General features: G+C 69.6%; 215 protein-coding genes, 1 tRNA gene and 2 pseudogenes (2 of these 218 running past the window's edge). 115 read left to right on the top strand and 103 right to left on the bottom strand.

The annotated features are described in order from the left end of the window. The 3 genes and pseudogenes from JOD67_RS36295 to JOD67_RS36285 form a co-directional block, all read right to left on the bottom strand. On the bottom strand, nucleotides 1-2,480 hold the 5' portion of the coding sequence (locus tag JOD67_RS36295) for an FtsX-like permease family protein (protein ID WP_372442379.1). Its footprint begins 250 nt before the window's first position; 2,480 of the gene's 2,730 nt are visible here — the first part of the coding sequence; the start codon lies at nucleotides 2,478-2,480; the stop codon falls past the left edge of the window. After that, nucleotides 2,384-3,116: pseudogene (locus JOD67_RS36290) on the bottom strand (ABC transporter ATP-binding protein). Before JOD67_RS36290 ends, JOD67_RS36295 begins: the two are co-directional and overlap by 97 nt. Beyond that, entirely contained in the window at nucleotides 3,113-3,679 is a 567-nt protein-coding gene (locus JOD67_RS36285) for a PadR family transcriptional regulator (RefSeq protein WP_205122184.1), read from the bottom strand. Before JOD67_RS36285 ends, JOD67_RS36290 begins: the two are co-directional and overlap by 4 nt. 96 nt (nucleotides 3,680-3,775) lie before the next feature. Here JOD67_RS36285 and galE point away from each other — a divergent pair, with 96 nt between their 5' ends. From galE to JOD67_RS36270, 3 genes are all read left to right on the top strand, one after another. Continuing rightward, the gene (gene galE / locus JOD67_RS36280; protein ID WP_205122183.1) at nucleotides 3,776-4,756 is read left to right on the top strand and encodes a UDP-glucose 4-epimerase GalE; all 981 of its coding nucleotides are present in this window, start codon (nucleotides 3,776-3,778) and stop codon (nucleotides 4,754-4,756) included. Continuing rightward, nucleotides 4,749-6,716, top strand: coding sequence for an acetoacetate--CoA ligase (locus JOD67_RS36275; protein ID WP_205122182.1), 1,968 nt, complete (start codon nucleotides 4,749-4,751; stop codon nucleotides 6,714-6,716). The genes galE and JOD67_RS36275 overlap by 8 nt, the downstream gene beginning before the upstream one ends. 217 nt (nucleotides 6,717-6,933) lie before the next feature. Then, nucleotides 6,934-8,259: a SpoIID/LytB domain-containing protein gene (locus JOD67_RS36270; protein WP_205122181.1), complete on the top strand. Its 1,326-nt coding sequence runs from the start codon at nucleotides 6,934-6,936 to the stop codon at nucleotides 8,257-8,259. Here JOD67_RS36270 and JOD67_RS36265 read toward each other — a convergent pair. Continuing rightward, nucleotides 8,256-9,080, bottom strand: a complete 825-nt coding sequence (locus tag JOD67_RS36265) for an amidohydrolase family protein (protein WP_205122180.1) — start codon at nucleotides 9,078-9,080, stop codon at nucleotides 8,256-8,258. The two genes, JOD67_RS36270 and JOD67_RS36265, sit on opposite strands and share 4 nt — an antisense overlap. Further along, nucleotides 9,077-9,790, bottom strand: coding sequence for a TIGR03089 family protein (locus JOD67_RS36260; RefSeq protein WP_205122179.1), 714 nt, complete (start codon nucleotides 9,788-9,790; stop codon nucleotides 9,077-9,079). Before JOD67_RS36260 ends, JOD67_RS36265 begins: the two co-directional genes overlap by 4 nt. Nucleotides 9,791-9,805: 15 nt before the next feature. Between JOD67_RS36260 and JOD67_RS36255 the strand changes: the two genes are divergently transcribed. Continuing rightward, complete coding sequence (locus JOD67_RS36255; RefSeq protein WP_205122178.1) at nucleotides 9,806-10,885, top strand: mannose-1-phosphate guanylyltransferase; 1,080 nt, start codon at nucleotides 9,806-9,808, stop codon at nucleotides 10,883-10,885. Nucleotides 10,886-11,155: 270 nt separating this feature from the next. Here the strand turns inward: JOD67_RS36255 and JOD67_RS36250 are convergent, their stop codons facing one another. Further along, nucleotides 11,156-11,350 carry a response regulator transcription factor gene (locus JOD67_RS36250; RefSeq protein WP_443735005.1) on the bottom strand — a complete coding sequence of 65 codons (195 nt, stop codon included), beginning with the start codon at nucleotides 11,348-11,350 and terminating at the stop codon, nucleotides 11,156-11,158. 120 nt (nucleotides 11,351-11,470) lie between these two features. On the opposite strand from JOD67_RS36250, the gene JOD67_RS36245 reads away from it, so the two are divergent. After that, nucleotides 11,471-12,013, top strand: a complete 543-nt coding sequence (locus JOD67_RS36245) for an HAAS signaling domain-containing protein (protein ID WP_205122177.1) — start codon at nucleotides 11,471-11,473, stop codon at nucleotides 12,011-12,013. Here JOD67_RS36245 and JOD67_RS36240 read toward each other — a convergent pair. Further along, nucleotides 11,964-12,677, bottom strand: a complete 714-nt coding sequence (locus JOD67_RS36240; protein ID WP_205122176.1) for a DUF3105 domain-containing protein — start codon at nucleotides 12,675-12,677, stop codon at nucleotides 11,964-11,966. The two genes, JOD67_RS36245 and JOD67_RS36240, sit on opposite strands and share 50 nt — an antisense overlap. 81 nt (nucleotides 12,678-12,758) lie before the next feature. Between JOD67_RS36240 and JOD67_RS36235 the strand changes: the two genes are divergently transcribed. Then, nucleotides 12,759-13,685 (top strand): DNA-3-methyladenine glycosylase family protein, encoded by a 927-nt coding sequence (locus tag JOD67_RS36235; RefSeq protein ID WP_205122175.1) that lies wholly within the window; start codon nucleotides 12,759-12,761, stop codon nucleotides 13,683-13,685. On the opposite strand, the gene JOD67_RS36230 is transcribed toward JOD67_RS36235, so the two are convergent. After that, nucleotides 13,670-14,758, bottom strand: coding sequence for a coenzyme F420-0:L-glutamate ligase (locus tag JOD67_RS36230; RefSeq protein WP_205122174.1), 1,089 nt, complete (start codon nucleotides 14,756-14,758; stop codon nucleotides 13,670-13,672). The genes JOD67_RS36235 and JOD67_RS36230 overlap by 16 nt on opposite strands. Further along, entirely contained in the window at nucleotides 14,755-15,732 is a 978-nt protein-coding gene (gene cofD, locus JOD67_RS36225; protein WP_205122173.1) for a 2-phospho-L-lactate transferase, read from the bottom strand. Before cofD ends, JOD67_RS36230 begins: the two co-directional genes overlap by 4 nt. 165 nt (nucleotides 15,733-15,897) lie before the next feature. Here cofD and JOD67_RS36220 point away from each other — a divergent pair, with 165 nt between their 5' ends. The 7 genes from JOD67_RS36220 to JOD67_RS36190 all read left to right on the top strand — a co-directional run bounded on the left by JOD67_RS36220 (nucleotide 15,898) and on the right by JOD67_RS36190 (nucleotide 25,575). Further along, nucleotides 15,898-17,226, top strand: coding sequence for a hypothetical protein (locus tag JOD67_RS36220; RefSeq protein ID WP_205122172.1), 1,329 nt, complete (start codon nucleotides 15,898-15,900; stop codon nucleotides 17,224-17,226). A gap of 92 nt (nucleotides 17,227-17,318) precedes the next feature. After that, nucleotides 17,319-17,915: a PadR family transcriptional regulator gene (locus JOD67_RS36215; protein ID WP_205122171.1), complete on the top strand. Its 597-nt coding sequence runs from the start codon at nucleotides 17,319-17,321 to the stop codon at nucleotides 17,913-17,915. Further along, a complete protein-coding gene (locus JOD67_RS36210; protein WP_205122170.1) occupies nucleotides 17,912-18,865 on the top strand; it encodes an ATP-binding cassette domain-containing protein in 954 nt (317 codons plus the stop codon). The genes JOD67_RS36215 and JOD67_RS36210 overlap by 4 nt, the downstream gene beginning before the upstream one ends. Next, nucleotides 18,862-19,617 (top strand): ABC transporter permease, encoded by a 756-nt coding sequence (locus JOD67_RS36205; protein WP_205122169.1) that lies wholly within the window; start codon nucleotides 18,862-18,864, stop codon nucleotides 19,615-19,617. The genes JOD67_RS36210 and JOD67_RS36205 overlap by 4 nt, the downstream gene beginning before the upstream one ends. Nucleotides 19,618-20,219: 602 nt before the next feature. Then, entirely contained in the window at nucleotides 20,220-20,480 is a 261-nt protein-coding gene (locus JOD67_RS36200; RefSeq protein WP_205122168.1) for a WhiB family transcriptional regulator, read from the top strand. A 404-nt stretch (nucleotides 20,481-20,884) separates the two neighbouring features. Then, the gene (locus JOD67_RS36195) at nucleotides 20,885-24,070 is read left to right on the top strand and encodes a glycosyltransferase family 2 protein (protein ID WP_205122167.1); all 3,186 of its coding nucleotides are present in this window, start codon (nucleotides 20,885-20,887) and stop codon (nucleotides 24,068-24,070) included. Continuing rightward, nucleotides 24,067-25,575: a DUF5719 family protein gene (locus JOD67_RS36190; RefSeq protein ID WP_205122166.1), complete on the top strand. Its 1,509-nt coding sequence runs from the start codon at nucleotides 24,067-24,069 to the stop codon at nucleotides 25,573-25,575. The genes JOD67_RS36195 and JOD67_RS36190 overlap by 4 nt, the downstream gene beginning before the upstream one ends. Here the strand turns inward: JOD67_RS36190 and JOD67_RS36185 are convergent. Continuing rightward, nucleotides 25,505-26,191 (bottom strand): pyridoxamine 5'-phosphate oxidase family protein, encoded by a 687-nt coding sequence (locus JOD67_RS36185; RefSeq protein ID WP_205122165.1) that lies wholly within the window; start codon nucleotides 26,189-26,191, stop codon nucleotides 25,505-25,507. The genes JOD67_RS36190 and JOD67_RS36185 overlap by 71 nt on opposite strands. A gap of 38 nt (nucleotides 26,192-26,229) precedes the next feature. Here JOD67_RS36185 and JOD67_RS36180 point away from each other — a divergent pair, with 38 nt between their 5' ends. From JOD67_RS36180 to JOD67_RS36165, 4 genes are read left to right on the top strand one after another with little or no spacing between them, the layout of a single operon-like run. Continuing rightward, nucleotides 26,230-27,573, top strand: a complete 1,344-nt coding sequence (locus JOD67_RS36180) for an aminotransferase class I/II-fold pyridoxal phosphate-dependent enzyme (protein ID WP_205122164.1) — start codon at nucleotides 26,230-26,232, stop codon at nucleotides 27,571-27,573. A gap of 41 nt (nucleotides 27,574-27,614) precedes the next feature. Continuing rightward, a complete protein-coding gene (locus JOD67_RS36175; RefSeq protein ID WP_372442356.1) occupies nucleotides 27,615-29,636 on the top strand; it encodes a glycoside hydrolase family 97 N-terminal domain-containing protein in 2,022 nt (673 codons plus the stop codon). Further along, nucleotides 29,633-30,235 carry an NPCBM/NEW2 domain-containing protein gene (locus tag JOD67_RS36170; RefSeq protein ID WP_205122162.1) on the top strand — a complete coding sequence of 201 codons (603 nt, stop codon included), beginning with the start codon at nucleotides 29,633-29,635 and terminating at the stop codon, nucleotides 30,233-30,235. Before JOD67_RS36175 ends, JOD67_RS36170 begins: the two co-directional genes overlap by 4 nt. Nucleotides 30,236-30,285: 50 nt before the next feature. After that, nucleotides 30,286-31,605, top strand: a complete 1,320-nt coding sequence (locus JOD67_RS36165; RefSeq protein ID WP_205122161.1) for a 13E12 repeat family protein — start codon at nucleotides 30,286-30,288, stop codon at nucleotides 31,603-31,605. A 6-nt stretch (nucleotides 31,606-31,611) separates the two neighbouring features. Here the strand turns inward: JOD67_RS36165 and JOD67_RS36160 are convergent, their stop codons facing one another. Continuing rightward, nucleotides 31,612-32,040, bottom strand: coding sequence for a CBS domain-containing protein (locus JOD67_RS36160; RefSeq protein WP_205122160.1), 429 nt, complete (start codon nucleotides 32,038-32,040; stop codon nucleotides 31,612-31,614). 172 nt (nucleotides 32,041-32,212) lie between these two features. Between JOD67_RS36160 and JOD67_RS36155 the strand changes: the two genes are divergently transcribed. After that, nucleotides 32,213-32,725 (top strand): helix-turn-helix domain-containing protein, encoded by a 513-nt coding sequence (locus JOD67_RS36155; protein ID WP_205122159.1) that lies wholly within the window; start codon nucleotides 32,213-32,215, stop codon nucleotides 32,723-32,725. Further along, nucleotides 32,726-33,970, top strand: coding sequence for an MFS transporter (locus JOD67_RS36150; RefSeq protein ID WP_205122158.1), 1,245 nt, complete (start codon nucleotides 32,726-32,728; stop codon nucleotides 33,968-33,970). 33 nt (nucleotides 33,971-34,003) lie between these two features. Here the strand turns inward: JOD67_RS36150 and JOD67_RS36145 are convergent, their stop codons facing one another. Further along, nucleotides 34,004-34,483 carry a DUF2231 domain-containing protein gene (locus tag JOD67_RS36145; RefSeq protein ID WP_205122157.1) on the bottom strand — a complete coding sequence of 160 codons (480 nt, stop codon included), beginning with the start codon at nucleotides 34,481-34,483 and terminating at the stop codon, nucleotides 34,004-34,006. 116 nt (nucleotides 34,484-34,599) lie between these two features. Between JOD67_RS36145 and JOD67_RS36140 the strand changes: the two genes are divergently transcribed. Next, entirely contained in the window at nucleotides 34,600-35,391 is a 792-nt protein-coding gene (locus JOD67_RS36140; protein ID WP_205122156.1) for an inositol monophosphatase family protein, read from the top strand. A 5-nt stretch (nucleotides 35,392-35,396) separates the two neighbouring features. Here the strand turns inward: JOD67_RS36140 and rsgA are convergent, their stop codons facing one another. Further along, complete coding sequence (rsgA, locus tag JOD67_RS36135) at nucleotides 35,397-36,398, bottom strand: ribosome small subunit-dependent GTPase A (protein WP_205122155.1); 1,002 nt, start codon at nucleotides 36,396-36,398, stop codon at nucleotides 35,397-35,399. Beyond that, on the bottom strand, nucleotides 36,395-37,687 hold the full coding sequence (gene aroA, locus JOD67_RS36130; protein ID WP_205122154.1) for a 3-phosphoshikimate 1-carboxyvinyltransferase: 1,293 nt from the start codon (nucleotides 37,685-37,687) through the stop codon (nucleotides 36,395-36,397). The genes rsgA and aroA overlap by 4 nt, the downstream gene beginning before the upstream one ends. Before the next feature lie 80 nt (nucleotides 37,688-37,767). On the opposite strand from aroA, the gene JOD67_RS36125 reads away from it, so the two are divergent. Beyond that, nucleotides 37,768-38,397 (top strand): pyridoxamine 5'-phosphate oxidase family protein, encoded by a 630-nt coding sequence (locus tag JOD67_RS36125; protein WP_205122153.1) that lies wholly within the window; start codon nucleotides 37,768-37,770, stop codon nucleotides 38,395-38,397. Here the strand turns inward: JOD67_RS36125 and JOD67_RS36120 are convergent. The 3 genes from JOD67_RS36120 to JOD67_RS36110 are packed head-to-tail and all read right to left on the bottom strand — an operon-like array spanning nucleotide 38,379 to nucleotide 44,523. Then, on the bottom strand, nucleotides 38,379-40,022 hold the full coding sequence (locus JOD67_RS36120; RefSeq protein ID WP_205122152.1) for a glutamate--tRNA ligase: 1,644 nt from the start codon (nucleotides 40,020-40,022) through the stop codon (nucleotides 38,379-38,381). The genes JOD67_RS36125 and JOD67_RS36120 overlap by 19 nt on opposite strands. Before the next feature lie 16 nt (nucleotides 40,023-40,038). Beyond that, complete coding sequence (locus JOD67_RS41570) at nucleotides 40,039-43,218, bottom strand: S41 family peptidase (protein WP_205122151.1); 3,180 nt, start codon at nucleotides 43,216-43,218, stop codon at nucleotides 40,039-40,041. Nucleotides 43,219-43,227: 9 nt separating this feature from the next. Then, entirely contained in the window at nucleotides 43,228-44,523 is a 1,296-nt protein-coding gene (locus JOD67_RS36110; RefSeq protein WP_205122150.1) for an MFS transporter, read from the bottom strand. Between the two features lie 806 nt (nucleotides 44,524-45,329). On the opposite strand from JOD67_RS36110, the gene JOD67_RS36105 reads away from it, so the two are divergent. Then, nucleotides 45,330-46,583, top strand: coding sequence for an HNH endonuclease signature motif containing protein (locus JOD67_RS36105; RefSeq protein WP_205122149.1), 1,254 nt, complete (start codon nucleotides 45,330-45,332; stop codon nucleotides 46,581-46,583). A 26-nt stretch (nucleotides 46,584-46,609) separates the two neighbouring features. Here the strand turns inward: JOD67_RS36105 and JOD67_RS36100 are convergent, their stop codons facing one another. The 4 genes from JOD67_RS36100 to aspS all read right to left on the bottom strand — a co-directional run bounded on the left by JOD67_RS36100 (nucleotide 46,610) and on the right by aspS (nucleotide 49,906). Next, nucleotides 46,610-47,173 (bottom strand): ArsR/SmtB family transcription factor, encoded by a 564-nt coding sequence (locus JOD67_RS36100; RefSeq protein WP_205122148.1) that lies wholly within the window; start codon nucleotides 47,171-47,173, stop codon nucleotides 46,610-46,612. Nucleotides 47,174-47,183: 10 nt separating this feature from the next. After that, complete coding sequence (locus JOD67_RS36095; protein WP_205122147.1) at nucleotides 47,184-47,705, bottom strand: Rv1352/Rv1906c domain-containing protein; 522 nt, start codon at nucleotides 47,703-47,705, stop codon at nucleotides 47,184-47,186. Nucleotides 47,706-47,956: 251 nt separating this feature from the next. Next, on the bottom strand, nucleotides 47,957-48,550 hold the full coding sequence (locus JOD67_RS36090; protein WP_205122146.1) for a DoxX family protein: 594 nt from the start codon (nucleotides 48,548-48,550) through the stop codon (nucleotides 47,957-47,959). Between the two features lie 63 nt (nucleotides 48,551-48,613). Beyond that, nucleotides 48,614-49,906, bottom strand: coding sequence for an aspartate--tRNA(Asn) ligase (gene aspS / locus JOD67_RS36085; RefSeq protein ID WP_205122145.1), 1,293 nt, complete (start codon nucleotides 49,904-49,906; stop codon nucleotides 48,614-48,616). A 249-nt stretch (nucleotides 49,907-50,155) separates the two neighbouring features. Between aspS and JOD67_RS36080 the strand changes: the two genes are divergently transcribed. Continuing rightward, nucleotides 50,156-50,911 carry an SOS response-associated peptidase gene (locus tag JOD67_RS36080; RefSeq protein ID WP_205122144.1) on the top strand — a complete coding sequence of 252 codons (756 nt, stop codon included), beginning with the start codon at nucleotides 50,156-50,158 and terminating at the stop codon, nucleotides 50,909-50,911. Here the strand turns inward: JOD67_RS36080 and JOD67_RS36075 are convergent. Then, nucleotides 50,908-51,702: a class I SAM-dependent methyltransferase gene (locus JOD67_RS36075; protein ID WP_239554216.1), complete on the bottom strand. Its 795-nt coding sequence runs from the start codon at nucleotides 51,700-51,702 to the stop codon at nucleotides 50,908-50,910. The genes JOD67_RS36080 and JOD67_RS36075 overlap by 4 nt on opposite strands. A gap of 201 nt (nucleotides 51,703-51,903) precedes the next feature. Between JOD67_RS36075 and JOD67_RS36070 the strand changes: the two genes are divergently transcribed. The 3 genes from JOD67_RS36070 to rsrA all read left to right on the top strand — a co-directional run bounded on the left by JOD67_RS36070 (nucleotide 51,904) and on the right by rsrA (nucleotide 53,623). After that, the gene (locus JOD67_RS36070; RefSeq protein WP_205122142.1) at nucleotides 51,904-52,548 is read left to right on the top strand and encodes an alpha/beta hydrolase family protein; all 645 of its coding nucleotides are present in this window, start codon (nucleotides 51,904-51,906) and stop codon (nucleotides 52,546-52,548) included. Between the two features lie 186 nt (nucleotides 52,549-52,734). After that, entirely contained in the window at nucleotides 52,735-53,352 is a 618-nt protein-coding gene (locus JOD67_RS36065; protein WP_205122141.1) for a sigma-70 family RNA polymerase sigma factor, read from the top strand. Then, nucleotides 53,345-53,623, top strand: coding sequence for a mycothiol system anti-sigma-R factor (gene rsrA, locus JOD67_RS36060; protein WP_205122140.1), 279 nt, complete (start codon nucleotides 53,345-53,347; stop codon nucleotides 53,621-53,623). The genes JOD67_RS36065 and rsrA overlap by 8 nt, the downstream gene beginning before the upstream one ends. A gap of 170 nt (nucleotides 53,624-53,793) precedes the next feature. Here rsrA and JOD67_RS42590 read toward each other — a convergent pair whose 3' ends face one another. Continuing rightward, entirely contained in the window at nucleotides 53,794-53,868 is a 75-nt protein-coding gene (locus JOD67_RS42590) for a 50S ribosomal protein bL37 (protein ID WP_372442378.1), read from the bottom strand. 959 nt (nucleotides 53,869-54,827) lie between these two features. Here JOD67_RS42590 and JOD67_RS36055 point away from each other — a divergent pair. The 4 genes from JOD67_RS36055 to JOD67_RS36040 all read left to right on the top strand — a co-directional run bounded on the left by JOD67_RS36055 (nucleotide 54,828) and on the right by JOD67_RS36040 (nucleotide 58,168). Continuing rightward, entirely contained in the window at nucleotides 54,828-55,982 is a 1,155-nt protein-coding gene (locus JOD67_RS36055; RefSeq protein ID WP_205122139.1) for an HD-GYP domain-containing protein, read from the top strand. Continuing rightward, nucleotides 55,979-57,274, top strand: a complete 1,296-nt coding sequence (locus tag JOD67_RS42265) for an HD-GYP domain-containing protein (protein ID WP_205122138.1) — start codon at nucleotides 55,979-55,981, stop codon at nucleotides 57,272-57,274. Before JOD67_RS36055 ends, JOD67_RS42265 begins: the two co-directional genes overlap by 4 nt. Nucleotides 57,275-57,283: 9 nt before the next feature. After that, nucleotides 57,284-57,697, top strand: coding sequence for a thioesterase family protein (locus tag JOD67_RS36045; RefSeq protein WP_239554215.1), 414 nt, complete (start codon nucleotides 57,284-57,286; stop codon nucleotides 57,695-57,697). A 69-nt stretch (nucleotides 57,698-57,766) separates the two neighbouring features. Continuing rightward, on the top strand, nucleotides 57,767-58,168 hold the full coding sequence (locus JOD67_RS36040) for a RidA family protein (protein WP_205122137.1): 402 nt from the start codon (nucleotides 57,767-57,769) through the stop codon (nucleotides 58,166-58,168). Here JOD67_RS36040 and JOD67_RS36035 read toward each other — a convergent pair. Then, complete coding sequence (locus JOD67_RS36035) at nucleotides 58,149-59,117, bottom strand: GlxA family transcriptional regulator (RefSeq protein WP_205122136.1); 969 nt, start codon at nucleotides 59,115-59,117, stop codon at nucleotides 58,149-58,151. The genes JOD67_RS36040 and JOD67_RS36035 overlap by 20 nt on opposite strands. An 83-nt stretch (nucleotides 59,118-59,200) precedes the next feature. On the opposite strand from JOD67_RS36035, the gene JOD67_RS40840 reads away from it, so the two are divergent. The 4 genes and pseudogenes from JOD67_RS40840 (at nucleotide 59,201) to JOD67_RS36020 (ending at nucleotide 61,440) form a co-directional block, all read left to right on the top strand. After that, nucleotides 59,201-59,353, top strand: a complete 153-nt coding sequence (locus JOD67_RS40840; RefSeq protein ID WP_239556689.1) for a hypothetical protein — start codon at nucleotides 59,201-59,203, stop codon at nucleotides 59,351-59,353. A 2-nt stretch (nucleotides 59,354-59,355) separates the two neighbouring features. After that, nucleotides 59,356-59,775 (top strand): annotated as a pseudogene (locus tag JOD67_RS40835) (GNAT family N-acetyltransferase); the annotation flags it as partial. Beyond that, nucleotides 59,688-60,353 carry a GNAT family N-acetyltransferase gene (locus tag JOD67_RS42260; RefSeq protein WP_372442377.1) on the top strand — a complete coding sequence of 222 codons (666 nt, stop codon included), beginning with the start codon at nucleotides 59,688-59,690 and terminating at the stop codon, nucleotides 60,351-60,353. The pseudogene JOD67_RS40835 and the gene JOD67_RS42260, both read left to right, overlap by 88 nt. Nucleotides 60,354-60,447: 94 nt before the next feature. Next, nucleotides 60,448-61,440 (top strand): phosphotransferase enzyme family protein, encoded by a 993-nt coding sequence (locus JOD67_RS36020; RefSeq protein ID WP_205122135.1) that lies wholly within the window; start codon nucleotides 60,448-60,450, stop codon nucleotides 61,438-61,440. Here the strand turns inward: JOD67_RS36020 and JOD67_RS36015 are convergent. Next, on the bottom strand, nucleotides 61,437-63,104 hold the full coding sequence (locus tag JOD67_RS36015; protein ID WP_205122134.1) for an acetolactate synthase: 1,668 nt from the start codon (nucleotides 63,102-63,104) through the stop codon (nucleotides 61,437-61,439). The genes JOD67_RS36020 and JOD67_RS36015 overlap by 4 nt on opposite strands. A gap of 19 nt (nucleotides 63,105-63,123) precedes the next feature. After that, nucleotides 63,124-64,041: a DUF2785 domain-containing protein gene (locus JOD67_RS36010; RefSeq protein ID WP_205122133.1), complete on the bottom strand. Its 918-nt coding sequence runs from the start codon at nucleotides 64,039-64,041 to the stop codon at nucleotides 63,124-63,126. A gap of 126 nt (nucleotides 64,042-64,167) precedes the next feature. Between JOD67_RS36010 and JOD67_RS36005 the strand changes: the two genes are divergently transcribed. Then, a complete protein-coding gene (locus JOD67_RS36005; protein ID WP_205122132.1) occupies nucleotides 64,168-65,637 on the top strand; it encodes a sensor histidine kinase in 1,470 nt (489 codons plus the stop codon). A gap of 73 nt (nucleotides 65,638-65,710) precedes the next feature. Here JOD67_RS36005 and JOD67_RS36000 read toward each other — a convergent pair whose 3' ends face one another. Further along, complete coding sequence (locus JOD67_RS36000) at nucleotides 65,711-65,962, bottom strand: WhiB family transcriptional regulator (protein WP_205122131.1); 252 nt, start codon at nucleotides 65,960-65,962, stop codon at nucleotides 65,711-65,713. A gap of 458 nt (nucleotides 65,963-66,420) precedes the next feature. Between JOD67_RS36000 and JOD67_RS35995 the strand changes: the two genes are divergently transcribed. Then, nucleotides 66,421-66,810, top strand: a complete 390-nt coding sequence (locus tag JOD67_RS35995; protein ID WP_205122130.1) for a hypothetical protein — start codon at nucleotides 66,421-66,423, stop codon at nucleotides 66,808-66,810. A gap of 972 nt (nucleotides 66,811-67,782) precedes the next feature. Here the strand turns inward: JOD67_RS35995 and JOD67_RS35990 are convergent. The 4 genes from JOD67_RS35990 to sodN all read right to left on the bottom strand — a co-directional run bounded on the left by JOD67_RS35990 (nucleotide 67,783) and on the right by sodN (nucleotide 72,687). Further along, nucleotides 67,783-68,604, bottom strand: coding sequence for an RNA polymerase sigma factor SigF (locus JOD67_RS35990; RefSeq protein ID WP_307782674.1), 822 nt, complete (start codon nucleotides 68,602-68,604; stop codon nucleotides 67,783-67,785). Further along, entirely contained in the window at nucleotides 68,601-69,035 is a 435-nt protein-coding gene (locus JOD67_RS35985; RefSeq protein WP_307782673.1) for an ATP-binding protein, read from the bottom strand. The genes JOD67_RS35990 and JOD67_RS35985 overlap by 4 nt, the downstream gene beginning before the upstream one ends. A 126-nt stretch (nucleotides 69,036-69,161) precedes the next feature. Beyond that, nucleotides 69,162-72,098 (bottom strand): ATP-binding protein, encoded by a 2,937-nt coding sequence (locus JOD67_RS42255; RefSeq protein WP_205122129.1) that lies wholly within the window; start codon nucleotides 72,096-72,098, stop codon nucleotides 69,162-69,164. A gap of 187 nt (nucleotides 72,099-72,285) precedes the next feature. Continuing rightward, on the bottom strand, nucleotides 72,286-72,687 hold the full coding sequence (sodN, locus tag JOD67_RS35975) for a superoxide dismutase, Ni (RefSeq protein WP_205122128.1): 402 nt from the start codon (nucleotides 72,685-72,687) through the stop codon (nucleotides 72,286-72,288). A gap of 98 nt (nucleotides 72,688-72,785) precedes the next feature. Here sodN and JOD67_RS35970 point away from each other — a divergent pair, with 98 nt between their 5' ends. Continuing rightward, on the top strand, nucleotides 72,786-73,091 hold the full coding sequence (locus JOD67_RS35970; protein WP_205123306.1) for a S24 family peptidase: 306 nt from the start codon (nucleotides 72,786-72,788) through the stop codon (nucleotides 73,089-73,091). On the opposite strand, the gene JOD67_RS35965 is transcribed toward JOD67_RS35970, so the two are convergent. The 3 genes from JOD67_RS35965 to JOD67_RS35955 are packed head-to-tail and all read right to left on the bottom strand — an operon-like array spanning nucleotide 73,074 to nucleotide 75,717. After that, entirely contained in the window at nucleotides 73,074-73,850 is a 777-nt protein-coding gene (locus JOD67_RS35965; RefSeq protein WP_205123305.1) for an amino acid ABC transporter ATP-binding protein, read from the bottom strand. The two genes, JOD67_RS35970 and JOD67_RS35965, sit on opposite strands and share 18 nt — an antisense overlap. Before the next feature lie 8 nt (nucleotides 73,851-73,858). Then, nucleotides 73,859-74,803, bottom strand: coding sequence for an amino acid ABC transporter permease (locus JOD67_RS35960; RefSeq protein WP_205122127.1), 945 nt, complete (start codon nucleotides 74,801-74,803; stop codon nucleotides 73,859-73,861). Then, a complete protein-coding gene (locus tag JOD67_RS35955; protein WP_205122126.1) occupies nucleotides 74,800-75,717 on the bottom strand; it encodes an ABC transporter substrate-binding protein in 918 nt (305 codons plus the stop codon). The genes JOD67_RS35960 and JOD67_RS35955 overlap by 4 nt, the downstream gene beginning before the upstream one ends. Before the next feature lie 261 nt (nucleotides 75,718-75,978). Between JOD67_RS35955 and JOD67_RS35950 the strand changes: the two genes are divergently transcribed. Further along, on the top strand, nucleotides 75,979-77,181 hold the full coding sequence (locus JOD67_RS35950; protein ID WP_205122125.1) for an NAD(P)-dependent malic enzyme: 1,203 nt from the start codon (nucleotides 75,979-75,981) through the stop codon (nucleotides 77,179-77,181). A gap of 246 nt (nucleotides 77,182-77,427) precedes the next feature. On the opposite strand, the gene JOD67_RS35945 is transcribed toward JOD67_RS35950, so the two are convergent. Beyond that, a complete protein-coding gene (locus JOD67_RS35945) occupies nucleotides 77,428-77,892 on the bottom strand; it encodes a MarR family winged helix-turn-helix transcriptional regulator (protein ID WP_205122124.1) in 465 nt (154 codons plus the stop codon). A gap of 65 nt (nucleotides 77,893-77,957) precedes the next feature. On the opposite strand from JOD67_RS35945, the gene JOD67_RS35940 reads away from it, so the two are divergent. Together JOD67_RS35940 and JOD67_RS35935 are read left to right on the top strand one after the other, a co-directional pair. Continuing rightward, complete coding sequence (locus JOD67_RS35940) at nucleotides 77,958-78,332, top strand: cupin domain-containing protein (protein WP_205122123.1); 375 nt, start codon at nucleotides 77,958-77,960, stop codon at nucleotides 78,330-78,332. Nucleotides 78,333-78,415: 83 nt separating this feature from the next. Then, a complete protein-coding gene (locus tag JOD67_RS35935; protein WP_205122122.1) occupies nucleotides 78,416-79,384 on the top strand; it encodes a zinc-binding dehydrogenase in 969 nt (322 codons plus the stop codon). Between the two features lie 2 nt (nucleotides 79,385-79,386). On the opposite strand, the gene JOD67_RS35930 is transcribed toward JOD67_RS35935, so the two are convergent. Genes JOD67_RS35930 through JOD67_RS35920 form a run of 3 tightly spaced genes read right to left on the bottom strand, consistent with a single transcriptional unit; the run spans nucleotide 79,387 to nucleotide 84,367 of the window. Beyond that, the gene (locus tag JOD67_RS35930; protein WP_205122121.1) at nucleotides 79,387-80,928 is read right to left on the bottom strand and encodes a hypothetical protein; all 1,542 of its coding nucleotides are present in this window, start codon (nucleotides 80,926-80,928) and stop codon (nucleotides 79,387-79,389) included. Further along, on the bottom strand, nucleotides 80,928-82,118 hold the full coding sequence (locus JOD67_RS35925; protein WP_205122120.1) for a mandelate racemase/muconate lactonizing enzyme family protein: 1,191 nt from the start codon (nucleotides 82,116-82,118) through the stop codon (nucleotides 80,928-80,930). The genes JOD67_RS35930 and JOD67_RS35925 overlap by 1 nt, the downstream gene beginning before the upstream one ends. Further along, nucleotides 82,115-84,367, bottom strand: coding sequence for a sialidase family protein (locus JOD67_RS35920; RefSeq protein ID WP_205122119.1), 2,253 nt, complete (start codon nucleotides 84,365-84,367; stop codon nucleotides 82,115-82,117). Before JOD67_RS35920 ends, JOD67_RS35925 begins: the two co-directional genes overlap by 4 nt. A gap of 70 nt (nucleotides 84,368-84,437) precedes the next feature. On the opposite strand from JOD67_RS35920, the gene JOD67_RS35915 reads away from it, so the two are divergent. Continuing rightward, on the top strand, nucleotides 84,438-85,625 hold the full coding sequence (locus tag JOD67_RS35915; RefSeq protein WP_205122118.1) for a sialidase family protein: 1,188 nt from the start codon (nucleotides 84,438-84,440) through the stop codon (nucleotides 85,623-85,625). A 12-nt stretch (nucleotides 85,626-85,637) separates the two neighbouring features. Here JOD67_RS35915 and JOD67_RS35910 read toward each other — a convergent pair whose 3' ends face one another. Genes JOD67_RS35910 through JOD67_RS35870 form a run of 9 tightly spaced genes read right to left on the bottom strand, consistent with a single transcriptional unit; the run spans nucleotide 85,638 to nucleotide 96,454 of the window. Then, nucleotides 85,638-86,099, bottom strand: coding sequence for a hypothetical protein (locus tag JOD67_RS35910; protein ID WP_205122117.1), 462 nt, complete (start codon nucleotides 86,097-86,099; stop codon nucleotides 85,638-85,640). A gap of 54 nt (nucleotides 86,100-86,153) precedes the next feature. Further along, nucleotides 86,154-86,888 (bottom strand): AAA family ATPase, encoded by a 735-nt coding sequence (locus tag JOD67_RS35905; protein WP_205122116.1) that lies wholly within the window; start codon nucleotides 86,886-86,888, stop codon nucleotides 86,154-86,156. A gap of 10 nt (nucleotides 86,889-86,898) precedes the next feature. Further along, entirely contained in the window at nucleotides 86,899-88,614 is a 1,716-nt protein-coding gene (locus JOD67_RS35900) for an ABC transporter ATP-binding protein (RefSeq protein WP_205122115.1), read from the bottom strand. Then, the gene (locus JOD67_RS35895; protein ID WP_205122114.1) at nucleotides 88,611-90,266 is read right to left on the bottom strand and encodes an ABC transporter transmembrane domain-containing protein; all 1,656 of its coding nucleotides are present in this window, start codon (nucleotides 90,264-90,266) and stop codon (nucleotides 88,611-88,613) included. The genes JOD67_RS35900 and JOD67_RS35895 overlap by 4 nt, the downstream gene beginning before the upstream one ends. Next, on the bottom strand, nucleotides 90,263-91,450 hold the full coding sequence (locus JOD67_RS35890) for an alpha/beta hydrolase (protein WP_205122113.1): 1,188 nt from the start codon (nucleotides 91,448-91,450) through the stop codon (nucleotides 90,263-90,265). The genes JOD67_RS35895 and JOD67_RS35890 overlap by 4 nt, the downstream gene beginning before the upstream one ends. Before the next feature lie 14 nt (nucleotides 91,451-91,464). After that, a complete protein-coding gene (locus tag JOD67_RS35885) occupies nucleotides 91,465-92,523 on the bottom strand; it encodes a FecCD family ABC transporter permease (protein WP_205123304.1) in 1,059 nt (352 codons plus the stop codon). 2 nt (nucleotides 92,524-92,525) lie between these two features. Further along, nucleotides 92,526-93,569, bottom strand: coding sequence for a FecCD family ABC transporter permease (locus tag JOD67_RS35880; protein WP_307782672.1), 1,044 nt, complete (start codon nucleotides 93,567-93,569; stop codon nucleotides 92,526-92,528). Beyond that, entirely contained in the window at nucleotides 93,566-94,576 is a 1,011-nt protein-coding gene (locus JOD67_RS35875) for an ABC transporter substrate-binding protein (protein ID WP_205122112.1), read from the bottom strand. The genes JOD67_RS35880 and JOD67_RS35875 overlap by 4 nt, the downstream gene beginning before the upstream one ends. 12 nt (nucleotides 94,577-94,588) lie before the next feature. After that, nucleotides 94,589-96,454, bottom strand: coding sequence for a siderophore-interacting protein (locus JOD67_RS35870; protein WP_205122111.1), 1,866 nt, complete (start codon nucleotides 96,452-96,454; stop codon nucleotides 94,589-94,591). A 128-nt stretch (nucleotides 96,455-96,582) separates the two neighbouring features. Between JOD67_RS35870 and JOD67_RS35865 the strand changes: the two genes are divergently transcribed. Then, nucleotides 96,583-98,073 (top strand): AraC family transcriptional regulator, encoded by a 1,491-nt coding sequence (locus tag JOD67_RS35865; protein ID WP_205122110.1) that lies wholly within the window; start codon nucleotides 96,583-96,585, stop codon nucleotides 98,071-98,073. Between the two features lie 375 nt (nucleotides 98,074-98,448). Here the strand turns inward: JOD67_RS35865 and JOD67_RS35860 are convergent, their stop codons facing one another. The 5 genes from JOD67_RS35860 to JOD67_RS35840 all read right to left on the bottom strand — a co-directional run bounded on the left by JOD67_RS35860 (nucleotide 98,449) and on the right by JOD67_RS35840 (nucleotide 104,613). Continuing rightward, nucleotides 98,449-98,625 (bottom strand): DUF6104 family protein, encoded by a 177-nt coding sequence (locus tag JOD67_RS35860; protein WP_239556347.1) that lies wholly within the window; start codon nucleotides 98,623-98,625, stop codon nucleotides 98,449-98,451. A 10-nt stretch (nucleotides 98,626-98,635) separates the two neighbouring features. Continuing rightward, a complete protein-coding gene (locus JOD67_RS35855) occupies nucleotides 98,636-102,445 on the bottom strand; it encodes a multifunctional oxoglutarate decarboxylase/oxoglutarate dehydrogenase thiamine pyrophosphate-binding subunit/dihydrolipoyllysine-residue succinyltransferase subunit (protein WP_205122109.1) in 3,810 nt (1,269 codons plus the stop codon). 179 nt (nucleotides 102,446-102,624) lie between these two features. Beyond that, the gene (locus tag JOD67_RS35850; RefSeq protein WP_205122108.1) at nucleotides 102,625-103,050 is read right to left on the bottom strand and encodes a DUF1707 SHOCT-like domain-containing protein; all 426 of its coding nucleotides are present in this window, start codon (nucleotides 103,048-103,050) and stop codon (nucleotides 102,625-102,627) included. A gap of 73 nt (nucleotides 103,051-103,123) precedes the next feature. Further along, nucleotides 103,124-103,519 (bottom strand): DUF3052 family protein, encoded by a 396-nt coding sequence (locus JOD67_RS35845; RefSeq protein ID WP_205122107.1) that lies wholly within the window; start codon nucleotides 103,517-103,519, stop codon nucleotides 103,124-103,126. A gap of 92 nt (nucleotides 103,520-103,611) precedes the next feature. Continuing rightward, on the bottom strand, nucleotides 103,612-104,613 hold the full coding sequence (locus JOD67_RS35840; protein WP_205122106.1) for a hypothetical protein: 1,002 nt from the start codon (nucleotides 104,611-104,613) through the stop codon (nucleotides 103,612-103,614). Between the two features lie 304 nt (nucleotides 104,614-104,917). Here JOD67_RS35840 and JOD67_RS35835 point away from each other — a divergent pair, with 304 nt between their 5' ends. Both JOD67_RS35835 and JOD67_RS35830 read left to right on the top strand, forming a co-directional pair. Next, nucleotides 104,918-105,574 carry a hypothetical protein gene (locus JOD67_RS35835; protein ID WP_205122105.1) on the top strand — a complete coding sequence of 219 codons (657 nt, stop codon included), beginning with the start codon at nucleotides 104,918-104,920 and terminating at the stop codon, nucleotides 105,572-105,574. Further along, on the top strand, nucleotides 105,567-107,453 hold the full coding sequence (locus tag JOD67_RS35830; RefSeq protein WP_205122104.1) for a hypothetical protein: 1,887 nt from the start codon (nucleotides 105,567-105,569) through the stop codon (nucleotides 107,451-107,453). Before JOD67_RS35835 ends, JOD67_RS35830 begins: the two co-directional genes overlap by 8 nt. Here the strand turns inward: JOD67_RS35830 and JOD67_RS35825 are convergent. Then, nucleotides 107,450-108,304, bottom strand: coding sequence for a class I SAM-dependent methyltransferase (locus JOD67_RS35825; protein ID WP_205122103.1), 855 nt, complete (start codon nucleotides 108,302-108,304; stop codon nucleotides 107,450-107,452). The two genes, JOD67_RS35830 and JOD67_RS35825, sit on opposite strands and share 4 nt — an antisense overlap. Nucleotides 108,305-108,467: 163 nt before the next feature. On the opposite strand from JOD67_RS35825, the gene JOD67_RS41565 reads away from it, so the two are divergent. The 7 genes from JOD67_RS41565 (at nucleotide 108,468) to JOD67_RS35795 (ending at nucleotide 115,975) form a co-directional block, all read left to right on the top strand. Further along, nucleotides 108,468-108,581, top strand: coding sequence for a streptamidine-related RiPP repeat protein (locus JOD67_RS41565; protein WP_275577219.1), 114 nt, complete (start codon nucleotides 108,468-108,470; stop codon nucleotides 108,579-108,581). 42 nt (nucleotides 108,582-108,623) lie between these two features. Beyond that, the gene (locus JOD67_RS42250) at nucleotides 108,624-109,418 is read left to right on the top strand and encodes a hypothetical protein (protein WP_205122102.1); all 795 of its coding nucleotides are present in this window, start codon (nucleotides 108,624-108,626) and stop codon (nucleotides 109,416-109,418) included. Further along, entirely contained in the window at nucleotides 109,415-110,719 is a 1,305-nt protein-coding gene (locus tag JOD67_RS35815; protein WP_205122101.1) for a CocE/NonD family hydrolase, read from the top strand. Before JOD67_RS42250 ends, JOD67_RS35815 begins: the two co-directional genes overlap by 4 nt. After that, a complete protein-coding gene (locus JOD67_RS35810) occupies nucleotides 110,716-111,978 on the top strand; it encodes a YcaO-like family protein (protein ID WP_205122100.1) in 1,263 nt (420 codons plus the stop codon). The genes JOD67_RS35815 and JOD67_RS35810 overlap by 4 nt, the downstream gene beginning before the upstream one ends. After that, nucleotides 111,975-113,216 carry a YcaO-like family protein gene (locus tag JOD67_RS35805; RefSeq protein ID WP_205122099.1) on the top strand — a complete coding sequence of 414 codons (1,242 nt, stop codon included), beginning with the start codon at nucleotides 111,975-111,977 and terminating at the stop codon, nucleotides 113,214-113,216. The genes JOD67_RS35810 and JOD67_RS35805 overlap by 4 nt, the downstream gene beginning before the upstream one ends. 363 nt (nucleotides 113,217-113,579) lie before the next feature. Continuing rightward, nucleotides 113,580-115,175, top strand: a complete 1,596-nt coding sequence (locus JOD67_RS35800; RefSeq protein WP_205122098.1) for a SagB/ThcOx family dehydrogenase — start codon at nucleotides 113,580-113,582, stop codon at nucleotides 115,173-115,175. Next, a complete protein-coding gene (locus tag JOD67_RS35795; protein ID WP_307782671.1) occupies nucleotides 115,172-115,975 on the top strand; it encodes an alpha/beta fold hydrolase in 804 nt (267 codons plus the stop codon). The genes JOD67_RS35800 and JOD67_RS35795 overlap by 4 nt, the downstream gene beginning before the upstream one ends. Here JOD67_RS35795 and JOD67_RS35790 read toward each other — a convergent pair. Genes JOD67_RS35790 through JOD67_RS35765 form a run of 6 tightly spaced genes read right to left on the bottom strand, consistent with a single transcriptional unit; the run spans nucleotide 115,949 to nucleotide 122,962 of the window. After that, complete coding sequence (locus JOD67_RS35790; RefSeq protein WP_205122097.1) at nucleotides 115,949-116,557, bottom strand: SagB/ThcOx family dehydrogenase; 609 nt, start codon at nucleotides 116,555-116,557, stop codon at nucleotides 115,949-115,951. The genes JOD67_RS35795 and JOD67_RS35790 overlap by 27 nt on opposite strands. Next, nucleotides 116,554-118,293 carry an ABC transporter ATP-binding protein gene (locus JOD67_RS35785; protein WP_205122096.1) on the bottom strand — a complete coding sequence of 580 codons (1,740 nt, stop codon included), beginning with the start codon at nucleotides 118,291-118,293 and terminating at the stop codon, nucleotides 116,554-116,556. The genes JOD67_RS35790 and JOD67_RS35785 overlap by 4 nt, the downstream gene beginning before the upstream one ends. After that, entirely contained in the window at nucleotides 118,290-120,059 is a 1,770-nt protein-coding gene (locus JOD67_RS35780) for an ABC transporter ATP-binding protein (protein WP_205122095.1), read from the bottom strand. The genes JOD67_RS35785 and JOD67_RS35780 overlap by 4 nt, the downstream gene beginning before the upstream one ends. A gap of 31 nt (nucleotides 120,060-120,090) precedes the next feature. Continuing rightward, nucleotides 120,091-121,074: an ABC transporter substrate-binding protein gene (locus tag JOD67_RS35775; RefSeq protein ID WP_205122094.1), complete on the bottom strand. Its 984-nt coding sequence runs from the start codon at nucleotides 121,072-121,074 to the stop codon at nucleotides 120,091-120,093. Further along, nucleotides 121,071-121,868: an ABC transporter ATP-binding protein gene (locus JOD67_RS35770; protein WP_205122093.1), complete on the bottom strand. Its 798-nt coding sequence runs from the start codon at nucleotides 121,866-121,868 to the stop codon at nucleotides 121,071-121,073. Before JOD67_RS35770 ends, JOD67_RS35775 begins: the two co-directional genes overlap by 4 nt. Next, complete coding sequence (locus JOD67_RS35765) at nucleotides 121,868-122,962, bottom strand: FecCD family ABC transporter permease (RefSeq protein WP_205122092.1); 1,095 nt, start codon at nucleotides 122,960-122,962, stop codon at nucleotides 121,868-121,870. Before JOD67_RS35765 ends, JOD67_RS35770 begins: the two co-directional genes overlap by 1 nt. Nucleotides 122,963-123,110: 148 nt before the next feature. On the opposite strand from JOD67_RS35765, the gene JOD67_RS35760 reads away from it, so the two are divergent. Next, nucleotides 123,111-124,358, top strand: coding sequence for an MFS transporter (locus JOD67_RS35760; RefSeq protein WP_205122091.1), 1,248 nt, complete (start codon nucleotides 123,111-123,113; stop codon nucleotides 124,356-124,358). A 60-nt stretch (nucleotides 124,359-124,418) separates the two neighbouring features. Then, nucleotides 124,419-126,011: an MFS transporter gene (locus JOD67_RS35755; RefSeq protein WP_205122090.1), complete on the top strand. Its 1,593-nt coding sequence runs from the start codon at nucleotides 124,419-124,421 to the stop codon at nucleotides 126,009-126,011. On the opposite strand, the gene JOD67_RS35750 is transcribed toward JOD67_RS35755, so the two are convergent. From JOD67_RS35750 to JOD67_RS35740, 3 genes are read right to left on the bottom strand one after another with little or no spacing between them, the layout of a single operon-like run. After that, nucleotides 125,983-126,933 (bottom strand): aldo/keto reductase, encoded by a 951-nt coding sequence (locus JOD67_RS35750; protein WP_205122089.1) that lies wholly within the window; start codon nucleotides 126,931-126,933, stop codon nucleotides 125,983-125,985. The two genes, JOD67_RS35755 and JOD67_RS35750, sit on opposite strands and share 29 nt — an antisense overlap. Before the next feature lie 50 nt (nucleotides 126,934-126,983). After that, nucleotides 126,984-128,381, bottom strand: a complete 1,398-nt coding sequence (ngcE, locus tag JOD67_RS35745) for an N-acetylglucosamine/diacetylchitobiose ABC transporter substrate-binding protein (protein ID WP_205122088.1) — start codon at nucleotides 128,379-128,381, stop codon at nucleotides 126,984-126,986. 46 nt (nucleotides 128,382-128,427) lie between these two features. Continuing rightward, nucleotides 128,428-129,324: an arylamine N-acetyltransferase family protein gene (locus tag JOD67_RS35740; RefSeq protein WP_205122087.1), complete on the bottom strand. Its 897-nt coding sequence runs from the start codon at nucleotides 129,322-129,324 to the stop codon at nucleotides 128,428-128,430. 73 nt (nucleotides 129,325-129,397) lie between these two features. Here JOD67_RS35740 and JOD67_RS35735 point away from each other — a divergent pair, with 73 nt between their 5' ends. Then, nucleotides 129,398-129,868 carry a GNAT family N-acetyltransferase gene (locus tag JOD67_RS35735; RefSeq protein WP_205122086.1) on the top strand — a complete coding sequence of 157 codons (471 nt, stop codon included), beginning with the start codon at nucleotides 129,398-129,400 and terminating at the stop codon, nucleotides 129,866-129,868. Nucleotides 129,869-129,883: 15 nt separating this feature from the next. Next, nucleotides 129,884-130,327: a YdeI/OmpD-associated family protein gene (locus JOD67_RS35730; RefSeq protein WP_205122085.1), complete on the top strand. Its 444-nt coding sequence runs from the start codon at nucleotides 129,884-129,886 to the stop codon at nucleotides 130,325-130,327. A gap of 403 nt (nucleotides 130,328-130,730) precedes the next feature. Here the strand turns inward: JOD67_RS35730 and proS are convergent, their stop codons facing one another. Then, the gene (gene proS, locus JOD67_RS35725; protein WP_205122084.1) at nucleotides 130,731-132,137 is read right to left on the bottom strand and encodes a proline--tRNA ligase; all 1,407 of its coding nucleotides are present in this window, start codon (nucleotides 132,135-132,137) and stop codon (nucleotides 130,731-130,733) included. A gap of 28 nt (nucleotides 132,138-132,165) precedes the next feature. Continuing rightward, complete coding sequence (locus tag JOD67_RS35720; RefSeq protein ID WP_372442355.1) at nucleotides 132,166-132,609, bottom strand: GNAT family N-acetyltransferase; 444 nt, start codon at nucleotides 132,607-132,609, stop codon at nucleotides 132,166-132,168. 129 nt (nucleotides 132,610-132,738) lie between these two features. On the opposite strand from JOD67_RS35720, the gene JOD67_RS35715 reads away from it, so the two are divergent. Beyond that, entirely contained in the window at nucleotides 132,739-132,906 is a 168-nt protein-coding gene (locus tag JOD67_RS35715; RefSeq protein WP_205122082.1) for a hypothetical protein, read from the top strand. Here JOD67_RS35715 and JOD67_RS35710 read toward each other — a convergent pair. Both JOD67_RS35710 and JOD67_RS35705 read right to left on the bottom strand, forming a co-directional pair. Beyond that, nucleotides 132,903-134,132: an RNA polymerase sigma factor gene (locus JOD67_RS35710; protein WP_205122081.1), complete on the bottom strand. Its 1,230-nt coding sequence runs from the start codon at nucleotides 134,130-134,132 to the stop codon at nucleotides 132,903-132,905. The two genes, JOD67_RS35715 and JOD67_RS35710, sit on opposite strands and share 4 nt — an antisense overlap. Next, nucleotides 134,129-134,467: a YciI family protein gene (locus JOD67_RS35705; RefSeq protein ID WP_205122080.1), complete on the bottom strand. Its 339-nt coding sequence runs from the start codon at nucleotides 134,465-134,467 to the stop codon at nucleotides 134,129-134,131. The genes JOD67_RS35710 and JOD67_RS35705 overlap by 4 nt, the downstream gene beginning before the upstream one ends. Nucleotides 134,468-134,935: 468 nt before the next feature. Here JOD67_RS35705 and JOD67_RS35700 point away from each other — a divergent pair, with 468 nt between their 5' ends. Further along, entirely contained in the window at nucleotides 134,936-135,631 is a 696-nt protein-coding gene (locus JOD67_RS35700) for a hypothetical protein (protein ID WP_205122079.1), read from the top strand. Here the strand turns inward: JOD67_RS35700 and JOD67_RS35695 are convergent. From JOD67_RS35695 to JOD67_RS35685, 3 genes are all read right to left on the bottom strand, one after another. Then, nucleotides 135,624-136,841 (bottom strand): alpha/beta hydrolase family protein, encoded by a 1,218-nt coding sequence (locus tag JOD67_RS35695; RefSeq protein ID WP_205122078.1) that lies wholly within the window; start codon nucleotides 136,839-136,841, stop codon nucleotides 135,624-135,626. The two genes, JOD67_RS35700 and JOD67_RS35695, sit on opposite strands and share 8 nt — an antisense overlap. A gap of 87 nt (nucleotides 136,842-136,928) precedes the next feature. Continuing rightward, on the bottom strand, nucleotides 136,929-137,219 hold the full coding sequence (locus tag JOD67_RS35690; RefSeq protein ID WP_205122077.1) for a DUF1905 domain-containing protein: 291 nt from the start codon (nucleotides 137,217-137,219) through the stop codon (nucleotides 136,929-136,931). A 46-nt stretch (nucleotides 137,220-137,265) separates the two neighbouring features. Beyond that, the gene (locus tag JOD67_RS35685; protein WP_205122076.1) at nucleotides 137,266-137,814 is read right to left on the bottom strand and encodes a TetR/AcrR family transcriptional regulator; all 549 of its coding nucleotides are present in this window, start codon (nucleotides 137,812-137,814) and stop codon (nucleotides 137,266-137,268) included. Between the two features lie 85 nt (nucleotides 137,815-137,899). Here JOD67_RS35685 and JOD67_RS35680 point away from each other — a divergent pair, with 85 nt between their 5' ends. Beyond that, entirely contained in the window at nucleotides 137,900-138,550 is a 651-nt protein-coding gene (locus JOD67_RS35680) for a DsbA family oxidoreductase (protein ID WP_205122075.1), read from the top strand. Here JOD67_RS35680 and JOD67_RS35675 read toward each other — a convergent pair. From JOD67_RS35675 to JOD67_RS35665, 3 genes are read right to left on the bottom strand one after another with little or no spacing between them, the layout of a single operon-like run. Further along, nucleotides 138,530-138,688: a hypothetical protein gene (locus JOD67_RS35675; RefSeq protein ID WP_205122074.1), complete on the bottom strand. Its 159-nt coding sequence runs from the start codon at nucleotides 138,686-138,688 to the stop codon at nucleotides 138,530-138,532. The genes JOD67_RS35680 and JOD67_RS35675 overlap by 21 nt on opposite strands. A gap of 24 nt (nucleotides 138,689-138,712) precedes the next feature. Beyond that, nucleotides 138,713-139,405 (bottom strand): class I SAM-dependent methyltransferase, encoded by a 693-nt coding sequence (locus JOD67_RS35670; protein WP_239554213.1) that lies wholly within the window; start codon nucleotides 139,403-139,405, stop codon nucleotides 138,713-138,715. Continuing rightward, entirely contained in the window at nucleotides 139,405-139,893 is a 489-nt protein-coding gene (locus tag JOD67_RS35665; RefSeq protein WP_205122072.1) for a GNAT family N-acetyltransferase, read from the bottom strand. The genes JOD67_RS35670 and JOD67_RS35665 overlap by 1 nt, the downstream gene beginning before the upstream one ends. 30 nt (nucleotides 139,894-139,923) lie before the next feature. Here JOD67_RS35665 and JOD67_RS35660 point away from each other — a divergent pair, with 30 nt between their 5' ends. Both JOD67_RS35660 and JOD67_RS35655 read left to right on the top strand, forming a co-directional pair. Next, on the top strand, nucleotides 139,924-140,793 hold the full coding sequence (locus JOD67_RS35660) for an aminoglycoside phosphotransferase family protein (RefSeq protein WP_205122071.1): 870 nt from the start codon (nucleotides 139,924-139,926) through the stop codon (nucleotides 140,791-140,793). 54 nt (nucleotides 140,794-140,847) lie between these two features. After that, nucleotides 140,848-141,393, top strand: a complete 546-nt coding sequence (locus tag JOD67_RS35655; RefSeq protein WP_205122070.1) for a GNAT family N-acetyltransferase — start codon at nucleotides 140,848-140,850, stop codon at nucleotides 141,391-141,393. Here the strand turns inward: JOD67_RS35655 and JOD67_RS35650 are convergent. The 3 genes from JOD67_RS35650 to JOD67_RS35640 all read right to left on the bottom strand — a co-directional run bounded on the left by JOD67_RS35650 (nucleotide 141,390) and on the right by JOD67_RS35640 (nucleotide 147,109). Then, the gene (locus JOD67_RS35650) at nucleotides 141,390-142,628 is read right to left on the bottom strand and encodes an RNA polymerase sigma factor (RefSeq protein WP_205123301.1); all 1,239 of its coding nucleotides are present in this window, start codon (nucleotides 142,626-142,628) and stop codon (nucleotides 141,390-141,392) included. The genes JOD67_RS35655 and JOD67_RS35650 overlap by 4 nt on opposite strands. 376 nt (nucleotides 142,629-143,004) lie before the next feature. Continuing rightward, nucleotides 143,005-143,739, bottom strand: a complete 735-nt coding sequence (locus tag JOD67_RS35645) for an MBL fold metallo-hydrolase (RefSeq protein ID WP_205122069.1) — start codon at nucleotides 143,737-143,739, stop codon at nucleotides 143,005-143,007. A 10-nt stretch (nucleotides 143,740-143,749) separates the two neighbouring features. Then, nucleotides 143,750-147,109: a S8 family peptidase gene (locus JOD67_RS35640; RefSeq protein WP_205122068.1), complete on the bottom strand. Its 3,360-nt coding sequence runs from the start codon at nucleotides 147,107-147,109 to the stop codon at nucleotides 143,750-143,752. Between the two features lie 141 nt (nucleotides 147,110-147,250). On the opposite strand from JOD67_RS35640, the gene JOD67_RS35635 reads away from it, so the two are divergent. Then, nucleotides 147,251-147,631 carry a VOC family protein gene (locus JOD67_RS35635; RefSeq protein WP_205122067.1) on the top strand — a complete coding sequence of 127 codons (381 nt, stop codon included), beginning with the start codon at nucleotides 147,251-147,253 and terminating at the stop codon, nucleotides 147,629-147,631. Here the strand turns inward: JOD67_RS35635 and JOD67_RS35630 are convergent. After that, nucleotides 147,628-148,164: a dihydrofolate reductase family protein gene (locus JOD67_RS35630; RefSeq protein WP_205122066.1), complete on the bottom strand. Its 537-nt coding sequence runs from the start codon at nucleotides 148,162-148,164 to the stop codon at nucleotides 147,628-147,630. The two genes, JOD67_RS35635 and JOD67_RS35630, sit on opposite strands and share 4 nt — an antisense overlap. A gap of 158 nt (nucleotides 148,165-148,322) precedes the next feature. Between JOD67_RS35630 and JOD67_RS35625 the strand changes: the two genes are divergently transcribed. Next, nucleotides 148,323-148,934 (top strand): hypothetical protein, encoded by a 612-nt coding sequence (locus JOD67_RS35625; protein ID WP_205122065.1) that lies wholly within the window; start codon nucleotides 148,323-148,325, stop codon nucleotides 148,932-148,934. A 3-nt stretch (nucleotides 148,935-148,937) separates the two neighbouring features. Here the strand turns inward: JOD67_RS35625 and JOD67_RS35620 are convergent, their stop codons facing one another. Genes JOD67_RS35620 through JOD67_RS35600 form a run of 5 tightly spaced genes read right to left on the bottom strand, consistent with a single transcriptional unit; the run spans nucleotide 148,938 to nucleotide 151,667 of the window. Beyond that, nucleotides 148,938-149,336 carry a VOC family protein gene (locus tag JOD67_RS35620; RefSeq protein ID WP_239554210.1) on the bottom strand — a complete coding sequence of 133 codons (399 nt, stop codon included), beginning with the start codon at nucleotides 149,334-149,336 and terminating at the stop codon, nucleotides 148,938-148,940. After that, the gene (locus JOD67_RS35615) at nucleotides 149,333-149,530 is read right to left on the bottom strand and encodes an anti-sigma factor family protein (protein WP_205122064.1); all 198 of its coding nucleotides are present in this window, start codon (nucleotides 149,528-149,530) and stop codon (nucleotides 149,333-149,335) included. Before JOD67_RS35615 ends, JOD67_RS35620 begins: the two co-directional genes overlap by 4 nt. Beyond that, nucleotides 149,527-150,756, bottom strand: a complete 1,230-nt coding sequence (locus JOD67_RS35610; RefSeq protein WP_205122063.1) for an MFS transporter — start codon at nucleotides 150,754-150,756, stop codon at nucleotides 149,527-149,529. The genes JOD67_RS35615 and JOD67_RS35610 overlap by 4 nt, the downstream gene beginning before the upstream one ends. Nucleotides 150,757-150,795: 39 nt before the next feature. Next, complete coding sequence (locus JOD67_RS35605; RefSeq protein WP_205122062.1) at nucleotides 150,796-151,032, bottom strand: anti-sigma factor family protein; 237 nt, start codon at nucleotides 151,030-151,032, stop codon at nucleotides 150,796-150,798. Further along, a complete protein-coding gene (locus JOD67_RS35600) occupies nucleotides 151,029-151,667 on the bottom strand; it encodes an RNA polymerase sigma factor (protein ID WP_205122061.1) in 639 nt (212 codons plus the stop codon). Before JOD67_RS35600 ends, JOD67_RS35605 begins: the two co-directional genes overlap by 4 nt. A 186-nt stretch (nucleotides 151,668-151,853) precedes the next feature. On the opposite strand from JOD67_RS35600, the gene JOD67_RS35595 reads away from it, so the two are divergent. From JOD67_RS35595 to JOD67_RS35580, 4 genes are all read left to right on the top strand, one after another. Next, on the top strand, nucleotides 151,854-152,417 hold the full coding sequence (locus JOD67_RS35595) for a dihydrofolate reductase family protein (protein ID WP_205122060.1): 564 nt from the start codon (nucleotides 151,854-151,856) through the stop codon (nucleotides 152,415-152,417). Between the two features lie 160 nt (nucleotides 152,418-152,577). After that, nucleotides 152,578-153,264: a hypothetical protein gene (locus tag JOD67_RS35590; RefSeq protein ID WP_205122059.1), complete on the top strand. Its 687-nt coding sequence runs from the start codon at nucleotides 152,578-152,580 to the stop codon at nucleotides 153,262-153,264. Between the two features lie 235 nt (nucleotides 153,265-153,499). After that, on the top strand, nucleotides 153,500-153,814 hold the full coding sequence (locus JOD67_RS35585) for a DUF6247 family protein (RefSeq protein ID WP_205122058.1): 315 nt from the start codon (nucleotides 153,500-153,502) through the stop codon (nucleotides 153,812-153,814). 69 nt (nucleotides 153,815-153,883) lie between these two features. Then, on the top strand, nucleotides 153,884-154,090 hold the full coding sequence (locus JOD67_RS35580; RefSeq protein ID WP_205122057.1) for a hypothetical protein: 207 nt from the start codon (nucleotides 153,884-153,886) through the stop codon (nucleotides 154,088-154,090). A gap of 121 nt (nucleotides 154,091-154,211) precedes the next feature. On the opposite strand, the gene JOD67_RS35575 is transcribed toward JOD67_RS35580, so the two are convergent. Next, nucleotides 154,212-154,283 (bottom strand) — tRNA-Arg (locus tag JOD67_RS35575). A 126-nt stretch (nucleotides 154,284-154,409) separates the two neighbouring features. Between JOD67_RS35575 and JOD67_RS35570 the strand changes: the two genes are divergently transcribed. From JOD67_RS35570 to JOD67_RS42240, 4 genes are all read left to right on the top strand, one after another. Next, entirely contained in the window at nucleotides 154,410-154,778 is a 369-nt protein-coding gene (locus JOD67_RS35570) for a response regulator transcription factor (protein WP_205122056.1), read from the top strand. A gap of 138 nt (nucleotides 154,779-154,916) precedes the next feature. After that, the gene (locus JOD67_RS42245; RefSeq protein ID WP_205122055.1) at nucleotides 154,917-155,453 is read left to right on the top strand and encodes a DALR anticodon-binding domain-containing protein; all 537 of its coding nucleotides are present in this window, start codon (nucleotides 154,917-154,919) and stop codon (nucleotides 155,451-155,453) included. A gap of 45 nt (nucleotides 155,454-155,498) precedes the next feature. Beyond that, nucleotides 155,499-156,386 carry a hypothetical protein gene (locus JOD67_RS35560; RefSeq protein ID WP_205122054.1) on the top strand — a complete coding sequence of 296 codons (888 nt, stop codon included), beginning with the start codon at nucleotides 155,499-155,501 and terminating at the stop codon, nucleotides 156,384-156,386. Nucleotides 156,387-156,409: 23 nt separating this feature from the next. Then, nucleotides 156,410-158,434 (top strand): glycosyltransferase family 4 protein, encoded by a 2,025-nt coding sequence (locus tag JOD67_RS42240; RefSeq protein ID WP_205122053.1) that lies wholly within the window; start codon nucleotides 156,410-156,412, stop codon nucleotides 158,432-158,434. Here the strand turns inward: JOD67_RS42240 and JOD67_RS35550 are convergent. After that, a complete protein-coding gene (locus tag JOD67_RS35550) occupies nucleotides 158,416-160,536 on the bottom strand; it encodes a glycosyltransferase (RefSeq protein ID WP_205122052.1) in 2,121 nt (706 codons plus the stop codon). The two genes, JOD67_RS42240 and JOD67_RS35550, sit on opposite strands and share 19 nt — an antisense overlap. 98 nt (nucleotides 160,537-160,634) lie before the next feature. Between JOD67_RS35550 and JOD67_RS35545 the strand changes: the two genes are divergently transcribed. From JOD67_RS35545 to prmC, 12 genes are all read left to right on the top strand, one after another. Then, the gene (locus JOD67_RS35545; protein ID WP_205122051.1) at nucleotides 160,635-161,408 is read left to right on the top strand and encodes a hypothetical protein; all 774 of its coding nucleotides are present in this window, start codon (nucleotides 160,635-160,637) and stop codon (nucleotides 161,406-161,408) included. Further along, nucleotides 161,405-161,872: a DUF4304 domain-containing protein gene (locus tag JOD67_RS35540; RefSeq protein WP_205122050.1), complete on the top strand. Its 468-nt coding sequence runs from the start codon at nucleotides 161,405-161,407 to the stop codon at nucleotides 161,870-161,872. The genes JOD67_RS35545 and JOD67_RS35540 overlap by 4 nt, the downstream gene beginning before the upstream one ends. A 521-nt stretch (nucleotides 161,873-162,393) precedes the next feature. Beyond that, entirely contained in the window at nucleotides 162,394-162,552 is a 159-nt protein-coding gene (locus tag JOD67_RS35535; protein ID WP_205122049.1) for a hypothetical protein, read from the top strand. A gap of 1,032 nt (nucleotides 162,553-163,584) precedes the next feature. Continuing rightward, nucleotides 163,585-163,785 (top strand): hypothetical protein, encoded by a 201-nt coding sequence (locus JOD67_RS35530; protein ID WP_205122048.1) that lies wholly within the window; start codon nucleotides 163,585-163,587, stop codon nucleotides 163,783-163,785. Nucleotides 163,786-163,828: 43 nt separating this feature from the next. Next, a complete protein-coding gene (gene lysA / locus JOD67_RS35525; RefSeq protein ID WP_307782670.1) occupies nucleotides 163,829-165,229 on the top strand; it encodes a diaminopimelate decarboxylase in 1,401 nt (466 codons plus the stop codon). A gap of 86 nt (nucleotides 165,230-165,315) precedes the next feature. Continuing rightward, complete coding sequence (locus JOD67_RS35520; protein ID WP_307782669.1) at nucleotides 165,316-166,602, top strand: homoserine dehydrogenase; 1,287 nt, start codon at nucleotides 165,316-165,318, stop codon at nucleotides 166,600-166,602. A gap of 4 nt (nucleotides 166,603-166,606) precedes the next feature. Beyond that, nucleotides 166,607-167,677: a threonine synthase gene (thrC, locus tag JOD67_RS35515; protein WP_205122046.1), complete on the top strand. Its 1,071-nt coding sequence runs from the start codon at nucleotides 166,607-166,609 to the stop codon at nucleotides 167,675-167,677. A gap of 4 nt (nucleotides 167,678-167,681) precedes the next feature. Further along, nucleotides 167,682-168,611, top strand: a complete 930-nt coding sequence (gene thrB, locus JOD67_RS35510; RefSeq protein ID WP_205122045.1) for a homoserine kinase — start codon at nucleotides 167,682-167,684, stop codon at nucleotides 168,609-168,611. A 450-nt stretch (nucleotides 168,612-169,061) separates the two neighbouring features. Beyond that, nucleotides 169,062-171,017: a transcription termination factor Rho gene (gene rho, locus JOD67_RS35505; protein WP_239554209.1), complete on the top strand. Its 1,956-nt coding sequence runs from the start codon at nucleotides 169,062-169,064 to the stop codon at nucleotides 171,015-171,017. A 302-nt stretch (nucleotides 171,018-171,319) separates the two neighbouring features. Next, nucleotides 171,320-171,547: a 50S ribosomal protein L31 gene (rpmE, locus tag JOD67_RS35500; protein ID WP_205122043.1), complete on the top strand. Its 228-nt coding sequence runs from the start codon at nucleotides 171,320-171,322 to the stop codon at nucleotides 171,545-171,547. A gap of 99 nt (nucleotides 171,548-171,646) precedes the next feature. Beyond that, the gene (gene prfA / locus JOD67_RS35495; RefSeq protein ID WP_205122042.1) at nucleotides 171,647-172,723 is read left to right on the top strand and encodes a peptide chain release factor 1; all 1,077 of its coding nucleotides are present in this window, start codon (nucleotides 171,647-171,649) and stop codon (nucleotides 172,721-172,723) included. Continuing rightward, nucleotides 172,720-173,553, top strand: coding sequence for a peptide chain release factor N(5)-glutamine methyltransferase (gene prmC, locus JOD67_RS35490; RefSeq protein ID WP_205122041.1), 834 nt, complete (start codon nucleotides 172,720-172,722; stop codon nucleotides 173,551-173,553). Before prfA ends, prmC begins: the two co-directional genes overlap by 4 nt. Nucleotides 173,554-173,702: 149 nt before the next feature. On the opposite strand, the gene JOD67_RS35485 is transcribed toward prmC, so the two are convergent. After that, complete coding sequence (locus tag JOD67_RS35485) at nucleotides 173,703-174,317, bottom strand: DUF1707 SHOCT-like domain-containing protein (RefSeq protein WP_205122040.1); 615 nt, start codon at nucleotides 174,315-174,317, stop codon at nucleotides 173,703-173,705. Between the two features lie 51 nt (nucleotides 174,318-174,368). On the opposite strand from JOD67_RS35485, the gene JOD67_RS35480 reads away from it, so the two are divergent. The 14 genes from JOD67_RS35480 (at nucleotide 174,369) to JOD67_RS35415 (ending at nucleotide 185,667) form a co-directional block, all read left to right on the top strand. Beyond that, a complete protein-coding gene (locus JOD67_RS35480) occupies nucleotides 174,369-175,220 on the top strand; it encodes an L-threonylcarbamoyladenylate synthase (protein WP_205122039.1) in 852 nt (283 codons plus the stop codon). After that, nucleotides 175,217-175,792, top strand: coding sequence for an arsenate reductase/protein-tyrosine-phosphatase family protein (locus tag JOD67_RS35475; protein WP_205122038.1), 576 nt, complete (start codon nucleotides 175,217-175,219; stop codon nucleotides 175,790-175,792). The genes JOD67_RS35480 and JOD67_RS35475 overlap by 4 nt, the downstream gene beginning before the upstream one ends. A 57-nt stretch (nucleotides 175,793-175,849) precedes the next feature. Next, entirely contained in the window at nucleotides 175,850-177,001 is a 1,152-nt protein-coding gene (locus JOD67_RS35470; RefSeq protein ID WP_205122037.1) for a glycosyltransferase family 4 protein, read from the top strand. A 340-nt stretch (nucleotides 177,002-177,341) separates the two neighbouring features. Next, entirely contained in the window at nucleotides 177,342-177,818 is a 477-nt protein-coding gene (locus JOD67_RS35465; protein WP_205122036.1) for a Cg1360 family ATP-synthase-associated protein, read from the top strand. 89 nt (nucleotides 177,819-177,907) lie between these two features. After that, nucleotides 177,908-178,138 (top strand): hypothetical protein, encoded by a 231-nt coding sequence (locus JOD67_RS35460; RefSeq protein WP_239554208.1) that lies wholly within the window; start codon nucleotides 177,908-177,910, stop codon nucleotides 178,136-178,138. A gap of 43 nt (nucleotides 178,139-178,181) precedes the next feature. Further along, nucleotides 178,182-178,970, top strand: coding sequence for a F0F1 ATP synthase subunit A (gene atpB / locus JOD67_RS35455; protein ID WP_307782668.1), 789 nt, complete (start codon nucleotides 178,182-178,184; stop codon nucleotides 178,968-178,970). A gap of 40 nt (nucleotides 178,971-179,010) precedes the next feature. Further along, nucleotides 179,011-179,220 carry an ATP synthase F0 subunit C gene (gene atpE / locus JOD67_RS35450; protein WP_275577613.1) on the top strand — a complete coding sequence of 70 codons (210 nt, stop codon included), beginning with the start codon at nucleotides 179,011-179,013 and terminating at the stop codon, nucleotides 179,218-179,220. Nucleotides 179,221-179,237: 17 nt separating this feature from the next. Continuing rightward, nucleotides 179,238-179,792, top strand: coding sequence for a F0F1 ATP synthase subunit B (locus JOD67_RS35445; RefSeq protein ID WP_239554207.1), 555 nt, complete (start codon nucleotides 179,238-179,240; stop codon nucleotides 179,790-179,792). After that, nucleotides 179,789-180,601: a F0F1 ATP synthase subunit delta gene (locus JOD67_RS35440; RefSeq protein ID WP_205122033.1), complete on the top strand. Its 813-nt coding sequence runs from the start codon at nucleotides 179,789-179,791 to the stop codon at nucleotides 180,599-180,601. Before JOD67_RS35445 ends, JOD67_RS35440 begins: the two co-directional genes overlap by 4 nt. Before the next feature lie 62 nt (nucleotides 180,602-180,663). Beyond that, a complete protein-coding gene (gene atpA / locus JOD67_RS35435) occupies nucleotides 180,664-182,304 on the top strand; it encodes a F0F1 ATP synthase subunit alpha (protein ID WP_205122032.1) in 1,641 nt (546 codons plus the stop codon). Nucleotides 182,305-182,310: 6 nt separating this feature from the next. Beyond that, the gene (locus JOD67_RS35430) at nucleotides 182,311-183,222 is read left to right on the top strand and encodes a F0F1 ATP synthase subunit gamma (protein WP_205122031.1); all 912 of its coding nucleotides are present in this window, start codon (nucleotides 182,311-182,313) and stop codon (nucleotides 183,220-183,222) included. A 4-nt stretch (nucleotides 183,223-183,226) separates the two neighbouring features. Next, nucleotides 183,227-184,684, top strand: a complete 1,458-nt coding sequence (gene atpD / locus JOD67_RS35425; RefSeq protein ID WP_205122030.1) for a F0F1 ATP synthase subunit beta — start codon at nucleotides 183,227-183,229, stop codon at nucleotides 184,682-184,684. Between the two features lie 119 nt (nucleotides 184,685-184,803). Then, nucleotides 184,804-185,196, top strand: a complete 393-nt coding sequence (locus JOD67_RS35420; protein WP_205122029.1) for a F0F1 ATP synthase subunit epsilon — start codon at nucleotides 184,804-184,806, stop codon at nucleotides 185,194-185,196. 33 nt (nucleotides 185,197-185,229) lie between these two features. Next, entirely contained in the window at nucleotides 185,230-185,667 is a 438-nt protein-coding gene (locus JOD67_RS35415; protein WP_205122028.1) for a DUF2550 domain-containing protein, read from the top strand. 651 nt (nucleotides 185,668-186,318) lie between these two features. On the opposite strand, the gene JOD67_RS35410 is transcribed toward JOD67_RS35415, so the two are convergent. Both JOD67_RS35410 and murA (JOD67_RS35405) read right to left on the bottom strand, forming a co-directional pair. Continuing rightward, a complete protein-coding gene (locus tag JOD67_RS35410; RefSeq protein ID WP_205122027.1) occupies nucleotides 186,319-186,729 on the bottom strand; it encodes an SgcJ/EcaC family oxidoreductase in 411 nt (136 codons plus the stop codon). A gap of 42 nt (nucleotides 186,730-186,771) precedes the next feature. After that, entirely contained in the window at nucleotides 186,772-188,046 is a 1,275-nt protein-coding gene (murA, locus tag JOD67_RS35405; protein ID WP_307782667.1) for a UDP-N-acetylglucosamine 1-carboxyvinyltransferase, read from the bottom strand. A gap of 585 nt (nucleotides 188,047-188,631) precedes the next feature. Here murA (JOD67_RS35405) and JOD67_RS35400 point away from each other — a divergent pair. Beyond that, nucleotides 188,632-189,204: a cob(I)yrinic acid a,c-diamide adenosyltransferase gene (locus JOD67_RS35400; RefSeq protein ID WP_205122026.1), complete on the top strand. Its 573-nt coding sequence runs from the start codon at nucleotides 188,632-188,634 to the stop codon at nucleotides 189,202-189,204. 619 nt (nucleotides 189,205-189,823) lie between these two features. Further along, a complete protein-coding gene (locus JOD67_RS35395; protein ID WP_205122025.1) occupies nucleotides 189,824-190,552 on the top strand; it encodes a hypothetical protein in 729 nt (242 codons plus the stop codon). Between the two features lie 296 nt (nucleotides 190,553-190,848). Here the strand turns inward: JOD67_RS35395 and murA (JOD67_RS35390) are convergent, their stop codons facing one another. Further along, a complete protein-coding gene (murA, locus tag JOD67_RS35390; protein WP_205122024.1) occupies nucleotides 190,849-192,168 on the bottom strand; it encodes a UDP-N-acetylglucosamine 1-carboxyvinyltransferase in 1,320 nt (439 codons plus the stop codon). A 174-nt stretch (nucleotides 192,169-192,342) separates the two neighbouring features. Between murA (JOD67_RS35390) and JOD67_RS35385 the strand changes: the two genes are divergently transcribed. The 5 genes from JOD67_RS35385 (at nucleotide 192,343) to JOD67_RS35365 (ending at nucleotide 196,498) form a co-directional block, all read left to right on the top strand. After that, nucleotides 192,343-193,209: a 3-hydroxyacyl-CoA dehydrogenase family protein gene (locus JOD67_RS35385; RefSeq protein ID WP_205122023.1), complete on the top strand. Its 867-nt coding sequence runs from the start codon at nucleotides 192,343-192,345 to the stop codon at nucleotides 193,207-193,209. 8 nt (nucleotides 193,210-193,217) lie between these two features. Beyond that, nucleotides 193,218-194,798, top strand: a complete 1,581-nt coding sequence (locus JOD67_RS35380) for a Na+/H+ antiporter (RefSeq protein ID WP_205122022.1) — start codon at nucleotides 193,218-193,220, stop codon at nucleotides 194,796-194,798. After that, nucleotides 194,795-195,055, top strand: a complete 261-nt coding sequence (locus JOD67_RS35375; protein WP_307782666.1) for a UBP-type zinc finger domain-containing protein — start codon at nucleotides 194,795-194,797, stop codon at nucleotides 195,053-195,055. Before JOD67_RS35380 ends, JOD67_RS35375 begins: the two co-directional genes overlap by 4 nt. A gap of 82 nt (nucleotides 195,056-195,137) precedes the next feature. Beyond that, the gene (locus JOD67_RS35370) at nucleotides 195,138-195,881 is read left to right on the top strand and encodes a helix-turn-helix domain-containing protein (protein WP_205122021.1); all 744 of its coding nucleotides are present in this window, start codon (nucleotides 195,138-195,140) and stop codon (nucleotides 195,879-195,881) included. Then, entirely contained in the window at nucleotides 195,878-196,498 is a 621-nt protein-coding gene (locus tag JOD67_RS35365; RefSeq protein WP_205122020.1) for a hypothetical protein, read from the top strand. Before JOD67_RS35370 ends, JOD67_RS35365 begins: the two co-directional genes overlap by 4 nt. Here the strand turns inward: JOD67_RS35365 and JOD67_RS35360 are convergent. Further along, nucleotides 196,425-196,964, bottom strand: coding sequence for a hypothetical protein (locus tag JOD67_RS35360; protein ID WP_205122019.1), 540 nt, complete (start codon nucleotides 196,962-196,964; stop codon nucleotides 196,425-196,427). The two genes, JOD67_RS35365 and JOD67_RS35360, sit on opposite strands and share 74 nt — an antisense overlap. 81 nt (nucleotides 196,965-197,045) lie before the next feature. Here JOD67_RS35360 and JOD67_RS35355 point away from each other — a divergent pair, with 81 nt between their 5' ends. Continuing rightward, nucleotides 197,046-197,774 carry a GNAT family N-acetyltransferase gene (locus JOD67_RS35355; protein WP_205122018.1) on the top strand — a complete coding sequence of 243 codons (729 nt, stop codon included), beginning with the start codon at nucleotides 197,046-197,048 and terminating at the stop codon, nucleotides 197,772-197,774. A gap of 27 nt (nucleotides 197,775-197,801) precedes the next feature. Here the strand turns inward: JOD67_RS35355 and JOD67_RS35350 are convergent, their stop codons facing one another. From JOD67_RS35350 to JOD67_RS35315, 8 genes are all read right to left on the bottom strand, one after another. Further along, nucleotides 197,802-197,966 (bottom strand): hypothetical protein, encoded by a 165-nt coding sequence (locus tag JOD67_RS35350; protein ID WP_205122017.1) that lies wholly within the window; start codon nucleotides 197,964-197,966, stop codon nucleotides 197,802-197,804. 161 nt (nucleotides 197,967-198,127) lie between these two features. Continuing rightward, nucleotides 198,128-198,487, bottom strand: a complete 360-nt coding sequence (locus JOD67_RS35345; protein WP_205122016.1) for a hypothetical protein — start codon at nucleotides 198,485-198,487, stop codon at nucleotides 198,128-198,130. A gap of 15 nt (nucleotides 198,488-198,502) precedes the next feature. Further along, nucleotides 198,503-199,144, bottom strand: a complete 642-nt coding sequence (locus JOD67_RS35340; protein ID WP_205122015.1) for a DUF1707 SHOCT-like domain-containing protein — start codon at nucleotides 199,142-199,144, stop codon at nucleotides 198,503-198,505. A 13-nt stretch (nucleotides 199,145-199,157) separates the two neighbouring features. Continuing rightward, a complete protein-coding gene (locus JOD67_RS35335) occupies nucleotides 199,158-199,799 on the bottom strand; it encodes a response regulator (protein ID WP_205122014.1) in 642 nt (213 codons plus the stop codon). Next, nucleotides 199,796-200,947, bottom strand: a complete 1,152-nt coding sequence (locus JOD67_RS42235) for a sensor histidine kinase (RefSeq protein WP_205122013.1) — start codon at nucleotides 200,945-200,947, stop codon at nucleotides 199,796-199,798. The genes JOD67_RS35335 and JOD67_RS42235 overlap by 4 nt, the downstream gene beginning before the upstream one ends. 15 nt (nucleotides 200,948-200,962) lie before the next feature. Beyond that, a complete protein-coding gene (locus tag JOD67_RS35325) occupies nucleotides 200,963-201,802 on the bottom strand; it encodes an ABC transporter permease (protein ID WP_205122012.1) in 840 nt (279 codons plus the stop codon). Further along, nucleotides 201,799-202,680, bottom strand: a complete 882-nt coding sequence (locus tag JOD67_RS35320) for an ABC transporter ATP-binding protein (protein WP_205122011.1) — start codon at nucleotides 202,678-202,680, stop codon at nucleotides 201,799-201,801. The genes JOD67_RS35325 and JOD67_RS35320 overlap by 4 nt, the downstream gene beginning before the upstream one ends. A gap of 841 nt (nucleotides 202,681-203,521) precedes the next feature. Beyond that, nucleotides 203,522-205,462 carry a WD40 repeat domain-containing protein gene (locus tag JOD67_RS35315; RefSeq protein WP_205122010.1) on the bottom strand — a complete coding sequence of 647 codons (1,941 nt, stop codon included), beginning with the start codon at nucleotides 205,460-205,462 and terminating at the stop codon, nucleotides 203,522-203,524. A gap of 95 nt (nucleotides 205,463-205,557) precedes the next feature. Here JOD67_RS35315 and JOD67_RS40805 point away from each other — a divergent pair, with 95 nt between their 5' ends. The 3 genes from JOD67_RS40805 to JOD67_RS35300 are packed head-to-tail and all read left to right on the top strand — an operon-like array spanning nucleotide 205,558 to nucleotide 208,251. Further along, nucleotides 205,558-206,166 (top strand): CGNR zinc finger domain-containing protein, encoded by a 609-nt coding sequence (locus JOD67_RS40805; protein WP_307782665.1) that lies wholly within the window; start codon nucleotides 205,558-205,560, stop codon nucleotides 206,164-206,166. After that, nucleotides 206,163-207,290, top strand: a complete 1,128-nt coding sequence (locus JOD67_RS35305) for a winged helix DNA-binding domain-containing protein (RefSeq protein WP_205122009.1) — start codon at nucleotides 206,163-206,165, stop codon at nucleotides 207,288-207,290. The genes JOD67_RS40805 and JOD67_RS35305 overlap by 4 nt, the downstream gene beginning before the upstream one ends. Nucleotides 207,291-207,309: 19 nt before the next feature. Continuing rightward, entirely contained in the window at nucleotides 207,310-208,251 is a 942-nt protein-coding gene (locus JOD67_RS35300; protein WP_205122008.1) for an FAD-dependent oxidoreductase, read from the top strand. Here JOD67_RS35300 and JOD67_RS35295 read toward each other — a convergent pair. Beyond that, entirely contained in the window at nucleotides 208,230-208,409 is a 180-nt protein-coding gene (locus JOD67_RS35295; RefSeq protein WP_205122007.1) for a hypothetical protein, read from the bottom strand. The genes JOD67_RS35300 and JOD67_RS35295 overlap by 22 nt on opposite strands. Before the next feature lie 315 nt (nucleotides 208,410-208,724). Next, complete coding sequence (locus tag JOD67_RS35290; RefSeq protein WP_239554204.1) at nucleotides 208,725-209,663, bottom strand: helix-turn-helix domain-containing protein; 939 nt, start codon at nucleotides 209,661-209,663, stop codon at nucleotides 208,725-208,727. Between the two features lie 17 nt (nucleotides 209,664-209,680). Here JOD67_RS35290 and JOD67_RS35285 point away from each other — a divergent pair, with 17 nt between their 5' ends. Continuing rightward, nucleotides 209,681-210,502, top strand: coding sequence for a phytanoyl-CoA dioxygenase family protein (locus JOD67_RS35285; RefSeq protein WP_205122006.1), 822 nt, complete (start codon nucleotides 209,681-209,683; stop codon nucleotides 210,500-210,502). Nucleotides 210,503-210,666: 164 nt separating this feature from the next. Beyond that, the gene (locus JOD67_RS35280) at nucleotides 210,667-216,177 is read left to right on the top strand and encodes an ATP-binding protein (RefSeq protein ID WP_205122005.1); all 5,511 of its coding nucleotides are present in this window, start codon (nucleotides 210,667-210,669) and stop codon (nucleotides 216,175-216,177) included. 178 nt (nucleotides 216,178-216,355) lie between these two features. On the opposite strand, the gene nucS is transcribed toward JOD67_RS35280, so the two are convergent. From nucS to JOD67_RS35260, 4 genes are read right to left on the bottom strand one after another with little or no spacing between them, the layout of a single operon-like run. Next, nucleotides 216,356-217,030: an endonuclease NucS gene (gene nucS, locus JOD67_RS35275; protein WP_205122004.1), complete on the bottom strand. Its 675-nt coding sequence runs from the start codon at nucleotides 217,028-217,030 to the stop codon at nucleotides 216,356-216,358. Nucleotides 217,031-217,039: 9 nt separating this feature from the next. Beyond that, nucleotides 217,040-217,846 carry an NUDIX domain-containing protein gene (locus tag JOD67_RS35270; protein WP_205122003.1) on the bottom strand — a complete coding sequence of 269 codons (807 nt, stop codon included), beginning with the start codon at nucleotides 217,844-217,846 and terminating at the stop codon, nucleotides 217,040-217,042. 49 nt (nucleotides 217,847-217,895) lie between these two features. After that, nucleotides 217,896-218,735, bottom strand: a complete 840-nt coding sequence (locus JOD67_RS35265) for a hypothetical protein (RefSeq protein WP_205122002.1) — start codon at nucleotides 218,733-218,735, stop codon at nucleotides 217,896-217,898. Nucleotides 218,736-218,749: 14 nt separating this feature from the next. Next, nucleotides 218,750-219,256 carry a SigE family RNA polymerase sigma factor gene (locus JOD67_RS35260; protein WP_205122001.1) on the bottom strand — a complete coding sequence of 169 codons (507 nt, stop codon included), beginning with the start codon at nucleotides 219,254-219,256 and terminating at the stop codon, nucleotides 218,750-218,752. 129 nt (nucleotides 219,257-219,385) lie between these two features. On the opposite strand from JOD67_RS35260, the gene JOD67_RS35255 reads away from it, so the two are divergent. Next, complete coding sequence (locus tag JOD67_RS35255; RefSeq protein ID WP_205122000.1) at nucleotides 219,386-220,894, top strand: peptidase M16 family protein; 1,509 nt, start codon at nucleotides 219,386-219,388, stop codon at nucleotides 220,892-220,894. 32 nt (nucleotides 220,895-220,926) lie between these two features. Then, entirely contained in the window at nucleotides 220,927-221,628 is a 702-nt protein-coding gene (locus JOD67_RS35250) for a hypothetical protein (RefSeq protein ID WP_205121999.1), read from the top strand. Here JOD67_RS35250 and JOD67_RS35245 read toward each other — a convergent pair. Further along, nucleotides 221,625-221,834: an FmdB family zinc ribbon protein gene (locus tag JOD67_RS35245; protein ID WP_205121998.1), complete on the bottom strand. Its 210-nt coding sequence runs from the start codon at nucleotides 221,832-221,834 to the stop codon at nucleotides 221,625-221,627. The genes JOD67_RS35250 and JOD67_RS35245 overlap by 4 nt on opposite strands. A 101-nt stretch (nucleotides 221,835-221,935) precedes the next feature. On the opposite strand from JOD67_RS35245, the gene JOD67_RS35240 reads away from it, so the two are divergent. The 4 genes from JOD67_RS35240 to JOD67_RS35225 form a co-directional block, all read left to right on the top strand. Continuing rightward, entirely contained in the window at nucleotides 221,936-222,163 is a 228-nt protein-coding gene (locus JOD67_RS35240; RefSeq protein ID WP_239554202.1) for an Rv1322 family protein, read from the top strand. A 13-nt stretch (nucleotides 222,164-222,176) separates the two neighbouring features. Then, the gene (locus JOD67_RS35235; RefSeq protein ID WP_307782664.1) at nucleotides 222,177-222,977 is read left to right on the top strand and encodes an alpha/beta hydrolase; all 801 of its coding nucleotides are present in this window, start codon (nucleotides 222,177-222,179) and stop codon (nucleotides 222,975-222,977) included. A gap of 86 nt (nucleotides 222,978-223,063) precedes the next feature. Further along, complete coding sequence (locus JOD67_RS35230; protein WP_205121996.1) at nucleotides 223,064-224,182, top strand: Gfo/Idh/MocA family protein; 1,119 nt, start codon at nucleotides 223,064-223,066, stop codon at nucleotides 224,180-224,182. A gap of 29 nt (nucleotides 224,183-224,211) precedes the next feature. After that, nucleotides 224,212-224,671: the 5' portion of a ThuA domain-containing protein gene (locus tag JOD67_RS35225; RefSeq protein ID WP_205121995.1), read on the top strand. Its footprint extends 320 nt past the window's final position; only the first 460 of its 780 coding nucleotides appear in the window; its start codon is at nucleotides 224,212-224,214; its stop codon lies beyond the right edge, outside the window.

Here is a 224,671-nt window from a genome sequence, read left to right as displayed (position 1 = left end):
GTCCCCGGCCCCGCGCCGATTGCCGCGAGCGTGGCGAAGTCGGCTTTGGCGTCGTCGAGCGCGAGCGCCGTCGAGGTCGACGTACCGACCAGCACGATCAGCCCGCCGATCAGCGCCAAGAGGAGGAACAGGTACGTGCCGGCCGGATGGTCGTAGCCACGCTCGACGTAGAGGTCGGTGAAGCCCACCAGGCCGCCGACGATCTCGTCGACCCGCGCCTGCTGCACCTTGGTGATCGCGGGCTCCCCGGGCGGCACGACGACCCTGGACGAGGTGAACGCGAGGCCCAGGCGCTCGGCGGTCTGCTCACTGATCACTCCGGGATAGGTGACCTTCTGGTCGAACGGTGCGGTGATCGGGGGAAACACCAAGGCGGGCACCTCGAGGCGCTTGGTGTCGGTGCGGGACTTACCGTCGGTGTCCTTGGTCAGGTAGGTCTGGAGGTAGGCCGTCCCGCGCTGGGTGAGGGCGGCCTCGACCGGGACGAGCACGCCGCCCGCAGCCAGGGTCTTGGCCTCCGCCGCCGTGGGCTTCCTGCGGAGCAGGGCCTCGACACCTTCTGGTGTCACCACCGCCAGGCTGTACGACTCCAGCCGGCCGACCCGGTCGATGGCCTTGCAGCTGGGGAAGCCTGGGCCCTTGCAGCCGGCTCCCGGAACGACCAGGGTCGCCATCCGCCCCTTCGCCGCGTAGGGGTCGACCTCGTAGAGCACCGCGACCTCGCGTCCCGGCAGCTCGTGCTCGACCGCCCGCTCAGCCTCCTTCGCCGCGGCGTTGGGCACTCCGTAGAGGAACCCGGTCAGCGTGCCCATCGGCTCTCGGGGCTGGTAGTCCCGGCCTTCCATCGCGAGCGTGCTGAACGCCGCGACCGACATGGCTGTGACGGTGAGGACCGTGCCCATGATCGCGGCGACGGCGGGGACCGTACGGCTCCGATGCCGTGAGGTGTCCCGCGCGGCCAGTCGCAGCGGCAACGGCAGTCGTCCGGCGAAGCGGCCCGCGAGCCCGACGACGGCCGGCATGATCAGGATCGCGCCGAGCGACAGGGCGACGGTGCCGGCGACCACCGCCCAGTTCTCGGCGTCCTTCCGGAATCCCTGCAGGACCAGGATCGCGACGCCGATCGCGGCGATCACGACGCCAGCGATCGGCCAACGGCGCTTGGTACGGAGCTCTCCGCGCCGGCCGCCGAGGACCGCGACGGCATCCTGGCGGGAGGTCTGGATCGCGGGGACGAGCGCCGCCGCGAGGGCAGCCAGGACACCCGCACCGATGAGCATCCCGAAGTCGCCCGGGTCGAGGGCGACATCCGGGATCGCTTTGCCATAGAAGTTCTCGATGACGGGGCGGGCGGCGAGGAACCCGACCACGCCGACCGCGCAGCCGAGCACGGCGGTGGCGAACCCGAGGACCAAGGCCTGGGCGAGTACGACCCGGCGAACGTCCTTGGGGGTGCCGCCGGTCACGACGAACAGGGCCAGCTGCCTGCTCTGCCGGCGGGCGCCGACGGCGAACGCCGGTCCCGCCAGCAACACGATCTCCAGGACCACGATGCCGCCGATCGCGCCGTTGGTCCCCAACATGCTCGAGTCGTCGGAGGTCTGCCTCTCGACCATCTTCGGGGCGATCTCCGACGTCGGCGGCGGGTCGCGGAGCACGGCTCGCGAGAGCAGGTACAGCCCCTGCTCGTTGAGGGCGCGGACCTGCTTCCAGGAGAGGGGAGGCCCACCGACGAGGTACTCCGGGGGATTCCCGTCCTCACCCAGCAGCGCGCCGGGGAGGGCCACGAGCTGCATGCCTTTGAGGTCTTCGGGGACGCGGACGATGCCGGCAACGGTGAACGCCTTGCCGTCTCGTACCCGCACCGTGCCGCCGAGGCCCATGCCCCGCTCGGCGAGGGCGGCGGTGACGAGGACCTCGTTCGCTCGTTCGGGCGCTCGACCGTCGGTGATCTTGGCGAGTCCCTTGGTCAGCTTGTTGCGCAGGTCGAGCTCGCGGACCTGGACGCCAAGCCCGCCGGCCTCGGTGGTGAGCAGGACCCGGCCGGTCTGGACGGAGGCGAGGTCGTTGTTGGTCGCCTTCGCGATCTCGCCGGCGGTCCAGGGGACGTCGTCCTGCTCGTCGCCGTCGTACAGCCACCGTTCGGTGGGGTGTTGCACGAGCGGCTGGTGGCCGTGCCCCTGGACGAGGGCCTCCGCCGCGCCCAACGACCGCAACGTGGCGCTTTCGTCGCCGGCCTCCACCGAGCGCAACGTCAGGGACAGCCCGGCGACCAGCAGGACGGGGATGCCGATCATCAACACCACAAGGAGATTGCGGCCCTTCGCGCGCAGCACGTCGCGGCGCGCGATGCGCAACGACACCCGCCAGGAACCTCGGATGCTCATTGGGCGCCTTCGAGAAGTGACTCGGGCTCGGAGACGTACCCGGAGTCGTCGACCATCCTGCCGTCGCGGAGGAACACGACGCGGTCGGCCCAGGCGGCGTGCCGGGCCTCGTGGGTGACGAGCAGTCCGGCCGCCCCTGCGTCGACCCGACCACGCAACACCCGCAGCACCGACTCGCCGGTCTCGGAGTCGAGCGCCCCCCGTCGGCTCGTCGGCGAGCACGAGCCTGCGCTCGCCGACGAGCGCTCGCGCGATCGCGACCCGCTGCTGCTGACCGCCCGACATGTCGTCGGGGAACCTGTTCGCGAGGTCGGCGATGCCGACCTCCTCGAGCGCCGCGACGGCCTGCTTGCGGGCACGGCGCGCGGACACTCCGTCGAGCTCTCTGGGGAGGGCTACGTTCTCCGCGGCGGTGAGGGCGGGGATCAGGTTGAAGTCCTGGAAGACGTAGCCAATCGCGCGTCGCCTCAGCGCCGCGACCTGGGCGCGGGACTGGGTGCCGAGGTCGACGCCTTCGACGATCGCGTTGCCGGACGTGGGGGTGTCGAGGCCGCCGGCGAGATGGAGGAGCGTGGACTTGCCGGAGCCGGAGGGACCCATCACGGCGACGAGCTCGGCGGGGCGGATCTTGAGCGTGATGCCGCGGAGCGCGTGCACGGCCGTCTCACCGTGTCCGTGCACGCGGCGTACGTCGCGGAGCTCGAGGACGATCTGTGCGGCGGCGTTCATCGCGGCACCTCGATGTCGTCGGGCTGCGGCTGCGGGGCCTTGGTGTCGCTGGTCTTGTGTCGGATCAGCCGGCTCTCGCAGTGGTCGAGCCAACGCACCTCCGCCTCTGCCTGGAAGATCATCCCGTCGAGGATCAGCAGCCAGGAGATGTCCTTCTCGGTGGCGTCGCGCTTGAGCCGGGTCAGCTCTTGCAGCGTGCGCAGGGTGGCGGTCCGCTGCGTCTGCACGATCGCCCCGACGTCGACGCCGTTGACGGTGAGCGCGAGGGCGAGCTTGATCGCGAGCTCGTCCCGCGGTCGCGCCTCGCGGCTGACGGGCGTACGGAACCAGCTGGTGAGCTCGTCGCTGCCCTGGTCGGTGATCTCGTACATCACCCGACCCTCGCCGTCCTCGCCCGCGCCCCGCACGAGGCCGTCGCGGTCGAGCCGGGTGAGCGTCGTGTAGACCTGCCCGACATTGAGTGGCCAGGTCGTTCCGGTGGCGTGCTCGAACTCGACCCGGAGCTGGTAGCCGTACTTCGGGCCGTCCTGGAGCAGGGCGAGAAGACCGTGTCTGATGGACATAGCTACTGAGTATGCATACTCGGTAGGCTGGTCGCAAGTCAGGCGTTTCTGGCTGTGGACGGCAGTCGCCTGAGGCGTGCCCTAGGGTGAGCAACCATGACCTGGCTCGTCACCGGAGGCGCCGGTTTCATCGGTGCCCACGTCACCCATGCCATGCTCGCCGCGGGTGAGCGCGTTGTCGTTCTCGACGATCTGTCGACCGGCATCGCGTCCCGGATCGAGGGCGTGCCGTTCGTCGAGGGCTCCGTGCACGACACCGAGTTCGTCGCCGGCGTGCTCCGCGAGCACGGCATCACCGGCGTCGTGCACCTCGCGGCGAAGAAGCAGCCGGGTGAGTCGGTGGACAAGCCGATCCTCTACTACCGCGAGAACGTCGGCGGGCTCGCGTCGCTGCTGGACGCGGTGGCCGCGGCGGGCGTCGAGACGTTCGTCTTCTCCTCCAGCGCCTCGGTGTACGGCAACCCGTCGCAGGAGATCGTCACCGAGGACCTGCACTGCGAGCCGGAGTCGCCGTACGGCGAGACCAAGCTCGCCGGCGAGTGGCTGATCGCCGACACCGCGCGGGTGACCGGGCTGCGGTACGTCAACCTGCGGTACTTCAACGTCGCGGGTACGGCGCGGCCCGAGCTCTCCGACACCGGCGCGTACAACGTGATCCCGATGGTGTTCGAGCGCCTCACCGACGGCAAGCCGCCGCTGATCTTCGGCGCCGACTACCCGACGCCCGACGGCACCTGCATCCGCGACTACGTGCACGTGTCGGACATCGCGTCGGCGCACGTCGCGGCTGCTCAGCACCTGGCTTCTGGGGCGGACGCCCGGCTGACGTTGAACGTCGGGACCGGGCGCGGGGTGTCCGTACGCGAGATGGTCGACACCATCCTCGCCGTGACCGGCTACAGCGAGCTGCCGGCGACGGTCGTCGACCGCCGGCCGGGCGACCCGGTGGTGTCGATCGCTTCCGCCGACCGGATCGCCGCCGAGTTCGGCTGGTCCGCGGGGCACGATCTGCGCGACATGGTGGAGTCGGCGTGGGCCGGCTGGGTGTTGCGGCACCCGGAGGCGCGGCGTGGCTGAGGGGCCCGCTCTCGGCACGGTGCTGTGGACGCCTCCGGCTGACGTTCGTTCGTCTTCTCGGGTCGGTGCCTATCTGTCCTGGCTGTCTTCAACGCGCGGGCTGACATTCCCGGACTACGCGTCGTTGTGGCAGTGGTCAGTGGACTCTTTGGAGGACTTCTGGGCTTCACTCTGGGAGTACTTCGCTGTCGGCGGTTCTTACTCGTCGGTGCTGACGTCGCGGTCGATGCCGGGCGCCTCGTGGTTTCCCGGCGCTTCCTTGAACTATGCGGAGTACTTGCTGCGTTCGCTGCCCGCGGACGAGGTCGTGATCGTCGGGCAGTCGGACACGCGGGCTTCTGTGACGTTGACGGGGGCCGAGCTGCGGGCGGCGGTGGCCGCGTGCCGGGCTGGGTTGGTGCGGCTCGGGGTCGGCCGGGGCGATCGGGTCGCGGCGTACCTGCCGAACATCCCGGAGACCGTGGTGCTGCTGCTCGCCACAGCCTCGTTGGGGGCGGTTTTCTCTTCGTGTGCGCCGGAGTTCGGGACGCGGAGCGTGGTCGATCGGTGGAGCCAGATCGCGCCGAAGGTGCTCGTGGCCGTCGACGGGTATCGGTACGGCGACAAGCCGGTGGACCGTACTTCTGAGGTGGCTGCGATCCGCGCCGCGCTGCCCTCGCTCGCCGGTGTGGTGTCGGTGCCGTACCTGGGATCGGGGGTGCCGGACGCGCTCTCTTGGGAGGAGCTGCTCTCGTCCCCGGCGCCGATGGCTTTCGAGCTGGTCCCGTTCCACCATCCGCTGTACGTGTTGTACTCGTCCGGGACGACGGGCCTGCCGAAGGCGATCGTCCACGGGCATGGGGGAATCCTGCTCGAGCATCTGAAGGCGCTCGCGTTGCACCTGGATCTGGGACCGGGGGATCGGTTCTTCTGGTTCAGCACGACCGGCTGGATGATGTGGAACTTTCTCGTGTCGGGCTTGGCGGTTGGCGCTTCGATCGTGCTGGCCGACGTCAACCCGGGGTATCCGGATCTGGGGTCGACCTGGCGTCTTGCCTCCTCGACTGGGGTCACGTTCTTCGGAACGTCAGCACCCTTCTTGCTGGCCTGCCGAAAGGCGGGGGTACGGCCCGCTGATTTGGGTGACATGTCACGCATCCGCGGGGTGGGCTCGACCGGTGCGCCGTTGCCGCCGGAGGGTTATGGGTGGGTGTACGAGAACGTCAACTCGTCCTTGCTCCTGCAGTCGTTCTCGGGTGGGACCGACCTGTGTACGGGCTTCATCGGCGGCTCGCCGCTGTTGCCGGTGTACGCGGGGGAGCTGTCGTGTCGGTGCCTCGGAGCCGCGGTGGCCGCGTACTCGCCGGCGGGGGAGTCGGTGGTGGATTCCCTTGGAGAGTTGGTGATCGAGCGGCCGATGCCGTCGATGCCGGTGTCGTTCTGGGGCGACTCTTCGGGCTCGCGGTATCGCGCCGCGTACTTCGGGGACTTCCCCGGCGTATGGCGGCACGGCGACTGGATCACGGTGACGTCGCGGGGGACGTGCGTGATCACCGGGCGGTCGGACGCGACGCTGAACCGTGGCGGGGTGCGGTTGGGGACGGCGGAGTTCTACTCGGTGGTGGACACGTTCCCGGAGATCGCGGACTCGCTGGTGGTGCACCTGGAGGACGCCGACGGCGGACCGGGAGAGTTGTTGCTGTTCGTGGTGCCCGCGGCCGGCGTGACGGTGGACGATGCGCTGAAGGCGCGCCTGGCCGCCGAGCTCCGCCGCTCGCTCTCGCCTCGCCACGTGCCGGACGTCGTGGTCGCGGTGCCGGACGTGCCACGAACGTTGTCGGGGAAGAAGCTCGAGGTCCCGGTGAAGCGCATCCTCGAAGGCCGCGCCGCCGACGAAGCGGCCAGCCGCGGCGCGCTGGCCAACCCCTCGTCCCTCGAGGCCTTCGAGAAGCTCGCCGCCGAACGCGCCACCGACGTCTGACCCGCGAGTTGTTGGACAGATCTCGCCTTCTATCCCGACATCTGTCCAACAGGTCGGGGTGCCGCTGAGGGACCGTTGGCGGGCCGGTCGAATTACACGAATGGGATATAACGACCACACAACGAAGTCACTTAGGTACCTTCCGTAACAAATGCCCCAATCGGCACAGTCTTCCTCAGCACAACCGTTGATCGCTGCGGAAGGGGCACCGGGGCGAATGGGCAGTACACGCAGGTGGAAGAGCGACACGCGGCGAGTGGGCGGACGGGCTCTGGAGGGATGGTCGGCCGTCGCACTCGCCGCTGTGGTTCTCGTCGGAGGAGCGACCACAGCGCACGCCGAGATCGCCGAGACTCCCGAGACCCCGGACGCGGGTCAGGCGTTCGCCGCGCCGGCTGACGGGATCTACGACCTCAAGGGGCAGGGCTTCGGCCACGGGCGCGGCATGTCGCAGTGGGGCGCGCACGAAGCGGCCGAGGATGGCCTTGGGTACAAGAAGATTCTCGACTTCTACTATCCCGGCACCAAGCTCGTCGACGACGCCACCTCCAAGGCGATCCGCGTCAGGCTCAGTCACAACAACTCCGACGTTCGCGTCCGCATGGAGAAGAACCTCGAGGTCGTCTGGACCAAAGAGAACGGCGACGTCGACACCCAGAAGCTCCCCGCCACCCTCGCCGGCTGCAAGGTCGGCACCTGGCGCGTCAACGCCGTCAAGGGCAAGGACATGACGCTCGAGGGCTACTCCTGCCGCGCCTGGCGCGCGCTCATCCCCGCCAGCGACGTCGACAGCGGCGGCCGCATCTCGTTCGTCACCAGCGACGACACGTTCGCGATGGAACGTCGCCCGTCCGGCAAGCTGCTCAGGCGCCTCTACCGCGGCGACCTCCGCGTCATCCTGCGCGACAAGCGGCTCCGCCCGATCAACATCGTCAAGTACGACGACTATCTCCGCTCGGTCGTCCCCTCGGAGTCACCCGCAGGCTGGCCGACGAACTCACTCAGAGCGCAGGCCGTCGCGGCGCGCACGTACGCCCTGAAGTCCGCGATCAACCGCAAGAAGAAGTACTTCGACGTCTACGACACGACCGCTTCGCAGGTCTATCCCGGCATCGCAAGTCTCAAGCTCAGCTGGGAAATCTCCCGCACGTACGAGAAGGAACGCACCGACGACGCCGTCAGGGACACCGCGAACGAGACGCTGATGTTCGATGCCAAGCCGGCCTTGACAGAGTTCGGCTCCTCCAACGGCGGCTGGACGGCGAGTGGCGGAGTTCCTTACCTGCAAGCGCTTCAGGACAACTGGGATCCCTCCACCAACTGGAAGGACACGGTCAGGGTCGCCACGCTGGAACGGCGTTACCCCAGCATCGGCGCACTCACCGAGCTCCGTGTCGTCGCGCGCAACGGCGGCGGCGACTGGGGCGGACGCGTCAGCTCGATCAAGCTGGTCGGCACCCAGGGCGAACGGACGGTCAAGGGCGAGGACAAGATCCGCAACCTGCTCGGCCTCAAGTCCGCCTGGTTCACCGTGACGTCCTAGCTCCAGCCGTACAACAAGGCCGCGTTCGTCACGAGCACCTGCTCGCGCGACGACGCGTCCGGCAGCCACCGATCCAGCACCGCTAGGTGGTCCGAGGCGGTTGGTACAGGGCCGGGCGGCCGGACGTACGGCCAGTCCGACCCCCACGCCAGGCGCTCCGGCGCGAGCGATAGCAGCGTGTCAACCCGGCCTTGCAGCAGTTCGGCGGCGTGTGCTTCGGCCAGCGGAGCCGCGAGCCGGTACGCGCCGGACAGCGTGACCCAGCACGTGTCGTACGCCATCAGCTCCCGCAGTACGGCGGTCCCCGCGTCGGCCTCGCCGGGCGCGGGCGCCGGCAGGTTGCCGAGATGGTCGAGCAGGATCGGTGTCGTCGTGGATCGCAGGCAGGAACGGACGATCTCGCCGTTCTCGAGCAGGTCGGTCCACACCTCGACATGCCAACCGCGCGAGCCAACTCTCGAAGCCAACTTGGGCAGAGCGTCGATCGGCAACCCACCCGTCATCCGGTCCTGCACCCGGCATCCCCGTACGCCCGCCGCGTGCAGCTCGTCCAGCGTCGCGTCGTCGACGTCCGGCGGCACCACCGCGATGCCGCGCAGCAGATCGGTCGAGGAACGCAGCGCGTCCAGCAGCACGGAGTTGTCGGCGCCGTAGGTGCTCGGCGTCACCAGCACGCCGCGGCTGAACCCGAGCCCCCGCAGGTGAGCGACGAAGCTCTGCACCGGCGCGGAGAACGGCTGGTACGCGGCGCCGTCGATCCCGCCCTGCTCGCCCACCATGACGTGGGCGTGGTTGTCGATCGCTCCGGCGGGGACGGTCATGGGTGCGTGACCCGTTCGTCGGCGACGCGCCGGTCGGTCCGTTCCGGCTTCGGGTTCCGTACGAGGACGATCGAGCCGCGGACGGCGAGGGGCGCGAGCAGCGCGTCGAGGTAGCCGTCCTTCGCGGCGGGGTTGGCGGTGGTCAGGACGCGGGCTCCTGCATCGAGGCCGACCGCGGTCGCCCGCGCGACGAGGTCGGCGGCGGTGAGCTCGGTCCCGTCGACGGCCAGCGCGAGGTCGCTGGGCGCCACCGGAACGTAGGGCGCGAAGTGGTCCCCGTACGTCGGCACCTCGGCGCCGTAGTCGAGCACGCCGGCCGGCAGCGGGGTGGTGAAGCGGCCGCCGAGCGGGCGGAGCGCGAGCGCGAGGGTGTCGCGGGCCTTCATGGCGACGGCCTCGTCGAGCGTGTCCGGACCGGTGACGACGACGTCGGGCGCACCGTTCCCGGACAGGTCGACGATCAGCCCGGCGGACCAGGCCGCGAGCATCCAGACCGCGCCCTGCCAGTGCGGCGGGAGCAGGATCGCGACCCGTTCGCCGGGCTCGGTGCCGAGGCCGTCCTGCAGGAGGTTCGCGGTCTTGGCGACCCAGTTGTCGAACGACGTCAGCGACAACTCGATGCGTTCGTCGGTCGCGTCGTTGTAGAACGTCAGGAACGGGCTCGCCGGATCGGCCGTCCGGGCGGCTGCGAGAAGCTGAGCGGGCGTCACACGTAAAGTGTCGTGATGCGTTACGCAGTCATCAACGCGGGGGGCTCGGGGACGCGGCTGTGGCCGCTCTCGCGGGGCGGTCGGCCGAAGCAGCTGCTCAGTGTGGGCGGCGGCAAGAGCCTGCTGCGGCTCGCGTACGAACGCCTGCTCGGGCTCGTTGACCCGGCCAACATCTACGTGTGCGCCGGCGCGGTGCATCGCGAGGCGGTGCTCGAGCACCTGACCGAGCTGCCGGAGTCGAACGTGCTCGGCGAGCCGATCGGTCGCGACACGGCGGCGGCGATCGGCTTCGCCTCGGCGGTGCTGCACGAGCAGGACCCCGAGGCGGTGGTCGCGTTCGTGACCTCGGACCACGTGATCGAGCCCGTCGCCTCGTTTCAGTCGGCGTTGCGGACGGGGTTCGAGCTGGCCGAGCGGTCGCCGTCGACGCTGGTGACGTTCGGCATCCCGGCGTCGTACCCGCACACCGGGCTCGGTTACGTGGAGCGCGGCGCGCCGGTGGCGCCGGGGGTCTTCGAGGTGCGGTCGTTCCGCGAGAAGCCGGACGCGGAGACGGCGGCGTCGTACGTGGCGAGCGGCGGCTATCTGTGGAACGCGGGGACCTTCGTCTGGCGCGCGTCAACGCTGCTGGCCAGCCTGGACGCGTACCTGCCGGAGACCGGCGCGGGCGTCCGAGCGATCGCCGCGGCGTGGTCGGGGCCGTCGCGGGACGTGGTGCTGAAGGAGACGTACGAGTCGCTGCGCAAGATCTCGATCGACTTCGCGGTGATGGAGCCGGCGTCGCGCGACGCGGTGGTCGTGGTCGTGCCGATGTCGGTGGACTGGCTCGACGTGGGCTCGTGGCCGACCCTGGCGTCGACGTTGTCCAGCGACGACGCGCGGAACGCGTACGACGGCGTGACGGTCTTGGTGGACTCCGAGGGCAACATCGTCGTGAACGACGACCCCACGCACCTCGTCGCGACGGTGGGGCTGCGGGAGATGATCATCGTGCACACGCGAGACGTGACGATGGTCTGCCCGAAGGCCTGCGCGGAACGCGTGAAGGAGCTCGTGGCCCGCGTCCAGGAAGACCACGGCCCCCGCTACTCCTAGCCTCGGGATTTCAGGTGTTGTTGGGCGACCTTGGCCTGGGAAGGCCAGAAGTGCCTGTCCTGCTGGGGAGACTTGGGGTTGCGACGTCTCGAGTGCTCTGAGTGGGAAGGCACTCCCTTGGCGAAGCGTCGCGGTCGCCTTACCCGGCCGGTGGCCGCTCTACCTGGCGTCCACCCCACGTAAAGGGGCCAATGATCATGTAAACATGATCGTTGGACCCAGGGTCAGCCCCGGACCGGGCGAACCCACCGCCAGCTGAAAGCTAGCGGGCTAGACCCCCAGGTAGGAGAGCACGGCGAGGACGCGGCGGTGGCCGGCGTCGGTGTGGGGGAGGTCGAGCTTGGCGAAGATGTTGCCCACGTGCTTCAACACGGCTCGTTCGGTGACCACGAGGCGGCTCGCGATCTCGGTGTTGCCGTACCCCTGGGCCATCAGCGCCAGCACCTCGCGTTCGCGGCTCGTCAACCTGGCAAGGGGATCGTGGCGCTTCGCGACCAGCTGGGCGACGACCTCGGTGTCGTGGACGACACTGAGGCGCTATTCTTCAATGTGGAGTACTAGTCGAGCTGGGGGAGTGACGCGACGATGAGCGGGACAGCGGTCCTCGGTTACCTGGGCGGCGTACGGCGAGCGCTCGCCGATGTGCCGCCGGCCGAGCAGAACGAGCTGATGGCCGACGTCGAGGACTGCCTGCTCGACATCGCCAACGAGGCAGGCCCGGCGCTCACCGCCCAGGGGCTGCGCGACCGGCTGGGGTCGCCCGACGACTATGCGGCCGAGCTGGTGCGGGCGGCGGGGTACGGGGAACGCGTACCGGAAGCCCAGCCGCAGCCAGCAACAGACCTCGACAAGAGCACCTGGCGGCTCGCGCTGTTCCTCGTCGGCGCCGCGGTGCTGCTCGCGGGCACCGCCGGCTCGGTGATCGGCGGGTTCGTCTACGGGAACGGCGTGGGCTTCCTGCTCGCGGTCTTCGCGTTCTTCGGGCTGCTGATCGCGGGCGGCCAGTGCCTCACCGCCGCCGATCGGAACGCGCGCTGGGCGCACCTCCGGTCGACGGCCACCAAGGTGAAGCGAGAGCTCAGAGCGCGTTCGGCTCCGGCGAGTCCGACCACGGGTACTTCTTCATAAAGGCCTCGATCGCCTCGCCACTCACCGAGCCGCAGTACTCGCGGTGCCCGGCCTGGGTGGCCCAGCGGCTGAACGCGACGTGCTTGCCCTCGGGGAACTTGCCGTCGGCGTTGTCCCAGCTCGCGGCGATGAACTTCTTGTCGCCCGTCGGCGTCGAGGTCTCGAACCGCTTCGCGATGTTCTTCAGCGCTTCCAGCTGGTCCTTGTCCTTGGCGATCGTGTCGTCGTACCAGACGATCGTGTACCCATGCTCCAGGTTGTGGACGAGCGTCTCGAGCGGCGGGCGGTCGCCCGACTCGTAGAACTTGCGCTCGAACGCGGCCGGCGTGCCCCAGTGCGGACCTGCGGACGGTGGCGCGGTCGTGTACTTGACCTTCTCGCCGTCCGGCTTGTGGTCCGACACGCCCGTCGCCGGGTCCTTCGGAGCCTCCTCGCAGCTGGCCGCCGAGGCCGCCGCGCCGAACTCCGTCATGGCCTTCCGGGACGGGTCGTTGATCCAGTTGTTGACGATCGGGAACGCGCCGACGCCGATGATCACGGCCGCGACAGCCGCGCAGGCCACGATGATGATCGCCGTCCGCCGGCGTTCTTGGGCCTTCTGCTCCTGGCGGAGCTCCTCGACGCGCTCTCGCCTCGTCTTCTGGCCCTGGCCTCGCTTGGCCACGCCTCACCGTCCTTTTCGCCCGAGGTCCCCGACACGCCACCACACGGTGGGTCGGGGGTGGATTCTACGGGTGGATTGTGAGTGGACACTGGTTCGGTGCAGAACAACCGCTCTCTCGTGACCGACGAGCCGATCGACCTCGCCGCCACGCTGGCGTCGCTGCGCCGCGGTTCGGGCGATCCGGTGCACCGTCGTACGCCGGACGGCGCGATCTGGCGAGCGGTACGAACCCCCGACGGTCCGGCGACAATCCGCCTCACAGCCCGCCCGGCCGAGCGGCGCATCGAGGCCGCCGCGTGGGGTCCTGGCGCGGCCTGGCTGCTGGAACGGCTGCCCGCGTTCGTCGGCGCCGAGGACGACCTCAGCGGCTTCGACCCTGGCAACGTGCTGCTCGCCCGGCTGGCCAAGCGGTTCAAGGGCTGGCGGGTGCCGCGTACGGGGCTGGTGATGGACGCGCTCGTCCCCGCGATCCTCGAGCAGAAGGTGACGGGCAAGGAGGCGTGGCGGTCCTGGCGCGAGCTGGTGTGGCGGTTCGGCGAGCGTGCTCCCGGGCCCGTGCCGTTCAAGCTCTGGGTCGCGCCGGCGCCGCGGACGTTCCAGAAGCTCGCGTCCTGGGACTACCACCTCGCGGGCGTCGGGCCGGAGCGTTCCCAGGCGATCGTCCGCGCTGCCCGCGTCGCCGACCGGCTCGAGGAGACGATCACGATGGAGCCGGCCGCCGTCGAGCAGCGGCTGCGGACGGTGCCGGGCATCGGCGTGTGGACGGCGGCGGAGGTACGGCAGCGCGCCCACGGCGACGCCGACGCGGTGTCGGTCGGCGACTTCCACATCGCGAAGAACGTGGGTTGGGCGCTCGCCGGCCGGCGGTTCGACGACGCCGAGATGCTGACGGCGCTCGAACAGTGGCGCGGCCACCGCTATCGCGTCACCCGGCTGATCGAGCTCGCCGGCATCGGGGCGCCGCGGCACGGTCCGCGCTACGAAGGGCGCAACTACCGCTCGATCTGAGTCGCCCCGACCGCGATCACCGAGACCGGGACGGCGTCGTCCGGCAGGGCCTTGGCCAGCTGCTTGCGAACGTCCTCGAACGAGACGTGCATCGCGCCGAGGCGTTCGATCGTGCAGGCCACCAACAGCCGATCCAGCGCGGCACCGAGCATCAGCAGCGAGCTGGAGCGCTTCGTGGTGACGTACGGAACGGCGATGAACGGCACCGACGACGGCAGCCCGAGCGCGTCCGTCCACGGCTTCGCCGAGAAGCTCGCGATGCCCCAGCCCTCGCCGGTGACGGCGAGCGCGGCGATCCGCTGGACGGCGTCGGGGTCGACCGGTTCCTCGGCGAGCTCGTCGACTGTCCGCGGCATCGTCAAGGTCTCCCGCCAGGCCTCGCGCGTGCCGAGCCGGAACATGTCGTCCTCCGACGGACGCACCAGCGCGCGGACACCGGGACCGTCCTCGTCGAGCACCCACACGTCGAGCCCGGAGATGATCGCCACCGGGACCTGCGCGAGCTTGCCCATCGCCAGCTCGGCGGCGGCCGCGAGCTCGTCGGCGATCGCGGGCGCGGTGACCGCGAGCTCGTTGCCGTGGGCGTCGACGCGGCCGCGGTGGTCGTCGAGGACCTGGACGCCCGCCGCGCCGATCGCGAGGTCGGTCTGCCCGACCCGCCAGGTCCGGCCGAACGTGTCGGTGACGATCACGCCGACTCGCTTGCCACCCAGCCCGGCCCGGATCGTCCGGGCCGACTCGTCCGGGTCGAGCGGGAGGAGGACGAGGCTGCCGACCGCGACGTTGGAGTTGTCGACGCCGGCGGCGGCCATGACGAAGCCGTGCCTGGTCTGCACGATCTGGGTCTCGCCGCGCTCGGCGACGACGCGTACGGTCTCGGCGCGGATCGCGGCGCGGCGGTCGTCGCCGGGAACGACGCGGCCCTCGGCCTTGCTGACGATCTTGCTGGAGATCACGACGATGTCGCCGTCGGCCAGGTCGGGCGCGTGCTCGGCGATGACCTGCGCCAGGTCCGTGCCTTCCGCGATCTCGGGGATCCCGCGGACGGGCCTGACCGAGTAGCCGTCGCTCACTTCGTGACCTCGGCGGCGAGGTCGAGCGTGGCGCGGGCGATGTCGGTGGCGAGGGGAACGTCGTTCATCAGCAGCGGCCTCGCCCGGCAGGCGATGCCGGCGGCCTGGACACGTTCGACGGCGTCGGCGTCCTGCTCGTCGACCAGCCAGCCGTCGAGCAGACCTTGGTCGGTGCGGCTGCCGAAGTGCAGCGCGACGCCGGTGGCGCTGGTGTCGACGCCGATCGCCGGGAGCAGCTTGTCGGCCATGCCGCGCACGACCGCGCCGCCGACGATGGGGGAGAGGCCGATCACCGGGGCGTGGGCGTTCCGCACCGCGTCGCGGATGCCGGGGACGGCGAGGATCGGGCCGATGCTGACGACGGGGTTCGAGGGCGGGAACACGATCACGTCGGCGTTCTGGATCGCCTCGAGGACGCCGGGCGCGGGCTCGCTGTTCTCGATGCCTTCGAAGCGGATGTCGGCGACGGCCAGCTCGGCGTGGTGGCGTACCCAGTACTCCTGGAAGTGCAGCCGCCGCTGCTTGCCGGGCTCGTCGGGATCGTCGACGACGACGTGCGTCTCGACCCGGTCGTTCGTCATCGGAATCAGCGTGAACGGAAGTCGCCAGCGCTGCGTCAGAGCCTGCGTGACCTCGGTGAGCGTCCTGCCCTCTGACAACAGAGCGTTGCGGACCAGATGCGTACCGATATCCCGGTCGCCCAGCCCGAACCACGAGGGTGTGGCGCCGTACGCTGTCACCTCGGCGAGGGCGTTCCAGGACTCGTCGGCACGGCCCCAGCCACGGGCCTCGTCGTTGCCTCCGCCGAGTGTGTACATGACGGTGTCGAGGTCTGGTGAGACGCGCAGTCCGTACAAGGTCAGATCGTCACCGGTGTTGCCGATGACGGTGATGTCGGCCTCGGGTGTCGCGGCGACCAGGCCACGAAGGAAGCGGGCGGCACCGATGCCGCCGGCGAGAAGGGTGATCCGCACGGTCCCAGTCTCTCCCGCCACGCCAAGGGCCTGTCCACAGGCCGCCCGACGTAGGTGGGGCCAGGTGGTCCATAGTGAGTCGCGCCGTGATCTGTGTCCCGGTGCGGCGAGGCGTGACTGCGGTCGGGACACGGGATGTGGAAAGCTTCCCTACGAGGACAAATCATGACAGGGGGTATCAAAGTGGTAACCGAGAAGACCAAGCCCCACCGGGAGCTCCTCGCGTGGGTGCTGGTGGGTGCCGCATTGATCCAGGTCGCCGTCGCGATCGTGCGACTGTTCACGGGGCCGAACCAGGCGGGATTCACCGGGCAGGCCTACAACTCGCAGAGCTTCTTCGTGAACCCGATCATCATCGGCTTGCTGGTGCTGGCAGTCGTGCTGGTCACGCACCTCGGCGACGCCACCCCCAATGCTCGGGTGCTGACCATCGTCGCGCTCGCCGTGGGGGGTTTGCTTGCCCTGTTCGCAGTGGTCACCTGGATCGCGGCGGTACTCGTCGACGCGTTTGCGTTGGACGCGACCTCCAAATGGATCGGGTTCCTCGCGACGCTGGGCGGCATCGCGTTGATCGGTGCAGGGCTCTTCTTCATCGTCACGACGTTCGGTGCGCTTCCGGCGCCTGAGCCCAAGCCGCAGCAGCAGTTCGCGTACGGGCAGCAGCAGGGCTTCGGCGGCCAGCAGCCCGCGTGGGGACAGCAGCAGCAACAGCCCGCGTGGGGCCAACAGCAGCAGCCGCAGCAGGGCGCGTGGGGGCAGCAGCAGCCCGCATCCGACCAGCAGCAGGCTGGTTGGGGTCAGCAGCAGCCCGCGTACGACTACAACCAGCAGCAGCCGGCGCAGGCCCAGGGTGCGTGGGGTCAGCAGGCCGCCGAGCAGCCGCAGCAGGGCGCTTGGGGTCAGCAGCAGCCCGCCGCTGAGCAGCAGCAGGCCGGTTGGGGTCAGCAGCAGCCCGCGTACGACTACAACCAGCAGCAGGCTCAGGCGCAGGGCGCGTGGGGACAGCAGCAGCCGGAGTACGGCCAGCAGCAGCCGGAGTACGGCCAGCAGCAGGCTGGGTGGGGTCAGCAGCAGCCGGCCGCCGACCAGCAGCAGGCTGGCTGGGGTCAGCAGCAGCCCGCGTACGACTACAACCAGCAGCAGGCCGGGTACGACTACGGCCAGCAGCAGGGCTATGGCCAGCAGCCGCAGCAGGGTGGTTGGGGCCAGCAGGGCGAGCAGCAGGCGTACGGCCAGCAGCAGGGCTACGGGCAGCAGTACGACTACGGCACCGGCCAGGCGCAGGAGTCGGAGCAGCCCGCCGAGGACCAGACCCAGGTGTTCGGCGGCGCGGGCAGCACCGAGCCGGCCGCGTCCGCGGACGCCCCTGCCGACGGCGCGACGCCCACCCCGGGCGCCGACGCCGAGCCGGCGGGTGACGCCGGCACCGACCCGGACAAGGCCGACCAGGGCCAGCCGCAGCAGCCGGGCTGGTGGTCGCAGCCTCCGCGCTGACAGCAGCAGAACCCACGATCGGGCCCGCCGGGGTGCTCCGGCGGGCCTGATCGCGTCTTGAGACCCGAGATTAGTCTCATGAGACTAATCGCATGAGAGATGCCAATCCCGTTCGGCTCCTGATCCTCGGATTGCTCGCCGAGGCGCCCCTGCACGGTCACCAGATCCGGCGCGCCGCCGATCAGAGCGGCATCGAGCATTGGGGTGGCGTCAAGGTCGGCGCGCTGTACGGCATGCTGCACCGGCTCGAGTCCGAGGAGCTGATCGAGCCCGTACGGACCGAACAGGACGGGCGCCGGCCCCAGCGGACGGTGTACGCGATCACGTCCGCGGGCCGCCAGGAGCTGGCCATCCATCGCGACCGCGCGCTGACCCAGCCGATGCTCCACTCGACCACGGTCGAGGCCGCTCTCAAGTGGTCGGCCGGCCTCGACCAGGCGGCGCTGACGGACCGGCTGTCCCACCGCCGGGCAGCCCTCGAGGCGACGCTCGCCGAGCTCGTCAAGGGCCGTGAGCTCCATCGCGGCGAGGGACATCTCTCCGCCGCGAGTCTCGCGGGCTACCTGCGCTCGGAGCTCCATCTGCGAGCCGAGCTGGCCTGGCATGAAGCGCTCGAGCCGATGCTGCCCGCCATCGCCCAGGAGCCGGCCATCGATCTGGAGTCCGTCGGCGTACGGACCTCGACATGACCGACGTCATCACGGCGCGGAACCTGTCCAAGCGCTACGGCTCGGTGGACGCGGTCAGCGACGTGTCGTTCGCCGTGGCGGAGGGCGAGGCGTTCTGCCTGCTGGGACCCAACGGTGCGGGCAAGTCGACGACGATCCGGATGCTCGCGACCCTGACCCGGCCGGACGGTGGCTCCGCGTCGGTCGCCGGTTTCGACGTTCGCCGGCAACAGCGGTCCGTCCGTGCGTCGATCGGGTACGTCGCCCAGAGCGCCGGCACTGACGACTATCTGACCGGGCGGGAGAACCTCCTCGTCCAGGCGGCCGCCCAACGGTTGAGTCGTTCGAAGGCTCGCCCTCGGGTCGCCGAACTGCTCGACCTCGTGGGTCTGGCCGATGCCGCCGATCGCATCGTGCGTACGTACTCCGGCGGCATGCGGCGACGCCTGGAGATCGCCATGGGCATCGTCCACGAGCCGCGGGTCCTGTTCCTGGACGAGCCGACGACGGGCCTCGATCCGGAGGCGCGGGCGACGATGTGGGACGAGTTCCGCCGGATGCGGATCGAGCAGAACCTCACCGTTCTCCTCACCACCCACTACCTCGAGGAAGCCGATCAGCTGGCCGACCGGATCCTGATCGTCGGCAGGGGACGGGTGGTCGCGAGCGGGACGCCCGAGAGCCTCAAGGCCGGCCTCGCGGGCGACTCGGTCTCCGTCGAGCTGACGAACGGCCCGTCCGCCGAGGCGGCCGTGGGGGTGCTGGCCCGGATCGGACTGGCGGCGGTGACCCGCGACGGAGCCGTGCTCCGCGCCCAGGTCGAACGGGGCAGTCGGGCGTTGCCGGCCATCCTGTCCGTCCTGGAGGCGGCGGGCCTGCGGGTGGAGTCGGCCGCGGTCGCTCGGCCGACCCTCGACGACGTCTACCTGCATCACGCCGGCCGCTCGTTCGGAGAGGCGGTGTCGAGGTGACCGTCGCGCTGCTCGGACGTGCGTACCTGCTGCTGCGCAGGCAGCCCATCATGATCCCGATCATGTTCGTCCAGCCGCTCGTGTGGCTGCTGCTCTACAGCCAGCTGTTCGGCGACCTCCCTCGGCTGGGCGGCTTCGGCACCGACTCCTACCTGCAGTACCTCGCGCCGGGCGTGGCGATCATGACCGCGTTCTCGCACGGTGCGTGGGAGGGTCCGGGCGTGGTCGAGGACCTCGAACGAGGCGCGTTCGACCGGTTCCTCGCGACCTCCCTGCCGGCGGGTGCGTTGCTGGCCGCCCGAGGGCTGCAGGCCGCGGTCATCGGAGCCCTCCAGGCCCTCGTGGTCGTCGCGGTGGCGTTCGCGTTCGGTGCCCGCCTGGCAGGCGGGGTCGCCGGTCTGCTGGCGATCCTGGTCGCGGCGGCGCTCGTCGGTGCCGTGTTCGCGGGCGTGTCCCACGCGCTGGCTCTGACGTTCCGCCGGCAGCAGACGATGATCGCGGTCGGGCAGTTCGCCGTGCTGCCGTTCATGTTCCTCTCGACGACGCTGACCGCGTTCGACCAGCTGCCGGAGTGGATCCGCGGGGTCGCCGGCGCGAATCCGGTCAACTGGGCGGTGGAGGCGTCCCGTTCGGCGATGCTCGGAACGGACTGGACCTCGGTGGCCGTACACCTCGGTGCCCTGGCGGTCCTCGTCGTCGCGACCCAGGCGGTCGCCCTCCTGGCGCTGCACCGCTATCGGCGAGTCCTCTAGCTCCGGCGCAAGATCTCTCTCGTCCGGCGGTTGGTGCGAACCGGCCCAACCCCGCCCTAGGGCCAATGATCATGTTTACACGATCATTTGCCCCTTTACGTGGGGTGGACGCCAGGTAGAGCGGCCACTGGCCGGGTAAGGCGGTCACAACGCGCGTCACCTACGACCTGGTCCGGCGCGAGATCGGGCGAGATCCGGCACTCTCGGACAAGGTCCCCGACGCTGACGGCGCGTACACAAGGGGACGAAGCCGCCAGCCGTGACGATCCCGAAAGCCGTTACTCTTCGGAGTCAAAGTCGCGATTCGCAAACTTTTTCGGCCGATCCTCGGCGTGTCGCGCACCTATAGCAGACCCCGAGTTGACGCCACGGGATTTCGGGCATGTAATTTCACCTGTGTCATTCGTCGGCGACCAGGGAATCGTCCCGAACGGCATGAACCGGACATGTAACAACGATCGACGCGAACGACCGAGCCGGGATTGTGAGGGTGTCGCAGGGACATCCTCGGCGGCGGGGCCGGTCACCACGTCGCTGTAGGTCGTGGCATGACCACAGCTCAACGCAAGCCACGGGGAATATGGGTCGAGGAGGCGAGGACCGTGCAAGAGCAAACCCCGCTGCAGCACGGCAGCGCCGAGGAAGAGCTCAGCTGGCAGGAGCGCGCACTGTGCGCGCAGACCGATCCAGAAGCGTTCTTTCCGGAAAAGGGCGGATCCACGCGCGAGGCGAAGAAAGTCTGCCTGGTCTGTGAAGTCAGGGCGGACTGCCTGACGTACGCGTTGGAACACGATGAACGCTTCGGGATCTGGGGCGGCTTGTCCGAACGAGAGCGTCGCCGGCTCAAGAAGCGAGCTGTATAGCTTGGTCCGCACCGGTCGGCGGCATAAGGCGTCACCATCCCGAGCCACCGCGCAACCGACGGCGCCAGGTCGCTTGTCCGCCGCGGTCCGGCTGTAAGCGCCGTCGGCGCGTTGGCTCGGGATAGCAACGCCGCCGCCGACTCTCTTGCGGACGTTTAAGACCGCTTCATGGCCGGGCGTCGTCCACATGGCACGCGCCCGGCCCGGCGGTTCCATACTGGCGTCGTCTAGTCTGATGGCGCGGAGCCCGACCGCTCAGCGAGCGTGCTCGTTGGTATGTCGGCTGCAGCAGAGCAGCCTCACGGTCGACTCCGCGCAGGTGCGCCCGAAGTCCCATCCCCAGCAGCAGAGGCCCACAGCTAGGCATGAGTACGCCCGACGGTTCCCCGCCGCCGGTTCGACACGTGGTCACCGCCGTCGTGGTCGCTCACAACGGTTCCCGCTGGCTCAGCGAGCTCATCGCAGGTCTTCGCCAGCAGCGCCGGCGACCTGATCGCATCACGATCGTCGACACCGGAAGCAGCGACGGCAGCCGTGAGCTGCTCGTCGACACGTTCGGCGAGCATGCCGTCACGACCGCCCCACGCCACACCGGCTTCGGTGAGGCTGTTTCGCGCGGCGTCGCTCGCGTCCCGCTCGCCCAGGACGAGACCCCGCATCACCGCGGTGAGGTCCGTACGGTCGAGTGGCTCTGGCTCCTGCACGACGACTGCGCCCCCACGCCGAACGCGCTCGAGAGCATGCTCGAGCTGCTCGACACCGTTCCGTCCGCCGCCGTCATCGGCCCCAAGCTCCGCAACTGGCCTCGTGGCCGCCGCATCCTCGAGATGGGTGTCGCGATCACCGGCGCCGGTGCTCGCGAGACCGGCATGGAGTACGGCGAGTTCGACCAGGGCCAGCACGACGCCGTCCGCGACGTGCTCGCGGTCAGCACCGCCGGCATGCTCGTGCGCCGCGACGTCTACGACCAACTCGGCGGGTTCGACGCCGCGCTGCCGATGTTCCGCGACGACGTCGACTTCGGTTGGCGGGCCAACCGCGCCGGCCACCGCGTCGTGACCTGCCCGGACGCGGTCGTGCACCACTACGAGGCCGCCACCCACAACGCCCGGCCGATCAACGCCGGCAAGGGCCGGGCGAACGGCCGCCCCCGCAGGATCGACCGCCGCAACGCGATCTACACGCTGCTCGTCAACTGCTCGGCCCCGGCGTTCCCGCTCGTCGCCCTGCGGCTGATTCTCGGCACGCTGCTCCGCACGATCGGCCTGCTCGTGGTCAAGTGGCCGGAGGCCGCGTACGACGAGATCGCCGCGCTCGGTGGCGCACTCGGCCGGATCGACCGCATCATCGTCGGCCGCCGGCGCCGCGCGAAGATCCGCGCGGTCTCCAGCCGGGCCGTACGCCACCTGCTGCCACCGCCGTGGATCGGGCTCACGCACGCGTTCGAGACCGTCGTCGGTGTCGTCTCGGCCCGCTCCGGCACCCACTCCGGCACCGCCAAGCGAGTCCGCCGCGCCGGTCACGAGACGGGTCCGGTCTCGGAGGAGGCCGAGGAGCTCGACTCCGACGGCCTCGGCATCGTGCGCTGGGTCGCGACCCGGCCGCCGGTCATCCTCGTGCTCGCGCTGGTCGTCGTCGCGCTCGTCGCGGCCCGCAACCTGCTCGGCGACGGCGTGCTGTCCGGTGGCGCCTTGCTCGCGCCGCCCGACGGGTACGTCGACCTCTGGACCCGCTACCTCGAGTCCTGGCACCCGGTCGAGCTCGGCTCCAGCCGCGCCGCGCCGCCGTACCTCGCGGTCATCGGCATGCTGTCCACGGTGCTGATCGGCAAGGTCTGGCTCGCCGTCGACGTGCTGATCATCGGCGCCATCCCGCTCGCCGCCGTCACCGCGTACCTGTTCTCCCGCCAGGTCCTGCAGGCCCGCGCCGTCCGCATCTGGGCCGCCGCGACGTACGCCACGCTGCCGGCCGTCACCGGCGCGATCGCGGCCGGTCGCCTCGGCACCTGCGTCGCGATCATCGTGCTGCCGCTGCTCGCGCTCGCGGCGCACCGGCTGGTCCGCAACGGATCCTGGTCGGCCACCTGGACCACCGGGTTGCTGCTCGCGCTGCTCACCGCGTTCGTGCCGATCGCGTACGTCATCGCGGTCGTGCTGCTGATCGGCGCGGCCGTCGCGCTGCGCGTCCGCGTCCCCCAGCTGGTCGCCGTGTTCCTGGTGCCGCCGCTGTTGCTGCTGCCGTGGACGCTGGTGCTGTTCCGTACGCCCGCGCTGCTGTTCACCGAGGCGGGGCTCAGCGATCCCGCGCTGACGACCGTCGACCTGCCGTCGTACGTGCTCGCGCTCGGCAACCCCGGCGGCCCCGGCGCGGCGCCGTTCTGGCTGCTCGGCGTGCTCGTCGTGGTCGGCCTCGCCGGCCTGCTCCGCCGCGACCGTACGGTCGGCGTCGGCTCCGCCTGGGCCGTCGTCGTGCTCGGCCTCGCCGTCGGCCTCGTCCAGACGAGGCTGCAGGTCAGCGTGGACTGGCTGGGCGACATCGCCGCCTGGCCCGGCCTCGCCGCGGTGATGGTCGCCGCCGGGCTGATCGCCGCGTCGGCCCTCGGTGCCGACGGCGCCGGTGCCGTGTTCAGCGAACGAAGCTTCTCCTGGCGGCAGCCGGTCGCCGGTCTGCTCGCTGTCGCTGCGGTCGCGACGCCGGTTGCCGGCCTCACCTGGTGGCTGGCGAGCGGTGCGACCGGCCCGCTGCAACGGTCGACGCCCGCCGCGCTGCCGTCGTACATCGTCAACGAGCAGACCAATCCCGCTCGCGTTCGCGCGCTCGTCCTCGACCCGGCCGCGGACGGCTCGGTCGGCTACTCCGTCCTGCGTGGCAACGGCGCCAAGCTCGGCGATGCCGAGACCGGGACGGCGCGGAGCGCGATGACCGGGCTCAGCGCCGACGTCGGCGAGCTGCTCAGCGACGGGCGCCGCGAGTCCGCGGCGGCCGACCTGGCGCGGTACGGCATCGGCTACGTCTACCTGCCGCCGCCCGCCGAACCGCGGGTGGTGTCGCTGCTCGACACGACGCCCGGCATCACCCGGTCGAGCGCCCCGAAGAACGCCGCCGCGTGGCAGATCGACGCGCCGGCCGGTCGGCTCCGCATCCTCGCCGACAGCGAGTCGGGGGAGACGGTGCTCGACTCGTCGATCGTGAAGGCGAGCGTCCCCGTTCCCGACGGTTCGCCCGGCCGTCAGCTGCTGCTGTCGGAGGCGCCGGACGCGGGCTGGCAGGCCAGCATCGACGGCGTCCTGCTGGAGCCCGGGCCCGAACGGGTGTGGGGCGAGACGTTCGAGCTGCCCTCGACCGCCGGAACGCTGACGCTCGAGCACGCCTCGCCGGTGCACGCGATCCTGCTCGCGATCCAGGGCGCGCTGGTGCTGTTCGTGATCGTGCTCGCGCTGCCGACTCGGGCGCCCGAACGCAACCTCAGCGAGGAGCCCCCCGACCCGGGTGGCCGGCACGGCCGGAGCGGTGACGATCCGGATCCGCCGCGCGGCCAGCGGGTCGGCGAGCCGATTCCCCTGCGTACTCCTGAGGGGGTCAACCAATGAGCTCCCGACAATCAACTTCTGGTCGTCTGCATCCGGCGTTGCGCGCGCTGGTGTTCGCCGCCGTCGCGGCCGCGCTCGTCGGCGCCGGCTGGCTGGTGAAGGCGCCCGGCCCGGACGCCGAGGCGAGCAAGGCCCTCGAGGTGCCGGTCGAGAGCGCGTCGCTGGTGTGCCCGGAGGCCTCGTTCGTCTCCGGTGTGACGTCGACGAACGTCGCCGCGATCGCCGTTCCCGCCGATCCTCCGGCCGCGCCGGCCGGCGTCCCGCCGCTCAGCACCGACTCGACGTTGACGGTCGGCGGCCTGGTGGGCGGCGGCGAGGCGGTCTCGGTCAAGGAGCGCCAACAGGTCGCCCTCTACAACCGCGCGGTGAAGGCGCCGACGGCCGCGACCGTCCGGGCGCGTGGCGTGCTCGCGCCCGGTGTGGCGGCGGGCCAGCTCACGACGTCGGTCAGCGGCAACGAGCACGGGCTCTCCGAGACGGCTTGTTCGGCGCCCGGCTCGGAGTTCTGGTTCGTCGGCGCGGGCAGCGCGGTCGGGCGGCACAGCCGGCTCTACCTGACGAACGTCGACAACACCAAGGCCAACGCGAGGCTGCTGCTGTACGACGAGAAGGGCCCGATCCGTACCGAAGCGACCCGCAGCATCGAGGTGCTGCCGGGCAAGCAGGTCGTGCTCGAGCTCGACGAGCTGGCGCCGACCAGCGAGCTGCTCGCGATCGATGTTCAGGTCACGCAGGGCCGGGTCGCCGCGGCGATCCGCGACCAGACGCTGAACTCGGGCACGCCCGCCGGGATCGATTGGATCCCGGCCGCGGTGGCGCCGACGCGGGACATGATCATTCCCGGCCTGGCGCCGGGCGTGGGCAGGCGCACGTTGACGGTGGTGGCGCCCGGCGACTCGACCGCGATCGTGGAGGTCTCGGTCCTCGCCAAGGAGGGCACGTTCCAGCCCGCTGAGCTGAGCCATCTCGAGGTCCAGCCCGGGACGGTTCTCGAGGTGGAGCTGGACAAGGTGACGCTCAAGCAGGGTTCGGCGATCCGGGTCCGGTCCGACGTGCCGGTGACGGCCGCCGTGCGGAGCGAGACCGGTGCCGGCGAGGAGGGCATTCGCGACGTCGCGTTCGGCGCCGCGTCCGCGCCGTTGACCTCGGAGGGCGTCGTGCCGTTCACGACCGGCGGAGCGGGAACGCTGCTGGTCACCAACCCGGGTGCCGCGCAGACCGCGGTCGGGGTGGCGCTGCGGGACGAGAGCGGCAAGGAGCTGTCGAAGTCCTCGGTCGCGGTGGGCCCGGGCGCGACGGCGGCGAAGCCGTTGGCTCCGCCGGCCGGAGTGAAGCGGTACGTGGTCGTGGTGACGCCCGAGAAGGGCCGCCCGGTGTACGCCGTTCGCCTGCTCTCCGGAACGGCGGGCGGCCCGATGCTCTCGGCGTACCCGCTCAGCTCCGCGCCCCTGACCGTCCAACGTCCGGTCGCCCGTCCCCAGCTTGCGCTGGGCTCCAGCTCTTGACGTAGCTCGGGATCGGCACCTTCGGCTCGAGCGAGATCGGCTCGCCGGCGACGGTGTGCAGGGGGAGAATGCCGTTCCAGTACGGGAGGTTCTCGTCCTCGGGCTCCTCGCTCGGCGGTCCGTTGCGGATCTTCGCGGCGACCTCGGTCAGCGGTAGCTCGAGGAGCGTGGTGCTCGCGTACTCCTTCCGCGTCGGCGGGCGGCAGTCGTTCGTCCGGCCGGTCGCGATGCGGTCGACCAAGCGGGACAGGAACTCCTGCTTCAACGTCTCGTCCGTCACCACCCGCGCGATCCCGTGGGCGATCACCGAGCGGTAGTTCATCGAGTGGTGGAACTGTGCCTTGCTGAACACGAGCCCGTCCGCGATCGTCACCGCCACGCACACGGGCAGCCCCTCGCGCGCCATCCGCAGCGGCCGGCTGCCGGTCGAGCCGTGCAGGTAGAGCGCGTCGCCGATCCGCACGTGCATCGTCGGGATCAGCCGCGGCTCGCCGTCGACGACGTACGACAGGTGGCAGAACAGCGCCTCGTCGAGGATCGCGTCGATCGTCTCCCGGTCCGCGTGCATCCGCTCCGGCATCCGCGTCGCGACGGCCCGCGTCGTCGTGTCGGTCATTGCTCTCTCCTGGCTTGTACTAGTACAGTGCTCTTCTTGTGGAAGTACAGTATCGCGGATCCACGCGAGCCGGAATAGCCGAGAGCATCGAGGCGGCCGTCCGCTCGGGGCAGCTCGCGCCCGGCGACCTGCTCCCGCCGGTGCGGCGGCTGGCGGGGGAGCTGCGAGTCAGCCCGGCGACCGTGGCCGCGGCGTACCGGGACCTGCGCGAACGTGCCGTCGTCGAGACCACCAGCCGCTCGGGCACGAAGGTCCGCTCCCGCCCAGCCCTGGGCGGCGGGCGAGTACGGCGAAGGCTGTCCGTTCCACCCGGTGCCCGCGACCTCGCCGGCGGTGGGCCGGACCCACGGCTGCTGCCGCCGCTCGCGCCGCGGCTCGCCCGCGTCGCAGCCGACCCGGCGTGGAACGAGCCCCTCGGGTACGACGACGACCCCACCGTCCCCGAGCTCGTCGGGCTCGCCCGCGAGCGGCTCGCCGCCGACGGCGTCCCGGTCGACGGCGCGACCCTCGCGGTGACCGGCGGTGCGATGGACGGGATCGAACGGATCCTGTCCGCCCGGCTGCAACCCGGCGACAAGATCGCCGTCGAGGATCCGGGCTGGACCAACCTCGTCGACCTGCTGGTCGCGCTGCGGCTCGAGCTCGTTCCGGTGCCGATCGACGACGACGGCCCTACGACGGCCGGACTGGCGGCCGCGCTCGAGGCCGGCGCTCGGGCGATGGTGATCACCAGCCGCGCGCAGAACCCGACCGGAGCAGCGGTGACCGCCGAACGAGCCGCGGAGCTGCGCGCGGTCCTCGCGAAGCACCCGTCCGTGCTGGTGATCGAGGACGACCACGCCGCCGAGCTGTCCGAGCAGTCGCTCGCGCCGCTGGTCGGGAGCACGGAGTCGTGGGCGTTCGTGCGTTCGGCGTCCAAGCCGTACGGGCCGGACCTGCGGGTCGCGGTGATCGCCGGCGACGAGACGACGTTGGGGCGGCTGGTCGGCCGGCAGGTGTTCGGCGCGGGCTGGGTGTCGACCGTCCTGCAACGACTGGTGCTCGACCTCTGGCAGGACGCGGAGGTGAGCCGCCTCGTCGCCGCTGCGAAGGCGTCGTACGCGCGGCGGCGGACCGGCCTGATCGAGGCGCTGGCCGCACGGGGCGTTCCGGCGGTCGGGCGATCCGGGATCAACGTGTGGATTCCGGTCGAGGACGAGACCTCGGTGGCCACCCGGCTGCGCGACGCGGGTTGGGTGGTGGCGCCGGGATCGGCGTTCCGGCTCGAGGCGCCGCCGGCGATCCGCGTTTCGGTGAGCGCCCTCGACGAGGACGAGGTGGAAGCCTTCGCCGAGGTCGTCGCGGACGCTGTCTTCCTTGACGGAAACCGCTTTCTCGCCTAGCGTGCCCGACCATGGGGCGAATCTGGAAAGCGGTTGCCATCGTGTTGCCATTGCTCTTCGGATCGCTCGCCGTTCCCCTCGCTCACGCCGATACCGCGTGGACAGTGAAGGGCCCGAACGGAACGGGCCCGCGTGCGGTCGTCGCGCTCTCCGGCGAGGGCGCGTTGTCGCTCGCGGTCACGCGCGCCGGAAGCACTGTGCTCGAGCCCGGTGCGCTCGGAATCCGAACCCAGCAAGCGGATCTGACCAGCGGGCTGGTGTTCCAGCGCCGGTCCGAGCGCCGCGTCGTCGAGCGCTATCGGACCACCGTCGGCAAGCGGCTGGACCGGACGAACGTGATGACCGAGGCGACGTTCGCGTTCCGCAACGCCGCCGGCGCCCGCCTCGACCTGGTCGTCCGCGTCGCGCCCGACGGCGTCGCGTACAGGTACGTGCTGCCGGCCGAGCTCGGATCCGTGCTCGGCGAGGCCTCGACGTTCGCCGTTCCCGCAACGGCGAACGCCTGGCTGGCGAAGTACCGCCGCGACTACGACAACCCGTTCCTCCCGTCCACCGCGGCCGACGCTCCGACGGGTGAGTACATGCATCCCGCGCTGTTCCGCGTCGGCAGAAGCTACCTGCTGATCAGCGAGTCCGACGTCGACGGCCGCTACTCCGGCGGCCGGCTGCTGCACGACGCGGGCACGGGAACGTACCGAATCGGCCTGTGGGATACCGAAGTCGCCGTCGACGGGCCGTTGGCCACGCCGTGGCGGACGATGATCGTCGGCTCGCTCGCGACGATCACGGAGTCCACGCTGGTCGACGATCTCGCGCCGCGGTCGAAGATAGGTGACACGTCATGGATTCGCCCCGGCGCCGCGGTCTGGACGTGGCTCGCGGGCGGACGCTCGGTGCAGCAGAGCCTGCCGGCGCAGAAGGCGTTCGTCGACTACGCCGCCAAGCACGGTTGGCCGTACGTCCTCGTAGACGCCGGCTGGTACGACGACCCGAACTGGCGGCAGACCAGCTGGATGCCCGAGCTCGTCCGGTACGCCAAGGCCAGGCAGGTCGACATCCTCACCTGGATCCGGTTCAGCACGATCGACACTCCCGAGGAGTGGAACGAGCTGCTGCCGCTGTGGCATCGGTGGGGGATCAAGGGCCTGAAGATCGACTTCATGGACTCCGACGGGCAGGAGCGGAACCGCTGGTACGACCAGATCCTGCCCGTGCTCGCCCGTGAACGCATGCTGGCCAACTTCCACGGCTCGACACTGCCGCACGGCATCCATCGCACCTGGCCGAACGTGATGACGATGGAGGCCGTGCACGGTGCGGAGAAGTCGAGCGGCGTGACGACGTCGCACCTCTTGGCGTTGCCGTTCACGCGGAACGTCGTCGGCTCGATGGACTACACGCCGATGGCGTTCCAGCGTGCGTCTCGGCCGACGTCGGATGCGCACGAGCTGGCGTTGTCGGTGCTGATGGAGTCGGGGCTGCAGGACTTCGCGGGCACGATCGAGGCGTACGGGGCGCGGCCGCTGGCTGAGTGGTACCTCGACCAGGTGCCGACGGTGTGGGACGAGACGCGGCTCCTGTCCGGAGATCCGGGGTCGTCGGCGGTGATCGCGCGGCGTTCGGGTGCGCGCTGGTTCGTGGGCGGCGGGGTGTCGGGTGCCGCTCGGACGTTGAGTGTGCCGTTCTCGTTCGTACGTGCGCGAACGCTCGTCGAGGTGGTGCGGGACTCGCCGGCTGGCCTGGTGCGTGAGCAACAGGTCGTTCCGGAGGGCGGGTCGCTGTCGGTGCCCGTTGTTGCTGAGGGCGGGTTTGCCGCGATCGCGTGCAAGTGGCGACCCGGCCTGCGGACCTGCGCGGTGCCGGTGAACGGGATGCCGACCGCCGCGATGTCGGTGTCGCCGTCGGCGGAGAAGCTGACGCCGGGGTCGACGTACGAGGTGAGCGGCTCGTTCACGCCGGACGAGGCGGTGCGGTCGGTGGTGCTGGCGCCGCGCGTGCCGGCCGGCTGGTCGGTGTCGGGCGATCCGGTGCGACGTTCGCGGCTGGCGGCCGGGCGACGGTGAGCGGGACCTGGACCGTCCGCGTCGGGGAGCCGGTCGGGCTGACCGACGTACCGGTGGTCGCGGCGTTCACCTCGAGCGCTGGCCTGCGGTTCGAGAACGAGCGCGCTACGTCGGTGCACGTGTGGAAGCCCTTGCCCGCTGGGTCGACGTACCTGACGGACCGGCCGTTCACCGTGGTGGAGAACGGCCTCGGACCGGCGGAGTTGGACCTGTCCAACGGCGAGTCCGCCGCTGGTGACGGGATCACGCTCACGGTCGGCGGTACCCGCTTCGGCCGCGGCCTCGGCGTGCACGCTCCGTCGGCGGTGACCGTGCCGTTGAACGGCCAGTGCTCGACGTTCGCCGCGTCGGTGGGCGTGGACGACGAGGTCGACGGCCGCGTCGACCGCGCGCTGGCGGGCGGCACGGTGTCGTTCGCCGTGCTCGGCGACGGCTTGCTGCTCGCCGAGACCGGCGTCCTGCGCACGACGAATCCCGCGCAGGCGTTGAACGTCGACATCCGCGGTGTCCACGAGCTCACGCTTCGCGTCACCGACGGCGGCGACGACTCGAGCCTCGACCACGCCTCCTGGGGAGACGCTCTGATCCACTGCGAATAGCCCCTTGTCCTGTTGGGCATTAGCGTGATTCATGCGGTAGAATCAGAGGCATGTTCGACACGCTGACTTCGTCTGAGGCGCTGCAGTTGGCGGCGGTGTGTGGGAAGGACCGTGCCGACTGCAGTGGTGTCGAGTTGGAGGATCGGCTGCGGGCGCGGGAGCGGATGAAGGCGTGGTTGGACGCGGAGTCGTTGGCGGATGTGGAGGCGTTGGCGCACACTGCGCCGGGGCCTGAGGATGGTCCGCCGCGGCGGACCGACCGGTGGGATCCGTTCATCGGAGACGTTGTCGCGTCGGCGTTGTCGTGGACTCGGTACGCGGGGGAGACGTTCGCGGGTTTGGCGGCGCAGCTTGTCGATTTGCCGGGGACGCGGGTGGCGTTGGCGGCGGGGCGGATCGATTTGGCGAAGGCGAAGGTTCTGGCTGCCGGGGTGGCGGTGTTGGCGGATCCGTTGGATCGGCAGAAGGTCGAGAACGCTGTGCTGGGGCGGGCGGAGACGCGTACGACGGGGTGGTTGCGTGCCGAGGTCGCCGCGCAGGTGGTGCGGATCAATCCCGACGCTGCTCGGGAGCGGCACGAGCGGCGGGTCGCGGAACGGGGTGTGGACTTCTTCCCGGATGAGGACTCGACGGCGACGATCCGGGTGTACGGGTTGCCGGTCGATGAGGTGGCTGAGGCGGAGGCGTATCTGCGGTCGTGTGTGGACACGCGGAAGGCCATGGGCGATGAACGTAGCCGCCCACAGCTGCGCGCCGACCTCGCCTCAGCGATGTTGCGCGGCAAGCCCCTCGACGAAGCCACCACCGTCAGCCCGCTCACCGAGGTTCCCGACGTCACGATCGAGGGGCGGCGGCGGAACGGCCCGAAGCTGGTGTTGACCGCGCCGATCACCACGCTGCTGGACCTGGGCACCCGGCCGGCGACGCTCGCCGGGTACGGGCCGGTGGTCACCGAGATCGCACGCCAACTGACGGCGAAGCTTGCCGGTGACCCGGATGCGACCGCCTGCTGGGCCGCTACCGACCCGGTCACCGGGCAGGTCGTCCACACCGGTCGGGTCTCCACCCGCTACTTCCGTGGACTGCTCGACGAGCACGTCAAGATCCGCGACGGCCACTGCCGCTTCCCGAACTGCCGGCACCCGGCCATGGTCTGCCGCGGAGACCACACCACCAACCACGCCGACAACGGGCCGACCTGCGCCTGCAACGCCGGAGCCCTCTGTGCCCACCACGATCTGGTCAAACAGTCCGGCACCTGGACCATGCGCCAGCCCGAGCCCGGCCACTTCGAGTGGACCGACCCGCACGGGCGCGAGTACGTCGTCGAACCGGTCCAGCTCACCGATCCGGACCCGCCGCCCTTCTGAGGGCGATCAGGCGCCAGCTATGTAGTGCTCGAGTTGTTCGCGTTCGAACTCGAGCTCGCCGATCCGCGTCTTCACGATGTCGCCGATGCTCACCAGTCCGGACAGCCGTTCGTCAACCAGCACAGGGATGTGCCGGACGCGCTGCTCGGTCATCAGGCGCATCAGCTGGTCGACCGTGTCCGCCGGTGAGCAGGTGTGGACGTCGCCGGTCATGATCGTGAGCACCTGGGCGTCGAGAACGTCGACTCCGCGGTCGAGACCGCGGACCACGTCGCGTTCGGACACGATGCCCTGGATGGTCGATCCATCCCCACTCACCACCACCGCGCCGATGTTGTGCTGGGCGAGCAGTGCGAGGAGCTCACGAACCGTCGATTCAGGAGTAATGGTGACGACACTGTCGCCTTTGCCGCGCAGGATTGAGCTGATCCGCATTCCGGCCTCCCTTCGGTCGCCACGTAGGCGGCTGGTCCCCCGTGTGAGGCAGGCTAGCTGTGTTCCACGCCATACGGCCAGACGTTGCGTCTGAACGTTCAATAAGCTATGGAACTGTTACCCCCAAACAACTCTTTGACAGTCGGTATTGCAGTACCGCATACTCCCCAACATGTCTTTGGAGGTCTCTTCGCTGCGGGCTCTCGCCCACCCGATCCGGCTGCGGATCCTCTCGCTGCTCACCGGCGCGGTCATGTCCGCGTCCGAGGTCGCCCGCGAGCTCGGCATCACCCAGGCGAACGCGTCGTACCACATCCGCACGCTCGCGGCCGCCGGCTATCTCGACGAGATGGGTGAGGAGTCCATCCGCGGCGGCATCGCCAAGCGGTACGCGTACGCCCACCGCGATGATCGCGACCGGGTCGACAACCCGCCCGATCCCGAGGCCAACCTGCTGTTCGCCCGGGCCGTGGCCGACGAGCTCGTCCGCCGCGTGCAGTTCCTCGCCAAGGGCCCGTCCTCGTACACCGACGCCGAGCTCTGGATCGACGAGGACGACTGGGCGCAGGCGATCCGGCTCAGCGAGGAAGCCTCGACTCTGTTGCACAAACGCGCTCACCCACCGCGGACCGAGGGAACGATCCACGTCAACGCGACCGTCGCGATGTTCCGGATGGAGAGCTAGATGATCAGTCGCGACAGCCTCGCGCCGCTGCGGGAGAAGCGGTTTCGCTACTTCCTCGCCGCGCGGTTCTCCTCCCTGCTGGGTAACGCGATCGCGCCGATCGCGCTCGCGTTCGCCGTCCTCGACCTGACCGACTCCGCGTCGTCGCTCGGCATCGTGCTGGCGGCGCGCAGCATCCCGATGATCGTGCTGATGCTGTACGGCGGTGTGATCGCCGACCGGCTCCCGCGGCATGTCGTGCTCGTCGTCTCGCACGTGGTCTGCTTCGGCACCCAGGCCCTGGCCGCCGGCCTGCTGCTCACCGGCAGCGCCGAGGTCTGGCAGCTCGCCGCGATCGAGGTGGTGAACGGGGCCGCTGCCGCGTTCACGTTGCCCGCGCTCTTCGGCCTGCTCCCGCACCTCGTCTCCCGCGAGCACCTGCAACAGGCGAACGCGCTGAGTGGTGCGATCCGCACGATCACGATGATCGGCGGGGCGTCGCTCGGCGGCGTGATCGTCGGGCTCGCCGGCTCCGGATGGGGGCTCGCGTTCGACGCGGTGACGTTCGGCGTCGCGGCCATCCTGATCAGTCGGCTCAAGGTCGGCGGCATCCCGGTCGGCGAACGCACCTCCACGCTGCACGACCTGCGGGTCGGGTGGCGGGAGTTCGTCTCCCGGCGCTGGGTCTGGGTGGTCGTCGTGGCGTTCACCGCGCTGAACATGATCATCGCCGGTGCCTGGAACACGCTCGGACCCGTCGTCGCCGACGACACGTTCGGCCGAACGGCGTGGGGCGCGATCCTGGCGTTCAATGCGCTCGGGTTCTTCCTCGGCACGCTGCTCATGCTGCGGTTCCGGCCGCGGCACCCGATGCGGATCGCGATGCTCGCGATGGTGCTCGAGGCGCCGCTGATCGCCTTACTGGGTTGGTATCCGAACGCGATCGTGCTCTGTGCGGCCGCGCTGGTCGCCGGTACGGGGGTGTCGATCTTCGCCGTGATCTGGGAGACCGCGCTGCAGCAGCGGATCCCGCACGAGAAGCTGTCGCGGGTGGTGTCGTACGACATGCTCGGCTCGTTCATCGCGCTGCCTCTCGGCCAGCTGCTGGCCGGACCGCTGGCCACGGCGTTCGGCGTCAGCACGGTCGTCGTCGCGGCTGCCGGGGTGTACGCCGTGGTGATCCTGCTCGCGGTCGCGGATCGGTCGGTGTGGTCGCTGCGACCGCTGGCGGATTCGGTCGAAAGGGAGCGTGAGACTGCGACCTGACGCCGACCCCGAGGACAGATCAACGAGGTCCACCTACTGGTTCTGGCCCCACACCGCGCGGGAGCCGGCGTCGCCGGTGCGGATGACCTGGACGCCGGCGACCAGCGAGGCGGCGACCAGGACGATGGCGACCACCAGCTGGATGACCCGGGACGGGCCTTCGCGCTCGATCGCGCCGCGGATCGGGTTGGGGCCGGTCAGGACGTACGACGCCACGAGCGCCACGACCAGGAACCCGAGCATGACCCACGACAGCAGCAGGCCGAGCGAGGCGTGCGTCTCGACGTACTCCGGCTCGTTCAGGCGGTCGAAGAACGCCTGCCCACTCAGCCGGGCGGCCCAGGTGCCGCCGGTGGCGATGAGCGCGCCGATCGCGAGCGGCCAGCGCAGGACCCACCGCCACTTCGGGACGACGGCGAACGCGATCCCGACCAGCACCGTCAGGGGAACGAACACCACGACTGCGTGGATCACCAAGACATGCACGGGCAATCCGGTGATTTGGTCGAACATGTGGTTCCAATCTCCGTAGCGGTTGCCGTTGATCTTGGCACGAAGGCGCGGGACAAATGGTTCATCCGCGCGGGTCGGGAGCCGTCTGGGAGGGGCAGATCGTTAGCGTGTGCCCCATGTCCTCCTCCTATACCGACGATCTCCGGCTCGCGCACCTGCTTGCCGACGACGCTGACGCGCTCACGATGAGTCGTTTCCGCGCCACGGATCTGCGGGTCGACACCAAGGAAGACGAGACGCCGGTGAGCGACGCGGACACCGCTGTCGAGGAGGGCGTACGCCGTACGTTGGGCCGCGCGCGCCCGCGGGACGCCGTCGAGGGCGAGGAGCAGGGCCGCTCCGGATGGGGCCCGCGGCGGTGGATCCTGGACCCGATCGACGGCACGAAGAACTTCGTCCGCGGGGTCCCGGTGTGGGCGACGCTGCTCGCGTTGTCCGTCGAGGACGAGATCGTCGTCGGCATCGTCTCCGCCCCGGCGCTCGGCCGGCGCTGGTGGGCGTCGAAGGGCGAGGGCGCGTTCGCGGGCAAGAGCCTGCGGCTGTCGCAGCAGTGCCAGGTCTCGACGGTCACCGAGCTGGCGGACGCGTTCATCTCCTACTCCGACCTGTCGGAGTGGAAGGAGCACGGCCGGGCGCGGGAGTTCCTGCAGCTGCTGGACGAGTGCGGCCGGAGCCGGGCGTTCGGCGACTTCTGGTCGTACGTGCTGCTGGCCGAGGGCACGGTGGACATCGCGACCGAGCCCGAGCTGGACATGCACGACATGGCGGCGCTGTCGGTGATCGTGACGGAGGCGGGTGGCACGTTCACCTCGCTGAACGGTGAGGCCGGCCCGTACGGCGGCAACGCGCTGGCCACGAACGGCCGCCTGCACGAGGACGTGCTCGCCCTGATCGGCGACCCGGGCTGAGGCTCTCAGTCGTGTGAGTCGCCGGAACGCGCTTCGCGGGAGTCCAGCAGCCGGCGGAACGAGTCGACTCGTGCCGCGTCCACGCGGCCCTCGGCGACGGCCTCGTCGAGCGCGCACTCCGGCTCGGTCCGCGTGTGCGTACACCCGCGCGGGCAGTCCTCGCAGATCGCGTCCAGGTCGGGGAACGCGCGCAGCAGCGAGTCCGGGTCGACGTGCGCGAGCCCGAACGAGCGGATGCCCGGCGTGTCGATCACCCAACCACCGAAGGGCAAACGCAGCATGAACGCCTGCGTCGACGTGTGCCGACCACGCCCGGTGACCTCACTGACCTGAGCGGTCGCACGGTTGGCGTCCGGGACGAGAGCGTTGACGAGCGTGGACTTGCCGACGCCGGAGTGGCCGACGAACACGCTCACCCGGTCTACGAGCTTCTCCTTGAGCGCGGTGAGATCCCCATCGCGTTGCGTCACGACGGACTCGACGTTGAGCGGGCGGTAGATCTCGAGCAGCTCGTCCGGCGCCGCGAGGTCGCCTTTCGTCAAGCACAGAAGGGGTTCCAGTCCAGCGTCGAACGCGGCGACGATGCAGCGGTCGACCAGTCGCGGTCGCGGCGGGGGATCGGCCAGGGCGGTGACGACGACCAGTTGGTCGGCGTTCGCGACGATGATGCGCTCGATCGGGTCGTCGTCGTCCGCGGTGCGGCGGAGGTTGGTCGTACGTTCCTCCACGCCGACGATCCGGGCCAGGGTTCCGTCCCCGCCGGTGACGTCGCCGACGAGCTTGACGCGGTCGCCGACGACGACCGCCTTGCGGCCCAATGCCCTTGCCTGCATGGCGATCACGGTGCGGGCGTCGACGAGGCAGGTGTAGCGGCCGCGGTCGATCGTGACGACGACGCCGATGGTCGCGTCCTCGTACGACGGGCGCTGCTTGGTGCGCGGGCGCGTCCGGCGAACCGGGCGCGCATAGCTGTCTGGGTCCTCGACGTCGTACCGACGTCCGGTCACGCCGTGACCTCGTGCCCGAGCAGGGCGGCCCACATGCCGACGAAGTCGGGGAGGGTCTTGCTCGTGCTGGCGATGTCGTCGACCTCGACGCCCTTGACGACCAAGCCGAGCACCGCGCCGGCCTGCGCCATCCGGTGGTCGGCGTAGCTGCGGAAAACCCCACTGTGCAAGGGCATCGGATGGATCTCGAGCCCGTCCTCGGTCTCACGGGCGTCGCAGCCGAGGTTCTGCAGCTCGGTCGCGATCGCGGCGAGCCGGTCGGTCTCGTGGCCGCGGATGTGGGCGATGCCGCGCAGGTACGACGGGCCGTTCGCGCAGGCGGCGACGGCGGCGACGACCGGGGTGAGCTCGCCGACGTCGTGCAGGTCGAGGTCGACGCCCTCGATCGAGTCGCCGCCGCGCACGGTGAGGCCCTCGCTGTCGAGGCGTACGTGCGCGCCCATCAGGCTGAAGATCTCGCGCAACGCGTCGCCGGGTTGGGTGGTCTCGTCCGGCCAGCCGAGCACGCGGACGCGTCCGCCGGCGACGACGGCCGCGGCGAGGAACGGGGCCGCGTTCGACAGGTCGGGCTCGATCTCGACGTCGATCGCCTTGATGGGGCCGTTCGCGACCCGCCATGTGGCCGGCTCGCTGTCGTCGACGTCAACGCCGCGTTGACGGAGCATGCCGATCGTCATGTCGATGTGTGGCTGGGACGGAACGGGCTTGCCCACATGGCGAATCGTGAGCCCGTTGTCGTAGCGCGCACCGGCGAGCAGCAGCGCGGAGACGAACTGGCTGGAGCCGGAAGCGTCGATCTCGACCGTTCCGCCGGGGAGTCCGCCGGTGCCGACGACGCGGAACGGGAGTCCGTTGCGGCCCTCGTCCTCGATGTTCGCCCCGAGGGCGCGGAGTGCGCTGAGGACCGGGCCGATCGGGCGTTCGCGCATGTGCGGGTCGCCGTCGAAGTCCACGTCGCCCTCGGCGAGGGCGGCGGCGGGCGGGACGAAGCGCATCACCGTTCCGGCGAGGCCGCAGTCGACCCGCGTCGGCCCGTGCATCGGCGCGGGCGTGATCCCGTAGTCGTCGCCGATGTCCACGACGCCGATGCCGAGGCCGCGAAGGGCGTTCGCCATCAGGATCGTGTCGCGGGCGCGAAGAGGGCGGCCGATCTGGGATGGGCCGTCGGCGAGCGCGGCGAGGATCAGCGCGCGGTTCGTCATCGACTTGGATCCGGGGATGCGAACGTCCGCGTCGACTGCCGCCGACGCGGTCGGTGCGGGCCAGTGACCCTGAGCTGCAACTGCCATCGGTCGTTGAGCGTAGTCGTCCGTTAGCACGGTGAACAATTCAGTTCGGCCGTGTCTGCCGTGCACGTAGGGTGATGGGCATGGAGATGGTCGAGGTCACGTCGGAGTCGGAGCTGCGTTCGATCGTGGGGTCGCCGCAGCCGCGGGCGGCCAACAAGGCCCGGCCGGCGCTGGATCCGTTGGACCGCGAGTGGCTCGCCGCGTCGCCGTTCTGCCTCATCGCGACCGCTGGCGCCGATGGCTCTTGTGACGTGTCGCCGAAGGGCGATCCGCCGGGGTTCACCTACGTTCTGGATGACCGCACTGTCGTGGTGCCGGACCGGCCGGGGAACAAGCGGGTGGACGGGTTCCGGAACGTGCTGGCCAACCCGCACGTGGGGCTGCTTTACCTGATCCCCGGGCGCGGCGACACGCTCCGCATCAACGGCCGCGCGCGGTTGATCAGCGACGCGCCGTTCTTCGACTCGATGGTCGTGAAGCGGCACCGCCCCGACCTCGCGCTGCTCGTGGAGATCGACGAGGTCTTCTACCACTGCTCGAAGGCGTTCCTGCGGTCCGCGCTCTGGAAGCCCGAGACCTGGGCCCCCGACGCCGCCCCCTCCCGGGCGACGATCGCCCAGGCCATCGAGCGCCCGGAGGCCACGATGGAGGAGCTCAACCGCTACTACGGCCCCGCCTACGCCGAACGCCTCTACGGCGAAACCGCCTGAAGCCGGCGCTTCACCTCGTCGTCGCCGAGGGCGCCGGTGACGGCCCAGAGGTCGGGGCTGCGAGTGGAGCCGGTGAGGGCGACGCGGATGGTCTGGGCGACCTCGCGGAGTGAGCCGGGGTAGGCGTCCGGGTTCTTCTTGTACTCCTTCGGGCTCGGCGCGAAGCCGTGCCGCCCGACGAGGGCGCGGATCTGCTCGAACCAGGCCTGCGAGTCGTCCGTCCAGGCGTACGTCGAGGCGAAGTCCGTCAGTACCGCGCGCACCAGCTCGGGCGAGAGCCCGCCGAAGCGCTCGTCCGCGGGGTCGGACACCAGCGGGAACAGCGACGAGAAGAAGAAGCCGTACGCCGGGCGGAAGTCCGACCACTTCCGCAGGTCCTTGCGCGGGTTGTCCACGCCCTCCCGCTCGACCGCCAGTGCCCGCAGGGCCAGGTCGCGCTCGGTCTCGAGCACCTTCACCAGCTCGGGGTCGTACGTCGACGCCCACTCCGACAGCGCCGCGACGATCTCGGCGCCGGACAGCGACGCGACGTAGTCCGCCGAGATGTCCTCGAGCTTCACCAGGTCGGCCATCGGCCCGGCGACGCCGAGCTCCGCGAGCCGGATCGGCTCGTCCAGCGCCTCGCGCAGCGGGAGCTCGGCGAGCCGCGCGTTCGCCAGCCCGCGGAGGTAGTAGCGCAACGCTTCGGACGAGAAGCCCGCCTGGATGTAGGAGTCGAGCGACGCCTCGGGGTCCTTGCGCTTGGAGAGCTTCCGCTTCGACTTGCCCTCCTGCTTCATCAGCGGCGCGATGTGCGCGTACTCCGGCGGCTCGAAGCCCAGCGCCGAGAACAGCTGCAGGTGCAGCGGAACGGACGAGATCCACTCGTCGCCGCGGATCACCAGGTCGACGCGCATCAGGTGGTCGTCGACCGCGTGCGCGAAGTGGTACGTCGGCAGCCGCAGCGGCGAGTCGGACGACTTGAGGATCACCGCGTCGTTCCGGTTGGCCTCGTGCGACAGCTCGCCGCGGATCGCGTCGGTGAACGAGACGCGCTCGCCCGGCGCGGCAGGGGAGCGGAAGCGGACGACATACGGTGCGCCCGAGGCCAGCTTCGCCCGGACGTCGTCGTCCGACGCGTCCCGCCAGAGCGCCCACCTGCCGTAGTACCCCGTCGGCACGTCGGCGTTCCGCTGCCGCTCGGTGAGGTTCGCGAGCTCGTCCTTCGTGGCGAAGCAGAGGTACGCCTTGCCCTCGCGGAGCAGTTCGCGGACGTACGTCTGGTAGATCGCGACCCGCTGCGACTGCGCGTACGGCCCGTAGTCGCCGGTGCCGAGCGTCTCGTCCGGCACGATCCCGGCGTACGCGAACGCCCGCGCGAACTGCTCGACCGCGCCCTCGACCTCGCGGCTCTGGTCGGTGTCCTCGACGCGAACGATGTAGACGCCGCCGCTCCGGCGCGAGATGTCGGAGTCGATCAGGCCCACGTACACCTGGCCGATGTGCATGAAACCCGTCGGCGACGGCCCGAGCCTGGTGACGCGCGCACCCTCCGGCAACGAGCGCGGCGGGTACTGCTGCTCCCAGTGCGCGGGCTCCGGCAGGTCGGACGGGAACAGGGCGTCGATGGCAGCGCGGTCGAGCATGAATGAACCCTAAGGGCTACACAGGCGGCGGCTCCGGGGCGGTGCGGGCCGGCGTCTCGGCGAGGCTCTCCAGCGCGATGCGGATCGCCGTGTCGAGCTGCGGGTCGCGGCCCTCGGACCAGTCCGACGGGGTCATCGGCACCTCGACGTCGGGGTCGACGCCGTAGTTCTCCACGTCCCAGCCGCGCCCTTCCAGCCAGAACGAGTACCTCGGCTGCGTCACCGACGTGCCGTCGACCAGCGTGTACTTCCCGTCGATGCCGATCACGCCGCCCCAGGTCCGCTGACCGACGACCGGGCCGATCCCGAGCGCCTTGATCGCGGACGTCACGATGTCGCCGTCGGAACCCGCGAACTGGTCCGCCACCGCCACCACCGCGCCGCGCGGGGCGTCCTCGGGGTAGCTCCTCGGCTCGTCGAAGCCGCGCGCCGTCGTCCAGCCGACGATCTTGCGGGCGAGCTTCTCGACCACGAGCTGCGACGTGTGGCCACCGCGGTTGCGGCGAACGTCGACGATGAGGCCCTCGCGGACGACCTCGACCCGAAGGTCGCGGTGCAGCTGCGCCCAGCCGGACCCGATCATGTCGGGCACGTGCAGGTAGCCGAGCCGGCCGCCGGACTCCTCGTGCACGTACGCGCGCCGTCCGGCGATGTAAGCCTGGTACCGCAGCGCCTCCTCGTCGGCCAGCGGCGTCACGACGATGTGGCGTACGTCCCCGCCGTCGGCTGGCGCGATGGCGAGCTCGACCGGCTTGCCGGCGGTGCCGACGAGCAGCGGGCCGGGCCCCTGGACCGCGTCGACCGGTCGGCCGTCCACGGCGACGATCGCGTCGCCGGTGCGCACCGCGGCGCCGGGACCCGACAGCGGCGAACGGGCCTTCGGGTCCGACGACTCGCCGGGCAGGATCCGTGCGACCCGCCACACCTGGCCGTCGCGGCGCAGGTCCGCGCCGAGCAGGCCGAGCTTCTTCGCCGGGTCGCCGCCGTTGGGCTGCGGGTTGACGTACGCGTGCGACGCGTCCATCTCGCCCTGCAGCTCCCACAGCAGGTCGACGAAGTCGTCGTGCGAGCCGAGCCGCTCGACCAGCGGCTGGTACTTCGCCTGAGCCGCGGCCCAGTCGTGCCCGGCCAGGTCAGCGCGCCAGAAGTTGTCGCGCATGAGCCGGCCGACCTCGGCGTACCCCTGCGTCCACTCCGCGCCCGGGTCGATCACCGCGCGAACCCGCGACAGGTCGACGGTGAACGCGCTCTCGGTGTCGGACGGGTCGACCTTGCGGTCGGCGGGGATGACCTTCAGCGCGTCCTTGTCCTTGACCACGAGGCGCTTGCCGTCGCCGGTCGGCCACGCGGCGTCGAGGGCCTCGACGAGCACGTCGACCTTCCGCTTGGCGAAGTCGAACCGCTCCAACTTCGTGCGCGGCCGCTCCGCCTCCGGGCCGGCGAGGTCGTCGCCGAGCACGCCGGTCAACGGCTGGCGCTGCCAGACCACGCCGCCCTCGACCGCCTGCAGCTCGGAGTAGCGCGCGGCCTCGACGGGGAACGGGACGATGCGTTCGGCCAGGCCCTCGACGTCGACGACGGTCTCCGGCGGGCCGTCGGCCTTGTCGCCGTTGCTCTCCGGGCCGACCGCACGGCCGTCGCGGCTCGCGGCGAACGGCGACGGTGTGGTCGCCGCCAGCGGGACGAGGTGCGGCCGGAAGCCGCCGGGGAACGACAGGTCGAACACGTACGAGTCGTAGACCGGGTCCAGGCTCCGCACCGAGAGGAACGCCAGGTGCTTGCCGTCGCCGGTGAACACCGGGTCGAAGTCGAAGAACCGCACCGGCGTGACGTCGACGACCTCGAGGTCGGCCAGCCGGGCGATGCGGATCTGCTTCAGCCGCCAGGCAGTCGGTTGGGACCAGGCGACCCACGCCGAGTCGGGGGAGAACGAGATGCCGGTCACCTCGCCGTACCCGGACCGCGCGATCTCCTGGACGTCGTGGCTCTCGACGTCGATCCGGAGCAGCCTGCCGTCGTGGCTCGCGGCGACCAGCCACTTGCCGTCCGGCGACGCCGCCAGGCCGAGGACGCGGCCGAGGTCGCCGGCCGCGAACCTGTCCGGCTGTGTTGTCGAGGATTGGCCGCCGTCGATCGAGCCGAGCTCGAGCGCGTCGTCGCCCTCGGCGTCGGTCACCCAGGCGGCCTTGCCGGTCTCGCCGAGGACCACCGGCAGCCGCCGCCTCGCGCCGGGCGTCGCCGCGAGCGCGCGGGCCGGGCCGTCGCGGTGGGTGAGCCAGTGGATCGTGCCGCGTACCTCGACGGCACTGCCGCGTCCCGTCCGGTCCGGCGCGGCGTTGCGGAGCTCCTTGCCGGCCGCCGCGGGGCGGGGCTGGCGGCCCGTGCTCGCGCCGCCGAGCTTCACGTCTAGTCGCTGGGGCTCGGCGTCGAGGCCGTCGATCAGCCAGAGGTCGCCGCCGGACTGGAACACGACGCGGTCGCCGTCGGCCGTCGCATGGCGGACATAGAACGGCTGGTCGGTGTGCCTGCGCAGATCTGAGCCGTCCTGCTGGGCGCTGTAGAGCTGGCCGGTGCCCTCGTGCTCGGAGACGAACCCGATGCGGTCGCCCCACCAGAGCGGGAACGCGAGCGAGTAGCCGATGTCCTCGAACAGCCGGGTGAAGTCGCCGCTGCTGTCGCCGATCCACAGCCTCGAGGCGGTGCCGCCGAGGTAGCGCTTGCGCCAGGCGGGCTCGGCCATGCTCGGGGTGGAGGTGAGGACCTTGCCGTTGGCGTTGACGGCGAGGTCGGAGGCGAGGCCGTACGGGAGGCGCTCGCTCGGGCCGCCGTCGAGCGGGACGGCGTGGGCGTACCAGTGCCTCAGGTACATCTGGCCGACGGTGGAGACGGCGAGCACCCGTCCGTCGGGCAGCCAGCCGCGGACGTTCGTACGGCCGGCACCCCAGTACGTGAGGCGCCGGCTCGGGCCGCCCTCGGTGGGCGCGACGAAGACCTCCGGCGCGGCGTCGCGGGTGCTGGTCCAGGCGATCGTACTGCCGTCGTTGCTGAACCGGGGCGAGGTGACCGGGACGTGGTCGGCGGACAATCGGAAGGCGCGACCGCCTTCGAGCGGGGCGACCCAGACGTCGTCCTCGGCAACGAACGTCAACTGGTCAGCGTGCAGATGCGGGAAGCGAAGGTAGCTGGAAGCAGGCACCCCGAGAACCTATCCCGTGCCGTCGACATCGGCGACCCGTTCTCGGTCGCGCTCGGCGTCGCGCTCGGCGGCCAGGTCCTCTAGTGGCCGCATCGACCAGATGCCCCGGCTCGTGGTTGCGATGACGGCGGCGATGCCGAGCATGGCGGCGAAGACGGCCATCGCCCAGCCGCCTCCCCACCGCGCCACGACGAGGCCGCCGACGAGGGGCGCGAAAGGGGAGAGTGTCTGGGCGACGAGGTTGCCCGCACTGTCAACCCGCCCTTGCATGGCGTCCGGGGTGATCGCCACCTGATAGCCGAACAGGCCGGCGTTGATCGACGGCGCGGCGACGATCACGAGCGCGAGGAGTCCCGCGACGGTGTACGTACCGGGCGCGAACGCGGCCGCCGCGACGAGCCCGGTGGCCAGCCAGCAGATCGCGACGATGAGGACCGGCGTTCTCACTCTCGGCTGCAACCAGGGCGCGATGAGCGAGCCGACGAACCCGCCGACCAGGATCGCCGACTGGGCCGCCCCGATACCGGCTGCGGGGACGCCGCGTTGTTCGAGGACGACGACGAGCACGAACATCACGCCGGTGAACGCGCCGTTCAGCAGGGCGCCGAGGTAGAGGGTGGCGCGGAGGAACGGCTCGTTCCAGAGGAACCTCATTCCTTGCCAGATGGACGTTCTGATCTTCTCGTGCGCTTCGGTGCGCTCCTCTTGCAGGGTCGTCCTGATCCGCACGATCGCGAGCAACGAGATCAGGTAGGAGATCGCGTCGGCGAGGAACGGGATGGCTCTGCCGACGCTGAACAGGGCACCGCCCAGCGGTGGTCCGGCCAGCTGCGCGGCGTAGCTCCTCGCCTCGTTCCGCGCACTTGCGACGCCTAGCTGCTCGGTGGGGACGATGTGCCTGAGGGCCGCCGTATGGGCTGGGCCGAAGAGGACTGCTGCGCCGCTCTCGATCGTGGCTATGACGAGGATGAGTTGGACGCTTGCCTTTCCGGTCAGGATGGCCACGGCTAGGGCTGCCAGGGCTAGGACTCGGACGGCTTCGCAGGCCAGCATGACTGTCTTGCGGTTCCACCGGTCGACGAGCGCTCCGGCGGGGAGGCCTAGGACTGTGCGGGTGGCGAGGGCGAAGGAGCCGACCAGGCCGGCTTGGATGGGGGAGCCCGTGATGGCGAGGACGAGGAGGGTGTAGGCGAGGGCTGAGGCTCCGGAGCCGAGCTCGGAGAAGGCTTGGCCTATCCAGAGGTTGCGAAAGTCCCGATTCTTGTGCAACGGAATCGGCGCCTTGGGCTGCGGCTGGTCGGCCATGGATGTGAAGGTAATGCTTCACATCGTTTCACGCAATGGGCCCGGCCTTAGGCGGCCGCAGCCGTTCCACTCACCGCACGACGACCTCACCCCGATCACCCACGGTCGCCACTCACCATCCATGACTCCGCACCCCGCCGCTTCCGCACCCCGCCACTTCGCGCGTGCCGCCGCTTCCCGCGTGCCGCCGCTTCCCGCGTGCCGCCGCTTCCCGCGTGCCGCCGCTTCCCGCGTGCCGCCGCTTCCCGCGTGCCGCCGCTTCCCGCGTGCCGCCGCTTCCCGCGTGCCGCCGCTTCCCGCGTGCCGCCACTTCGCGCACCCCGCCACTTCGCCCACCGGGCCGCTGCCTTGCGCACCGCGCGACCATCACTCCGCCTCCGCGCCCGCAGGTCCTGGCCTGTTACTCCCATCCTCTTCACCTCCGCCCCTTTGGGGCGGTGCTGTGCTTCTGCTCTTGTTGTTGCTTTTCCCTGCTGTGCTTGGCGATTAGCTGGTCGGGCTGTGGCGGCGGTCGATTGTGGTGGCCGGTCCGGGGCGCGTCAAGGGCGCCGCGGCGGCTTCGCAGACGGGGCGACGTCGCTACGCGACCGCGTAGCGGCCCTTGACCCGCCCCGGCCCGGCCACCAGATTTTCACGCGCCGCCCCTGCCCCCGGAACAGTTCCCCGGGCCAGGCCTGCCTGCGCCTTGGGTTTGTTGCCGTGTTGCGGCTTCTTGTGGAGCCCCCGGTCGCTTGTGGTGGCGATGATGTCGGGGATTTCCGTTGCTGGGTTGGGCATTAGCCTGATTCGGCTGGTAGAATTCTGCTATGGAATCGACCACCTGCTCGAACACCACCGGCACCGCCGATGGTGTGTCGGCGTGGTCGATGTCCGATGACCAACTCGCCACCGCACTCCTCGACAACCAGGCCGCCCTCCACCGGCACGAAGCCCGCCGGCTCGAGCTGATCCGCGAGGCCGACGCCCGCAACCTCGCCGTGTCGGCTGGTGCGGCGAACACGGCGCAGTGGGTTGCCGGCGTCCTTCGTGTTCCTTCGGCTGAGGCCGGTGCGATGGTGAAGCTGGCCAGCCACCTGCACCACGAGTTGCCCGCCACCGCGCAAGCGTTGGCTGACGGCCACCTATCGGTGGGCCATGCGCGGGTGATCTCGCGGGTGGTGCAGATGCTGCCCTCCCACATCGCCACACCCGAGCTGCGCTCGGAGGTGGAGGCGACGCTGCTGAAGAATGCCGCCGCCTTCGACCCGAAAGTCTTGGGCAAGGTCGGGAACAGGCTCTTGGAGACCGTCGCGCCGGACCTTGCCGACCAGGTCCTGGAACTGAAGCTCAAGCAGGAAGAGGCCAGCGCTGAGCGGGATCGGTTTCTGCGTATGACCTTCGACGAGACGTCAGGGACGTGGCGGGTCACCGCCCGGCTCCCGAAGGTGGTCGGGGAACGACTCAAGCTGGTTCTCGACCCGCTGGCCGCGCCGCAGCCCGGACCCGACGGACGTGACACCCGCCTCCCCGAACAGCGCAACGTCGATGCTCTGGATGAGGCCTGCCGCCGACTCTTGGCCGAGCGGCTCGTCCCTTCCCATGGTGGGAACCCCACCCAACTGGTCGTCACCCTCACGAACACGGGTGGGCGGACTCTGCACACCGGGATCGAACTGTCCCGCAAACTCGTCGACCAACTCATGTGCGAAGCAGACCGGGCATTCTTGGTCAAGCCCGAGGACCAGCCCGGCCGCGTCACACTGCTGACCGACACCCAACAGCGGCTCTTTCAAGGCAAACTCCGCCGCATCCTCGAACTCCGAGATGGTGGGTGTGCGTTCCCCGGGTGTGATCGGCCCCCTGGCTGGTGCCACGCCCACCATGTGGTTCCGTGGAGTAAGGGCGGACCCACCACCCGCGACAACGGGGTCCTGCTCTGCGGCTACCACCACCGCCTGATCCACCAAGGCGCCTGGCAAGTCCGAATAGCGCTCGATGGGTTACCGGAGTTCTTACCCCCGGACTGGATCGACTCCCAGCGCCGACCACTCCGCAACCACCGCCTCACCCCGGCCGCCTAAGCGGCGGCCGGGCGTTTGGCCATGCCTCAGTCGAGTTCCGGGACTGCCAGGAATGCCGCCCTCACTCGGCGGGTGTTCTTCCGTCGGCGCTTGCTCTTCTTCCGGTACGGCTCCAGCACCTTCCCCACCGCGGCGATCAGGTCGCTGGTCTCTTCTGCCGTCAGGTACAGCACCGTGGTGTCGAAGTTCGCCTTCGTCTGCCACTCCGCCGGCTGGTGCTTCTCCGCTTTCGCGTACGCCGACAACGTCGACTGCAGCCCTTCGAAGACCCGCCCCACCAACAGGCCTGTTGCGGCCTGCTGCGCTCGGGTGGGCGTCGAATGCACCGAGATCTCGCGAGCTGCCGCTCGCCATGGACGCTCGCGCCCGTCGGTGGCTGGCGAGTCGCGCTCGACGATCCCGTACTTCTCCAACGCACGCAGGTGATACGACATCGCGCTCGGCGTCAGGCCGGTCATCGACGCCAGCTCGGTGGACGTCGCTACCCGCCCGCCATACAGCTCTTCCACGGCCTGGATCCGCGCCGGGTGGCTCAGCGCACGGATCATGCGCGGGTCGGTGAGCTTGATCTGCCGGCGTCTCGGTGCCATGCACGCGAGCCTATTTGACCCGCTTCCAATCCTGGCACCCGCGAGTTTCGAACGCGCCGTCGGAACGTTTGATCGTCACTGTCGCCGGGCCTTGCGCGACGTTGCCGTCGATGGTGGAGTCGCGGCTGCCCGACGTGTCCCGCAGCCGTCGCCAGATGCAGATCTCCACGTACCCGTTCGCGGCCGGCCTCGACTTGTACGTCCCGGGCTGGATGTCGGAGTTCACGACGAACATCCCGTTGCCGGGGAACGAGCCCGCGGGCTCCGGGTCGGGCCCGGGCTGGGGCCGACGCGTCGGATCCGGCGCGTCATCGTCGGACGGCGGCGGGTCGTCGTTCTGGCGAAGCGCACGGGCGGTCACCGTCACCGTGACCCGCGGGCCGGGAACGGTGACCGTGGGGGCGGGAGCCGGGGTCGCGGTCACCGTGACCACAGGGCCAGGCTCGGAGATGATCATCGCCTGGCCGTCCGCCGGCCCATCGCCGCCGTCGCGGAACACCAGGCCGAGACCGAGTCCGACGAGCAGTGCCACGCCACCCGCGGCAGCGATCGGGATCCAGCCCCGCCGGGAAGGCGGGGCAGGAGGCGGCGGGGGCGGGGGAGGTGGCTGAGCGGGATGGCTCCACCAGGGCACGGGCTGGCGAGGTTGAGGTACGGACGGACGCGACTGCTCCGGCTCCTCGCCGGCCCACCATGGTCGCTGCTCGGCCATGAGTTCAAGTGCCCCTCGCGTGAGGGCACCTATGGTGACACCTCACCCAGGCGCGACGGCACCGGGGTGGATCAGTCGAACGGGAGTTCGTCCTTCGCCTGCAACGCCAGCAGCTTCGCCTCTCGGCGAGCCGACTTCGCGGCCAGCTTCGCCTCGCGCCGGGCCATCCGAACGGCCCGCCGCGAGCCCTCCGCGACCTCCGCCGCGCCGTGGCCGACGCGCCAGAGCAGGCCGGGCTTGCCCTCGGTGTCGACGGCCGCCAGCAGCAGACCGCCACCGAGGCCGACGTTCTTGATGAAGTTGTCCCGTTTGACTTCCCGTTCCTGCTTGTCCTGCTCTTCCCAGAACGGGTGCGCGGCCAGCGTCGTCGGGATCAGCGACGCGATCAGCGCCAGCGCGCCGAGACGCCGGTACTTCGAGGTGATGAGCATCAGCCCGCCCACCACCTGGATCGCACCGTTCAGCCGTACGAGCGTCCGCGGGTTCTCCGGGATCCGCCCCACCAGCTGCGGCGGCGCGTACTGCTTCAGAACGGGCACGATCCGGTCCGTCACGGGCTTGGCCTGCGGAACGTAAGGATCGGGATCCTTGATGGCCTTCGCCCCATGAAGCACGAAGCCCGCGGCGAGCATCGGCCGGGCCAGCAGTCTCACGAGCGTCGTCATAGGTCCTTCATACCGCGTCCGGGGCCGCTCTAACATCCAGAGCGGCCCCAGACCTCCATCGCGTTACGGCGACAGCCGCTGCATGTCCCGCGGGAACAGGGTCACTTCGCGGATGTTCTCCGCCCCCGTCAGCCGGGAGACGAACCGTTCCAGCCCGAACGCGAACCCGCCATGCGGCGGGATCCCGAACCGGAACGCGTCGATGTACGAGGCGTACGACTCCAACGGCAGCCCGCGCTCGCGGAGCACCGCCACGTAGTCCTCGTAGCGGTGCAGCCGCTGCGCGCCGCTCACCAGCTCCACGCCCCGGAAGATCAGGTCGAACGAGCGCGACCAGCGCGGCTCCTCCGGGCGAGGATGGGTGTAGAAGGCGCGGTTCGCCGTCGGGTAGCCCTCGACGAAGACGAAGTCGCTCCCGTGTTCGGCCTGCGCCCACTCGCCGATGGCGCGCTCGTGCGCCGGCGCCAGGTCGGGCTCGTCCGGCGGTGCGCCGACCATGCGGAGCACCTCGGTGAAGTCGACCACGGGGATCTTGCCGCCGCCGGTGCTCGGCAGCTCGACGCCCAGCAGCTCGACCGCCGCGGCTGCGCGCTCCCGTACGGCGGAGACCATCCCGACCACGACCTGCTCGCAGACGTCCATGACCTCGCAGTGGTCCTGGACGAAGCCCAGCTCCGCGTCCAGCGAGACGTACTCCGCCAGGTGTCGCCCGGTGTTGTGCGGCTCGGCCCGGAAGACCGGACCCACCTCGAAGACCCGCTCGAAGACTCCGACCAGGTGCTGTTTGTAGAACTGCGGCGACTGGGCGAGGTACGCAGGCTTGCCGAAATAGTCGACCGCGAAGACGTTCGCTCCGCTCTCGGTCGCCGACTCGACGAGCTTGGGCGTGTTGATCTCGGTGAAGTCGAGCCCGGACAGCGTCGCGCGGAAGCCCTGCACCGCCGCGGACGCGATCTCGAAGCCCGCCTTGAGCTTCGGGTGGCGCAACGTCGTCGGCGCGTTGTCCAGCAACGTAGGCAAGGCCGCGTTGACGCTGGGTCGCCACAGCTCGATCGGCGGCGTCTCCGCTGGTTCGGTCAACGGGGTCAACGTCGGGTCCACGACCTCGACGCCCCCGGGGGCTTGCGGGTTGGCCAACGCCTTCCCGACCACCTCGACGACTGTCTCCTCGCCGAGCTTCTCGACCAGTTCCACGGTCTCCGGGTCGCGAATGACGACCTGGGCCAGTCCGGAACGGTCCCGAAGCACGACGAACGTGACGGACGCGAGGCGCCGGCGGCGGTGGACCCAACCCTGGAGTCGTACGGTCTCGCCGGCTCGCTCGGCGAGCTGCGACGCGAGAACACGTTGCTGCATGGTGGTGGTCACCTCCCACAGGAATCTCTACGTCCCCTGGGGTGTGGGCGAGGGGGACTCGCGGTGCCACCACACCTTCACGGCTCCCGAAGGAACCGCCTCGTTCGTTCCAACTACGGCTCGGGAGTGTCTTCGCCACGGGGTGCGGACGCTGGCCTTCTCAGCTACCGGCCAACTCTCTGGACTCCACGGTCCCCGGGCTACTCGTCTCCGTCGCAGCCGTTGCCGCCAAGCGTACGCTGTCTAAGCATGTGTGGGAGGTACGCGTCCAGCAAGGCGCCCGACGACCTGGCCCGCGAGTTCGAGGTCGACGCGGTCGACGTCCGCGAGAAGCTCGAGCCCGACTACAACGTCGCGCCGACGCGGCAGGTGTACGCCGTCCTCGAACGGCAGCCGCGTGAGGAGGGCGAGAAGCCGGACCCCGAGTCCGAGGGGGAGCGCCGCCTGACCACGGTCAAGTGGGGCCTGGTCCCGTTCTGGGCCAAGGACGAGAAGATCGGCAACAAGATGATCAACGCGCGGCTCGAGACCGCGCACGAGAAGCCGGCCTTCCGCCGTTCGTTCGCCTCCCGCCGCTGCCTGTTGCCGGCGGACGGCTACTACGAGTGGTACGGCGAGACCAAGGGCAAGAAGCAGCCGTTCTTCATCCACCCCAAGGACGGCGGCACGCTCGCGATGGCGGGCCTGTACGAGATCTGGCGGGACAAGGAGAAGGCCGACGACGACCCCGAGCGCTTCCTCTGGACTTGCACGGTGCTGACCACGTCGTCGACGGACGAGCTCGGCGAGATCCACGACCGGATGCCGCTCGTGGTGAAGCCCGAGGACTACGCGAAGTGGCTCGACCCGCGGATCAACGACCGGGAGACGCTGCACGACCTGCTCAAGCCCGCGATGGACGGCCAGCTCGAGGCGTACCCGGTCTCCAAGGCCGTCAACAACGTGAAGAACAACGGACCCGAGCTCAAGGATCCGATTCCCGCGGACGAGGACGGACTCTTCTAGAGCCGGCGACCGATCGTGAGCACGGCCGCCCAGTGGCGGGTCAGGCTGCCGTCGTCGCGGGTCGCGAGCCGCCGGCGGATCTCCCCGTACAGCCGGTCGCGCTTGTCCGGCGCCATCGCGATGTGCCCGGAGAACGTGTCCAGCAACGCCAGGTAGCTGTCCGCGTCGTAGCGCAGCGCCCACACGTAGCGACGAACGGCGACCGTCTCGAAGCGCCCCGACGCCTCGAGCTCCGCCGAGCCGTCGTGCAGCTCGTCGGGAGGGACGGGCCGCCAGCCGCCGGGATGGCCCTCGCCGAGCTCTTCGTACACGTCTTGAATCTCGGCGAAGAACGGGTCGTAGTCCGGCGGGAACCCGTGCCCCGCGCCCCAGATCGCGATGTGCCCGCCCGGCGCCAGGAGCGCGGCCGCCTTGTCGTACTTGATCGCCGGGTCGATCCAGTGCCACGCGGTCGCCGAGTAGACCAGGTCGAACCCCGCCTTCGCGGACGGCAGCCAGGTCTCGAAGTTCGCCGTCTCGACCTCGACGTCGCCGTACGGGGCCACGTTGCGGGCGGCCTCCGCGGCCAGCGCCGGCCCCAGCTCGACCGCGGTGATGTGGAATCCACGCCGTGCCAGTGGGACGGTGGCCTTGCCCGTTCCACACCCCACCTCGAGCAGCCGCGCGGCCGGCTGGAGGCCGGTCTCCGCGACGAGATCGTCGAACAGAGCCTCGGGATAGTCGGGGCGAGCCGCGTGGTAGCGGGCAGCCGTGGTGTCGAACGTGTCGCGCAACGACCGGTCGGGAGCCATGCGCTCCAGCATTCCAGGTGCGGCTGATGCACCACTTGGTGGCGCTGATCTGGGACGATCACCGTCCCAGAAGGACTCGATGCTGAGGTCGCACCAGACGGAGAGCGCGGTGAACGTCTGGCACCGGCAATATCAATGGGGTAGCGCCCGCTGGACCTAGGTGTCCCACCACCGGCCGACCTGATCTGCGAATATCACGTCATGACGTGGATCAAGCGGCAGGTGGAGCGGCTCGTCGACACGCCTGTCGGCGAGGCCCGGCTCGTCTACCACCGCCCGCGGACGACGAAAGCCAGCCTGCTGCTCGGGCACGGCGCGGGCGGCGGGATCGACGCGATCGACCTGATGGCGTTGGCGTACGCGCTGCCGTCGTACGACTTCGCCGTGATCCGCGTCGAGCAGCCGTGGGTCCGCGAGGGCAAGAAGGTCGCGCCGGCACCGGCGACGCTCGACGCCGCCTGGACCGCGGTCGCGGACAGCCTGCGCACCCGTACGCCCATCGTGTTCGGCGGCCGCAGCGCCGGCGCCCGCGTGGCCTGCCGTACGGCCCGCCGCCTCGGTGCGGTCGGCGCGGTCGCGCTGGCGTACCCGCTGCACGCGCCCGGCAGGCCGGAGAAGAGCCGCGCCGACGAGCTCATCGGCGCCGGCGTCCCCACGCTGGTGGTGCAGGGGGAGCGGGATCCGTTCGGCCGTCCGGAGGAGTTCCCGCAGGGCATCAACCTGACTCCGGTCCCGGGCGCCGCGCACGGTTTCGAGGTCGGCCGCGGCGCTCCGCTGTCCCAGGAGGACGCGCTCGTGGTGATCGTCGAGGCCGTCGTGGAGTGGATGACCCGCCTCGTCGGCTAGGCGTGGCTAGGCGGGAATCTTCGCAGGCCCCGTGGTGTTCGATAAGGGTGCGACAGAAGAGACAACGTAGGAGGCTTGGTGGTTGCAGCGTGCCCAACGCGTCAGGATTCGTCCGCCCTTGTCCCGATGTGGACGAAGTGGACACCTGAGACGGCTACCACGTCGGTGGGGCTATCCTCGCGGGCGATGACAGTCGCAGCACATCCGGAGACTCCAGAGGAGCGCAGCGCCCGCTTCGAGCGGGACGCACTGCCGTTCCTCGACCAGCTGTACAACGCTGCCCTCCGGATGACGAGGAACCCGTCCGACGCCGACGACCTGGTGCAGGAGACGTTCGCCAAGGCGTACGCGTCGTTCCACCAGTTCACCGAGGGGACCAACCTCAAGGCGTGGCTGTACCGGATCCTGACGAACACGTTCATCAACAGTTATCGGAAGCGTCAGCGCGAGCCGCAGCAGGCGGGCACCGAGGACATCGAGGACTGGCAGCTGGCTCGGGCGGAGTCCCACACATCCAGCGGCCTGAAGTCGGCCGAGGCCGAGGCTCTGGAGCACCTGCCGGACTCCGACGTCAAGGAGGCCCTTCAGCAGGTGCCCGAGGACTTCCGGATGGCCGTCTATCTGGCGGACGTCGAGGGGTTCTCGTACAAGGAAATCGCCGACATCATGGGTACTCCCATCGGTACGGTGATGTCACGACTGCACCGTGGCCGGCGCCAGTTGAGGAGCTTGCTCGAGGACTACGCGCGAGAGCGCGGCCTCGTCCCGGCGACGAGCGGGAAGGGCGGCGAGGAGCATGTGTAGCGACAAACCGCACGACGTGGACTGTGCGGAGGTCCTCGAACGCGTCTTCGTCTTCTTGGACCACGAGATGGACGACGCGGACACCGAGCGGGTCCGCAACCATCTCAACGAGTGCTCGCCGTGCCTGGAGAAGTACGACCTCGAGGAGCTCGTCAAGCAGCTGGTGCACCGTTCCTGCTGCTCGGACAAGGCGCCCGACGAGCTTCGGCAGAAGGTGCTGATGCGGATTCGGGCGACCCATGTCGAGATCACCACCCAGATCCGTCAGTAGGTAGTCGAACAAACGTCGAACGGCCCGTGCACCACGCGCGGGCCGTTGTCATATCGAACGCGGGGGCGACGATGACGCAGCTTGGCAACGCGCAGGAAACAACTCGGCCCCGGCGCCCGATGTCTCCGGGTGCCGGGGCCGATGCTCGGGGTCCGAAGACCCCGATGGCCTCACGTGTTCGGCCGCTTGCCGTGGTTGGCCTTCTTCTTGCGCTTGGCCCGACGGCGACGTCCGTTCTTGCCCATGGGTGAACCTTCCGATCGTCGTTTCGTCGTGATGCTCCTAGCATCGCGACCCGCAGATCATCGCATGCCAGGGCAGAACGGCCGATCCGGAGGTGGGGGAAGCTTGGCTCCGGTCACGCTGTGTGTCACGCGTTCCGGCTTCGTAAAGTCCCATGTCCGATTCGTTCCGATTTTCATCTACGCTCAGTCACCCGTTCGTCAATTGCATTCATCGTTGCAAGGCGACGACACGATTAATGCCAGGTTTCACCCGGTCTGCCCAGTGGCATCGGGGGCGCCCGGGAATTCCAATCCGCAACGATCGGTGAACGACAGCGGGAGAACCGTAGGTTTCGCAACCGAAGATCACCGAGCGGAGTGACTGTCGGTGAGTCAACGTGAGGTTGCGTAGACCGTTACGCGGAAAGTCGCCCCCCGAGGTGGATAACTCAGAGTCAAGGTGACAGAATGCAGTTGCAGTTACCGGCCATGCTCTTGACCGGGACCCCCTATCCGGCGTTCACTCATCTCAGTACTCTTCGCGGACCTGAGACGTGGATGGGGCGACATCCGGCATGAACCGCGGGACGAGGCAAGGGGCGACAATCACTATGACGACGGCGCACTGGGTCGTATCCAGGGACGCCTCCACCACGCGCGTGTTGTGGGAGGAGGGTGAGATGTCGAAGCACATCATGTGCCACGCTAAGGCTGGTGGCAGCAGCTGGGACTGACCGGTCGACGCCACCGCGCATTGCACGGATGCACGGATGCACGGCTGAGAGGCGTAACCATCGATGTCCAGGCGGATCACCTCGTTATACGTTGGCCTGCTCTGCCTGGTTGCGTTTGTTCTAGCGGCCATCTCTGTCGGACACATAACTCGCTGGCTTGATGTCGCGTGTCTTGTTCTTCTCATTGCATTCGCGGAGTCTGAGTATTCGAAGCAGCGAGTCAGTGAGACAACGACACTCTCATTGGTGTCCGTTCTGGTCGTCGCCAGCTACCCGATCTTGGGAGCTTGGGGCGCACCCGCGGTGCTTGCTGGAGTGCTTCTCGCAAGGATCCGACAGAAGCCTCCTCTGAAGCGGTACTTCAACGTCTCGCAAGCAGCCATCTTCTCTTTTGTCGGTGGCATCGTTTATGTGTGGCTGGGCGGACCGGTCGGTGATCTCCAAGAGATCACGTTCCCCGCGATTCTGCTCCCACTCATCGCTGCGAGCGTCGTCAGCTATCTGATGAATCAGCTTCTCGTCGAGACCGTTCTCAGGATCCAAGGGCAACGGCAGTATCCCTCGTTCCGCATCGCTCTCGAAGTGGCGGGAGCCTCGATCGGCTACTCCCTGCTGGGGTTCCTGCTCGGCCTCCTCTGGCTCGGTCAGATGGGCCCCTTCGCGGCGCTCATCATGATCGCGCCGCTGGCCGCCGCGAACTGGGCTCTCGCGCAGTACCAGGCCGAACGGAAGGCGCACGAGGCAACTCTTCGCTCACTCGCGCAGGCGATCGAGACCAAGGACCTCTACACGCGCGGCCACGGTGAACGGGTCAGCCGCGGGGCGCGGATGCTCGGCACGGAGCTGAACTGGAGCAGTGACCGGCTCGAGGCGCTCGCCGAGGCGGGCCTGCTGCACGACGTGGGGAAGATCGGCGTACCCACCCGGGTGCTGCAGAAGGACGGAAAGCTCACCGCCGCCGAGTTCGCGGCGATCAAGCTGCATCCGCTTCGTGGTGTCGAGGTGGTGGGTGAGATCGCATTCCTCGAAGACGCGCGCGCGGGAATCATGCACCATCACGAGAAGTACGACGGTTCGGGATATCCGTCTGGTCTCAAAGCGACCGATATTCCAGTGTTCGCCCGCGTCCTCGGGGTTGCCGACGCATTCGACTCTATGACCAGTTTGCGGTCATATCGCGCGCCTCGACCCGTGAACGACGCACTCGACGAGCTCGTCCGCTGTAAAGCGACCCATTTCGACCCCGACCTTGTCGATCTGTTCGTGGCGTCGGTCAAACGTGACGGCTGGGAGACCGCGCCGGTCCAGGCGATTCCGCAGGACGCCCCGGCGGCGACGTACGACCATGACGACCCGGTCCGACCGCCGCAGGTCGAGGACTCCCAGGGTTCGGGCCGGTGAGCAGTCTTTCCCGCGCCGCCCACCGAGACCGGCGCGAGGGGCCAGGAGTGATCGCGGGACTCGCCGCGGTGGTGGTGGTGGCCGCGGTCGCCGTCACCGCCGTACAGGGCTTGGTGGCTCCGCGGGAGGCGCTCGCGTTCGGCGCGCTGATCGCGTTCGGCGAACTGATCCGGCTCCGCCTTCCCGACGACCGGGTGCAGTCGCCGATCGCGCTGGCCGGCGCGCTCGGGTACGCGTTGCTGAGCCATCTCCCCGGCAACATGCCCGCGCTGCACTCGATCCTGCAGACGATCGCGATCACCGCGTGCGGAACGCTGATCGGCGCGCTGCCGCACGTCATCGCGGGCCGCTCCGCGGAGCTGGAGGGCATCGCGCCCCGCATCCTGGTCGTCGGCGCGATCGCGTGCGTGTTCCGCCCGGCCGTGCTCGTCCCCGACATCTACCAGTGGCTGGAAACACACCGACCCGCGTTCGTCGTGTTCACGATCCTCGTCGCCGTGCTCACCTGGCCGCTGCAGTCCGCGGTGGCCGCCGCGGTAGGCGCTGGCCGGCGGTTGGGGCCGTTCGGTGCGCTGTTCCGCAACGAGCTCCGCGCGTTCATCGGCATCGGGTCGGCGATCGCCTCTAGCGGCGTCCTGATCGCGCTCGCCACCTGGGAGGTGGGGCTCTGGACGCTGCCGCTGTTCAGCATCCCGCTGCTGCTCGCCCAGATGGCCTACCGCCGCTACGCCGCGATCCGGCGCACGCAGATGCAGACGATCCTGGCGCTGTCTCGAAGTACCGAGGTCGGCGGCTACACCGAGACCGGCCACGCGCGCCGGGTCGCCGATCTGGCCCTGAGCATCGGCCGTGACCTCGGGCTGAACGAGGACCGGCTGAACACGCTCCAGTACGCCGCGCTCATGCACGACCTCGGCCAGCTCTCGCTCGCCGACCCGATCCCCGGCGGCGCCACGCTGCTCGTCACGCCGGACGAGCGGCGGCGGATCGCGAGCCTCGGCGGGGCCGTGATCCGGCAGACCGGTGTGCTCGAGGAGGTCGCCGCGATCGTCGAGGCGCAGGCCGAGCCGTACCGGCGCCCGCACCTGCCCGACGACGCCGACGTGCCGCAGGAGGCACGCATCATCAAGGTCGCGAACGCCTACGACGACCTGGTCGGCGCATCGCTCGCCGACGAGGCCCGCGTGGACGCCCTGGAGCGGCTCCGACTGGGCATGGCGTACGAGTACGACCCCCGCGTCGTGTCCTCGCTCGCGCGGGTCCTGAACCGAACGGCGTCCGTCCCGCTCTAAGGTGGCGCAATGGCCGAACCTGTGCGCTCCACGCTGACGCCTGGTCTGGCGGCCACCGTGCCGCATCTGGTCCGCTCGGAGGACACCGCCGAAGAGGTCGGTAGCGGCGACGTCGCCGTCCTCGCCACGCCTCGGCTGCTGGCCTGGGCCGAGCAGGCGACGTGTACGGCGATCGCCCAGGCACTCACGGCCGGCCAGACGAGCGTCGGCACGAGGGTCGAGCTCGACCACCTCGCCGCGAGTCCGGTGGGGGAGCGGGTCGACGTCCACGCCGAGCTGATCGGCGTCGACGGAGTGTCGCTGCGCTTCGACGTCCGTGCCTCCGACGCGATCGACGGCCGCCTGGTCGCCCGCGGCACCGTGGTCCGCGTCGTGGTGGATCGCGAACGCTTCCTCGCCCGAGCCGCCCGCCCCCGCGCCTGACCCGCATCGCGCCGCCTTCTCGGCGCCTCCTGCTTGCCTGTAACCCGTTAAACAGGTTACGCTTCTCCCATGTCGAACACTTACCTGAACCCCGAAGGCATGCACGCGAGCCCGGCCTTCAGCCAGGCCGTCCGCGTCCCTGCCGGGTACGACACGATCTACGTCGGCGGCCAGAACGGCGTCGGGCCTGACGGTACGGTCGTCGGCCCCGGCATCGCCGAGCAGTCCAAGCGAGCGATGGAGAATCTCCAAGCCAGCTTGAAGGCTGCAGGCGCAGAGCTCTCCGACGTCGTGAAGTGGACGATCCTCATCGCCGACGGCGTGTCTCTCGAGGAGGGCTTCGCGGCGGTCGGCCCGTTCATCCCGCAACCGCCGCCGGCGATCACCGGCGCGTTCGTGGTCAGCCTCGCCGTTCCCGGTGCGCTGGTCGAGATCGAGGCGATCGCGGCCGTCAAGCCGGCCGGCGACTGAGGCGGAACGTCGCCCGGTAGGCCTGCGGTGTCGTTCCCATCCGCTGGCCGAAGTGGTTCCGCAGTACGGCGGCGTTCCCAAAGCCGGTCCGCGCGGCCACCGCGTCGACGGTCAGGTCGCTCGACTCCAGTAGCCGCCGGGCGAGCAGCACGCGCTGCTCGGTCAGCCACTCGTGTGGCGACAGGCCGGTCTCCTGCCGGAACCGGCGGGCGAACGTCCGCGGCGCCATGTGAGCCCGTTCGGCCAACAGGGGAACGGTGATCGCCTCGTCGAGGTTCGCGGCCATCCACGACAGCAACGACTCCAACGTCCCTCCGCGCTGGGTCGGCAGCGGCGTCTCGATGTACTGCTTCTGCCCACCCGAGCGCTGCGGGGGTACGACCATCCGCCGGGCCAGCTTGCGCGCGATCTCCGAGCCCTCGAACTCCCGGATCAGGTGCAGGCAGAGGTCGATCCCGGCCGCGGTGCCCGCGCTGGTCCAGATGTTGCCGGACTCGACGTACAGCACGTCCGGGTCGACCTTCGCGTTCGGGTGCCGCTGCTGCAGTTCCTCGGCCCACATCCAGTGCGTCGTGCACTCGCGACCCTCGAGCAGCCCGGCGGCGCCGAGCACGAAGGCGCCCGAGCAGATGCTGATGATCACCGCGTCCCGGGCGGCCGCGCGGCGCACGCCCTCGAGCAGCGCCTCGGGGTAGATCTCGGCCAGCGGCGCGGCGGGGACGGCGATCAGGTCGGCCTCGTCGAGCTTGGAGTAGTCGTACGGCGGCACGACGTCGTACCCGCTCTTCGTCGGCACGGGCTGGCCCGCCGACGGCCCGCACAGCCAGAAGTCGTACCGCGGGAAGCCGACGTCGGAACGGTCGATGCCGAACACCTCGCACACGGTTCCGAGCTCGAACGGGGAGACATTCGGGAGGATCGGGACGGCCACCGAGTTGATCCGAGACATGCCGCCATCATATGGCCGAAAATCGATGGGGTATGGCCATCCTGCCACTCGTTTCGTGAGATGGCACGATCGATCCTTGAGACATGGAGTTCTTGGTGCTACTCGGAGTCTTCCTCCTCGTCGCCATCGCCTCGATCGCCGGCTGGACCCCGGACAACCGGACCGGCCGCGACTGGCAGCCGCGCGAGGGCTGGAAGCCGTTCCTGGACCTGCGTCGGCGTCCTGCTATGAAGTAGGGGTGCTTCCCCCGCTTCCTCTGGTGCGCGACGCTCGACTGACCGAACACGACGACATCGGCGACCTGCTCGTCGAGGTCTACGGCGGCGGAAAGCTCGTCGCTCCGTCCTATCTCGAGTGGGTCGCGGACAGCGCCGGCCGGGCCGGCGCCGCCGGCCTGGAGACGCTCGTCGCGTTCCTGCCGGGTTCCACGAAAATCCTGGGAACGGTGGCACTCGCCCACCCCGACGGCGGATTCCACTACAGCACGTCGAAGAACGAGGCACAGCTTCGCCTGCTCGCCACCCGACCGGAGGCGCGCGGCCACGGCATCGGCACCGCGCTCGTCGCGGAGTGCGTCGCCCGGACCAGGCTCGCCGGCTACACCGGCCTCAGCCTCGACACCATGCTGACGATGCCCGAGGCGCAGCGGCTCTACAGCCGCCTCGGCTTCGACCGGGCGCCGGAACGCGACGAGATCGCGCGTTCCGGCGACCCGATGCTCGCGTACGTCCGGCACCTCCACCCGTGGCCGCTCGTCCGGCCCGCGGAGCCGGACGAGTACGAGGAGATCGGCGAGCTGACCGTCGGCGCGTACCTGCGCGACGAGCTCCAGCAACCCGACAGCCCGTACCTCGACCGGCTCCGCGCCACCAAGAGCCGTGCGCTCGAGGCCCGGCTGCTCGTCGCCGCCGACCGTACGTCCGGCGAGATCCTCGGCACCGCCACGTACTGCCCGACCGGGTCGCCGTGGTGCGAGATCTCCCAGCCGGACGAGGGCGAGTTCCGCATGCTCGCCGTTTCCCCTGCCGCAGGGGTAAAGGTGTGGGCGAGGCCCTCGTTCGCGCGTGCCTCAAGGAGGCGGTCGCCGAGGGCAAGCACGGCGTGGTGCTGTCGAGCAGTACGGCGATGGCACCCGCGCACCGGCTCTACGAACGCCTCGGCTTCCGCCGTGCGGCGGACCGCGACTGGGAGCCGGTACCCGGCTTCACTCTCCTCGCGTTCCGCCGCGAGGTGTGAGCTTCCCTAAGCCCGCTTGCGCTTCCGCGCACTTACGAGCATGGGCTGGATATTCGTTGGACCCGCGCTCCGAGCGCTCGTAGCGTGGGCCGCAATGACAGCCGAACTGGAACAGCTCGCGCGAACTGCCTTGGGCGCTTACGAACTAGGCGACCGGGCCACCCTTCGGACTCTCGAGATCGGACTGAACGCCGTCTTCGAGGTCCGGGCCGGTAGCGCCCGCTATGTCCTCCGCGTCCATCGCGCCGGCTATCGCACTCCCGCGCACGTGTGGTCGGAGCTGACGTTCCTGCGCGCTGTCGGCGACGACCCGGAGGTGCCGGTTCCGATCGAGACGCGGAACGGTGGGCTCTTCGTCGAGGTCGCCGACGCCGATGGTCAGCGGCACTCGTGCGATCTGCAGACGTGGCTCGACGGTCGGGTGCTCGTTCCCGGGCACGGACTCGGCGTCGCCGGTGTGCATTCGCTCGGGCAAGGACTCGGGAGAATCCACAACGCGGCTGAGGGATTCTCGCCTCCGCCAGGCTTCGAGCTGCCCGTCTGGGACGCCGACGGGATGTTCACCACCGAAGCGTCGCCGTTCCGACCCACGCTCGGCATCGACGACGTGCTGGGGCCGGAGGACCGCGACCTGTACGACGAGGTCGCCGACCGCACCCGAGCGGTGTTCGAGAAGCTCGGCCGCGGGGCGGACGCGTTCGGCATCACGCACCAGGACTACATCCTCGGCAACTGCTTCCTGCGCCGGGGCCACGGCGGCTGGCAGGTCGCCTCGTTCGACTTCGCCGACTGCGGCTGGGGCTTCTTCCTGTACGACCTGTGCCCGCTGCTCGGCAACCTCGCGGGCTATCCCGGAGCCATTTTCGGCAACCCTGCTTACCCAAAGCTTCGCGACGCGTTCCTGGCCGGCTACCGAACGGTCCGCCCGTTGGCGGTGGAGTGGGAGCAGCACGTTCCGCTCCTCATCGCCGCGCGGCAGACCGAGCACTGCCTGCTGACGGCTCGCCCCGACGTCTCCCCGACACCGGCCCAGGACGCGGCGTGGAGGGTGAGCCTCGCGCGCCTCAGCCTCGAGCTGCCTGTCTAGACACCGAACGTCGAGCGCGGATACGCGGCGGCCGGGTCGGTCAGAACGTTCACCAGGTAAGGAACTCCGGCGTCGAACGCTCGCTGCAAGGCGGGCTTGACATCCTCTGCCCGGCGGACGGTTTCGCCCGCTCCACCAAGCGCCTTGACGATCGCGTCGTACGGCGTGCCGGGCTGCAGGTCGGCTGCGACGTCGTAGCCGTACAGCATCTGCATCGGGCCCTTCTCCAGCCCCCAGATGCCGTTGTTGCCCACCACCATCACCACCGGCAGCTTGTGCCGCACCAACGTGTCGACGTCCATCAGCGACATACCCGCGGCGCCGTCACCGAGCAGCAGCACCACCTGGGACGACGGCCGGGCCAGCCTCGCCGCGATGGCCGCGCCCAGGCCGGCGCCGAGGCAGCCGAACGGGCCGGGGTCGAGCCAACAGCCCGCGGCGCCCGGCTCGACGTACTTCCCGGCGAACGACACGAAGTCGCCGCCGTCGCCGATCACCACCGCGTCGGACGCCAGCAGCCCGCGCAGCTCGCCGTAGATCCGTGCCGGGTGGATCGGGTCCGCCGAGGCCGACAGCAGCGCCGCGTCGCGCTCGGCTCCCGCGCGTACGCCGTCCTGCAGGGCACTGACCCAGTCGACCCACGAGGGCCGCCGCAGCAGCTGCTCGAAGGCCGCGAGGAGCCCCTCCAGGACCAGTGTCAGGTCGCCGGACGCCGACGCGGCCAGCGAGGCGTGCTGGGCGATCTGGCCGCGGGAGTCGGCGAGGTGCACGACCTTCGCCGGCGGGGCTTCGTTCTTGCCGCCGAACGTGCCGTACGCGAGCCGGAAGTCCAGCGGCGTACCGATCACCACCGCCAGGTCGCACTGCCCGAACGCCGTCGACCGCGCCTTCGTCACCAGCAGCGGATGCCCGGCTGGCAGGACACCGCGGCCCATCCCGTTCGTGATCGCCGGAACGCCGAGCGCCTCGACCACGGCGAGCGCGGCCGTCTCGGCGCCGGACAGCCAGACGTCGGAGCCGAGGATGAACACCGGCCGCGAGGCTTCCGAGAGCAGCGTGGCGATCTCCGCGATCGCGTCCGGGTCCGGCGCGACCCGTTCCGCGGCGGCGGGCGCGTCGAGCTCGACCGTCGTACGGCTGTAGAGCTGGTCCATCGAGACGTCGACGAACGTCGGCCCGAGGTGCGGGGTGGCGGCGACCCTGAACGCCTCGGCGATGACGGGCGCGATGTCCTCCACGCGCGAGACCGTGCGGGCGAGCTTCGTGACCGGCGCGACGAGCGGCGGATGGTCCAGCTCCTGCAACGAGCCCTTGCCCCAGCTCTGCGTAGGCGCCCGGCCGCCGAGTACGACCATCGGGACGCCGGTGAAGTACGCCTGCGCGATCGCGCTGACCGAGTTCGTGACACCCGGGCCGGCCGTGACGACCGCGAGGCCGGGCGTACGGGTCAGCTTGCCGGTCGCCTCCGCGGCGAACACCGCGGTCTGCTCGTGCCGTACGTCGACCAGCCGCAACGGCGCCGGCTGCGGCTGCTCCTTGCCGCCGACCGCCGCGTCGTACAGCGGAAACACGTGTGCACCAGAAAGGGTGAACATGGTCTCGACGCCGTGTGCCTTCGCGATGGCGACCGCGATGTCGCCCCCGTGTCCCTCGAGCTCCGCCATGGCGGGAGCTTAGAGCCAGCTACGGGGCAGGGGTAGCCGGGGGAGCGGCGATGCCCGGGATGCTGCCGCGCAGCACGCGAAGCAGCACGAGCAGAAGGTCGGCGCGTACCTCCGGCGGCTTGCCGAACAGCGCCAGGTCCTGCGGCGTCTGCTGGCCACGGACGCCCAGGGCCAGCAGCAGGTGCAGCGAACGGAGGAACGCCCGGGTGTTGCCAGCCATCGGCGTCGGCCACTCCGGCGCGGTCTCGTGGTCGTCCATCTTCGGGGCGACGAGAGCGGCGGCAAGGCGTTCGATCCACGGCTCCAGCACGTCGATGCCGACCTGGTTGCGGTGCAGCACGACCATGACCGCGAACGCGAGCCGGTCGTCCTCGCCGTGGTGCAGCCGGTACGACGTCGGCGTCAGCAGCCGGTCGGCGACGACGTCCAGCAGGACGGTCAGCTCGAGCCTGCCGAAGTGGTGCGAACGGGCGAGCGCGCCGATCAGGTCGGCGCCGTGCGCCACCGCGTGCGCCCAGCCGCGGCCCTCGACGAAGCCGCGCAGGTCGCGTTCGCGGACGAACCAGGAGGCCGCGCGGTCGCCCCAGCGGAAGATCGCGTCGGAGTGGACGACCTTGGTCTTGGTGTCGCGGAGGACCGCCTCGGCGAGCAGCAGGGCGGAGAACGAACGTCGCAGCACGCTGTCCGTGACGTCCTCGCCGAGGCCGGTGAACAGGCCCTCGGAGACGCCGTCGCCGAAGCCGGCCAGGAGGTCGTCGTACACGCCCTCCTCGACCCAGGTGGCGAGGACCGGGTAGGCGATGCCGTCGCGGACGTCAGGGTCCGGGTCGCCGATCATCTGCACGAGCTCGGTGGTCAGATCGTCCAGCGGGCGGTCACCAGGCAGCCGGAACCCGCTCGCACGGATCTGCTCCCAGTAGTCCGACCGAACCCCCACCGGAGTCTTCTCCCTTCGAATTCCTTCGAACGAGCACCGGACGCCGCGACGCAACAGCAGGTTTCTGACAAACCTCGCAACGACAGACGGCGCCGAGTGTAGGGCAGGTGAGGATACGCTCCTGACGTGCCCTCGCTCGACGACGTCGTTCGGCACCATACCGACCTCAGCGCTGAGGATCTGGAGTGGCTGCACATGCTGGTCGCAGACTGGCAGTTGTTGGCCGACCTGTCCTTCGCCGACCTCGTGCTATGGCTGCCCGACAGCGACAACCGCGGATTCTGGGTCGGCGCGCAGATGCGGCCGACGACCGGGCCGACCGCGCACCTGACCGACCTGGTCGGCACGTTCTCCGCCCGCGGGCGCCGGGCTTTGGTCGAGCTCGCCTTCGACGAGGGCCGGATCTGCCGCGAGGGCGATCCGGAGTGGCGCGACGAGGTTCCGGTCCGGATCGAATGCATCCCCGTACGCCGGTCCGACCGGGTGCTCGGGGTGATCGCGCGAAACACGAACCTGCTGTCCGTACGGACGCCGAGCCGGCTCGAGCTCACGTACCTGCAGACCGCGACCGACCTGGCGCGGATGATCAGCGAGGGGCGCTTCCCGCTGCGCGGCGAGCGGGTGGATCTGGGCTCGGCGCCGCGGGTGGGGGACGGGCTGGTGCGGCTCGACGCGGCGGGGATGGTGACGTACGCGAGCCCGAACGCGCAGTCGGCGTACCGGCGGATCGGACTCACCGCCGACCTGGTCGGCGCCTCGTTCAGCACGGTGACCGCGGGGCTCGTCCGGCCGTCGTCGCAACCGGTGGACGAGGCGATCGGCGCGCTGGTGTCGGGCCGTGCGCCGCGGGACACCGAGGTGGAGAACGAGGCCGCGACGCTGATCCTTCGGGTGATCCCGCTGATGCCGGCCGGGCGTTCGGTCGGGGCGTTGGTGCTGATCCGGGACGTGACCGATCTGCGACGTCGCGAGCGCGAACTGTTGACGAAGGAAGCGACGATCCGGGAGATCCATCACCGCGTCAAGAACAACTTGCAGACTGTTGCGGCGCTGTTGCGTTTGCAGGCAAGGAGATTGACGACGTCGGATGGTCGTTATGCGCTGGAGGAGGCCGTTCGGCGCGTGGGGACGATCGCGATCGTGCACGAAACTTTGTCGCAAAGCTACGACGAGTTGGTTGACTTCGACGAGGTCGCGGACCAGGTGCTCGCGATGGTCGTGGAGGTGTCGACGCCCGAGTCCCGGGTGCGGCCGCGGCGGCAGGGCTCGTTCGGGCAGTTGAATGCTGGGATGGCGACGTCGTTGGCGATGGTGATCACGGAGGTCACGCAGAACGCCGTCCAGCATGGGGTTTCGCACGGCAAGGGCTCGGTGGAGGTCGCGGCGGACCGTCGAGCGGGCAGGCTGCGGGTCGTCGTGGAGGACGACGGCAAGGGGCTGCCGGAGGGCTTCGATCCCGAGCAGTCGGGCAGTTTGGGGCTGCAGATCGTGCGCACGCTGGTGATCAGCGAACTCGGGGGCCAGTTCTCCATCGGGCCGCGGCCCGACAGTCCGGGCACGCGCGTGGTGCTCGACGTACCGGACGGTCCCCGGTAAGGGCTTCTGGGGGTCTCGGTAAAAGGCCAGGGCCCCTGCCGTGAGCAGGGGCCCCGTACGGCTACTGCGTCAGTCAGACGATCCTGGCGCGAGAACGAGCGGCCCGGCGCTTGAGCGCACGCCTCTCTTCCTCGCTCATGCCGCCCCACACGCCGGCATCCTGTCCAGTTTCGAGGGCCCACTGCAGGCAGAGATCGACAACATCGCAGCGACGGCAAACCGCCTTGGCCTCTTCGATCTGCAGGAGCGCAGGACCCGTGTTCCCAATCGGGAAGAACAGCTCAGGGTCGTCGTCCCGGCAGCCGGCCCGGTGGCGCCAGTCCATCAAGGTCTCACTCCTCGGTATCGAGCGCGGAAACGGCCAAGCCGCCCGCGCTATGCGGGTTAAGTCTTGTTGCGTGTGTGAACACTTTCACGATCGTCCGCGCGCGGCAATAGAACACCGGTCTCCCAGTGGCGCCCACACGGAGTGTGATCGCTGCGTCAGCCCCCGGCGCCGCTACCGATCGGGTGGCAGCACCTCTCTGCACGCTCGATGCTTTCAACTATGGCTGCGATGCACAAGACCCTGGGCACGACAATGAGTGGAAAAATCTGTGTCAGTTACATCACAAACCGGACGATCCGCTCACACAGAGTAGTGAGGGGTGGACGATTACCGTTCTCGTCCCGCTGGACGGCACTGTGAGCGTCTCCTACACAGCGGCGTAGTCTGCGTCCATGGCTGCCCGCCCGCCTTCGCCCTCGTCGCCCAAATCTGGGCAAATCGCTTCGGCTGCTCCGTTGTCTCTGCTGGCCGCTGCTGGTGTGGCGCTGCTGGAGGGCCTCGGAGCCGCCGCGGCTGGGGTCTGGATGGTGGCCCAGATCATTGCGGACCGGCCCGTAGGTCTGGCTATCGCTCTGTCGACGGCTGGCTTCGTCCTGGTGGCCGGCGCTCTGCTCGTGGCGCTCTCCGTGGGGCTCTTCCGCCAGCGTCGATGGAGCCGCGGCCCGGCCGTCTTCGTGCAGCTGCTGATGCTGCCGATCGGCTACCAGCTGGTGGAGGCGCCGACCACGCCGATCGGCTACGCGATGCTCCTGCTGGCCCTCGTGGGTTTGGTGTGTCTGCTGCTGCCCTCGTCGACCGCGGTGTTCCGAACCGAGAACGAGCAGCGGGACCAGCGCACCTTCTGAGCTGCGGTCATTGGGGAACCTTTGGGTCGCATAGACCCCCAAACCTTCCCCAATCATCGAGCAGTCAGCGGTCACAGGATGAGCGCGAAGACTTTTGGTCGCTATAGCGCTCATAGTCTTCGCGCTAACGACGGCCACCCCTGGCGGTGGCGGGGGACTGGCCGCGGCAGGTGAGTGCGTGAAGCTGAGCGTCATTGGATCTCAGCGCTTCTGCTCGTGCCGGGTCGCCACGGGGCACGGGTGGGCAGGCGGAGCCTGCCCTTAACGACCTGCGTCGGGCCGCCGAGAGGCTCAATGTCAAGGGTCAGGCCGGCCACGGCCTGATCTCGCACAAACTCGCCCACAGGCCTCGCCCAACCATGCACTGCTGCGAGTTTGGGCGAGACGCGAAGCGCCCTTGACATTGAGGGCGGCCCATAAACTCCCGAGGCGACCCATCAGTAGGAGATCTCGACTCCGCACGCGCACAGCTCGCCGCACAAGGTGGGGCTGCGCGGATGACAGCTGAGCCGATGACCGCACACACCTCGCATCGCGCGGGGTGCTGCGCGGATGACAGCCGAGTCCATGACTGCACGCCTCACCGCGCTGCTCATCGTGCGGGGGTGCGGCGCGGATCCCAGCCCGAGCCGGTGGCCGCACATCTCATCGCGCGGGGGTGCTGTGCGCTGGCGTGGGCGCGAGAGCTCTTCTTAGGCCAGCTCTTCACTGTCGCGACAGGCTCTCTCCGGGAGTTTGGAGCTCTCGGGTCTGTGGCGGCGGTCGACTGTGGTGGCCGATCCGGGGGCGCGTCAAGGGCGTCGCGGCGGCGTCGCACAGGGGCGACGTCGCTTCGCGATCTTCGACCCTTGACTCGCCCCGGCCCGGCCACCTGTTTTTCACGCGCCGCCCCCGCCCCCGGAACAGGTGTCCCGGGAGAGGTTCCTTGCTGCTTGGGCTTGTTGCCGGGCTCGCGTCGCTTGTGGGGAGTTGTTACTCGTCGAGCAGTTCCTCGCGTAGCTGGGTCAGCGTTCTGGCCAGCAGGCGTGACACGTGCATCTGGGAGATGCCGATCTCCGCCGCTATCTCCGACTGCGTCAGTCCTCGGAAGAACCGCAACAACAGGATGCGCTTCTCCCGCTCGGGCAACCGCTCCAACAAAGGCCGCAGCGACTCGCGGTACTCCACGCCCTCCAGGGCCTCGTCGTCGACGCCCAGCGATTCCACGACGGCCGGGGCGTCGTCCTGGCCTTGGTCGGGAGCGTCCAACGACAGGGTCGAGTACGCGTTCGCCGATTCCAGTCCCTCCAGGACGTCGTCGTCGGAGACGCCGAGCTTCGCCGCCAGCTCCGAGACCGTCGGCGAACGGCCCAACTCCTGGGTCAGGTCCCCAGACGCCGCCGTCAGGGACAGCCGGAGCTCTTGGAGTCGCCGCGGTACGCGAATGGCCCAGCCTTTGTCGCGGAAGTGCCGCTTCAGCTCGCCCACGATGGTGGGCGTCGCGTACGTCGAGAATTCCACGCCACGTTCGGTGTCGAAGCGGTCCACCGATTTGATCAGGCCGATCGTCGCCACCTGGACGAGGTCGTCCAGCGGTTCGCCGCGGTTGCGAAACCGGCGCGCCAGGTGCTCGACCAGGGCCAGGTGCAGCTCGACCAGCTGGTCGCGGACGGCCGCGTGTGCCGCGGTGCCACGTTCGGCGGCGCCGAGGCGGGCGAACAGGGTGTGGGTGGCCTCCCGAGCCGCGGGCGTACCGAACTTGAGGTCCGGCTCGTCCGCCAGGGAGTGTGCCGGGACGGTGGTCTCTTCACTCACCGCTCAGCCGCCGCCTCGCCGCGCTTGGTCAGGCTGATCGTCGCGCGGCCTCCCGCCAGGTCCACCGACGCGTCGACCTCGCCGGCCAGGGCCGACAGGACGGTCCAGGCGAACGACGTCCGCGCGGGCACCTTCGGCGACTCCGACTGCACCGACACCGACACGGTCAGCACCGGTCCGCGCAGCCGGAACTGGCACTGCAGCTGCGTCCCCGACACCGCCTGTGCCAGCAGCAACGAGCTCGCCTCGTCGACCGCGATGCGCAGGTCTTCGATCTCGTCGATGGTGAAGTCCAGCCGAGCCGCCAGCGAGGCAGCCGTCGACCGCAGTACGGACACGTACGGGGTCAGCGCGGGCAGGCCGAGGTCGACCACATGGGTCTCCACTGAACCATGGGCCGTCGTCTCGCTGACGTCAGAAGTCTCGGTCACCTGCGCTCCTTCGCCTACGTCCTCGCGGACCCCACCGTACGCGGACACCCGGCATCGGCCACGGCGACCTCTGGGCAAGCCGCGTCGTGTCGCAGACTACGAGTGGCTAGCCCGCGAAGAAACGCACTAGTCCAGGCTCTGCGCGTTCTCGCTCGTCCAGCGCGCCAGGGCGACTCGCGAACGGATGCCGAGGCGCTCGTAGATGTGCTGCAGGTGGGTGCCGACCGTACGCGCGGACAGGAACAGCCGCTCGGCGATCTCGGTGTTCGTCAGCCCGTCGCCCACCAGCAGCGCGATCTCGAGCTCGCGCGGCGTGAGGGCGGCGCCGGAACGGCTGCGGGGTTGGGGAACGCGAACGCCCAACGTACGCAGCAGTCGCCGGCTGCGGTCGGTCCAGTGCGCTGCCCGCAAGGTGCCGAACAACTCCAGCCCCGCCGAGACCTGGTCGGTGAGCCCGTCAACCGCACCTTGCGGCGCGACGACCTCCGCCCATTCCAGCCGGGCGCGGGCCGCCTCGAAACCCATCGACAGCTCGGCGAAGCCGTCCGCCGCCTCCGACAACAGGGCAGCCGCGTCGTCCGAACGTCCTTGTGTACGGGCCAAAAGTCCCTCGATCCGCAGCGCCACGAACGACGGGAACGCGCCGTACCGACCCAGCAGCCGCAGCCGGCCGAGCACCGCATCGAGCGCGGCCTCGTCGCAGAGCAGCGCCCGCGACTCCCCGAACGCCATCAGCACCGGCACCAACAGGTGCGGCGAAGGCATCGCCAACAGCCCCTCCAACGGGCCGACGCGGTCCGGCGCACCTTCCTGCAAGGACAACAACGCGCCCGCGTACTCCACCAGCACGAGGAACCGGCGGTCCTGCCCGAGCTCGCCGTACGCCTTCTCCGCGTCCCGCAGGCACGCCTCGACCGCCGGCCGGCCGCCCCGCAACGCGAGCACGAACGACCGGCAGGCCAGCGCGGACGCCACCTGCCGCGCGGCACCGACCCGGACAGCCACCTCGTGCGCCTCGGAGAACTCCCGCAGCGCGTCGTCCCAGTCGCCGCGCAGCCAGGCCGACGTGCCGAGAACGACCCGCGCCACGGACTCCAGCGACGGCCGCCCGCCCTCGCGCGACATCGCCAGCAGCTCTGACGCGTGACGATCGGCCAGCGCGAGCTCGCCCGTCACGCAGGACTGCAGCGCGAGCATCCGGTGCGCGTAGCTCGCGTGCAGCGGGTTCCCGATCTCCGTGGCCAGCTCCAACGCCTCCACCGACGCCAGGCGAACGTTCTTGTAGTCGTCGTCGAACACCGCGAGATCCGCACGAGCCAACGCCGACGTCACCAGCGCCGACCGCGAGCCCGACGCCTCCGCGACCGCGCGCAGTCGTGGAATCGCCAACCGCAGCTCGCGATGGTCGCCGAGCCGGGTCAGCAGCCGCACCTGCGTGTAGTGCAGCTCGACGAGCTCCGACGACGGCGGCTGGTTCTCCAGCAGCCGGATGCCGTGCCGTACCTGCGTCTCCGCCTGAACGGGATCGCCCGCATCCCAGTACAGCAAGGCGAGTCGCCAGTGCAGCCGGCCAGCGGCGGACTCGTTCGACGCCTCCAGGTACGCCGCGATCGCCTCCTCCCAGGCGGCGGTCGCGTCGTCCACCGCCCCGTACCCCTCGTACTCCGCGCCCAGCTTCTCCAGCAGTCCGGCGCGGCGGTCGGGCCGGTGCAGGCGAGCGCGGTTCAGCGCGGCGGCGAGGAGAGCGGCCGCCTCCTCGTGCGCGTGCGCCGAGGCAGCGCGGCCGCCGGCCGTCTCGAGGACCCGGAGCGCGCGTACGGCGTCGACCAGCTCACCGGCCCCGAGGTAGTGCGGAGCGAGGGCGAGTACGTCGTCCGGTCGGCGGTCCTCGAGCTCGCCGACCACGAGCGCGTGCAGCCGCCGGCGGCGGATCTCGCCGAGCGAGTCGTACGCAACCTCGCCGTACAGCGGGTGCCCGACCCGGTAGACGAGCCCGCCCTCGTGGGTGTCCTCGACGACGAGACGCGCCGCGAGGAGGTGGCGCAGTGCCTGGTCGGCGGACTCGCCGAGCGCGCTGAGCACGTTCTCCACGACCGCGGGATCGGCGCCGGACCCGCACACGGCGACGACCTCGAGCGCGCTGCGCTCGGCCGGCGCGAGCTCGGGCAGCACGGCGAGGACGGCGTCGCGTACCTCCGCCGGCACGCCGCGACCGCCCGCCGGCCGGTACGTCCAGCGGCCACCGGCCTCGGTGAGCTGGCGGGACTCGACGAACGAGCGGACCAGCGCGGTCGCGAACAACGGCACCCCGCCCGCGCGGGCGACGACGTCGGCCACCAAAGACTCGGGCGGCCGGGCGCCGAGCGCCTGCTCGACCACGGCGGCGATCGCGTCCGACGGCAGCGGTCCCAGCTTCAGCTCGGCGCCATGGCCCTCTGCGCGGAACGACGCCACCAGGTGCCCGAGCTCCTCCGGCGCGCCGAGCTGGGCCGGCCGGAACGTTCCGAGCACGAGGACGGGGCGATCGGCTGTCCCGCGCACGAGGTAGTGCAGCAGCTCCAGCGACGCCCGGTCGGCCCAGTGCAGGTCCTCGATCAGCAGGACGACGGGATGCTCGCCGGCGAGGCGGCCGAGCAGCCGCGTGACCGCCTCGAACAGCCGCAGCTTCTCCAGCGCGGGGTCGCCGATCGAGTCCGGGAGGCGGACCGGAAGGGCGGGGAAGAGCCGGCCGAGGTCGTCGAGCCCGTCGAGCAGCTTCACCTGGCGAGCGCGGTCGAGGCCTTCCAGCCGCGGGCTCAGCGCTTCGACGACGGGCGCGTACGCGAGGCCGCGATGCAGCAGGTGGGCGCGGCCGACCAGCGCGGTGAACCCGCGTGCGGCCGCGAGGTCGAGGGCCTCGTGCGCGAGGCGGGACTTGCCGATGCCCGGGTCGCCGGCGAGCAGGACGGCGGCACCGTACCCGGCCTCGACCTCCTCGATCGCCGCCGTGACGCGCCGGACCTCGACGTCCCGCCCGACGAGCGGTCCAGAGTCGGGCGAGCCCTTTCCGCCGCTGACCGCCACAGGTCCCCCATATCCGACACTTGCCGTGCCCCGGACCTATCGTCGTCCGTGCGCGGCAGTCTGTCAGCAAAGATTGTGGTGGGACTCGGTGAAGGATGGGCCGCGGGTCCCGTCGTGCCGGAGACGAGAAACCGCACCCAGTCCGTCGAGCGGACCGAGTGCGGACTCGGTGAGAGGCAGAGGCCGGTCAGGCCTTCTTGGTCTCCCAGAAGATCTCGGCGATCTCGTCGATCTTCGCGAGCAGCTTGTCGGCGACCTCGACGTCGTTGCTGGCCTTGGTGCCGCCAGCGCCGGCGAGCTTGGTGGCCTCGTTGAACAGCCCGTGCAGCTGCGGGTACTTCTCGAAGTGCGGGGGCTTGAAGTAGTCCGTCCACAGCACCCAGAGGTGGTGCTTCACGAGGTCCGAGCGCTGTTCCTTGATGATGATCGATCGCGTGCGGAAGTCGGGGTCGTCGTTGCCGGCGAGCTTCTCGGCGATCGCCTTGACCGACTGAGCCTCGATCCTCGCCTGCGCCGGGTCGTACACGCCGCACGGCAGGTCGCAGTGGGCGGAAACCTCGACAGTTGGTGCGAACAGACGCGACAGCATCCGTGATCCCTTCTTCCTGTCATCCCTGGCTGATCATGACGCTGTAATGGACACTACCCCTTACGAACGAAACCGAGCGGGGAGGGCGTCCAGTGCGCATGGGGATCGCGGTCGTACGAGGCCGCTCGATGCTGCCCACGCTACGGGACGGCGACCGACTGCTGGTCCGGTACGGCGTGCCGCCCAAGCTCGGCGACCTCGTGCTCGTCCGGCTGCCCGACCGGCCGCTCGCGATCAAGCGCCTCACCCATCGCGCCGAGGACGGCTGGTGGGTCGAACGGGACAACCCCGACGAGGGCGTCGACTCCTGGCAGGTCGGCGCCATCCCCGACGACGACCTCATCGGGGTCGTCGCGCGGCCCCTGCGTCTCGCCAGGCTCGTCGGGTCACTCGTCCGGGCGTGACCGCGGCTCCAGGACGCGTTGCAGGAACGTCCGCGTCCGGTCGTGCTGCGGTCGCGTCAGCACGTCGTCCGGCTTGCCGGCCTCGACGACCACGCCGGCGTCCATGAACACCACGAGGTCGGCGACCTCACGAGCGAAGCTCATCTCGTGCGTCACGACGACCATCGTCATGCCGTCAAGGGCGAGTTGACGCATGACATCGAGCACCTCGCCGACGAGCTCGGGGTCCAACGCGGACGTGGGCTCGTCGAACAGCATCAGCTTCGGCTCCATCGCCAACGCACGTGCGATCGCGACGCGTTGCTGTTGTCCGCCGGACAGCTGGGACGGGTACTTCGTACTGTGGTCGGCCAGCCCGACCCGGTCGAGCAGCTTGGCGGAACGTTCGCGTACGGCGCTGCGCGACTCCCGCTTCACGTGGATCGGCGCTTCCATCACGTTCTCCAGCGCCGTCATGTGCGGGAACAGGTTGAACTGCTGGAACACCATCCCGATCTCGCGTCGCTGTGCCGCGACCTCGCTCGTCCGCAGCTCGTGCAGCTTGTCGCCGCGCTGCCGGTAGCCGACGAGCTGTCCGTCGACCCAGAGCCGTCCGCCGTCGATCTTGTCCAGGTGGTTGATGCAGCGCAGGAACGTGGATTTCCCTGACCCAGAAGGCCCAACGATGCAACACACCTGCCGCGGCTGGATCTCCAGGTCGATGCCCTTGAGGACCTCGTTCCGGCCGAACCGCTTGTGCACGCCCTCCGCCCGCACCATCGCCATCGTCACGCCCCTCCCGCGCCGCCGCGAGCGAGCCGCAGCTTTGCACCCTCGGTCCGAGACCCTCGCGAGAACCGCTTCTCGATGAAGTACTGCACGACCATCAGGATGCTCGTCAACGCCAAGTACCACAGGCATCCCGCAATCAGCATCGGGAAAACCTGGAACGTTCGCGAGCCGATGCCCTGCAACTGGAACCACAGCTCGTACGCCGGCACGTACGCGACCAAAGCGGTGTCCTTCAACATCGCGATGGTCTCGTTGCCCGTCGGCGGGATGATCACCCGCATCGCCTGCGGCAGGATGATCCGGCGCAGCGTGAGCGCGCGGGACATCCCCAACGACTCCGCGGCATCGGTCTGTCCCGGGGCGATCGACTGCATGCCCGCACGCACGATCTCCGCCATGTACGCGGCCTCGGACAGCGCGAGGCCGAGCACCGCGGCGGTGAAGCCGGTGAGCACCGTACGTGCGTCGAAGCCGAACAACCGGCCGGAGAAGTCGATGTTGAACAGGTCGGCGATCAGGAAGTCGAACGGGAAGCCGAACTCGAACCGCGCGTACAGGATGCCGAGATTTCCGAACAGGACAAGGAGAACGACTCGTGGCACGGCCCGGAAGAACCAGACGTACGTCCACGCGACGCCGGACAGGATCGGGTTGTCCGACAGCCGCATGATCGCGATCCCGACGCCGAGCACGATGCCGATGATCATCGCGCCGACCGTTAGCAAGATCGTCGCTCGCGCACCCTCTAGCACCGGGCCGGCAAACGCGTTCTCCAGCATGAAGCCCCACTGGAACGCCTTGTTCGTCAGCACCATATGGACGAACATCAGCGCGAGGATCGCGATCACGCCGGCCGCGACCCATCGCCAGGGGTGCCGGACGGGAACGGCCCGGATCGCCTCCGGGCGCTCCCGTTCCGGCGCGGGAGCTGGTGCGGTCATGACGCCGAAGGGTTGATCTGCATCTGGTCGGCTGTCAAGGCGCCCTTGTCACTGCCCCACGTCTTCAGGGCCTCGGCGTAGCTGCCGTCCTCGACCGTTGCCTGGAAGGCCTTCTGGATCGCTTCGGCGAACTTCTGGTCGTCCTTCTTGACGACGACGCCGTAGGGCGCGTCACCGTACGGCTCGGCGAGCAGTTCGAGCTGGCCGCCGGTCTCCTGCACCGCGTACGCGGCGATCGGCAGGTCGGCGAGCATGCCGTCGTTCTTGCCCGTGACGATGGTCGCCGTGGCGTCCGCCTGGGACTGGAACTCTTCCTTCACGATCTTCGGCTTGCCCGCGTCCTCGCAGGCCTTCGAGCGTGCGTCGAGGTCGGTCACCTGCACGGTGTCGCGCTGCACGGCGATCCGCTTGCCGCACGCGTTCTCGATGTCGATGCCCGCCGGGTTGCCCTTCTTCGTCGCCCACTGGGTCGGCGAGTTGAAGTAGGAGATCATCAGCGACTGTTGCTTGCGCTCGTCGTTGATCGTGAACGAGGAGACGCCGGCCTCGTACTTGCCCGACTGCACGCCCGGAATGATGTCGCCGAACACGGCCGACACCCACTCGACCTCCAGGCCGAGCTTCGCGGCGGCGGCGTTGAACAGGTCGACATCCATGCCGATGACGGTCTTGCCGTCCTTGTCCATGAACTCGTTCGGCGCGTACGAGGCGTCGGTGCCGACCCGGATCTTCCCGTCGGCCTTGATCGCGTCGGGTACGAGCGCGGCGAGCTCGGTGTCGGCGGTGGGCTGTGCGGTGTTCCCGCCGCCCTGGCTGCCGCTGCCACCTTCGTCACCGCATGCAGTGGCAACAGCACCGAGCGCTACAATCGCAGTCGCGAGGGCCAACAGCCGGCGCGTGACCAGCGTTCTCATGTCGTCTCCCTGTAGGGCAGCTCAACTGTGAGCACCCCGGCCTGGTCCGGGGATCCCCGCATCCTGCCATCCCCGCTGGCGGTTGCACCGCCGACTGTGCCGTTCCTTACACACTCGCAACACCCCCGTTCGACGCGGTGTGTCACAATTGCCGTCTCGCGGGTGACCCCCGTACGGCGCCCTGCGGCCACCGCAACCTTCTGGCCGACCGTGGAACGCCACCCTTCTACCGCTTCTCTATCCCAAGGGTCACCGTTTCTCATGTCTGTCGAACCTCTCAGCATCCCGTCCTTCGACTCGTTGGCGCTCGACGACGCCGATCCGGTCTTCGCGTTCCATCGCGGCGGCAAGCTCGAGGTCGCCGCCGCCGTTCCGGTACGAGGCCGCGACGAGCTCTCCCTCGCGTACACACCGGGTGTCGCCCGCGTGTGTACGGCGATCGCGGAGCGCCCCGAGCTCGTGCACGACTACACCTGGAAGTCCAACACCGTCGCGGTCGTCACCGACGGCACGGCGGTTCTCGGTCTCGGCGACATCGGCCCGCAGGCCGCGCTGCCGGTGATGGAGGGCAAGGCGCTGCTGTTCAAGCGCTTCGGTGGTGTGGACGCGGTCCCGATCTGCCTGGACTGCAAGGACGTCGACGAGATCGTCGAGACGGTCGTACGGCTCGCACCCGCGTTCGGCGGCATCAACCTCGAGGACATCGCCGCGCCGCGCTGCTTCGAGGTCGAGCAGAGACTGCGCGATCGGCTGGATATCCCTGTATTCCATGACGATCAGCACGGAACCGCGATCGTCGTTCTGGCCGCGTTGCAGAACGCGCTCGACCTGACCGGACGCAAGTTCGCCTCGACCCGCGTCGTCGTGTCCGGTGCGGGAGCGGCTGGTGTCGCGGTGACGGCGATGCTGCTGGCGTCCGGCGTCACGGACCTCGTCGTGACCGACCGCGCTGGTGCGCTGCACGCCGGCCGTACGGAGCTGCCGCCTGTCAAGCGCCGGTTGGGACACACGACGAACCCCTTGGGGCGTTCCGGTTCGGTCGCCGACGTGCTCGCCGGAGCCGACGTGTTCATCGGGCTTTCGGGCGGAACGGTGCCGGAGGAGGCCGTCGCGTCGATGGCGGACGAGGCGATCGTGTTCGCGTTGGCCAACCCGACGCCCGAGGTGCACCCGCGGGTCGCCAACCGGCATGCGGCCGTCGTCGCGACCGGGCGGTCCGACTTCCCGAACCAGATCAACAACGTGCTGGCTTTCCCGGGCGTTTTCCGAGGCGCGCTGGACGTTCGGGCGCGTCAGGTGACCGAGGGCATGAAGCTCGCTGCCGCGCAGGCGTTGGCGAATCTGGTCGGGGACGAGCTGACGGCGGACCACATCATCCCGTCCCCGTTCGACGCCCAGGTGGTGCCGGTCGTCGCGGCGGCGGTCGCCAACGCGGCCCGCCGCGAGGGCGTCGCGGACCGCTAGGCCGGCGGAACGTTAGCGGGTTGCCCTCGACCGCCTTGTCCAGCAGCGGAACGAGCTTGTCCAGCACGTACGGAAGGCTCAACGGCGTCGTGAAGTAGATCGCGCCGGCCAGCTCGGCGTCGGTGAAGACCAGGTTGCCCTGCTTCACCGGCGTCAGCTGCCGGTACAGCGGCTGCTTCTCGAGTTCCTTACGTGCTTGGGAGCTGAGGCAGCCAGGGCACCTGGCTAGCTGAGGCTAGGCTCGCCTTAGAGGGGAGCGGGTGGCCGAGGTGCGACCTCTTCGGTGTGGCCAGCTATGGCACCGAGCAGCTCCCGTAGGCGTTGGACGCTCTCCTTGCCGTGCTCGCGGACCAGCCTGCGCTCGAACGTCCTGTGGAACGTGCGCGCGGCTTTGAGGGCGGCTTGTCCTCTTTCGGTGAGGGTGAGCTGCCTGGCGCGCTTGTCGGTGGGGTCGGGGCGCTGCTCGACGTACCCGCGGCGGCGCATGTCGTCGACGATCTGGCCGGCGCCCTGTTTGGTGATGCCGAGTCGTGTCGCCAGGGCGCTGACCGTGGACGGGCCTTCGGCGAGCTGGCGGAACACGTACCCGTCCGACCTGCCGAGATCGTCGAAGCCCTGCTCGTGGTGCCAGGCGTTCAGCTCGCGGACGAACTGCTGGTAGGCGAGCCCGATCAGGATGCCCAGATCCCGGTCTTGCGCGGGTGGTGTCATGTGTGCATGATAGTCAAGTCGACTTGGTCAAGTTGGCCTGACTATCTCGGGAGGGATTCGCAAGTATGACTGTTGTTCGAGAGGCTGATCGGCTCGCGTTCGAACTGCCGGGCATCCAGTTCAGCGTGTACGCGTCGCCTTCGCTGGGCTCGGCCGGGCTGTGCGCGTGGAAGCTCACAGTGGAAGGAAACTTCGCCTCGCCGGAGTCGCACGTCATCGACACCGACGAGCTGTTCATGGTGCTGTCCGGCTCGGTCAGTGTGACGCCGGACGGCGAGGTCCTGAAGGCCGGCGACGCGGCCATCGTCTCGGCGGGGGAGCCGATCTCGGTGGTCAACCACGGCGTCGAGCCAGCCCAGCTGCACGTGGCGATCCGGTCCGGCTTCACCGTCAAGGGCGAGGATGGCTCCACCATCCCCACCCCACCCTGGGCGGTCTAGCGCGGCCCCTATTGAATGAAGGGCACCTTCATTCAATAGGTTGGAATGAAGGTGCCCTTCATTCAAAGGCTGGAGGCCGGGACGTGTTCGCCGCGTATGTCGCACGGTTCGATGCCGGGGATCCGTTGGCCGTTCTCGAACTGGGGGAGCAGCCCGATCCCACGCCTGACGAGGGGTGGGCGACCGTCACGGTGAAGGCGACCGCGCTCAACCACCACGATGTCTGGTCGCTGCGCGGCGTCGGGTTGGCCGAGAAGCAGCTGCCGATGATCCTCGGCTGCGACGCCGCAGGGGTGGACGAGGACGGGAACGAGGTCGTCGTTCACGCCGTGATCTCCGACCCGGACTGGACCGGCGACGAGACGCTCGATCCGCGCCGGTCGCTGCTGTCGGAACGGTTCCAGGGCACGTTCGCCAAACGCGTCGTCGTCCCGCGCCGCAATCTCGTTCCCAAACCGGCCGGCCTGACCTTCGAACAGGCCGCCTGCCTTCCCACCTCCTGGCTGACCGCGTACCGGATGCTGTTCGTCCAGTCCGGTGTCCAGCCCGGCGGCACCGTTCTCGTCCAAGGCGCCGGCGGCGGCGTCTCGACCGCGCTGATCGCGCTCGGCCACGCCGCCGGCTACCGGATGTGGGTGACCAGTCGGAGCGAGTCCAAGCGCGAACGAGCCGTCGCCGAGCTCGGCGCCGCGGCCGCGTTCGAGCCCGGCGCCCGGCTGCCCGAACGCGTCGACGCCGTCATGGAGACCGTCGGCGAGGCGACCTGGTCGCACTCGCTCAAGGCTCTCCGCCCCGGTGGCACCGTCGTCATCTCCGGCGCGACGAGCGGCCTCACCGCGGCGACCGAGCTCAACCGCGTCTTCTTCCTCCAGCTCCGCGTCGTCGGGTCGACCATGGGAACGAAGACCGAACTCCGGTCCCTGTTGAGTTTCTGCGACCAAACGGGCCTCCGCCCGTTAGTCGACCGCACGCTCCCGCTCACCGAGGCCCGCGCCGGGTTCGAAGCGATGATCAGCGGCGACCTGTTCGGCAAGGTTGTCTTCACGCTCTAGATCTAGACGCCGCCGAGGTCGATGGACGGCTTGCGGCTGGCGGTGAGGTCGTCGTGGTACGCGACCCACCGCAGCAGCGCGGTCGTGGCGCCGGCGTTGCAGCCGGGCCAGTCCAGCGCGATCAGCGGCTCGCCGAATCGTTCGTCCAAGCCCCAGGTGGACAACGCACCGTACTGCCATTGCCCACGCACGATGGCGTTCGCGGCCGCGATCGCCTTGTCGAGGTACTCCGGCGACCCCGTCGCGTGATGGAGGGAACGCAACGAGAGCAGCCAGTTGCCGGTGTGCACCTCCATCGGATGCAGGCAGCGGTACTGCTCCAAGACCGCCGGCGTCGGGCACTTCGCGAAGACCGAGGACGTCTCCCGTTGCCACACGACGAACTGGTCCTCGATCAACGCGTTCAACGCGATCGCATGCTCCACCGGCGATTCGATCGACGACAGGCCGCTGAGGAGATAGCGCAAGGTCTCGTTGACATCCCAGTTCTCCAGGTTGGAGAACGGCTCCACGCCGGGGATGTCCTCGTACATGCCCTCCCAGCGCGACGTCGCCAACGGGTGCGACGCGATCCAGGCCTCGCCGGCGAGCCGATGCGACGTGAACGACGTGTCACCGCCCTGCTCCAGCAGGGCGAACAGCCGTACCGGAGTCACGGCCGCGGACGTGTAGTCGACCTCGACCGCACCCGTCACCGGATCGACGCGATGCGGCCACGAGCCATCCGAGCGTTGGTGTGCGGCGAGCACGCGTGCGATGTGCACCGCGTACGCGTGGAACCGCTCGTCGCCGGTGAACGCCGCCAGCCCCAGCATCGCTTCGGCCACTCGCGCGGCGCGGAACAGCGTGATCGACGGACCCTCGACTCCGCCGCCGAGCGAGCCGTTCTCGACCGTCGAGGGCGGTAGACCGCCGCAGGCCCACTCGGCCGGCAGCGAGTTGTCGAGCAGCCACTCGCCGAGCTGGATCGCCTGCTTCGTTGCCGATTCGGCGAGCGGGTCGTCCGGGTAGGCGGACGCGAACACCGTGAAGCAGGTCAGGAAGCTCGGCAGATGCAGCGCGGGATAGGCGAGCTGCGCGCGATCACCGGTCGCGGTGTCCTCGAAGCCGGAGTGCACGACGCGGGGGAGGCCTGCCTCGTATGGCCGTACCTCGTCGCGCGGCGGGGACAGCAGTTGCCGCATCGACGCACGGATCGCGGCCGCCCAGTCAAGCGGCTCTTGACGGCGTTCGTCCCAGCCAGGTACGCGCCAGAACCGCCGATGCGCCCTCACCGCGACGTCGTGCCCGGCTTCGTCGAGGCCGCGAACGAGGACGTCGACGAGTCCACGCGGCAACGACTTCCACGCGGTCGCGAGGTCCACGCTGGACTCGGCGACATCCTGCTGCCACACCAGCTCGTTCTCCGACGCGACGGCCACGCGATAGGTGTGCACCTGTGGCAGGTCGGTCCACCGCAGGACGGGCGCGGACACGAAGCGTGGACCCGCCGACGTCGGCCCCTCGAACAGGATCCGGCGATCGGTCCGGATGTACTGGTTCATCAGCTCCGCATGACCTTCCCCGGAACGCTGGAGAACTCCTCGACACCCGCCACGAACGGGAACCGCTCCTTCAGGGCATCGGTCAAGGTCACGCCGAGCCCGGGCTGGTCGGGTGCCAGCACGCGGCCGTCCTCGAGCCGCAGCGCATCACCCCAGACCTCGGTGTGCAGCGGCCCCGCCGCGGGCGGGAGCTCGACGATCACCGTGTTCTCGCAGGCGAACGCCGCATGCACGTTCTGCATCACCGCCGCGCCGGCGCCCCACGCGTGCGGGGCGACGGAGGGGAATCGGGATGCGACGGTCAGGAAGTCGTTGATCCCCAGCCACGCGGCGTCCGGCTGCGCGATCCCGAACGCGGCACGGTCGGCGAACGGTTCGAACTCCGCCGCGGTCGACAGCTGCTCCCCACCGGCCACCCGCACCGCAGCCGACGACGCGAGGTGCGCGTAGCCCGACAGGTCGTCGTACGGCAACGGTTCCTCGAAGAACAGCACGTCGTGCGGCGCGATCGCGGCCAACACTCGCTCGGCGACCGGTGCCGTCCACCGGTCGGAGCTCTCCCGGTGACCCATGTGCCCGTCGAGGAGGATGCCCACGTCCTGACCGACGTGCTTGCGCAGCGTGCGCACCTTCTCGGCCTCGAGCTCGACGACGTCGTCGGCCTTGACCTCCTCACGCGTGTCGCGATCGAGGTAGCCCGACGCGACCTTGAACGCCCGGAATCCCAATCCCAGATAGAAGTCCGCCTTCTCCAACAATGCCGACACCGGCCACGGCGACGGCCCGCCGGTCGCGTACGCCGGCAGCGACTCGTGCCGCGCTCCGCCGAGCAACGCGTGCGCCGGCACGCCCTCCCGCTTGCCGCGCAGGTCCCACAGCGCGCCCTCGATGCCGGCGAGGACAGCGGTGCCGACGCCGACCCGGCCCCAGTACGCGATGCACGTACGCATCCGTTTCACCAGCGTCGGAACGTCGAGCGTCTCGGCCGCGAGCAAGATCGGCTTGACGTACTCGACGACCAGCGGAACGGCCTCGGGGAAGAAGTAGCCGAGGTAGGTCTCGCCGACGCCGACCAATCCGCCTGCGTGGATCTCGACGAACGCGGCGGTCCGACGCTGCTTGAACGGGGTCAGCCACGGGTCGTTGGTGCACGGTCCGGTGAGCAGGACCGTTCGGACGTCGTCGATCATGCGATGCGTAGGTTGTCGATGAAGAACGTCAGGCCGTACGCCAGCGGCTCGCCGGTCGAGAAGTACACGCCAGCAAGGGTGTCTGACGCCTGCGCCCGGGTGGTCGTCGTGAACGACTGCCCGTTGATCTTGACCGTCGCCTCGGTGAGCGTCGCGTCGACCGAGATCTTCGCCCACGTGAAGAGGGCGATCTTCGCGTTCAGGTTGCCGAGCGACGACCACGTCGTGCCGTCGAACACCTCCAGCCGTTGCGCGGTGGGGGAGTCGGCGATCCGGAACAACCACGGCGTCGTTCCCGTGTCGTCGGCGTGGCCCTTCAGCCCGAAGACGAACGGCCCGCGGTGGTCCGAGACGCCCCAGTCGAACGACGTGGTCTGATGCTCGACGTCGGCAGTGAGCTTCGTCGCGGTCGCGTTGTAGTCGAACCACTTGTCCCACAAGCGCAACGCTGTGCGACTCTGGAAGCCACCCATCTCCGTCGTGCCTACCTGCGGCGGAACGTCGGTGGTCCATGCGTGCTGCGCCTCGGTGAATCCCCTGGGTACGTTGAAGATCGGGTCGTTCTCGAATGTCAAGACGTCGTTGGCGTAGACCTCGAGCTCGGTGACCGTGGTCGTCCTCCCGGCCGCTCCGGTGACCCTCACGTACTGTGCCTTCTGGGCCGGGAAGTCGGTGTAGTGGAGCGCGCGGTCGACCCGCTGCGAGGCGACGATCACCGGCGCCGACCAGGTCGTACCGTCCACCGACAACGCGACGGTCGCGTCGGTCGGGACGCCGCCGCCGAGCATGAGGCCGATCCTGGCGATCGAGTACGGCTGGTCCAGCTTCACCGTCATGGACGGGGCGCGGTCCGGCTTCCGCTCCTGCAGCACGGCCACCGCCGTGGAGGACGAGCTGCCGTCGAACGCGCCCTCGGGCCGCGTCTCGGGGAATCGCTTGTCCTCCTTGGCGAACTTGCCCGTCACCGTCGCGACGCCCGTCCGTACCGCCGTCGCGAGGTCGAGCTTGCCGGTGCCCGGCGTGACCGCGGAGACGTAGCGCGCGTACGAGCCGAACTGCTCGTTGAACGCGCCGCAGCCCCAGACGTGGCACTTGTCACCGAAGTAGATCGTGCGGTTGGCGCCGACGTTGACGATCGAGTTGTTGCCGCTCGCGCCGTCGAAGCGCCCGTTGCCCGTCGTGGACGGGGCGTTGGCGTACACGACCTGCGCGTCGTTCCACGTCCGGCCGAGCCCGTCGTAGCTGACCATGACGCGGTCGTCCGGCCTGCCGGTGGCGAGCAGCAGGACGCCGTTCGGCTGGAGGACGACATGCGGGTTGATTCCCACGACCTGCTTGCCATCCGGGCCGAGGAGCGGAGTTGCCTGCGTCCACGTCTTCGCGTCGTCGTGGGAGTAGCTGACCATCAGGCTGTTGGGCGCGGACTCAGTACGGAGGGCCGCGACCATGCCGCCGTCCGCGGTGTACGACCAGCCGACCTCGTTCACGCCGATCGCCGCGGTGATCCGCGAGCGCTGCGTCCAGGACTCGCCGCCGTCGGTCGACTGCATGATGTTGCTCGAACGGATGCGCTGGGACTGGTAGACGGTGTACATCGGAACGAGAATCGTCCCGTCCGCAAGGACGATCGGGTTGCGGTGGACGCGCAGGCCGCGGTCCGTGCCGCCGAACACCTCACCGGCCGGCGGGGTGAACAGGCCCTTGCGGAGCCGCCAGGTCTTGCCGCCGTCCTTGGAGTAGCGGGTGAGGATGTTGACCTTGGTCTTGGCGGCGTCGGCCCATTCCGGGATGAAGTCGACGGCGATCAGGCTGCCGTCGGGGAGCCGCGCCATGTTGAGGCCGGTGACCTCCTCGCCCTTCGTCGTGGTGGGGAACGACAGGCCGGAGTCCTCCGAGATCGACAGGTTGGACTGCGTGTTCGCGCTGGCGACGTCGGCGTTGGAGCCGGTCGCGACGAGGATCCGCTTCTTGGTCTGGCCGTCGACGACCGTGTCGTACCCGAACGCCATCGGGCCGGTGGCGATCGGGCCGGGACCCCAGTTCAGCACGTTCCAGTCCGACGCGAGGGCCATCGCCGGCGCGTTCGGATCCGCACCGGCGCCGTGCGGGAAGTCGGGGTGGGGTGGGTCCTCCTGCGCGGTCTGGCGCAGGTGCGTCGTGTCGGAGACGGCCGTTCCGGCGATCAGTACGACGGCGAGCGCGAAGCCGACGGCGCCGCTGTGCAGACGGGACGAGAGCGAAGCAGGCATGGGGTCCTCCGCGCCGAAGGCATGGATGGAATCGCTTTCCATATCTGCCCGGTGACCCTACGAGCGGGGCATGAAGGTGTCAACGGCGCTGTCCGTTGTTGACATGGAACGATGTTTCCTGTTCCTTCGAATCATCCCGTTCGACGGATTCGACGGAGGTGGCCGCATGTTCGGCGCCCTGGCTTCGTTGCTCGTCGTTGCTTCGCTCGTCGCTCCCAGCCCGCAAGCCGTCGTCGAGACCGTCGCCGTCGCGGGCAGTCCGTGTGGCGACTCGGCCCTTGGGGTGAACTGTCGGGGCTACTTCCCTGACCTCGTTGAGGATCCGACCACCGGCGACCTGCTGCTCGTCTATCGCTGGTCGAGCGAGCACGCGCAGCAGGAGAGCGAGATCCGGCTGAAGCGCAGCACGAACGGCGGCGTCTCCTGGTCGGCGCCGACGGTCGTCGCGAAGGCCGCGAACACCGACTACCGCGACCCGTCCATCGCGGCGATCAGGTCCGGAGCGCACACCGGCCGGCTGCTGCTGTCGTACTTCGTGGCGAACGCGACTACGGGAGCATCGTCGGCTTCGCGGGTGCGGTACAAGGATCCTTCGATGGCGTCGTTCAGCGGCGGCACTGTGGTGACCTCGTCGAACCTGGTGGCGCCGTACACGACGTCGAAGGTCGTGCCGTTGGCGAACGGGCAGGTGCTGATGCCGGTGTACGGGACGCCGGTCGGCGGCGGACCGCACCGGGCGGCGGTGATCGTGAGCGTGGACGGCGGCGTGACGTTCGACGGCGCTGCTGTCGGCCGGCAGAAGACGGTGGCGTCGAGTGCGACGCTGCCGTTCCAGGAGCCGGCGATCGAGGAGTTGCAGCCGGGGCACGTGCAGATGCTGATCCGTACGACGGGGGTCGGCTACCAGTCGGACTCGTACGACAACACGTACATGTCGACGTGGACGGCTCCGTTCAGCCGGCCTGAACGGATCCACGCGCCCGAGCTCGTGCTGATTCCGGGGACGAACCTGTATCCGGTGCTGTGGAGTGAGCCGAACGCGGCGAACACGCTGCGCCCTGTCAAGATCAAGTTGCGGCGCTTCGACGTGCTGTGGGAGAACACGCCGACGCGTACGTTGTACACGCCCTCGTCGGGGTGGGACGCGGGGTACTCGAGCACCGTGCCGTTGAGCTCTACGCAGCTGATCACCGCGGTATATGACGAGTCCCGCCGCGCGGTGTTGACGCTGCGGTACGGGACCGCGGACGTCGACTGACGCTCGCTTTGCCTAGCTGGCCGTGGGCGTGGGGAGGCCGGGGAGGATGTTCCCGCACTTGTCCTTGCCGTACTCGACGACGCGGTCGGAGGCGGCCTTGTACTCGGGCGTCTCCACGGGCGGCTTGGTCACGCCCTTCTTCAGGCCGGCGACCCAGTCGTTCGTGTAGTCCCGCACCAGCTCGAAGTCGCCGCGCACCTCGCTCGGCGCGTGCTCGGCCAGGTTGTCGGCCGCCTGCTGCATCGCGTCTCGAGCCTTCGCGATGTCGGGATCGTTCTGCATGTTCCCGAACGCGGCGACGCCGACGGCCATGCCGGACAGGACGTACAGCTTGAAGTTCGAGCAGAAGTCGCCTGGGTCGGCCTGCGCGGCGACCGGCTTCTGGTCGCCGTTCTCGCTCGCTGTGCCGGTGCCGCTGCCGCAGCCAGTGACTAGGGCGGCGACCGCGAGTAGGGCGATGAGGTAGCGCTTCATGGTGCTCAACGTACGAACCGGGGCAGCCGGACGAATCGGGGAAAACCCTCGCGATCAAGCCTGGCTGTCGATGACGTGCCGGAGATAGCGGTGCGGATCGCTGAGGTAGCTCTTCCAGTGGTCGACGAGCAGAAGGTCGTCCCAGCTGGCGCGGCGGATGCCCCAGTCGCCGACCTCGAGGATGGTGGCGCCGGGGAGGGCGGTGACGAGTGGCGAGTGGGTGGCGCAGATGACCTGGCCGCCGTTCTTGGCGAGGTCGTCGAGGACGCCGACGAGGGCGAGGCAGGAAGAGAACGAGAGCGCGGACTCCGGCTCGTCGAGGCAGTAGAACCCGGGGGAGTCGAACCGGCGGCGAAGGATCTCGATGAACGACTCGCCGTGGCTGAGCTCGTGATAGTCAGCGTCCGATCGACCGGGGTTCTGCTCGAGGTAGCTGTAGAAGCCGTGCATGGTCTCGGCGCGGAGGAAGAACCCCCAGCGCGGGGCGCCGGCGGAGCGAATCAGGTGCAGCTTGTCGTGCAGCGGCGACTCGGTGGCGCGACTGGAGTGCTGCGCGTAGACGCTGCCACCCTCGGGGGAGAGGCCGTACGCCATCGCGATGCCCTCGAGCAAGGTGGACTTGCCACTGCCGTTCTCACCAACGAGGAACGTGACGCCAGGCTCGAGGTCGAGCCCGGCATCGAGCAACTGCGCAACCGGCGGAAGCGTGAACGGCCACGACCCCCGATCGACAGCGGCCTCGGCATGCCGCTGCACTCGGCGCACGACCCGCTTGTCGAGAACCCCCATGCCGGCGAGGCTACCCGCCGCCACCGACACCCTCCTGCCACGCGGACCATGCGGTGGCATACACGCCACCGGCTGCGACCAGCTCCGCATGGGTTCCGGTCTCGGTGATGCGGCCGTGCTCCAGGACGATGATCCGGTCGCAGGCGGCGGCCTGCGACAGCCGGTGGGCGATCACCAGTCCGGTACGGCGAGTCAGGGCGGCTTCGGACGCAAGGTCGAGCAGCCCGGAGTGGGTGGAACCGGCTTCGGCGGTCGCCTCGTCGAGGATCGCCAGCTCCGGGTCGGCGAGCAGCAGGCGAGCGAGGGCGAGCTGCTGTGCCTGTACGTCGGTCAGGGGATGCCCACCCACACCTACGAGGGTGTCCAGAGCCAGGTCGAGGATCGCGGTGGCGCCGACGGCACCGAGCGCGGCGTGCAGGTCGTGGTCGCTGGCGTCGGGGACGGCGAGGGTGAGGTTGTCACGCAGGGTTCCGGCGAACACGTGGATCTCCTGGGTGACGACCGCGGTGCTGTCGGGGCGGGCCACCGTGCCGGCGGAGGGCGGGTGGATGCCGGCGATCACAGCCGCAAGCGTCGACTTGCCCGCGCCGGAGGCGCCGACGACGGCGACGCGATGACCGGAGGGGATGTCGAGGGTGATGTCGTCGAGCACGAGCGGACCGTCGTCGTACCGGAACGCGACCTCCTGGAGCCGGACGGCGGCGCCCGCGTCGGCCGCCTGACGGGTTTCATCCGCCGCAAAGGTCGGGATGGTGACCACACCGATCATGCGACTCAGCGAGGCGAGAGCGGACTGCAGGGTGTCGATGACGAACATCAGCTGGTTCACCGGCCCGAGCAGGCGCAGAACGAGCAGCATGGCGGTCGTGGCGCCGCCCACGGTGGACGCCCCGTTGTCGATGAGGACGAACCCGACGACGAGGACGGCCGCCAGGCTCAGGCATTCGGCGACGTTCAGGCGTCCGTTGAGCATGCTCTGCATGGCGCGGGCTCGCAGCGACTGCACCGCGACAGCCCACGAAGCAGTCAGCACGGTGCGGTGCCGCTGCTCACCGAGCCCGAAGCCGAGCACGGTGGCGAAGCCTCGTTGAGATTCGACGAGCTGCTGGGCACGCGCGCTCATCGCCGTACGTTCGGCGCGATACACCGCCGGCCCGGCGCGCAGATACCAGCGCAGCGCGAGGACGTAGACGGGCAGTACGACGGCGAACGCAACGGCGTAGGGCCACTCCAAAGCCGCGAGACCACCCAGCGACACGACGATGGTGAACGCGGTGACGGTGAGCACCGGGATCACCGCGGGGGCGGCATCGGCCACCGCGGTGACGTCGTCGCTGGAGCGTGAGATCAGGTCCCCGGTGCCGGCGGCCTCGACGAGCTGCTGGGGGAGCGCCAGGCCACGTTCGACGAGCCGTTCGCGCAGGTTGGCGAGAACGCTGTGGTAGACGCGGGTGGCGAGGACGATCGTCACCGCGGTGCCGGCGGCCCCGAGGATCGCCGAGACCATCATGATCGCCGTGAGCGTCAGCACGGTGCCGAGGTCGGCCGTGCCGGCCTGCACCCGGTCGACGAGCCAGCCGATCGCCGCCGGGACGACCAGGCCGACGGCGGTGCTAGCGATCCCCACCACGCCGACGGCGACAAGCTGGCGCCGATGCCCGCGGCTGAGCCGCCACACCTCCCGGGCCGTCTCCCGGCCGGTCGCGACGGGCAGCGCACCGGTCATGGGCTGACGATCCGGTCGCACGCGGCCAGCAGTGCTGGGGAGGAGGCGATCAGCAGCGTCGTACGTCCCGCACGGGTGTCACGGAGCCGTCCGGCGATCGCCTGCTCGGTGACGGAGTCGACCGCTGTGGTCGGATCGTGCAGTACGAGCACCGGCGCGTCGGTCGCGAGGGCTCGTGCGAGCGCGACTCGTTGGCGCTGGCCACCGGAGAGGCGGCTGCCGCCCTCGCCGACCGGGGCGTCGAGATCGGCGGCGAAGTCGTCACAGGCGGCGGCTCGCAGCGCGGCGTCCAGTCGCTCCCTCGTAGGGACCGTCGTGGGCGTGAGGACGTTGTCGCGGATCGTGCCGGTGAACAACGTCGCCCGGTGCGGGGCGAAGGTGACGCGAGAGCGGTACTCCGTCGGGGTCAGCTCCCGCACCGGGAGTCCGTCGAGACACACGTCGACGTCGTTGCTCGCGTACGGGTTCAGCAGCGCGTTGGCGATGCGGGTGGCAGTCCGATCGTCGGTGTGCACTCCGACGAGCTCCCCAGGTTCCAGGTGGATCGTCAACACGGGCGCGGGTCCAGCCGGTCCAGGCGCGGAGACGTGATCGTCCCGGAGCACGTCGAGGAGGCGGGCGGAGGAGGCACGGGCGTTCGCGAGGTTGGGAATGGAGGCGCTCGCGATCGACTGCAGCTGCGGCAGCAGCGCCTGGGTGAGGCCGACAGCGGCAATCAGCCCACCGACGCTCAGCTGCCCGCTCACCGCGAACCAGCCCGCCAAACCGGTGACCCCGGCGACGAACCCGCCGTTGACCACGCCGGAGCCCACGAGGAACCGCCCGAGCAGCCCGGCGTTGCGTCGGGCACCGACGAGTGCTTCCCGGCTGGCCTGCCGGTAGCGCCTGGACGCCTCGGCCTCGGCACGTACGCCCTTGATCACCCGGTAGCCAGCGACCAGATCGGTCGCCCGCCCGACGGTGGCGGCGAGGAGGCCCTGGTACGCGCGGGTGTCCCGGGAGAGTCGTCCGCTGAGCACGCCCATCAACCACACCGCCACGGGCGCCCCCACCAGGACCAGGACTCCGAGCAACCAGTGCGTCACCAGCAGCGAGGCCGCGATGAACCCGATCGCGGCGATCCTCGCGACGGGCAGGACCACGAGCAACCCGGCATTCGCCAGGCGGGCTACGTCGTTCGTCATGACCGAGACCACCTCGCCACCCGGTGCCCGCGCCGCGCCGCCGTCCCGATGCAGCACTCTGGTCGAGAGGGTGGCCCGCAGTCGGTGCTGCAACAACTGGATCGCATAGGCGTTGAGCCGGTTCGTGAACCTGGCCGCCGCCGTCAGCGCGACATACAAGCCCACCAGCACGCCGAGCCACAGCACCAACTGACCGGCGTCCCCGGTCGCCAGCGCCTGGTCGATCGCCAGCCCCATCACCACCGGGACGGCCGACTCGCCGACCTGCCACATGATCGCCAACAGCATCGCCGGGATCGTGACCTGTGGCAGCGAGAGGATCACCCGCGCCACGAACCGGCCGGGACTCATCCCCGCCCCGACCTCGAACGGCCGGAGATCGGGAGGTTCGTCGCGAGCCTGTCCGAGCACCGGCAGCCACCGGGTCAGCGGCCCCCGGCCCAACCCGGCAGGGTCGGACCGGGTCACGATCGCTCCGCCTCGAGTGGGAAGCACCATTGCAGGGCATCGGCGAAGAGTCCTCGCCACCACGCGTAGTCGTGTCCGCCGGCGAACTCCCTGTAGACGGTGTCGTAGCCATTCTGCGTGAGCACCTGGTCCAGCCAGCGGCTGTGGGTGTTCGAGCTCTCCAGCTCGCCGACATCGTGGAAGATGCGGACCGGTGCCGATTCCGCGGCCGAGTAGTCGGCGATCAGCGTCGGCATGGGGGTACGACGCAGCAGTTCACCTGCCCCGGTGCCCCACTTGAGGTCAGGGTGGTACCCGCACGAAGGGGACTGGATGATGGCGTTCCCGAACGTTGTCGGGTGATGGAGGACGGTCCATCCGGCACACAGTCCGCCGAAGCTCTCGCCGGCCAGCGCCACGTCGCCGGGGTCCTGCGAGAGCGAGTACCGATCGTGGAGCCAGGGCAGCAGCTCGTCGACCAACATCCGCGAGAACGCCGCATCGCAGAGCAGCTCTTTGTAGCGCTGCGATCCGAGCTGATCGACGAGAACCACCACACAGGGCCGGATCAGTCCCGCCTGGACAAGGGCATCACGAACGCTCGGCGCGCTGTGGTCCGGCGTGCCGTCCAAGTGGATCACGAAGGGCAGGGCGCTCTCGTCCGAGTGCTCTCCAGGCGGCATCGAGACCCAGATGCGGCGCTCGTTTCCCAGCAGCCCGCTCGCCAGCACGCCAGACTCCATGGCCGGAGCCGGCCGTGCTTCGGCCTGATCGAGCCAGGGCAACGGCATCGCATCGGGCAGGACTGCCACCGAGGCCCCGGAGAACCTCTCGACCGAGCACTCGGAGAACCTCGGTGGCGGGTTGAACGGGTCCGGAACCTGTTCGCCCTCGCCCGTCGGCCCAGATCGTGTGAACACGTACGAGAAGCGCAGATCGGAACGCATCCGCAGCGTGAGAACACGAAACGGCGTCCCCGGCACCGAAGCGAACTCCGTGGCGATCTTGTTGAAGCCGATGATGGGGCCAATGACCACCGAGAGGGTGACCGTCGTGTCGTCCCCGGGCTCGTCGACGAACGTCACCTCCACCTCGTCCGCGAGGACCCGCCCGACGAGCGGAGCACCCATCTCCTCGAGGTGCCGTCTGAACCTCTCCGGACTCCACTCACCGGTCGACAGCTTCTCGACGAACGGATTGGTCATTTCTCGCGGCGCTTTCAGAGCCGTCTCCTCGCTTCTCTGAACAGCAGCCAGCCGAGATAGCCGCCGCCGAGCACCACGGTGATGGTCCCGACCGGCAGCGGAGTGGGGGCGGCGTGCTGGGCGATGTAGTCCGCCACGACACACAACAAGGCACCCACGCAGGCGGCGGGCGCAAGCGTGATGCCGCCGGTGCGGGCGAGCCGGCGGGCGATCTGCGGCGCGACCAGTGAGATGAACGCGATCGGCCCCGATGCGGCGGTGACCGTCGCCGTCAACGCCACGCCCACGATGATCACGCCCAGCCGGACCGCCGTGACCCGTACCCCCTGCGAGGCGGCCGCGTCGTCGCCCAGCTCGAGCTGCCGCATCGGCCGGCTCAACATGCCCGCCAGCACCAGAAGGACAGCGATGACAGCGCCGCCGATCACCACCCGATCCCAGGACACCCCGTTGAGCGACCCGGCACCCCACGCGGCCGCGGACATCGCCACGTCCAGGTCAGCTTTGAGGATCAGCCACGTGTTCAGTGACCCCAGCATCGCCGAGACACCGATGCCCACGACGATCAACCTGAATCCCCGCGCACCCCGCCGATAGGCGAGCACGTACACCGCGACGGCGGTTGCCATCCCGCCCAGCAGCGCTCCGCCGACCAGTTCCAGGTAGCTGCCGTTGATGACGAGGATCACGATCAACGCACCGGTGTAGGAGCCCTGGGAGAACCCGATGATGCCGGGGTCAGCGAGCGGGTTGCGCAACAGCGACTGGAACATCGCCCCGCTCACCCCCAACGCGGCACCGAACACCAGCGCCGCGGCTACGCGGGGCAGCCGCCAGGTGAGCACGATGTCGTGGACCAGCCCGCTCTCCCCGCCGGTCAGGGCGGAGACGACCTGAGCGACGCTGAGCTGGTACGAGCCGGTCATCAGCGCGAGCACCGACACGCCGACGACCGCGAGCGCGAGCACCGCGCAGACGATGACCGAGCGCCGGTCGAACCGCATCGCGACCCGCTTGCGCCGCAGCGTCAGCACCCGCCGCCCGAAGTCCACCCGGCCCTTCTCCCGCTGCATGCTCACAGCCCGCTCGCCTTCGTGCGGCGGACGAGGGCGATCAGCAGTGGGGCGCCGACGAAGGCGGTGACGATGCCCACAGGAATCTCGCTGGGTCTCATCACGATCCGGCCGAGGATGTCGGAGGCCAGCAGCAGGCTTGGGGCGAGCAGCACGCTGTAGGCGAAGATCCAGCGCTGGTGCGGGCCGACGATCCAGCGAGCCACATGGGGCACCATCAGCCCGACGAAACCGATCGGGCCGGCGATCGCGGTCGCGCCACCGGCGAGCAGGGTGAGCGCGACGATCGCGAGGACGCGGGTACGTACGAGCCGCACACCTTGGGCGGCGGCCAGCTCGTCGCCGAGGGCCATGGCGTTGAGCGGACCTGACACCGCGAACGCCAAGACGAGTGCCACCACGAAGAACGGCACGATCGGCCACAGCAGGTCGAGTGGGCGGCCCACGACCGAACCAGCGTTCCAGGACCGCATCGCGTCGAACGCCTCCGGGTTGGTCAGCTCGAGCGCCGAACCGGCACCCCCGAGCACCGCGCCGACACAGACCCCGGCAAGCACCATGACCACCGGCGACTGCCCCTGCCGCGTCGACCCGAGGGCGAGCACCATCAGCGTGACGATCAGCGCCCCCGCGAAGGCGAACCACAGGTAGCCACCGATATCGCGGACTCCGAGCACCCCCACGGCGACCGTCACCGCGAACGACGCACCCGCGTTGACGCCGAGGATGCCCGGATCGGCCAGGGGATTGCGGGTGAGCGCCTGGATCAACGCACCGGCGAGCCCGAGCGCGACGCCTACGACCAGACCGACGATCGTGCGCGGCAGCCGGTAGTCACGGATCGCGAACTGATCGATGTCGGCCGCTGGATGGAACACCACATCCCAGATCACCGACGGCGCGATCGAAGTCGACCCGATCATCACGCTCAGCACCAGCAAGACCAGCAGGACCGCAAGCGCGACGACCAGGCCGATCACGCGACGACGCGGTCCGGGCACCTTCACGGTGCCCGGACCGTCCTGCCGCAGGGTGAGGGTTGTCACTGCTTGGCGGAGAGAGTCGCCAGGGCGCTGTCGAGCGAGTCCAGGTATCGGATGACGGATCCGTAGGAGTTGTTGCCGGGGCAGAAGACTCCCAGTGCGTGACCGGAGTTCACCGCGGGCAGCGCCTTCCAGGTGTTGGTCTCGACCACCGGCACGAAGGGCTTCGTCGGCTGGCCCTCGACGTCGACGGGGTAGGTGATGACGTCGTACTTCTTCAGCTCGCCGATCTGCTCGAAGGGCATGGCCGTCCAGGCCAAGGGGTCGGCGCCGCCGGCCGCCTCAGGGAGGTCGAGGCCGACTTCGTCCCTGGCGATCTCGGAGCAACCGATGTCGGCGATGGCGAACGTTCCGGGATCGGACGACTCCCAGCGGATGACGTCGACGAACGACGTGCCGGCGATGATCTTGCCGTACGTCTCCTTGATCTGGGCTACCTGCTTCTCGAACTCCGCCTTCTGCTTGCTCAGCGCGTCCGTCACGTTGCCGGCCTGCGCGAGTGCGTCGGCAAGGGCCTTCCACTCGGTGTCGAGTCCGAAGAACACCGTCGGCGCGATCGTTTCCAGCTGCTTCGCGATCCCCTCGAACTCGGCATCGGGCACCTGAACCATGATGAGATCCGGCTTCAGGGCGGCGAGCTTCTCCATGTCGACCTCGTCGGCGCTGGCCGCGAGAATCGTCGCTGACCCATAGGTCGCCTGCTGGTCCTCGGGCAACAGCCCGACGTCGGAGTCCGACTCCGCCGTGACGGCGACCGGCTTCCCGCCGAGGTCGATGAACGGCAGTGTCGTGTTGCCGATCGTGGCGACCCGCTGCGGGGCAGCGGGGACCTCGATCGTGCCGTTGTCGGCCTTGACGCTGCGCGTCGCGTTGGCCGGGTTGCTCGCCGTGTTGCTTGCCGTGGCACTGGGCTCGTTGTTGGCGTTGCCGCAGGCGGTGAGGACGAGCGCGGCGGTCGAGAGCACGGCGGCCAGGACGGCGGCGCGGCGTCTCAGGGGAGTCATGGTCATGCGTGTGCTCTTTCAGTGGGTATCGGCGGGTACGAGTTCGTAGACCGGGATGCCCCAGCCGACGGTGTGCGTCGCGCGGCGAACCAGTCCGGCTCGCGTGATGACGGCGTTCAGCTCCGCTTCGGTGCGGAGGCCGGAGCCGTGGACGGTCAGGGCGAGCAGGTCGGCTTCGCCGTCGTGCTCGTCGAGGTCGTTGGTGTCGAAGATCTCCTCGACGAGCAGCACCCGGCCGCCGGGGGCGAGATTCTCCGCCGCCCGACGCAAGGCGTGGGCGGCATCGGCGTCAGGCAGCGCCTTGAACGCGCGGCCGATGAACACGACGTTCGCTACCGGACTGGGCTCGAAGACGGACTGCTCCACCACGCTGACCCGCGCGCGTTGCTGCTCGTCGGGGATGGTGGCGGGCAGGTCGCGGCGCAGCCAGTCGGCCTGGGCGGGCAGCGCGCAGATCGTGATCCGCAGGTCGGGATGGGCGGCGACGAACTCGCGGGCCTGGGCGCCCGCGCCGCCGGAGTGGATCACCAGCTGCTGGACGCCGGTGAGCAAGTCGGACTTGGCGATCGGCTCGGCCAGCGCGGGCTGGAACTTCGCCAGGCGTTCCAGGTAGCGGTCCTCGTAGTCCTGTTCGGCTCGTACGTCCGCGAAGGTCTGCCCCGTGACCGAGGCGTAGGAGGGCCGGCCGGTGCGGAGCGACTCGGTGAGCCCGTAGATACCGAGCAGCTCGCGACCCGCCACGCCGGTGGGCTGGAGAGCGCCTGCGACGAACTCGTTGGTCAGGACCTCGCCCACTGGCGTCAGGCCGTAGTGGTCCGGTTCGGTCTCGGTCACGATGCCCACGGCGTGCAGGTAGCGCAGCAGCTTGCCCAGCGCCCGCTCGTCGGCATCCGCCTTGATGGCCAGGTCCGCTACGCGCGTGACGCCGCGGGAGATCAGCTCGGGAACGCCCAGCTCGACGGCAGCGCGAATCGCGATCGGCCGGATCAGCTCGGTCAGCTCATGGAGCTTCTCGTACGGGGTGACCGTCTTCTCCGGGTCCGGCACCGCCCCGTCTTCTTCCAGGACGACGACCTCGCCGCGCCGCCAGTACCCGGAGAACTCGATGTCCTCCTTCGGCACTCCTCGGTCCTCGGTCAGGTGGCGGCGCAGATCCCGTACCGCCGTGTGCTCCCCGGCGATCCACGCGAACGGACGGCCGTCCCACCAGGCGCCGCCCCTGACCGCGTCCCGGAGGAGCGTGGTCGTCCCCGCCTCGGCGCCGTCGCGTACCAGCCAGGTCACCTCGACGTGCGGCAGCTCCCGCAGCTCCAGTCGGTGCGAGCTCTCAGCGATCTCGACGTACACCTGCGCCCGTGCGTGGTCAGGAAGCTCTTCGAACAGGCGGGCGATCGCGGGGATCGCGGTGTCGTCGCCAGCGACCAGGAGCCAGTCCGCGTCGTGCGGGAGCGCGCGAGACGCGCTCGGGCCGTAGAAATGGATGCGGTCGCCGGCCTGGGCTCGATACGCCCAGGTGGTGCCCACGCCGATGCCGTGCTTGACGAAGTCGACGTCCAGTTCCTGGGCCTCGGGGTCCCAGCGACGTACCGTGTAGACCTTCGACAGCGGCCGCGGATCTCTCGGCAGATCGACGCCCCGCTCCTGTTGTACCGGCAACACCGGCTCGGCGTGGCCGGGGTAGCAGAACACCAGCCGGATGTCGTCGTCGAACCCAGGCGACTCGAACGCCGGCTGCGGGAAGCCGTTCGCCGAGGTGAACTCCCTCAGCTGCTCGCCGCCGAGCGTTACTCGTCGCATCCCGGACGTCAGGTCCACCACCCGTACGACCTCGACCTCCCGCAGGGTCACTGGGTGCACGGTGAGCCGGCGCGAGGTCTTCGGCATACCGAGGAGCCCTTCGGATCGGTTCGAGGGTGACAGGACCGCGCGTCGCCATCGACAACAGGGCCGTGGCTAAGGTTAGGCAAACCTGACCCTGTTGGTGTGTGCGCAGACTGCCATATGGTGAGGAGGTGGCGTTGCCGAACGACCCGCCGCCGATTCCGGGAGCGCGTGCCGACTCGACCGGGCATCCCCGCCGCCCGCTGCTGATCTGGGTCCGTACCGGCACCGCGCACGTGCACATCGACGACGCCGTGTCGTTCCACCTCACCGCCGGGGAAGGCGTGTGGATCCCCGAGGACGGCTGGAACCACCGCGCGATCGTCACCGAACCGGGCACCGTCGCGTTCCCCCTGTGGACCCATCCCGGTGCCGGGTCGTTGTCGGAACCGACCCGGTTCGAGGTTCCCGACGGCTGGCGGGATTGGCTGATCCAGAACTTCAACCTGCAGGTCACCCCGCTAAGTGGTCGTGGCTACTCCCAGGACGCGATCACCGGCCTCCTGCACCGTCCCGGCTCACGCCCGGCGTTGCTCGATCCGCCTGCGATGCCTCGAGCCCACGGGGCGAGAGCGGTGGCGGAGGAACTGCTCCGTGACCCGGCGCTCGACTTCACCGTCTCGGAATGGGCGGTGCGGGTGCTCTCCAGCTCGCGCACGTTGCGCCGCGACTTCCTTGCCGACACCGGGCTCACGTTCGAGCGGTGGCGGCTGCACTGTCGACTGACCGCGGCCGTCGAGCTCCTGGCGACGGGCTATGACGTCGACCAGGTGGCCGCACGAGTGGGCTTCGCCAGCCGTAACGGCTTCACCCGTGCGTTCAAGCAGCAGTTCGGGTCGAGCCCCAGCGACCTGAGGCGACGCGCCACCGCGGAACGTCCGACCGACGATCTCGTACGGATGGTGCGGGGGTCCGCGGTCGCACCCGAGCTGCTGCCCGCGGCCCGCACACCCCCGCACGCCAACGACATGCATGTGCTCAGCTGGATGTACCGCGGCAGCGGGTACCTCGACATCGGCGATCGCCGCTACGAGCGGCACCGCGGCATCGCGACCTGGATTCCGGCCGACGTGGAGCACGCCACCGGCATCCGGGAGAACTCCATCTCACTGCCACTCGGAGACGCCAGCAGCGCTGACCTCTCGCTGACCGAGCCGCTGCAGGTGCGGTTCTCTCCTGCCTGGGACGACTACCTGATGCACTGCTCCCTCAGCGCCCGCTCGATCCTGCGCCCAGATGACTACGATCCCCGCCACATCCTCGAGCTGTTCACCGAGCAGGTCGCCGCAAGGCGTGCCCTCTCGGTGCCGATGCCCACCGATCCGCGCGCGCGTGCCGTAGCGGCGGACTACCTGCGCCGCATGGGGGTGTCCGGTGAGTCGGCCGACATCTCCGTCTCCGTGCACCGATCCTTCCGCGAGGAGACCGGCATGACCTTCGCCCGTTGGCGCTACGCAGCTCGGATGCGCATCGCCCGCGACCTCCTCGTCGGCGGCGCCAAGCCCAGCGCCGTCGCCCGCCGCATCGGCTACGCCCACCTGCCAACGTTCAGCGCCGCGTTCACCCGGTTCCACGGCCTCTCACCGCGCGAGTACCAGGAACGCGAGACCGGACCAGCTTGACCGCAACGAAGGCCAGCTCGGCCGCCAGGGGAGGGGAGTGCGTTGGATGAAGGGCACCTTCATCCAAACCTATTGGATGAAGGTGCCCTTCATCCAAACTGCGGACAGCTCGGGTCGCCGGGGATGGCGCGGGAGGGGAGCGGAGCGCGCGGGAGGGGTGGCGGAGGTTTGAATGAAGGGCACCTTCATACGAACCTATTGAATGAAGGTGCCCTTCATTCAAACAGCGCGAGCTGGTCGACGGGGAGTGATGTCGCCAGGGAGCTGGCAGGGAGTCGATCAGGCGCCGCGACCGGACACTGGCGGACGAGATGACGAGGCGGAGCACCCACTCCACGGAGAGCGCGCCGAAGCGCGCTCCGAGCGGTCAGCGCGTCAGTCCTCGTCGTCGTCCAGCCGAGCGAGCCACGTAGCCAGGCGTTCGACCGGCGTCTCGAACTCCGGGTTCAGGTCCACGAACTCCTGCAGTCGGTCGGCCAGCCACGCGAGCGAGACCTCTTCTTCGCCCCGCCGCGTGACGAGCTCTTCCAACCCACGGTCGGTGAAGTACAACCCCAAGCCCCTAAGCGAACGCAGTCTCGAGCAGGCCGTCCAGCTCGGTCACGTGCACCGAGTGGGAGCCCACCGCAGGGGCGGCGGCGGCTTGGCGCGAGACCAGGCGGATCCGCTGGGACAGCTGCGGCGCCAGGTTCAGCAACATGTGTGGCCAGGCGCCCTGGTTCTCCGGCTCGTCCTGCACCCACAGGATGTCCCCGGCGTTCGGGTACGCGGCCAGTGCGTCCTTGATCTCCGCGACCGGTACGGGCGCCAGCTGCTCGACCCGGACGATCGCCGTACGGGGCTGGTCGCCCTCGCGGCGGGAGCGCTCGGCGAACAGGTCCCACGAGATCCGGCCGGACGTCAGGATCACTCGGCTGACGCCCTCCGGCACCGTCACCGAACGGTCCGCCAACACCGGCTGCCACGTGCCCTGCGCGAACTCGTCAGGCTGCGAGACGGCCGCCTTGTTGCGCAGCATCGACTTCGGCGTGAACACGACCAGCGGCCGGTGCTTCGACCCCAGGGCCTGCCAACGGAGCAGGTGGAAGTAGTTCGCCGGCGTCGAAGGCTGCGCGACCGTCATCGACTCACCCGACACCATCTGCAGGTAGCGCTCGATGCGCGCCGAGGAGTGGTCCGGGCCCTGGCCCTCGTAGCCGTGCGGCAGCAGCAGAACGACGCCCGACTGCTGGCCCCACTTCGCCTCGCCCGAGGAGATGAACTCGTCGATGATCGTCTGCGCGCCGTTCGCGAAGTCGCCGAACTGCGCCTCCCACAGCACCAGCGCGTCCGGCCGGGCCACCGAGTAGCCGTACTCGAAGCCCATCGCCGCGAACTCCGACAGCAGCGAGTCGTAGACGTAGAACGTGCCCTGGTTGTCGTCCAGCCGGGACAGCGGCGTCCACTCCGCGCCGTTCTTGCGGTCGATGATCGTGGCGAAACGCGAGACGAACGTGCCCCGCCGCGAGTCCTGCCCGGCCAACCGCACCGGGCGCCCGTCCAGCAGCAGCGCGCCGAACGCCACGATCTCCGCCGTACCCCAGTCGATCGGGCCCTCGGTGATCGCCGCCGCCCGACGCTGCAGCTGCGGCATCACCTTCGGGTGCACGGTGAAGCCCTCAGGCACCGACACGTGCGCGTCCGCGATCTTCTTCAGCGTCTCGAACGGGATCGCCGTCTGCAGCGTGCCCTGCGGCTTGTCCGGGTAGTCCGGAACAGTGACGTACGTCTCGTCCACCGGCGCGGTCTTGGCGGCGCGCACCTCCGCGAACACGCGCTCCAACCGCTCCTGGTAGTCGCGCAGTGCCTGCTCGGCCTCGTCGATCGAGATGTCGCCACGACCGATCAGAGCCTCGGTGTAGAGCTTGCGCACCGAGCGCTTCTTCTCGATCAGGTCGTACATGATCGGCTGGGTGAAGCTCGGGTCGTCGCCCTCGTTGTGGCCGCGGCGGCGGTAGCAGATCACGTCGATCACGACGTCCTTGTGGAACGTCTGGCGGAACTCGAACGCCAGCCGCGCCACCCGGATGCACGCCTCGGGGTCGTCGCCGTTCACGTGGAAGATCGGCGCCTGGATCATCCGCGCCACGTCGGTCGAGTAGACCGAGGAACGCGAAGCCGCCGGCGAGGTGGTGAAGCCGACCTGGTTGTTGACGATCACGTGGATCGTGCCGCCCGTACGGTAGCCGCGCAGCTGCGACAGGTTGAGCGTCTCGGCGACCACGCCCTGGCCGGCGAACGCGGCGTCGCCGTGCACGAGCAAAGGCAGCACCGGGAAGTCCGCGCCACGGTTGAGGATGTCCTGCTTGGCCCGCGCGATGCCCTCGAGCACCGGGTCGACGGCCTCCAGGTGGGACGGGTTCGCCGCGACGGACACCTTGATCTTGGCGCCGGTCTCGGCGAGGAACTCACCGTCCACGCCCAGGTGGTACTTCACGTCGCCGGAGCCTTGGATCGTCCGCGGGTCGATGTTGCCCTCGAACTCGCGGAAGATCTGCCCGCTGGCCTTGCTCGCGATGTTGGCGAGCACGTTCAGCCGGCCGCGGTGCGCCATGCCGATCGTGACCTCGTCGAGGTCGTTCATCGCGGCCTGCTCGCAGAGCTCGTCGAGCAGCGCGATCGTCGACTCGCCGCCCTCCAGCGAGAACCGCTTCTGCCCGACGTACTTGGTCTGCAGGAACGTCTCGAACGCCTCGGCCTGGTTGAGCTTGGCCAGGATGCGCAGCTGCTCCTGCCGCGGCAGCCGCTCCTGCGGCCGTTCGACGCGGTCCTGGATCCAGCGCCGCTCCTCGGGGTCCTGGATGTGCATGTACTCGATGCCGGTGGTGCGGCAGTACGCGTCGCGCAGCACCCCGAGCACCTCGCGCAGCAGCATGAACCGCTTACGCCCGCCGCCGAACGAGCCGGTCGCGAACTCGCGGTCGAGGTCCCACAGCGTGAGGCCGTGCGTGACGACGTCGAGGTCGTCGTGCCGGCGCATCTTGTACTCGAGCGGGTCGGTGTCGGCCATCAGGTGGCCGCGGACCCGGAACGCGTGGATCAGCTCGAGCACGCGCGCCTGCTTGCCGACCTCGTCGTCGTGCGAAGCGGGGATGTCGGAGACCCAGCGGACGGGCTCGTACGGGATCCGCAGCGCGGCGAAGATGTCGTCGTAGAAGCCCTCGGCGCCCAACAGCAGCTGGTGGATCCGCCGCAGGAACTCACCGGACTGCGCGCCCTGGATCACCCGGTGGTCGTACGTCGAGGTGAGCGTCATGACCTTGCTCACCGCGAGCCTGTTCATCGTCGACTCGGCGGCGCCCTGGTACTCGGCGGGGTACTCCATCGCGCCGACGCCGACGATCGTGGCCTGCCCCTGCATCAGCCGCGGCACCGAGTGCGACGTGCCGATCGTGCCAGGGTTGGTGAGGCTGATCGTGGTGCCCTGGAAGTCCTCGACGGTGAGCTTGCCGTTGCGGGTCCGGCGGACGATGTCCTCATACGCCGACCAGAACGAGGCGAAGTCGAGGGTGTCCGCGCTCTTGATGTTGGGGACCAGGAGCTGGCGGGTGCCGTCCTCCTTCTGGACGTCGATCGCGAGGCCCAGGTTGAGGTGCGGCGGCTTGACCATGGTCGGCTTGCCCTCGACCTCGGCGTAGCCGTGGTTCATCTCCATCATCGAGCGGACCGCGTTGGCGATCGCGTACCCGACGATGTGGGTGAAGCTCACCTTGCCGCCGCGGGAGCGGGCGAGGTGGTTGTTGATCACGATCCGGTTGTCGATCAGCAGCTTGACCGGCACCATGCGGACGCTGGTCGCGGTCGGAACGTGGAGGCTGTCCTCCATGTTCTTGACCACGCGCGCGGAGGCGCCACGCAGCGTGACGTACTCGGGCTCGGTCTCGTTGCGCGGCTGGGCGACCTGACGGGTCGGCGGGTCGGCGGGCACGGCGTTCGGCTTACGAACGGGAACGGGCTTGGCCTTGCCGCCCGGCGTGGGCGCGGTGGTCGTCGCGGCCTGGGACACCCCGGTGGACGCGGTCGGGCCGATTCCGTCGGCCGGCTTGCTCTTCACTGCCGGCGCCTGCGCCTGCGCGGCGGGGGCGGCGGAGGTCGCCTGCGGCTGCGTCTTCGCGACCGGCGCCTGTGTCTGGGTCGGCGCGGGCGTCGTCGCGGCGGCCTTGGCCTTCGCGATCGGGCGATCCGTACCCGGCTTGTAGTCGCGGAGGACGGCTACCCATGCCTGGTCGACGGAGTCGGGGTCCTCGAGATAGCGCTCGTACATCTCGTCGACGAGCCACTCGTTGGCCCCGAACTTCGAAAGTGGGTCTTGTTGGGAGGACTGGGACGCCACTGGGCTGATCGCCTCTTCCGCACCGTGTTCTTGAGGGTTGGTAACTGCATAGTTCGGAGGTCAAGAGTAGTCGCCGGAGCCAAGTGCTGGGGCCTGGACTCTCGGGTTGTGGGTAGGACACGACAAACCGGGAGAAAGTGGCTCGCCGTACTGGTGATTTCGTTCGTACTGACCGGCCGTCAACGGCGTTGCGACCTCCCCGCGGCGCCGATCAGGAACCACACCAGGATGAACAGTGGCCAGGGGTGCCACGGCACCGTGACCACGGTGATGAACGCCAGCGCGAGCAGCAGCGGAGCGAACGCGCGGACCAGCTGTCCGGCGTCCTGCCGACGATGCGCGCGGGCCTGGCGCTTGGACTCGACCTCGGGCGGCTTCGGCGGAACCGCCGGGAGATTGTCCGGGCCTGGCTCGGGCAGGTCGCGGAACACCGCGGCCAGGTCGCCGTACGTCTTGGCGTCCCAGACCTGGGTGAGCCGCTCGTCGTGCTCGTCAGGGCTCAGCCGTCCCGCCGCGAAGTGCTCGCCCAGCGCCGACGACGCTTTGTCGCGTTCGGCGTCTCCCACCCGGAGGTGGGGCTGGGGCAGGCGGTCCGGGTCGGCCATCTGGGAACACTCCTTCGTGCCGGTACTCCAGAGTAGGCACGCTTCGGCGTTAAGGCCCAGACGTCTTTTCGGCTTACTTTCGGTGCTCCACTCGCCACACCAGTTTCAAGCCCGACCAAACGTCATCGACCGCGCAAACCTTCACGTCGACGAGGCCGAGCGGGAGGGCGTGGTCGCGGATGCTGTTCTCGGTGAGATCGGTCGGCAGGCCGCTCCCGCGCTTCGGCCACGCGATCCACAGCGCGCCGGCGGGAAAGATGCGGCGCTTGAGGTTGTCGAGGTGCCGGGCGAGCTGGGCCTGGTCGTACGCGAACGCGAGGATCACGTCGTACGTCGGCCGGGTGGCTCGCCTGTTGACACGCACGCCGTCGAGCTCGAATCCAGCGGGCGCGGAGGCCAACAGGACAGCGTGGTCCGGCTTGATGCCGAGCTTCTGGGGGAGTGGTGTTCCGGAGTACCCGGGACTCATGCGGCCAGCATGCCAATACCGCCGCGATCCCGTGGGGGATTCGCGGCGGTACCGGCAGAGACTGCGCTGTGTTTACGGGGTTGTAACCGGGCCTACAGGTCCGGCAGCTGCGACGCGGAGAGGACGTACTGGAACAGGTTCCGGTAGCGCCGCATGATCGTGCGGAGCTCGTCGGTGTCGAGCTCGTCGTTGTTCTTCCACTCCCGCTCGATGCGGTCCCTGTGGTCGGTGAACGTCGACGTCACGAACTGCATCGCGTCACCGATCAGCAGACCAGCCTCGCGCACCGCGTCCCGCGGGTCGTCGAGCAACTGGGCCTGCGTGACGAGCCAGCGGTGCTGCAGCTCCTCGACGTGCCGCTTGCGGGCTGCTTCCAGCTGTTCTTCCTCGCTGGGACTCGTGGTGATCTCGTCTTCGACGGACACCGGCACCTCCGGTTCGAGATCCTGACCCGGACGCTCAGAGTCGGAGCTCGTCGGGGCTGGGTCGGGCTGCCACGGCGACGGGGCCGTGGCGTTCTGGACCTGTGCGGAGTCGTCGACGGCATCGATGTCGTCGACGTCTTCGTCACGGGCACTGTCTTCGGCCGTGTCGACCGGTGCGGACACCGGGCTGCCCCAGGCGTCGTCGCGCGCGGTCTCCCGCAGCGACGGCGAGCTCGGTCCGGGGACGCCTGGTACGACGGTCGGCATCTCCTCGTCCCGGTCGCTGAGGTCCTCGTGCTCCTCGCGGGCGAGGTCACGGGGACGGAAGTCCGCGTGCTCGTCCACGCGCGACACCGGAACCTCGACCGGGCGCTCGGGCTCGGACGTCCGTGGCTCCTCGCGGAACGTCGGAGCCGGCACGGGCGGAGCGAACGTCTCGTACCCCTCCTGGCCTGCCGGCTCACGGTCACGCTGGTCACGAAGGTCGCGGACATCCCGCAACGGCGCGCGCTCGCGATCGACATTGCGCTGGTCGACGCGATAAGGAGTGGGCGTTTGTGGTTGCTCAGTGGCGTATTGATCGCCTGGATACTGTTCTTCGGTCTCGGACTCCGGAGGCGACGTCAGTCGCTCCAGCCACGATTTGCGGCCCTTCTGGGCGTCCCGCATCAGGTCCTCCCGCCTGCGAACAACTCAATGGCAGATGCGGACGCTGCCACCAACACGACCCGGCGAGCCTCTAGCACGTCCGGCATTCTGTCAAGCCCGGTCTCACTCTTCGTCACGAAACATATGCGCATCGTCATTAACCCTTCGACGACTAGCAATTTTCGCACAAGATCATGCGCACGAATATGCGGAGATTCCAGGCGAATCGACCATTTAACGCGTCCCTCCGCTGTGGACAAGTCGATGATCGGGGACGCGCGCCGGATACGCTAATCGCCCGCGCCGATACGGAGGGAGGCCGGCGGTGTCCGCACCGGTCGTAGGCGTCGTGCAAGGCGGTCGCCGGCCCTGGGTCGGGCGTACGTACGCCCACCTGGTCGTTCCCACCGCGCAGCTGAACGAAGAGCTGCGGACCGCGCTGGACGACGCGATGCGCTCGCTCGGGCTGCACCCGGTGGACACCGACGCCGAGGCGTCGATGTTCGCGCGGCGTTGGGGCGATGGCACTGGGCCTGCGCTGCTGCTCACCGTGCTCGGTTGGTACCCGCTGCTGGTGACGGTCGGCCCGGAGAGCGGTGCGCCGGCACGGCTGCGCCGGGCGAAGGAACGGCTGGTCGACACCGTTCTGGCGCGGAACGGCCGTCCCGTTCCCGACCGCGACCTGGACCGGGTGATGAGCGCGTGCCGCGAGCGCTGGGCGGGCGCCGTCGCGGCCCGGCATCGGATCGAGGAGCAGCGGATCTGGCTGGAGAGCCGGCGCTGCTCGACCTGCGGGACGCTGTCGTCGTACGGCGTCCTGCACTGCCGGCGGTGCTCGCGCCGGTTCTCACCCGCCGACGACGCCGACCGCGACCAGCGCGGCCGGGCTGCCGAAGAGGTGGTCGGAGCCGCCGCGCACGAGTTGGAGCAGCTCGCCAGCGGCGCTGGCCTGTTCCCGGACTGGCCGGTGCGCCATGACTGACGAACGCCAACCGCCGCCGGCTCGCGAGGCCTCCGCCTCTGCCCGCGCCGACGAGGTCTGGGGTTACGAGCTCAAGGCCGAGTACCTCCCGGTGCCGGCGCCTTTCCCCGACGAGCCGCCCGCGCTGCCCGCGGTCAAGGCCGGCTGGTCGGCGCGGCTGGCCGAGCGCAAAGAGAAGGTGAGCGGCGACTGGATGCCGCACGTCGGCCGCTTCCTCGCGGTGGGGATCGGCGGCCTCGCGACGTTCCTCTCCACGGCGCTGCCGGCCGTCGTCCAGGGCTGGATCACGGCCGTCCTGCTGGTCGTCACCGTTCTGCTCGCGTACGTCGCGGTCCGCCCGTTCGCGATCACCGCGATCGGCGACCGGCGCTACAAGCGGTGGCGGCGCAAGCTGCTCCGCGAGCAACAGGCCGTGGTCGAGCAGACCCGGGACTGGACCCGCCGGCGGATGGAGCACGACCGGCAGACCGGCGGCCAGCCGGAGGACGAGGCGTGGGTGCCGCTCAAGCCGGCGACCACCCAGCGCGTCGACGTGTATGGCGGCGACCCGGCCGGCGCGCAGCGGCTGCTGCGGAGCGTGGCCGGCTCGCTGCTCGAGGCCGGCGGGACCGTGCAGGTCGTCGACCTGGCCCAGGACGGCGTCTGCCACGGCCTCGTCCAGGAGTCCATCGCCCGCGGCCGGCCCGTCCAGGCGTCGCTGTTGCCCTCCGACCTCAACACGGTGGGCCTGCTCGACCACCTCTCGTCGGAGGACGTCGCCGGGGTGCTCAGCGAGGCGGTGCACGCGTTCGAACGAGACACCAGCGGCGGAGGCGGGGCGGGCGACAAGGCGCTCGACGCCGCGCTGCTCGAACAGGTCTGCCGGTGCCTGCGCGGCGGGCTGACGTTCGCGCGCATCAACGCCGCGGTCCAGGTCGTCATGTACCAGGTGCCGCGGCCGGTCGTGCTCGAACGCGACGAGTACGACGCGCTGGTCGACCTGCTCGGCGAGGGCGCCCGGCGGGCCGCGGAGGGCCGGCTGGTCCGGCTTGCGGGTGCGCTGAACACGCTCGCCGCGCTGGAGAACAAGCCGCCGACCGTCACCCGGCAGCCTGCGCAACTCACCGTGTGGGAGCTGTCCGAGCGGGTCAACGACATGCAGCGCGACCTGCTCGGCAACATTGTTCTGCAGGTCCTGCTGCACCGGATCCGGCAGTCGGAGACGGCCGCGCCGGGCTCGCGGGTGGTCGTGGTGGTGGGCGCCGACCGGTTCCGCCGGCAGCAGCTCGAGACGCTCGACCAGCTCGCCCGGCGGCGCAACATCCGGCTCGTGCTGTTCTTCAAGCACCTGCGCGAGGACGCGGTCGACGTGCTCGGCGGCGGTGACGCGGTGATGTTCATGCGGCTCGGCAACGCGCGCGAGGCGGAGCACGCGGCGACGTTCATCGGCAAGCACCACAAGCTCGTGCTCAACCAGATCTCGGTGTCGGAGAGCTCGAGCGCCTCGACGACGCAGTCGCGGTCGACGAACGAGAGCGAGAGCGACCAGGAGTCGGTCAGCACGGGTAAGCAGTGGGCGCGCAACCGCAACTACCACGTCGGCGTGATCATGGACTTCCCGCACGACTCGGGGTCGCGGAACACAGGGGAGAACCGGTCGACGACGAAGGGCAAGAGCACGTCGTTCAGTACGGGCACGAGCGACTCGGAGCAGACGGGAACGTCGACGAGTGAGTCGGTGAGCATGTCGCGGGTGTACGAGTACGCGGTCGAGCCCACGCTGTTGCAGTCGTTGTCGTCGACCGCCTTCGTGCTCGTTGACCCGCGTGACCCGGGCAGCCCGCGGTTGGGCGACGCGGGGGTGGAGGCGCCTCTGCTACCCCATCCGCCGCAGCGTTAGCCCACCGCGCCGACGTGCACGCTGCGTGCGGCCAGGGAGAAGACGTCGGTCAGGTTGCCCAACCAGTGCGGCGACTCCGGGTCGAGCAGCTTGTCCCAGGCGGCGAGGTCGTCGGTGCCGAGCAGGCCGGTCTCGCGGATCCGGCTGAGGTAGGTCTCCAGTCCCCGCAGAACGTGGTACCGCTCGTCGTTCGACAGCGGCACGGACTTCTCGACCAGGATCGTGAACGTCGTCACCTCGTTCAGGCCGGCCCTGGTGAGCGCCTCCGTCCAGCCGTACGGCATCGGCACCTGGCCGGGGAGCTCGGCGCGCATCCGCCGGAACCACTGGTCCTGCGCGGCCTGCAGCCTCACCTCGAGGCCGGGTTCGCCGACGCCGACGTCCCACGGCAGGTGCCGGGTCGCGAGCCCGCCCTCGGCCAGCGCCAGCCGGCCGCCCGGCGCGAGCAACGTCGCCAGCCCGTCGACCGTCGCCTGCTGGTCCGCGACGTGGTGGACGACGGCGGAGGCCCAGATCAGGTCCGCCTGGTCTTGGACGAGCTCGCGGACGGCCGCCGGTCCGCGTTCCAGATCGCACTGGCTGAGCTCGACGCGGGTGCCGGCGACGTGCTTGCGGGCGCCGCCGAGGATCTCGGCGTTGCCGTCCAGGCCGATGACGCGCGCGGTGTCGGGTGGCACGTCCGCCAACGCCCGCGCCATCCCGGCGCCGCCGCAGCCGATGTCGAGGCGGAGCCCGTCGGTCGGCCGACAGAGCCGTTCCGCCACGATCGCGTACCAGTCGGCGTCCTCGCGCGCGTTCGCGTTCAGCCGGTCCCGTGCCTCGGACCACTCGATCACGTACGGATCCGTCATGTCCCCACCTTCCTCACGCTGACGAAGCCAGCTCGGCCGACGACCGCATCCTCGCTCATCGTCCACCAGGTCGCATCCGTGTTCTCTTGCGTCGACTGTGATCGTTCCACTACGGTCGGAGGCGAAATCGAAACCGTTTTCATTATCGGAGAGGAGGTTCGACATGGAGGACATCACGTTCGAGGAGGTGCTGGAGGCTCCGGCGCTCGACGCGCCGCAGGGTCCGGGCACCAACGCGCTCGTTCACAACCCGTTCGCCTGGGACGAGTCGAAGTAACACCAAGGACCACGCCCTCGTCGAGGGCCTTCGCGAGGAAAGGTGACATCGAGCGTGATCAGCCCCGGCCACCATCTCTACGCCGGACCGGACGGAACGTGGCGCTATGCCGCGCCCGGCGACCGGTTCGTTCGGGTCGGCGGTCCGGACGGGCTGCTGCGCGACGCCCAGCAGATCCTGCACGGTGTGCGGGACTCGGCTGGGGCGGACGATCAGCTCCGGCGCGTACTGGACGGGTTCCGCGACCGCGGGCTCGTCGCCCCTCGGAACCGTACGTTGCCGCGCACTGTGCGGACGATCCACGTCGACGGCGACAATGTCGTCGCGGCGTTGGTCGCGGAGCTGCTTCGGCCGCATGGCGATGTCACCACTGGCCTTGTCGACGAGGGCGTGGTCACCCACTCTGACGTGCTGATCTCCTGTGCTGGTTGGCTTCCCGACGCTCGTTGGGTTGCCGTGGACGGATGGTGTCGCGCGTCGGGGACGGCTTGGCACCGGCTGCACTTCGAAGGCGTGAGCTCTGTGCTCGGCCCGATGTACGTCCCCGGTGAGACCGCCTCCTACGTGGAGGTGCGTGGCCGTCGGCTGGCCGCCTCCGGGGTGGCCGCCGAGCTGGTGGCGCACTGGGTGTACCTCGACGGAACAGATCCTCAGCCGCCCGTCCCGTGGCCCGACGCCGCGGGGGCCTCGATCCTGGCCGGACTGATGGCACGCGACGTTCTCTCTTACCTGGCAGGCGATCCGGTGCCGTCGACCGATCGCCAGCTGGTCGTCGACCTGGCGACGGCGGAGATCTCACACCACCCGGTGCTGCCTCTTCCCGCGGTGGCGGTGTGAGGACGTTCGTCGTCGGCGACCTCGCCACCGATGTGTACCTGCCTTCCGGCGCACCCACCGCCGTGGTGGTCGTGCGGACGGCGTACGACAAGTCCTGCCATCGCGCCGAGGCGGAGGGTTGGGTGGCGCGTGGGATCGCGTTCGTGGCCCAGGACGTGCGTGGACGCTACGCCTCGCCGGGTTCGTGGTCTCCGTACGTCGGCGAACGTGCTGACGGCGCTGGGTTGCTGGACTGGGTTTCCGATCAGTCCTGGTGCCCGGGCAAGGTGGTGTTGACAGGGGCTTCGTACTCGGCGTTCACGGCCTGGACCGCCGCGGTGTCGCGGCCATCGGTCGTGGGTGGCGTGATGAGTCTGGTGCCGGCGATGGGGTTCGACCGGGTGAAGTTCGATCCGTCCGGTGTACTGCGGCTGGCCGAGCATGCTGCTTGGTGGATCGAGCATGCGGAGGGGAGGACGAGCCGTCCGGGTTCTGCTGCCGCGACGTTTGCTGCCTCGCCCGGGCAGCTGAGTCGGTTGCCGGTGGTGTCGATCCTTTCTCCGGCCTGGGCGGACGTCGTCCTGTCCGGCGGGCGGTCGCCGGAGGCCGTGACCGATGCCGAGCTCTCGGCGCTCTCCATGCCTACGTTGCACCTGGGTGGTTGGGACGATCTGTTGGTCGCGGAGACGCTGCACCAGTACGCGCTCACGCGCGGCTCGCTGCTGGTCGGGCCGTGGGGGCACGAGTTGCATCCGTCGATCGGGCCACGGCAACTGGCGTTCGTGACGGACTCTCCGATGGGCGGGGACGAGTGGCCGGGTTCGGTGTCGTGGCGTCGGTACGAAGCCGGCACGGGGGTGGCTTCGTTCCGGCACGATCCGCTGGACCCGTTCCCGTCGCGGGAACGCCCGGTCGACCGGCGCCCGCTCGACCGACGGCTCGACGTGGTGCGTTCTTCTTTGCTGGACGGGCCCTTGACGATCTCGGGTCGGGTACGGGTTCGCCTTGCGGTGTGGGCGGAAGTGGAGTCCGTCGACTGGGTCGTCCGGCTGGTCGAGCGCCGCGCGGACGGGTCCGTGTATTCGATCGCCGACGGGGTGGCTGTGGGTGCGGCCGGACCGTTCTCGCTGGAGTTGAGTCCCGTCTCGTACCGCGTCGCGGCTGGTAGCCGGGTCGAGCTCGAGATCACCGGCAGCGACTTCCCGCGGCTGGCTCGGAACCTCGGTACGGGCAAGGACCGGTACACGACGACCGAGTCCTGTGTGGGAACGCAGTCCGTCGACCTCAGCTCGACGTGGGTCGAGCTTCCGGAGGAACGATGACGGCCGAGTCTCTGTTGGTGGATCCGCGGTTGGGGGTGGTGACGTCGCTGACGCGGCAGCCGGTCGCGCCGGGGATGCCGTTGGCGTGGGTGGCTTACGGGGCGACGGTGGCTCGTACCGCTGGCTTCACGGCTGACCGGTTCGGGTTCGGCGCGTCGCTCGGCGATCCTGATCGAGCGCGGATGGCTGCTTTGGGGGAGGCGATCGAGCGGTACTGCGGCAACGCGGTGCCTGCCGGGTTGCCGTTGCTGACGTACGACGAGCTGGGCGTGGACGCGGTGGATCCGTTGACGCTGGCGTTGTACTCGCCGCGGCAGTACGCGAGCGTGGGGTTTCCGTTCGTACCGTTCACGCGGGATCTGCCGGTGTCCTGGGTTCCCGGGCGGGATGTGTCCACGGGTGTTGAGGTTCTGGTGCCGCTGTCGGTGGCGTACCTCGACACGAACCGGCCGTCGCTGCGCCAGCCACCGACGAACGCGTTGTGCTACGCGGGCATCGCGACGGGGGAGACGCGGGAGCAGGCCGAGCGGTTTGCCCTGCAGGAGTTGCTGGAACGTGACGCCTCCACCGTCTGGTGGCACTCCGACGCTCCGGCGCTCGAGGTCGCTGACGGGCAGGAAGTCGTCGACCTGCTTGACGATCCGTGTGCGGACCAGCGGACTGTGCGGCTGCTGGTCATCCCCTCCGAGTTCGGAGTGCCGGTGTTGGGGGCGTTCGTAGAGGATCATGCGGAGGGGTTGATCGCGTTCGGGACGGCTTGTCGCTCGGACCCGCGCGAGGCGGCGACCAAGGCGTTGGTCGAGGCGTTCGGCCTGCTCCAGGTGACGAGGCAGCTCGCCGATCCGGAGGGCGACATCTGGCGGGCGGTGCGGTCGGGGGAGATCGGGGCGCACACGTTCAAGCCGTTTCGGGCTGACCGGTCCTATGCGGACGCCTTTCGGTCGGACTACCGCGATCTCGTCGACCTGCCAGCGGTGGCGCAGCTCTACCTCGATCCGCGGATGCAGGGGGCGCCACTGGATCGGTTGCGGCCTTCGGAGTCGGTGCGGTTCGCGGAGCTTCCTGCTGGCTCGGATCGTCTTGGGCTGCGGGCGGTGTCGGTCGATCTCACGACGCCGGATGTGGCGAAGGCTGGACTGACGGTCGTGCGGGTCGTCGTGCCTGGCCTGTACGGCAACGCGCCTGCTGCGTTCCCGTACCTCGGTGGGTCGCGGATCGTCGACGACGGTGTCGTCCGAGCGCCGATTCCGCTCGCATGAACACCAGCTACCCGCGGATGGTCTCCGCCCGGACCGGTCTCGTGCGACGGGTCGTCTCGGAGGAGGTGCCCGCGCACTTCCCTCGGTCGTTCTCCTTCTTCACCGCTGTGCTGTCCGACACTGCGCGGTGGTCGCGGTGGGCTTCGGACTCGACGGGGGCCGGGTACGCGTTCGGTGATCCGCAAGCCGCCGTTGACGCCGCGGTGGGGGAGGCAGCTGAGCGCTACTGCGGCAATCTCGTGCCGCCCGACCTCCTGGTGGCGAGCCATGCCGAGCTGCCATCGCCCGCGGTGGATCCGGAGGAGCTCGCGCTGTTCTCCAAGGCCCAGTACGAGGAGCCGGGGTTCCCGTTCGTTCCGTTCACGCGGGACCTGCCGGTGTCGTGGGCGGTGGGACGGGACCTGCGGACCGGTGCCGAGGTGCTGGTTCCGGCGAGCCTGGTGTGGGTCTCGCATCCGTTGTCGGTGGGGCCTCGCGTGAACCCGGTCATGCAGGCCGGCTTGGCCGCCGGAGCGACGCGAGCCGATGCCGAACGAGGTGGACTGGCGGAGGTGATCGAGCGGGACACGATGACGATGGCCTGGGCCGGGCGACGTCCGCTGCGGATCGTCCAGCCGCCGCGGTGGTTGGAACGGCTTGCTGGCCGCATGGAGGTCCGGTTCCTGGAGTTCCCGAACGAGTTCGGCGCGCTCGTCGTCGGGGCGCTGCTGCGGGATCCGGAGCTGGGCTATCTGACGTTGGGGGTGGCCTGTCGGGACGAGCCCGTGTCCGCGCTGCGCAAGGCGCTGGCGGAGGCGATGCAGCTGCAGCGCTTCGTGGCCGCCTATGACGACCCGGACGGTCCGTACATGCGAGCGGCGCTGGACGAGCGGAGTCCGCTGGCACCTTGGCGCGCCGACCGCCGCTACGCCGACTCCTACCGGGCCGATCTGCGGGACGTCGTCGACTACGGGTGCCACCTGCAGCTCTACCTGGATCCGTCGATCCAGCAGCGGTTCGAGGAGGAGCTCGCCGGTCGTATCGAGGCCGAGGTGCCGGCGACGGAGTTGAGCGGGTCGCTGAACCTCGAGGGCTACCGGCCGATCTCCGTCGACGTCACCACGCCGGACGTACGAGCCGCCGGCCTGCACGTCGTGCGCGTCGTCGTTCCCGGCCTCTACTCCAACGCCGCCGCCGGCCTCCCGTTCCTCGGCGGCCGGCTCGGGAGCGAGCGCCTGGCCTTGCCCTTGCCGCATTAGCCTCGGGACATCGGGCGTTGGTGGGCGACCTTGGCCTGGGAAGGCCAGAAGTGCCTTGTCCTGCTGGGGAGCCTTGGGATGGCGACGTCTCGAGTGATCTGATTGGGAAGGCACTCCGTGGGTGAAGCGTCGTGGTCGCCTCACCCGGCCTGTGACCCCTCTACGTGGCGTCCACCCCACGTCAAGGGGCTAATGATCATGTAAACATGATCGTTGGCCCCAGGGCGGACCCGGACCGGGCGAACCAACCGCCAGCTGAAAGCTCGAGGTTAGGTCGCGGCCAGGCGGACTCTGCTGATCTTGGGGAGGTGTCGCGCGCCAGGCGATCTTTGGCAGACACGGCCTAGCCGGCACACTTGCCGGGTGACCAGCAACCAGGACCCTGCCGAGGCCATCCGCTTCCATGCGGCGACCAAGTACCACGTTCTCGACGACACCAGTCCTGGCGACGAGCGCATCGGGATCGGCGACCCGGCGCACGACGTCGAGGCGATCTGGCAGAAGGACTGGGCGATCAAGCCCACGCTCTACAAGATCTACGAGACCCTCCCGCCGATCGAGCTCACCCGCGCTCTCCCGCAGGCTGGCATCCCGGCGCTGGACTCCATCGCGGCCAGAGGGAACGAGCAGGACTTCGACGCCGTGCCCGATCGGGCACTGCTCGCGCGGCTGGGGTTGCTGACGAACGGGTCGATCGAACGGTCCCACACCACCCGCGACGGCCGGGTGCACAGTTATCGCACCGCCGGCGGCACCGGGGCGCAGTATCACCTCGAGCTCTACTTCGTCTGCGGCGACCTCCAGGATCTCGAGGCCGGCGTCTACCACTACGCCGCGCACGACCACAGCCTCCGCCAGCTGCGGAGCGGTGACTTCCGAGCCGCGCTCGTCGAAGCCACCGGCAACGAGCCCGCCGTGGCGGCCGCACCTGTCGTCCTGGCGCTGACGAGCACGTTCTGGCGCAACGCCTGGCGCTACCGCGAGCGCGCCTATCGCCACACGTACTGGGACGCCGGCACCTCCCTCAGCCACATCCTGTCGGTCGCCGCCTCGTCGAAGATCAAGAGCAAGCTCGTCTTCGGCTACGCCGACGACCTGGTCAACGACCTGCTCGACCTCGACAGCAAACGCGAGGCCACCGTCGCGCTGGTCACCCTCGGCGGCGGCAGCGAGAACGACGGCCCGCCCACCGCGCCCACGATCGGCAAGCTCGACCACAAGACCACCCGGCTCTCGCACGCCGAGGTCACGTTCCACGCCATCACAGACCTGCACCAGGCCTCCTCGCTCGAGACCGGTGCCGACGCGGCCGAGTGGCGGTCCAAGGCGTGGCAACGGGAGCTGGCCGAGCCCACCGGCAAGCTCACCACGCTGCAACCCATGCAGGGCGAGCTGGACGCACGCCCGATCGAGCAGCTCGTCTTCCGGCGCAGGTCCACCCGCAACTACGACACGGACAACCCGATCCCGTTCGACAAGTTCTCCACCCTCCTGCAGCGCTCGACGCAGGGCGTCGCCTCGGACGCGTTCGTCCCCGGCCACCCGCTCACCGATCTCTACCTGATCGTCAACGCCGTCGAGGGCCTCGCACCCGGCGTCTACCTGCACCACCCGACCAGGAACGCCGTCGAGCTGGTACGCGAGGGCACCTTCCGCGACCAGGCCACCCGCATCGCCGCGATCCAGCAGTACGCCGGCGACGCCCACGTCAACCTCTACTACCTCGCCGAACTCCCAGCCCTGCTGGAAAGGTACGGCCCACGCGGCTACCGGCTCGCCCAGCTCGAGGGCGCCCTGCACGCCGGCAAGCTGCATCTCGGGACGCACGCGGTCGGGCTTGGCGCGGTCGGCTCGACCTCGTTCGACGACGAGGTGATCGAGTTCTTCTCCCCCCACGCCGCGGGCAAGGACTACCTGTTCGTCACGGTCTTCGGCCAGCGCCGGAAGAAGCAGGCGTGAGCACCTTCCAGAGCGACGATGCGGTCATCGCGTACGACGACCACGGCACCGGCGACGTCCTGCTCCTCATCCACGGGCATCCGTTCAACCGGTCCATGTGGCGGCCGCAGGTCGCAGTGCTCTCGGCGGGTTGGCGGGTTGTCACGTCGGACCTGCGCGGGTACGGCGAGTCCACCGTGATCCCCGGCCGCACGACGCTCGACGTCCTCGCCGCCGACCAGGCGCGGCTGCTGGACCACCTCGGCGTCGACCGGGCGGTCATCGTCGGGCTGTCGATGGGCGGGCAGATCGCGATGGACTTCTATCGCCAGTTTCCTCAACGTACGCGGGCGTTGGTGTTCGCCGACACGTTCGCAGAGGGGGAGACGCCGGAGGGGAAGGTGCGGCGCAACTCGATCGCCGACCGACTGCAGCGCGAGGGCATGGCGACGTACGCCGACGAGGAGCTGCCGAAGATGGTGTCGCAGTCCACCATCGCCAAGCGGCCGGACGTCGCCGCGCACGTGCTCGACATGATGCGCCGGTCGCCGGCCGAGGGTGCGGCGGCCGCGCTGCGCGGAAGAGCCGAGCGGCCGGACTACGTCGAGCTGCTCGGGCAGGTAGACGTCCCGGCGCTCGTCGTCGTGGGTCGCGACGACACGTACACGCCGGTCGCCGTGGCCGAGTCCCTGCACGAACGGCTGCGCGAGTCGACGCTGGTCGTCGTGGAGGACACCGGCCACATGCCCAACCTGGAAAGGCCGGACGCGTTCAACGACGCGCTCGGCGCCTTCCTACGGCAGGTGTCCGACCGGAAATAGCATCATCGGGATCGACGACGCTGGCAGTTCGAGCAGGGCTGCCAGCCGCTCGTCGTGAAACCCGGACACCGCACAGCAGGCGAGGCCGAGCGCGGTGCCGACCAGGTAGAGGTTCTGAACGGCGATGCCCGCGTCGACGTGCAGCGTACGGAAGTGGCGCGGCGGGTACTTCGCCAACGCCACATCGAGATGAGCGGCCAGGGCCAGCGAAACCGGCGCCCGCGCGGCGAACTCGGGTTGCACATAGGCAGAGCCGAGCGCCCCGAGATCGGAGCCGCCGGGCACGAGCGCATGCTCCACCGGGTCATAGGCATACACGCCAGCGGCGAGGTCCTCGGCGTCCCGCGCCAGCACGTAGGTGGTGAGGGAGCGGAGGCCACCGGCGCTCGGCGCGAGCGAGAGCGGATGCGCCGGGTCGTCGTACGCGGCGACCGTCCGGCTGACACCGACGGACAACCGGAGCAGGGTGCTCAGCGCACCCAGCTCCAGGGGTCGTGGGGCGAAGGCGTAGTGCGATCTCCGACTCCACAGGGCGTCGGTCAGGGACGGCGCCAAGGACGTCGCAGGCTCGGGGAGCCTCATGACGACACGCGCCAGCCACGTGCCGACTGCTGCGCCCTCCACATCGCGGCGTAGCGGCCGTTCGCGGCGAGCAACGCCCCATGCGTCCCGCGCTCGGCGATCGACCCGCCATCCAGCACGACGATCTGGTCCGCTCCGACGACAGTCGACAGCCGGTGCGCGATCACGACGACGGTCTTCCGCTCCACCAGCCGGTCGATCGCCGCCTGGACGGCCGTCTCGCTCTCCGCATCCAATGACGCCGTCGGCTCGTCCAGCACCACGATCGGCGCGTCCTTCAGCAACGCCCGCGCCAACGAGATGCGCTGCCGTTCGCCACCCGACAATGACGAACCGATCTCGCCAACCCTCGTCAGGTATCCCTGTGGCAGCGCGGAGACGAAGTCGTGGCAGTTCGCCGAACGTGCCGCCGCCATGATCTCGTCCGGCGATGCGCCCGGCCGGCCCATCGCGATGTTCGCCGCGATCGTGTCGTCGAACAGATACACGTCCTGGAACACGACCGAGACGAGTTTCGTCAATTCCGTAGGGTCGATCGATCGCACGTCGACGCCACCGACACGCACCGAGCCGGCCTGCGGATCGGCGAACCGCGTCACCAACCGCGCCAGCGTCGTCTTGCCGCCGCCGGACGATCCGACCAACGCCGTCAGGCTGCGCTCCGGCACCACCAGCGACACGTCCCGCAGCACTGGCCGCACCGAGTCGAGGTAGCCGAACGTCACGCGGTCGAACGAGATCTCCGCCCCCACAGGCGAAACGGGCCGCGGCGGCAACGGCAACGAAGGCGCGGCCAACACGTCGGCGACTCGTGCGACGCCGGCCTGCGCGTACTCGAACGCCAACGTCATCGCGGTCGCCGTCACCAACGGCTCCGCGAATCGCACCGCCGCCGCGACGACCGCGATCAGCGCCAACGGCGACAGCTCGCCGCCCACGACCAGGAACGTGCCGAACGCCGCCAGCCCGACGACCCCCAGCTGCACCACGGACGCCGCCAGGATGCTCGGCGCCGTGATCCCGCGCTGCGTCGAGGACTGCGCCTCGTCCTGGTGCTCGAACGCCTCCCGCAGCCGCGTCGCCGCAGGCCCCACCTGCCCGGTCGCGCGGAACACCGGTAGCCCCTGGACGTACTCCACGATCCGGCTCGCCGCGACACCGTCGGACTCCGTCGACCGCGCGTACCCCGTTCCGGCGACCGACCGCAGCCGGCGGACGAACGGGATCGCGAACGGGATCGTCACCAGCAGCACCACAGCGAGCCGCCAGTCCACGAGCACGATCACGAACACCAGCACCGCGGGCACCGCCACGAACTGCAACACCAGCGTCGCCACCGCGCTGATCGCCATCACCGCGTCGACGACGTTGCTCCCGATCACCGATGCCAGATCGCCGGCCGCCTTGCGCTGGAGCAGCTCGAACGGCATCGACCGCAGTCGCCGCCCGAGCCGCAGCCGGAGCTCCTCGATCACCAAGGCGAAACTGTCGAACGAGAACGTCAGCTCCTTGCGCCGCAGCAAGCTCTCGACGACGACCAGGATCGTCAACAACGTCAGCAACAGGCTGGTCTTCGCCGACTCGAACGGTCGCGCTCCAATGCTGGCCAGCAACGGAATCAGCAACGCGTACGAGGCCGCCTGCACCACCGACGCCGCCAGCGACCAGCCCAGCGACGACCGCAGCAGCGGCCAGTTCGGCCCGGTCAGCTGCTTCAGCGTTCCCACGGTGCTCATCGGCGTCCACCCAGCTGCCAGTCCTGCGCTCGTTCGGCGTGCCGCCACATCCGCGCGTACAACCCACCGGCGGCGAGGAGCTCAGGATGCTTGCCCCGTTCGACGATCCGGCCGCGGTCGAGCACCGCGATCTGGTCCGCGCCGACCACCGAAGCCAACCGGTGCGCGATCACCAGCACGGTCTTGCCGGAGGCGAGCTCGGCCACCGCGTCCTGGATCAGCGCCTCGTTCTCCGGGTCCGCGAACGCCGTCGCCTCGTCCAGCACGACGATCGGCGCGTCGGCGAGGATCGCCCGGGCCAGAGCGATCCGCTGCCGCTGCCCGCCGGACAGTCGGCCGCCGCGTTCGCCGACCACCGTCTCGTAGCCAAGCGGCAGCTCGTGCACCACGAAGTCGTGCACGCGCGCCGCCTTCGCCGCGGCCTGCACCTCGGCGTCGGTCGCGGTCGGACGGGCCAGCCGGATGTTCGCGGCCACCGTGTCCGAGGCGAGGAACGGCTCCTGGAACACCAACGCCAGATGGCGAAGCAGCTCCTGCGAGTCGATCTCGCGTACGTCCACGCCGCCGACCCGCACCGAGCCCGCGGCCACGTCCCAGAACCGCGCGACCAGCCGCGTGATCGTCGACTTGCCGGAGCCAGAAGGGCCGACGAGCGCGCACACCGTTCCCGCCGGGATGTCCAGGTCGATGCTGTCGAGCGCGACCGCACCCGATCCATAGCCGAATCGCACGCCACGGAAGGTGATCGAGGCGTCAACCGGAGGTTGCGGGTGCAGCGGCTCGAGCATCGGCGGGATCGCGAGCAGCGAGGCGATCCGTACGGCCGCCGCCCGCGACTCCGCTACGTAGTGGTTGAGCCACATCAGCGGCGTCACGCCCTCGACGACCGAGGTCCCGATCACCAGGAACACCAACAGCTGCGCGACATCCAGCGTGCCCTGTCCGACCAACAGGCTGCCGACGATGAGGATCGCCAGCAGCGTCGGCAGGGGAGCGATGAACGTCCGCGTGAGCAGAGCCGGCGTACGCGAGGTCGCGTTCCACTCGTCGATCGCCTTGGTGAAGTCCGACACCCGCCACTGGAACCGCGAGAACGTCGTGCTGCCGTCGTCGAACGTCCGCACGACCGGCATCCCCTGCGCGAACTCGACCACGGCCGCGTTGACCGCCTCGTTCGCGGAGTCGTACCGCCGTCGCTGCTCGGGGTGGTCCCGAGCGGCCAGCCACATCGTGAACATCGTCAGGGGAACGGCCGCCAGCGCGGCCAACGTGAGCCGCCAGTCCGTCGCGAACATCACCACGGTCGCGGCGACCGGCGTCGCGATGGCTACGCCCGCCAACGGCGTCGCGTCCGCCACCAGTCCGTGCAGCGCGCGAACGTCGTCCTGCACGATCTTCTTCACCGCACCGCTGCCGAGCCGCTGCACCTCACCGAGCGGCAGCCGCGCGAGATGCTCGGTCAGGTCCGACCGCAACAACTCTTCGAGCTCGTACGAGGCCAGATGGGAGATGCGGAACGACCAAGCCCGCAAGGCGAATCGCACCAGGGTGGCAGCCAGTGCCGCCACGAGCAGCCACACCATCGCGCCGCGATCGTCGGGCGTCTGCAGCAGCGCGCGTAGGCTCAGGGCGAGGAACGTGAAGCCCACGACGCCGAGCACGCCACCGAGCGCCGCCGCCACGATGGCGGCCGCCAGCTGACTCCGGACCGGTGCGAGCACCAGCCGGAGTGCCGCGGATTCAGACACTTCGGACACTTCGGACATGGCGTTGATCATCATTCCATCGGCACGACGCTCAGAACGCGTCGGGGTGCAGATCCTTCGCGAGTTGCTCGAGCCCAGGGAACGACCGCAGCGCGCCGGAGAACGTCGCCTCCGCCGTGGCGATCATCCGCCCGTTCTTGACCGCCGCTGTGTTGGCGAACGCCGCACGCAGGAACGCCTCGGAGTCCCGCCGCGACGCGTCGTCCAGGTAGGTGAAGACGATCGCGTCCGGGTTCTTCTTCGCCACCACCTCGGCCGAGATCTGCCCGTAGTACTCGCCCTTCGGCAGCTCGCTCTGCTGGGTGAGGTTCTCCCCGCCCGCTGTCTGCAGGACGTCGGTGTAGAGGCCGCCGGCGTCGACGTACAGCGCCTTGTCGAACACCGTCACGAGCGCGGTGCGCACTGGCCGTACGCCTGACAACTTTGCCTTGACAGCGTCAAGCCGGCCTTTCGCCTGGTCCGCGAGCGCGGTCGCCTTGTCCGCGACGCCGAAGATCTTGCCGAGGTTCTCGATGTCGGTGTACGCCTGCATGACCTTGCCCTCCAGCTTCTTCCCCTCGCAGAACTGCTGGTTGACGTACACCGGGATCTTCCGCTTCGCGAGGTCCTCGATCGTCGGGAGTCGCTTGCCGTCGAAGTGGTACGGCCCGTCGGCGAGGATCAGGTCGGGCCGCGCCGACAGCAGGACCTCCACCGACGGCTCGGCCTCGGCGAGCACCTGGACCTTCGCGTACTCCTCGGCGTACTCCGGCAGCGGCGGCGAAAGGTTCGTGTTGATCTGGCCGGCCAGCTTGTCCGTCAGGCCGAGGGCGATCATCAGCTCGGTCATCGCAGGGTACGTCGACACCACCCGGCTCGGTGCCTGCGCGAACGACAGCGAGGCCCCGCAGTTCGTCACCGTTGTCGCTTGGCCGGACGTGGTGGGGCTCGCGCTCGGCGCCTCGTCGGGACCGCAGGCAGCGGCCACCGCGAGGACGGAGGCGGTGCCGAGGAACGTACGACGGGAAAGGCTCATGGGCTGATGTCCCTTCGGTCCGGGCTGGTCAGGGGTGCGAAGGCGAGATGGGGGAGTCCGGTGATCGGGTGCGTGCCGCGATGCGCCTGCACGCCGAACACGTCCGCGACGACGTCGGGCGTGAGGACGTCGTGCACCGGGCCGCTGCGTACGACGCGGCCGCCCCGCAGCACGTATAGCCGGTCGCAGTACGTCGCCGCGAGGTTGAGGTCGTGCAGCGCCGCGATCGTGGTGAGCCCGAGCTGGCGGACGAGCTCCAGCAGATCGAGCTGCGCGGAGATGTCGAGGTGGTTGGTCGGCTCGTCCATCACCAGCAGCCGCGTCTGCTGCGCGAGCGCTCGCGCGACGAGTACGCGCTGCTTCTCTCCGCCCGACAGCGTGGCGAACAGCCGCCCGACCTTGTCGGTCATGCCGACGCGTTCCAGCGCCGACCAGACGATCGACTCGTCCTGCGCGTCGTCGCCGGACAGCAGGCTCTTGTGCGGCGTACGTCCCATGAACACGACCTCGAGTACGGACAGGTCGAACTCGCCGGATGCCTCCTGCAGCACGCTCGCGGTGCGCCGCGCGGCCTCGCGCGCCGAGAGCTGGGACCAGAGGTCGTCGTCGCCGAGGTGGACGGTCCCCGTCCGCGGCCGCAGCACGCGGTAGATCGTGCGGAGCAAGGTGGACTTGCCACTCCCGTTCGGCCCGATCAGCCCGACGAGCTCGCCCGGCTCGACGACGAGATCAGCGTCGCTCACGATCGGTACGCCGTCGAGGTCGACCGACACTCCTTCCAGCTTCAGCCGCATCAGTCGACCCGCCTCGAAGGAGAGTTGCGCCGCAGCAGCCAGAGCAGGAACGGCACGCCGAGCACCGCGGTGAGGATGCCGAGCGGCAGCTCCAGCGGGCGGCTGATCGTGCGCGCGCCGATGTCGACGAGCAGCAGGTACGCGCCGCCGAGCAGCGCGCTGAGCGGCAACACCCGGCGGTGGTCCGGTCCGACCAGCAGCCGCACGATGTGCGGGATCATCAGCCCGACGAACCCGACGCCGCCGGCGACCGAGATCACCGTGCCGGTGAGCAGCGCGGAGACGAAGAGCAGCTCGAGCCGGAAGCGGCGCACGTTCGTCCCCAACGACGTCGCGGTCTCCTCGCCCATCAGCAGCAGGTTGAGCCGCCGGCCTTGCAGCACGAGCCACGCGGTGCACAGCAGTACGGTCACCGCGGGGATGCCGAGGTCGGCCCAGCTCGCGTCGGTCAGCGAGCCGAGCAGCCAGAACAGCACGCCGGCGAGCTTGTCCGGCGTCGCGCGGATCTGCAGGTAGCTCGTACCGGCGGCGAGCAGGTAGCCGATCGCGACGCCGGCCAGGACGAGCCGCGTCGGCACGATGCGCCCCGCCCGTTGACCGAGCAGCAGCACCAGCAGCAGCGCGCCGATCGCGCCGAGGAACGCCGCACCCGAGACGCCGAGCCCGCCGATCGCCGCCGAGCCGAGCGTGAGCACGGCGACCGCTCCGAGCGAGGCACCGGACGAGACGCCGAGGATGTACGGGTCCGCGAGCGGGTTGTGCACGACGGCCTGCAGCACGGTGCCGGCGACGGCGAGGCCGGCGCCGACGAGGATCGCGAGCAGCACGCGCGGCGTGCGGAAGTTCCAGACGATGTCGTCGTCGATGGAGTCGGTGCTGTGCCCGGTGACGTGCGTCCACAGGATCTGCCAGACGTCGTCGAGCGGGAGCGACACCGCGCCGACGCTGATGCCGACCACGACGAGACCGGCGAGTGCGACGACGACGCCGGCGACGAGCACGACGTACCCGTAGCCATGAATGAGATGTGGACGGCTCGCCTGACGGGCGAGCCGGAACGGACGTGGAACAGGACTGGTGTCATCGGCTGCCAACCGACCGACCCCTTCCACCTCGACCCCCGGGAGTTACCACCGTAACCCGGCGGACATTGGTACGTTAGTGGAAATAGATTTCGTTATCAACTCCGATAGCCACGGTGGGTCGCCGGAGGGTCGCGGACAGTGAGAGGATTGCGGCGTTATGTCCGGATCGATGCCGCTGCGCGGGAACGCCGTCTTCCGGCGGTTCATGGTCGCCCGCGCGGTCTCGTGGGCGGGCTCGGCCGTCACGCTCGTCGCGCTGCCGATGCTGCTCTACCAACGCACCGGATCGCCCGCGCTCACCGCGTTGCTGACGACGTTGGAAGCGCTGCCGTACCTGCTGTTCGGGCTGCTCGCCGGCGCGTTGGCCGACCGCTGGTCGCGCCGCCGGATCATGGTCGTGACCAGCGTGGTCGACGCGCTTGTGCTGCTGACCGTGCCGCTCGCGTCGGCGTTCGGCGTGCTGTCGACGCCGCAGCTGCTGGTGGTCGCCGTGCTGACCGCGACGATGGCGGTGTTCTTCGACGCGGCCAGCTTCGGCGCGCTGCCGACGATCGTGCCGCGCGCGCAGCTGCCGCAGGCGCAGAGCGCGAGTACGGCGGTGAGCACGGTGATCTCGCTCGCCGGTCCCGCGCTCGGCGGCGGGCTCGCAGCGGTGGCCGGCGCCGCTGAGGCGATGACGGTGAACGCGGTGACGTTCGCGCTCGCCGCTGTCGTACTGGCGCGGTTGCCGCTCGCGTCGGTGCGGGCGGTGTCGGCGCTGCGGAAGTCGACGGTCCGGGCGGACATCATGGAAGGGCTGCGGTTCATCGCGCGGCACCGGCTGGTCCGTTCGCTCACGTTGCTCGGCATCGGCAACAGCGTCACCAGCGGTGCGGTGATCGGCCTGCTCGTCGTCGTGTGCGTCGAACGGCTCGGCCTGCCCAGCGACTCGAGCCAGATCGGCCTGTTCTACGCGGTGAGCGGCTTCGGCGCGCTGCTCGCGACGGTCGCGCTTCCGCTGCTGGCCAAGCGGCTGCCGGTGGGCTGGACGACGCTGTTCGGCCTCGGCGCGAACTGGCTGCTGCTCGTCGCCTGGACGTCCTCGGCCGCGGTCGTTCCGGCGCTCGTCGCGATCGGCCTGTGGCAGCTGACGAACACGTTGGTGATCATCAACGGCATCACCGTACGGATGCAGGTCACGCCGGACGCGCTGCAGGGCCGGGTGAACACGACGGCCCGGATGATCGCGTGGGGCGGCCAGCCACTCGGCGCCGCGCTCGGCGGCGTGCTCGCGGAGGCGTTCGGCGTCCGGGTCGCGCTACTGGTGATGGGCTGTGGAGTGCTGGTCTCGTTCGTGGCCGGCTTCGCGACCCCGTTGCGGGAGCGTTCGCTCACCGTCGAGGAGCCCACCGCCGCGGCGGCCTGAACCGTTCGCGCACGTTCGACGTGTCACCTCGGGGATCACCCTGTGCCCACGAGGGGGACCATGATCGTCTTTCAGAACCGGCTGGCGTTCTGGGCCGGCGTCATCGCGGTCAGCGTCGGGGTCGCTCTCCACCTGCCGATGTACGTGATGGCGCGCGACATGCACTACCACATGGCCGGCATGCCGATGGACTTCTCGATGATCGCCGGCATGGTGCTGATCGTGGTCGGTCTGGGGCTGGCCGCGTTCGGCCTGATCCCGCGCCGCGGGGCCGCCGCTCCGGAGGAGGTCGCGAACGTCCGCGTCCGGGCGATGGACGACGCGCCGATCAAGAAGGCGCACGTCGCGCTGCTGATCGTGATGGCGGCCGCGGTGACGATCGACGTGATGAAGCCGACCACGCTCGCGTTCGTGATCCCCGGCATGACGATGGAGTACGGGCTGCTGTCGCCGCTCAACCCGAGCGGGACGCTGCCGGTGGCCTGGTTCCCGTTCAGCGCGCTGGCCGGCATGGTGATCGGCGCGTTCACCTGGGGTGTGCTCGGCGACCGCATCGGCCGGCGCGCGTCAGTGCTGCTGGCGGCGGTGATGTTCATCGCGACCTCGATCTGCGGTGCGATGCCGAGCTTCTACCTCAACCTGTTCATGTGCTTCATGATGGGCGTCGCCGTCGGCGGGATGCTGCCGATCGCGTTCGCGCTGCTGGCCGAGACGATCCCGGCGCGGCATCGCGGCTGGCTGATGGTGCTGATCGGCGGTGACGTCGCGGGCGCGTACGTGCTCACCTCGTACCTCTCGTCGGTGCTCGAGCCTCGCTTCAGCTGGCGGATCCTGTGGCTGATCGGGCTGCCGACCGGGATCTTCCTGATCCTGCTGAACCGCTGGATCCCGGAGTCGCCGCGGTTCCTGCTCGCGACCGGACGGATCGCCGAGGCGACCGCGGTGATGAGGCGGTTCGGCGCCGAGATCATCACCGCGGCACAGACCGCGGAGGAACGGGCGTCGCAGCTGCAGTCTCGGTTCGGGCAGCTGTTCCAGCATCCGCTCGGCGGCCTGACCGTCGGCGTCGGGTTGTTCGGCGTCGGGTGGGGGCTGGTGAACAACGGGTTCCTGCTCTGGCTGCCGACCAACCTTCGCCAGATGGGCATGGACGTCGGCGCCTCCGACCGGCTGCTGGCGAACTCGGCGCTGATCGGCTTCCCGGTGATCTTCGTGGTGGCGATGCTGTACGGGTTCTGGAGCAGCAAACGCACGATGATCGGCGCGGCGATCGTGACGGCTGGGGCGCTGATCACGTTCACGATCCTGGGGGAGCGGGTCGGCGAGAATCGCCTGCTGCTGCAGGGATTGATCGTCGCTCTGCTGGCCGGGACGTCGGCGATGCTCGCGATGCTGACGCCGTACAGCTCGGAGGTCTATCCGACCCGGATCCGGGCGCGGGGTACGGGGCTCGCCGGCATGGCCGGTCGCACGGGCGGCTTCCTCGGCGTGGGCATCGTGCTCGCGGGACTGGCGCCCCCGACCATCCGCGGCGCGGCCCTGATCGGCGCGATCCCGATCGCGTTGGCGGTCGTCGCGGTGATCCGGTACGGCATCGAGACCCGCCGCCGCCGGCTGGAGGAGATCACGGCTTCGGAGCTCGGGCAGGTGTGAGGCCCACCCGTTCGGCCTCGCGCCACAGCTCGTCCGAGACCTCGGTGGCGAGGCCCTGGACGCTGGCCTCGACCTCGTCCGGATGGCGGGCGCCGACCAGGACCGACGCCACGGCGGGGTGGGTGAACGGGAACTGGATCGCGGCGGCGGCCAGCGGGACGTCGAAGCTTTCGCAGAGCCGCTGCCACGCGGTTGCGGCGGGCGGCGCGTCAGCGGAGGTCAGGATGCCGCCCTGGAAGACACCGGCGGCGATCACGGCGACACCGCGCTCGCCGCACAGCGGCAGGAGGTCGTCGAGGCCGGACTGGTCGAGCAGCGAGTAGCGGCCGGCCAGCAGGACGGCGTCGAGGCCGGGCTCCTCGACCTCGCGGAGATAGCGGGCCGCGACGTCCGCGTGGTTGACGCCGATCGAGACCGCGCCGATCCGTCCGGTGGCGCGCAGGTCGGCCAGCGCGTAGTACGCCTCACCCACCGCGAGCGGGAAGTCCTGCTCGGGATCGTGCACGTGCAGCACGTCGATGCGGTCCAGCCCGAGCCGTTCCAGGCTGTCCTCGATCGACTGTCGCACGGCGGCGTAGGAGTAGTCGTTCTTCGGGCCTACTCCTGGTGGCGGGTCCGCCCAGATCTCCTGGGTGTCCGTCCCGCCCGGCACGAGCAGCCGCCCGACCTTCGTGCTGAGGACGAACTCGTGGCGGGGCTTGGAGCGCAGGACGAGACCGGCGTACGTCTCCGACCGCCCGTACCCGTACACCGGCGCCGTGTCGAACAGCCGCACGCCGAGGTCCCAGGCGCGCTCGATCGTCGCGACCGCCTGCTCCTTCGGCACCGGCGTGAACAGCCCGCCGATCGACGCCAACCCCAGACCCAGCCGGGTCACCGACACCGACGTCCGCCCGAGCGGAACGACCTCCGAAGCATCCATGGAGACGATCCAACCGGACGCCACCGACAGCGCGCCGCTGACAGCTCGAGCTAGCGCGTGAACTTCTTGATCTTCGGGTCCTTCTTGACCTTGTCCGCGTACTTCTGGATCCGGTCCACGAAGCCCTTCGCGTCGAGGTTGCCGGTGAGTAGGACGCCGGTCGCGGCGCTCGCTTCCTCGTACAGCTTGGGATACCACGTTGGGTACATGGAGTTCTCGAGCGGCTCGACCTGCTTGGCGGCCTGCAGTCGCTCGTTCGACGAGACGATGATCGGGTCGCTGGTCTGGTCGCTGTGCGCGTCCGCCACCACGGTCAACGTGTGGGTGAGCTCGGCGAACTGCCGCGCCCCCTCGACGGACATCATGATGCGCAGGAACTCCAAGCCACCAGGGACGTTCTTCGCCTGCGCGGGGATGATGAAGTCCTCGCCGGGGCCGTTGTTGATCGCGGCGAACGGGATCTTGTCGGACTCCGACAGCGAGGGCGTCGGCGCGATCTGCATCTCGAAGTCGGCGGGCACCTGCGACTTCATCTCGTTCTTCAGCCACGAGCCGCACGGGATGATCGCGGCCTTGTGCTTCAGCCACGCCGCCTGTGCCTGGATGTGGGTGAGGCTGGCCGTTCCCGGCAGCAGGAACTTGCGGCTCTTGATCTCCTCCATCGCCTCGGCGACGAGTCGTACGGACTCCTGCTGCCAGGCACCGTCCTCGAGGTTGTCGATGTGCTTCATCACCTCGTTGCCGCCGTGCTTCTGGAACATCGGCATGATCACGCCGAGCATGTAGCCGGGGTGCTGGCCCTGGTACGTCCACAGCGGGATGCTCGCCTTCGCGGTCTCCGCGCCAAGCGCCATTAGGCCGTCCCAGGTCTCGGGGTACTCCCACCCCTTCTCGCGGAACAGCTTGCCGTTGTACCAGATGCCGCCGAGGTTGTAGGCGTAGTTGATGCCGAGCGCCTTGCCCTCGAATGTGAGCGTGCTCGTCGCGCCGGCGAGCAGCGTGTCGCCGACGGTCTTGCCTTCTGTGTCCCAGGCAGGTGCGGCGAGGAGCGGCGCGAGATCGGTCAGCTGCCCCTGGCTCGCGAGCGTGGCCACGGGAACCGGCATGCCGGAGTTGTCGAGCACATCGGGCGGGTTGCCACCGACGAAGCGCGGCTGCATCTGCGTCGCGACGTCCTGGATCCCGGTGTGCTTGACGCTCGCTTCGGGGTAGCGCTTCTTGTACATCGACTCGTGGAACTTCGCGTAGTCGTCGCTGAAGCCACCCTTGAAGATGACGACGTCGAGCGGCGCCTTGGGATCGACGCCGAACGGGTTCTTCGCGTCGCCGTTGGTGGAGCTCACCTTCGGAGCCTGCGGGGCCGGTGCGCCACCCGTGGCGCAAGCCGCGAGCACGAAGGGAGACAGGCCGGCGGCGCCGGCGAGGAACGTGCGCCTGCGCAGTGTCATGGCGCCTAGGTTGTGCCGTGCGTTCCCGCGTTGTAAAGGAATCGGACTAGACCACTTCGCCACCAGCGGTGGTCGCTGCCTGGCTGGCGACCCAGGCGTGGTGGGCGGTCTTCGTACGCTCCCACAGGCGTTCGCGCTCGGCTGGGTCGACATCGTGGAGCGGGAGGTCGAAGACGTCGGCCATCGCGGCGAACCAGTCGGCACTGGTCTCCAACGTACGGACCCTGCGGCCGTCCTTGTCGACCCGATGGAGGGTCAGGCCGCGCAGCTCGTCGTAGCCGTCGGCGTCGCGGCGTTGCACGACGAACGTACGGACGAAGCCCGACTCCGGCGACGTCGACAGCCACTGGTGGCGCTCGGCGAAGTCTTGTGGGGTTGCTGTGGCTGTGCGGAAGTCCATGCCGACGAACGCGCCGCGGTGGTCGTGGTCGAAGCGCCACGCGTTCTGCTCGACCTCCGAGGGCCTCAGCCGGTAGTGGAACGGGCCTTGGTCGTACTCGCCCTCGTTGAGCGGGAGCGGCTCGTGCGGGCCGTCGCCGAGTCCGGCGTCGACCAGCCAGTCGCCGGTCGGGTTGTCGTCGCTCGGCAGGCCGTGCACGGTGAGCGCGAGATGGTTGGCCAACTCCGGTCCCGGCGCGGAGGGGAGGCTGTGGCTCTGGACGCCGGCGCGGTGCCAGACGACGTCGTACCCGAGCGCCTTCAGCAGAACGGAGAACGCGCCGTTGAGGTGGTAGCAGTAGCCACCTCTGTGCCGGCCGATGATGCGGGCCGCGGAGTCGTACGGGTCGATGGTCGTCGGGTGACCGAGCTGGATCTCGATGGCCTCGTACGGAATGCGCTCGACCTGCGCGCGATGGAGGCCACGTAGGCCCTCCACGCTGGGCGTTCCGGGGGCCGAAACGCCAAGCCGGGCGAGATATCCGGCGACATCGAGGGTCGTCATGCGTTTACCGTAGCCGGGCTTGTAGGCTGCTCGGCCTGCGGAAGGGCCGGGAATGATCATCACGCTACGAGCGATGACCGACGTAGAGTTCACGAAGTATCGCGGGCAGACGAGCGCGCACTATGCGGCGGCGCTGCTCGAGTCCGGCGCGTTGGGTGCCGAGGAGGCGCTGCGGTACGCCGAACAGCAGACCGACGAGCTCTTGCCGTACGGGGTCGCGACGTCGGACATGCTGCTGTTCGTGGCGGAGGACGCCTCTGTTCCGGTCGGCTCGATCTGGATCGGCCTGCCCGGCTCCGACGCCGACCACCCGGGCGCCTGGGTGTACGACCTGCACGTGATGCCCGCCCACCAGGGCCGCGGCTACGGTCGCGCGATCATGGAAGCCGGCGAGCGCTCCATGGTCGAGCGGGGTATCACCGAGATCGGTCTCAACGTCTTCGGTCGCAACGCCGCCGCGGTCCGGCTCTACCAGAGCCTGGGGTATCAGGTGACGTCGCAGCAGATGACCAAGCCGCTTTCGCTGCAGGAGCAGAACTACTAGGCCATCCTGTCGTCTATGAAGTTTCGGACGACGATTCTGAGTAGTGGCAAGAACACAACCGGCATCGAGGTGCCGCCGGACGTCGTCGAGGCGCTCGGCAAGGGGAAGCGGCCGCCGGTGCGGGTGACGCTGAACGGCTACACGTACCGCAGCAGCATCGCGGTGATGGGCGGCGCGTACCTGGTCGGCGTGAGCGCCGAGGTCCGGGCTCACGCTGGGGTCGCGGGTGGCGACGAGCTCGACGTGGAGGTCGAGCTCGACACCGAACCGCGTGAGGTCGAGGTGCCGGACGACTTCGCGACCGCGCTGAAGGCGGACAAGGCGGCGAACGAACGGTTCGCCGCCCTGTCCTACAGCCACAAGCGCCGCTGGGTGATGTCGATCGAGGACGCCAAGACCGAGGCCACCCGCCAACGCCGCATCGCCAAAGCCGTGGCGGATATCAGCGCTGGCCGCTAGCAGCTGGCCTGGGTCGGGGGGCCCGTGATCATGAACGTGATCATGAAGCCCAACCGGTCGTATACGCAGGGTTTGCCTTCATGATCACGTTCATGATCACGGACCGGTGGCGGTGGGCCGCGGTTGGGTCGGGGGCACCCTGGTCCCATAGGTTCGGACAAGGGTGCCCCCGACCCAGTCGGCTCGCGTCACGCCAGCCGGGCGGGAGCGACACCAGCGCCGGCCGCCAGCAGGTGGCTCGGGTCGGCGCCCCCGTGATCATGAACGTGATCGTGAAGCCCAACCGGTCGTATACGCAGGGTTTGCCTTCATGATCACGGACCCGGGGGCGGTGGGCCGGGGTTGGGTCGGGGGCACCCTGGTCCCCTAGGTTCGGACAGGGGTGCCCCCGACCCAAGCGGGGCTAGTAGGCGCGGCCGACGTAGGCGAGTACGTCCGGCTCGTCCTCGGAGTCCGGCACGCTGCCGTCCGGGCGGACGAGGCAGCGCACGGTGATGCCGCTCTGGGCGAGTAGCGTCTCGCCCTCGGTGCCGACGACCGCCCACGGGATTCGAGCCCAGCCCGCCGCCGAGGCCTCGACCGACTCGTCGATCGAGGCGACGTCGGCGATCCGGTCGTCGCGAAGCTTCGTCGCCTCCGCGAACAGCGCGGCCTGGTCCTCGTCCATCGCGGCCGCGACCGACGACGCCACCGACGCGAGCGGCTGCGACGTCTTCGTTCCGCCGATCCGGCGCACCACCGTCGCCGAGCCCGCCGCGAGATCGCGCGGCCCGAGCTCGATTCGTACGGGCACGCCCTTCAGCTCCCAGTCCACTGCGCGCCGGCCGAAGCCGGTGTCGACGCGGTCGTCGACCTCGACCCGCACGCCGGCGGCGCGCAGCTCGGCCGCCAAAGCAGAAGCCGCCTCGACCACGCCCTCGCCGGCCTTCGCGACCATCACGACGGCCTGTGTCGCCGCGACCCGCGGCGGCAGCCGCAGCCCCGCGTCGTCACCGTGCACCATGATCAGTCCGCCGAGCATCCGCGTGGCCGCGCCCCACGACGTCGTCCACGCGGTCTGCCGCTGGCTCTCGGCGTCGAGGAACGTGATGTCGAACGCCCGCGCGAAGTTCTGCCCGAGCTCGTGGGAGGTCCCCAGCTGCACGGCCTTGCCGTCGCGCATCATGCCCTCGACCGTCATCGTGTTGACGGCGCCGGCGAACCTTTCGTGCACGGTCTTCCGCCCCGGAACGACCGGGATCGCGAGCACCGACGTCATCAGATCCGCGTACACGTCGTGCAGGATCGTCCTCGCGAACGCGGCGGCGTCCGCCTCAGTCGCGTGGACCGTATGCCCTTCCTGCCAAAGGAATTCGGTCGTACGGAGGAACGGGCGCGGCCGCAGCTCCCAACGGACGACGTTCGCCCACTGGTTGAGCAGCAGCGGCAGATCGCGGTAGCTCTGGACCCACTTCGCCATGTACTCGCCGAAGATCGTCTCGCTGGTGGGGCGGATGACGAGCGGCTCGTCGAGCTGCTTGCCGCCGGCATGGGTGACGACGGCGAGCTCGGGGCTGAAGCCCTCGACGTGCTCGGCCTCGCGCTGCAGGTAGCTCTCCGGAATCAGCAACGGGAAGTACACGTTGCGCGCGCCGACCGCCTTGATCCGCGCGTCCAGCTCGGCCTGCATGCGTTCCCACAGCGCGTACCCATACGGTCGGATGACCATGGTCCCCCGCACCGGGCCGTTGTCGGCCAGCTCGGCCTTCGCGAGCACGTCCTGGTACCAACGCGGAAAGTCGTCCGCCTGCGGGGTGAGTACAGCTGCCATGGGCCGACTCTAGGAGAGTTCTACCCGCTTAAGCGCGCCATTTTCTCGCCTGGTAGGCGGTCTTGACGTCGCCGGCGAAGCCGCAGGCCTTGTAGAAGGCGTGGGTCGAGGGTTGCTTCGAGCCCGTCATCAGCATGGCCTTGTAGCAGCCCGCGTCCCAGGCGGCTTGCAGCGTCGCGGACATCAGCTGCTTGCCCAATCCCGTTCCCCGCAAGGACTCTTCGACGACGACGTTCTCGATCAGGGCGTACGGCGAGGCCGAGCGGGTGAGGTTGGGCATCACGTTCAGGTACGTCGTGGCGACCACCTCGCCGTCGCGTTCGAGAACGAGGAGCCGCAGCCGGGGCGTCCGCAGGATCTCCTCGAACGCCTCGGCGTCGGAGCCGTCGGTGACATCCGGGTCGTCGGGGTTCAGCTGCCGGTAGAGCCGGCGGATCGCGTCGAGGTCGCTCGGTTGTGCGTCACGGATCACAGCTCCGCAGCCTAGCTCGACTACACTCGCGGGTAGTACGCATGCACATGTGTAGCGCATCGATCGAAGACGCTGAACAAGCTGCTCAGCGACCCGCGCCTGGGACAAACTGGTGACAAGGTAGGGCGCATGACCACACCGCGCACCGCACCCCGACTCGCCGACAACGTCCTCGTGACTCCGGGCTCGGGACTCGTGCTCGCCGAGTGGACGGCCGATGGCGCGACCGGCGACGAGGACCGTAGCCCGGAGGCGATACGGGTGCTGTGGGAGAGCTACGGCGCCCAGCTGCTCTAGGAGACTTCCTCCAACCGGGACGAGAGAAACGCGCGTTCTGCTTCGTTGTCCGCCTGGGCGAGCGCCGTGCGGTAGGCGTCGGCGGCCTCCTTCAGCCGGCCCATCCGGCGGAGCAGGTCGGCCTTGGTCGCCGGCAGGTAGCGGTAGCCGTCGAGCCGGCCGTCCTGCTCCAACGACTCGATCACCGGCAGCGCCGCCTCCGGGCCGGACACCATCGAGAGCGCGATCGCGCGGTTCAACGCGACGACCGGCGACGGCCAGATCGCGAGCAGCTCGCCATACAGGCTGAGGATCTGCGGCCAGTCGGTGTCGTCGTACGTTCTCGCCACCGCATGCAGCGCGGCGACCGCGGCCTGCAGCGCGTACCGGCCACGACTCGGGCCGCGGAGCGCCTCGACCACGAGCCGGTCCGCCTCCTCGATCTCCGCCCGGTCCCACGCCGTTCGGTCCTGTTCCGACAGCAGCAGCAACCGGCCCGAGGCGTCGGTACGGGTCGTCCGCCGGGCATGGGTGACGAGCAGCAGCGCCAGCAAGCCCCGTACCTCCCGCTCGTCCGGCATCAGTGAACGCAACAGCCGGGCGAGGTCGACGGATCGTTCGACCAGCTCCAGGTTGACCAACTCGTCGCCCGAAGGCGCGGTGTGGCCGGTCGTGAACAGCAGATGGATCACGGTGAGAACGGCGTCCAACCGATCCGGCAGCTCGGCCGAATCCGGAACCCGGTAAGCGATGTGGGCCGCCGCGATCTTCTTCTTCGCACGCGTCAGTCGAGCCGCCATCGTGGCCTCCGACACGAGGAACGCCTGCGCGATGTGCGGGGTCGGGATGCCACACACCAGCCGCAGCGTGAGCGCGACCTGCGCCTCCTGGGCGAGCGCCGGGTGGCAGCAGGTGAAGATCAGCCGCAGCCGGTCGTCCGGCACGGACTCGGGGTCGTCCATCTCGCTCACCTCCGGTTCGATCAGCATCGGCAGCTTGGTCTTCAGCACCTGCTCGCGGCGCATCGCGTCGAGCGCCTTCCGGCGCGCGGTGGTCGTGAGCCACGCACCCGGGCTGCGCGGGACGCCGTCGCGTTCCCACGCGTCGAGCGCGGTGACGTACGCCTCCTGCACGCACTCCTCGGCCAGGTCGAGGTCGCGCGTGACCCTGGCCGTTGCCGCGAGGACGAACGACCACTCGTGGCGATGCGCTTCGGCTACGGCGCGCGCGACCTCGTCGGCCGTCACTCCTGGATGCCGATCAGCGGCCGGATCTCGACCGAGCCGCGCCACGTCGACGGGCACTCCCGGGCGATCCGGATCGCGTGGTCGAGGTCGCGTGCCTCGAGGACGAACGCGCCGCCGAGCACCTCCTTGGCCTCGAGGAACGGCCCGTCGGTGACGGCGTCGCCGCGGATCGTCGTGGCCGTGCTGCTCGGGGCGAGCGCGATCGCCGGCCCGGTCTTGCCGCCGAGCTCCTTGACCCGCTCGTCGTAGCGCAGATGCGCCTCCAGCTCCGCCGGAGGCATGTCGGACGGCTCGTCGGGGGTGGGCATGTAGAGCAGGATCGCGTACTGAGGCATCTGTCTTGTCCCTTCCGGAGTGATCTTCCTACAGCCTCGACGAACGGGCAGCTCCGGGAATCGACAGGACTCAGCAGATCTCTCGCGGCAGGTCCCTGGCATGGACGAGGACAGCGCGAGACCGGAGAGCGACGCACCCACGCGCAGGCTCTCCGCGATCAACGTCCCAGTCAGCATGTCGCCGACGCTAGCCTCGATCTGTCGTCCGGCCGTTGGTTCGCCCGGTCCGGGCCGACCGCGTGCCAAGGATCATGTTTACATGATCATTGGCCCCTTTACATGGGGTGGACGCCAGGTAGAGAGGCGACTGGCCGGGTAAAGGCGTCCACGACGCCCACCCACGGAGTGCCTTCCCGCTCAGATCACTCGAGACGTCGCGATCCCCAGTCTCCCCAGGAGGACAGGCACGTCCGTCTTTCACAGACCAACGTCGCCCACCGACAACGGTGGGCGTTGTAGCTTTCCTGCATGGCCGCACCTGAGACACCTGACGAGCCGCGACGCAGCGGTGGACCTGGACTGTTTCGCTCGTTCGGATCCGCCGCGAGCGGTGCCGAGGACTACCGGATGCTCCTCACGGTCATCGCCGGCCTGTCGCTCGGCGTCGCGGCGACCGCGTTGCCGGCGTTGATCGAGGGCCCGTTCGCGACCTGGCTCTACCCGGCCAAGGTCGCGATGTGGCTCACCGGTATCGCCGCGACCGTGCTGGAGTATCTCGCGGTGTCGTTCGGGTCCCGGTTGTACCTGGTCCGGGTCGAGCTGTTCGCCACCCTGAGCCTGTCGCTCGTTTTCCTCGCCCAGGCTGGGATGTTCGTCGTGTTGACGATGGGCTCGGACAACCTGGGCACGCGGTGGTTCGTGATGTTCGCGTTCTTCAACCTCCTCTCCGGACTCGAGGCCGAGCACGGCCGCCGCGTGGTGTTGAAGCACGCGGTCGGCAAGTTCCCCGAGCAGGTCGTGCATCGGTACGCCGGATCGCTCAAGCAGGTGGCGCTCTTCGTGACCGTCACCGGTGCGCTGTCGTTGGTGTTCGCGATCCTGGGAGGCGGCGTTCCGAACGTCGTCGTGTTCGTCATGGCGCTGCTCGCGCTCGGGACGACCGTTGCGGCGAACGTCCAACAGCGCAAGATCCGCGACGAGCTGGCGCAGTACGGGATCATCTGACGAAGGCGACCTCGGGGAAGCGCGGCGACTCCCTCCACAGCATTGGTTGCGGACGGCCCCGCAGGAACTGGTCGAAGTACGCGCCGAGGTAGCTGCCGACCGCCGTCACGGCACGCGCCGGCTCGATCGCGCCGAGGGCCTGCGTGATGACCTCGTGCGGGATCCCGTTCGCCTTCGCCAACGGGGGAAGGACAATCTGGTGGTCGGCGAACGCGCCATGCGAGCCGGTCGGCAGGTTGAGGTCAAGCTTCCACGCGCGCTGGTTGAGCCAGAACGCGGCCCAGGCCGGGTCGTCGAGGTGCGAGTGCGTCCCGCCGCCGAACAGCAGGAACGGTCTCGTCAACCCGCGTTGGACGACCTCGCTCAGGTCGTACGAGCCGTCGTCCCGCTCGTACTTCATCGAGCCGTCCAGGTTGACGCCGACATCGATCCGGCGGTCGACGAGCATCGCCTCGGCCGCGGTGAAGCCGCCGAGCGAGTGCCCGTACATGCCCATGCGGCGGAGATCCAGCGCGCCGCGAAGTCCCCGTGGGAGTTGACGATTCTCCGCGTCCGGGTTGCCACCGTTCGCGATCCGCTCGAGCGCGTCGAGGACGAACCTGGTGTCGGCGACGCGGACCGGGATCTCGCGGTCCTTGAACGTCTCGTGCCACAACGGCGCCTCAACGCCGGTGACGCGACCGCCGGGGAACTCCACCGGCGTCTCGTACGTGTGGTCGATCGTCACCACCACGTAGCCGCGGCTCGCAAGCTCCTCGGCCTGGTAGGTGCCGACCGTGCGGCTTGCGCCGAGTGCGGGGGAGCAGAGCAGGACGGGATGGCGGCCGAGCGCTTTGGCTCCACGGTGGGCGTGCGTGGTCGTTCCGGCGAGGTCCAGCGTGTCGCCGGCGAGCCCGAGGAAGCCGGCCAGTTGGCTCGCGAGCTGCGGGGCAACGTTCGCGCCGGCGTACGGTGCTGTCGGCTCGTGCGACGACGGGCGGGCCGGGTACCAGACGCTGATCATCAACTCTCGTGGGCGATTCGCGACCCACGGATCCGTCCGCGAGGTGTCGACGAGGTGCATCTCGGTGGTGCCGAGCTCGTACGGTCCGGTCGGTTCGGGGAGCCGCGGCCGCAGTCCTCGTGCGGCGTTCGCCGTTGTGGCGTTGCCCAAAAGGGCAAGACTGGCGGCGATTCCGATGGACACGGTGCGGCGGCTGATCAGGCTCATGATCGACCATCCTGCTGGCCGCCGTCGGCGCGGCGAATCCCTCGCGGGTCGCGTTGTTCTACGTCTGAGGGATGACCGCGTCGCGGTTCAAGCCACGGCGAACGACAGGCGCAGCTCGATCGTGTCGCCCTCGTTCAGGTCCTCCGCCTTGCGGACCTTGTCCTTGAGCGGAACGAGGTAGCAGCCGTCCTTCGGGATGAGCGCGGTGGTGAACTCGGTGTCGCCGACCTGACCGCTGGCGGGGACCATGCCCCAGCCGTAGGTGAGGCCGGTGGCGATGTCGCGGATGTCCTCGCTGTCCTCCTCGGGAACGCGCACGAAGTAGTACGGCGCCGGCCCACGCCAGTGGAAGATCTCGCCGCTGAACTCCACGTCCATGCCTCGCACGATAGACCGCGTTCCGGACAGTCCGCGTCCGGAACCGCTAGATCCGCAGGCCGGCGAGGACGAGGCGGAGGTGGCGGCGGCAGGCTTCCGGGCCGGCGGACCGGAGGATGCCGGAGGTCGCGGCGAACAGCGCGGTGAGGTCGTGCGCGTCCACGTCCGCTCGTGCGGCTCCGGTGGCCTGGGCGGCTTCGAGGTACGTCACCGCCTGGCGGTTCGCCACGTCGCACAGGGTGGTCAGCTCGCGCGACTCCGGGAAGCGGCGGGTGAGGATGTCGTCCTGCGCCGGGCACTCGACCTGCAGCTCCAGCAGGCCGCTGACGTACCGCGCGAACGAGCCCCACGCGTCCGGCTCCGACTCCGCGTCGGCGGCGACCGCGGCCATCCGCGACGCGACGAGCGCCGGTGCGATCGCGTCGATGAGCGCTTCGCGGCTGCCGAACCGGTTGTACAACGTGCCCGTGCTGACCCCCGCCGCCCGGGCGACCTCGTCCAGCGGCGCGCCGAGACCCTGCGCGACGAACACGCGCGTCGCCGCGGCGGTGAGCTTCTCGACGTTCTCGCGGGCGTCCCGGCGCAGCGCGGCCACGGCCGTCCTCCTTAAGTTGATGGGCACCTCAAGTTAGTGCTACGGTCCCAACTTGAGACGACCATCAACTTAGCATCGGAGACCGATGAACGAGCGGATGCGCATCGACCTCTGGAGCGATTTCTCTTGTCCGTGGTGTTACGTCGGCGCCGCGCGGCTGGAGAAGGCGGTCCAGGCATCGCCGCACGCCGACCAGATCGAGATCGTCCCGCGTGCGTTCGAGCTCGACCCTGGCGCGCCGAAGGTGCCTGTGGCGGTGACGACGTACGTGGCGAAGCGGATGGGCTGGTCGGAGGCCGACACGCTCCGGCAGCTGGACTCGATGCTGCCGCTGACCGAGGCGGAGGGCTTGCCGTACAAGTCCGACCGCGTCGCGGCGAACACGTTCGACGCCCATCGCGTGCTGCAGCTCGCCACCACCACCGGCCATGGGCCGCGGTTCCTGGCGGAGCTGCAGCTGGCGCTGTTCGGCGGCCGGATGGACACGTTCGACCACGCGTTCCTCGTCGCGACCGCCGAGGGCGTGGGCGTCGCGCGGGAACGGGCCGAGCAGGTGCTGGCGAGCGACGAGTTCGCCGACGTCGTACGCGGCGACCAGGCCGAGGCCCAGCAGCTCGGCGTCACCGGCGTCCCGTTCACGGTCGTCGACGCGCGCTACGGCATCCCCGGCGCGGTCCCGCTCGACACGTTCACGCAGGCGATCGACGAGGCGTGGTCAGCGCGCGGGAGTCAGTGACCGCCACAGCACGCGGGCCAGGAGCGCGGGTCCGGCGATGCCCCCGCCGAGCACCACCGCGCGGCGCAGGCGGACCTCGGTCTCGGCCGGCGGAACGGAGGTGGCGATCTCCGCGAGGAGACGTGATCGAGACGACATCTTTGTTTCTTTCCCCCTCCGGTGCTACCTGCGGAACAGCGCCGTCAGCAGGAAGTCCTTGCCGAACGTCGCCGCGTCGTCCGGTTGCTCGGCCATCGGTCTGAGCTCGACCTCGGTGTAGTCGGAGAAGATCCAGCGCAGCGAGTCCTGGTCGTACGCGAGGCCGCCCTCGAGCGAGCCCGCGCGGTACAGCTCCTCGTCGGTGCGCTCGGAGCCCATCGCGCCGGCGGCGAAGCAGACCAGCCCGAAGTGGCCGCCCGGCTCGAGGACGCGGTCGATCAGGTCTCGGTAGCTGACCCTGCGGTGCGGTGGCAGGTGGTGCAGGCAGCCGGAGTCGTACACCAGGTCGTACCGGTCGTGCGGCAGCGCGACGGTGAAGATGTCGGCCTGGTGGAACCGTACGTCGACGCTCGCCTCCGCGGCACGGGCCTTGCCCCACTCGATCGCCGACGACGACAGGTCGACGGCGTCGACATCGAAGCCCGCTTGGGCGAGCGCGATCGCGTTGCGCCCGTGTCCACAGCCGAGGTCGAGCGCGCGGCCCTTCGGGAGGACGCCGGTCGACAGCCAGGAAGCGAGCGACTCGTCCGGCTTGGCGACGAAGAACGGGATCGGCTTCTCCCGATCGGCGTAGAACTGGTCCCACTTCGCCGCGTCCGCCGCGAACCAGCCGTCCAGCATGCGCAGGACGTCCTCGACCGAACGGAGGTCCCGCATCACTGGCCGCTTCCCTTGGTGAGGTCGAGGCGGAGCAGGATCTCGGTGCCGTCCAGTTCGCCGGTCGGCTCGAAGCCGAACCCCTGGTAGAACGGCCACGGCTCGCCGTCGCCGGGCTGGTAGCTCGTGAGCAGCTCGGTGGCGCCGTCCTTCTTGGCGAGATCGATGACCAGGCTGAGCCCCGCGCGCCCGACGCCGCGGCGCTGGTGGCGTTCGTCGACGAGCAGCCGCCAGAGGAAGTACGGGCCGAAGATCCCGGGCTGGCCTGGCGGCACCTTCCAGCTCATCATCACGAACCCGACCGGCTCGTCGCCGTCGTAGATCGCCCGGTACCAGGGCTTGGCTTCGGGGTGGTTCTCGGCGTCTCGGAGCGACTGGGCAACCGACGCGACGAACTGGTTCTGGGTCGGCTTGACCTTCAGGGCGAGGACAGCGTCCCTGTTCTCGTCGGTGATGTCGCGCAGGTGCAGCGAATTCTCTGTCGTCACGTCGCCCATCCTCCCGTAACGTGTCCGGCGATGGTCTTGGTTCCAGAGCGCTTCGCCGCCGAACGCATTCGCAAGAGTGGTGCCGCCGGCCGCCGCTGGGTCTCGGAGCTTCCCGCGCTGGTGGAGCGGCTCGCTGCTCGATGGCAGGTCTCGTTGGCGGCGGAGCCGGCGCAGTACGGGGACCTCGCGCTCGTCGTCTTCGGGTCGGTGCTCGGTCAGCCGTGCGTGCTGAAGGTGTCGTGGTCGGAGCACTCGACGTACGACGAGGTCGCCGCCCTGCGCGCGTGGAACGGGCATGGCGCCGTACGGCTGCTCGAGGCGTCGCCCGACGACGGTGCTGTGCTGCTCGAACGGCTGGATGCCGCACGCTCGTTGGAGAAACTCCCACTGCTGTCGGCCGCGGAGATCGCCGGCGGGGTGATCCGGCGGCTCACCGTTCCGGCGCCGCCCGGGATCCGGGCTCCGCGCGAGGACGTCCCGCTGGGGGAGCGGCAGGCGGAGCTCGGCTCGCCGGTGCCGCGGCGTTGGGTCGACCAGGCGTCGGAGCTGTTGGTTGCGTTGCAGGCTTCGAGTGGGCGCTCGCTCGTTCACACCGACCTGCACTACGGCAACATCCTCGGCGCCGAACGGGAGCCCTGGCTGGCGATCGACCCGCGGCCGGTCGCCGGTGACCCGGAGCTCTCCGTCCCGGAGCTGATGTGGTGGCGGCTCGACCTCGACGCGCGGCCCGCCGCTATCCGTACGCTGCTGGACACGCTCGTGGCGGCGGGGTCGCTGGACCCGGACAAGGCGCTCGGCTGGACGATCGTTCGGGCGGTCAGCTACTGGCTGTGGGGACTGCAAACGGGGTTGACGATCGACCCGGCGCGGTGCGAACGGCTGCTCGAGGCACTGGCCTGAGTTAGGTAGTCGTTGCCGATGCGATCAGCGCTCGATCGTGGAGACTCTGGGGGCATGGAGACACCCAGGATCATCGTCCGGCCGGCGTCGCTGAAGGACCTGGCGGCCGTGCACGCGTTGGCGGAGCGGTCCGTGCTGACGCTGCTGGACGAGGTCTACACCGCGGCCCAGCTCGAGGCCGGGCGGACGGTGGGGCTCTACCAGGTCGAGGAGGAGCTGTTCGCCGACGGCACCTACTACGTGCTGGAGGTCGACGGGCTCCTCGTCGCCGGCAGCGGATGGAGCGCCCGCGGTCAGTTCTATCCACCAGGGACGCCGGACGGCTCGGCGCACTCGGCGCACTCGGCCGCTGTCACGACGGCGACGATGCGCGCGACGTACGTCGACCCGGCGTGGACCCGCCGCGGCTTCGCGTCGCTGCTCGCGCAGACGACCGAGGCCGCGGCCCGGATCGCGGGCTTCCGGCGCTTCGAGGCGCTGTGCACGCCGTTGAGCGAGGCCGTACGCCTCCGCCTCGGCTATCACGTCGCCGAGCGAGTGACCGTTCGCGTTCTGGACGACATCTCCTGGCCGGCGGCCCTGATGCGCAAGACGGTTTAGGTGGTCGTGAGCCCGAGCTGGTCGCGGCGGCGGGTGAGGTAAGCGGTCTCGGCGGTGTTGCCCGCGAGCTCGATGGCCTTGTCGTACGCCGCGCGCGAGTCCTGGCTGCGGCCGAGCCTGCGGAGGAGGTCGGCGCGGGCGGCGTGGTACGCGTGGTAGCCGGCCAGCTTGTCCTCGAGCCGGTCGATGGCACCCAGCGCCACCTCAGGGCCGTCGAGCTCGGCGACCGCGATCGCCCGGTTGAGGGCGATGACCGGTGAGGCGTCGAGACTGACGAGCTGGTCGTACAGGGCGACGACCTGGGACCAGTCGGTGTCGCGTACGTCGCGGGCGTCGGTGTGGACGGCGTTGATGGCCGCGAGGATCTGGTAGCGGCCGGGAGCTTCGCCGGCGACGAGACGTTCGCGGACCAGCCGGTGCCCCTCGGTGACCAGCGCCGCGTTCCAGGCGCCGCGGTCCTGTTCGTCGAGGCTGACCAGTTCGCCGTTCGCCGCGACCCGAGCGGTGCGGCGGGCCTCGATGAGCAGCATCAACGCCAGCAGGCCGGCGACCTCGCCGTCGTTCGGCAGCAGGGTGCGGATCAGGCGGGTGAGCCGGATCGCCTCGGCGGTGAGGGTGGGGCGTACGGGATCGGTGTCGGGGCCGGTCGCCAGGTAGCCCTCGTTGAACACGAGGAAGAGCACGGCGAGGACGCCGGAGACGCGTTCGGGGAGGTCCTCGGCGTTGGGGACCTGGTACGGGATGCGCGCCGCTTTGATCTTGGCCTTCGCGCGGGTGATCCGCTGGCCCATCGCGGCCTCCTGAACCAGGAACGCGCGGGCGATCTCGGGCATGGTCAGGCCGCCGACCATGCGCAGCGTCAGCGCGATGCGGGTCTCCATCGCGAGGGCGGGATGGCAGCAGGTGAAGATCAGCCGGAGCCGCTCGTCCTCGATGGCCCCGAGGGGCTCCGGCGGGTCGTCGTCGTACGCCATCTGAGCCTCCTTGTGCTTGCCGTCGCGCTTGCTTTCGCGCCGGATGCGGTCGATGGCCTTGCGGTTGGCGGTCATCGTCAGCCAGGCACCAGGGTTGGGCGGGACACCGTCGGTCGGCCACCGCTCGACGGCGGTCGCGAACGCCTCGGCAGCAGCCTCCTCGGCGACGTCGAGGTCGCCGAAGCGCTTGGTCAGCGAGGCGACCACCCGCGCCCACTCCTCATGGTGCGCGGCGGTGATGGCTTCTTCGACGTCGCTCACGCCCTGGATCACCTCCTTGTGGCTGGGGTCGTCGCTCACTCTCGCTACGAACGCGTGCGCCCCGATCCGACAACCTGCCTACCGGATTCTTGCTTGAGGAGGTCGGCCGAGAGGGGAAGGGGGTCGTCGAAACGACGCTCGGGACCTTGACCTCGCCACTATGCTTGGCAGAAGAGAGCATGAGGGTCATCCCAACCCGCGGGCGCCCCCGCCGGTCGCTCCAGCAGAGTCAAGAACCCACCCAGGTCCCGCCCACGAAGGCGAAACGTCGCCGCGCGTGGAGCGCGAGACTGGAGAAGGCCGCCCTCTGGGCGTTCCTCAACAACCGTTTCCGTCAATAGGGCAACGATCCACGGGGTAGTCGTGGTCGGGATCGCTAGTCCGGCCACGCGGCCAGGGCGTCGGTGCCGGTGAAGGTGGCGGTCGGGGGCTGCCAGCGGGTGAGGTCGTGGGCGAAGTACGCCGTGTCCACGTGCCGGAGCTCGTCCATCCAGTCCGGTGCCGTGACGTCGAGGTCGCTGGCGCCAAGGCGGACGGCCAGGTCGGCGAGTGCGTAGTCGCTGGCCTGGTCGAACGCCTGCCCGGCCAGCAGCACGGTGCCTTCCGCCATCCCGCTGATGAGCAGGCTCTGATGACCCGGCGAGTGTCCCAGCGTCGGCACGACGGTGACACCCGCCATCAGCTCGTGCCGACCGTCGACGACCTGGAGACTCACACCCGGGAAGTCGACGGCCGCCCCGCGCACCGTGTAGTCCGAATCGAGAGCGGCCTCGACCTCGCGCCGCTGCACCACGATCGGCGTGCCGGCGAACAGGTGGTTCCCACCCGCATGGTCCGCATGCAAGTGGCAGTTGACGACGACATCGATGTCGCCGAGAGCCGCACCGGCGGCCGCGAGCTGCTCCTCGAGCTGGAACGTTCGCGGCGTGTACCGCCGCACGGCCTCGGCGTCGCCGACGATCCCCGTGTCGAACAGGACGGTTCCCTCGGGGTGCCGGAGCAGGTACGCGCAGACGACGTACGGCGCCCGCACCCGCGTCTCGTACTTCGCGAGGTCGCCACCCGGCACCCAGAAAAGACCCAGGGGTATCGGTGTCAGCTCGATGCTCACCACCAAGTCCTCAGCGCAAGCGGTAAGCGCGGATCGTCGTCTGCTTGAGCGTCCCACCCACGCTGTCGCTCACCTCGCCGCGCAGCGAAACCCAACCGGGCTTGGCGGCATGGACCAGGACCGCCGTGTAGCGGCCGTTCCCGCGCGGCCGCAGCGGCACCGACTGCCAGGTCGTGCCGTCGTCGTACGACAGCGAGAGCTTCGCCGGCTCCAGCGTGCCCGCTTGCAGTCCGCGTACGTGCCGCGCCTGCAGGTCGATGGCGAACGGACGCCCAGGTGGCGCCGTATTGCTCGAGTCCGTCGGCACCGCCCAGTCCAGGTCGAGCAGCGGGATGCCGCGCGGCGGCCAGGACGTGTCCCCCTCGTACGCCGACCGGAACGTCCAGTCCGACTCGCTGAACGACGAGCTCGTCCACACCGGCCCCTGCCGCCGGATCGTGTGCACGAACCGGTACGTCGCCGGCTCCGGCGGCAGCCCGTCCACGTCGACCGACCCCCTCGGCGCCTCGGCCAGCAGCTCGTCGCCGCGGTAGATGCGGCTGCTCACCGACTGATGCTGGTCCTGGTTGAGGTAGGAGTCGCCCCAGTGCCCGGGCACGCCGTCCTGGTAGTCGCGCAGCAGGACGTTGAGGCTGTTCTCCCGCCGGTACACGTCGGTGATGGAGAACTCCGAGTCCGTTCCGACCGTGTACGGCGCGCCCCACCAGCGTTCGGAGGACTTGCTGCCCGGTCGGTACGTGCGGTAGTTCGACCACATCACCGGCACCTTGTCCGCGCGGGCCGTGGGCAGCCTGACCATCGAGCCCCAGCGCGTCCCATTCGCCGACACGTAGTCCGTGCGCCGCGGCTCGGCGACCACCGGGGTGAGCCCGGTGACCCGCAGCGACCCGCGCTCGGAGAAACCGACCCGACTCTCCCGGGTGGTCCGCCCGTCCGCACCGACGCCGACGAACGTGGTGTCGATCGTCGTCAGGTCGCGGCTGGTGATCCGGAACGTGCCGCTCGCCGGGAGCCGGTCCGCGGTCGGCACGAGCAGGTCGTAGACGTACGGCGACCGCCCGGGCGCCGAGCCCGGCCGCACGAGCCGCCCGCCGGCGACGAACTCGAACTCACCCGCCCGCACCGGTGCGCTCGGTGCCACGGCGAGCTGCGGGACCTTGCCGGAGTACATGAGTTGCGCGTCCATGTGGTCGCCGTCGTCGTACCACCGCTTCCAGCCCAACTGGAGCTGCGTAGGCGTCGAGGCTCGCGGCGTGCGGAACGACAGCGGGTTGCCGCGCCGCGCGTCCAGCGTGACCGTCCGGTTCTCGGTCAACGCGAGCTGCGGCGTGCCGTCGACGGTCTCGGCGAGGATCGTGCCGTTCGCGTCCTCGGTCGTGACGCCGCCGAGGACCATGTAGTCGTCGCCCGCCGGGAGCCGCATCGTCTTGGGTCCGGTGCCGTCGAAGCTCATGGCGTAGTAGTAGAAGCCGAACGACTTGGTCCAGATCATCGCCCAGCCGGTCGACGACTTGCCGTTGGAGCCGATCGCGTCGACGGTGAGGTCGTAGTGCGGGTCCTCCTCGGCGTACGACCACGGCGTCCTGACGGTCGCACCGCCGCCGGTGGCGACGAGCAGGCCGCTCACGTCGCCGGCCTCGACCAGTTCGGGCTTGACGGTCACGGTCGCTTCGGCCGTACCGCCGGCTGGAACGACGACCTGCGCCGGCGTCACGGTCGCGGCACCGGCGGGCAGCTGGCCGCCCGCGGTGTACGCGGCGGACAGCGCGAGGTCGAGCGTGACCGGTGCCGTGCCGGTGTTGCGGTACGTCGCCTTGCGCTCAACCGGTGCCGTGCCTGTGGGCGGCCACGGCACGAAGCCGAACGTCAACGTGCTCGGCTCGGCGATGACGTTCGCGTTCAACGCGGCCGGCACGTCCAGCCGTCCCGACCCGTGGCCGAACACCGTGCCGCTGGTCGGAGCCTTCGCCGAACCGACCAACGCCGCCTTGAGCTGCGCGGGTGTCCACGTCGGGTGCCGTTGGACGAGGATCGCGGCGGCGCCCGCGACGTGCGGGGTGGCCATCGACGTTCCGGAGACCGACGTGTACTGCTCGTCGACGACGGAGCCGAGCGACGTACCGGCCGCCCTCGCCGCGACGATGTTCACACCCGGTGCTGTCAACTCGGGCTTGACGGCGGCGTCGCCGAGGCGTGGTCCCCGACTGGAGAAGTCCGCCAACTCGTCGGACTTGTCGGTGGCGCCGACGGTCAGTGCGGTGGTAGCGCTGCCGGGCGTACTGACCGTCCCGGATCCAGGCCCGTAGTTGCCCGCGGCGACGACGAAGAGCGTGCCGGTGTCCGTGGTGAGGGAGTCGACCGCGCGCGACAGCAGGTCGGTGCCGTCGGTGGGATCGCCGCCGAGGCTCATGCTGACGACCTTGGCGCCGCCGGCCGCGGCCCACTCCATGCCGGCGATGATCCAGGACTCGTCGCCGAAACCGTCGTCGCCGAGCACCTTGCCCACCATCAGGTCCGCGGCTGGAGCCACGCCCTTGCGCCGGCCTTCGGAGGCCGCACCGCTGCCTGCCACCGTGGCCGCGACGTGGGTGCCGTGACCGTGCCCGTCGACGGCCGACGTGCCGCCGGTGAAGTCGCGCTCGGCACTGACCTTGCCGGCGAGGTCGGGGTGCGTGGGGTCGTACCCGGTGTCGAGGACGGCGACCTTGGTGCCCTCGCCGTCGTACCCGGCCGCCCAGGCCGGCGGGGCGCCGATCAGCGGGACGCTCTGTTCCAGCGTCACCTTGACCTTGCCGTCGAGCCAGATCTTGTCGGCATCGTTCATCGCCTTGCTGGCCGACCAGAACCCGTCGGCGTCGTCCTTGGGCACCGCGACCGCGACGGCGTCGGCGTGGCCGAACGCGCGGGTCTTTGTCGCGCCGGCGGCCGAGAGCGTGCGCGCCTTGGCTTGGACGGCGGTCGCGGAGGTGGCGTCCGGGTACTCGACGATGAGCGGGATCGTCGAGCGACGCTTGTCGTCGTACCCCTGCGCGACGAGGTCGCTGACGTTGAACAGCCGCCGGTCGATGCGATCGGCCTGCAGGAGCGGGAGGATCTCGCGCGGCAGCACGTGCAGGTCGCCGTCGCCGTCGATGAACGACAGGACGTCGGCATCGCGGTTGTCCGGTGCCTCGACCGTTGCCGCCAGGCGCCCGTTCGGCCCGCGCGCGACCTGCACGACGTGGCCGGTCACGAGCGTGACCTGGCCGACGAGGCCGGTGTCAGGGCCGCCGCGCTCAGGCTCGGCTGCCTGGGCGTTCGTCTGGCCAAGCGCGACGATCAGAAGCGCCAACGTCGTAGCGACGGCGGCGATGCGGCGCGTCCGAGACATCAGGGTCCTCTCTGCGGTGCCACGAAATGCTCCGATCCACGATGTCTCCCACCCATCGCCACACCCAGACCCCAAACGTGTCGTAACTCGGCAAGTCGGGAACTCGACACCTCGCACGTGGGGCGCGGTTGAATGGCTGCCATGCATCGGAGCCGCGTCTACGCCGTCCTCATCGACACGCCGCGCGAGCAGGTCGCCGGCGCGACGGACTTCTGGTCCGCCGCGTTGGGAGTCCAAGCTCGGCCACTTCCGGACGAGCCGCAGTTCATCAGCTTGCCGGGAGCGACGGACGGGGTCCGGCTAGCGCTGCAGGCGGTCGACGACGCGCCGCGGTACCACGTGGACATCGAGAGCGACGACCCCGAGGCCGAGCTGGAGCGGCTCGTGGCACTCGGGGCCGAGCTGGTCCAACGGTGGCAGGAGTGCCGCATCCTGCGCGCGCCCGGTGGCCATCTGCTCTGCGTCCTGCCGGTGGAGAGCGACCAGGCCCTGTTCGACGCGACGGCCAAGACCTGGGCCTAGCGCTGGACGCGGTACCTGACGTGGGTGACCGCGGGCTTCGGGTCGACCTCGACCTGCTCGAAGGTGAGGCTCCCGACGCCGTCCAGCGGTCGCTCGCCGGCGCCGAGGGTGAGCGGCGCGAGGTGGAGTACGAGCTCGTCGAGCAGTCCCGCGGCAAGGTACTGCCGTACCGTCTCCGCGCCGCCGGCGACGTGCACGTCGCGGTCGCCCGCGGTCTCGCGCGCCTGCTCGAGTGCGGCCTCGATGCCGGTGGTGACGAAGTGGAACGTGGTGCCGCCGTTCGTCACCGGATCGCGCGGGTCATGAGTGAGGACGAACACCGGGGCGTCGTACGGCAGGTCCGCGGCGTACAGGTTGCGCCCGACGACGTACGCACCCGTCGGGGTCGACTCGAAGGCCGGCGCGTTGGCCTCGTCGTCCTCCCAGGCGAACAGGCGATCGCCGCCTTCGCCGAACGGGTTCTCCGCGCTCTGCTTGGGTCCGGCCAGGTAGCCGTCGGCGGAGACGGTGAGGTCGGTCTTCACGATTCCCATCAGTCGAGTCCTCTCTAATGCGAGAAATTTCGCGTCAACGCCTCCACGGTAGGGCGCTGAGCCGGCGGTCGTCCACGACCGGAACCCCACGGATCGCGCCATCAATTGCGCCAACAAGTAGATTGTGAATAGACTTCACAATGAAGGAGGTGCAGCACATGGCGAAGAGCGGGTTCCGCCTCGCGTGGCGAGTGATCAGGTACGAGATCGGCCTGTGGCGCAGCCTGTTCCGCTGGCTGCTGCGGCGGCCGCGGACGAACGAGCCGGGCGCTGAGCTCCATCCGTACGCTGGCGCCAGCGCTCCGCTGATCTGGGCGTTCATCGTCATGAACGCGATCGAGGTCCCCGTCGTCCACCTCGCGCTGCCGTGGGAGCACTCGCGCAATGCCCTGCTGGTGTTGGGGATCTGGGGTCTCGCCTGGATGGTCGGCCTGCTCGCGAGCCTCAAGATCCACCCGCACACGGTCGGCCCGTCAGGGCTGCGGGTGCGTTACGGGATCTCGATCGACCTGACGATCCCGTGGTCCGCGATCGACACGGTGAAGCAGGTGCGGCGCGACCTGGAGAAGGGCCGGTCCGTCCAGTTCGACGGCACGATTCTCCATGTGGTGCAGGTCAAACAGACCAACGTCCAGGTCAGCCTGCGCGAACCCATCGTCGTCCCCCGCCACGACGGCGACCACACCGTCACCGAGGTGAACCTCTGGGCCGACGAGCCGAAGGACCTCCTCAAGTCCGTCCGCGCTCACCTGACCGCCGACGTGGCTTGAGCGCTACTTCTCTTGAAGGACGGACAGCACGTTGCCGGCGGGATCGGTGAACCACGCGATGGACGGCCCGTCGCCGCGGGAGATGCCCTTCTCGTCGACCTCGATCCCGTCGAACCGCTTGAACCGCACGCCGCGTGCGGTCAGGCCGTCGACGGCGGTGTCGATGTCGTCGACCGGAAAGTTGAGGACGGTGAACGTGGCGGGCTGATGGTCGGGCTTGGGATAGATCAGCACCCGCGCCCCGCCGGCGATCGTGACATTCAGCAGGTCGCCTTCCTCGATCACTGTGAGTGCCAGCGTCCGTTCGTAGAACTGCTTGGCCGCCGTGAGGTCGTCTACGGCGATTCCGCTGTAGGCCCTTGTCCCGTTGAGGATTCCGTCGTCGCGGTTGGCGTCGGTCATGGCGTACTCCCAAGGTGAGGTCGGTCGAGGTCGCGAAGCAGGGCGATGGTCCGCCTGATCTGGTCCAGGTACGGCGCGCAGCCGGGGCAGGTGGCGCGGTGGGTGAGGAAGCGTTCGGTACGTGCGGCGTCCAGCGTTCCGTCGAGGTAGTCGGTGACGAGCTCGACGAACTCCCTGCAGGCAAGGTCGTTCACGACGGCTGCCCCGCCTCGATCGGCACCAACGCGGGCTCGGCCTCGGGCTCGGCCGGGACGCGGCGCAGCGTGACGGCCACCAGCGCGACGGCGACGAGGACGACCGCTCCGACGATCATCCAGCCCGCGGTGTGGACCCCGTTGCTCTTGCTCACCACGCCGAACGTGAGCGCGAAAGGCAGGAACGCGATCCAGCTGAGCGCGCCGACGCCCGACGCCACGCCGGCCCGTACCTCCGACGGGATGCCGTCGTGCAGCAACCGCGCGACGTAGATGCCCACCACCACGACGAGGATCGCGAGCACGACCTGAGCGGCCGAGATCAGCAGCAGGCTCCGGCTGGTGACGAGCGTGAGGCTCGCGAGCAGCATCAGCCCGACCACCAGCGCGAACGGCGCGGGCCGGTCCAGCCGCAACCGACCGGCGATCAGCCCACCGACCCCGAAGCTGGACATGACGCCGGCCCAGAACGGCCCGTACACCACGGCCGAGGCCGACAGCGCGAGCAGCCACAGCGGGCCGAACTCGATGACCACCTGCAGGATGAGCGCGGTGAGCACGGTCAGCGCGACGATCGGGAGGAGCTGACCGCGGCGGAGCAGGGTGCGGTAGGTGAGCGTGATCTGGTCGCGTACCGACGTGGCCTCGCGGGCCTTGTGCAGCTGCGGTTCGCGGAACCTCAGGTACGCGACGACCGACAGCGCGAGGAACGGCAGCGTCAGGAAGTACGTCAGGCGCGGCGAGGTGAGGCTCGCGAGCCAGCCCCCGAGCAGCGCACTCGCGACGAGCGCGCAGCTCTCGACGACGCGGACGCGGCCGAGCTGCTTCTGGAACGCGTCGCTGTCGCCGGTCTCCTCGAGCACCGTGTCGTAGACGATCGAGTCCATCGTCCCCGAGTACATGGCGAAGTAGAAGGCGAGCACGAGCGCGGCGACGATGTACGTCACCACGTTCGTACTGAGACCGCCGATGACGGTGCTCCCGAACATCGCGACGGCGGCGAGGATCAGGACGCCGCGGCGGCTCCACCGGTCCGCGAGAATGCCGGACGGGATCTCCACGATCGGCACCAGCGCGGCGTACGCGGCAGCCATCAGCCCGACCGACGCGGCGTCGAAGCCGATCTCGTTCATGAACAGCTTCTCGATCGGGACCCAGAGGCCGAAGCCCTGCAGGACGGCCGCGACGTACAGCGGCACCATCCGGCGGCGAAGTCGAAGATTCATGCCGGCTCAGTGTCGGCGGCCGCCCGAAGCGTTACATGATCAACGGTTCCAGTCGCGGAAGGCGTCGAGCAGGTCGCGCCGCGCCTGATCCGACAGCGTCTCCTCGGGCAGCTCGCCGAGGGTCTCGATCGTGCCGCGGAACTGGTCGAGGTAGCGCTCGCAGCCGGGGCATTGCGCGAGGTGGTCGACGAACCGGCCCTCGGTCTCCGGGTCGAGCCCGCCTTCGAGGAACGCGGTGACGAGCTCCACGAACTCGGTGCAGACCAGGTCGGTCACGTTCGCGTCTCCTCTCCTGCCGTGGCGAAGTAGCCCTCCAAAGCCGCGCGCACGAACGCCCGGGCACGGTGGAGCAGCACCCGTTGGTTCGCCGCCGAGATCTCCAGGATCGCGCAGACCTCGTCGGAGGAGTAGCCCTCGACGTCCCGCAACGCGATCACGGCCCGTTGCCGTTCGGGCAGCCGTTCCAACGCGGCCGCGACCTGCCGCCGGGTCTCGCCAGCCAGCGTCTCCTGCTCCGGTGACGGCCAGGCGTGCGGGAACTCGCGCCAGTGGCCCTCGTACGGCCCGGCAGTGTGGAAGCGCGACGGATCGACCGTAGGACCCTCGTCCTCGCCGACCAGGCTGCTCCACGGAATCGTGCGCCGCTCCCGCGCACCGTGGCGTTTCGCGGTGTTGACGAGGATCCGGTAGACCCAGGTCTTCAGCGACGAACGTCCCTCGAACCCGTCGATGCCCTGCAGGACGGCGATCCACGTCTCCTGCACGATCTCCGCCGCGGACTCGTGGGTGGCGACGAACGTGCGGGCGAGGCGGAGCATGCCGGTGGACCAGGCGTCCAGCATCAGCGCGAACGCGGCCTCGTCCCCGTCCCGCAAGCGCGCGACGAGCGTCGCATCGGGCGGGAGGTCCATCCGGGCAGCATAGGCGGCGCGCTTCGCTGACTGCCTCGATCCGGTGCGCTGCGTGCGTGCGTGGGCGAGGTGAGACGAGGCCGGTCCAGAGCTGCTCTCGATAGCGTGTCGAATCCGGCATGAGTCGTTCGTATAAGCGGCGAGAGGCGACCGGAGACAGGCCGCCGGGCAGAAAGGCATGGCGTCATGCGGAAACTGGTCTATGGCATGAACCTGACCCTGGACGGCTACATCGCCGCGCCTGGCGACGACATCGGTTGGGGCGTGCCGAACGACGAGCTGTTCCAGTGGTGGCTCGACCAGGAGGTGGCGATCGGGCTGTTGATGTACGGCCGCAAGCTGTGGGAGATGATGAGTTCCCACTGGCCGACCGGCGACCAGCAGCCCGACGCCACCCCGGCGCAGATCGCGTTCGCGCGGAACTGGCGGGACACGCCGAAGGTGGTGTTCTCCTCGACGATCGACAAGGTCGACTGGAACACGCGCTTGGTCGCTGGCGACGCTGTTGCGGAGATCACCCGGCTCAAGGCCGGCGACGGCGAGCCGATGCGGGTCGGTGGCGCAACGCTTGCTGGGGCGGCGATGCGGGCCGGGTTGGTCGACGAGTACGAGATCGTCACCCATCCTGTGCTGGTGGGCGGTGGCTTACCGTTCTTCACCGCGCTGGACAGCTGGGTGAACCTGAACCTGATGGAGACACGAACGTTCCCCGGCGGCGTGGTCATGACCAGGTACGAGACGAAGCGGTGAGAGGGCGCCCCCGGCAGTCTCGCCGTTGACCTCGCTGCCTGTGGGCCGATGCGGTGGGCACTCTCCTCGATAGGGTCGCCGGATGGCGAGACGCAGGCCCCAACGCTCCCGACCGAGGTCCGTCCGTGCGTGGATCGCATCGAACTACAGCGTGCCGGCCATGATCGTCACGGTGATCGGCGTCCTGTCGAGCGCTGTCGGGTTCCGCGCGGGCGTCGGCGATTCAGAGGGCGAGAACCCGCTCAGCTACCTCATGTTCGTCGGCCCCGCCATCGCCGGCGCCTTCCCGACGCTCGAACTGGCCTGGGGCGGCAAGCACGACCTGTCGATGGCTGAGGTCACCCGGCGCTGGTTCCTGTTCCCCGTGTTCGGCGCGGCCGGTGCCGTGATCGCGATGGGGATCGCCGAGGTCACGGTGCGGGCTTCCGGCGCGCTGGCGACGGCACAAGCAGCGGACAAGTGGCATTACTGGTTCCCGGCTGACGGACCGGCGGTGCCGTCGGTGTTGTTCGGTCTGATGGGGTACGCCGCGGGTCTGCTGCTGGCGCTCGCGATCTTCGTCGTGGTGCTGTGGCCGACGCAGATCCTGCTGCGCCCCCGCCAGGCGATCGAGGAGAATCGGATGGACACTTCGCCCGAGCACTTCCGCCGGAACCGGGCTGCCATGATCATGATGCCGCTCCTCGTCCTGAACGCCATCGTGATCGGCATCGCGATCACGTTCGAGATCGGGTGGCTCGCGGTCGTCTCGATCCTCCTCGAGGTGGCGATGGTCGTCGCCGTCGTACGGCTGCAGCGCGTGGCTGCGCGAACGGCGTCCGGACGGCCTCCGGTCCCTCCCCGGTGATAACACCTCGTCGTAAGCCAGGGCTGGGCATAGCCTCGTTGTCTGTGGACCACGGGAGGCGAGGCGCACGAAAGGCACTTACCATCTCCGAGCGTGTTCCTCTGGCGCTGGGTCCGCTCGACATCATTCGTGGTCAGCGCCCGGTACTCGAACGAGTCGCCGGGGGGTGGAGGGCGGTCCTGTGAACGCCATGTCTGCGGCACCTGCACATGACGATCACGGTGCGCCGCATCCGATGCAGCGCACACCGGCCGAGGTCCGGGCCGAACTGCTACCCGAGGACCGTCCGGCGTTCGACGCCGAGTGGTCGCACGCCCTCGACGTCGCGCGGGAACGGCTGGACCTGACCGAGCTGGACGACGTCCTCGAACGCTGGCGTCGTCTCGCGTGGCTCGTGAACGGCGACCCGGACGGCTTCCGGGACAGGATGGCGCGCGCTGAGGCGATCCAGGCCGCGGCGGCCGCCGGCGAACCGTGGGAGTCCGTCAAGTCCCGGTTCGGGCTGGTCCCCGCGCCCACCGCAGATGAGATCCTCGCCCGCCGCGGCTAACAAGCACTCTGCCGTCGCCCTGAGTACGAGATCGAGGCCTACCCCGAGGTAGCTGCCGCCGTCGACACCATGCCGGTCGACCTGTTGCCCTTCTACGCCGATGTTCGCGTCGCGATCGAAACCGACCCGTGGAACGCTCCGCTGCCAGACCCCAAGCGACCGGGCAACATGCGAGTCCGCTACTTCGGACCTACCCAACGAGGCGCACACCTCGTCTACTTCGTCCTTGAGGAGCAGCGGTCCGTGGTGCTCGTCCAGCTGCACTGGATCGACTGACCGCCCACCGCACGCGAGCGGAGGCCTCTACTTTCCCCGCATCTCGTCGAGGAGACAGTGACCGTTATCGAGGCTGCGCATTTCTGCAGGTCAGAACCGTGATCATGGTGGTGAGAGAGGGCGCCCCCGGCAGGATTCGAACCTGCGCACACGGCTCCGGAGGCCGTTGCTCTATCCCCTGAGCTACGGGGGCTCGGGACGGCTGCCAGGGTAGCAGGCAGGCCGGACCGGGCCGGATCTGGGCAAGCCTACGTTCCCCCGGCGCGGCGGCCCACTGGTTTCGCCTTCGCCGAGGCGGCAGCGCCACTAGCCTGCCCACGTGGCAGAGGAACGACGTGTGCTGGTCACGGACGATTCGGCGACGATCAGCAGGCTGATCGTCGTCAACCTCGAGCTGGAGGGGTTCGTCGTCGACGAGGCGCCGGACGGTGCCGCGTGCCTCGCCCGCATCCCCGAGTTCAAGCCGGATCTGATCACGCTGGACGTCGTCATGCCCGAGCTCGACGGCATCGAGACGCTGCGCCGGATCCGCGCCAACCGTGCGTACGCGGGGATCAAGGTCGTCATGGTCAGCGCCAAGGCCGGCGGCAGCGACATCGCCCGCGCGACGGACCTCGGCGCGAGCGCGTACATCGCCAAGCCGTTCGACCCGGCCCGCCTGATCGCGACGGTCCGCGAGCTAGCCTGACGCCCGTGCTCGCCGAGCTGGTCGCCCGCGCCGTACGCGACGCGCTCGGACCCACGACGAACGGCATCCGGGTCGTCCGCCAGCCGACCGGCGACTGGGACTTCGCCACACCCGCCGCACTCGCGGCCGGCCGGGGACGTGCCGAGCAGCTCGCTGCCGAGCTGCGGGGACCGCCCCGAGTTCGCAGCCGCCGAGGTCACCGGAGCCGGGTACGTCAACGTCCGCTTCCGTACTGCCGTGTTCGCGCACCTCCTGGAGAGCATCGGCCCGACGTACGGCGGCCCCGCGAAGACCTTCGCCGCGCCGGCAGACGAAGCCAGGTACGCGTACGCCATGCTCGGCATGGTCCAACGCCACGCCGCCGCTCTCGGCCTCGAGCGAGGTCTCGACCACCCCGACGTCCTCCAGCAGCGCCCCGAACGCACCCTGGTCGACGCGCTCGGGGAGTACCCTGCCGTGATCGCGCGCGCCACTACGGCCGAGCCGATCGTCGCCGTGCTCGCCGAGATCGCCGACCTCGTACCCAGGTTCATCGAGGACCGCCTCGCGATCCCGCACGGCGACGACGTTCCCGACGACACGCACCGAACGAGGCTCGCCCTCGTCGACGCCACCCGCGTCGTCCTGGCCCACGGCCTCGCGGCACTGGGGCAGCCGGCATCGGACCGGATCTGACCGAAACCCTTCCCCGGCCCACGCCGGGTGAGAGATGCTGGGAGCGTGCCGGAGGACGCGCAGGTCCTGATCAAGACGACGCTCGTCGGCATAGGTTCGCGCCTGCACGACGGGCAGTACTTCTCTTACTACTCGATCGATCTGTTGCCCGGATACGACGAGGAGCTGGGCTACGGGACCGTCCGCGGGACCGAGGCCGACAAGCAGGCCTGGCGGTCCGCCGCGGCCGAGTACATGGACGTCATCGCCGCCGCGAACGTCGCGCTGTGGAAGGTGCTCTACCGCAGTCGATGGCGCCACCACGTACCTGGCGGTCGTGGGCGGATCCAGTCGGCGAAGCGTCGATATCACGAGGACACGCAGACCGCACGGCTCGCGTACCAGCCCGTGCTCGACGAGATCGCGCGCCGGCACCAGGCCGAGGTGGACGAGCTGCGGCGGCAGTTCCTCGCGGAGCAGGCCGTCCGCGACGCCGAGCTCGCCGAGATCCGCGAGCAGGAGCGGCGCTACCGTTCGCTCGCGGACGAGCCGGTCTGGGGCTGGATCGTGACGCCGGGCGACAAGGTCTGGGTCTTCCGGTACGACCTCGCGCCGCCGGAGGTGAGCGACCGGAACGCGCGACGGTCGGACGAGCCACGGACGGCCTTCGAGCTCGAACAGGACTTCTGGGAGCTGGAGGAGTCCGGGATCAGTCAGGTCGAGTGGGACCGGGCCGCGCGGCTGGCGGCGGCGCGGGCTGCCGCACCGCCGGAGACGACCGCGACCGAGGTGGACTTCCATCTGTGGTGGGTCGCCGTGACCAGGCGGATCTGGTACGACCCGAACACGATCCCCGCGCCGCGGCCGTACCGCCCCGCCCGCCCCCGCAGCACGTCGGAGCCGGAGCCGGAGTCGCCGAGGTCGTCGGACGGGACGTATGGCCGGGGTGACTGAGGCGGCTCGTTAGAGTCGCCTGCGTGACCGAGGTACTGCTGATCTCCGCCCTTCCTCGCGGCTGGACGAGCGCCCGCGAGCTGGCGGCGCGCCTCGTCGCCGCGGGGCACGTCGTGCGGATCGGGCATGCGTACGACGTCAGCTCGCTGCCTCCGCCCGCTGAGGGTGTCGAGGCGCGACGGCTTCGGTTCAAGTCGGCGGGGCTGGTCCGGTCCACCGCTGTGCGGTTGGCCGGTCGGCTCGGCGGGGCCGCTGCCCGGACGTTCCTGTACGCGAAGTACGACCCCTGGCTGCGGACCGAGGGGCGGCGCGCGGATGCCGTGGTCGCGGTGGATCGTGCGGCAGCGTGGGCTGTCCGGCAGGCGACGAGCGCCAACGCCGAGGCTCGGATCGCCGCGGTCGGGCTCGACGCCCTTCCTCTGGTCGCCGCCCGCGGCGGGCCGGCGACGACGTTGCGCAAGCTGCTCGACCGGGGGATGACCGCGGCGAGTCCGGCGAGCGTGGTCGCCGCCTGGCGGGCTGTGGTGTCGTCTCCCGGCGACGCCACGTTGGCGGAGTTCGTGCCGCACGCGGCGACGATTGCCCAACTGTTGCGGCGGAATCTCTCGTTCGCCGAGGCTCGCGAGGTTGCCTCGTCGGGTCTCGGTCTCGCGTTGCCTGCCGACGTCCGGGAACGTACGGAGCTTGAGCTCGCGACGGCGTTGGTGAGCTGCGGCGAACCCGCTCCCGCCGACCTGGGCGACCTGGTCCGCGCGGTCCTGCGGCAGGCGGACGAGGCGCTCGACGCGGGGTCACTCGAGGTTGCGGCGAACCGGGTACTGGAGGCTGTCGAGGCTCTGTTCAACCGCGAGCTGCATGCCGACGTCCTGGCGAGCCCGCTGGCCGCCGACCCAGATGCCTTCCTCGCGCCGCTGCGGGAGTCACGGGTGTTCGGCGTTCTCGGAACTTCCGCCGAATCCTCGGGAGTCTCGCCCACGCGGACCGAGCGGCTGCTGATCGTTCCGGGGGACTATCCGAACTTCACCAAGCCGATCATCGAGGAGTTCTCCGGCCTTCCTGGCTTGGAGGTTCGCGTCCTCGACCTGAAGGCGAAGGCGACGCCGCCCCGGCGACGTGGGCAGTACGACCTGATCCTCGACCGGCTCCGTGCCGCGACGGGCGCGGCCGTTCCGCCGCCCGCGCCGGCCGACGCCGCGCTGCTGGAGTGGGCGGACACGATCTTTGTCGACTGGTGCGACAACGCCGCGGTGTGGACGACTCTGCACGCGCCGCGCTCGGCGCGTATCGCGGTGCGATTCCACAGCCTGGAGGCGATTTCGCACCAGGTGCACGTGATCGACTGGTCGCGGGTGTCGGACGTGGTGTTCGTGGCGGACCACGTCCGTGCGCTGGTCAGCCAGGCGGCCCCGGAAGTTGCGGTGGGTCCGCGGGTCCACGTGGCGCCGAACGCGATGCATTTGGAGCGCTTCGGGGCGCCGAAGGCACCGGGTGCCGACCGTACGATCGCGATCGTCGGTTGGGCGCAGCGCGTGAAGGATCCCCTGTGGGCGTTGGACGTTCTCGCCGCGTTGCGTGCGGTGGATCCTTCCTGGAAGTTGCTGCTCATGGGCCGAGACTTTCAGGACCGAGCGCATCTTTCGGCGATGCGGCATCGGGACAAGTTCCGGGCGCGGGCTGTGTTGGATGAGGTACGGGACGGGATCCGGTATCTGCCGTTCACCGACGACGTGCCGGCGGCGTTGCAGGCGGCGGGCTTCGTCCTGAGCTCGAGCCGGCGGGAGGGCTTCCCGGTCGGGGTGACGGAGGGCGCTGCGTCGGGCGCGGTGCCGGTGGTGCGCAACTGGCCGATGTACGCCCACTACGGCGGTGCCCGCGGAACGTTCCCGCCCGACTGGGTCGTCGACGACGTCGACGAAGCCGTCCAGCGCATCCTCGCCCACGCCGACCCCGAAGTGCGCGCGAAGGCAGGCGCGGCCGCCCGTTCGTACGTCGTCGAGCACTTCGACTGGACCGTGATCCGTCCGAAGTATCAGGACATCTTGCTCTGAGCGAGCTTGCGCAGGATCTCTTGTGCTGCTTGCAGGTCGCCGACGGGGGAGGAGTACGTCAGGGGCTGCTTGCTCAGGGGGCTGCCGTCCTCGATCAAGCCCCAGACCGGGCGGCCGCTGCCCTTGTAGTCACTCCACTTTGACGGCAGGTAAGGGTTCTTGGCGTGGCTGTCCGCCGTCAAGGCGTCGTTGACGATGAGGCAGTCGAACTTCGTGGTCAGGTTGAGGAACGCGAGGAACCGCACGTACGGGTTGATGTGCACGTTGTCCTCGATGCCGAGTGACTTCACATGCGTGCGGAGGTCGTCGGCGTTCCCGGTGAACACGTGCAGGTGCAGCCTGGACTTGGTCGGTTCGTCCAACCCCGCAAGGGCGTTCAGTAGGTCGCCCAGCCCGCGCGTCGCGTAGAAGTTGCCGAAGTAGGCGAGGTGCGCGGCCGACGGGTCGAGCGGGTAGGTCTGCTCGCTCATCGAGTAGAACCGCGGCGGCAGGGACGGGTGCGGTGAGACGACGGTCTTCGCGCGAACGAGCGGCACGAGCTCGGGCACCGGGCAGTAGCTCAGCATGTACTCGAGCTGGTTCTCGTTCGTGAACACGATCCGGTCGGCGAGCGTGTACGCGAGGTACTCGCACCAGGCCATCAGGTTGTCCGAGTCGAGCACGGGGAGTCCGCGCTTCTTCAGCTCGTCGTGCACCGCGTCGAGGAACGGCCCGTCCTCGATGGGCGTTCCCCGTTCGGCACCGGTCACGTCGCGCGACACCGGGTCGGAGAACTCCGCGACCCAGGTGACCGACGGGTTGTGCAGCTTGTACGACGCCGCGAGGAACTGCGAGGCCGGCCACATCACGCGGCTGTAGAGCTTGGCGTACGGGCCCTTCTGAGCCTCCAGCGCTTCGATCCGGCGCATGCCCTCGAGCCGGAACTCGTCGATCCGCGGCCAGCTCGACCAGCGCGTCGGCGTCGCGATCGGGATCTCGTCCTCGACGAACGGGCTGGAGATCCGCCGCATGCTCGGGTCGATCTCGCGCGTCTGGTCCATTGTGTTGAAGACGACATCGACCAGATCGCGGCGCGCGCGGACGCGTTTGGCCATGACGATCGCGCTGGTGTCGTTGTACGGAACGAAGCAGTACGAGATCGCGAGGCTGCGTGCCAACCCGCGGTTGACAACGTCGTACGGGAACTCGGCGAGGTCGTAGCTCTCGATCAGGTCGAGCACCCGATCGTGATCTTCCGGCTTCTCCTTCAGGTACGCGTTGATCGGCGCGGCGACGAGGCGGATGTGGTCGCGGAGCAGCTCGAGCGACTCGCGGGGACAGGTGCCCTCGAGCTCGCTGAGCTTGCCGATCGTGTGCATCGGCGCGGCGACGTTCAGGTCGAAGTCCTGGGTGCGGCCTTGCCGCAGGGTGACGCGGGGCGCGCGGAAGTAGGTCGCCTGCTGGTCGGTGCGCGCGACGTCGAGCCGGTAGCGCGCGAGCAAGGTGAGCAGGAAGACGATCTCGTCGCTCGTGCTTACCTGCTTGGCGAACGTGGTGGGGACGAGCTTGCCGGCGACGTAGGTGAGCGGGTGCTCGACCGGCGCGTCCGTGGCGGCGTCGACGAGGTGGGCGGCGACGATCTCGCGGGTTGTGGTGCGGTCGAGCATGGTTTCGAGGTAGCTCGAGCTCAGGTAGTCAGCGGCGGCGAGGAACGCTGTGTACGTACGCCTCGCCGCGGCCGTGCCGACGTCGCGTGGCGCGAAGCGGCCGGTGGCGGGGAGCTCGATGAGCCTGAGCCGTACGTCCCGTCGTTCGGCCTCGAACGTGTCGAACGGCGCGAGGTCGGTCCCGTGCGGGACGACCGCGACGACCTCGAAGCGGTCGTGGTCGATCGTCTGGGCGGCGATCGAGCGCAGGCATGGTGCGACGTCGTCGCCCAGTTCGAACGTGACGACGACGCTGACGCCGTCCTCCTGGCGGGCCGGGTCCTGGGCCTGGGCGGCCTCGGTCTGGGCGTCCTCGAGGTCGTGGATCCAGCGGCCGACGATGCCCTCGTCGACCGGAACGTCGGCCGCGTGCCGCTGCCAAGGGCGCGCGCGCTCAGGCGACTGTTCGGTTGCCATCGCGCTCCTTGGTGCCGTGTACCCGCAGTGATCTGAGCGGACGTTACGTTACCAACCCGCAGATGTCGGCACAGACCCTCGGGGCTACCCTGCTGCGCGTGCCGATGACTGAGGTTCCGCCGACGGGGCTCGTGCCCCTCGCGGAGCTCTCCGCGCCGTCGCGCGACCTGCTGGTGATCGCGTCTTCGCCTTGGGGTGTGCGGCTGGGGCTGGCTCTGGACTTCCAGCGTGCGCGGGTGGTGCACGCGGGACCTGCGTGGGACGTCGAGGGGCTGGCGCGCGAGGTCGGGCTCGATGTGTCGTACGACCTTGTGGTGATCGACGGGCCGGAGCTGTCGCTGGCGCGCCGAGTGGCGCTGGCGACCCGTACCCGCTCGGTCCTGCGGTCCGGCGGTGCCGTGGTCGTGCCGGTGTCGCCCGCGTCGGTGCTCGCTTCCGACGTCGCGTTGGCCTCCCAGGTGCGGGGGCTGGAGTGGTCCTCGGTGGGCGTGATCGACGGAATGCCGTGCATTGTCTTCACTCCGGCAACGTGGCCCGACACCCCCTCGCCGAACGTGTCGGCGCGGATCGCCACGATGGCCGCCACCCTGGCGGCGTACTCGCCGCGGTCTATGGGGGCGTCGTCCGAGGATCGCTACGCGTCGGAGTCCGCCTTGCTCGCGCACCTCCGGCTGCTGGCCGAGTCGCTGGCCGCTGAACGCCGGTCGCGGATGGACGTGGAACGCCAGGCCGACGAGCTGGCTCAGGAACAGCGGACGCTGGCCAAGCAACACAGCAGACTGCGCCGCTCGAAACTAGGCCGCGTCACCCTCCACTTCTGGCGCCTCCGCCGCGCCCTCGGCCGCAAACTCCGCCGGAACCGGACCGGATGACCCATGCACGTCCTGACGTCATCAAGAACGCCTTCGACCGGCAGTTGACGGCTCATGGCCTGACCAGACGATCGAACTCCTGGTATCAGTCGACCGCTGAGACGATCTGCGTCCTCGAGCTGCAGGTGTCGCACCTCTCGAGCAAGTACTACCTGAACCTCGGCGTCCTGCTTCGCGACCTTGATGGTGAGCCGTTCCCGAAGGAGCGGCTCTGTCACGTAAGGGCGCGATGGAACGATCTTGTCGACGAGGATCAGTCTGCTCGAATCGACCATCTGTTGGACCTCGAGTCCTCCATCGAAGAAGCGGGCAGAGTCGATGTGGTGGAAGTGCTGATTCGTGACAGTCTGATCCCGCTGGTGAGCGCTTGCAGTTCATTGGATTCGCTGCGTAGTGGGCCGGGGAGAGTGGTGGTTGACAACGCCCTTGTCGCGGCGGCTGCGATCCCAGTGCTCACGGGCTAGGTCAGACGCACAGATCGGCGATGCCTTCGGGACACCTAACGCCTAGAGTTCACGAGGACTGGCGAGGAGATCAAGATCATGTCGACGTATCTGGCGAAGCATCCAGAATGATCGCCAGGCGAGGCCCGACCTCAGCGCCGGCCACTTGCACGCGCGGAGTTGTTGGACAGATCTCGGGATAGAGGCCGAGATCTGTCCAACAGGTGCTGGGCCGGCGGGGGCTAGTAGGCGCGGCCGACTCATGCCGTAACGATGAACGGCGATTTCACTGGTGAGTTCAGGTACGCGGGGTCCGTGGAAGAAGAGCTCCGTGGCATGTTGTCCCGCATGAATGGCGTCGACATCTTCGCGGTGTGCCTGTGGCCATTGCCGCCAGGGAAGGCGCTAGATGATGTCGATCCCAGCGACGTCGTTGAGTACATTCAGAGTGCTGGAACTGCGGAGCGGATGACTCTCGAACTGGGTCCCCTGAACGCGGCCACCTCGTCATCGGGAGGCCGACAACGGCGGGCGGAGGGAAGTTGACGGAAGTCATCGCCTGGGATGACGGCCGATCGTCGGTGGAAGTTGGTCAACATGAGGTCTTCTCCTGGGAGGAGTCGGCCGACCTGTTCGCCACCTACTACCTCTTGGGTGACTTGCCTGCGAGATATGCGCTGCGCCCGCTCGTGTCGGAGTGACGAGTTCCGGGTCGAGTTGCGTGAGGTTGGCTGGCACCCCACACCGCCGTGTCAGGCGATGCAGCGCGTGTTTCTGGCCAGGTATCGGTCCCGGGAAAGACATGCAACGGAGTGCAGAACGTGGCGGAGCTAACTGTCGTGGGCCCAGAAGCAGGTTGGTGATCGACCTTGATCGAGTCCTACCAGCTCACCTGGGATGAGGAATCCAACCACCATGAGATCGACGTGGAGAGTGGGGACGTCGCCACTGAGAGAGTGAAGCTGCTGGACGGCGTCCATCGGACTCTGGTGATGGCGTTTCGTGGTGCGCTCACATCGCGTGCGGGGGTTCGGCTCCGGACAAGTTGGTCGTGTACGTAACCTTTGACAATCAGACGTTCTTTCAGAGGGTCAATCTGCAGGACGGCTCGAGCGGGAAAGTGACTCTTGTGGCAGGAGGTCAACCTGCCCAATATGAAGGGCGATTCGTAGTGACCCTTCAGCAGGCACTGGATTCTTTCCAATGCTTTGTGAGTGGGGGAACGTTGGATCCGGATCAACGGTGGGTCGAGCAGTAGACGGACCGTCTGCGAGGCCAGCTGAGCGCTGCGTCGTGTCTGCTTGACTGGTCCGTCATGAAGGACTTCGTTTGGCTGTCGGTTAAGCGGCATCGTGGGTGGCCGTGGCCGGAGGACTCGTTGGTTTGACACCGATGTTCGGTGAGGAGGGTTGGTGTCGGTCCTGCGGAACTCCATTGCATGCTCAATGCGGCAACCTGGTGTTGCAGCGGAAAGGGCTATCGCGCTGCGAGGGATCGTGGCAGCCGAACTGGCAAAGCGACACGATCTGCATGGAGGTCTCCGTTGCCGAGCGGGTGGCTAGTCAGTTCAAGGTTGAGTTGCGAGAGATCGACTGGCACGGGACCCCACCTGGGCGCGCTATGCAGATCGTGTTTCCGAGCGTGGGTGGCCAATGGTTCGATCCGGAGGAGTTGCGGGAGCGGACGGTCGCCAGGCATGGGGTGCCGGGAGCAACGTGCACCGATTGCGGAACGTGGCGCTGGAGCCCTTGAGCTACGAGCAGCTCCCCGCCCTTGAGGTGCGACCGGAGCTGGGCGATGTCGACGTTGCCGCGAGTCCGGAGTGGTTTGGCGATGGCTGGAAGGCGTTCCGCTATCTGCTGTTGCGGCGGGAGTTGGCGACGTTGATCGCGGAGGCAGGCCCGAAGGACTTCAGGGTGCTCGAGGTCCGTTAGGGCCGCTTGGCTTCTTGATCGCGCTGCCCGGCATTATTGAGGGGTGAGTAGAGCGCATGAGGCCGGGACGATGCATGCCGACCAGGGGCATCGGGGGCCGGCTTGGTTGAGGGCTCCGGAGGATGTCAATGCGATCGTGCCCGCGCTGTGGCCGCGGAACGTTGCCAAGGATGGCAACGGGGAGTTGACGGTTGCTGGGCTGCGGGTCAAGCAGCTGGCGGAGGAGTTCGGCACCCCTCTCTACGTCGTCGACGAGCAGGACCTGCGGTCGAGGTGCCGGGAGTTCATCGAAGGGTTCGCGGGGTGGGATGTCTACTACGCGGGCAAGGCTTTCCTCTGTGTCGAGGTGGCCAAGTGGATCGAGCAGGAGGGGCTCGGGCTCGACGTCTGCTCCGGCGGCGAGCTGGCCGTCGCGCTCAAGGCCGAATTCCCGCCCGAGCGCATCACGTTCCACGGCAACAACAAGTCCGAGAACGAGCTGGCAAGGGCGATCGACGCAGGGATCGGCAGGATCGTGGTCGACTCGTTCGACGAGATCGCGAGAATCGCCAAGCTGGCAACGGATCGCAACACCACCGCACGCGTCCTGGTACGGGTCACGGTAGGCGTCGAAGCGCACACGCACGAGTACATCGCCACCGCGCACGAGGACCAGAAGTTCGGCTTCTCGCTCGCCGGCGGCCATGCGCACGACGCGGTCGAACGGGTCCTCAAGGAGCCCAGCCTCGAGCTCAGGGGCCTGCACTCCCACATCGGTTCCCAGATCTACGACACCTCCGGTTTCGAGGTGGCCGCCAAGCGGGTCGTCGGCCTCTTCACCGAGATCCGCGACACCCACGGCATCACGCTGCCCGAGCTCTGCCTCGGCGGTGGCTTCGGCATCGCCTACACCACGCAGGACGACCCCCAACCGCCGAGCAAGCTCGCCCAAGGCATGAACGACATCGTCGAGCACGAGTGCAAGGCGTACGGCGTCGAGAAGCCCCGCATGTCGATCGAGCCTGGCCGCGCCATCGCCGGCCCTGCGGTCTTCACGCTGTACGAGGTCGGCACCGTCAAGCCCGTCGAGCTCGATGCCGGCGCCAGCCGGAACTACGTGGCCGTCGACGGCGGCATGAGCGACAACGTACGGACCGCGCTGTACGACGCCGAGTTCTCCTGCACGCTCGCCAGCAGGAAGTCCGACGCGCAGCCCACGCTCAGCCGCGTCGTCGGCAAGCACTGCGAGTCCGGCGACATCCTCGTCAAGGACGAGTTCCTCCCCGCCGACGTCACCCCCGGCGACCTGCTCGCCGTGCCCGCCACCGGCGCCTACTGCCGCAGCCTCGCGAGCACCTACAACCACGTCCCCAAGCCCGCGATCGTCGCCGTCGACAACAACCAAGCACGAGTGATCGTCAGAAGAGAAACGGAAGAAGATCTCCTGCGCCTCGACGTATGGTGAGACTTTGTCTCGAATTTTGGACGACGCGAGCGAGAAACAGCGCCGTCCAAGAGACTTGCCAAGATCTAACGAGGCAGGGGGCAACCGTGAGCAAACCACTCAATGTGGCGCTACTCGGATGCGGCGCGGTCGGGACCGACGTGGTCCGGCTGCTCATCGAGCACGCCGACGACCTGGCCGCCCGGATCGGCGCGCCGCTGGAGCTCGCCGGCATCGCGGTGCGGCGCCCGGAGAAGGTACGCGACGTCCCCGTCGACAAGAGCCTGTTCACCGCTGACGGCAAGGGCCTCGTCACCAAGGAAGGCATCGACCTCGTCATCGAGGTCATCGGCGGCATCGAGCCCGCCCGGAGCCTCATCCTGGCAGCGTTCGAGAACGGCGCCTCCGTCGTCACCGCCAACAAGGCCCTGCTCGCCGAGGACGGCGGCACGCTGTTCGCGGCCGCCGAGAAGCACGGCGTCGACCTCTACTTCGAGGCCGCCGTCGGCGGCGCGATCCCGCTGGTCAGGCCGCTGCGGGAGTCCCTCGCCGGTGACAAGGTCCACAAGGTCCTCGGCATCGTGAACGGCACCACCAACTACATCCTCGACAAGATGGACAGCTACGGCGCCAGCTATACCGAGGCGCTCGACGAGGCCACCGCGCTCGGGTACGCCGAGCCCGACCCGACCGCGGACGTCGAGGGGTTCGACGCCGCCGCCAAGGCGGCGATCCTCGCCAGCCTCGCGTTCCACACCAGAGTCCTCGCCTCCGACGTCCACCGCGAGGGCATCACCGACGTGACCGCCACCGACGTCGCCAGCGCCAAGGCGATGGGCTGCGTGGTCAAGCTGCTCGCGATCGCCGAGCTGAGCGAGGACAACCGCGTCGGCGTACGCGTCCACCCGGCGATGATCCCGCGCAGCCACCCGCTCGCGAGCGTGCGCGAGGCGTACAACGCGGTGTTCGTGGAGAGCGCCGCGGCCGGCCAGCTGATGTTCTACGGCCAGGGCGCCGGCGGCGCGCCGACCGCGAGCGCGGTCCTCGGCGACCTCGTCACGGTCGCCCGCAACCGGGTCCAGGGCATCCGCGGCATAGGCGAGTCCACGTACGCCCAGCTCGAGGTGCACCCGATGGGCGACACCCGGACGCGCTACCACGTCTCGCTCGACGTCGACGACAAGGCGGGCGTGCTCGCCGCCGTCGCGGACGTCTTCGCCCAGCACGACGTCTCGATCCAGACCGTCCGCCAGGAGGGCCGGGGCGAGGACGCGCAGCTCGTCATCGTCACCCACGAGGCCGCCGACGCGGCGCTCTCGGCGACCGTAGATGATTTGAGGGAGCTCGACATCGTTCGGGATGTCTCGAGTCTGATGCGAGTCGAAGGGGAGTAGCGACATGGCAGCGCCGTGGCGTGGGGTGATCCAGGAGTACCGGGACCGACTGCCTGTCACGGACGCGACGCCGGTCGTCACGCTCGGCGAGGGCGGTACGCCGCTCGTTCCCTCCGCCTGGCTCTCGGAGGAGACCGGCTGCGAGGTCTGGATCAAGGTCGAGGGCGACAACCCGACCGGCTCGTTCAAGGACCGCGGCATGACCGTCGCGGTGTCCAAGGCCGCCGAGCAGGGCGTGAAGGTCGTCGTCTGCGCCTCCACCGGCAACACCAGCGCGTCGGCCGCGGTCTATGCCGTACGGGCCGGAATGCTGCCCGTCGTCCTCGTCCCCGAGGGCCGCATCGCCCGCGGCAAGCTCGTCCAGGCGATCGTCACCGGCGCCAAGCTCGTCCAGGTGCAGGGCAACTTCGACGCCTGCCTCGCCGTCGCCCGCGGCCTCACCGACCGCTACCCGGTCGTGCTCGTCAACTCCGCCAACAAGGACGGCTACCGGCTCGCCGGCCAGATGACGGCCGCGTACGAGATCGTCGACGTGCTCGGCGACGCACCCGACCTCCACGTCCTTCCGGTCGGCAACGCGGGCAACATCACCGCGTACTGGGCGGGTTACCAGGCGTACAAGGAGAACGGGCCCGCGACCAGGGTGCCGCGGATGTGGGGATACCAGGCCGAGGGCGCCGCGCCGATCGTCCACCACGCGCCCGTCGCCCAACCTGAGACCGTTGCCACAGCCATCCGGGTGGGCAATCCGGCTCGCTGGGAGGACGCCGACGCGGCACTGGAGGAGTCGAACGGACGCATCGAAGCCGTTCCAGACAGCGAAATCCTGCGGGCGCAAGCTCACCTTGCCTCCCACGACGGCATCTTCGTCGAGCCCGCCTCGGCCGTCGGCGTCGCCGGCCTGCTCAGGTCGCATGCCGCCGGCGTTCTGGACCCGGGCCAACGGATCGCGATCACCGTCACCGGCCATGGGCTGAAGGATGTCGAGACCGCGCTCGACTTCGCCGGCGACGTGCCGCAGCTCGTCGTGCCCCCCGACGCCGAGGCGGCCGCGCGGCTCCTCGATCTCGGCTGAGCTGATGTCGGACAGACGCGTACGAGTACGGGTCCCCGCGACCAGCGCGAACCTCGGTCCGGGCTTCGACGCGTTCGGCCTGGCGCTCGGCCTCTATGACGAAGCGTCAGTCTCCGTTGCTGATTCGGGCATCCAGGTGGAGGTCACGGGGGAGGGCGCCGGCGAAGTGTCCACCGGCGACGACAACCTCGTGGTCCAGGCGATGAACGCGACGTTCGACCAGTTCGGCGAACGTCCGGACGGCCTGCGGCTGCACTGTACGAACACCATCCCGCACGGCCGCGGCCTCGGCTCGTCGGCAGGTGCGATCGTCGCCGGTGTGCTCGCGGCAAGAGCGCTCGTCGAGAACGGCGAGGACCGGCTCGACGACGACGGCTGCCTCATGCTCGCGGCAAGCCTGGAAGGCCACCCGGACAACGTCGCGGCCTGCCTGCTCGGCGGTTTGACCGTCGCCTGGATCGACGGCGGCGCGCACTCGCGGGCGTACCGGCTGGACCCGGGCGAAGTCTCCGCCGTGGTGTTCGTGCCGAACGCTCCGGTCTCCACGCAGGCCGCGAGAGGGCTGCTCCCGGCGACGGTTCCCCACGCCGACGCCGCCGCGAACGCGGGCCGCGCGGGGCTGCTCGTCGCCGCGCTCGCGGGCCGGCCGCACGAGCCGGTCAACCTGGACTTGCTCCTCGCCGCGACCGAGGACCGGCTGCATCAGCCATACCGCGCGCCGGCCATGCCGGAGTCGTTGGCCCTGGTCAGGGAGCTGCGCGACCGCCGCGTACCCGCGGTGATCTCCGGCGCCGGGCCGACCGTGCTGGCGTTCTGTCAGGAGTTGGACAGCGCCAAGCTGGCCGCCGAGGCACCCGCGGGCTTCGTCGCGCGTTGTCTCGACGTCGACGGCGAGGGAGCTGTCGTTCAACGTGGCACTGGCAACGGGGAATAAGAAAGGTGAGGCGACACGTTGGTGGGGGGTAGAGACCGAGCGGATCAGGTTCTGTTACGCTCTTTCTTGGGCCGAGGCCTTGAAGTGGCCTGGCACCCATCTCGCCATAGCTCCGGGGGAGCGTCTTTCGTCGCTCGTCACCAGATTCCGTGGCGTCCCTATCCGTGACCGTTGTGTTCATGGGCACAGGGTCAGGCCGGATTGAGGCGAGATAGCAGACACCCCGTGTACGTATCGCATGACCACTCCGACAGGAGGAACCCACCCGGCAGTACCCGAGCCGGTATGGAGATCAGGGTCGGCGCATCGTCGCACGGCCGACAACACGCGTGGGAAGGACCTCACGTGACCGAAACCACCGAAACCGCCGCCTCCTCTCAAGCCGCTGCGGCGCCTACGGACAATGGCAAGCCTGCCGGTCCAAAGCGCCGGACCAGTGGACTTTCCGGGATGGTGCTCCCCGAACTGCAGCAAATGGCGCAGGGGCTGGGCATCACCGGGACAGGCCGGATGCGCAAGAGCCAGTTGATCGACGCGATCAAGGCCGCGCAGTCGGGCCAGGCGGCACCGTCGCAGGCAGCCGCCGTGACCGAGGCCCCCAAGTCTCGTACCACGGCCAAGCGTGCCCCTCGCGCCAGTAAGCGCGCCGAGGCAAGCGGCACCGCGGACAACGGTCAGTTCGCGGGAGAACAAACTCAGATCGAGATCACCGCGCCACAGGCCACGGCCACCAACGCGGCAGCGCAGCAAGCGGCTGACGCGGCCCCGGCTGTGGTGACCGACCAGGCCCCCGTCGTCGAGCAGCGCGAAGAGCGCCGCGGCGGCGACCAGGGCCGCGAGCCCCGCAACCGCGAGGGCAGTCGCGACCGGGACAGTAACCGCGACAACCGCGAAGGCGGCCGCGACCGGGACGGCAACCGCGAAGGCGGCCGTGACGGTGGCAACCGCCAGCGCGAGGGCCAGCGCGACACTCAGCGCGAAGGTCAGCGCGGCGACAACCCGCGTGACAACCAGCGCGACAGTCAGCGGGACAGCCAGCGCGACAGCCAGCGCGACAGCCAGCGCGACATCCGGGACGACGATGACGAGAGCGGCGGTCGCCGCCGGCGTCGTCGGGCTCGGGATCGGTTCCGCGATCGCAACGACCGCAACGACCGGAGCAGCAGCAGCCGCAACGACCGTGGCGGCCAGGCTGGCCCGGGCCGCGAGCGGTACGACGCCGAGCCGCAGGTCAATGAGGACGACGTTCTCATCCCTGTCGCGGGCATCCTCGACGTGCTGGAGAACTACGCGTTCGTTCGTACGAGCGGGTTCCTGCCCGGCCCGAACGACGTGTACGTCTCGCTCGCCGTCGTCAAGCGGTACGGCCTGCGCAAGGGCGACGCGATCACCGGAGCGATCCGGCAGCCGAAGGATGGCGAACGGCGGGAGAAGTTCAACCCGCTGGTGCGTGTCGACACCGTCAACGGTGCCGACCCGGACCTGTCCAAGGCGCGTCCGGAGTTCGGCAAGCTGACCCCGCTGTACCCGCAGGAGCGGCTCCGTCTCGAGACGGAGGCGTCCAACCTGACCGGCCGTGTCATCGACCTCGTGTCGCCGATCGGCAAGGGCCAGCGAGGCATGATCGTGTCGCCGTCCAAGGCCGGCAAGACGCTGATCATGCAGTCGATCGCCAACTCGATCACGACCAACAACCCCGAGGTTCACCTCATGGTGGTGCTGGTCGACGAGCGTCCGGAGGAGGTCACGGACTTCCAGCGGGCGGTCAAGGGCGAGGTCATCGCCTCGACGTTCGACCGGCCGGCGGAGGACCACACGACCGTCGCCGAGCTCGCGATCGAGCGCGCGAAGCGGCTCGTCGAGCTGGGCCACGACGTGGTCGTGCTGCTCGACGGCATCACCCGCCTCGGCCGCGCGTACAACCAGGCAGCCCCGGCCAGTGGCCGGATCATGTCCGGTGGTGTCGACTCGAGCGCGCTGTACCCGCCGAAGAAGTTCTTCGGTGCCGCGCGCAACATCGAGAACGGCGGCTCGCTGACCATCCTGGCGACGGCGTTGGTCGAGACCGGCTCGCGCATGGACGAGGTCATCTTCGAGGAGTTCAAGGGCACCGGCAACATGGAGGTGCGCCTGAAGCGGGACTTCGCCGACAAGCGCATCTTCCCGGCCATCGACGTCGACGCCTCCAGCACACGGCGCGAAGAGTTGCTGATGACCAAGGAAGAGCTGGCGATCGTCTGGCGGCTGCGCCGAGTCCTGGGCGGACTGGACGGCCTGCAGGCACTCGAGCTCCTGCTCAACCGGCTCAAGGACACCAAGAGCAACGTCGAGTTCCTCATGCAGATCAACAAGTCGATGCCGCTCTCGGGCAACACCCGCAACGGCAACAACAACGACGACGATTGACATGGCTCGCATCGGTCGGCGGCCTTAGTCGTCACCATCACGCCGGCGCCGCGCAACGACGGCGCCAGGTGGATGGGATGGCTGAGGTCGTCGGCTAGCGCCGTCGGCGCGTCGTCGTCGCGATGGCAACGACGCCGCCGACGCTTTTGCGAGCGAGGCGACGCCCAAGTTGGCGTGAATGTGCCTCTGGAATGCCCTGAGGCACCCTCGTGTTATGTCATCTGGCACACTCAACAGCGGTTCCGGTTCACGCTCCCGAACCCGAGAGCGACCCGGCGGCCCAGAGAGCTAGGAGCATCCCAGTGAAGCCTGAAATCCACCCCGAGTACGTCGAGACGACTGTGACGTGTACGTGCGGTAACACGTTCACCACGCGGAGCACCGCGACGAGCGGCACGATCCACGCCGACGTGTGCTCGAACTGCCACCCGTTCTACACGGGCAAGCAGAAGATCCTGGACACCGGCGGCCGCGTCGCCCGCTTCGAGAAGCGGTACGCGCAGGCGCAGGGCGGACAGAACAAGAAGTAGCGACCTCGCGGCGCCGACGCGCGGACCCCGACAGGGGACCGCCGCGTCGGCGCCGTTGTCGTCCCATCGTCATTCGTCAGCAGCAGGAAGGGAGAGACCGTGTTCGAGGCCGTTGAGACCCTCATGGCCGAGCACGCCGAGCTCGAACGGCGGCTCTCCGACCCCGCGATCCACGCCGACCAAGCCGAGGCGCGCAAGGTGGGCCGACGCTACTCCGAGCTGCAGCAGGTCGCCGGCGCGTACGAGGCCTGGAAGCAGACCAACGACGATCTCGCCGCCGCCCGCGAGCTCGCTCCCGAGGACGCGAGCTTCGCCGAGGAGGCCGAACGGCTCGCCGAGCGGCTCGTCGAGCAGGAGCAGGCGCTCCGGCTGCTGTTGCTGCCGCGCGACCCGAACGAGGACAAGAACGTCATCCTCGAGATCAAGGCCGGTGAAGGTGGCGCGGAGTCCGCGCTGTTCGCCGGCGACCTGCTCCGGATGTACATGCGGTACGCCGAGCGCAGTTCCTGGAAGACCGAGGTCATGGACGCCGCCGACTCCGACCTCGGCGGCGTGAAGAGTGTGACGCTCGCGGTGAAGGGCAAGGCCACCGCGGGCGGCGGCACGCCGTACGCCCGGCTGCAGTTCGAGGGCGGCGTGCACCGCGTCCAACGCGTTCCCGTGACCGAGTCGCAGGGCCGGATCCACACCTCGGCCGCCGGCGTGCTCGTGATGCCCGAGGCCGAAGAGATCGACGTGGCGATCGAGGAGAAGGACCTGCGCATCGACGTCTACCGGTCGTCCGGTCCGGGTGGGCAGAGCGTCAACACGACCGACTCCGCCGTCCGGATCACGCACGTCCCGACCGGCATCGTCGTGTCGTGCCAGAACGAGAAGTCCCAGCTGCAGAACAAGGAACAGGCCCTGCGCATCCTCCGCGCCCGGCTGCTCCAGCAGGCTCAGGAGGCCGCCGACGCCGAGGCCTCGGCCGCGCGGCGCTCGCAGGTCCGGACGGTCGACCGCTCGGAGCGGATCCGTACGTACAACTTCCCGCAGAACCGCATCACCGACCACCGCGTGGGCTACACCGCGTACAACCTCGACCACGTGCTGGACGGCGAGCTCGACGGCGTGGTCGACGCGCTGATCACCGCCGACCAGCAGGAGCGACTCGCCGCCCTGGAGGGCCCTGCTTGAACACGCGCACGTTGCTCGCCGACGCCGTCGCACGGCTGGAGGCGGCCGGTGTCGCGTCGCCGCGCTTCGACGCGGAGCTGCTGCTCGCGCACGTTCTCGGCGTACCGCGGGGCCAGGTCTCTCTCGTCGATGTCTCCGCTTCCTCGCGGGCTGCCTTCGAGGAGCTGGTGGCGCGGCGGGAGAAGCGCGAGCCGTTGCAGCACCTGACCGGTGAGGCGCCGTTTCGCCATCTGCTGTTGAAGGTTGGGCCTGGTGTCTTCGTGCCGCGACCGGAGACCGAGGTGGTGGCGGGGTACGCGATCGACGCGTTGGCTTCGATGGTCTCGCCCGTCGTGGTGGATCTTTGCGCGGGGTCGGGCGCGATCGCGTTGGCCATCGCGACCGAGGTTCCGGCCGCCGTCGTGCATGCCGTCGAGCTGGACCGGGCGGCGTTCGAGTGGGCCTCGCGCAACGTCGCCGGCCACGCGGTGACGCTGGTACGCGGCGACGCCGCCGACGCGCTGCCCGCGTTGAACGGGACCGTGGATCTGGTCGTCGCGAACCCGCCGTACATCCCGATGGCGGCGTACGAGTCGGTCGAGCAGGAAGTCCGCGACCACGACCCGGCGCTCGCGCTGTGGTCGGGCGAGGACGGGCTCGACGCGATCCGCGTGATCGAACGTTCCGCCGCCCGCCTGCTTCGTCCAGGCGGCGTCGTGGTGGTCGAACACGCAGACGTACAAGGGGAAACGGCGCCCGCGGTCTTCGCGTCAACCGGAGCTTGGCAGTCCGTACGCGACCGCCCGGACCTCGCCGGCCGCCCCCGCTTCGTGACCGCTTCCCGAGCCTAGCCTCGATCCTTCGTCCGGCGGTGGGTTCGACCGGTCCGGCCCCGACCTGGGGCCAATGATCATGTAAACATGGTCATTGGCCGCTTTACGTGGGGTGGACGCCAGGTAGAGCGGTCACTGGCCGGGTAAGGCAACCACTACGACACGGCCTAGATGCCTCGGGAGTTTCGCCAGGCGCGGAACTGGCGACCCCAGCGTTCGAAGATGTTCAGGTGGCGGATGTGCACCGAGCCCATGGCCGCGTTGCCGCTGACGTGCAGGCGGAGGCGGGGCTCGCCGGGGCTGTCGACGCGGACGCTCGAGGAGCCGAACGGGGTGTGCAGCTCGTCGGTGTCGGCGGTCGTTCCCGGCGGGACCTTGATCACCAGGGAGCCCGCGGTGAGCTGGACGGCGACATGGACGTCGCGGGACAGGATCGTGGCCTCGGTCATGTCGACGACGGCCGAGCCCATGTTGTTCTCGACGACGATGCGTTGCGGGACGATCCAGCGGCCAGTGCGGCGGACGGTCGAGCCGGTGGCGCGGAGGCGGATCTCGGTGGGCTGGCTCGGGGTGTTGGACTGCTTGACCGGGAGGTCGCTGGTGAGGCGTTCGAGCTCGCCGTACGTTCTGGCCTGGTAGGCCGACGACATCCGCTCCTCGAACTCGTCCATGGTGAGCCGGCCCTCGGCCGCGGCTTCGCGGAGGCGTTCGACGATGTCCTCTCGGTCGCTGTCGGAGGCGCGCTGCGCGGGTGGACGTGGTTCGGGGAGGTTGCCGCTCACGCCGCTCAGCCTAGTGGGCGTCGCGTCGGACCTTCGTGAAACGATGCGCGCGTGAGCGAACGGTACGACTGGGCGGCGGCTACGCCGGAGGAACGGGACGCGGCACTCGAGGCGGCGGCCACGGCATTGCGGCGGGGCGATCTCGTCGTCCTGCCCACCGACACGGTCTACGGGATCGCGGCGGACGCCTTCGAGGCGCCCGCGGTCGCCGGGCTGTTGGCGGCGAAGGGCCGGGGACGGCAGATGCCGCCGCCGGTGCTCGTCGGTTCGGTGGGGATGCTGGACGGGATCGCGGCGTCCGTACCCGACTCCGGGCGGGCGCTGATCTCGGCGTTCTGGCCAGGCCCGTTGACGATCGTGTGCCAGGAGCAGCCGTCGCTGGTTTGGGACCTGGGCGAGAACGAGGGCACGGTGGCCGTGCGGATGCCCGACCACGAGCTCGCGTTGGAGCTGCTCGGGCGGACCGGTCCGTTGGCGGTGTCGTCGGCGAACCTGTCGGGGCAGGCCGCGGCGACGACAGCCGACGACGCGGAGAAGCAGCTGGGCGACTCGGTCGCGGTGTACCTCGACGACGGTCCGACGCCGGGACCGTTGCCGTCCTCGATCGTGGACCTGACGGGGCCGGAACCGGTCTTGTTGCGCGAGGGCGCGTTGACGTTCGACCAGCTGCGGGAAGTCGTACCGACGCTGGTCGAGTACTCCGAGGAGCCGGACGAGGTCGAGGAGCCCGAGGCAGCCGACGAGGAGACCGAAGAGGCAGCGGCAGCCGAGGAGCCGGTGGCTGAAGAGGCAGTGGCGGAAGAGCCTGTGGCCGAGGAGCCGGTGGCAGACGAGCCAGTCGCGGCGGAGACGGACCAGCACGACGGGGACCAGGACGGAGAGAAGGAGACTGGGGAGCGGTGACGTTCACGATCCTGTTCGTCTGTACGGCCAACCAGTGCCGTTCGCCGATGGCGCACCGCCTCGCGGTGAGCTGGCTGGGCAAGCGGTTCGGCTCTGACCAGGCGGACTTCGTGGTGGGGAGCGCGGGAACGCAGGCACGGGACGGCATCGCGATGACGCCGCTGGCGGGCAACGTCCTCACCGAGCTCGGCGTCGACGTCGCCGGCCCGGACTCGCGGGCGCTGACCGAGACGGTGATCTCCACCGCCGGCCTGGTGCTGACGATGGAACGCCGACATCGCTCCGGCGTGGTCACCCTGGCGCCCGCGGCCTTGAAGCGGGCGTTCACTCTGACCGAGTTCGCCCGTACGGCCCAAGCGGCCGTAGCCGGGCTCGACCTGCCGGCCGACCCCGGGGACCGGGCGAAGGCCGTGGTGGCGGCGACCGCGCGCAAGCGGGGGACCGTACGCCCGGCGCACCCAGACGAGGACGACATCCCCGACCCGATCGGCAACCCCATCGAGGACTACCGCCGCGCGATCGGCCAGATCTCTACCGCCATCGACACCTCGCTGACCGCCCTCGTCGGCTGAGCGGGACGCCGAGGGCAGCGGCGTTACCGAACGTGGACGGCATAGGCTTCTGGCACCGTGCGTGAGTACCTGCTCGTCCTCTTCGTCGCCGCCGCCACCACCTACCTGTTGGGGGGCCTGGTTCGCCGGGCCGCGGCGCGGCTTGGCGCGGTTACGGCCATTCGGGACCGGGACGTGCACTCCGCGCCCATTCCGCGGCTCGGCGGCCTCGCGATCCTCGGCGGCGTCTCGGCCGCGTTCATCGTCGCCACCAACCTGCCGTTCCTCGGCGCGCTGCCCGAGGTCAGTGGCGACGCGTGGGCGATCCTGCTGGCCGGCTTCGTCATCGCGCTGGTCGGAGCCTTGGACGACCTCGTCGACCTCGACGGGATCACCAAGCTCGCGGGCATGGTGGTCGCCGCGGGCATCGTGGTCGTGTTCGGCGTGCAGCTGAACTGGCTCCCGTTGCCGGACGGTACGACCTTCTCCCTCAGCCCCAGCCTCGGTGCAGCCGTGACTGCGCTCGCCATCGTCGTCGGCGCGGTGGCGGTCAACTCCGTCGACGGGCTCGACGGCCTCGCGGCCGGGGTCGCGTGCATCGGCGCGGCCGCGTTCTTCAGCTACTCCTACCTGCTGGCGATCCAGTACGGGCTCAACCGCGCCACCACCTCGACGCTGATCACCGCCGCCGTCACCGGCGCGTGCCTCGGCTTCCTTCCGCACAACTTCTTCCCCGCGCGGGTGTTCATGGGCGACTCGGGCGCCTACCTGATCGGCCTGATGCTCGCGACGTCGACGATCAGCCTCACCGGCTACCTGGACGCCAGCGCGCTCCCCGTCGACGGCCAACGGCCCAACCTGCTCCCCGCGCTGCTGCCGCTCATCCTGCCGATCGCGGTGCTCGCTTTACCGTTCGCCGACCTCGTCATGGCCATCGGCAGACGTGTGCTCGCCGGCAAGTCCCCGTTCGACGCGGACCGAAGGCACCTGCACCACCGGGTGCACTTCGAGCTCGGCCACAGCCACAAGGCCGCGGTGCTGATCCTCTACATGTGGGCGGGCGTCGTGGCGTTCGGCGTCGTCGCGCTCGGCCTGTGGCCAACCCTGGTCACCGTCGGAGGAGTGGGCGGCGCGATCGTGCTCGCGGTCCTCGTCACGGTCCTGCTCCCCAGGCGCCGGCTCCCCGCCAAGTTGGCCGCGCTCGCACCGTCTCGCGCCAAGTCGAGCTAGCTTCTCATTGGTCGAGCCCCGGCTCGCTCAGTTTCGCGGGTTCAGCGAACCGGCCGCCTGTCAGTCGCATGACCGATGTGCGGGGAGCTTCTTCGACGAGCCGGACTCGACGTCGCCCACAGCCCCGCAGTAGAGGCCGCTGCCGGACCCTCTAGGGTGAGCCCGAAGTGAGAAAGGTCTGACCTCCCGATTCGGCATTCGACGGCACCTTGTGCTAAGTTTCACAAGCAAGGTCTCACAGGTGCTGATCAGCTCACACCAACGTCGGTGCGGGCAGACCAGGAACACCCAGTCCCGACGACGAAGATCGTCGCCAGGTACCGCGAGGACGGCCGCCATCATGACGACCGACAGAGTGACGCCGCTGCTTAAGGGAGCGCTGGTGCCGACGCTTGTCGTCGCCGCCATCGCCATGGTCGCAGCCACGATCGTCGACGGGCTCCACGGTTTGTGGGGCGCCGCGCTCGGCGCGGCCGTCGTGATCCTCTTCTCCGGCCTCGGCCTGCTGGCCCTGCGCCTGGTCCGTGACCAGGACCCGTACGTTCTCCTTCTCACCGCGCTCGGCAGCTACACGATCCGCGTGATCCTGTTCGCCGTCACCACCGGCGTGATCGCCAACCTGGACGGCATCGACGCGGTGATGAGCCGAACGATCATGGGTCTCACCGCCGTCGCCTGCGTGATCGTCTGGATCACCGGCGAGCTCCGCGCGTTCGTCAAGATGCGGCAGCCGATCTTCAACTTCGACGAGAAGACGGACGACGCGGACGCAGGCTCGGAGGAGCAGAAGACGCAGCAATCCGGCGGTGCGGCATGACGGTGCTGTCATGAAAGGCCAACGGACATTGCGAAGTCTTTACCCCGCCATGATCGACTCGGGCCCTCTTTGCTACAGTCCGGAGCGCGATGAGCCAGCAGGAAACGGACCCGCCCCGGCCGGGGCGCGGACCCGACCCGTGGAGCGCTTTCGGCTACCTGGTAGCAGGAGTGGGGCTCTACGGGGGGATCGGTTGGCTCCTCGACCGCTGGTTGGGTACGTCGTTCCTCGTGGCGATCGGCATCGTCGTCGGCATGGGGCTCTCGATCTTCCTGATCTTCAAGCGGTTCGGCTACCGCGAGCCTCCCTCCGGTACATGACCCGACACATGACCCGACAGACCTCAGCAGGGAAGGAGAAGGTGTGAGCGCGCAGGTCCTCCTCGCTGCTGAAGGCGGAGGCTTCACGCCGCCCGGACCGTCCGACTTCCAGCTGCCGGCACTCTTCCTCGGCGTCACCAAGCCGATGATCCTGCTGGTGCTGGCCGCGGCTCTCGTCGCGGTGTTCTTCGTCGCCTCGAGCCGCCGGGCAGCCGTGGTGCCGGGCAAGATGCAGTACGCCGGGGAGATGGCGTACGGCTTCGTCCGCAACTCGATCGCCCGCGACGTGATCGGCTCGCACGACTTCCTCAAGTTCGTGCCCTACCTGGTCGCGCTGTTCTTCTTCATCCTCGTCAACAACGTGTTCGGGCTCGTCCCGTTCATCCAGTTTCCGACGTTCTCCCATGTGGGCTTCGTCTACCCGCTCGCGATCCTGACCTGGCTCGTCTACAACGGGGTCGGCATCGCGCGGAAGGGCTTCGTCGGCTACCTCAACCACCAGACCGTTCCGGCGGGCATCAAGGGCCCGATGCTGCTCCTGCTGATTCCGCTGGAGTTCGCGTCGAACATCCTGGTCCGGCCCGTCACGCTGGCGCTGCGGTTGTTCGCGAACATGTTCGCCGGCCACATGGTGATCGTGCTGTTCGCGCTCGGCGGCGAGTACCTGCTGCTGCACACCGACCAGATCCTCTACAAGCCCGTCGGCATCATCGCGTGGGTCCTGATGATCGTCCTGTCGTTCCTGGAGCTCCTGGTGCAGGTGCTGCAGGCGTACATCTTCACCCTGCTCACGGCCAACTACATCTCCGGCGCCCTCGCCGAAGACCACTGATCCACCGGTGTGGAAACCCTAGAAAAAGGAAGGTCCCATGATGAGAGGCTCGCTCGCGATCGTCGGGTACGGCCTGTCCGCCATCGGCCCGGGTATCGGCGTCGGTCTGATCTTCGCCGCGTTCATCAACGGCGTCGCTCGCCAGCCTGAGGCTCAGGCCCGGCTGCAGACCATCGCCATCCTCGGCTTCGGCCTGACCGAGGCGCTCGCGATCATCGGTATCGCGCTGGCGTTCGTCTTCGCGAGCTGACGACGATCATGCCGGCCATGACCTGGTTGCTAGCCGCGGAAGAGGGGGCGGAGCCCAACCCGCTCGTCCCCCACACCGTGGAGATCATCCTCGGCCTCGTCGTCTTCGGCATCCTGTTCTTCATCGTCCAGAAGTACGTCGCGCCGCGGTTCGAGAAGGCTTTCGCCGACCGGACCGCCGCGATCGAGGGCGGCATGAAGCAGGCCGAGGAGGCGCAGGCCGAGGCCAAGGCGGCGTTGGAGCAGTACCAGCAGCAGCTCTCCGAGGCTCGTCACGAGGCCTCGCGCATCCGGGAGGAGGCGCGGGAGCAAGGCGCGGCGATCATCGTCGAACTGCGGGAGCAGGCCCAGGCCGAGTCCCAGCGGATCGTCGGTCAGGCGCATGCCCAGATCGAGGCGGAACGTCAGCAGGCGATGAACCAGCTGCGTACCGAGATCGGCACCCTGTCCACCCAGCTGGCGAGCCGCATCGTCGGTGAGTCGCTCGAGGACGAGGCGCGTCAGCGCAGGGTCGTCGAACGCTTCCTCGCCGAGCTGGAGGAGCAGGCACCGGAAGGGGCCGGAACGCGATGATCGACTTCCGCGGCACTTCCCGCGACTCGCTCGCGAACCTCCGGCAGCAGCTGTCCGAGGGCGGCGCGAGCAGCGCCGAGCTCGGTGCGGAGCTGTTCGCCGTCGCCACCTTGCTGGACGGTCAGCCGGCGTTGCGCCGGGCTCTGACCGACTCGGCGCGTACAGGTGACGAACGCGCGGCGCTCGCGGAGAACCTGCTGCGGAGTCAGGTCAGCTCGGCCGCGCTCGGCATCGTCACCGCGGCGGCGAAGCTGTCGTGGGGCAAGCCCCGCGACATCGCGGACGCGATCGAGCACGTGGGCGTGCTCGCCCAGGTGATCGCGGCCGAACGAGCCGGGCGCCTCGACGACGTCGAGGACGAGCTGTTCCGGTTCAGCCGGGTAGTCGCGGCCGACGGTGAGCTCGACCGAGCTCTCACCGACCGCGCCGTACCCGCCGAACACCGCGGCGAGCTGGTGCGCAACCTGCTCGCCCGGAAGGCCTCGCCGTCGACCGTAGGGTTGGTGGAACAGGCGGTGACCGCTCCCCGTGGGCTGTCGCTGGCCGAGGCACTGGAGAACTTCGGCAAGATCGCGGCCGACTGGCGCAGCCGGTTGGTCGCCACCGTCACTACGGCCGTGGAGCTGAGTGCGAGTGAACGCGACCGGCTCGCCGCCGCGTTGGCCCGCCAGTACGGCCACGAGATCCACCTGAACGTCGTCGTCGATCCGCACGTGATCGGCGGCATCCGGGTCGAGATCGGCGACGAGCTGATCGACGGCTCGATCGCTGGCCGGCTCGACGACGCCCGCCGCCGGCTCGCCGGCTGACTGGGCCTGCAGGTATCGATGATGACGACGCACGAGACAGCACGAGGAAGCAGGGAAGACACATGGCGGAGCTGACGATTCGCCCGGAGGAGATCCGGAGCGCGCTCGAGCAGTTCGTCTCGAGCTACAAGCCGGAGGCGGCCGAGCGCGAAGAGGTCGGCGTCGTTGCCGACGCCGGCGACGGCATCGCGCACGTCGAAGGCCTGCCCTCGGTGATGTTCAACGAGCTGCTGGAGTTCGAGGACGGCACGCTCGGCATCGCGATGAACCTCGACGTCCGCGAGATCGGCGTCGTCATCCTCGGAGAGTTCTCCAGCATCGAGGAGGGCCAGCAGGTCCGCCGTACCGGTCAGGTCCTGTCCATCCCCGTCGGCGAGGCGTACCTCGGCCGCGTGGTGGACGCGATGGGCCAGCCGATCGACGGCCTCGGCGCTCTCGAGGGTCTGGACGAGCGCCGCGCGCTGGAGCTGCAGGCCCCTGGCGTGATGATGCGTGCCGAGGTGCGCGAGCCGTTGCAGACCGGCATCAAGGCGATCGACTCGATGATCCCGATCGGCCGCGGCCAGCGGGAGCTCATCATCGGCGACCGGCAGACCGGCAAGACCGCGATCGCCGTCGACACGATCCTCAACCAGAAGGCCAACTGGGAGAGCGGCGACCCGGCCAAGCAGGTCCGCTGCGTCTACGTCGCGATCGGCCAGAAGGGCACCACGATCGCGCAGGTCAAGCGCGCGCTCGAGGACGCCGGCGCGATGGAGTACACGACGATCGTCGCCGCACCTGCGTCCGACCCGGCCGGCTTCAAGTACATCGCGCCGTACACCGGCTCCTCGATCGGCCAGCACTGGATGTACCAGGGCAAGCACGTGCTGATCGTGTTCGACGACCTGACCAAGCAGGCCGAGGCCTACCGCGCGATGTCGCTGCTGCTGCGTCGCCCGCCGGGCCGCGAGGCGTACCCCGGCGACGTCTTCTACCTGCACTCCCGGCTGCTCGAGCGCTGCGCGAAGCTCTCCAAGGAGCTCGGCGGCGGCTCGCTCACCGGTCTCCCGGTCATCGAGACCAAGGCGAACGACATCTCGGCGTACATCCCGACGAACGTCATCTCGATCACCGACGGGCAGATCTTCCTGCAGACCGACCTGTTCAACGCCAACCAGCGGCCGGCGATCGACGTCGGCAACTCGGTCTCCCGCGTCAGTGGCGCGCAGACCAAGGCGATGAAGAGTGTCGCCGCGCAGCTGAAGCTCGACCTCGCGCAGTACCGCGAGATGCAGGCGTTTGCGATGTTCGCCTCCGACCTCGACGCGGCGTCGAAGCGGCAGCTGGAACGCGGGCAGCGGCTCACCGAGCTGCTCAAGCAGCCGCAGTACTCGCCGTTCCCGATCGAGGAGCAGGTCGTCTCGGTGTGGGTCGGTACGACCGGCCGCCTCGACGACGTGCCCGTCGACGACGTGCGGCGCTTCGAGTCCGAGCTGCTCGACTTCCTGCGCCGCGAGCGCGGCGGCATCCTGGACGGGATCCGCGAGACGGCCGTCCTGTCCGATGACGCGATCAAGTCGCTCGAGGAAGCCGTGACCGACTTCAAGCAGACCTTCGAGACCTCCGAGGGCCGCCTGCTCGAGGCCGGGCGCGAGGAGCACGAGGCACTCGAGGACGAGGACGTGCTGCAGGAGCAGATCACGAAGCAGCGGCGGGGCTGATCGACCATGGCAGCCAAGACCCGCGCCTACGTTCGCCGGATCCGCTCTGTCAGCACGATCATGAAGAGCACCCGCGCGATGGAGCTGGTCGCCGCGTCGCGGATCCGCAAGGCGCAGGAGCGTTCGCTGGCGGCGACACCGTACGCCCGTGAGCTCTCGCGGGCCGTGTCGGCGCTGGCGACGTTCTCCAACGTCGACCACCCGCTGGCCACCGAACGCGAGAACCCGCGCCGCGCCGCGGTGCTCGTGATCAGTAGCGACCGCGGTCTCGCCGGCGCGTACTCCTCCAACGTGATCCGCGAAGGCGAACGACTTGCCGAGCGGTTGCGCGAAGAGGGCAAGGACGTCGTGCCGTACCTCACCGGCCGGAAGGCGATCGCCTTCTACCGGTTCCGCAAGCGCACGGTCGAGCAGGAGTGGAGCGGGTTCTCCGACAACCCGCGCTACGAGAACGCCAAGGAGGTCGGCGACACGCTGATCGACGCGTTCCTCGCCGGCAGCGACGAGGGCGGGGTGGACGAGATCCACGTCGTCTACACCCAGTTCGTCAGCATGATGACCCAGCGTCCGCAGGTGCTCCGGCTGCTGCCTCTCGAGGTCGTCGAGGGGGAGGAGTCTCCCGAGACCGAGGACGTGTTGCCGCTCTACGAGTTCGAGCCCACGGCGTCGGAGGTGCTCGACGTCCTGTTGCCGCGGTATGTGGAGAACCGCATCTTCCACTGCATGTTGCAGTCGGCGGCGAGCGAGCTGGCGTCGCGGCAGCGGGCGATGAAGTCGGCGACGGACAACGCCAAGGAACTCATCCAGACCTTGACTCGCCAGGCCAACCAGGCCCGGCAGTCCGAGATCACCCAAGAGATCAGCGAGATTGTCGGCGGTGCGAACGCGCTCGCCGATGCCACTGCCGGAAGTGAGTGAGGATATGACTGCCACCGTTACCGACCAGACCGCGGATGCGGCGCCGGCCGGCGTGGGCCGAGTGGCGCGAGTCATCGGCACGGTTGTCGACGTCGAGTTCCCGGCCGGACAGCTCCCCGAGATCTACAACGCGCTCAAGGTCGACGTCGATCTCGCTGGTGCCCCGAGCACGCTGACGCTGGAGGTGGCGTACCACCTCGGCGACAACATCGTGCGGGCGATCTCGCTGCAGCCGACGGACGGCCTCGTCCGTGGCTCGGAGGTCCGCGACACCGGCGAGTCGATCACCGTGCCGGTGGGCGACGTCGCCAAGGGCCACGTGTGGAACGTGGTCGGCGAGGCGCTCAACCTCAAGGAGGGCGAGAAGCTCGAGATCACCGAGCGCTGGCCCATCCACCGCCAGCCGCCGCCGTTCGACCAGCTCGAGGGCAAGACCGACATGCTCGTCACGGGCATCAAGGTCATCGACCTGCTGACCCCGTACGTGCAGGGCGGCAAGATCGGCCTGTTCGGTGGCGCCGGCGTGGGCAAGACCGTTCTGATCCAGGAGATGATCATCCGGGTCGCCCGGAACTTCGGTGGCACGTCCGTGTTCGCCGGCGTGGGGGAGCGCACCCGTGAGGGCACCGACCTGATCAACGAGTTCACCGAGTCCGAGGTCATCAAGGACACCGCGCTCGTGTACGGCCAGATGGACGAGCCGCCGGGCACCCGGCTGCGGGTCGCGCTGGCCGCGCTGACCATGGCGGAGTACTTCCGCGACGTGCAGAACCAGGACGTGCTGCTGTTCATCGACAACATCTTCCGGTTCACCCAGGCGGGCTCGGAGGTGTCGACGCTGCTCGGCCGGATGCCGTCCGCGGTGGGCTACCAGCCCAACCTGGCCGACGAGATGGGCACGCTGCAGGAGCGGATCACCTCGACGCGTGGTCACTCGATCACGTCGATGCAGGCGATCTTCGTTCCCGCCGACGACTACACCGACCCGGCGCCGGCGACCGCGTTCGCGCACCTCGACGCGACGACGAACCTGTCGCGTGACCTGTTCGCGCAGGCGATCTACCCGGCCATCGACCCGCTGGCGTCGACGTCGCGCATCCTCGACCCTCGCTACATCGGTGCGGACCACTACAACACCGCGGTGCGCGTGAAGCAGATCCTGCAGCGCAACCAGGAGCTGCAGGACATCATCGCGATCCTCGGCATCGACGAGCTCCCCGAAGAGGACAAGATCACGGTGTCCCGGGCCCGGAAGCTGCAGCGGTTCCTGTCGCAGAACACCTACGCGGCCACGCAGTTCACCGGCATCGAGGGCTCGTTCGTCCCGCTGGAAGAGACCATCGAGGCGTTCACGAAGGTCTGTGACGGCGAGTACGACCACGTGTCGGAGCAGGCGTTCTACCTGGTCGGCGGTCTCGAGGACGTCGAGAAGAAGTGGGCGGAGATCCAGAAGGCGGGCTGAGGCCCTCCCGTTGGACTCCTCGTTCGTCCGCGTGCGGGAGTCGTCGTTGACGGCTCCCGCGCGAAGCGGCTCCGGTGGGGAAGGTATCCTCGCCGGATAGATCATCTCGGAGGCACCTGGTGGCGGACCCCCTGCACGTCGAGCTCGTCGCCGCGGACCGTACTGTCTGGTCTGGTGAGGCGACGATCGTGGTTGCGCGCACGACCGAGGGCGACGTCGGCATCCTGCCGGACCACGCGCCCCTGCTCGGGCTGCTCGCGGACGGTGTCGTCGAGATCCGTACGCCCTCGTCTGAGACTTTTGTCGCCGCTGTGCACGGCGGCTTCCTGTCGGTGGCGCAGAACCGCGTGTCGATCCTCGCCGAGTTCGCCGAGATGGCCCGCGAGATCGATCTCGAGCAGGCCCGGCGCGACCTCGAGCGCGCGCAGGCCGCAGGAACGGACGACGAGGACGCGCTGGACGCCGTACGCCGCGCCGAGACGCGCATCCGGGCCGTCGAGATGGCCCAGTAGTAGCGCGACTCGATGGGTTGAGGTCGGCCGCGCATGATCGAAGTCGTCCTCGACATCCTTGGGCTGTTCCTGGCCCTGGTGATCGTTGCCCTTGCGGGCATGGCGATTCGCCGTCGCGTGTTGCAGCGCGGCGGTGGCACGTTCGACTGCTCGGTGCGGTTGACGAAGCTGTCCGGAGCGCAGGCCTGGGTGCTGGGGGTGGCGCGCTACTCCGGCGACTCGGTGCAGTGGTTCCGGGTCTTCTCGTTCGCTCCCCGGCCCCGGCGTGTGTTCTCGCGGTCTGAGCTGACCGTCCGTTCGCGGCGCTCTCCGTTGGCCACCGAGGCCTTGGGTCTGTACGACGGGCACGTCGTGGTGGAGTGCATGGAGGCGGGGCAAGTGGTGGAGCTCGCGATGGCGGAGGACGCGCTGACCGGCTTCCTGGCCTGGCTCGAGGCCGCACCACCTGGCCGGGCTCCCGCGCGGTACTAGCCCGCCGGCCCTCGCGCAAGGAGCGGATTGGGTCGGGGGCACCCTGGTCCCATAGGTTCGGACCAGGGTGCCCCCGACCCAGCCAGACCTCGCCACACCAGCACCACGGGCCACCTCGACAACAGCTGCCCTCAACGCCCGTGATCATGAACGTGATCATGAAGGCAAACCCGGCGTATATGACCGATTCGGCTTCATGATCACGCTCATGATCATGGATGGGTTGCGCGGCGGACGCGGCTCGTGTTCTTGGCGAAGCTCCCCGGCTGTTGGTGCTGTCCGTGGGCTGTTGCGGCGGTCGATTGTGGTGGCCGGTCCGGGGCGCGTCAAGGGCGCCGTTTGGAGCGGCGCTTCGCGCAAGTGCAAACGACGTCGCTTCGCGATCGCTTTGCGACCCTTGACTCGCCCCGGCCCGGCCACCAGTTTCTAACGCGCCGCCCCCGCCCCCGGAACAGGTGTCCCGGGCGAGGCTGCTTGCCGTTCCGGTCTGCTGCCGTGCTCGGGTCGCTTGTGGGGGTTCCCCCGGTCTTTATGTCGCTCGGATGAAGCCGGGTGGTTCCGTCCCCCTCCTTTTTGAATGAAGGGCACCTTCATTCAATAGGTTCGAATGAAGGTGCCCTTCATTCGAAACGCACGGAGCGTATGCGGGGGTCAGGCGGCGGCTTCGGCGTCGGAATCGTCGAGGACGATGATGTTCTGGCAGGCGGTGAGTAGCCACTTGCCGTTCTCCTTCGCCAGCACCCACAGCGGTGAGCCAATGTCCAGGCCGTCGGGTGTGGTGTAGATCTGCTTGAGCTTCACCGCGGCGACGTCGGGGCGGATGAAGAGCACGTGCTCCAGTTCGAACTTCATCGAGAGCCCCGCCATGCCACCGGGCAGCACCTGGTGGGTGAAGGCCGAGATCTCCTCCAGGCCAAAGAGACGCTTGCCGCCGCCGGTCGTCCAGATCGCGTCGGAACGGAACAGCTGCAGGAACTCGTCGGGGAGCTCGTTGTTCTGCGCGTGCTCGACGGTCGCGACGACCTGCAGGATCGCTTCGAGGTCGGTGTCTGTCGTTGTCATACGAGCCACTGTCCGCCCTCAACCTTGGTTGAGGTCAAGGGCTCAGAGGTCGGCGTCCAGGTCGTCCGGCTCGCGGCTGACCTTGGCGCCGAGGCGGGTGAGCACGCCGTCGAGGTCGGGGTAGCCGCGGTCGAGGTGGTGGGCGCCGGAGACGACGGTCTCGCCGTCCGCGACCAGGCCTGCGAGCACGAGGGCGGCACCGGCGCGGATGTCGGGCGCTTCGACGGGGGCGCCGGAGAGCTTGGGCACGCCTCGTACGACCGCGTGGTGGCCGTCGGCACGCACGTCCGCACCGAGCCGGGCGAGCTCCTGGACGAACCGGAAGCGGCCGTCGAAGAGATTCTCGGTGATCATCGACGTCCCCTCCGACACCGCGGCGAGGCTCACCATCATCGCCTGCAGGTCGGTGGGGAAGCCGGGGTACGGCAGCGTGCTGATCTCGACCGCGCGCGGCCGGTCGGCGAGCTCCAGCCGTACCCAGTCTGGTCCGGAGGTGACGGTGGCGCCGGCCATCGTGAGCTTCTCGAGAACGATGTCCAGATGCTCGGCGCGCGCCCGGTGCACGGTCACGTCGCCCCGCGAGAGCGCGGCGCCGATGAGCCAGGTCCCGGCGACCATCCGGTCGGGCAGCGTGACGTGCTCGGTGGCGCTGAGCGTCTCCTGGCCCTCGATCCGCAGCATCGAGGTGCCGGCGCCCTCGATCTTGGCGCCCATGCCGGTGAGCATGGCGCACAGGTCGACGACTTCGGGCTCGCGCGCGGCGTTGTCGATGACGGTCGTACCGGTGGCGAGGGCGGCGGCGAGCAGCAGGTTCTCGGTGGCGCCGACGCTCGGGAAGTCGAGCTCGATCGTCGTACCGACCAGGCCCTTCGCGGCCTCGGCGACGACGTACCCGTGCTCGATGTGCACCTCGGCGCCGAGTTTCGCCAGGCCGGTGACGTGCATGTCCAGGCCACGGGACCCGATCGAGTCGCCGCCGGGCAGCGCGACCTTGGCCCTGCCGCAGCGCGCGACGAGCGGGCCGAGCACGGTGATGGAGGCGCGGAGCCTGCGGACGAGGTCGTAGTCGGCCTCGTGCTCGATGTTCGCGGGTACGTCGATGCTGAGCGCGCCGTCGGTGGTGTCCAGCTCGCAGCCCATGCGCTGGAGCAGGCGGCCCATGTACGTGACGTCGAGGATCGCTGGGACCTCGCGCAGAACCGTCCGCCCCTCGGCGAGCAGCGCGGCCGCCATCAGCTTCAGCGCACTGTTCTTCGCCCCGCTGACCGTGACCTCACCCGCGAGCCGGGCCTCGCCAGCAATCCGTAACCGCTCCACCGGCCGCATCTTACGTGCCACTCATGAGCCACCTACCCGCGCGTGCTGAACCCGCAGCTCAGCCCCCGCCCACTCAGATGGCGGCGCGGCCCTCGGACAGTTGTTGGACAGATGTCGGCTTAGAAGTCGACATCTCTCCAACAAGTCCGAGAGATCCTGGAACAACTCCAGGCGACGGACGACCCGGCTTCATCTGAACGACAAGCAAGCCGGGGCCCCACAAGCGACCTCAGTACGGCAGCAAGCAGGAAGGCAAGCAGGCCTTGCCCGGGGAACTGTTCCGGGGGTTGGGGCGGCGGCTTTGAAACTGGTGGCCACAATCGACCGCCGCGACAGCCCACGCCAGTTCCCAACACCAGGACAGCTCGTCGTCGCAACACCGCACCCAGAGAGCCAAATGGCCAGGGAGCTTCGCCAAGAGGAACCGAGCAACCAGCACTCTCGAGCGGCTGGGCCGGTTGTCCACAGCTCGCACCCACTTCCCTCACCAGAACGGGGTTTCGGGGCGCCCTGCCGCGATGTAAACCCCGCTCCAGTGAGGGAAGTCGCACGAGGTGGGGGAGGCGGCGCCCGTACGCTCACCACATGGTCAATCTCACGCGCATCTACACCAGGGCTGGCGACGACGGGACGACGCGGTTGGTCGACATGAGCCGGGCTCCCAAGACCGATCTCAGGCTCATCGCGTACGCCGATGTGGACGAGGCCAACGCGCAGATCGGGCTCGCGATCGCGATGGGCAACCTGCCCGAGCCGCTCCACACCGTGCTGGTCCGCGTGCAGAACGACCTGTTCGACGTCGGCGCCGACCTCGGCAACCCGATCGTCGAGGACCCCAAGGTCGAGCCGCTGCGTGTGCTCCCCGACTACATCACCAGGCTCGAGGGCTGGTGCGACGAGTTCAACGAGCAGGTCGAGCCGCTCCGCTCGTTCGTGCTGTCCGGCGGCACACCGGGGGCCGCGCTGCTGCATGTCGCGCGGACCGTCGTACGGCGAGCCGAGCGCTCCGCGTGGGCCGCGATCGAGGTGCACGAGAAGACCATGAACAAGCTCGCGGCGGCCTATTTGAACCGCTTGTCCGATCTGCTCTTCATCTTCGCTCGGGTCGCGAACCTGCCCGATGGTGACGTTCTGTGGAAGCCCGGCGGCGAACGGTAGTCCGCATCCGGCCGTCCTGTACGGCAGCAGACTTCGCTACAAATCACCCTTTACCTGGACACGATTCGCAGGCATTCTGCGTTTTCCATCGTCCATGGAAGATTTCGCACACGTTCTGTCTTCCCACCGCTGCATGGAGCGGCTACGGTCTTGTGCTTATGCCGGGGAGCGAGCGTGTGGTTACGCGCCGCAAGGGAATCGCCCAGAGCACCCAGAGGGATGGTGCTGCCGCGACCCATGCGACAAGGGGGATGAGTTGGAGGTCCCACGCCAGTCAGGCGAATCGTCAGACACACCGAAAGCACCACCTGCTCCCGTAAGAAAAGAAGCACAAGATCAGAAGTCAGCACCGCATGCACCACAAGCACCGCCTGCGCCAAGACAAGCCACCACTCCCGGAGGACGAGCTCCGGGTTATGCGTTTACACCGCCGGTCAGCACCCCAGGTTGGACGACCCTGCCAAAAACAGGGCTGCCCAGAACGGGACGACCGGAGGGTCCGGAACGACCACCCGCGCCGAAGCAGGCGAAGGCAGATGAGGCCGCGCCGAGTTCGCCCGAGCCAGCCCAGGCGTCCACCCCACCGCCGGCCTCCAGGCCGCCCCGTCCGGCGCCGTCGTTGCCGATCGACGACGTCATCGACCAGGGACCGGCGCGACACCGGGCTCGGCGCGGGTGGTTCGGCCGGCGGAAGAGGTACCGGCACATCGCGGTACTGCTTCCGCTGATCCTCGTGGCCGCCTCGTTCGCGGTCTCGTTCGACCAACGAGGTGCGCGCAACGGCGAGGGGAACGGTCCGTTCACGCTGTCGATCACGGCGGACCGTCCCACCGGCGGTGACGCGCGTCAGAACGAGAACGCGGCGATGCCTGAGGACGTCGCGCTCATGGGCGTACAGGACGAGCTCGTGCCGCGGAACGACGCGGTCACTCCTGTCGTTCCGGGGCGACCGATTCCGCGTACGCCGGCCCCGGATCCGGTACCCGAGCCTCAGCCCGGGCCGGATCACCCCATCCCGAACCCGGTGCCGACCCCGCCAGGGCCGGACCCCGACCCCGTACCGCGCATTCCCGACCCGGATCCGATTCCGGAGCCACCGTTGCCTCCGAAGCCGGACCCCGAACCGGAGCCCCCAGCGCCGCCGGCGCCCCCGGAGCCTCCGAACCCACTCCCGCCCATCCCGGTTCCGAAGCCACCGGAGCCGACGCCCGAGCCCGAGCCGCCGAAGCCGCCCCAGACTCCACCGGGGCTGCCGCTGCCGCTCCCCCTCCCGACGGCGATCCCGTTGCCGCCGCTGCCTCTGCCGTTGCCCATCCCGCTGCCCACGCAGCTACCGCTCCCTCTGTAGGAGCACGGGCGAAGAGGTAGGTAGGAGAAGAAACACGAGAAGAGGGCGCCCCCCGAATGGGCGCCCTCTTCTCGTTGGCCTGTCGGCCGTCCGCGGCCAGGGAAGACGTCGCGGCGTGGCCGAAGCTGCGAGGCATCGGGCAACAAACACGGTGCGGGCCATGTGCCTCCCACAGCCCGCACCGTCGTGACGGAGAGAAATCCATCCAGGCAGGCAAGCCTGACGCACCGACCCATGATCAACAAGCCGACCCGCCTAGGGCCGATCAAAGTCGCTCAGTTGTGACCTGGAACGACCTAGCCCGAGACCGAGGCGCCGAGGGACTCGAGCTTGGCTTCGAAGTTCTCGTAGCCGCGGCGGAAGATGCCCACACCGCGAACGGTCGACCGCCCCGAGGCGGCCAGCGCGGCGATCATGTACGAGAAGCCGCCGCGCAGGTCGGGCACCGTCAAGTCCGCGCCGTGCAACGGCGAGGGGCCCGAGATCACCGCGGAGTGCACGAAGTTGCCCCGCCCGAAGCGGCAGGGCGTCGGCCCGAGGCACTCCGAGTACGCCTGGATCTGCGCGCCCAGGTCGACCAGGGCCGAGGTGAAGCCGAGCCGGTTCTCGTACACGGTCTCGTGCACGATCGACAGCCCCGTCGACTGCGTCAACGCCACGACCAGCGGCTGCTGCCAGTCGGTCATGAAGCCCGGATGAACGTCGGTCTCCAGCGCGATCGAGGCGAGCTTCGAGCCGGGATGCCAGAACCGGATCCCGTCGCGCGTGACCGAGAACTCCCCACCCACACGGCGGAAAACGTTGAGGAACGTCATCAGGTCGGTCTGCCGCGCGTTCCGTACGAACACGTCGCCGCCCGTCGCCAGCGCGGCGCAGGCCCACGACGCGGCCTCCATCCGGTCCGGCAGCGCGTCGTGCACGTACCCGGACAGCCGCGACACTCCCTCGATGCGGATCGTGCGGTCGGTGTCGAGGTTGATGATCGCGCCCATCTTCTGCAGGACGCAGATCAGGTCGATGATCTCCGGCTCGACAGCCGCGTTCAAAAGCTCGGTCGCGCCGGACGCGCGCACAGCCGTCAAGAGCACCTGCTCAGTGGTGCCGACGGACGGGTACGGCAGCGAGATCCTCGTCCCCGACAGCCCCTGAGGAGCCGACAGCAGCAGGCCCTCCGGCCGCTTCTCCACCACCGCGCCGAACTGACGCAGCGCGTCGAGGTGGAAGTTGATCGGCCGGTCGCCGATCCGGCAGCCGCCCAGGTCGGGGATGAACGCCCGGCCGAGCCGGTGCAGCAGCGGACCACACAACAGGATCGGGATCCGGCTCGCGCCGGCGTGCACCTCGATGTCGGCGACCGCCGCCCGCTCCACCCGCGTGGGATCGAGTACGAGCGAGTCAGAGGACAGGCCGTCGCGAACGGTCACACCGTGCAGCTCGAGCAGGTTGCGCACGATCTCGACGTCGCGGATGCGCGGCACGTTCGACAGCGTCGAGGGATCGTCGCCGAGTACGGCCGCGACCATCGCCTTCGGCACCAGGTTCTTGGCGCCGCGCACGGTGATCTCACCCACCAGTGGGTTGCCGCCGGAAACGACGAGAACGTCCTCTGCCGACATGCTGCGGGATCCCTTCACGGTGATGCGCCGACGCGTCGTGCAAGCTAAGACGCATCTGGACGCATGATGGTTGCGCTCATGCGGGAAATGCCGGATATAGACCCCATGCGATGATTCGGCAAGCGAGACATACCGTAGTGATCGCGAATTGCCGCCGGTCGTTAGGGTGCCCTCATGGCTCAGCAGGGTGCAGGAAAGGTCGCCGTCGTCGGCGCGGGACTGATGGGTTCCGGAATCGCCCAGGTCGCCGCGACTGGTGGCTGGAACGTCGTCGTACGCGACGTCACACAAGAGGCTCTCGACCGCGGACTCGGCGGCATCAAGGCCTCGCTCGACAAGTTCGTGTCGAAGGACAAGCTCACGGCCGAGGAAGCCGACGCGGCGCTCGGCCGGATCACGACCACGACCGACCTCGACGCGGTCGCGGACGCCGACCTGGTGGTCGAGGCGGTGTTCGAACGGATCGAGCTCAAGCACGAGGTCTTCAAGGAGCTCGACCGCCTCGCCAAGGACGACGCGGTCCTCGCCACGAACACCTCCGCGCTCCCGATCACCAAGATCGCCGCGGTCACCCAGCGGCCCGAGTCGGTCGTCGGTACGCATTTCTTCTCTCCGGTGCCGATGATGGCGCTGTGCGAGCTGGTGCGCGGCCACCGTACGTCCGACGAGACCCTCGCCCGCGCCAAGTCGTTCGCCGAGGACGCCGGCAAGACCTGCATCGTCGTCACCAGGGACGTCGCTGGCTTCGTCACCACGAGACTGATCTCCGCGCTGGTCGTCGAGGCGGTCAAGCTGTACGAGTCGGGCGTCGCGTCCGCGGAGGACATCGACATCGCCTGCAAGCTCGGCTTCGGCCACGCGATGGGTCCGCTCGCCACGACCGACCTCACCGGTGTCGACGTGCTCAAGCACGCGACCGAGAACATCTGGAACGAGACCGCCGACCCGAAGTTCTTCCCGCCCGAGCTGCTGGCGCGGATGGTCGACGCGGGTGCGCTCGGCCGCAAGTCCGGCCATGGGTTCTACGACTATGGCAAGTAGAGACGGCCGTGGCTGAGACCCTGCTCCGCGTCGTTCTCCTGCTGGCGGTCGTCGGCGTCGTCTCCGGCTTCGCGCGTAGGTTCGGGCTGATCCGGCCGGTCGTGCTCGTGATCGTCGGCATCGGGCTGTCGTTCCTGCCGTTCTTCCCGGAGTACGCGCTCGATCCGGATCTGATCCTCCAGGTCGTCCTGCCACTGCTCGTCTACATCGCGGCGGTCGGTCTGTCGGTGCCGGGACTGCGCAGCAACATCCGGCCGGTCATGCTGCTCGCGGTCGGGCACGTGCTGTTCATCGCGGCGCTGGTGGGCTTCGCGCTGCACGCCGTCGTGCCGGACATCCCGCTCGCGGCGGCGTTCGCGCTCGGGGCGATCGTCGCGCCGCCGGACGCCGTCGCGGCGAGCTCGATCGCCAAGCGGATCGGGCTGCCGCGCCGTACGGTGACGATCCTCGAGGGAGAGGCGCTGATCAACGACGCGACCGCGCTCGTCACGCTGCGGGTCGTCGCGGCCGCCGCGACCGGCGCGGCGGTCACCTGGCAGGCGGTGGGCCGCGAGGCCGCGATCGCCGCGATCGGCGGCGTCGCGATCGGCGCCGTGGTCGCGCTGATCGGCGCGTTCCTGCACAAGAAGACCGACGACAAGCTGCTGGACAACACGATCTCGCTGCTGCTGCCGTTCGCCGCGTTCGTTCCGGCGGAGTACGTGCACGCCTCGGGCGTCGCGGCCGTCGTCACCTGCGGGCTCTACATCGGCCATCGTAAGCCGCTGCTGATGTCGGCTGGCTCGCGGCTGCAGATGGACTCGGTCTTCCGGGTCGTGAACTTCCTCCTCGAGGGAGCGGTGTTCCTCCTTGTGGGGCTGCAGATCCGGTCGGCCGCGACGAACATCGGGCTCGACCTCGGCACGGTCGTGGCCGCGACCGTCGTGGTCGTGCTGGCGGTGATCATCGGCCGGTTCGTCTGGGTCTACCCGGCGGCGTACCTCCCGCGGCTGAGTCGCAAGCTCCGCGAACGCGAGGGGCCGCGACCGCCGGGCCAGGTCGCTGTCGTCGCCTGGGCCGGGCCGCGCGGCGTCGTGTCGCTCGGCGCGGTGCTGAGTCTGTCGATCGACTTCCCGTACCGGGGGCTGCTCGTCTGGATCACGTTCGTGGTGATCATCGTGACGCTCGTCGGGCAGGGATTGACGCTGCCGATCGTGGCGCGCTGGCTGAACGTGCATCGCGACGACCCGCAGGCTGACATCCTGTCCGAGGCGAACGTCCGGCAGCAGGCGTACCGCGCGGCCGTACGCAGGCTCGACGAGCTGATCGAGGACAGCGAGGTGGCTGGGTACGTGGTCGACCGGCTCCGGACGCTGGCGGAGAACAGGGCGAACCAGGCGTGGGAACGGCTCGGCGACCCCAACCGGGAGACGCCCTCGGAGGCGCTCCGGCGGCTGCGGCTGGAGATGCTTCGGGCCGAACGCCAGGTGCTGATCGAAGCCCGCGACGAAGGCAGGCTGGAGGACGAGCTGCTCCGCCGGATCCAAGGCGAGCTCGACCTGGAGGAGATTCTGTTGGTGAAGACCGCACGGGATGAGGCGACATTGTGAGCTGCCAACATCTGGACGAAGCACCTGCCGACGTGGAGCCGCTCAGCACCGAGGGCTGCATGCCCTGCCTGGCGGCGGGGGAGCGGGACTGGGTGCACCTGCGGCTGTGCCTGGAGTGCGGGCTGGTCGCGTGCTGCGACTCCTCCCCGCGCCGGCACGCCACCGCGCACTTCGGGGAGGAACGGCACCCGGTGATGCGTTCGTTCGAGCCCGGCGAGACCTGGCGCTGGTGCTTCCTGGACGAACAGCTCGCGTAGGGGCTGCAACGGCTCCGTAGAAGCAACGCCCGTGAGCATCGAGGCTTGACCTTGACGCGACGTTAAGGTTCAGACTTGCCTCATGACCACAGGGCTGCGGATCGGTGAGGTGGCCCGGATCGCCGGCACGACGACGCGGGCGATCCGGCACTACCACCAGGTGGGCCTGCTGCCGGAGCCGGAGCGGAAGGACAACGGGTACCGCACGTACTCGGTGCGCGAGCTCGTCCAACTGCTCCGGGTCCGGCGCTTCGTCGAGCTCGGCCTCGCTCTGGACGAGATCCGCGACGTGCTCGCCTCGCCGGAGACCGAGTTGCCCGACGTGCTGGAAGAGCTGGACGCCGAGCTGGCTCGGCAGGAGACCGCCATCCGGGACCGGCGGGCGCTGCTCGCGGCGATGCGCACCACGCACGCGGACGAGCCGACGCTGACCGCCGACCTCGCGGGCGTTCTGCGCGAGCTCGCGGCGGTCGCTCCCGGGCACCCGGGGCTGGCGCGGGAACGGGACGCGCTGCAGCTGCTCACCTCGTTGGCGCCCGACCGGGCCGGCGAGGTGGCGGAGTTCTACCGGACGCTGCTCTCCGACTCCTCTTCCGCTTCCCGGATGGTCGAGCTCGGCGACCGGATCGAGCGTTTGCCCAACGACGCAAGCGATGCCGAGCTCAAGCCGCTCGCGCAAGCGCTGGTTGACGTCTTCCGGCTCCCGTCGAACGAGTCGAGCTCGACGGCGTCGGACAGCCTGGTGCTCGGCCTCGTGATGGCCGAGCTGCGACCGGTGCAGCGGCGGTTGTACGAGCTGGTGGCAGGAAAGGTGGGCGGGTCATGAACGGGGCGTGGCGTGCGCTGTGGTTGACGATGCGCCGGCGGCGGGACGTACCCGCGGACGGGGTCGCGATCTCGTACGGCAAGGACCTCCGGCCGCTGCTGTGGATCCTGGTCGGGCTCGGGCCGGTCGAGATGGCCGCGGCCCACGTGCTCGTGCCATGGGAGCCGGTGCGCTGGGCGTTGTTCGTCCTCGGCCTGGTCGGGCTCGTCTGGATGGTGGGTTTCGTGTCCGCCACACGGGTCTTCCCGCACACGCTGGAGGCGTCGCGGCTGCGGGTCCGGTGGGGCGTCGCGCTCGATGTCGCGGTGCCGACGGACCTGGTGGAGTCGATCGGCTGGTCGTCGCGGATGGTGAACCAGGAGGGGACAGCGGCGATCAAGGACGGGGTGCTGACGGTCGAGAGCAACGGTGCCGCGCAGGTACGGGTGGTGCTGCGGTCGCCGTACGCTCTGCGGCTGCGCGGCAAGGAGCCGAAGGAGGTCCGCGAGCTGCGGATCCCCGCCGACTCCCGTACCGAGGTGGACGCCGCGGCGGCGTGGTTGGCTACGCGAACCGGCGGCGACGTACCAGCAGAATCGCCAACGGGACAAGCACGATCGCCGCGATTCCCGCGGTGACCGCCGGCGCGCCGAGCGGGTCGGTGGGCTCCTCGACCGGCACCCCGAGCTCGCGCAGCAGTGGAACGAGGTCGGCACCGGCCTGGAACCAGCCGACGTTCATGCCGTCGATCTCGACCCACGGGCCGTCCGCCGCGAACGAGTAGACGCGCGCGCTGCCGAACGCGCCGAAGTCGACCTCGTACACCGCACCCAGCTCGCCCGGCGGCGCCTCGTCGACGACCCAGGCCGCGCCGCCGCCGGGGTCCATGCCGAGCGTTCCGCACAGGCCGGTCGCGACGCAGAGCCGGCGGACCGGGTCGGTCGGGCCCCAGATCTCCACGCCGGGCGCCTGTTCGACGATCAGCGGGCTGTCGAGGCCGGGGCCGCTGACGACGGCCTCGGTCGGGGCCTTGGCCTGCGCGACGGGTGCCCCGAGGAGGACGATTCCGAGGGCCAGCGCGAGGGCGAACGCGAGTCGTCTCATGGCCGATGTACACCGCCTGGGCGCTATCCGTTCCGCGAAGATCGTCCGCGCCGATATCGTGCTGGCTGTGAGGGGCCGCGGATGACCGACGTCGCCGATCTCGTGGCACGTGCCGAAGCCGCTTTGGGCTTGTTGTCGTCTTCCGGGGAGTCCGAGCTCGTCCAGGGCATCCCGTGCGCCACCTATCCACTCGGTGAGGCGTGGGCTTCGCAGGCCAAGGCCCTGTTGCCGCCGGCGCCCGCGGCGCTGGACGCGGCTCTCTCGTGGCTGTCCGCCCGGGCGCCGGCGTGGTCGGTGATGACGCGGCAGAAGTTCGCCTCGCTGGACGTCTTCACCTCGCGCGGGCTCACGCCGTGGACGGAGCTGCCCGTGCTGGTGCTCGTGCGGGCCGCCGCGCTCCGGGCCGCGCGGACGGTGCCGTTGGAGGTCGGGCCGGCCGCTTCGGCGGAGGAGTTCCTCGCCGTGTACGGGCAGGAGTTGGCGCCGCTCGTCACGGCGGGCACGCTCGCCGACGCCGCGTACGACCACCTCGTCGGGCGCGTCGACGGGCAGCCCGTCGCGTGCGCCCGGATCCGCCGCGCGGCCGGCACCGCGTACGTCTCCGCGATCACCGTCCTCCCGGCGTACCGTGGCCAGGGCTTCGGCCTCGCGATCTCCGCGGCCGCCACCCACGCGGCCCTCGCCACCCAGCCCCGCCTGGTCTGGCTCGCGGCAGCGTCCGAGCTGCACCCGATGTACGCGCGCCTCGGCTTCCGGCCCGTCGACACCCACGTCCTGCTCACGTCGGCCGCCGCTCCAGCCGGAACGTGACCTCCTCGCCGAATCATCGCGGGATGGTCACACGGCGACGATTCTCACGTCGACGTTGAGGTAGGCCGCGATCCTGGCCAGGTCATCGGCATCGCTCGTGAGGACGGCGTGAGGTCCGGCCGTTTGCTGGATACAGGCGGCCAGGTGTGCGTCGGCAGTCGTCGTACCCAGTTCGGCATCCTGGATGCGCAATCGGTTGAGCGCGACCGCGCGGGGGACACGCCGATCGGTGTGTCGGTTGCGCGAGGGCTCGAACGGCCTCGTCGTCGAGCAACACCGTCGTGGTCGGTCTCACCTCGGCCCGCCGTCAGGGCGCGGCCGCCGCGAGGCCCGCGGCGAACAGGAGCACGTCTTCAGGCGTGGCGTCGGGCTTGATCGCACCGATCTCGTTCGGCGGCGCGTCGGACCAGCTCGGGCCGAGACGCCAACGGGTTGCCGTCCAGCTTGGCGCCAGCCAGGGCGATCTCGGCGAGGTCCGGGCGCGCCTCCGGGTACTCGCGATAGTGGGCATCCAAGACCGCACGCTGCGCGTAGGCCTCCAGCGCATCGCGCAGCCCCTGAACAGTGAGCTCTGTCGTCGACGTGGCCATGCCCAGGTCGGTCGCGACGGCCGCGGCCTCACGCAGATTGACGGGCAGCCGTAGTGAGGTCCCCGCGGTGCCCGAGCCGGCTTCGTCGAGCAGGTCGAGAAGGCGCCTCAGTCGTCGCTCCACGATCGGGCCGCGAGCTCAGCGAGACAGTTGCGGCGGGGTCTGGCCCTTCTCGATCGCCTTGGCGAACTTCTTCGCCTCCTTCAGCGACATGTCCCGCGTCTCCGCCGGGAGGCGCCAGATCTCGGCGCCGCCCATGAGGTTGAAGGTGCGGATGCGGATCACGGGAGCGCCCGGGCGGGGCTTGCGGCGGCTGCCGCGTTGTTCGTCGCCGCCCATCAGGGAGAAGCCGTTCACCTCGACCTCGACCGAGTCCGGCACGAAGATCTCCGAGCCGCCCATGATCGCGATCGCGTTGATCGTCACCTCGTCGCCGTCGATCTCGGCGTCGCGCAGGTCGATGTTGTCGCCGCCCATGATCGAGAGCGAGTGCACGCTGCCGGACAGCCGGTACCGGCCCTTGTGGTCCGAGCCGCCCATGATCGCCACGAACCAGCGCCGGATCGTCCGGCGCGTCTTCGGCTGGACGACCTCGCGCGGCAGGTCGCGAGTCAGCACCTCGAGCTCGGCGTGCGTCTTCGCGGTGTACGCCTGCTCGGCGCGTTCCTCCAGCTCGGCGAGCGTGAGCCGACCGGTCGCCGCGTGCTCGCTCAGTAGGTCGACGACGCGATCCCGTTCGGCGTCCGACGCCCGGATCTGCGATTCGTCCGCATCCGTCACAAACATCTCCCTGTCACGACCGTCCGGCACCCGGCGCCGGTAGCAGACCACGTTCCAACGCCACGGTAACGGCTCGGGTCCGGTCATCGACTCCCAACTTCGCGAAGACCTTCAGCAGATGGGTCTTCACGGTGGACTCGCCGATGAACAGTTCGCGCCCGATATCGGCGTTCGTCAGCCCGCGCGCCACCCCGGCCAGCACCTGCAGCTCGCGCGGTGTGAGCGCCTCCGGGGCGGGCGAACGCATCCGCGTCACCAGCTTCGCCGCGACCGGCGGAGCGAGAACGGTCTCGCCGCGGGCGGCCGCGCGTACGGCGTCGGCCAGCTCCCGGCGCGGCGTGTCCTTCAGCAGGTAGCCGGTCGCCCCGGCCTCGACCGCGCGCACGATGTCGGCGTCGGTGTCGTACGTGGTCAGTACCAGCACCCGCGTACCCGGCACCTCCGCGACGATCCGGGCGGTCGCGGCGGCGCCGTCCATCCGAGGCATCCGCAGGTCCATCAGGACGACGTCCGGCCGCAGCACCTTCGCCAGCGACACGGCCTCCTCGCCGTCGCCGGCCTCGCCCGCGATCTCGAGGTCCTGCTCGACCTCCAGGAGCGCGGCGAGCCCGCTCCGGACGACGGGATGGTCGTCGGCGAGGAGTACGCGGATCACGTGACCACCAGTCGAATCGTCGTTCCGTTGCCCGGCGCGGTCTCGATCGTCATCGTGCCGGACACCTGCTCCACGCGGCTGCGCATGCCGCGCAGCCCGAACCCGTCGGCGCTGTCGGCGTCGAACCCGACGCCGTCGTCGCGAATCTCCAACGTGGTCTGGTCATCGTCGTAGCCGAGGGTCACTTCGACGTTGGTGGCGTCCGCGTGCTTGCGGACGTTGGTCAACGCCTCCTGCGCCGCACGCAACAGCACCACCTCGGCGTTGGCCGGCAGCGTGCGCGGCTCGCCGTCGATCTTTACTTGCGCGTTCGACCGGTCGGCGACCCGTTGCAACGCATCGGCCAGGGTCCGTCCGCGGAGGTCCTCCGGCGCGAGCGCGGCGACGAGGGAGCGTGCTTCGTTGAGATTCTCCCGCGCTGTTTGCTCGATCAGGCTGAGCCGCTCGCGTACAGCTTCGTCCTTGGTGACGGCGTCGGTCGCCTGGGCGTGTACGAGGATCGAGAGGAAGCCCTGGGTCAGTGTGTCGTGGATCTCGGCGGCGAGACGTTCCCGTTCGGCGAGAACGCCCTCGCGGTGGTGCGCGTCGGCCAGCTCGGTACGGGTCTCCTGGAGCTCGGCGATCAGCGCCTTGCGGCGTTCGCTCTCGACGACGATGCCGTGGATCCACAGTCCCATCAGCATGCCCATGCCGAGGACCAGGACGCCCGTGAGCGCGGCGCTGAGGATCACGTCGGTCGTCCAGCCCGCCTTGACGATGGTGATCCCGGACATGCAGAGGACGAGTGCGCTCGAGGTGCCGATCGCCCAGCGGAGCGGCAACATCGACCAGATCTGCGGGAACAGGGCGAACAGCATGAGGTAGCCGGCCGGGGCGAGGCCGATCATCGTGAGCGTCGCGAGGCAGAAGAAGCCGATGTAGAGGAACGCGGTGCGGAGGTTGTACGTGACGTACACCCGGCGGCCGACCAGCAGGAACGCCGCGACGACGAGCACGATCAGGCCGCCGCCGAGCAGTCGCGTCCTCGCCGGGAGGTCCGTGGACGCGACCAGCGCGAAGGCGGTCGCCGCCATCGTGAGGGCGAACGCCACGTACCACCACGGGACGGAGCGCTCGATGAACGAGCGCTCCTCCCTTGCCGTCGTCATGGTCCTAGCCTAGTTTCAGCCGTCGCCGCGGCGCTTCCAGCGGAACGTGGTCACGCAGACCACGAGTCCGGCGACGAACCAGGCCAGCAGCACGAGCAGGATCCGGCCGTGCTCCCAGGAGCCCGCCGCCTCGGTCGCGCTGGCGACGTCGTCGGGCAGGAACGCCGACCGCAGGCCCTGCGCGACCCAGCGGAGCGGGAAGAACCCCGACGCGTCCTGCAGCCAGCCCGGCAGCATCGTGAGCGGCAGGTAGATGCCGGAGATGAACAGCAGCAGCATCACCGGTGCGTTGATGACCGCGGGCGCCGACTTGGACGTACGCGGGAGGCTCGACAGCGCGACGCCGAGGATGCCGAACGTTGCGAACGCCATCAGCGTCACCCAGCCGAACGTGAACCACTTGCCGGGTGTCGCGGGCAGGTCGACCCCGTACACGAAGACGCCCACCGCCAACAGGGCAATGGACTCCAGTGCTCCGACGATCACCATCTGGATGACCTTGCCGAGGAAGTACGCGCCGCGCGGCATCGGCGTGGTGACGAGGCGGCGCAACGTGCCGTTGTCGCGGTCGATCGCGATCCAGATCGCGAGGTTCGTCAACGTGGTCGAGGCGAGGCCGGCGGTGAGCATCGACGGGAGCAGGACCTGGTTGTAGTCGACGCCGCCGCCGAGGTCGTTCCCGCCGAAGATGCCGGCGAAGAAGATGAACAGGCCGATCGGCATCGCGAACGAGAACACGACGGCGTCGCGTTGCCGGAAGAACAGCTTCACCTCGAGCAGACCGCGGGCAATGCCCACGTTCCACATCGACGGCAGCTGTTGCTGCTGCTGGGTTGGCGTGGTCACGGCGGTCATGCGGCGACCTCTTCCTTGGTCTTCTGGTCTTTGGTCTCGGCGTCGGTGCCGACGAGCTCGAGGTAGATGTCCTCCAGCGTCGGGCGCTTGATCGACAGCTCGGGGACCTCGCCGCCGAGCCGGTGCGCGAGCTCGAGCACGATGCGGGTCGGCTCGTCGGTTTCGACGACGTGGTCGGCGCCGTCCTCCAGCCAGTGCACGTGCGCCCGGCCGGTCTGCCTTCCGCCGAGCTCGCTGGGCGGTCCTTCGGCGACGACCTTGCCGCGTACGATCACCGCGGCCCGGTCGGCGAGGGCTTCGGCCTCGTCGAGGTAGTGGGTGGTGAGCAGGACTGTGGTGCCCTCTTTGGCCAACATGCGTACGAGGTCCCAGAACTGCCTGCGCGCCTTGGGGTCGAAGCCGGTGGTGGGCTCGTCGAGGAAGACGAGCTCGGGGTGCCCGAGGATGCCGAGCGCGACGTCGAGCCTGCGGCGCTGGCCGCCGGAGAGCTTGCTGATCCGCGTACCCCACTTCTCGGTGAGGCCGACCAGCTCGCAGACCGCCTGGGGGTTGCGGGGACTGGGGTAGTAGCAGGCGAAGTGCTCGACCATCTCCTTGACGCTCAGCTCCCCGGCGTCGGTGGCCTCCTGGAGGACGACCCCGGTCTTTGCCCGCCAGCTCGCCCCGGCGGTGCTGGGATCCTCCCCGAGCACCCTGACCTCACCCTCGTCACGCCGGCGGTAGCCCTCGAGGATCTCGACCGTGGTCGTCTTACCAGCACCGTTTGGCCCGAGCAGCGCGAAGATCTCCCCGCGCTGAACGGTGAGGTCGACGCCGTCGACGGCTTTGACATCCTGGTACGCCTTGCGAAGCCCGCGGACTTCGATGACTGGTTCCATGAGTTGAGCATCGCGCTTGGTGGGGGCCTGGCGGGACGACCGGAGGACCGGTCCGGGGTCCACCGAACGGTGGAGGCAACGCCCCGTGGATCTTGGGTGCGCTCTGCGCCGCGTGATCATGAAGCTGGACTGGTCGTATACGGCGGGTTTGGCTTCATGATCACGTTCATGATCATGGACGGGGCGCGCTGAGGTTCTGGGTGAGGGGCGCCCTGGTCCCATAGGTTCGGACCAGGGTGCCCCCGACCCAGGTAGGCCTCGTCACACCAGCACCACCCGCACCAGCTACCCCGCCACGGTTGGATGAAGGGCACCTTCATCCAATAGGTTTGGATGAAGGTGCCCTTCATCCAAGGGGCCCGCGGAGTGTCGCTGTTTGTGCTGCGGGTGCGGCTCATGTTCTTGGCGAAGCTCGCCGGCTTTTGGTGCTCTCTTGGTGCGGTGTTCGCTGAGATCTCTCCGGGCGTTTGGTGCTGTCCGTGGGCTGTTGCGGCGGTCGATTTTGGTGGCCGGTCCGGGGCGCGTCAAGGGCGCCTCTCTGGGGGCGCTTCGCGCGGGAGAGAGACGTCGCTTCGCGACCGCTTTGCGGCCCTTGACTCGCCCCGGGCCGGCCACCTGTTTTCACGCGCCGCCCCTGCCCCCGGGAACGGGTGCCCGGGGGAGGTTCCTTCTTGTTGGGGTTTGTTGCCGTGCTTGGGCTTCTTGTTGGCCCCCGGTCTCTTGTGGTGTCGATGAAGCCGGGCCGTCCCTTTTGAATGAAGGGCACCTTCATTCAATAGGTTCGAATGAAGGTGCCCTTCATTCAATGAGCCGGCAGCTGGTGGGGGTGGCGACTGCGGGGTTAGGGCAGGCGGATGCGGACCAGGTTGCGGCCGCGCAACGTGAAGAGGGAGCCTCCGTCGACCGAGGCGGCGAAGGGGCCGTGGCCGCCGCCGAACCAGGCGCCGTTGAGGGCGGTGACGATGGGGGTCACGCTCCGCGTCGCCGGGTCGATCCGGTACACCCGGTCGCGGTCCGCGCCGTACACCTCGCCGCGCGCGGTCTCGACCAGCCGGCCGACGCCCGTTCCTGTCGGCACCGTCCACAGCAGCGCCCCGGTCGACGGCGACGCGCCGAAGACTACGCCGCGCTCGGTGAGACCGATCAGCACCGAGTCCAGCGCGACCACATCGACGACCTGCTTGATCCCCGGCAACACGGCCAACCAGGTCACCTGCCGCGTTACGAGGTCGAACCGCGCCAGCTTGGCCTCGGTCGTCGTCGACGGCGGGATCGCGCCGATGCCGTGGTTGATGTTGCCGCCGAGGTACGCGTACCGACCGAGCGCCGCGATCCCGTGCACGGTCTGCGACGGCAGGATGTTCCGGTACGTCTCCAGCGCGCCCGTCCCGAGCCGGAACACCGACAGCGCCCCGTTGAACTTTCCGTAGTCCGGCTGCGTCGACACCAGCAGCGCGTTCGCGCCGCGGCTGTACACGGCGTCCATCGGCCGCGTCTGCTCCAACGCCTGCCCGACCTTGGCCCGGAACGTCGACCACGGATCGCCCGGCGACATCCGGTGCACCTGCGCCAGCGTGTAGATCGACAGGTATGTGGAGCCATGGATCGGCGTGATCACCTTCGCCTCGCCGGGCACGAACGTCCGCGTGCTCTCGCCCGGGGACAGCAGGCTGTGCGTCTGCACCCCGCCCTTGCCGCTCACGTACGCGTACGAGCGATCCGCCGAGATCGCCATCGGCTGCTCCGGCGCCGGCACCATCCCGGCCGCGACCAGGTCGGTCGCGTCCAGCACGCCGCTCACCGGATCGAGCTCGTACGCCAGCCCGTCGGTGATCCCGATGACCTTGTCGCCGCGGACGACCAGCCGGTCGGTGTACGCCTCGGGCAGCGGCACCGCGAGCTTCTGGGCGGTCGCGTCCCACAGCTTGTACGAGTAGATCGTTCCGGACGGGCGCAGCCCGAGGTACGCGGTGTCGCCGTGCGGGGTGATCGCGACGACGTACAGGTCGCCGGGCAGGTCGACGAGCCGGTAGCGCGACGGGTCGTTCGTGTCCAACACCAGCAGGTCGCCGCGGTCGGACAGGCTGCCGAGCAAGGTGTCGCCGGCGAGCGCGAGCGTGCCGACGAACGTCGCGTCGAGCGCCTCCGGCGGCAGGATGTCGCGCCGTTCCCCGGTCGCCCGGTCGATCGCGACGAGGTGGGCGCGTGCCCCGATGCCCGCGTAGATCGTGTGCTCGTTCGCGACGATCGCCCGGACGTACTTCTCGTTCGGATAGACCCGCCCGTGGTCCGTGATCGCGCCGGTCGCGGGGTCGTACTCGATCACGCGGGCGTTCGGGTAGGTGCCCATGAACAGCTTGCCGTCGGGCGACGCCGAGATGCTCCAGATGATGCTGTCCGGCGCCGCGTCGAGGAGTTCGGTGACCTCGTTCGTGCGCAGGTCGACGCGGTAGAGGATGCCGGGCGAGCCAGTGCCGGCGTACAGGTAGTCGCCGATCACCGCCAGCTGGTTGATGCTGTCGCCCTTCGGCAGGCGCGCCTTCTCGACGGCCCGCTTCGTCCGCGGGTCGTACGCGCTGATCACGTTCGGGGAGAGCCCCGTGGTCGCGAGCCAGATCTCCTCGCCCACCGGTTCGGCGGCGCCGATCGGCGCGGTGAGCGACGCCGGTCCGAGGTCCTCGATCACCGGCGCCGGCTCCGGCGCGGAGTCGGCGAGAACGGGCGCACCGAGCCCGGCGACGAGAGCGGCGAGCACGAGTACGGCAAGGCAGATGCGTCGCATGGCAGCCTCCAGCGCGCGGTCCTTGAGGTCACGACCGTAATTGAACGCTCACCTCCCGTCAACGCCTGGCGCCCGTAACTTGTTATAGTGGTTACGTGAGCGACTCCAGGGGACTGAGACTGCAGTGGACGCCGGAGAGTCAGGCGTTCTGGTTCGACGCGGGTGCGGTGTGCCTGGAGCTGCTCACCACCGGCGGTGAGCTGTCCTGGGGGTACGAGGAGTTCCTGCGCACGCCGACCGACGTCCAGGAATGGGCCAAGGCCTCGCGGGTGAACGCGGACGAGTTGGCGGTCGACGAGGACGGACTCGACGAGCTGCGGGGACTCCGCGAGGCCGTGTGGAACGTCGCCAAGGCCGTCATGGCCAGCGACCCACCGCCCCCGCGTGACCTGGCCAGGCTGAACGAGCGCGCCACCACCTCCGCCGTGCCGCAGATCGACGAGCACCAGAACAAGCACTGGCAGAAGCCCATGACCGCCAGCCAGTTCACCGGGACCATCGCCCGCGACGCGATCGAGCTGTTCTCCGGCCCGTACGCCGACAGGGTCCGGCAGTGTGAAGGCCACTGCGAGCTGATCTTCGTCGACACCTCCCGCCCCGGAAAGCGCCGCTGGTGCTCGATGCAGCGCTGCGGCAACCGCGCCAAGATCCGCGAGTTCCGCGACCGCCAGCGCACAGGCACCGAAGGAGGAGGAACCCGATGACCACGCTGACGTGGGACAACGTGCGCGCCTGGCGGCTCCAGCAGCACCAGCTGCTCGAGCCGGCGCCCGCCAAGCAGTTCCTCGACGTCGTCGAACGGATCGCCGGCCTGCACGCCCAGGTCGCCAGCTCCGCCGAGCTCACGCTCTGGGCACGCATCAAAGACCTGGACAAAACAACAGTCCAGAACGCGCTCGAAGACAGCCGCGACCTGATCAAGACCTGGTCGATGCGCGGCACGCTCCACCTGCTGCCGGCCCGCGAGTTCGCCGTCTGGCAGAACGCCCAGCGCACCCGTACGCACTACCGGAAGCCGGTCTGGTTCCGCGCCTTCGGCGTCGACAACGACGAGCTCGACACGATCATCGCCTCGGTACGCAAAGCCCTGCACAAGGGCATGCTCACCCGCGAGCAGCTCGCCACCAAGGTCGGCAACCAAGCAGGCGAGCACCTCGGCGAGAAGCTCCGCGAGAGCTGGGGCGCGCTGCTCAAGCCGGCCGCGTTCGAGGGCGCCCTCGCGTTCGGTCCGAGCGACGGACAACGCGTCCGCTTCGTTCGCCCCGACCAATGGCTCGACCAGACAGACCTGCTCGCCCACGACCCGGCCGAAGCGCTGGACGAGGTGATCACCCGCTACCTCGCCGCCTCCGGCCCGAGTACGAGGGAGGAGCTCGCCCGCTGGTGGGGCCACCAGCCGGCCGATGCCGGACGCGTGCTGAAGGGCCTCGGCGACACGGTCCAAGAGGTCGACGTCGAGGGCACGAAGACGTACGCGCTCACCGACCAGCTCACAGCGATCAGCAAGGCCAAGCCGCCGAAAGGCCACGTCAAGCTGCTCCCAGCGTTCGACCAGTACGTCATCACCGCGACCAAGCAGGTCGAGCACTTCACCCCCGCCGACGTGGGCGACCGCATCTACCGCAAGCAGGGCTGGCTGAGCGCGGTCGTGCTCGTCGACGGCCGGATGGACGGGATCTGGAAGCACGAGATCAAGGGCAACGCCGTCGAGGTCTCCGTCGAGCCGTTCGTCCCGTTCTCGGCGAAGACCCGCAAGGCCGTCGAACGGGAGGCCGAGCGGCTGAGCGGCTATCTCGACAAGACCCTGAGGCTGGACTGGACCGACTGAGCCGCACCATGATCGCCTCATGACACGGGTCCTGGTGGTCGGTGCGGGCGTCGTCGGGCTGACCTGCGCCATCCGGTTGGCCGAGGCGGGCTACGAGGTCGACGTGTTCGCGCGCGACCTGCCGCTGGAGACGACGTCCGCGGTCGCGCCCGCGCTCTGGTATCCGTACCGAGCCTTCCCGCACGTGCAGGTCACGGCCTGGTCGGCGCGGTCGATGAAGGTGTACGCGGGTCTGGCCGACGAGGCGCCCGGCTCCGGCGTACGGATGCGGTGGGGGACGGAGCTGTTCGGGCAGGCGGCGCCGGACCCGTGGTGGATCGAGGCTGTGCCGAAGCTGTCCCGGGTGGCCTCGCCGCGGGAGGGCTACGTGGACGGCTGGCGGTTCGAGTCGCCGGTGATCGACACTCCGACGTACCTGCCGTGGCTGGTCGAACGTCTGGAGAGCCTCGGCGGAACGGTGACGCGGATGGCGTTCTCGCAGCTGCCCGACCGGGCGCCGATCCTGCTGAACTGCACCGGCCTCGCGTCCCGGCACTTCGCCAACGACAGGACCGTGACGCCCGTCCGCGGGCAGGTCGTCGTGGTCGAGCAGGTCGGGCTGACCGAGTGGATGCTCGCGCACAAGGACCGCAACGAGCTGACGATGATCGTGCCGCGGGAGAACGACATCGTGCTCGGCGGTACGGCCGACGAGGGTGACTGGGAGCCGGACCCGCGCCCGGAGACGACGGCCGCGATCCGCGAACGTGCCGCCGCGCTGGTGCCGCAGCTCGCATCGGCGCGGGTGATCACCGAGAACGTCGGGCTGCGCCCCACGCGGCCGAGCGTCCGGCTGGAGGCCGAACGGGTCGGCGCGCAGCTCCGCGTGCACTGCTACGGCACCGGCGGCTCCGGCTACACGATCGCCTGGGGCTGCGCCGACGAGGTCCTCGCGCTGGTTCAGGACCGCACGACGCGATAGCGCAGTCCGATCTCGCCGGCGAGGTCCTTCGCGAGCTCGCTGGGCGGGGCCGGCGGCAGCCAGTCGGCCGCCATCCAGCCCATCGCGTGGTCGGGTCCGGCGACGAACCCGTCCAGCGACATCGAGGTGCCCCAGACGACCTTGCCTCGCGTGGTCATGTGCGTGTCCCTTCCGGTGGGTGGTCGCCTCGTACTGACGACGCGCCGCCGAAAACTCATCGGAACTGGAGAGCGGCTAGGACCTGTGGCGTACGTCGGTGGTGCTGGCGGATGGCGCCGATGCCGCTTTACCTGGCATGTGGGTGCTTCACGCGGGGTGTATCCCAGGTAGAGCGGCAAATGATCATGTAAACATGATCATTTGCCGTCGCTGGGGAGTCGGTCGGGAGCCACCGGAGAGCCGTCCAGGAGTACCCGGGGCAGCCTGCTCGTCGGCGATGCCAAGACGCCGCTGCGTCGCTCCAGCCACTTTCGTCACAGGCGCTCGGGGGAGTGCAGCTCGGCTCGGAAGGCGCGTGGTGAGGTGCCGAAGCGGGCGCGGAAGACGCGGCTGAAGTGGAACGCGCTGACGAAGCCGCACGCGGTCGCGACCTGGCCGACCGCGAGGTTCGTGGCCTCGAGCAGGGTCGCGGCGTGGCGGAGGCGGACGTCGCGGAGCGCCTGCATCGGCGTGCGGCCGGTCTCCTCGGCGAACAGGTGCGCGAACCGCGACGGCGACAGCGCGACCTCGCGGGCCAGCGACCGGACGGTGTGCGGCGACCCGGGGTCGGCGGCGAGGATCGCCTCGGCCCGCCGGACCCGCGCGTCGCCCGGATCGCCCGGCTCACCCGTCGCGCCGGCCGCGGTGGCGAGCAGCAGGATCTCCTCGACCCGCCCGGTCGCGAGCTCGCGCGCCGCGGTCGGGACCGCCATCGCCGGCACGGCCGGCAGAGCGGACGGAGGCGGCGGCGCGCCCACCCCCGACCAGCGCGCGTCGGCGTGCATGCGCTCGAACGCCGCGTCGATCCGCCCGTGCACAGCAGCGGGCACGGACCGTACGACGAACACCCGGTCACCCACCTCCACCGGCCGGAGCCAGCCGTGCCAGGACGTACGCGGCTGGAAGTGCACCCACCAGAACGTCCAGCGGTCCGCGTCAGGCGCGACCCCGTACTCGTGGTCGACCTCCGCGCCGAGAACGACCAGGTCACCGGGCCGGGCGAGCACCTCGGCCCCACCCTGCCGGATCCGCCCAGCGCCGGCGAGTGTCCAGGTCAGCAGCCAGCTCGACGCCCCGCCGGCGCGGCGCGCGGCGTACCCCGGACGCTCGTCGAACCACCCCACCACGAGCAGCTCCGCTGGCGGAGAGGGCGTGGTCGCAGCAGGATCAGGCAGGTTCGCAGCCTCGTCGGGCATCCACACAGTCTGCGTCATCGACCTACCGTCGAACCATGACGACGCTCACCAAGCCGGCCCCCCTGCCGCCGAGTGAACGGCAGCGCTTCTTCGACCAGGGCTACGCGATCGCGCGCGGCCTGTTCGACCAGTCCGAGATCGACACGATCGTGGCCGAGTTCATGGCCATGCAGGCGGGCGGGTTCATCAAGGGCCATTTCGAGCCGAAGCCGCAGAACGAGAACCAGCACAACGACCCGCTGCTCGCGTTCCCCCGGGTGATGCACCCGCAGGAGATCAACGAGCTCGCGCTGCGGTACCTGCTCGACGACCGGCTCGAGACGATCCTGCGGGACCTGTTCGGCGAGGAGGTCCTGGCAGCCCAGAGCATGTTCTACTTCAAGCCGCCGGGCGCCCGCGGCCAGGCGCTGCACCAGGACAACTTCTACCTGCGCGTCGAGCCCGGCACCTGCATCGCGGCGTGGATCGCCTGCGACGAGATCGACCGGACGAACGGTGGACTCGAGGTCGTCCCCGGCACGCACGCGATGGACGTCTTCTGCCCGGAGGAGTCGGACTCGTCGGTGTCGTTCACCCGCGACTACGTCCCGCCGCCGCCCGGCCTGGAGCCGGTGCCCGTCGACCTGTCGCCGGGCGACGTGCTGTTCTTCAACGGCAGCCTCGTGCACGGCTCGGGGCCGAACGCGACCGCCGACCGGTTCCGGCGCTCGTTCATCTGCCACTACGTCGGCCGTTCGTCGGAGAAGATCTCGGTCTGGTACCCGACCCGGACCATGGACGGCGCCCGCTTCCAGGTGCCCGAGGCTGACGGCGGCGGCCCGTGCGGCGACGAGGTCGAGGCGATGGGGCCGCACTAGCTCGTTCGCGCGACAACAGCCCTGCCGGCGCATGTCCCGGCGGGGCTGTTTCGCGTGTGGCGTGGTTGGAACGCGCGTCGGACTGGGGGTTAACTCGACGAGAACGCCCTGGCCTGACAGCCTGGGGCCGCGAAGCACAGGGCGAGGGCTGGGAGGACGAGTCGGTGTTCAGGCGGATCGCGGTCGTGAACCGTGGCGAGGCGGCGATGAGGATCGTCAACGCCGTTCGTGAGCTCAACGCGGAGGGTGGCGAGCCGATCGAGACGGTCGCGCTCTACACCGACGGGGAGCGGACGGCCACGTTCGTCCGGGAGGCCGACCTCGCGTACGCCCTCGGACCCGCCTCGAACCGGCCGTACGTCGACCACGCTGTGCTCGAACGAGCCCTCCTCGAGACCAAGGCGGACGCCGCCTGGGTCGGCTGGGGCTTCGTCGCCGAGGACCCCGCCTTCGCCGAGCTGTGCGAACGGGTTGGTGTCACGTTCATCGGGCCGGCGCCCGACGCGATGCGCCAGCTCGGCGACAAGATCGCCTCCAAGCTCATGGCCGAGTCGGTCGGCGTCCCCGTCGCGCCCTGGAGCGGCGGCCCGTGCGAGTCGCTGGAGGCGGCGCTCGCGGCGGCCGACAAGATCGGCTACCCCTTGATGCTCAAGGCCGCGGCGGGCGGAGGTGGCCGGGGCATCCGCGTCATCCGCCAGGCCGAGGACCTCCAGGAGGCGTACGACCGCACCCGCGACGAGGCGGCCCGCGCGTTCGGCAGCGGCGTGGTCTACCTGGAGAAGCTGGTGAGCGGCGCTCGCCACGTCGAGGTGCAGATCATCGCCGACGGCCAGGGCACCGCCTGGGCGCTGGGCGTCCGGGACTGCTCGGTGCAGCGCCGTAACCAGAAGGTCATCGAGGAGTCGTCCTCTCCGGTCCTGAACGCCGAGCAGGTCGAGGCGCTGAAGGGCGCGGCCGAGCGGCTCGCGCTCGCGGTCGGCTACCGCGGCGCCGGAACGGTCGAGTTCCTCTACCGCCCGAGTGACAAGGTCTTCGCGTTCCTCGAGGTCAACACCCGCCTGCAGGTCGAGCACCCGATCACCGAGGTCACCACCGCCGTCGACCTGGTGAAGCTCCAGCTCCGCGTCGCCGCCGGCGCGAAGCTCGAGGGGGAGCGGCCGACCGAGAGCGGGCACGCGGTCGAGGCGAGGCTGAACGCCGAGGACCCGGACCGCGACTTCGCGCCGGCGCCGGGAAGGATCGCGCTGCTCGACCTGCCGACGGGACCCGGCGTACGGGTCGACACCGGCGTCAGCGAGGGCGACACGATCCCGGCGGAGTTCGACTCGATGATCGCGAAGATCATCGCGTACGGCCGTACCCGCGACGAGGCGCTCGCCCGCCTCCGCAGGGCCGTCGGCGCGACCACGGTGATCATCGAGGGCGGCGTCACCAACAAGAGCTTCCTGCTCGACCTGCTCGCCCAGCCCGAGGTGATCGACGGCAGCGCCGACACCGGCTGGATCGACCGCGTCCGCGGCGAGGGCCGGCTGGTCTCGCACCGGCACTCCGGCGTCGGGCTGGTAGCGGCCGCGATCGAGGGCTACAAGGACGCCGAGCAGGTCGAGCGGCTGCGGCTGCTGTCGACCGCGCACGGAGGCCGGCCGCAGGTGCAGCACGAGGTCGGCCGGGCGATCGACCTCACGCTGCGGGGCGCGGCGTACCGCGTGACCGTCGCGCAGATCGGCCCGAAGCGGTTCCGCGTCGGCGTCGGCAACGGCCATGAGGCGCAGGTGGTCTACGGCGATCTGGACCGGCTCGGCCCGTACACGAGCCGGCTGGTCGTCGGCGACCGCAGCTTCCGCCTCGTCACCGCCACCCACGGCCCGGTCCACCTGGTGGAGGTGGACGGCGTCACCCACCGGGTCAGCCGGGACGAGGGCGGCGTGCTGCGCTCGCCCGCGCCGGCGCTGGTCGTCGCGACCCCGGTCGCGCCCGGCACCGAGGTCGAGGCGGGCGCGCCCGTGCTGGTGCTGGAGAGCATGAAGATGGAGACGGTGCTGTACGCGCCGTTCCGGGCGATCGTGCGCGAGCTGCTGGTGTCGACCGGCAGCCAGGTCGAGACCAGCGCGCCGCTCGTACGCCTCGAGCCGGTCGCCGAGGGCGAGGCCGCCGAGGTCGCGCCGACCTCGGCCGGGGTCGACCTCGAGCTGCCCACCGAGAACGGGCAGCGGTCCGCCGCCGAACGTGCCGCGCGCGGCCTGGACGACCTGCGCAGCATGCTGCTCGGCTTCGACCTCGACCCGCGCGACGAGGGCAAGGTGCTGACCAGCTACCTCGCCGCGCGGGCCGACCTCGGCGCCGTGGGCGAGGCGCCGATGGTCGCGGAGATCGAGCTGCTGCAGGTGTTCGCGGACTTCGCCGAGCTGAGCCGTAACCGGCCGGTCGGCGAGGACGTCAGCACCGAGAACCAGGTGCACAGCCCGCGCGAGCACTTCCACACGTACCTGCAGAGCCTCGACCCGGACCGCGGCGGCCTGCCGGAGGAGTTCCGCGGCCGGCTCGCGCGCGTGCTCGACCACTACGGCGTCACCGATCTGGAACGCAGCGCGGAGCTGGAAGGCGCGGTGTTCCGCATCTTCCTCGCGCAGCAGCGGTCGACGCCGGACGTGCTGCTGGTGACCTCGCTGCTGCAGGCCTGGAGCACCGAGCCGCGGCCGGCCCCGCCGCTGGAGGGGCGGGTGCACGACGTTCTGGACCGGCTCGTGCTCGCGACCCAGCTGCGGTTCCCGATCGTCGGCGACCTTGCCCGGAGCGTGCGGTTCCGGTGGTACGACCAGCCCCTGGTGGACGAGGCGCGCGCCGAGGTGCTGGCGGGCGTCGCGCCCGAGCTCGAGGCACTCGCCGAGAGCCCGGACGGGCCGGAGCGGCAGCAGCGCATCGAGGCGCTCGCGGCGATCCCCGAGAAGATCGTGCGGTTCCTGGCGGCCCACATCGAGCACGGCTGGGACGAACGCGAGCCGATGCTCGAGGTCCTGATCCGGCGGCACTACCGCGAGTACGAGCTGCGCGACCTCGGCGAGTCCGCCGTCGACGGACGGCCGTTCGCGACCGCCGACTACTCGCTGGACGACCAGCCGACGCATCTGGTCAGCACGGTCGGCACGGTGGCGGAGCTCGTCGATCCCGCTGGCGGGCTGGCCCGAGCGCTGAGCGCGCAGATCGAGGCCGGGCCGGCCGGGCACGAGGCGGTGGTGGACCTCTACCTGTTCGGGCCGGACGTTCCGGAGGACGAGCAGGAGGCGTCGGACGCGATCCGCGAGCTGATCGTGGCGCTGCCGTTGGCTCGGCGCGTACGCCGGCTGACCGTGGCGATCGCGCGCGGCGGCGGCCGCGAGGTCGAGTACTTCACGTACCGGCCGGAGAACGGCTCGGTCGTCGAGGACGACCACGTGCGCGGCCTGCATCCGATGGTCGCCCAGCGGCTGAACCTGTGGCGGCTCGGCGAATTCCGGCTCACTCGCCTCGAGGCGCCCGAGGACGTGCTGCTGTACCACTGCGTCGCGCGGGAGAACGACGCCGACCGGCGGCTGGTCGCGCTCGCCCAGGTTCGCCAGTTCTCCGCCACGCGCGACGAGAAGGGGCACGTGACGTCGCTGCCGCACGTGGAGCGGGCGATCACGAACTGCGTGGAGGCGATCCGCCGGGCCCGTTCGGCGCGTGGGACCGCCGGTGCGCGGCTCGACGTCAACCACGTCTGGCTGCACGTGTGGCCGGTCGTCGACGTCCAGGTGGACGAGCTCGCCGCGCTGCAGCGCAACATCGCGCCGCTGACGGCCGGCGCCGGCGTCGAGGAGGTGCTGGCGCAGGGCCGCGTACGCGGGTCCGATGGCACGATCGCGCCGGTGGTCGCGCGCTTCTCGTACCAGTCCGGAACGGGCGTCGTCACGTCTGTCGAGCCGCCGGCGGCGGAACGGCTCAAGCCGCTCGACGACTACGGCCAGAACGTGCTGCGGTCGCGGCGTCGGAACATGGTCTACCCGTACGAGCTGACCGACCTGATCGCCGGCCGGCGCGGCTCGGTCGTCGAGTACGACCTCGACGACACCGGCACGCTGGTGCCGGTCGATCGCCCGCGCGGGTTGAACAAAGCCGGCTTGATCGTCGGTGTGGTGAGCACGCCGCGTTCGCGCTACCCCGACGGCATCACCCGGGTGCTGCTCAGCGGCGACCCGACCAAGTCGCTCGGCGCGCTCGCGGAGGCCGAGTGCACGCGGGTGATCGCGGCGCTCGACCTCGCCGAGCGGATGGGCGTGCCGGTCGAGTGGTACGCGCTGTCCGCCGGTGCGCGGATCTCGATGGACTCCGGCACCGAGAACATGGACTGGATCGCGAAGGCGCTGAAGCGGATCGTCGAGTTCACCCAGAACGGCGGCGAGATCAACGTCATCGTGGTCGGCATCAACGTCGGCGCGCAGCCGTACTGGAACGCCGAGGCGACGATGCTCATGCACACCAAGGGGATTCTGGTGATGACGCCGGACAGCGCGATGGTGCTGACCGGCAAGCAGTCGCTGGACTTCTCCGGTGGCGTGTCGGCCGAGGACAACTTCGGCATCGGCGGCTACGACCGGGTGATGGGGCCGAACGGGCAGGCGCAGTACTGGGCGCCGGATCTTCGGCGCGCGTGGGACGTGCTGATGACGCACTACGACCACACGTACGTGGTGCCGGGGGAGACGGGGCCGCGGCGGGCGGAGACCTCGGACCCGGTGGACAGAGATGTGCGCTCGTACCCGCACGAGGCGGCGGGGTCGGACTTCCGTACGGTGGGCGAGATCTTCTCCGCGTCGACGAACCCGGATCGCAAGAAGGCGTTCGACATCCGTACGGTGATGCGTGCGGTGTCCGACCAGGACCACCCGGTGCTGGAGCGCTGGGCGGGGATGGCCGACGCCGAGACCGCGGTGGTGCAGGACGCGCGGCTCGGCGGGTATCCCGTGTGCCTGTTGGGGATCGAGTCGAAGTCCGTGCCGCGGCGGGGCTTCCCGCCTTCCGACGGGCCGGACACGTACACCTCGGGGACGTTGTTCCCGCGGTCGTCGAAGAAGGTGGCGCGAGCGATCAACGCCGCCTCGGGGAACCGGCCCCTGGTGGTGCTGGCGAACCTGTCCGGCTTCGACGGATCACCGGACTCGATGCGCAACCTGCAGCTGGAGTACGGCGCGGAGATCGGTCGAGCGATCGTCAACTTCTCCGGGCCGATCGTGTTCTGTGTCGTTTCGCGCTACCACGGCGGGGCTTTCGTGGTCTTCTCGAAGGCGCTGAACCCGCGGCTGACCGTGCTCGCGGTGGAGGGCTCGTTCGCCTCGGTGATCGGCGGCGCGCCGGCGGCGGCGGTCGTCTTCGCCCGCGAGGTGGACGGGCTGACGTCGTCGGACCCGCGCGTCTCTGGCTTGGCCGCGCGGGTGGCGAAGGCGGTGGGGGCGGAACGAGCGGCGCTGGCGACCTCGCTGGCCGAGGTCCGGACCGCCGTACGCGCGGAGAAGCTGGGCGAGGTGGCGGCGAACTTCGACCGCGTCCACAGCATCCAACGCGCCGTCGCCGTCGGCTCCGTCGACGCCGTGATCAGCGCCCACGAGCTCCGGCCCCGCCTGATCGAAGCAATCGAACGCGGCCTGGAGACGTCGGACTAGGCGCGCCCCCGTTTGGGTCGGGGGCACCCTTGTCCGGACCTATGGGACTGGGGTGCCCCTCACCCAACCACCGCCGTCGCCGCTGCCTGAGTTTGGGTCGGGGGCCCCCTTGTCCGGACCTATGGGACCGGGGTGCCCCCGACCCAAACCACAGATCCCCGCGACGCGGCTGGGTGGCTCAGAACAGGCGCAGGGAGGGGTCGTCCATGCCGCGCAGGGCGTCGTAGTCGACGGTGATGCAGGTGATGCCGCGGTCGCCGGCCAACACCTTGGCTTGGGGCTTGATCTCCTGGGCCGCGAAGACGCCGCGGACCGGGGCCAGCAGCGGGTCGCGGTTCATCAGCTCGAGGTAGCGGGTCAGCTGCTCCACCCCGTCGATCTCGCCACGCCGCTTGATCTCCACGGCGATCGCGCCGCCGGAAGCGTCGCGGCAGAGGAGGTCCACCGGGCCGATCGCGGTGGGGTACTCGCGGCGTACGAGGGTCCAGCCCTCACCCAGTGTCTCCGGGTGCTCGGCCAGCAGCTCCTGCAGGTGCGCCTCGACGCCGTCCTTCTGCAGCCCGGGATCGACGCCGAGCTCGTGCGAGGAGTCGTGCAGCACGTTCGAGATCGAGATCACCAGCTGCCCGCCGTCCTTGCCGGTGACGGTCCACGTCGCCGCGCCGTCCTCGAAGGGCGCCTCGGACAGCTTGCAGGGCGGGCTCATCCAGTTCAGCGGCTTGTACGCGCGGTCGTCGTTGTGGATCGACACCGAACCGTCGGCCTTCACGAGGATCAGCCGGGTCGCGGTCGGGAGGTGGGCGGTCAACCGGCCGATGTAGTCGACCTGGCAGTCGGCGATGACGAGACGCATCGGGCCACGCTACCGGCGGTCGTACGTCGCGATCTCCACCAGGTTGCCGTCCGGGTCGCGTACGTACACCGACGTCATCTTCCCGAGCGCGCCGACCTTCGTGACCGGCCCTTCCACCACAGGGATCCGGTCCCGCTCGAGCAGCGCGAGAACGACGTCCAGCGACACCGCGGCAACGAAGCACAGGTCCATCGAGCCCGGTGTCGGGACGGCGGCCTTCGGCGAGAACTCCGTGCCGGCCTGGTGCAGGTTGAGCTTCTGGCCGCCGAAGCTGAGGTTGGTCCGCCCCATCGCGAACGTGCCGCGGTCGAGCCCGAGCCGGCCGTAGAACGCGGCCGACGCCTCGATGTCGCGCACGGTCAGTACGACGTGGTCGAGCCGGTCCATACGAACGATCGGCCGCCCGTCGAGCAGCGGCCGTACGGCAACCGTGACGTCGTGCGCGTCGAGCTCGGCGAGCGGCATCCAGACCGCCTCGTACGAGCCGTGCGCCGCCCGCTTCTCCTCGTCGCGGTCGGCGAAGTCCGGCCACTCGCCGGTGCCGAACTCGCCGCCGGTGATGTGGGCGAAGTAGTAGAGGTACCGCTGCCCACCGAACGACTCGTCGTACGCCAGCCGGTCGTAGGCGATCTCGACGCCGAGCTCCTCCATCGCCTCGCGGCGGCCCGCCTCCTCGAACGTCTCGCCGGCCTCGACGCCGCCGCCGGGGAGCACGTAGTAGGTGTGGCCGTCGCGGACTCGCTTGATCAACGCCAGCTGGTCGTCGACGACGATGAGCAGACGAACGCGTGGGGGCCGATCCGGGTCGTGGCTCACGCCCCCGGAGCGTACCCCCACGCGTCGCGAGGTCGCGTTGCCGTGCGCTCTACTTCGGGGTGTCCCCGGACTCGGGATGCATCGGATCCGTCGGCAGCTCGCCGAAGCGCTTCGCCGCCGCGTCCGCGAAGGCCTGGTCGACCTTCGGCTGCCACACCGGGCTCCTGACGAGCTTCGCGAGCTCGGCGATCGTGTGGTGCGGTGGGGCCAGTTGCTCCGTCCCCGAAGCGGTCAGGCTGACCACGACATTGTCGGCTCGGGTGAACACCGCGGTGTAGAGCTGGTCCTTCCGGCCGTCGGGATAGTCCGTCTTCTCCAGCAGCAGCCAGGAGCCGTCGTCGAAGGACTCGACGCTGCAGAACTCGTCCTGGTCCTCGGGGCTTCTCTGGTCGCAGGCGTCCTTGTCCCAGCCGCTGTCGGGCTCGGTTCGGCCGTCGAACGTGAGGCTCACGCTCACTCGCGAGTCGCCCTTGGGGGTGGTCCAGAGGAGCTGGGCGTCGATCCAGGTGGGATGCGTGATCCCGCCGTACGTGCCAGTCTTGGCGCCTTCCGGGAGCTCGTCGAGCAGCTGCTGCAAGAGTGCCTGCGAGGTGGTCTTGACCCGCGGCGCTGGCGCGGCGGGCTTCGTGGTCGGCGTGGGAGTGACGACCTGCGTCGTTCCGGCGACCTGTTGGTCGGCCGGCTTCGGCGATCCGCTCAGGGGCAGGGCGATCGCGAGACCGCCGACCAGCGCGACGACCGCTCCGGTCCCGACCAGCTGGGCGATCCGGGCGCGGCGGGAGTCGCGGCGGCCTCGTTCGATGCCTCCGGCGACCAGCGCGGCGACGTCGGGGCGCACCCCGCTCACAGTGTCGCGCATCGCGTCCGGGAGTTCTTCCTCGAGCTTCATGGTTCGTTGCCCTCTCAGCGGTCCGCGAAAACGTGGACGTCGTTTCCGAGGAGCTCCCGCAGCCGGCCGAGCGCGCGCATCGTCTGCGAACGCACCGCGCCAGGTCGTACGCCCAACATCTGCGCGGTGTCCTCGACGCTGCGGTCCTCCCAGAACCGCAGGACGAGCACCGTACGGTCCCGTACGGAAAGCTGCTCCAGCCCGCCGAGCAACGTCATCCGCAGTGCCGGATCGCTGTCAACCGCGACTTGCTCCGGCACGTCCTGTGTCGGTGCCTCCGTCGAACGGCGAAGCCGGCGGTAGGAGATGTACGTCCGCGCCAGCACCGTGTGGGCGTAGGCGACCGGGTTCTCCGCGCGCTGGATCCGCTTCCAGCCGCGGTACAGCTTGCCCAGCGTCGTCTGCACCAGGTCCTCGGCCAGGTGGTAGTCACCCGTCAGCAGGTACGCGCTCCGGAACAGCTGAGGCGTACGTGCCGACGCGAACTCCACGAAGTCCCCAGGATCGGGTTCTGCGCTCACTCGGTCGCCCTTCCGGCCTTTCGGGATGGTGGCTCCTCACTAGTCACGACGCCTCGGACCACCGATCGCGTCACAGCCAAGTTTGGCCGATCTTCGGCTCAGCCGCCCGAATCGGAGTTACCGTGCTGGATGGCGACCCTCCCGGAGGTCCATCGCACGGTCGTCGACGGCGTGCCGGTGTTCTGGGTCGACACCCCTGGCCGCCGCCTGACCGCACGCCTGCTGTTCGGGGTGGGCCTGGCCGACGAGACGCTGCTGACGACCGGGATCAGCCACGTCATCGAGCACCTGACGATGCGGCAGGTGGGCGAGCACCCGTACGCGGCGAACGCCTCGGTCGGCACGTTCGTCACCGAGTTCGAGGTCAGCAGCTCTCCGGAGGTCGTCACCGAGCACCTCGCCAAGGTCTGTCGCAGCCTGGCCGAGCTCGACCTCGAGCCGCTCGACGTGGAGCGGAGCGTGATCCGGGTCGAGGAACGGCACCGCGACCGCGGCGCGAACCCGGTCGTCGCCTGGCCGTTGAGCATGCGGTACGGCGCCCGTGGGCCGGGGCTGATCGCGAGTCCGCACATCGCGCCGAGCCGCGCCGACCCGACCGAGGTCGCCGACTGGTGCCGCCAGTGGTTCCACCGCGCGAACGCGGCGCTCGTCCTGACCGGTCCCTTGCCCGACGGCCTGCGGCTGCCGATGCCCGACGGCGAGCCCGTACGCCGCGCGCCGCCGACGCCGCTCGACTGGTCGGCGCCCGGGTGGCGGGAGATCGAGGGCGGCGTGATCGTCGCGATGTTCGGGCCACGGTCCGTGGCGCTGACGACCGGTGTGCACGTTCTCGAACGGCGCCTCACCAAGCTGCTGCGGCAGAAGCTCGGTGTCGTCTACGAGCTCAGCACGGCGACCACCGCGATCCCGGAGAACCAGCTCGCGATCGGCCTCGGGAGCGACGTCGAGAACGGCGAGGTCGACCGGATGTCCGCGGCCGTGCTGTACGCGCTCGACGCGCTGTGCGCCGACGGACCGAACGCGGAGGAGCTGGCGTTCGTCCGCGCGGGCTTCGCCGAGGACGTCGGGTCGGACGACTTCGTGCTGTACGCGGCGTACGACGAGGCGGCGGCCTGGCTCCGCGGCGAGGTCAGCGGCTCGGCGGAGCATGTGTCGCTGCTCGCGGGCGACGTCGAGGCGGCCGAGGTAGCCGCGGCCATGACCGCCGCCCGGTCCACGTTGATCCTCGGCCTCGCCGAGGGGCACCGGGCGAGGTCGCTGCCGGAGCTGCCGCACAGCCCGGTGCCCGAGGTTCGCGGCACGGCGTTCCGGCGCCGCGCGTTCGCGTTCCCGGCCCGTGGGTCCCGCCTGGTGCTCGGCGCGGAGGGCGTCACGTTCGTTGCCGGCAAGGCGGGCGGGCCGACCGTTACGATCCGGTTCGCGGACGTGGTCGGGGTGAGTACGGAGCCCGGTCCGGAGGGCGACGGCGACGAACTGCTCGGGCTTCGGTCGGGTGCCGGCGACTCGATCCCGATCCGCGCGCGGGACTGGCGCGGCGGGCAGGCGGTGGTCGACGCGGTCCGTGCTCACGTACCCGCGTCGTTGTTCTTTCCGGCTCCCGAAGCATTGCGGTTCTTCGACGCCGAGGACCAGGAGTAGGTTGTGTCGCCGTCAGAGCTGGGGAGGCGATGATGACATCCATTCCGGCAGATGCCGGCCAACCGATCATCCGGGCAGCCGGGCCGCCGCAGGAGGACGAGACGCCCGATCAGCTCGATCGCGAGGAGCCGACGCCTGTGAGTGCCGCGCCGGTGCAGACGGTCGAGGCGGTAGTGCCGGTCCCGGTCGAGCCGGGGGAGCCGCCGGCTCCCGTCGCGGCGGCCAAGCCCGGCAAGCGGGTCGGGGCTTTCGGCGCGTTCTTCCTCATCCTGTGGCTGGTCATGGCCGCGCTCGCGGTGTTCGTCGGGATCCTGTGGGCGTACCCGCTGGCCGAACAGGCGCTGTCCGCCGGCTCGGTCGAGCCCGCGCCGGGCATCCTGCCGGGCGTTCGCCTGACCGCGACCACGGCGACGATCGTGGTGACCGGACTGGCCGGGGTGGCGGGCAGCGTGATCCGGATCATCCAGAAGTTCGCGGCCTGGATGGGCCGTGGCGGGGTCGAGCGCAGCTGGGTGCCCTGGTACTTCGTGACGCCGTTCGCCGCCGGCCTGCTCGGGTCGTTCTTCGGGCTCGCGGTGACCGCCGGCCTGATCGCGCTGGACCAGCAGTCGTCCGCACAGCCGCGGATCGCCGTGCTCGTCGTGATGGGCGCGCTGGCGGGGCTGTTCTCGGAGAACGTGATCCAGTTCCTGTCCGGGCTGGTCCCCTCCCGGGGCGCGCCGGACGAGCGCTAGCTGCCGCAGCCGCAGGAGCCGCCGCAACAGCCGCCTCCGCCGCCACCACCGGCGGGGGCGCGGCCGCCCAGGGCGACGGTGGAGAGCAGCTTCACCGTGTCGTCGTGACCGGCCGGGCAGGTCGCGGGCGCGCTCGCCTCGCTCATCGGGCGGGTGGCCTCGAACGTGTCGCCACAAGCGCGGCACCGGTAGTCGTAGCGCGGCATGGCTCCACCCTAGAGGGAGAATGGAGCACGTGCCCCGTCGTCGTCCGCGTTCGTCCCCTCGCGCTCCCGAGCCCAGGCCGCTGTTCGGGGGACATCAGCGCGTGGAGGAGTGGGCCGACGGCGACTGGAACGTGCGCAACGTCACCGGGAGCGCGGCCACCAAGGCGTACCGCTGTCCCGGGTGCAACCAGCTGATCCCGCCCGCCACGCCGCACCTGGTCACGTGGCCGGCCAACCCGCCGTCGTACGGCGCCCCCGAGGGCCTCGACGCCCGCCGCCACTGGCACACCGCCTGCTGGCGCGCCCGCGGGCACAGGCGGCCGAAGTAGGAGAATCAGCCCCGTGAGCACCCCCATCAAAGCCAACAGCGTGCTGCCCGCCACCCGGACGCCGCTGACGTTGGAGACCGCCGACGGCCTGAAGCTGGTCGCCGAGCTGTCCGTACCCGTCGACCGTGACCCGGTCGCCACGCTGGTCTGCGTCCACCCGCTGCCCACCCACGGCGGCATGATGGACAGCCACGTCTTCCGCAAGGCCGCCTACCGCCTCCCCGCGCTCGCCGGCATCGCGGTGCTCCGGTTCAACACCCGCGGCACCGAGAGCGTGCAGGGCAAGAGCGAGGGCGCGTTCGACAACGCGAAGGGCGAACGGCACGACGTCGCGGCGGCGATCGAGTACGCGGAGTTCCACGACCTGCCGAGAATCTGGTTGCTGGGTTGGTCGTTCGGCACCGACCTCGTGCTCAAGTACGGCTGCGACCCCGCCGTCCAGGGCGCGATCCTGATGTCGCCGAGCCTGCGCTTCTCCCAGCCTGCGGACCTGGCCGTCTGGGCGGAGTCCGGCAAGCCGGTGGTGGCGCTCGTCCCCGAGTTCGACGACTACCTGAAGCCGCCGGAGGCGATCGAGCGATTCAAAGCGATCCCGCAGGCCGAGGTGCTCCCGATCGACGGTGGAAAGCACCTCTGGGTGGGCAACGCCGAGCGCGCCCTGGACGAGGTCGTGGCCCGGCTCACCCCCGATGTGGGACCGCTGCCACGTACGTGGGCGGGTCCGATGGAGTACGCCGACGCCAGCGCGTACGCTGACAGAACAGTCGCCGCATTCGCCGATGTTCCGATGCCACAGGCGGACGAATCTGCCTGAGTAGCCCTCATGGTCGCGGGTTGGCCGGAGCCGGTCATGATCCGCTCGCGCGCGGCCGCGGGAACATCTCCATAGACTGGATGCTGATGACATCAGATGACTTGGCGGCTGCCTCCGATGCTGCCGTCCAAACGCCCCTCCGCGTCGGTGTAATCGGTCTCGGCTTCGCCGGCCAGGCCGCGCTCCGCGGATATCTCGCCCTCCCGGGAGTCGAGGTCGTCGGCATCGCCGGCCTCGAGACCGACCGGCTCAAGCAGCTGGGCGAGGAACACAACATCCCGCACCTGTTCGAGAGGTACGAGGATCTGCTCGCCCTGGACGAGCTGGACGCCGTCAGCGTCGCGACCCCCACCAAGCTGCACGCGCCGATCTCGATCGCCGCGCTGGAGAGCGGCCGGCACGTGCTGTGCGAGAAGCCGCTCGCCCGGTCCGGCGCGGAGGCCGAGGAGATCGTCAACGCGGCGGTGAAGGCCGGCCGCGTTCTCAAGGTGATCTTCAACCACCGCGAGCGTGGCGACGTCGCCGTACTCAAGCAGCAGATCGACGCCGGTCAGCTCGGGCGGGTCTACTACGCCAAGGCGCGCTGGCTGCGCCGCAACGGCATCCCGGGCCTTGGCAGCTGGTTCACCAACCGTGAGCTCGCGGGCGGCGGGCCGCTGATCGACCTCGGCGTGCACATCCTCGACATGGCGCTCTACCTGCTGGGCGAGCCGAAGGTCCTGACCGTGACCGCGTCGACGTTCGCCGAGCTCGGCCCGCGTGGCCTCGGCGGGTCGACGTCGAGCAAGCTCCAGGTCGGTTCGGCGTACGAGGTCGAGGATCTCGCGACCGCGTTCATCCGCCTCGAGGGCGGCGGCACGCTGCTCGTCGAGACGAGCTGGGCCTCGTTCCGCAAGCCCGGCGACGACTTCGGCGTCACGCTGTACGGCACCGACGGCGGCGCCGAGATCGCGGTCGAGAACTACGCGCCGGAGGACACGCTGCGGATCTACACCGACGTCGCCGGCGTGCCGGCCGAGGTGCGGCCCGCGACCCAGCGCGGCGGCGGCCACAGCGCCGTGGTGAGCGAGTTCGTCGACATCATCCGCGCGGGGGACTGGTCCTCGCACGTCGGTCGCGACGCGCTCACGCGCGCCCGCATCATCGACGCGTGCTACGCGTCGGCGCTCGAGGGTCGCGAGGTCGCGATCACCGACGCACCGTGACTTTGCCTCTATTTCATTGGGAGAAAAGCATGAGCCCGATTCGGGTGACAGTGTGGAACGAGGGCGTCCACGAGACCAGGGACGCCTCGGTGCAGAAGCTCTACCCCGAGGGCATCCACGGCGCGGTCGCGGCCGGGATCAAGGAGAACCTCGGCGACGACGTCGAGGTGCGTACGGCGACGCTCGCCGACCCCGAGCACGGGCTGACGCAGGAGGTCATCGACTCGACGGACGTCCTGACCTGGTGGGGACACGCCGCCCACGGCGAGGTCTCGGACGAGGTCGTCGAGCGCGTGCACAAGGCCGTCCTCGGCGGCATGGGCCTGATCGTCATGCACTCCGCGCACTTCTCGAAGATCTTCATCAAGCTGATGGGGACGACGTGCACGCTGGACTGGCGTTCGGAGCACGACCGGGAGCTGATCTGGACGGTCGCGCCGGGACACCCGATCGCGCAGGGCATCCCGCATCCGTTGATCATCCCCGAGG

Origin of the sequence: Tenggerimyces flavus (genome assembly GCF_016907715.1) — a bacterium.
Taxonomy (GTDB): domain Bacteria; phylum Actinomycetota; class Actinomycetes; order Propionibacteriales; family Actinopolymorphaceae; genus Tenggerimyces; species Tenggerimyces flavus.
The sequence above is the reverse complement of the archived record's forward strand: the minus strand, read 5'-3'. Positions and strand labels throughout refer to the sequence as shown.

Bases quoted from the DNA above. Each gene is read 5' to 3' on its own strand.
- JOD67_RS36285 (WP_205122184.1), bottom strand. From the start codon at position 3,679: ATGTCCATCAGACACGGTCTTCTCGCCCTGCTCCAGGACGGCCCGAAG.
- galE (WP_205122183.1), top strand. From the start codon at position 3,776: ATGACCTGGCTCGTCACCGGAGGCGCCGGTTTCATCGGTGCCCACGTC.
- JOD67_RS36270 (WP_205122181.1), top strand. From the start codon at position 6,934: ATGGGCAGTACACGCAGGTGGAAGAGCGACACGCGGCGAGTGGGCGGA.
- JOD67_RS36265 (WP_205122180.1), bottom strand. From the start codon at position 9,080: ATGACCGTCCCCGCCGGAGCGATCGACAACCACGCCCACGTCATGGTG.
- JOD67_RS36255 (WP_205122178.1), top strand. From the start codon at position 9,806: ATGCGTTACGCAGTCATCAACGCGGGGGGCTCGGGGACGCGGCTGTGG.
- JOD67_RS36245 (WP_205122177.1), top strand. From the start codon at position 11,471: ATGAGCGGGACAGCGGTCCTCGGTTACCTGGGCGGCGTACGGCGAGCG.
- JOD67_RS36220 (WP_205122172.1), top strand. From the start codon at position 15,898: ATGACAGGGGGTATCAAAGTGGTAACCGAGAAGACCAAGCCCCACCGG.
- JOD67_RS36215 (WP_205122171.1), top strand. From the start codon at position 17,319: ATGAGAGATGCCAATCCCGTTCGGCTCCTGATCCTCGGATTGCTCGCC.
- JOD67_RS36210 (WP_205122170.1), top strand. From the start codon at position 17,912: ATGACCGACGTCATCACGGCGCGGAACCTGTCCAAGCGCTACGGCTCG.
- JOD67_RS36190 (WP_205122166.1), top strand. From the start codon at position 24,067: ATGAGCTCCCGACAATCAACTTCTGGTCGTCTGCATCCGGCGTTGCGC.
- JOD67_RS36185 (WP_205122165.1), bottom strand. From the start codon at position 26,191: ATGACCGACACGACGACGCGGGCCGTCGCGACGCGGATGCCGGAGCGG.
- JOD67_RS36165 (WP_205122161.1), top strand. From the start codon at position 30,286: ATGTTCGACACGCTGACTTCGTCTGAGGCGCTGCAGTTGGCGGCGGTG.
- JOD67_RS36160 (WP_205122160.1), bottom strand. From the start codon at position 32,040: ATGCGGATCAGCTCAATCCTGCGCGGCAAAGGCGACAGTGTCGTCACC.
- JOD67_RS36155 (WP_205122159.1), top strand. From the start codon at position 32,213: ATGTCTTTGGAGGTCTCTTCGCTGCGGGCTCTCGCCCACCCGATCCGG.
- JOD67_RS36150 (WP_205122158.1), top strand. From the start codon at position 32,726: ATGATCAGTCGCGACAGCCTCGCGCCGCTGCGGGAGAAGCGGTTTCGC.
- JOD67_RS36145 (WP_205122157.1), bottom strand. From the start codon at position 34,483: ATGTTCGACCAAATCACCGGATTGCCCGTGCATGTCTTGGTGATCCAC.
- JOD67_RS36140 (WP_205122156.1), top strand. From the start codon at position 34,600: ATGTCCTCCTCCTATACCGACGATCTCCGGCTCGCGCACCTGCTTGCC.
- aroA (WP_205122154.1), bottom strand. From the start codon at position 37,687: ATGGCAGTTGCAGCTCAGGGTCACTGGCCCGCACCGACCGCGTCGGCG.
- JOD67_RS36125 (WP_205122153.1), top strand. From the start codon at position 37,768: ATGGAGATGGTCGAGGTCACGTCGGAGTCGGAGCTGCGTTCGATCGTG.
- JOD67_RS36120 (WP_205122152.1), bottom strand. From the start codon at position 40,022: ATGCTCGACCGCGCTGCCATCGACGCCCTGTTCCCGTCCGACCTGCCG.
- JOD67_RS36110 (WP_205122150.1), bottom strand. From the start codon at position 44,523: ATGGCCGACCAGCCGCAGCCCAAGGCGCCGATTCCGTTGCACAAGAAT.
- JOD67_RS36105 (WP_205122149.1), top strand. From the start codon at position 45,330: ATGGAATCGACCACCTGCTCGAACACCACCGGCACCGCCGATGGTGTG.
- JOD67_RS36100 (WP_205122148.1), bottom strand. From the start codon at position 47,173: ATGGCACCGAGACGCCGGCAGATCAAGCTCACCGACCCGCGCATGATC.
- JOD67_RS36090 (WP_205122146.1), bottom strand. From the start codon at position 48,550: ATGACGACGCTCGTGAGACTGCTGGCCCGGCCGATGCTCGCCGCGGGC.
- aspS (WP_205122145.1), bottom strand. From the start codon at position 49,906: ATGCAGCAACGTGTTCTCGCGTCGCAGCTCGCCGAGCGAGCCGGCGAG.
- JOD67_RS36080 (WP_205122144.1), top strand. From the start codon at position 50,156: ATGTGTGGGAGGTACGCGTCCAGCAAGGCGCCCGACGACCTGGCCCGC.
- JOD67_RS36075 (WP_239554216.1), bottom strand. From the start codon at position 51,702: ATGGCTCCCGACCGGTCGTTGCGCGACACGTTCGACACCACGGCTGCC.
- JOD67_RS36070 (WP_205122142.1), top strand. From the start codon at position 51,904: ATGACGTGGATCAAGCGGCAGGTGGAGCGGCTCGTCGACACGCCTGTC.
- JOD67_RS36065 (WP_205122141.1), top strand. From the start codon at position 52,735: ATGACAGTCGCAGCACATCCGGAGACTCCAGAGGAGCGCAGCGCCCGC.
- rsrA (WP_205122140.1), top strand. From the start codon at position 53,345: ATGTGTAGCGACAAACCGCACGACGTGGACTGTGCGGAGGTCCTCGAA.
- JOD67_RS36045 (WP_239554215.1), top strand. From the start codon at position 57,284: ATGGCCGAACCTGTGCGCTCCACGCTGACGCCTGGTCTGGCGGCCACC.
- JOD67_RS36040 (WP_205122137.1), top strand. From the start codon at position 57,767: ATGTCGAACACTTACCTGAACCCCGAAGGCATGCACGCGAGCCCGGCC.
- JOD67_RS36035 (WP_205122136.1), bottom strand. From the start codon at position 59,117: ATGTCTCGGATCAACTCGGTGGCCGTCCCGATCCTCCCGAATGTCTCC.
- JOD67_RS40840 (WP_239556689.1), top strand. From the start codon at position 59,201: ATGGAGTTCTTGGTGCTACTCGGAGTCTTCCTCCTCGTCGCCATCGCC.
- JOD67_RS36020 (WP_205122135.1), top strand. From the start codon at position 60,448: ATGACAGCCGAACTGGAACAGCTCGCGCGAACTGCCTTGGGCGCTTAC.
- JOD67_RS36015 (WP_205122134.1), bottom strand. From the start codon at position 63,104: ATGGCGGAGCTCGAGGGACACGGGGGCGACATCGCGGTCGCCATCGCG.
- JOD67_RS36000 (WP_205122131.1), bottom strand. From the start codon at position 65,962: ATGGACTGGCGCCACCGGGCCGGCTGCCGGGACGACGACCCTGAGCTG.
- sodN (WP_205122128.1), bottom strand. From the start codon at position 72,687: ATGCTGTCGCGTCTGTTCGCACCAACTGTCGAGGTTTCCGCCCACTGC.
- JOD67_RS35970 (WP_205123306.1), top strand. From the start codon at position 72,786: ATGGGGATCGCGGTCGTACGAGGCCGCTCGATGCTGCCCACGCTACGG.
- JOD67_RS35965 (WP_205123305.1), bottom strand. From the start codon at position 73,850: ATGGTGCGGGCGGAGGGCGTGCACAAGCGGTTCGGCCGGAACGAGGTC.
- JOD67_RS35960 (WP_205122127.1), bottom strand. From the start codon at position 74,803: ATGACCGCACCAGCTCCCGCGCCGGAACGGGAGCGCCCGGAGGCGATC.
- JOD67_RS35955 (WP_205122126.1), bottom strand. From the start codon at position 75,717: ATGAGAACGCTGGTCACGCGCCGGCTGTTGGCCCTCGCGACTGCGATT.
- JOD67_RS35950 (WP_205122125.1), top strand. From the start codon at position 75,979: ATGTCTGTCGAACCTCTCAGCATCCCGTCCTTCGACTCGTTGGCGCTC.
- JOD67_RS35945 (WP_205122124.1), bottom strand. From the start codon at position 77,892: ATGACACCACCCGCGCAAGACCGGGATCTGGGCATCCTGATCGGGCTC.
- JOD67_RS35940 (WP_205122123.1), top strand. From the start codon at position 77,958: ATGACTGTTGTTCGAGAGGCTGATCGGCTCGCGTTCGAACTGCCGGGC.
- JOD67_RS35930 (WP_205122121.1), bottom strand. From the start codon at position 80,928: ATGAACCAGTACATCCGGACCGATCGCCGGATCCTGTTCGAGGGGCCG.
- JOD67_RS35925 (WP_205122120.1), bottom strand. From the start codon at position 82,118: ATGATCGACGACGTCCGAACGGTCCTGCTCACCGGACCGTGCACCAAC.
- JOD67_RS35920 (WP_205122119.1), bottom strand. From the start codon at position 84,367: ATGCCTGCTTCGCTCTCGTCCCGTCTGCACAGCGGCGCCGTCGGCTTC.
- JOD67_RS35915 (WP_205122118.1), top strand. From the start codon at position 84,438: ATGAAGGTGTCAACGGCGCTGTCCGTTGTTGACATGGAACGATGTTTC.
- JOD67_RS35910 (WP_205122117.1), bottom strand. From the start codon at position 86,099: ATGAAGCGCTACCTCATCGCCCTACTCGCGGTCGCCGCCCTAGTCACT.
- JOD67_RS35905 (WP_205122116.1), bottom strand. From the start codon at position 86,888: ATGGGGGTTCTCGACAAGCGGGTCGTGCGCCGAGTGCAGCGGCATGCC.
- JOD67_RS35900 (WP_205122115.1), bottom strand. From the start codon at position 88,614: ATGACCGGTGCGCTGCCCGTCGCGACCGGCCGGGAGACGGCCCGGGAG.
- JOD67_RS35890 (WP_205122113.1), bottom strand. From the start codon at position 91,450: ATGACCAATCCGTTCGTCGAGAAGCTGTCGACCGGTGAGTGGAGTCCG.
- JOD67_RS35885 (WP_205123304.1), bottom strand. From the start codon at position 92,523: ATGCAGCGGGAGAAGGGCCGGGTGGACTTCGGGCGGCGGGTGCTGACG.
- JOD67_RS35875 (WP_205122112.1), bottom strand. From the start codon at position 94,576: ATGACCATGACTCCCCTGAGACGCCGCGCCGCCGTCCTGGCCGCCGTG.
- JOD67_RS35870 (WP_205122111.1), bottom strand. From the start codon at position 96,454: ATGCCGAAGACCTCGCGCCGGCTCACCGTGCACCCAGTGACCCTGCGG.
- JOD67_RS35850 (WP_205122108.1), bottom strand. From the start codon at position 103,050: ATGGCCGACCCGGACCGCCTGCCCCAGCCCCACCTCCGGGTGGGAGAC.
- JOD67_RS35845 (WP_205122107.1), bottom strand. From the start codon at position 103,519: ATGAGTCCCGGGTACTCCGGAACACCACTCCCCCAGAAGCTCGGCATC.
- JOD67_RS35840 (WP_205122106.1), bottom strand. From the start codon at position 104,613: ATGCGGGACGCCCAGAAGGGCCGCAAATCGTGGCTGGAGCGACTGACG.
- JOD67_RS35830 (WP_205122104.1), top strand. From the start codon at position 105,567: ATGACTGACGAACGCCAACCGCCGCCGGCTCGCGAGGCCTCCGCCTCT.
- JOD67_RS35825 (WP_205122103.1), bottom strand. From the start codon at position 108,304: ATGACGGATCCGTACGTGATCGAGTGGTCCGAGGCACGGGACCGGCTG.
- JOD67_RS41565 (WP_275577219.1), top strand. From the start codon at position 108,468: ATGGAGGACATCACGTTCGAGGAGGTGCTGGAGGCTCCGGCGCTCGAC.
- JOD67_RS35810 (WP_205122100.1), top strand. From the start codon at position 110,716: ATGACGGCCGAGTCTCTGTTGGTGGATCCGCGGTTGGGGGTGGTGACG.
- JOD67_RS35805 (WP_205122099.1), top strand. From the start codon at position 111,975: ATGAACACCAGCTACCCGCGGATGGTCTCCGCCCGGACCGGTCTCGTG.
- JOD67_RS35790 (WP_205122097.1), bottom strand. From the start codon at position 116,557: ATGAGGCTCCCCGAGCCTGCGACGTCCTTGGCGCCGTCCCTGACCGAC.
- JOD67_RS35785 (WP_205122096.1), bottom strand. From the start codon at position 118,293: ATGAGCACCGTGGGAACGCTGAAGCAGCTGACCGGGCCGAACTGGCCG.
- JOD67_RS35780 (WP_205122095.1), bottom strand. From the start codon at position 120,059: ATGTCCGAAGTGTCCGAAGTGTCTGAATCCGCGGCACTCCGGCTGGTG.
- JOD67_RS35775 (WP_205122094.1), bottom strand. From the start codon at position 121,074: ATGAGCCTTTCCCGTCGTACGTTCCTCGGCACCGCCTCCGTCCTCGCG.
- JOD67_RS35770 (WP_205122093.1), bottom strand. From the start codon at position 121,868: ATGCGGCTGAAGCTGGAAGGAGTGTCGGTCGACCTCGACGGCGTACCG.
- JOD67_RS35760 (WP_205122091.1), top strand. From the start codon at position 123,111: ATGTCCGGATCGATGCCGCTGCGCGGGAACGCCGTCTTCCGGCGGTTC.
- JOD67_RS35755 (WP_205122090.1), top strand. From the start codon at position 124,419: ATGATCGTCTTTCAGAACCGGCTGGCGTTCTGGGCCGGCGTCATCGCG.
- JOD67_RS35750 (WP_205122089.1), bottom strand. From the start codon at position 126,933: ATGGATGCTTCGGAGGTCGTTCCGCTCGGGCGGACGTCGGTGTCGGTG.
- ngcE (WP_205122088.1), bottom strand. From the start codon at position 128,381: ATGACACTGCGCAGGCGCACGTTCCTCGCCGGCGCCGCCGGCCTGTCT.
- JOD67_RS35740 (WP_205122087.1), bottom strand. From the start codon at position 129,324: ATGACGACCCTCGATGTCGCCGGATATCTCGCCCGGCTTGGCGTTTCG.
- JOD67_RS35735 (WP_205122086.1), top strand. From the start codon at position 129,398: ATGACCGACGTAGAGTTCACGAAGTATCGCGGGCAGACGAGCGCGCAC.
- JOD67_RS35730 (WP_205122085.1), top strand. From the start codon at position 129,884: ATGAAGTTTCGGACGACGATTCTGAGTAGTGGCAAGAACACAACCGGC.
- proS (WP_205122084.1), bottom strand. From the start codon at position 132,137: ATGGCAGCTGTACTCACCCCGCAGGCGGACGACTTTCCGCGTTGGTAC.
- JOD67_RS35715 (WP_205122082.1), top strand. From the start codon at position 132,739: ATGACCACACCGCGCACCGCACCCCGACTCGCCGACAACGTCCTCGTG.
- JOD67_RS35705 (WP_205122080.1), bottom strand. From the start codon at position 134,467: ATGCCTCAGTACGCGATCCTGCTCTACATGCCCACCCCCGACGAGCCG.
- JOD67_RS35700 (WP_205122079.1), top strand. From the start codon at position 134,936: ATGGCCGCACCTGAGACACCTGACGAGCCGCGACGCAGCGGTGGACCT.
- JOD67_RS35695 (WP_205122078.1), bottom strand. From the start codon at position 136,841: ATGAGCCTGATCAGCCGCCGCACCGTGTCCATCGGAATCGCCGCCAGT.
- JOD67_RS35690 (WP_205122077.1), bottom strand. From the start codon at position 137,219: ATGGACGTGGAGTTCAGCGGCGAGATCTTCCACTGGCGTGGGCCGGCG.
- JOD67_RS35680 (WP_205122075.1), top strand. From the start codon at position 137,900: ATGAACGAGCGGATGCGCATCGACCTCTGGAGCGATTTCTCTTGTCCG.
- JOD67_RS35675 (WP_205122074.1), bottom strand. From the start codon at position 138,688: ATGTCGTCTCGATCACGTCTCCTCGCGGAGATCGCCACCTCCGTTCCG.
- JOD67_RS35670 (WP_239554213.1), bottom strand. From the start codon at position 139,405: ATGCGGGACCTCCGTTCGGTCGAGGACGTCCTGCGCATGCTGGACGGC.
- JOD67_RS35660 (WP_205122071.1), top strand. From the start codon at position 139,924: ATGGTCTTGGTTCCAGAGCGCTTCGCCGCCGAACGCATTCGCAAGAGT.
- JOD67_RS35655 (WP_205122070.1), top strand. From the start codon at position 140,848: ATGGAGACACCCAGGATCATCGTCCGGCCGGCGTCGCTGAAGGACCTG.
- JOD67_RS35640 (WP_205122068.1), bottom strand. From the start codon at position 147,109: ATGTCTCGGACGCGCCGCATCGCCGCCGTCGCTACGACGTTGGCGCTT.
- JOD67_RS35635 (WP_205122067.1), top strand. From the start codon at position 147,251: ATGCATCGGAGCCGCGTCTACGCCGTCCTCATCGACACGCCGCGCGAG.
- JOD67_RS35630 (WP_205122066.1), bottom strand. From the start codon at position 148,164: ATGGGAATCGTGAAGACCGACCTCACCGTCTCCGCCGACGGCTACCTG.
- JOD67_RS35625 (WP_205122065.1), top strand. From the start codon at position 148,323: ATGGCGAAGAGCGGGTTCCGCCTCGCGTGGCGAGTGATCAGGTACGAG.
- JOD67_RS35620 (WP_239554210.1), bottom strand. From the start codon at position 149,336: ATGACCGACGCCAACCGCGACGACGGAATCCTCAACGGGACAAGGGCC.
- JOD67_RS35610 (WP_205122063.1), bottom strand. From the start codon at position 150,756: ATGAATCTTCGACTTCGCCGCCGGATGGTGCCGCTGTACGTCGCGGCC.
- JOD67_RS35600 (WP_205122061.1), bottom strand. From the start codon at position 151,667: ATGGACCTCCCGCCCGATGCGACGCTCGTCGCGCGCTTGCGGGACGGG.
- JOD67_RS35595 (WP_205122060.1), top strand. From the start codon at position 151,854: ATGCGGAAACTGGTCTATGGCATGAACCTGACCCTGGACGGCTACATC.
- JOD67_RS35590 (WP_205122059.1), top strand. From the start codon at position 152,578: ATGATCGTCACGGTGATCGGCGTCCTGTCGAGCGCTGTCGGGTTCCGC.
- JOD67_RS35585 (WP_205122058.1), top strand. From the start codon at position 153,500: ATGCAGCGCACACCGGCCGAGGTCCGGGCCGAACTGCTACCCGAGGAC.
- JOD67_RS35580 (WP_205122057.1), top strand. From the start codon at position 153,884: ATGCCGGTCGACCTGTTGCCCTTCTACGCCGATGTTCGCGTCGCGATC.
- JOD67_RS35550 (WP_205122052.1), bottom strand. From the start codon at position 160,536: ATGGCAACCGAACAGTCGCCTGAGCGCGCGCGCCCTTGGCAGCGGCAC.
- JOD67_RS35540 (WP_205122050.1), top strand. From the start codon at position 161,405: ATGACCCATGCACGTCCTGACGTCATCAAGAACGCCTTCGACCGGCAG.
- thrC (WP_205122046.1), top strand. From the start codon at position 166,607: ATGGCAGCGCCGTGGCGTGGGGTGATCCAGGAGTACCGGGACCGACTG.
- thrB (WP_205122045.1), top strand. From the start codon at position 167,682: ATGTCGGACAGACGCGTACGAGTACGGGTCCCCGCGACCAGCGCGAAC.
- rho (WP_239554209.1), top strand. From the start codon at position 169,062: ATGGTGCTCCCCGAACTGCAGCAAATGGCGCAGGGGCTGGGCATCACC.
- JOD67_RS35465 (WP_205122036.1), top strand. From the start codon at position 177,342: ATGACGACCGACAGAGTGACGCCGCTGCTTAAGGGAGCGCTGGTGCCG.
- JOD67_RS35460 (WP_239554208.1), top strand. From the start codon at position 177,908: ATGAGCCAGCAGGAAACGGACCCGCCCCGGCCGGGGCGCGGACCCGAC.
- atpE (WP_275577613.1), top strand. From the start codon at position 179,011: ATGAGAGGCTCGCTCGCGATCGTCGGGTACGGCCTGTCCGCCATCGGC.
- JOD67_RS35445 (WP_239554207.1), top strand. From the start codon at position 179,238: ATGACCTGGTTGCTAGCCGCGGAAGAGGGGGCGGAGCCCAACCCGCTC.
- JOD67_RS35440 (WP_205122033.1), top strand. From the start codon at position 179,789: ATGATCGACTTCCGCGGCACTTCCCGCGACTCGCTCGCGAACCTCCGG.
- atpA (WP_205122032.1), top strand. From the start codon at position 180,664: ATGGCGGAGCTGACGATTCGCCCGGAGGAGATCCGGAGCGCGCTCGAG.
- JOD67_RS35430 (WP_205122031.1), top strand. From the start codon at position 182,311: ATGGCAGCCAAGACCCGCGCCTACGTTCGCCGGATCCGCTCTGTCAGC.
- atpD (WP_205122030.1), top strand. From the start codon at position 183,227: ATGACTGCCACCGTTACCGACCAGACCGCGGATGCGGCGCCGGCCGGC.
- JOD67_RS35415 (WP_205122028.1), top strand. From the start codon at position 185,230: ATGATCGAAGTCGTCCTCGACATCCTTGGGCTGTTCCTGGCCCTGGTG.
- JOD67_RS35410 (WP_205122027.1), bottom strand. From the start codon at position 186,729: ATGACAACGACAGACACCGACCTCGAAGCGATCCTGCAGGTCGTCGCG.
- JOD67_RS35400 (WP_205122026.1), top strand. From the start codon at position 188,632: ATGGTCAATCTCACGCGCATCTACACCAGGGCTGGCGACGACGGGACG.
- murA (WP_205122024.1), bottom strand. From the start codon at position 192,168: ATGTCGGCAGAGGACGTTCTCGTCGTTTCCGGCGGCAACCCACTGGTG.
- JOD67_RS35385 (WP_205122023.1), top strand. From the start codon at position 192,343: ATGGCTCAGCAGGGTGCAGGAAAGGTCGCCGTCGTCGGCGCGGGACTG.
- JOD67_RS35370 (WP_205122021.1), top strand. From the start codon at position 195,138: ATGACCACAGGGCTGCGGATCGGTGAGGTGGCCCGGATCGCCGGCACG.
- JOD67_RS35365 (WP_205122020.1), top strand. From the start codon at position 195,878: ATGAACGGGGCGTGGCGTGCGCTGTGGTTGACGATGCGCCGGCGGCGG.
- JOD67_RS35360 (WP_205122019.1), bottom strand. From the start codon at position 196,964: ATGAGACGACTCGCGTTCGCCCTCGCGCTGGCCCTCGGAATCGTCCTC.
- JOD67_RS35355 (WP_205122018.1), top strand. From the start codon at position 197,046: ATGACCGACGTCGCCGATCTCGTGGCACGTGCCGAAGCCGCTTTGGGC.
- JOD67_RS42235 (WP_205122013.1), bottom strand. From the start codon at position 200,947: ATGACGACGGCAAGGGAGGAGCGCTCGTTCATCGAGCGCTCCGTCCCG.
- JOD67_RS35325 (WP_205122012.1), bottom strand. From the start codon at position 201,802: ATGACCGCCGTGACCACGCCAACCCAGCAGCAGCAACAGCTGCCGTCG.
- JOD67_RS35320 (WP_205122011.1), bottom strand. From the start codon at position 202,680: ATGGAACCAGTCATCGAAGTCCGCGGGCTTCGCAAGGCGTACCAGGAT.
- JOD67_RS35315 (WP_205122010.1), bottom strand. From the start codon at position 205,462: ATGCGACGCATCTGCCTTGCCGTACTCGTGCTCGCCGCTCTCGTCGCC.
- JOD67_RS35305 (WP_205122009.1), top strand. From the start codon at position 206,163: ATGACCACGCTGACGTGGGACAACGTGCGCGCCTGGCGGCTCCAGCAG.
- JOD67_RS35300 (WP_205122008.1), top strand. From the start codon at position 207,310: ATGACACGGGTCCTGGTGGTCGGTGCGGGCGTCGTCGGGCTGACCTGC.
- JOD67_RS35295 (WP_205122007.1), bottom strand. From the start codon at position 208,409: ATGACCACGCGAGGCAAGGTCGTCTGGGGCACCTCGATGTCGCTGGAC.
- JOD67_RS35290 (WP_239554204.1), bottom strand. From the start codon at position 209,663: ATGACGCAGACTGTGTGGATGCCCGACGAGGCTGCGAACCTGCCTGAT.
- JOD67_RS35285 (WP_205122006.1), top strand. From the start codon at position 209,681: ATGACGACGCTCACCAAGCCGGCCCCCCTGCCGCCGAGTGAACGGCAG.
- nucS (WP_205122004.1), bottom strand. From the start codon at position 217,030: ATGCGTCTCGTCATCGCCGACTGCCAGGTCGACTACATCGGCCGGTTG.
- JOD67_RS35265 (WP_205122002.1), bottom strand. From the start codon at position 218,735: ATGAAGCTCGAGGAAGAACTCCCGGACGCGATGCGCGACACTGTGAGC.
- JOD67_RS35255 (WP_205122000.1), top strand. From the start codon at position 219,386: ATGGCGACCCTCCCGGAGGTCCATCGCACGGTCGTCGACGGCGTGCCG.
- JOD67_RS35250 (WP_205121999.1), top strand. From the start codon at position 220,927: ATGACATCCATTCCGGCAGATGCCGGCCAACCGATCATCCGGGCAGCC.
- JOD67_RS35245 (WP_205121998.1), bottom strand. From the start codon at position 221,834: ATGCCGCGCTACGACTACCGGTGCCGCGCTTGTGGCGACACGTTCGAG.
- JOD67_RS35230 (WP_205121996.1), top strand. From the start codon at position 223,064: ATGACATCAGATGACTTGGCGGCTGCCTCCGATGCTGCCGTCCAAACG.